Source organism: Rhodococcoides kroppenstedtii (assembly GCF_900111805.1).
In the GTDB taxonomy this organism is placed as follows: domain Bacteria; phylum Actinomycetota; class Actinomycetes; order Mycobacteriales; family Mycobacteriaceae; genus Rhodococcoides; species Rhodococcoides kroppenstedtii.
Genome location: NZ_FOJN01000009.1, coordinates 1 through 181,145, shown reverse-complemented (window position 1 = coordinate 181,145; position 181,145 = coordinate 1). Strand labels below are relative to the sequence as shown.

Below are 181,145 nucleotides of genomic sequence, written 5' to 3'. Positions count from 1 at the left end.
TGGAACATCGCTGGCCTTCTTACTCCAGTCTGCTGTAGCCACGTCGCATACCTCCGAGATCAGGGTGTTGCGACGACCAGTTGAATCCGCCCTGAGATCCGCGGTCCGAGTGCATGATCGTCCCGGCCTCCGGGAGGCGGCGCCACAGCGCCATCTGCAGTGCGTCTACGACGAGGTCGGTACGCATGTGATCGGCGATCGACCATCCCACGATGCGCCGGGAGAATGTGTCGAGAACCCCGCAGCAGTACACCTTGCCTGTGCCGGTGGGGTGTTCTGTGATGTCGGTGCACCAGATCTGATCGGGCCGCTCGGCGACGAACCGGCGGGCCACGAGATCGTCGTGCACCGCCGGTGCGGGTCGGTGGCGACGCTTGTGTCGGGCACCGATACCGGCGAGACCGAGAATGCGCATCACCCGTGCAACACGCTTGCGTCCTACGCGAACACCTGCACCGAGGCGCAGTTCGGCGTGCACCCGCGGCGCGCCGTAGCACCCGCGTGAGCCTTGGTGGATATCACGGATGCTGTTGGCCAACAGTGCATCCGACATATCACGCTCGGACGGTGGTCGATGTCGCCAGTCGTAGAATCCGGATCTCGACACCTCGAGGGTCCGGCAGGTCACCGCGACGGGAAAGCCGTCCCCAGCCAATTCGTGGACCAGCCGGAAAACTATTTTGGGAGGATGTTCTCCCGCGCGAAATAGGCGCTTGCGCGTTTGAGGATCTCGACCTCGGTCTCGAGGCGCTTCTTGTCTCGGCGCAACTGTGCCAGCTCGGCGCGTTCGCTCGTGGACAGACCGTCGACGCGGCCGGCATCGACGTCATCGAGTTTCATCCACCTGCGCAGACACAACTCACTGATGCCGAGGTCGGACGCGATGCGCATGACACTCGCCCCCGGCTGGGTGTCAGGTCGACCGCCCGGCGGCGGAACTCCTCGGGATGGGCAGCGGGCATAGCTCGGACTCCTCTCCTGCAGCAGCAACGCTACAGATCAGGTGTCCGGGAAACCGGGTCAAGCTCCCTCCTACCGCTGCAAGTCGCCTAACCACCACTGATAATCGTTACCGTAGAAGAGATTCTGGAAGAATTTCTTGTTCACCGTCCGACTTGAGATTCTCGGCTGACGCCTAGAGCCGCGGCGCTCAAGACGGTTGTATTACCACCGGGGCACGAAAGCCGACCATAGGTTCCCTAGGACCACACCAGCGGCCTTGACCGTTTCCTGTGCAACGATGGTGGGATTGGCGGCAGCGTAAGCAAGGGTGCTCGACATGGCTTGACCGCTGAAGTCGGTTTTTGCAGCCTGCGAGAAACCGCAGCTGTACACATCGATCGCCACTCCGGCTAGATAACCGCCGAGACCTCTGGACTTGAGCGCGGCGGAGAGCTGTCCCGTCCCCATTCCCATCGCTGTAGTGAAGGCCGCGCCGAGGTCGCCAGACCCCATTTGGTAGCCGAATTGCGTCGCCGGACATAGCATCGCCAAGTTGGAAATCCGGTCGTTCTGGGTGAGCGCGGTTAGCCGGCTCTTCCCAGATGAGGGTGTAGGTCGGCCGGGCGCGTTGGTCCGCAGATAGACGTCGAGGTCTCCCGACGATGGAGGTTCCTACGCCATCCATCCGAAAGACCTCGACGTGTCCGACGCTACCCCCGCCGGCCGGCTTCGGCCGCCCTGACCTGACCGCCTTCGCGGCTCATCCCAATCGACCCTGATCGGGTCTGCTGACCCCCTCGACGAGAACGCAGCGACATCACAGCCACCCAACCCCGACCGTCCGGGAAGCCGGGGCACGTCACATGGCCTGTGCTGCGGGCGTGTCGAGTGGGTCGTCCAGGGGCGACGCAGGAGCGTCGACGCGACGTGCTGAGAGGTGGTTCCAACCGAGCGCTAGGACACCGGCTACAGGCATGGCGATAGGTCAGGAACGGCGTCGCTCCCTGCGCAGGAGGGAGCGCAGAGTCTCGGCGTTCGCGTAGCCGACCCGTAGCGCGATCTCCTCGGAGGTGAGGTCCGTGGTTGCTGAGAGGTGCCGAGCTCGTTCGATGCGGAGCCGTTGGACGAAGCCGAGCGGAGTGAGGTTGAGCGCCGCACGGACTCGTCGTTCGAGGGTGCGCCGACTGGTGCCGAGCGACTGCGCGACGAAGGCGACGTTGAACGGTTCGTCCAGGCGGGCGCGCACGAAGCGTTCGAACTCGACGACGATCGGGTCCTCGTGCCGGAGATGTTCGTAGGCGACGAAGGCCGCCTGCGACGGACGCTCGTCGATGATGAGGAGCTTGGCGACATGTTGGGCCAGGTCGGGGCTGATCGATCGCACGAGTGAGAGCGCGAGGTCGATGTGGGCGAACGCGGCGCCGGCGGTGACGAGGTTCCCGTCGACCACGACCATGGTGTCGAGATCGAGGGCGACGGTCGGATAGCGCTTCAGGAACTCCGGCCCCAGGAACCAGCTGGTCGTCGCCCGCCGATGATGCATCCGTCCGGTCTCGGCGACGGCGAACACGCCGGTGCACGCCGCGGCGATCCGGGTGGTCGCGTCGTCGAGGCGCCCGAGTGAGGCGATGACCGAACGTGCATCTCGGCTCTGGAGGGCGTCGTGGGTCGCGGCGGCCGTGAGGGTTCCAAGCGCAGGGACGACGACGACGTCGAACTCTCCGGACTCCGACAGCGGGTGGTCCACCGACAGGGTCATCGATGCCGTCGTGGTCACTCGCCGTTTCGGTCCGAGGATGGCGAGTTCGATCGGGTCGATCCGCGGGTCGACATCGCCGCGGGCTCCGTCGGCCACCCGCACGATGTCGATGACCGACGCGACCGCCGAACCGAAGCAGCCGTCGATCGCGATCAGTCCGATACGCATGGCGCGAACAATAGCAATACTGTCGTATACGCCACTCCCCACCGGCCCTCGCTCGTCATACGCTGAACTCGCCCCACGAAGAACCCCGACTTCAAGGAGAACCCCTCATGTCCACACCCGCATCACTTCCGTATGCCTTCGTCGCCAAGATCGTCGCGGCCGATGGACAGCACGACGCGCTCGCCGATCTGCTCGCCGGCGCTGTCGCACTAGCCAACGAAGAAGTAGGAACGATTGTCTGGTTCGCGGCTAGGACCCACGCCGACACCTTCTGGATCTTCGATGCATTCCCCGACGAGGCCGCTCGCGACGCCCACGCCAACGGCGCCATCGTCGCAGCCCTGATGGCCAACCAGCACCTCCTCGGGGCAGCACCCGAGATCCTGGCGGCCGACGTCCTCGCGTCCAAGCTCCCGTAGTCAGCCAACGCACGAGACGATCGCGCCCCGCCGAGCCGTCGGACCCGACCGCCTCGACACCCGCACCACGTTGACGATCCCCGACGGGCCGATCACGAGGAGGCCAGGCAACACCAGGCGCAAGCCTGTAGCGGCACTGTTTCACCGGTGGTCATCGAGAGAGCCAGCGCGGTTCCATGGCAGCGCAACTGTGTCAACTTGCCCTCCGTCCCGCGAGGCGCCGTGGGCGGGTCGTGGTTGCGATCCGTTGCCGTGACGGGAGACGCGTTGCGCGTCGCAGCGATGACGGGTCGTTGGCGTTCCGGGGCGTTGCGTTCGTGCGCGCCGCGCGTGCGGCATGGAGCATCTCGCTGCGCACACAACGATCGCTGCGCCGACGCACCGTTGACACCTCGCACGTCCAGGTCGCGACACAACGCCACGCTGCGTTGCCGAGCGGAGCGAGGCCTATCGGCACACGGACAGGATGCCGGCCGCGAGCGCTCAGCAGGCGAGGGGTCCGTCGCAGAGGAGAGCGACGTCGGTGTCGGGCAGAGCCGTGAGGCCAGCGCATCGCGCGACCACCAGAACCGAACCGCCCCTGCCCTGCGTTTGCGCAGGTCAGGGGCTGTTCGCCGGAGCCGCCTGTCGGAATCGAACCGACGACCTAATCACGTCGGCTCTGCGTCTATCGCTTGATGCGCCCACTGGGTGAACGAGCCGCTGACCTGCGCAAACGCCGAGCGTGGGGGACGCTGCCATCGGGTGGTGACCGACGACGACCGACCAGTACCGACCGTTTTACCGGAGTTTCACCGGAGCTCGCGGCGGCGTCGAAGCCGAGCAAGCTCCATTCTTTAGCTCACCGCGCCTTGCTCCTCGTCGGTCCCGTCGTCGTCGAAGACGTTTCAGGGCTCTTCCCAGGTGAGGGTGTAGGTCGGCCGGGCGCGTCGGTCCGCAGATAGACGTCGAGGTCTCCCGACGATGGAGGTTCCTACGCCATCCATCCGAAAGACCTCGACGTGTCCGACGCTACCCCGCCGGCCGGCTTCGGCCGCCCTGACCTGACCGCCTTCGCTCGACTCGACGGCCTCGGTCTGAGCGTGACCGGGCAACGACTTGAACCGGATCGTGCGGTCCTCGCGTGCCGCGTGGTGGAGCCAGATCAGTGGTGCCGACGGTGCGGCAGCGAAGGCGCTGCTCGTGACACCGTGATCCGGCGGTTGGCCCACGAGCCACTGGGCTGGCGACCGACCGCGCTGGAAGTTGTAGTGCGCCGCTACCGCTGTGCCGACTGCGGACACGTGTGGCGCCAAGACACCAGCGCCGCGGCGGAGCCACGCGCGAAGCTCTCGCGCACCGGGTTGCGGTGGGCGCTGGAAGGGATCGTGGTCGCACACCTCACCGTCGCCCGTGTCGCCGAGGGACTCGGGGTCGCGTGGGACACCGCCAACAACGCGGTCCTGGCCGAAGGCAAGCGGCTGCTGATCAACGACCCCACGCGGTTCGAGGGCGTGAAGGTCATTGGCGTCGATGAGCACGTCTGGCGCCACACCAGGCGTGGCGACAAGAACGTCACCGTGATCATCGACCTCACCCCGGTCCGCGATGGCTCCGGCCCAGCAAGGCTGCTGGACATGGTCGAGGGCCGGTCGAAGGCGGCGTTCAAGACCTGGCTCGCCAACCGCGACGACGCCTTCCGTGACGCGGTCGAGGTGGTCGCGATGGACGGCTTCACCGGGTTCGAGACTGCCGCTGCGGAGGAGATCCCGGACGCGGTCACGGTGATGGATCCCTTCCACGTCGTGCGCCTGGCCGGTGACGCCCTCGACAGGTGTCGGCGCCGGGTCCAACTCGCGATCCACGGGCACCGTGGGTTCAGGGACGACCCGCTCTACAAGTCACGGCGCACGCTGCACACCGGCGCGGACCTGCTCACCGACAAGCAGAGCGACAGGCTACGCGCGCTGTTCGTTGATGACGCTCACGTCGAGGTCGAGGCGACCTGGGGTGTCTACCAGCGCATGATCGCCGCCTATCGCCACGAGGACCGGCAACGTGGCCGCGAGCTCATGGAGAAGCTGATCACCGACCTCAGCGCCGGCGTCCCCAAGGTGCTCACCGAGCTCACCACCCTGGGCCGGACCCTGAAGAAGCGAGCCGCCGACGTGCTCGCCTACTTCGAACGACCTGGCACCAGCAACGGGCCGACCGAGGCGCTCAACGGACGGCTCGAACACCTGCGCGGCTCCGCACTCGGGTTCCGCAACCTGACCAACTACATCGCCCGAAGCCTGCTCGAGACCGGCGGCTTCAGACCCCAACTCCTACACCCCCGATTGGGATGAGCCGGTTAGCCCTCCAATATTTGAACAGACGTCAATCTGATTGAGTGGAATCGCCCAGCCGTTCGAGGTTGTTCGCGGTCCAGCGGACGGGGCCGTACCGGGCCGGACTGCACGGTCAGGGGTAGAACGGGGCCGGTCGAGACCAGATTTGGCGGGACCGGTCGCGGTCCGATTCGGTCGCGACGGTCCGTTCGACGGTGAACCCGGATTAGCCGGCCCTGCGCCCGATGTTCAGGGTGGTCGAGCCCGACAGCACCACACCCTCGTACAGGTCCGATCGTTCGATCAGAACGTGCTGCGCGGCAAACGATCCCATCGAGTGAGCGAACAAGAACAGCGGCAGGTCCGGGTACTCGCTGAGCAACGATTCTCCGAATTGCTCGATGTCGGCCCACAGCCCGGCGAACGCAGCGGCACCGAAATCGCCTGGAGTATCGACGATCGACTGGCCGTGACCGCGATGATCGGAGGCAATAACGTGGAATCCCGCGTCGTTCAGCGGGTCGCGAAGCGAGCTTAGCGGCTGCCGTGCTCGGCGAGTCCGTGCGCGATCTGTACGACGCCGCGAGCCGGATCGGCGGCCGTTGCCCAGGTGTAGGTGCTGATCTCGATGTCGTCCTGCTTGGATACGAACGACGAAGCGTTGGCCACGATTACTCCTCCACACGGCGATGTGGACGAAACCCGAACCTATCGGCTACGCGCGCAGTACCGGGTCGAAATGCTCGACGACGGGGAACGCGAAAGCTCCCCGGACATCGTGTCCGGGGAGCCATGCCAGCAGGATCTACTTCGCTGAGACGCGCACGAGCTTCTTGTTCACGAACTCGTCCATGCCCCACGGGCCCAGTTCGCGGCCGACGCCGGAGCGCTTGACTCCGCCGAACGGCAGACCTGGCAGCGTGGTGCCGTGTTCGTTGACGAACGCCATGCCCACTTCGAGCTGCTCGGCCACGTCGCGGGCCTTGTCGAGGTCAGCGCTCCACACCGAGCCGCTGAGACCGTATGCGGAGGAGTTCGCCAATTCGATTGCCTGCTGCGCGCTTTCGACCTTGTAGATCACGCCGGCCGGTCCGAACAGCTCTTCGCTGTAGGCGCGCATGTCCGGGGTGACGTCGGTCAGCAATGTCGGCTGTACGTAGGCACCCGGTCCGTCGATCTTTTTACCGCCGGTCAGCAGCGTTGCGCCCTTGGCGACGGCGTCGTCGATCTGCTCGATCAGCGTGTCGGCGGCGGTCTGCGACGAGAGGGGTCCGAGGGTGGTCTTCGCGTCCAGCGGGTCGCCGGTCTGCACGGCTTCGAACGACGCGACGAGCTTGGTGACGAAGTCGTCGTAGACCTCCTCGGCGACCAGGATGCGCTTGGCGGCATTGCAGGCCTGGCCTGCGTTGGACAGCCGCGCCCGGGTAGCGGATTCGACGGTGGCGTCCATGTCGTCGGAGTCGAGCAGGATGAATACGTCCGACCCGCCGAGTTCAAGGACGACCTTCTTGAGGTTGCGTCCGGCCGTCTCGGCGACGGAGGTTCCGGCCCTCTCACTACCGGTGAGCGAGACGCCCTGGACGCGGGAGTCGGCGATCATGTCGGCGATCTGGTCGTTGGTCGCGAAGATGTTGATGTACGCGTCCTGTGGGAGTCCGGCCTGCTGGAAGATCTCCTCCATCAGCAGTGCCGACTGCGGGCAATTGGGTGCATGCTTGAGCAGAATCGTGTTGCCCACCATCAGGTTCGGGCCGGCGAACCGGGCAACCTGGTAGTACGGGAAGTTCCACGGCATGACGCCGACGAGAGCGCCCACCGGCTTACGCTGCAGCACAGTGTCTTCCGCGCCGGGTACGTCGAGCTTCTCGTCCTCGAGAAGCGACGGGCCGTGGTCGGCGTAGTAGCGGTAGATGTTCGACGACAGTTCCACCTCGCCCTGGGATTCGGTGAGGGGCTTGCCCATTTCGAGCGAGATCGTGCGGGCCAGTTCGTCGGAACGCTCGGTGTAGAGATCGGCGACCTTGTGCAGGATGTCGGCGCGATGCTTCGGTGAGGTCTTGCGCCATGTCTGGAAACCGGCGTGTGCATCGGCAAGTGCACGCTCGACGCCGGCACCGTCGAGAGTCTCGAATTCCTTCACAGTTGTGCCGTCGGCAGGATTGACAGTCTTGTAGGTCGTCATAACCCCGCTCAACGGTCGGGAGGGTGTCATTGTTCCGATTCGGGAAAATCGGATGCTCCGACGGTGGTCAAGGATGGGGCGGGGCGAGGTTGCGAAACCTTGTGGGCGTCCTACTGGTCGGTAACTTGGAACCGAGCGCTCGGGAAGCCTCTCGATGCCACGACAGTGACACATGTCGGTGCGAACGACCGTGAACCGTCGTGAACCGGCTCGGACGGTTGTCGCAGTTCAGGCGGTGTTTCGCAACCTCGGGCGAACCCGCCTGGACGACTCTCGTCGTTCTCGTGATGAAAAGGTCTGGGGTTCGATTCCCCAAGGCGGCTCCACGAACTCCCCCGCCCCGGCACCCATGTGGGTTCGGGCACCGGACATCCCCGGCACTCCTGACGGCCCGTCCGAAACCCCCCGCGGCACACCGCCCACACTCGTACCGTGGTGTCCGGGTGTCTCGCCCGAGGTGCCCGAACACCACGTTCGCGGAGGTGCACGATGGCCGGAATCGCCGACAAGTTCGACAAGGCGTACGAGGAGAAGCCGATCGCGGAGCTCGCCGATGCCCCGGTGGCGTCGTTGCAGGGTGTGAGCGACAGTGACGCCGAGCATCTGAAGGCGGCGTTCAACATCAAGACCGTGCGCGACCTGGGCACCAACAAGTACTTCCTGTGGGCGCAGGCGGTGGCGAAGCTCGCCGAGTAGACCCACCACCCCGATCCGCGCGCCTTTCAGCTGTCCGCGTCAGCTGCAGCCGAAGCGGAACGCTGGGACGCGCGCGGATCGGCCGCTCAGTGGTGCCGAAAGCTCAGTGGTGCCGACAAGTTCAGTGGCGTCGGCCGGTCAGTGCCGCGACCGCGGTGACCAGTCCACCCGCATTGATGGCCGCCCATGCCCAGTTGCCGGGCTTGTTGGTCTCCACGGCCGCCACCGCGTGATTGATGCCGAACAGCGTCGACAGCACGGCGAGCCCGCGCAGCTGAGAGCGCACCGGGTCCGCATCGTGGCCCGTGACCAGGGCCGCGCCGGCCACCACGGTGCCGAGGTTCCAGATGGCGATCTCCCGCTGCCACCCGTCGTTGCTGCCCCAGGCGGTGGTGGCGGCGAACTGCCGAGGGAACACACCCTGCACGACCAGGGCAGCGGTGGTGCCGGCCAGCCAGGTCGCGGTGGCGGTCTTCACGGTCGGTCGGTACACGGGACTCCAGTCGTCGAGGGTCGAGAAACGAGCCGAGAGTAACGCGCGCGCACGCCTCGAGCGCCGGAGTCGACCCGGGTCTGGACAGACGACAACGGCGCCACACCGCTGGGAACCCGGAGGCTCAGCCCTCGCGCAGCCGCGCGATCTCCGCCTGCAACGCGGCGATCTCGTCGATGTAGGGCTGGACCCGACGCCGCACCTGGTCCTCGGTGTACTGCGGCACCAGGCTGCGGGCGCAGTTCCAGTCGAAGGCCTCGACCTCGATCAGAATGCTGCGCTCGCACGTCGCGCCCACGCGGCTGCCGTCGTCGAGGGTGCGCAGTCGCTCCAGCAGAGCGGGATCGTCCGCCTCGTCGACCACGGTGGCGGTGCCGAAGACCTTGAGCCGCTGCCGACGCGGCAGGTCCGCGAGGTAGAGCGCCACCCGTCCCGTGGACTCGATGTTCCCGACGCTGGCGTACTGCTGGTTGCCGCGATGGTCGGCGAACCCGAGCGTGCGTCCCCCGAGATGGCGCAGGAAACCCGCAGGCCCGCTGCGATACTGAACGTAGGGCCACCCGTGCGGGGTGACGGTGCCGAGGTGGAACTGGAATGCGCCGCGGATCAGCGCGAGCTCGCGCACGGTCAGGTCCTGCGGGCCGGGGTCTCCGTCGACCGACCAGGCACCCGAGCGCACGGCCTCGCCCTGACGGCGCCGTGCGTGCTCGCCGAAGATCAACTGCGGGTAGCGGCTTCCCACGTCTCGCCTCCTGGTCCACGGCGCACGCTACGCCCGCGTTTGACTGCGCTCTCGGCGGGCACCCCGTTCGACCCCACGACAGGAGCGCACCATGACCGAACCCCGGCACGACAACAACGACGACGACGGCGGCCTCGGCGAGGACAACACCATCCCCGACACCGACGAGGGCGTGGCCGTGGGCCACTCCGAGGACTCCACCTTCGAGCCGGAGGAAGACCGCTGACGGACGTCAGAACCGCGTCATGACGTCAGGCGTCCGCGTCAAGGACGCGTAAGGAGCGCGGTTCGCCTCGGCGGGCGGTCGTAGACAGAACACGACCGCCGCGCGACCCGCCGGCGGTGACGGAGCACGACAGCTCCGACGGCCGACCGAAAGAGGCATCGACTCCGATGGCCGATCTGGCGTATCTCGTGGTGGCAGCGGGAGGGTTCGGCGTCTGCGTGGCGCTCGTGCGTGCCCTCGCCACCTCCTCCACGACGGGTACCGGGCGATGACCGTCGACGGCGCCACCAGCGTGATCCTGGTGGCGGTGTCCGCGGCACTGGTGGTCTACCTGCTGGTCGCCCTGCTCGATCCCGAGCGGTTCTGATGTCGCCCGCACTGGCGGCCGGTCTGCAGATCGCCGCCGTCGTGATCGTGCTCGCCGCGGCCTATGTCCCGTTGGGCGATTACATGGCGCGGGTGTACGCGTCCCCGAGCGACGACGACCCGAGCGACGACGCCGGTTCCGAATCGAACGACACCGGCGGCGGCACCGCCCTGCGCACCCGGACCCGCACCCGCACCGACTCCCGCGTCGAGTCCCTGATCTACCGCCTCTGCCGCGTCGACCCCCGCGCCGAACAGACGTGGATCGGCTACTCGTTGTCGGTGCTCGGCTTCTCCGCCGCGAGCGTGCTCTTCCTCTACGTTCTGCAGCGAGTGCAGGGCGTGCTGCCGCTGAACGGTGGGCTGCCGGGGGTGAGCCCGTCGGTGGCGTTCAACACCGCGATCTCGTTCGTGGCCAACACCAACTGGCAGTCGTACGTCCCGGAGACGACGATGTCCAACCTCACCCAGCCGATGGGTCTGGCGGTGCAGAACTTCGTGTCCGCCGCGGTAGGCCTGTCCGTCGCGGCCGCGGTGATCCGGGGGTTCGTTCGGGTGCGCGTGGGCGGAGAGCTGGGCAACTTCTGGGTCGACCTGATCCGCGGCACCCTGCGGATCCTGCTGCCCCTGTCGTTCGTGATCGCTCTGATCCTGTTGACGCAGGGCGTGATTCAGTCCTTCTCCGCCGGGTTCGCCTCGACGGGGCCCGACGGATCGTCCGTGACCAACGCCCTCGCCCCGGTCGCCTCGCAGGAGGCGATCAAGGAGCTGGGCACCAACGGCGGCGGCATCCTCGCGGCCAATTCGGCCCACCCGTTCGAGAATCCGACGCCCCTGAGCAACGTCGTCGAGATGATCGCCATCCTACTGATCCCGGTGGCCCTGACGCGCACGTTCGGCACGATGGTCGGCGACCGTCGGCAGGGCCTGACCCTGCTCGCCGTCATGGGCGCACTGTTCGCGGCACTGCTCGCCGTCACCGCGGCCGCCGAGGCCGGTGCGCGCGGCGTCGCGGCCGAGGCCGCCGGCGCGATGATGGAGGGCAAGGAGGTGCGGTTCGGCATTCCCGGCTCGACGCTCTTCGCCGTCGCCACCACGGGAACGTCGACGGGAGCGGTCAATTCGGCGCACGACAGCATGTCGCCGCTCGGCGGCGGGGCCGTCCTGCTCAACATGCTGGTCGGGGAGATCGCACCGGGTGGCGTCGGAACCGGGCTCTACGGGCTGCTCGTGCTCGCGATCGTCGCCGTCTTCGTCGGCGGCCTGCTGGTCGGCCGAACCCCGGAGTACCTGGGCAAGAAGATCGGTCGTCGACAGATCACCCTCGCGGCGTTGTCGGTCCTCGTCATGCCGGCGCTGGTCCTGATCGGGACCTCCGTCACGGTGCTGCTGCCGTCGACCACCGGGTACCAGGGCAACTCGGGAGATCCCGGCACTCCGGGCTCGATCCACGGCTTCACCGAGGTGCTCTACGCGTTCGCCTCGGCATCCAACAACAACGGCAGCGCCTTCGGTGGCCTCACCGTCACCAGCGACTGGTTCCAGACCTCGCTCGGCCTGGCCATGTTGCTCGGTCGGTTCCTGCCGATCGTGCTGGTCCTCGCGCTCGCCGGGTCCTTGGTCACCACGAAGCGCACCCCGCCGAACCCGGGCACGCTCCCGACGCACGGTCCGCTGTTCGCGTCGCTCCTGCTCGGCACCGTGGTCCTCGTGGCCGCCCTCACGTTCTTCCCGGCGCTCGCGCTGGGCCCCATCGCAGAGGCAGTGCAATGACGTTCACGACCCTCACTCCGCTCGACCCGGTGACCCCCACCGAGGGTGACGCCGTCGCCCCGGTCCGCACCGGCTACTTCAGTCCACGCCGGATGGTGACCTCGCTCCCGACGGCGTGCGCGAAACTCGACCCACGACACCTCGCCCGCAACCCGGTCATGTTCGTGGTCCTGGTCGGCTCGGTGGTCACCACCGTCCTGGCGGCGCTGGACCCGTCGGTCTTCGCGTGGGCCGTGGCGGTGTGGCTCTGGTTCACCCTGATCTTCGCCAACCTCGCCGAATCGGTCGCGGAGGGGCGGGGCAAGGCGCAGGCCGCCAGTCTTCGAGCGGTCAAACGCGACACCGTCGCTCGTCGCCGCGTCGTCGGCGGAGGAACCGAGGAGGTGTCGGCCACCGCCCTCGCCGTCGGTGACGAGGTGGTGGTCGTCGCGGGGGAGACCATTCCCGGCGACGGCGACGTCGTCGAGGGCATCGCCACGGTGGACGAGTCCGCGATCACCGGCGAGTCCGCGCCCGTCGTCCGCGAATCGGGCGGCGACCGCTCCGCGGTGACCGGCGGCACCACCGTGCTGTCGGACCGCATCGTCGTGAAAATCACGGCAGCGCAGGGGCAGACGTTCGTCGACCGCATGATCGCACTCGTCGAGGGCGCGGCCCGGCAGAAGACGCCGAACGAGATCGCCCTGAACATCCTGCTGGCCTCGCTCACTATCGTGTTCCTGCTCGCCGTCGTCGCGATCGGTCCGATGGGCGCCTACGCCGGCCGGGCCGCCGATCCGATCCAGCTCATCGCGCTGTTGGTCTGCCTCATCCCGACGACCATCGGCGCCCTGCTGTCCGCCATCGGCATCGCGGGCATGGATCGACTGGTGCAGCGCAACGTCCTGGCCATGTCCGGGCGGGCGGTGGAGGCGGCCGGAGACATCGACACCCTGCTCATGGACAAGACCGGCACCATCACCTACGGCAACCGCCGAGCGACGGGTCTGCATCCGGCGCCGGGTGTCGACGTCGGCGCGCTCGCCGCGGCCGCCCGGCTGTCCTCCCTGGCCGACGGAACCCCGGAGGGCCGCAGCATCGTCGAACTCTGCGTGCGCGACCACGAACTTCCCGCGGCTCCCACCGAGGCGGAAACTCGCGGCGAGTTCGTGGCGTTCACGGCCCAGACCCGGATGAGCGGCGTCGACCTGAACGGTGATCGAGTGCGCAAGGGCGCCACCGACTCCGTGCTGGCGTGGGTGCGCGAGCAGGGCGGCGCCGTGGATCAGGCGGTGGACGACACCGCCGAGGAGATCGCCCGCATGGGCGGCACCCCGCTCGTGGTCGCCGTGTCGGCGTCCGGGTCCGCCCGGGTACTCGGCGTGATCGAGCTGTCCGACGTGGTGAAGCCGAACATCGCCGACCGGTTCGCGCAGTTGCGCGCCATGGGAATTCGCACCGTCATGGTCACCGGCGACAACCCGCTCACCGCGGCGTCCATCGCGGCGCAGGCCGGGGTCGACGACTACCTGGCCGAGGCGACGCCGGAGGACAAGCTGGCCCTCATCCGGTCCGAGCAGGAGGGCGGACGTCTGGTCGCGATGACCGGCGACGGCACCAACGACGCCCCCGCGCTCGCACAGGCCGACGTCGGCGTCGCCATGAACACGGGCACCTCGGCGGCGAAGGAAGCCGGGAACATGGTGGATCTGGATTCCGATCCCACCAAGCTGATCGAGATCGTCGAGATCGGCAAGCAGTTGCTCATCACGCGCGGTGCGCTGACGACGTTCTCGTTGGCGAACGATCTGGCCAAGTACTTCGCGATCCTCCCGGCCCTGTTCAGCGGCGTCTACCCGCAGCTCGGCGCACTGAACATCATGGGTCTGGCGACACCGCAGTCGGCCATTCTCTCCGCCGTGATCTTCAATGCGCTCGTCATCATCGGGTTGATCCCGCTGGCGCTGAAGGGCGTGCGGTACACCCCGGCCGGTGCTTCGGCGCTGCTGCGGCGGAACCTCCTGATCTACGGCGTGGGTGGGGTGGTGACCCCGTTCGTCGGGATCTGGCTCATCGACCTCGTCGTCCGACTCGTTCCCGGAATGGGCTGATCATGCGCTGGACACAACGCTTTCTCGGACAGATCGTCGCGGGCCTGTCGGTGCTGCTGGCGCTGACGGTGATCCTCGGCATCGCGTATCCCGCTGCGGTGTGGGCGGTCTCGCGCCTCGGCTCCGACAGCGCCGAGGGCTCACCGCTGCGCGACGCGAACGGGTGCGTTGTCGGCAGCTCGCTGGTGGGCGTCGATCCGCAGGTACCCGAGGGTGAACCGGATCCGTTCTTCCACACCCGCACCACCGGATCCGTCGCCGACGACGACGCGTTCGCCCCCGGTGACCCCGCGGCGGCGGTGCCGACCAATCAGGGACCGAGCAGCGAGATCCTGGCCTCGTTCGTCGAGCAGCGACGTGCCGCCGTCGCCGAGCGGGAGAACGTCCCGCCCGAGGCGGTTCCGGTGGACGCCGTGACCGGCTCCGGGTCGGGGATCGATCCCCACATCAGCCCGGCCTACGCGGCGATCCAGGTGCCGCGGGTCGCCGCGGCCACCGGTCGATCCGAGGACGACGTGCGGGCGCTGGTGGCCGAGCACACCGACGGGCGGCAGTTCGGCTTCCTCGGCGCCGATGCGGTGAACGTGCCCGAGCTCAACGTCGCGCTGGGTCTCACCGCGCCGACCTGCACCCCCTCCTGACAACCGAGACGTCACACGGTTCGATGGACGACGTGAGCACCAGGGGCGAACTCCGGATCTACCTCGGTGCCGCCCCCGGCGTCGGCAAGACCTACGCGATGCTGGGGGAGGCGCACCGGCGAAAGGGTCGCGGCTGCGACGTGGTGGCCGGCATCGTCGAGACCCACGGCCGCGTCCACACCGCGGACCTGCTCGACGGCATCGAGCAGGTCCCGCTGCGGACCGTGCGCTACCGCGGCGCCGAGGCGCGGGAGCTCGACGTCGACGCCGTGATCGCCCGCGCACCCGCCCTCGTGCTCGTCGACGAGCTGGCCCACACCAACACCCCGGGCAGCCGGCGCGAGAAGCGGTGGCAGGACGTCGAGGACATCCTGGACGCCGGCATCGACGTCGTCAGCACCGTCAACGTCCAGCACCTCGAGAGCCTCAACGACGTCGTCGAGCAGATCACCGGGGTCCGCCAGCGCGAGACGGTTCCCGACGCCGTGGTGCGCGGCGCCGAGCAGGTGGAACTGGTCGACGTGGCCCCGGAAGCGTTGCGGCGCCGTCTGGTTCACGGCAACGTCTACGCCCCGGACAAGGTCGACGCGGCCCTGTCGAACTACTTCCGGCAGGGCAACCTCACCGCACTCCGCGAACTGGCATTGCTGTGGATCGCCGATCAGGTGGACGCCGCCCTGGCGAAATACCGGTCGGCACACCACATCACGGACACGTGGGAGGCCCGCGAGCGCGTGGTGGTGGCCGTCACTGGGGGACCGGAGTCGGAGACCCTGGTGCGACGGGCTCGCCGGATCGCGGCCAAGTCGAGCGCCGAACTGATGGTGCTGCACGTGGTGCGCGGCGACGGGCTCACCGGCGTTTCGGCCCCCCAGATGGGCAAGGTGCGTCGCCTCGCGGCCGCGTTGGGCGCGAGCATGCACAGCGTCGTCGGCGACGACGTCCCCGCCACGCTGCTCGATTTCGCCCGCGGGGCAAACGCGACGCAACTCGTCATCGGCACGTCGCGACGCTCGCGGTGGGCGCGCATTCTCGACGAGGGCATCGGCGCGGCCGTCATCGCGGAGTCGGGAAAGATCGACGTGCACATGGTCACTCACGCCGAGGTGGCCGGCGGGTGGCGGTGGCGACGTCTCCTGCGACCGGACACCGCGCGTCGACGCGCCCTGGCGTGGGTGGCGGCCGTCGCCGTGCCGGTGTTGTCCGCGCTGGCGATGATGCTGGTGGACCCCTACCTCGACCTCGGCGGCGAGAGTGCGCTGTTCTTCGTGGTGGTGCTCGCCGTGGCGTTGCTCGGCGGCGTGATCCCCGCGGCGTTGTCCGCCCTGATCGCCGGGCTGCTGCTGAACTTCTTCTTCACCGAACCGCGGTACAGCCTGACCATCGCCGAGCCCGACAACTTCGTCACCACCGTGGTCCTGCTCATCATGGCCGTCGCCGTGGCGGTGCTCGTCGACGCCGCCGCTCGGCGGTCGCGGGAGGCCCGGCGCGCGTCTCGGGAGGCGGAACTGCTGGCGCTGTTCGCCGGAACGGTGTTGCGGGGGGCCGATCTTCCGGCGCTGCTCGAACGCGTCCGCGAGACCTACGGTCAGCGGTCGGTGGCCTTCGTCGACGACGACGGGACCGTCGTCGGGTCCGCGGGTGACGGCCCACCCGCGTCACCGGACGACGCCGACACCGTGGTCACGACGGCCGACGGCGACTACACGCTGCTTCTCGCCGGTCCGGCGACTCGCGCTCGCGATCGGCGAGTCCTGACGGCCGTCGCCAACCAGTCCCGGGGACTGATTCGCCAGGCCGAGCTGGCCGAGGAAGCCAGTGCGGCAGCGGCTCTCGCGGAGGCAGACCGGTTGCGTCGAGCGCTGTTGTCGGCGGTGGGTCACGATCTGCGGACCCCGCTCGCGGCCGTGAAGGCGTCCGTGTCGAGTCTGCGAAGTACCGACGTGGAGTTCTCGGCCGAGGACACCGCCGAGCTGCTGGCCACCATCGAGGAGTCGACCGATCACCTGACCGCGTTGGTGGGAAATCTGCTCGACTCGTCCCGCCTCGCGGCGGGGGTCGCCCGCCCCGCGTTGACCGCGGTGCCGGTGGCCGACGTGCTCGAGCGCGCGCTGGCAAGCAGTCGCGTGTCGATCGACCGTGTCGAGACCGGAGTCGACGACGTCGTGGTCGCCGCCGACGCCGGACTGCTCGAACGGGTGCTCGCCAACCTCGTCGACAACGCGGTCCGGCACGCGCCCGAGTCGACGATTCGGGTGACCGCCGCCGACACCGGGGCCGGTCGCGCCGTGATCACGGTGGCGGACAACGGCCCTGGCATCGCACCGGACGCGGCCGACGCGGTGTTCGCGCCGTTCCAGCGGCAGGGCGACCGGGACAACACGACGGGCGTCGGGCTGGGTCTGTCCGTGGTGCGCGGATTCGTCGAGGCCATGGGCGGCACCGTGACGGTGTCCGACACCGCGGGCGGCGGCGCGACGATGACGGTGGAGTTGTCGACCCGAGTGCCCTGAACGCCGGTGGTCACCGGGGTCCTCTCTGCTCGACGTCCGTCCTCGGGTGGGGCGGATCGTGTGACCGTGAGTCGGACGTCGGGGCCGAAAGCGCACGCAGGATGCGACGTGAAGTGCGTCATGAGGTGTAGGGCGGGCCGGGGCGGGGCATTCCAATGCGTGCCGTTAGTCCATCGGCGGGCGACGGCGAGCGGGCGGGAGGACGACCGTGCTGGTACATCCGTCGCTCGTTCCGGGGGTTCCCGAGATCGGCAGCTCCCCGGCCGCGCACGGCGAGCGCGGCGGCCGCCGATTCCCGCCGCTCGACGCCCCGTCCCTGTCCGATCGGTCGCTGGCCGTCGCCGCGGCGGCGGGGGACAGGGGTGCGTTCGACGAGATCGTCCGCCGGTTCGCGCCCGCGATGATCCGGTTCGCCGAGTCGATGCTGGCCGATCACGGCGCGGCGGAGGACGTGGTGCAGGACAGTCTCGTCGTCGCCTGGACCCGCATCGGCGATTTCCGACACGACTCGGCCCTGCGCACGTGGCTGTTCGGCATCGCCTCGCACAAGGTGATCGATCATCGCCGCCGCCGCATCCCGCGGCCCGGGTCCGATCACGTCGTGGATCGTGCCTGCACGGACCCGCGGACCGACCCACCTCGAACCTGTTCCGACGCAGCGTTTCTCGCTGCGGTCGACGAGGTGCTGGGCACGATGCCGCCGCGGCAACGGGCGTGCTGGGTCCTGCGGGAGGTCGACGGCATGCGCATCGTCGACATCGCTGACATCCTGTTCACGACCCCCGGTGCGGTGCGCGGCCAGATCGCGCGCGCCCGCGCCACCCTCGAGGCCCGATTGAACGCGTGGACATGACCCCCAGCGGCGGCCCGGCCGACCGTGCCGCCGAGGTGATCCGCCGTCGTGCCGCTCGGGTCGGGGGGTGGACGGACATCACCGACCGCGCGGTGTCCCGGGTGCGTGCCGTCGGCGTCCGGACGTGGCCGCTGGACGCCGTGTTCCCCACCGACGCCGGACCGGACACGCTGCGGGTGAGCGACGCGGTGGTGCGCACCGCCGTCTTACGGGAACTGATCGCCGCGGGGACGGAGGTGGTGGCCCTCGAGCTCTACACCGAGGGCCACCGATGTCTCGGTGCCCGCGTGACCCCGGGCGACGTGTCGTCCCGGCGGACCGCGTCCGTCGCGGCCGGCGCACTCACCGCAATCCTCGGGACGGCGTTCGGGGCCTGCGACGTGGACGTCGTCGCGGCCGATCGGCCGTCGACATGACGACGGGAGGGCACGCCGAGGGTTACCGTCGACCCATGTCGCGGGACGCGGGCTTCGACGACGAGATGACGGCGCTGCTGGCTGCCCTGGCTCTCGCCGCCGGCCAGACGCCCGAGCAGTACATCCACGACACGGTGCTCGCGCACCTGCTGCGGACACCGGCCGGCCCCGAGGCGGGTCGGCGGGTGCGGGATCCCAATCGATTGCGGTCGGTGTGGCGAACGGGGCTGCTCGATTCGCCACGGGCCCCGGTGTTCGAGCGTGCCGTGGCGATCACGGTCGAGTCGTTGCGGGTGCCGTCGGCGGCCATCGTGCTCGTCGATCGCGAGCGGGTGTTCTATCTCGGCGCGATCGGATTGGCCCCGGCGTTCGCCGAAGCGCGGGAGGCACCCCTGAAGGAGTCTCTGGCCGCGCATGTCGTCGAGTCGGGCGCGGAATCCTGGGTCGTCCACGACGCGGCCTCGGACGCCCGCATCGCCACCCACCCCGCCGTGCGTAGCGGAGCGGTGGGAGCCTACCTTGCTCGTCCGCTCCGCGACGCCGACGAGCGCGCGGTCGGCGCGCTCACCGTCTGGCATCCGTGCGCGCACACCTGGACGCCCGGTGAGCAGCGCACGATGGACGACCTGACCTGGGTGGTGCGCGGGTTGATCTTCGGCGAGCATGTACTGGACTGACGACGGCTGCGCGAGTATCTCCACACGATCGCGTCGCATCCCGCGATCTCGCGGCATCGAGTCGGATCGTGTGGCAGAACTCGCGCGGGTGCTCACATGTCGGGCGGACCGTCACCGGCGGCGACGGCCGGGTCCATCCAGATCACTTCCCACACGTGACCGTCGAGGTCGCGGAACGACCGCCCGTACATGAACCCGTGATCCTGCGGGTCGGTCCAGGCGCTGCCGCCGTTGCGCAGCGCCGTGTCCGCAAGGGTGTCGACGGCCTCGCGGCTGTCCGCCGAGACCGCCAACAACATCTCGCGGTTCCGGCCCGTGTCGGTCATCTCGTCGAGGATGAATTCCTGAAACTTGGGCCGGGCCAGCAACATCACCGTGGTGGTGTCGTTGACGATCATGCTCGCGGTGTTCTCGTCCGAGAAGGCGTCGTCGAACTCGAACCCCAGGGCGCCGAAGAAGGTGCGGCTCGCGGCCACGTCCTCGACGTAGGTGTTGACGAACAGCATTCGGGTCATGGTGTCTCCCTCGATGGTCTCTGCGGTCCCGGACGGGACGCCTCGAGGAAGTAGACCGCGGTCGTGGCGAAAACTCGTCGCGGCCGCCGGGCATCGGGTCCGCCGGGGTTAGCCGCCGCGGCTTCCCGGGCATCCCCACCGCATGTATCCGACCGGCCACCTCACCTCGGACGAGTTCTGGACCATGCAGCGTGCCATCGAGGACCGGCTCCGCGCCGAGGCGAGGACCTTCCCCACGTTCGCCCTGCTGGACTGGACCGGTCCGCGCGTGCTCGGTCCCTGGGAGCGTGAGAACGACGTGCTGACGACGGTGACCCTGCGGCACGGCGAGCTCGAGACCGAACTCGAGACGGGAGACGACGTCTCGTCGCCGTTTCTCGACGTCGTCACCACCACGAAAGATCCGGCGCGCAAGGCGATGTCGACGATGCTCGCGGCCGTGGGCCTGACTCCGATGTCTCCGGAGTATCGCCGTCGGCGGCAGTCGATCGAGGACGCACCGACCCGCGCGGCGCAGGTGGTCGTGGACGGGTATGCGGTCCGGCTCGACGTCCGCGGCGGTGAGGATCGATGGTGGGCCTGGGGAACGCACGACGGGCGTGGCCTGGTTCTCGAAGGTCGGCACACCTCGATCGACGACGCGGCGCTGGTCTCCGCCGACCTCGACCCCTACTTCGAGGGCCTGCGGTCCTCCATCGCCGCGGCCAGAGGTGAGTGAGATGCTGCCGTCCCACGACCGTTTCGACTATTCCCCGATCACCGAGCGCCCGCAGTTCACCTGGCCGGGCGGGGGCACGCTGGCCGTCTACGTGGCGGTCAACTGCGAGCATTTCGCCTACGGCGCCACCGATCTGGGCTACACACCCGGTGGGCAGTCGCCGGACACGTACAACTGGGCGTGGCGTGAGTGGGGCAACCGCGTGGGCGCGTTCCGGCTCGCGGACACGCTCCGGGAGGTGGGCATTCGCCCGACGGTGCTGGTGAACGCCGAGATCTACGACCACGCTCCGCAGGTGGTCGAGGCGTTGCGGGTACTCGGTGGCGAGGTGGTCGCCCACGGCCGCACCAACTCGCGCATCCCGGTGGTGCAAGGCGAGGACGAGGAACGCCGGAGCATCGAGCACGTTCGCGCGGTGATCGAGCAGCACGAGGGGGCGGCGCCGCGGGGATGGATGAGTCCCGGTGCCGCACCGAGCGCGGTGACCGAGGATCTGTTGGCGGAGAACGGGTTCGACTACACCCTCGACTGGCCGGTGGACGATCGCCCGGTCTGGTTGCGCACCCGGTCCCGGCCGATTTTGTCGGTACCGTACCCGCACGAGATCAACGATCTGCCGGTGATCGTGCACCACCACGGCACGGGGCGCGACTTCGCCGACCGCATCGTCGACACCGTGGACGAGCTGAGCGAGCAGTCGCGCCAGCAGTCGGTGGTCCTGTCGATCTCCACCCACACGTTCCTCACCGGGCAGCCGGATCGGTTGCGCCACTTCCGCCGGGCGCTGCACCACGTCGTGGAGACGCCCGGGGTGTGGCTCACCACTCCCGGCGACATCGCCGACCACTACCGCACTATCGAGCCGCCGCCCACGTGACGTAGGAGCGCAGGTCCGACTCGGACAGGTTCGCCTCCGTGAGTGCGGCGAGCGCATCGGGGTCGAGGTTCTCGGAGCTGCCGTCGGCGAACCGCCTCGCACCCTCGGCGGTGACCCCGCGCTGCCACAGGTCCTCGAAGACGGTGTTCATACGCCGGCCGCCACGGCGCGGGTGGAGACGCCGGCGCCCATGTTGTAGCCGAGGTGCCCGCCCAGGGCGCCGCCGAGACCCGCCACCGCGAATCCCGCCAACGCCAGCGCCTTCGCGGTGGCGTCCGGCTCGGGAACGGCCGAGGGGGCGGCCTCGACAGCGACCCCGGCTGCGGTCGCTGCGGTCGCCGCCCGCCGCTTGTACGACGCCGTGAACAGTCCGATCGCCACGGCGTTCGTGCTCGCGTGGATCAGTCCGACGCGCCGCTGCTCCCGCGTCAGCGTCGACCACGTCGCCCAGCCCGTGGCCAGCGCGGTCGGTGCCGTCACGAGACCGGCTCCGATCAGGGTCCGGGCGGCGTCGGGACTGCGACCGGTGACGTCGAGGAATACCGCGCTGCTCCACAGGCCCACGGACGAGTACGCCATGATCGGGTGCATCGGATGCCCGACGAAGGTGCCGCGCAACAGACCGTCGACCGGGGTGTCGGACAGGACGGACCGCAGGCGAGCGGCGACGGGATCGCTCACCCGGTCGAGCAGCGACGCCTTCTCGAACGGTCGGAACAGCGCAGTGAGATCCATGTCACGCGGGTACCCGGGTCGATCGACGGTAACCGGGTGTGCAGAAAAGCAGGCCGTGGGTGCGGAAGGCGTCATCGACACCCGGGCCCCGGCCACCGACACTGAACCGCATGAGCGACGACGCGACGCGGCCCGGGACGACGGATCTGACCGGCCGGACGGCCCTGGTCACGGGTGCGGCGAGTGGGATCGGGGCCGCCGTGGCCGCGACCCTGGCCGGGCGCGGCGCGCAGGTGACGGTGGCGGACGTCGACGGCGACGCAGCGGAGCGGGTCGCGCGGGAGGTCGGCGGCCGGGCGTGGACGGTGGACTTCACCGACGTCGACGCCCTGGCCGACCTCCGCCTCGAGACGGACATCCTGGTGAACAACGCCGGGATCCAACATGTCTCGCCGATCGACGAGTTCGATCCCGCGACGTTCCGGCGCATTCTCACGCTCATGGTGGAGGCGCCCTTCCTGTTGATCCGCGCCGCCCTGCCGCACATGTACGCGTCGGGATACGGGCGGATCGTCAACATGTCCTCGGTCCACGGCATCCGGGCCTCGGCGAACAAGAGCGCCTACGTCACCGCGAAGCACGCCCTCGAGGGACTGTCCAAGGTGACGGCCCTCGAGGGTGCCGAGCGTGGTGTGCGGAGCAATTGCGTCAACCCCGGGTACGTGCGGACGCCGTTGGTGGAGAAGCAGATCGCGGACCAGGCGCGCGTGCACGGTATCGACGAGGCCGAGGTGCTGGAGCGGGTGCTGCTCGCCGAGAGCGCCGTGAAGCGCCTGGTCGAACCCGCCGAGGTGGCCGCCCTGGTGGGGTTCCTCGTCTCCGACGAGGCCTCGATGGTCACCGGGACCTCCTACGTCATGGACGGCGGGTGGAGCGCGAGCTGACCGCGCTCGAAACGTCGGCAGTACCGCCCCGCGGGTCTCTACGATCACCGTCGTGCCCTCTCGGATCCGCCCTCCCCGATCGGTCGCGGTCGCGCTGACGATCGTCGCCGTGATCGTGGCGGCCGTCCTCGTCACGACGCTGCGCGGCGAGGTCCCGCCGCACGGCCGGTACGTGGCCGCCGCCGCCGATCGTGTCGCGCCGCTGCGCGTGACCGTCGTGGGCGACTCCTTCGCCGCCGGGGTGGGCGCCGACTCGCCGACCGGTGGTTACGCGCACGTCGCCGCCGCCCGCGGGTGTTGGGCGCCGACCGTCGTCGCGTCGTCGGGAACCGGGTACGCGCGGGTGCGCTTCCCCGGCACCGTGCCCTTCGTCGATCCCACGCGTCTCGCCGCGGTCGCGGCGTCGAACCCCGACGTCGTCGTCGTGCAGGGGAGCGGCAACGACGTCGGCGACGAGGGACTGCGCGCGGCCGCGACGGCGATGTACGCGGCTCTCGCCGCGATCGTGCCCCGCGCTCGCGTCGTCGTCGTCGGTCCGACGGACGCTCCTCTGGCCAAGCACGAGAACATCGGGCGCATCCGCGCGATTCTCGGCGACGTCACGCGAGCCGCGGGTGTCTCGTTCGTCGATCCCGCCGGCGAGCGGTGGTTGGACTGGTCAACCGACTACGTGCCCGACGGCATTCATCCGAACGCGGACGGACATCGCACGATGGGCGAGCGGCTGCAGGCCGAAATCGTGGCTCTCGGCATTCCGCGCGCGGCCGGCTGCTGATCGGTCGGCCGGACCGCGTCAGCTGCCGGACACCTCGCCGCCCGACACCTTGTCGACGAACTCCCGGGCGATGTCGCGCAGCTTCCGGTTCCGATGCTGCGACTCGCGGGACAGCATCGCGAACGCGCTGTCCTCGTCCACGCCGTGGAGCGCCATGAGAATGCCCTTGGCCTGCTCGATCGGGGCGCGGTGGTCCAGCGCGTCCCGCAGTCCCGTCGCCACCTCCCGCGCGCTGCGCACGCGGGCGTAGTCGCCGATCGCGGTGGCCACAGTGTCGGTGACCACCTGCAGCACCGCCTCGTCGTCGGCGTCGAACGCGTCCGGCGCGGTGCCGTAGAGATTGATCGAGCCGAGTTCGACCCCGTCCGCCCGCAGCGGGACCGCGAGGAACGACGACACGCCCTCGCGCTCGGCGAGGCGGGCGAAGGTCGGCCAGTTGCGGGCGACGTCGTCGAGGCCCATCCGAACCGTCTCGCCGGTGCGAGCGGCCTCGAGGCACGGCCCCTCGCCGACCTCGTACTGGTGCGCGTCCACGCGCAGGGTGAGGTCGTCGGTGTGGACGGCCGTGTAGGTCATGCCGCCGAACACGATGCTGATGCCGCAGGCCGTCGCGCCGGCGATGGCGTCCTGCGCCAACACGGCGGTGCGCTGCAGCAATGTCGCCAGGTGATCGTCGTCGCGCACGCTGCCGCCCACGGCCGCCACGATGGCGGCCAGGCGCGCACCCGACGTGCGACCGGAGGTGTCGTCGGCCAGCGGGCCGGCGCCGTTGTGTGCCACGGTCGACAACTATGGCACGGGCGCGCACGCGTGCTCGACCGAAACCCGACTCGAGTGTCGCTACCGACCGGTAGCGTTCCTGCGGTGGTCCAGCTGCTCCCGCGTCGTCCCGCTCGGTCGGGCGACTCCCCCGAGGGGGAGGTCGTCGGCCCGGGGGCAGCGGCGGCCCCGACACCTCCGGACGCGGCCACGACCGACACCGTCCCCGTGCGGACGGTGTCGGTGCAGGCGTTGGCGATCGTCCTGGTTCTCGCCGCGGTGGTGTTCGTCGTGCAGGTGACGCGCCCGGGTCCGACCACGCAGCCCGCCGCCGCGCCGGTCGCGACCGGTGACCTGCGCCCGTCGTTCCTGGTGGAAACCGAACGCAATCTGGGACCGCTGCGGCAGATCGCGAAGGCCAACCGTGCCACCGCGGAGGAGGAGTACGCGGCGGCGCTCGCGGTGCTCGCCACCGCCGCCAGTGCGTCGGAGAAGGATCGCCGCCTCGCCGAATTGCCGCCGGCCGCGGTGGGTCTGCGGGTCGGGTCCTACGCCCTGCCCGCCCGCGGCACCTACACCTCGCCGTTCGGACCGCGGTGGGGAACGATGCACCGCGGAATCGACATCGCCGGTCCCATCGGCACGCCGATCGTGTCGGTCGCGGACGGGCAGGTGATCGAGGCCGGCCCCGCCAGCGGCTTCGGGCTGTGGGTCCGGGTGCGGCACGACGACGGCACGGTGTCCATCTACGGCCACGTCGACACCCTCGTCGCGGTGGCCGGTCAGCGGGTCTCCGCCGGCCAGCAGATCGCCACCATGGGCAATCGGGGCGATTCCACGGGACCGCACCTGCATTTCGAGACCGTGGTGGACGGCACCCACGTCGACCCCGAGCTGTGGCTCATCGGCCGGGGGATCTCGCTCGGTCCGACGGGCGACTGACCTGCGCGGTCGTCGGTACTACCCTCGGGAGAATGTCGTCCTCAGCCGATATTCCCGCCTCTCTGATCCTGTCGCGTCGGGACCTCGAGTTCCTGCTCTACGAATGGCTCGACGTCGAGTCGCTGACCCAGCGCAAACGCTTCGCGGAGCACTCGCGCGAGACCTTCGACGCCGTGCTCGAGCTCAGCGAGCAGATCGCCGTCAAGCACTTCGCGCCGCACAACAAGAAGGCCGACGCGAACGAACCGCGGGTGGGTGACGACGGCAAGGTCGTGCTGATCCCCGAGGTCGAGAAGGCCCTGCAGGTCTTCACCGAGGCGGGCCTGATCGCCGGGCAGTTCGACGAGTCGCTCGGCGGGATGCAGCTGCCGACGACGGTGTCGAAGGCGTCGCTGGCGTGGTTCCAGGCGGCGAACACCGGCACCGCCACCTATCCGTTCCTCACCATCGGCAACGCCAACCTGCTGATCGAGTACGGCGGCGAGGATCTGATCGACCGGTACGTCCGGCCCATGCTCGAGGGTCGGTTCCACGGCACCATGTGTCTGTCGGAGCCGGGTGCGGGATCGTCGCTGGCCTACATCACCACCAAGGCCACCCCGCGTGACGACGGCACCTACTCGGTCACGGGGACGAAGATGTGGATCTCGGGTGGCGACCACGAGCTGGGCGAGAACATCGTCCACCTGGTCCTGGCGAAGCTGCCCGACGCGCCGGCGGGGGTGAAGGGCATCTCGCTCTTCGTCGTCCCGAAGTACCTCGTGAACGAGGACGGCTCGCTGGGCGAGCGCAACGACGTGAGCCTGGTCGGCCTCAACCACAAGATGGGGTACCGCGGTACGACCAACACGCTGCTCGCCTTCGGTGAGAAGGGTGGTGCGACAGGTTATCTGGTGGGCGAGCCGCACAAGGGCCTGGCGTACATGTTCAAGATGATGAACGAGGCACGGATCGGCGTCGGCATGGGCGCGACGGCGCTCGGCTACACCGGGTATCTGCACTCGTTGGCGTACGCGCGGGAACGGACCCAGGGCCGCCCGGTGGGGGACAAGGACCCGGCCGCTCCGCAGGTGCCGATCGTCGATCATCCCGACGTCCGGCGCATGCTGCTGGCCCAGAAGGCCTACGCGGAAGGCGGTCTCGCGCTGGGGCTGTACTGCTCGCGGCTGGTCGACGAGCAGATCACCGGTGAGCCCGACGCCGCCGAACGCGCGGGATTCCTGCTGGACGTGCTGACCCCGATCGCGAAGGCGTGGCCCTCGCAGTGGTGCCTCGAGGCGAACAACCTGGCCATCCAGGTCCACGGCGGATACGGCTACACCCGCGACTACAACGTCGAGCAGTTCTACCGCGACAACCGGCTGAACCCTATCCACGAGGGCACCAACGGCATTCAGGGTCTCGACCTGCTCGGTCGCAAGGTGGTGGCGCAGAACGGTCGTGGCCTGCAACTGCTCGTGGAGGCGATCACCACCACCCTCGACGCGTCCACCGGCGAGTACGCAGAAGCCCTGCGGGCCGCGGTGAACCGGTTGGTGGAGGTCACCGGAACGGTCTGGAGTCAGGGTGATCCCGATCTGGCCCTGGCCAACTCGACGGCGTACCTCGAGGCCACCGGCCATCTGGTGGTCGCGTGGCTGTGGCTCGCGCAGCTGAATGCCGTGGGCGACAAGACCGGCGCGTTCTACGACGGCAAGCGTGCCGCTGCGCAGTACTTCTTCCGGTACGAGCTCCCCAAGGTCGGTCCGCAGTTCGATCTCGTGGCGTCGCTCGACCGCACCCTGCTGGACCTCGATCCGTCGGTCCTCTGACGCAGGGTGCCCGCCGGCTCCGATCAGCGGAGCCGGCGGGCACGGCCGGGCGGGTTCAGGCGAGTGCGAGGTCGACGGGGGCCGTCGCACGCCTGTGGACGGCGTATCCGGCGGGGAACACGGTCGAGGCTGCAAGTGTGCGTACTCGACGCCAACACGTCAACAGACGTATCCTCACCAGTAGTGATTCATTGTGAACCAAGGGGTGAGTGGCAATGACGACAGTCGAGAGCCGAACGGCGCAGCACAGGCTGCAGCAGGCAGCCGCGCGTCGCCGTATCGATACCCTCGAACTGAACCGTGAAATTTACCGGGCGTCGCGGAATCGACATCTCACACACCGTCAGATCAGCGCCGTCGTCGCGGACATGTCCACGACCACCATTCAGCGTATTCTGAGCCGCTTCGCCGCCGATCCGACTCTGTTGGAGGTAACTCCCGCCGAGGTGATCGACAAGCGCGCCGCAGGGTTGATCGACGACGCCGCGATGATGGACACGCTGCTGGCCTGGAACTACGAGTTCGGCGCCGTCGAGTACGTCGACGGCGTCGCCACGGACGCCTACACCTCGAGGGATTGGGACGACATCGAACAGGCGTATTACTGCGACCGGCTCTCCGACGACGAGTTCGCCCGGCTGGTCGAACGGCACCGCAGTGATCTCGAGAAGGCGGCTGGCGCGTAGGTGATCGACGACGTCGGGTTGCGCGACAGCGTCGCCGCGCAACTCATCGCCATGTCCGCTCCCGGCGGGCGCTTGCACACCGACGCCAGTGACAACAGCAGCGCGCTCTACGCCGGCAAGATCGAGCGCTTCGCGTTCCGCAAACGAGTCATCGCCGACTACCTCGACCGACAGAGCCCGCCGCGCGAAGGCCACTCCGCGGTCGTCACCGCTGGGGCGCCGGGAGCCGGAAAGACCACCGCGCTGAGGCACGTTCGTGGCTACGACCCGGCGGAATTCCGCGTTCTGGATCCGGACATCGTGAAAGATCGACTCATCGAGCAAGCGTTGCGCGACGGGATCTACGACGACGTCCTTGCCACGACTCTGGCCGACGGTCATGCGCTGGCCCCGCGCGAATTGGCCGCTCTCGTCCACCGTGAATCAACACAGCTGACCGACCGAATCCGGAGCATCTGCACCAGTCGCCGCGAGAACATCGTCATCGAGGGCACGCTCAGCTGGAAGGGTCTCCCGGCCGAGCTCGGTACCGAGCTCGCCCACGCCGACTACCGATCGATCGAGGTCATTGCGATCGACGCCGACCAGCGCACGTGCCACGAGCAAGCGCTCTCACGCTGGTGGTCCGGCCGTCGACAGTGGGTGGAGGGAACCGACACGCTCGGTGGCCGATTCACACCGCCCGCCGCAATCGACATCTGCTATCGCGGTGCCGAGTCACTGTGCATCGCGCACGCCATCGAGCTGGAAGAACGAGCTGCCGCGACCTTCGACAACAGCCGTCTCGTGGTCCTCCGCCGCCGTGCCGGAGGAGATCTCGGCGTTCTGTTCGAGCGGGTGCACCCAGCCGCCGAATAGTTCTGCCACGGTGAACGGTTTGTCGCCCGCCGGCTCCGATCAGCGGAGCCGGCGGGCACGGCCGGGCGGGTTCAGGCGAGTGCGAGGAAGAGCTTCTCGAGTTCGGCCTCGGTCATCGGTTCGCGGTTCTCCGCGTCCCCGGTCATGCACTCGCGCAGGCCCGTCGCCACGATCTTGAATCCGGCCCGGTCGAGAGCGCGCGAAACGGCCGCGAGCTGGGTCACGACGTCCTTGCAGTCGCGTCCGTTCTCGATCATCGAGATCACGCCGGCCAGTTGGCCGTGAGCCCGGCGCAGCCTGTTCAGTACCAGGGCGATGCTGTCCTCGTCGCCGACCATGAGCGTCTCCTTCGTCGTCTCGACTGTGCGTTCGATGGTACCCCCGGGGGCATCACGCGAGTCCGTCACGGGTGCCGCCGAGGGCGGTGATCGCCGCGCGCAGCCTCTCCCCGGCGTCACGAGCGACGTCGCCGAGCGCCGGCTCCCCGGTGGCCTGGACCATGACGTCGGGATTCATGGCGTCGACGACGATCGCGCCGTCGCGGTCGGGGTCCTCGCGGACGACGACGTTGCAGGGCAACAGGAGTCCGACGGTCCGCATGATGCCGACGGCGCGGTGGGCCAACGGCGGATTGCAGGCGCCGAGGATCAGGTAGCGCTCCATGTCCTCGCCGAGCTTCGCCTTCAGGGTGGCCTGCATGTCGATCTCGGTGAGGACGCCGAATCCCTGCGCGGCGAGGGCGTCTCGGGTGCGCTGGACGGCGGTGTCGAAGTCGGTGTCGGTGAGGGTCGTGGAGAGAGCGATGCTCATGGTGTGGTTCCTCTCGTATGCATGTTGTCGTTCAGTGGGAGAAGCCGATGGACGGGAGAACGCGGCGGAGCCAGGCCGGTGACCACCAGGCGGCGCGTCCGGTCACCCGCAGCAGGACCGGCAGCAGAATCAGCCGGATGAGCACGGCGTCGAGGAGCACGGCGACACCGAGGATGATGCCCATTTCCTTCGGCGGGAGCGGATCGGCCAGGGCGAAGGTGAAGAACACGGCCACCATGACCGCGGCGGCGGCGAAGATGACGCGTCCGGAGTGCGCCAGACCGTCGATCATGGCGGTCGCGGCGTCGCCGGTGCGCTCGTGGTGTTCCTTGGCGGTGGCGAGGAGGAACACGGTGTAATCCATGGCGATGGCGAAGATCATCGCGAAGAAGAACACCGGGCCCCATCCGTTCAGGAAGCCCTGCGGGGTGAAACCGAGCAGGGACGCACCGTGGCCGTCCTGGAAGATCAGCTTGGCGACGCCGAACGCGGCGGCGGTGGAGAGCAGGCTGACGGCGGTGCCCAGGAACGCGATGAGTGGAGCCTGGAGGGCGACGAGCAGCAGCACGAATCCGAGGACCAGGATGATGGCGATCACCAGCGGCAGGTAGTCGTTCAGCGCCTGCTGCAGGTCGAGGTTCTCCGCCGGTGCGCCGCCGACGAGCGCGGACTCGGGAAGCTCGCCGCGGAGGTCGGCGAGGATGGTCTCCATCGATCCGTCCGACGGGTCGACCGACGGAATCGCCTGCACCAGCGCGTATCCGGATCCGTCGGCTGCGGGCTGCGGCGGGGTGACCACGGCGATGCCGGGCACCTGCGACGCCGCGGCGGCGGTGGCGGCGGCGTCGGACCCCGGAACCACGATCTGCAGTGCGCCGGGCGCGCCCTCGCCGAACTGCTCCTGCACCAGGGCGTAACCCTGGCGGACCGGTGCGTCCTCGGGGACGACGGAGATGGAGGGCATCGCGACCTTCAGGCCGAGGACGGGCAGGGCCAGCGCGACGAGGACGCCGATCGAGGCGAGGGCGAACGGCCACGGATGGCGGTGCAGGAGCGCACCCCAGCGGGCGAAGACGGGGGAGCGGTGCTGTTGGCGCTTGGCGTAGGGGAGGGCGGCGGCGTTCACCTTCGGCCCCAGGGCGCCGAGGGCGGCGGGGAGCAGGGTCATCGTGGCCAGCAGGACGAAGGTGACGGCGAGCATGATGCCGACGGCCATGGTGCGCACCGCGGGGGCGGGCACGATGAGGACGGCGGACAGGCTGACCAGGACGGTGAGACCGGACAGGACGACGGCTTTGCCGGCGGTGTCCATGGTCTCGGCGACGGCGGCGCGGGGGTCGTTCGAGCGGAGGGCGTCGCGGAAGCGGGCGACGAGGAACAGGGCGTAGTCGATGCCGAGGGCGAGGGCGAACATCATGGCGAAGTTCATCGCCCACACCGAGATCGGGGTGACCTCGTTCAGCAGGACCAGTCCGCCGGCCGAGGCAACCAGTCCGGCGATGGTGAGGAGCAGCGGCAGCCCGGCGGCGACGAGCGAGCCGAACGCGAGAACCATGATCGCGAGTGTCACGGGCCAGGAGATCAACTCGGCCTGGATCATCGCGTCGTGGTTGGCCTTGTTGAAGTCCGACCACAATGCGGACGCGCCCGTGGGGTAGACCTCGACACCGTCCCCGGACAGGGCGGTGAGTCGGCCCTTCACGTCGTCGACGGCGGTGACCATCTCGTCGGTGGTGCCCGCGGCGCCCGCGATCAGGATCCCGGTCCGTCCGTCGGGACTGATCGTCATCCCCGGCTGCGGGGGCACGATCTCTCCGAAACGCGGGTCCGAGGACAGGATTTGGGTGGCGTCGGTGAGTGCGGCGGTCGCCGCCGGGTCGGTCAGGGATCCGGGGTCGTTGTGGACGACGACCTGCACCGCCGCGGAGGAGTTGCCGCCGAAGTGGTCCTCGGCGAGTTCACGGACCTGCACCGATTCCGACCCGTTGGCCTGCCACCCGGCGCCGGCAAGGGACGAGAACACCGACGGCGCGGCGGATCCGAGCGCGATCAGCACGATCAGCCATACGCCGAGGACCCAGCGACGGCGGGTGACCATGGCCGCACCCCAGCGGCCGAGAGGTCCGGGGCCGCCGTCGGTCGGCAAGCCGGGTGGCGCGTCGGGGGCGGTGGTAGCGGGTCGGGACACTGCATCCTCCTCATGCGGGTGGGGGTATCCGACAGGGCGTCGAGAGGTGTCCCCGTCGAGGTGACACGGTGCCAGATACAGCGGGGGGTATGCAAGTACCCCCGGGGGTATCGAGTCGTAGTTGTTTGTCTCGTCGATCACACACTCCTGCGGGCGAGAACGTCGGTCTGCTTAGATACAAGTTGTGCGCAACACGGAACCGACGTCGGCCGACCGGGCCTACACGACCGTGAAGGAACTCATCGTCTCGGGCGAACTGCCCGGCGGCGAGCTCATCAGCGAAGGACAGATCGCCGCGCGCACCGGCACCAGCCGCACTCCCGTGCGGGAGGCGTTCCTGCGCCTCGCCGCCGAGGGCTGGATGCGGCTCTACCCCAAGCGAGGGGCGCTGATCGTGCCCATCGCACCCGACGAGGCGGCCCACATCGTGGACGCCCGTCGGCTCGTGGAAACCGGCAGCCTCGCCGCGTTCGCCGACGACGCCGCCACCCGCAGCGCCGTCGCGGATCTCATGCGGGCCAGCCTCGACCGACAGCGCGCCCTCGCCGACGACGGCGACGCGCACCGGTTCGCGGCCGAGGACGCCGACTTCCACACCCTCGTCGTGACTCACGGGGCGAACCCCCTGCTGTCGACGTTCTACTCGGGTCTGCGCGACCGGCAACGACGGATGACGTCGAACTCCGTGGCGCGCAACCCGACAGCGTGGGCGTCGATCGTCGACGACCACACGCGTCTGACCGCACTCGTCGAGCAGGGCGACGTGGCCGGCTTCGAGGTGGCGCTGAGCCGCCACATGGCTGCCACGCACTCCTTGCCGCACAGCAGAGGACTTTCATGACCACCACCGCTCCGGCCTCGTCCACCACCGGGACCCGGCCCTGGTTACCGGTTGCCCTCGGCATGCTCGCCGTCGCCTGGGGTGGCAACGAGTTCACGCCGCTCCTGGTGATGTACCGCGAGGGGTACGGCTTCTCGCCCGTCGTCGTCGACGTCTTCCTCTTCGCGTACGTGGTCGGCATCGTGCCGGCGTTGCTGGTCGGCGGGCCGCTGTCCGACCGGTACGGCCGTCGCCCGCTGATGCTGCCCGCGCCGCTGATCGCCGCCGCCGGGTCGCTCCTCATCGCCCTCGGATCCCACACGGCCGCACTGTTGTCCGCCGGCCGCGTCCTCAGCGGCGTCGCGCTCGGACTCGGTATGGCCGTCGGCGGCAGCTGGGTGAAGGAACTCTCCGTCGACTCGCCCACCGCGGGCGCACGTCGGGCCGCGATGTCCCTCACCGCCGGTTTCGCCACCGGCGCCGGAGTGGCCGGGGTGCTCGCCCAGTGGGCGCCCTGGCCCGACGTGCTGCCCTATGCGGTGCACATCGGTCTGGCCGTGCTCGCGACGCTCGCGCTCGCCGGAGTCCGCGAGACCGTGCGCAACGCGGATCGCACCACGCCGCTGCGCGACGACCTCCGCATCCCGACCGCGGGTCACGCCCGCTTCGTCACCGTCGTTCTTCCGGTGGCGCCGTGGGTGTTCGGTGCCGCGAGCGTGGCCTACGCGGTGCTGCCCGGGTTGATGGCCGATCATGCCGGGGCGTTCCCCGTGGCCTTCTCCGCGCTGCTCGGCGTCGTCGCCCTCTCGTCGGGATTCGCGATCCAGGCGCTCGGGCGACGCATCGACACGCCGTCCAGTGCCCGTGCGGTGCTCGTGGCCCTGGCCGTCGTCGTGGTGGGCATGGTGCTGGTGGCCGTCGCCGCGGAGGTGCTGGTGGTGCCGATGGCCCTGCTCGCGGCCGCCGTTCTCGGCGGCGGGTACGGCATGGCGATGGTGTCGGGTCTGCAGGAGGTGCAGCGCATCGCCGGGCCGAAGGATCTCGCCGGACTGACCGCCGTCTTCTACTCGGTGACCTATCTCGGCTTCGCGGTGCCCGCCCTGCTCGCGCTGCTGGTCGAGGAGACGGCCCTGACGTATCCGGAATTGTTCGGAGCCGGAGTGGTTCTGGCGGCAGCCTCGTTCGCGGTGGTGGCCTGGAACTCCCGCCGCCACCTGCCCGCTCCCGCGTCCCGCTGACGCTGTCCGCAGCTGCGGGAGCGATCCGCGGGAAGTCGGATCGAGGTGGGGGAGAACTCAGGGGAGCGGGGGGAGCCCCGCCTCCTCGAGCCACGGCCCGAAGAACCCGGGGTCGACCCCGTGCCGTTCGGCCAGCTCCACGAAGTCGGACGTGGCCACCACCGAATGCCGATGTGCGGCGGTCCATTCGCGCAGGAGGGTGAAGAACGGCTCGTCGCCCACGGTGCGTCGTAGGGCGTGCAGGGTCAGGGCGCCGCGCTTGTAGACGCGGTCGTCGAACATGTCCGCAGGGCCGGGATCGCCCAGCGCGAGGTCCTGTGGCAAGGCGGCCAGTCGGGCGCGGGTGCGGGTGGCGAGCTGGTGCGCGCTGGAGGATCCCGACGCCTCGGACCACAACCACTCGGCGTAGCAGGCGAACCCTTCGTGCAGCCAGATGTCCTGCCAGCGGCCGAGAGTCAGGCTGTTGCCGAACCACTGATGGGCCAGTTCGTGGGCGACCAGTCGCTCGTAGCCGCGACGCCCGTCGCAGTGGTTGGCGCCGAACACCGACAGAGTCTGCGCCTCCACGGGGATCTCGAGGTCGTCGTCGGTGATCACCACGCCGTAGGACGGGTACGGGTACGGCCCGAACCGCTCGACGAAGGCCGACATCATCTGCTGCTGCCGACCGAAATCGTGGTCGATCAGTGTCCGTAGTCGCGGCGGGGCGATGGCGTCGACGGGAACCGGGGTGTCGCAGAGTCGACGCTTCTCGTAGAGCCCGATCTGCACCGTCGCCAGGTAGGTCGCCATGGGCTCGGGCTGATGGTAGGTCCACGTGGTGCGCGACGACCTCACGCGGGTGTGGAGCAACGTGCCGTTGGAGATCACGTGGTACGGGGAGTCGGCGGTGATCGAGATCCGGTACGCCGCTTTGGAACTCGGATGGTCGTCGCACGGGAACCACGACGACGCACCGTTGGGCTGGCTGGCGACGATCACGCCGTCGGTCAGCTCCTCCCAGCCGACCTCGCCCCACCGGCCGGCGATGGGAGTGGGGTTGCCGGCGTAGGTGACCGTGACGGTGAACGACGTCCCGGCCGTGAGGGGCGTCTGCGGGGTCACGACGAGTTTGCCGCCGCGGTGGGTGAACTTGGCACGACGTGATCCGCTGACGCCGACCTTGCTCGGCGAGAGAGCCGGGCCGAGATCGAGCGTCACGGTGGGCGCCGACTGCGTCGCGACGGCATGGACGACGGCGGTGCCGCTCAACCGATTCGAGGGCACCTTGTACTCGAGATCGAGCTCGTAGCGTTCCACCGTGTACCCGCGGTTCCCGTGACCGGGGATGTACGGGTCGAACGGTTCGGCGGACGCCGTGGGGACGGGCCGCCCCATCAGGCGGACCACGGAGCGATGGGGTTGCCCTGCCACCGGCTCGAGTCCGGAACCGTGTCGCCACGCATGACCAACGACGCCGGTCCGACCGTCGCTCCCGCGCCGATCCCGGCCGCGGGAAGGGCGACGCAGTGCGGCCCGAGCGTCGCGCCGGGGCCGAGATTGACGGTGTCCATGCTCATGATCCGATCATGGAACAGATGGGTCTGCACAACGCACCCTCGGTTCACGGTCGCGCCGTCGCCGAGGGTGATGAGGTCGGCCTCCGGCAACCAGTACGTCTCGCACCAGACGCCTCGTCCGATGTGCGCGCCGAGCCACCGCAGCCACACGTTGAGAACCGGCGTGCCCTCGGCCGCGCGGGCGAACCACGGTGCGGCTACCACCTCGACGAACGTGTCGGCCACCTCGTTCCGCCACACGAAGGAACTCCACAGGGGATGCTCGACGGCGTCGATGCGCCCGACGAGCGTCCACTTGGCGACGGCGGAGACGGCCGCAGCGACGGCGCCCGCCACCAGCAGCACGACCCCCGAGAGCAGGGCGGCCACCCCGTAGCCGAGAGTCCCGGCGATCCAAGTAAGAGCTGCGATCACGCCGAAACCGATGCCGAAGGAGACGACGACCGGAACCAGGCGGCACGTCTCGACGACGGCGCGGGCGACCTTGAGGCGCGTCGGCGGGTCGAAGGTGCGGCTGCTGTCGGCCGACGCCGGTGCGCGACGCAGGCGCACCGGCGGGCTGCCGAGCCACGACGTCCCGGCCTTGGACTTCGCCGGCGCGGCCGACAGGACCGCGACCAGACCGTTCTTCGGCACCCGTCGTCCTGCGGCGGCCATGCCGGAGTTGCCGAGGAAGGCACGTTTGCCCACCTTGGCCTGGCCGATCATCATCCACCCGCCGCCCAGTTCGTAACTCGCGACCATCGTGTCGTCGGCGAGGAAGGCGCCGTCTCCGACCGTCGTGAACTTCGGGACCATGAGCACCGTGGAGGCCTCGACGTCCTTGCCGATGTCCGCGCCGAGCAGCCGGAGCCACCCCGGCGTGAGCAGCGAGGCGTAGAGCGGGAAGAGGAACGTGCGGGCGCTGTCGAGGAGACGTTCGGTGGTCCAGACCTGCCAGCCCACCCGGCTGCGGACCGGGTGGTGGCCGGGGGTCATTCCCAGCGCGAGCAGCCGGACGGCGACCAGCGTGATCAGCGCGAACACCGCGAGCGAGAGCAGGGTGGCGGGCGCGAGGGCGAGCGCTCCGCGACCGATCGCGCCGGCGAGCGTGCGGGCGCCGGACGCAGCCCACCCGACCACCAGCAGCCCGACGGCGATGGCGAACAGGGGCAGACCCGACAGCAGCAGGGACGTCACGCCGTAGACCGGCACCCAGGCGCGGCTGCGCGGGGGGCGGGACGACGGCCACGGCCGCGTGGCCTTGCCGACCTTGCCCGCCGGGGAGCCCGACCATTGCTGGTTGGCCTTGACCTTGCCGGCGACGGCGGACCCTGCGGTGACCTCGGCGTTCTTGCCGACCTTCGCGCCGGGCAGGAGCGTCGACCGCGCACCGACCGTGGCGCCGGGCCCCACCTCGACGGGTCCGATGTGCACGATGTCGCCGTCGATCCAGTACCCGGTCAGATCGACCTCCGGCTCGATGGAACAGCCGTCGCCGAGGGTCAGCATGCCGGTGACCGGAGGAAGTGTGTGCAGGTCGACGTCGTGGCCCACGCGGGCGCCGAGGGCGCGGGCGTAGTCGACCATCCACGGTGCCCCGGACAGATTGGTGGCGCCCGACGCGTCCGCCAGACGGTTCGCCGCCCACAGCCGGAGATGCACGCTGCCGCCGCGGGGATAGCTGCCCGGCCGGACCCCGCGCAGCAGCAGGCGTGCGCCGACGACCGAGACGGCCATGCGGCCGAAGGGGGTGACCACCAGCAGGAAGCCGAGCAGCGGCCACCACCAGGAGACCGTCGGCAACCAGGGGATCGGGCGAATCCACGACGCCACGTTCGCGGCGACGGCGAGCCACGTCACCCACTGCAGTCCGGTCAGGGTGGTCAGCGGCAGTGTGGCCGCCACCTGGAGCAGCTGCGCGTGACGGGGTGTCGGCTCGACCGTGCGCGTCTCGTGGCGGGTGGTGGGGTCCATGTCCTCGAGCAAGTCGACCAGTGAGCCGAGGCGCGGCCGGTCGTACAGCTCGGCGACGGTGATCAGCGGGTACCGCTCGCGCAGGCGGGTCACCAGCTGCGCGGCGGTGAGCGAGCCGCCGCCCGCGGCGAAGAAATCGGCGTCGAGCGAGGTGATCTCGGTCCCCAGCACGTCGGTCCACACCGCGGCGACCCAGGCGGCGGTCTCGTCGAGGTCGACGGTGGGTGTGGAGCCGTCGGGGGAGGGCGCGCGGCCGGGCAGCGGCCACGGCAGGGCGTTCCGGTCGACCTTGCCCGACGTCCGAGTGGGCAGATCGTCGACGAGCGCGAGACGCGGCACCATGGCGGCCGGAAGCTGTTCGGCGAGTAGCTCTCTCGCTCGGACCAGGTCGAAGTCGGCATCGGTGCTCACCAGGTAGCCGACGAGAACCGGTGTGCCGGAACCGGTCTTGCGGACGGCCGCGGCCGCGCCGCCGACGCCGGGCAGATTCTGCAGCGCGGAATCCACCTCGCCGAGCTCGATGCGTCGCCCGCCGACCTTGACCTGATCGTCCGCGCGGCCCTGGAACAGGAGCCCCTCCACCTCGAGCCGGACCAGATCGCCACTGCGGTAGGCGCGAGCCCATCCGAGGCTCGGCATGGGCGCGTACTTCTCGGCGTCCTTGGCGGGATCGAGATAGCGGGCCAGGCCGACGCCGCCGATCACCAGCTCGCCCACTTCGCCGACGGGAACCGGCTGTTCGTCGGGGCCGACCACCGCGAGATCCCAGCCGTCGAGCGGCAAACCGATGCGCACCGGCCCGCGGCCGTCCATGAGCGCCGCGCACGCCACGACGGTGGCCTCCGTCGGGCCGTAGGTGTTCCAGACCTCGCGTCCCGGAACCGCCAGCCGCTCGGCCAGATCCGGCGGGCAGGCCTCGCCGCCGAAGATCAACAGCCGCACGTCCTCGAGTGCCTCCCGCGGCCAGAGCGCGGCGAGAGTGGGCACGGTGGAGACCACGGTGATGTCCCGCGCCACGAGCCAGGGCCCGAGATCCATGCCGGAGCGCACCAGTGAGCGCGGCGCCGGCACCAGGCACGCCCCGGAACTCCACGCGAGCCACATCTCCTCGCAGGACGCGTCGAACGCCACCGACAACCCGGCCAGCACCCGGTCACCCGGGCCGAGCGGACGATCCTGCAGGAACAGCCGGGACTCGGCGTCGACGAACGCCGCGGCGTTGCGGTTGCTGACCGCGACGCCCTTCGGGGTGCCGGTGGAGCCGGAGGTGAAGATCACCCAGGCGTCGTCGTCGACGGTCGGGTGCCCCACCGGGCGGCCCGTCCCGACGCGCCCGGTGCCGGTGATCCCGCTCTCGGTCACGATGGCGGTGACTCCGGCCTCGGAGAAGACCAGGTCCGCCCGCTCGTCGGGGTCGTCGACGTCGACCGGGACGTACGCCGCACCCGCCGCGATCACCGAGAGGATGGCCGCGTAGAGGCCGTAGCTGCCCGACGGCATCCGCACCCCGACGCGGTCACCGGCGCTGACACCGTGCCGGGCCAGCCACTGCGCACCTTCGCCGATGTTCACCATCAGCTCCGCGTAGGAGACGACGCTGTCCCCGTCGTCCACCGCCGGCGCATCGGGGAATCGCTCGGCCGTGTCGGTGAGGACGTCGATCAGCGTGCGCGGCGGCGCAGCGGCCGACGAGCGCAGGAACGCCTCGGGAATCGCGGGGTGCGTGGACATCTGCCGGGCGGCCTCTTTCGATGAGCGGGTCTTCTCGTCGCAGAAGGTTATGACACCCGCAGTTTGCGGGCAGATGAACAGCAGCGCGGGGGCCGGCCGGCTACAGCCACTCGGGCGGGCCGCGTCCACGGAGTTGACAGCCCCGGAGGCCTTTGTCATCCTGCTGTCAGGTCACGAGTACCAGCGTCAAGCCCCGGCTCGCTGGTCGGCAACCCTCCTTCCGCGGTGGGGTGCTCCGGGTGACGACCTGGCCGAGTTCCGACCGGAACCGGCAAGCGCGGATCGTCTCACGCCGCCACGGGGAGTACTCGTGCGTCGTCTGCGGTCCCGGACCGAAGGGTATCGCCATGACTGTCTCCACCCCTCTCGCAGCCGTTCTCGGATCCGATCACACCGTGCGGTGTTCCGACGGGACCGTCCGTCGCACAATCGATCTCGACTACGCAGCCAGTGCGCCCGCCTTGGCCGCGGTGGTCGACCGCGTCCAGGAGGTCGTGCCGTTCTCGGCGAGCGTCCATCGCGGGTCCGGACACAAGTCGGCGGTGTGCACCGAGGCCTACGAGGCGGCTCGCCGGACCGTCCACGCGTTCTGCGGGGCGGACGACGAGGACGTCGTGATCTTCGGGCGCAACACCACCGACGCACTGAATCTGTTGGCGCACTGCGTCCCCGGCGACGTGGTGGTCCTCGATGTCGAGCACCATGCGAATCTGCTGCCCTGGCGTCGTCGTCGGGTGGTGCGGACGGAAGGTACGATCGCGGCGACCCTCGCTCGGCTCGAGGCGGTGCTGTCCGCGAAACCTGCTGCCCTGCTGGCGGTCACGGGTGCGTCGAACGTGACCGGTGAGGTGCTGCCGATCGCAGAACTCGCGGCTCTGGCGCACCGCCACGGCGCGCGGATCCTCGTCGACGGCGCGCAGCTGGTGCCGCATCGCCGCGTCGACATCACCGCGGCCGGGGTGGACTACCTCGCGTTCAGCGGCCACAAGCTCTACGCGCCGTTCGGGGCCGGTGTTCTGGTGGGCCGGCGCGACTGGCTCGACGCGGCGGATCCGTACCTCGCCGGGGGCGGTGCGACGTCGGGAGTGTCGGTTCTGACGGGCGGCGACGTGGACGTCCGGTGGCATCCCGCCCCCGCCCGGCACGAGGGCGGTACGCCCAACCTGCTCGGCGCGGTCGCGCTCGCGGCCGCGTGCGAGGAGATCGCCCGGCTGGACCCGGTGGCCGTCGCGGCCCACGATCGCGCCGCCACCGACGCCGTCGTGCGCGGACTGACGCGCGCGGGCGGTGTGCGGGTGCTGCGTGTCTGGGACGACTCGGACGACGTCGTCGGCATCGCGTCCTTCACGGTGGATGGGGTCGATCCCGTCGTCGTCGCGGACGCCCTCGCCCGAGACCACGCAGTAGCCGTCCGCGCCGGGAAATTCTGTGCGCACCCGCTGCTCGCGCGGCTCGGCGCCGACGACGGCGCCGTTCGCGTGTCGGTCGGACTGGGGACCACCGCGGCGGATGTCGAAGCGTTCCTCGACGCGTTGACTGTGACCTGCCTCTCACTGCGCGACGGCGTCGCGGCGTGATCGATAGCATGACGAACGTGATGGGGGACCGGCTCTGGACTCGACGCCACGTCGATCTGTGCCGTGCCACGTCCAGCGCGTGTCGGGCCCGGTGATCGTCTCGGTCTCCTCAGATCCCGCCGTCGACTGGACCCCTCATGACCCTCGTCTTTCTCGAACCCACCCTCGCTCTCGACGTCGTCGAGTCCCCGCACGACGTCACCGGTGACGTTCCCGGCGTCGTCCGCTTCGGTGGCGTCGACCTCTCCACCGCGCAGGCACGCTACCGCCGCCTGCGGACCGAGCACCCCGATGCTCGCATCCTCGTCGATCTCGACGTGCACCTGGCGCACGACGCTCGGACGGCCCGCGGGGAAGTGCTCGCCGCGGCCGTCGCGCCACGCCCGGACACCCTGCGGTACGTGGGAACGCCGGCCGGTCTGGCCGGGTTGATCGCGGACATCGTGGCCGCCGGTGTCGCGGACGGCGTCACCGTGCGTCCCGTTCTCGACCGCGCTCGTGACCGCGTCGTCCGCACCGTCACCACCGAGGTGGCGTCGCTGCTCGACACGCGGACCGCACGCGCGTCCTAGGTCTTCGCGTCAAGGACCGACGTCGACGGCGAGACCCGCTGTGATACGCAGCAATTCGCTGTAGGACGTCCGAAAGGTGACGTCGGGGTGCCCGGCGGACGCCCAGAGACGGTCGAACGTCCCGAGCGCCTCGTCGACGAACGTCGGCAGGTTGGTCGGGTGCCCGACCGGGGAGACCGAACCGACGGATTGCCCTGTCGCGTGCCGGATCACGTCCGCCGGCGCGTGCGTCAGGGTGCCGCCGATCCGTGGCCCGGTCGCGGCGAGGTCCACGTTGTGGGCGCCGGAGACGAGCAGCAGCACCGGATCGTCGTCGAGGAGATGGACCAGCGACTTCACGACGGCGCCCACGTCGACCCCGTGCGCCGCGGCGACGGCGCGCGCGGTCGGCACCGGCGCGTCGTGGGTGACCAGAACGCCGTGGTGGCCACGGGAGATGAGGACGTCCGCGACGTGCGCGGCGGCGGGGTGCGGAGTCCTGGCCATGACCGAAGAATAGGGCGGAAACCGCTGTCGTGCCCGAAGGTCGGCCGGGCTAGGGTGAGCCGATGACGACCCCCGAGCCCACGCAGCCGAGCACCTCCTGGACCGCGTTCACGGTCGAGACCGCCGACCACGTCGCCACCGTCACCCTCACCGGACCCGGCAAGGGCAACGCGATGGGTCCCGACTTCTGGTCCGAGCTCCCCCTGATCTTCCGTGGCCTCGACGCGGACCCCGACGTGCGGGCCGTCGTCCTCGCCGGATCCGGCCGCAACTTCAGTTACGGACTCGACCTCCCCGCCATGGCAGGCGAGTTCGGCGCCGTGCTCGCCGACAAGGCGCAGGCGGGGCCGCGCAGCACCTTCCACGATCTGATCCTGCGGATGCAGGCGGCGATCACCGCGGTGGCCGAGTGCCGCAAGCCCGTCATCGCGGCGGTGCAGGGGTGGTGCATCGGCGGTGGGGTGGACCTGATCTCGGCCGCCGACATCCGCTACGCCTCCGCGGACGCTCAGTTCAGCGTGCGTGAGGTCAAGGTGGCGATCGTCGCGGACATGGGCTCCTTCGCCCGCCTGCCCGCGATCATCGGCGACGGGCATCTCCGGGAGCTGGCGCTCACCGGCAAGGACGTCGACGCCGAGTACGCGCGACGCATCGGTCTGGTCAACGACGTGCTGCCCGACGCGGACGCCGTCCTCGCGCATGCGTACGAGACCGCCGCCCAGATCGCCGCGAACCCGCCCCTGGTGGTGCACGGCATCAAGACCGTGCTCGATCACGGTCGTCGCGCCGCCGCCGACGAGTCGCTGCGCTACGTCGCGGCGTGGAACTCGGCGTTCCTGCCGTCGGAGGACCTGACGGAAGCCATCACGGCGGTGTTCGAGAAGCGGCCGCCGCAGTTCCGGGGTGCGTGAGAGCCGGCGCGTCGATCAAAGGGGGAACGACCCGATCAGCGGAAGGCGCTCTTCGGGTCGTTCCACAGCTGGTCGGTGAAGTCCTCGAGAACCACGAGCACCACGGAGTCCTCCGCGCGCCGCAGAATGGACTTGCTGGCGCGCACCTGCAGGATGTCGCCCTTGGCATCGGTCATGCGCCACAACGAATCCGCGCGTGTGGCCACCGTGGTCAGGAACGTCTCCGCGATGTTCACGCCGAGCGGCTCGTTGGCCGGGAAGATGTCCTGGAGGTGCAGCGCGTCGTCCGACCGCGGCGTCTGCTCGTCGAAGCCCATGAGCTGATCGAAGGCCTCGTTGGCGAACACCACGGTGCCGCCGGGCTCGACCGCCAGCACGGGCAGCGGGATCCGGTCCAGCACCACCGACACCGGAAGTGCCGGGAACTGAGCGGGATCGGAGATCCCGGCGGACGACGGGTTGCGACGATCGCCGACAGCTTCGCTCATGGGTACCGCGTCCTTCGTTCTCGCTCGGCTGTCACGGGCGCCGCCCCGCCCCGGCCGGACCGGGGTCGAACGGAGCGATGGTAGCAGCGCACCTCGCCGCGGGGAGGCGACAACGCACCTCCCGCCGGAGGCGCGACTGCACCCCCGCCGGGAAGCGGACCTGCCGTCAGTGCGCGGCGTCGTTCTTCAGTCGCTCGACCGACGCGGTGATCTCGGCTTCGGCTTCCGCGCGGCCGACCCAGTTCGAGCCCGTCACATGCTTGTTCGGCTCGAGGTCCTTGTAGTGGACGAAGAAGTGCTCGATGGCGTCGAGTTCGAACTGCGAGACGTCACCGAGGTCCTGGATGTGGTCCCACCGCGGGTCGCCGGCCGGGACGCACAGCACCTTGTCGTCGCCGCCGGCCTCGTCGGTCATCTTGAACATGGCCACGGGGCGGGCCTCGACGATCACGCCGGGGAACACCGATTCCGGCAGGAGAACGAACGCGTCCAGGGGGTCGCCGTCCTCGCCGAGGGTGTCCTCGATGAAGCCGTAGTCCGCCGGGTAGCCCATCGCGGTGTAGAGGTAGCGGTCCAGACGCACTCGTCCGGACTCGTGGTCGACCTCGTACTTGTTGCGCTGACCCTTGGGGATCTCGATGGTCACGTCGAACTTCACGTCCACTGTCCTTTGCTCGGTGGCCACGTACGGTGCACGCAGACAGTAGCGGTCGCGGACCGCCGGGTCGGCCGGAAGGGTCGTTAGGGTGGTCGGGACACCGGGCGACGGCATCCGGACGGGCAGCGTGAGGAGTGACGTGGGCAAGGCCAGAGGCTCGATGCGCTCGCGTCTGCGGAGCCGCTGGGGCATCGCGGCCGTCGTCGTGGTCCTGATCGCCGGCATCGTCGGCGTCGCCGCCGTGACCCCGACGTTCACCGAGCCGGAGTCGCCGGTGGTCGCGGCCCCCGAGCCCGATCCCGTCCTGGCGACCCCGGCGGTCTCGCCCGTCCCCGCCGACGCCCCGCGGCCGGACCCGGCCGCCCTCGCCGCCACGCTGGCCGCGCCGCTGCGCAACCCGGATCTGGGCCGATTCACCGGGTCGGTCGCGGACGCGATCACCGGCGAGGTGCTGTGGAGTGTCGACCCCGACACCGCCGTGACGCCCGCGTCGACCACCAAGATCCTCACGGCGGCGGCGGCGATGCTCGCGCTGCCGTCCGACCACCGGGTCACCACCAAGGTGGTCCAGGGCGACCGCCCGGGCCAGGTGATCCTGGTCGGGGAGGGCGATCCGACGCTGACGGCGCAGCCGGTCGGCACGCCGGGGTTCTACGACGGCGGCGCCCGTATCGACGATCTCGCGGACCAGATCCGTCGCTCGGGCGCGCAGGTGAGTTCGATCGGGGTCGACCTCGGTGCGTACAGCGGACCGTCGTCGGCCGAGGGGTGGTTTCCCGGCGACGTCGCCGCCGGGTACATCGCACCCATCGAGCCGCTGACGCTCGACGGCGGACGCACGGTCCCGACGGTCGACGAATCTCCTCGCAGCGCCACCCCCGGTCTCGACACCGGACGCGCGCTCGCCCGCGCGCTCGGCCTCGACCCGGCCGTCGTGACCGCCGCATCCGCGCCGAGCGGAGCCGGATCGCTCGCCACCGTGCAGTCCGCTCCGCTGCGCCAGCGGCTCGGTCAGATGCTCGGTTTCTCCGACAACGTGCTGGCCGAGGCGGTCGGACGCGAGGTCGCGGCGGCCGAGGGCGCGCCGGCGTCGTTCGACGGCGCCACCGACGCGGTGCTGGCCACCCTGCGGGACAACGGCGTCGACGTGGCCGGCGTGCGACTCGCCGACACGAGCGGACTGTCGGTGGACAACCGCATCCCTGCGCGCGTGCTGTCGTCGATCGTCACCGCGGCCGCCGGACCGGTGGACGGTCGTACGCACGCCGACGCCCTCCGGCCGATGCTGGACTACCTGCCGGTGGCCGGGGCGACGGGGACGCTCGCCGCGCGCTACGCCTCGGGCGATCGCACCGCGGCGGGGTGGCTGCGGGCCAAGACGGGAACGCTGTCGAATGCCAGTGCGTTGGCCGGGTACGTCGTCGACGAGAGCGGGCGAGTCCTGACGTTCGCGTTGATGTCCAACGACCGACCGCCGGACGTGGGCCGACCGGCCCTGGACGCCGTGGCGTCGACGCTGCGGTCGTGCGGCTGCACGTGAGAGACGCCCCGGTGCCCACCGGGGCCACTCGTGATCGAAAGCAGGTGCCCGGATGGGTGACGCAGGAGTGATCGACTGGGACTTCGCGGCCCGGACCGGCGCTCGACTGGCGCCGCGCGGCCCGCGCACGTCCCGCTACACCGCCGAGGCCGTCCTGGCCGAACTCGCCGACGCCTCCGTGCGCGCCGAGGCCCCCGTGCGGGAGGTCACCGGCCTCGCCGACGGGCTTCCCGTGCCGGCCGCCCGCGTCCTGGATCGGCCGGAGTGGATCGCGGCGGCGTCGTCGTCGATGCGTGAGCTGATGGCCGAACGCAACGGGGACGACGACGGGGACGGGGACCGTTCCTTCCTCGGTGGGAAGCCCGGCGGGCTCCAGGCCGGGGCCATGCTCGCGTTCCTCTCGACGGCCATCCTGGGCCAGTACGACCCCTTCACCGGTCCGAACGGAACGCTGCTCCTGGTGGCGCCCAACGTAGTGGCGGTGGAGCGGGCGCTGCGGGTGCCGCCGTCCGACTTTCGGCTGTGGGTGTGTCTGCACGAGGTCACCCACCGGGTGCAGTTCTCGTCCTCGCCGTGGCTCGCGGGGTACATGAAGGAGTGCGTGAGCACACTCGGCGACGGCGCGGACGAGCCGCTGTCCGCGGTGGTGTCCCGCCTGTCCGAGGCGCTGCGGAACCGGGACGAGCCGACCGACGGCATCGTCGGCCTGCTCCGGGCCACACAGGCGCCCGCCCAGCGTGAGGCCCTCGACCGGTTGCTCATGCTGGGGACGCTGCTCGAAGGGCACGCCGACCACGTGATGGACGCCGTCGGGCCGACCGTGGTGCCGTCCGTGGGTCGGATCCGAGAAGCGTTCGACGCCAGGCGAACCCGGAAGCAGAACCCCGTGCAGAGGATCCTGCGCGCGCTGCTCGGCATGGACGCGAAGATGGCGCAGTACGTGCGCGGCAAGGCCTTCGTCGACGCCGTCGTGGGACAGGTGGGCATGGCCCAGTTCAACGCCGTGTGGACCGACGCGGAGACGCTGCCGCGCACCGACGAGATCGAGGCTCCCGAGCGGTGGACCGCGCGCGTCCTCGGATGAGATTCCCGGAAACCCCTGCGCTACAGCGGGTTCGGCTCGCCGTGCGGGGGTGGCGCGCGGAGGTCCCGGGTCTCGACGTCGTCGTGGTCGGCTGTTCCGGCGGTGCGGACTCGACGGCGCTGGTGGCCGGCTGCTGCGCGGAAGGGATGACGGTGCGCGCCGTGGTGGTCGACCACGGGCTGCAGGCCGGATCCGCGGACGTGGCTGCCGCCGCCGCCGCGCACGCCGAGGCGCTGGGCGCGACGGCGGCCGTGGTCCGTGTCGACGTGGCCGGCCCCGGTGGTGTCGAGGCGGCGGCGCGCCGGGCGCGGCAGGCGGCGCTGCTGGCGGCGGCCGACGGCCGACCGATTCTGCTGGGCCACACGCTCGACGACCAGGCGGAGACGGTCCTGCTCGGACTCGGCCGGGGCGCCGGCGCCGGATCGCTGCAGGCGATGGCCGCGTGGTCCGAGCCCTGGGGCCGGCCGCTCCTCGGCGTCCGTCGGGCCGACACGCTCGCGGCCTGCGCGGACCTCGGAATCGAGCCCTGGGCCGACCCGCACAACGCCGATTCCCGCTTCGCTCGGGTGCGCGTCCGGACGGAGGTGCTGCCCCTGCTCGAGGACGTCCTGCAGGGCGGGGTCGCCGACGCGTTGGCGCGGACCGCACGGCGCCTGCGGGAGGACGAGGAGGTTCTGGCCGCGTCGGCCACGGAGCTTCTCGCGCGGGCCCGCCGCGCGTCGGCACTCGACACCGGGACTCTCGCGGACGCCCCCGTCGCCGTGCGCCGACGCGCGCTCCTGGCGTGGTTGCGCGACCGTGGTGCGGACGTGCGGACCGACGCCACCCTGCGCGCGGTCGACGATCTCGTCGTCCGCTGGCGGGGCCAGGGGGCGGTCGCACTCGCCGAACCGCCCGGTACGCGCCCGGAACTCGGGGGCGGACGGTTGGTCGCGGTCCGCCGACATGGCAAGCTCGAGGTGGCCGGACACTCGCGCGACGGGCGTCCGCTCGACCCGCTCGATTCACCGGCACCTGACGGACCTGAACAACACTGACGGCGCGACCGAAGGGACACCCACCCGTGTACGAGGGCGACATCGCATCGATCCTGATCTCCCGCGAGGAGATCGACAAGCGTATCGCCGAGCTGGCCGAGGAGATCGCCGCTCGCTACCCGGTGGGAGCGCCCGAGGGCGATCTCCTGCTCGTCGGCGTCCTCAAGGGCGCCATCATGTTCATGACGGATTTCGCACGCGCACTGCCGATTCCGAGTCAGCTCGAGTTCATGGCCGTCAGCTCCTACGGCTCGTCGACGTCGTCGTCCGGCGTGGTCCGCATCCTCAAGGACCTCGACCGCGACATCGCCGGACGGCACGTGCTCATCGTCGAGGACATCATCGACTCCGGCCTCACCCTGTCGTGGCTGATGAAGAACCTCGCCACCCGCCAGCCCGCGTCGCTCCAGGTGGTGACGCTGCTGCGCAAGCCCGAGGCGGTGAAGGTGGACGTCGAGGTGGCCAACGTCGGCTTCGACATCCCCGACGAGTTCGTCGTCGGCTACGGCCTGGACTACGACGAGCGTTACCGCGACCTGCCCTACATCGGCACGCTCTCCCCGCACGTCTACGGCGGCTGACGTGCGCACCGCCACCGCGATCGCCGAGGACGTCCGAGCGGGGCGGATCCAGCCCGCCGCGGTCGCCCGGGAATCGCTCGACCGCATCGCCGCGGCCGCGCACCTGAACGCCTTCGCCGTCGTCCGTCCGGACGAGGTGCTGCGCGAGGCCGACGCCGTCGCCACCCGCGCGGACCTCGCGACACTTCCGCTTGCGGGCGTGCCCGTCGCGGTGAAGGACAACGTGCCCGTCGCCGGTTATCCGATGCGGACCGGGTCGCGGGCGACGCCCACCACTCCGTCGACCGTCGACCACGCCGTCGTCACGCGGTTGCGCGACGCCGGCGCCGTCGTGATCGGGCTGACGACCGTGCCGGAACTGTGCCTGTGGGCCGCCACCGACGGTGCCGACGGCATCACCCGCAATCCGTGGAACACCGACCTCACCGCGGGCGGCTCGTCCGGCGGCGCGGCGGCGGCCGTCGCGGCGGGACTGGTTCCGATCGCCCACGGCAACGACGGACTCGGGTCCATCCGGATTCCGTCCGCCGACTGCGGTCTGGTGGGCATCAAGCCGGGCCGCGGTGTGGTGCCGTCGAATTTGGGCGCGAACTCGTGGTTCGGGATGGCCGAGAACGGCCCGTTGGCGACGACGGTCGCCGACGCCGCCCTCGCCCTGTCGGTGATGGCGGGGGACCGGTCCCTGGCCGTCGTCGATGCTCCCCGCTCCCTGCGGGTCGGTCTCGCGCTCGGGTCGCCGTCGCCGGTCGTCCGGATCGACGGCGCCTTCCGGCAAGCGGCCCGGGACACCGCGGACGCGCTCGCCGGGTGCGGCCACCGCGTCGAGTCCGCCGAGCTGCCGTATCCCGCGAGCCCGGTGGGCCAACTCGCGCGCTGGACCGCGGGCGCGGCGGCCGATGCCGCCGGCCTGGACCGATCGGCGTTGCAGAAGCGCACGCGTCGTCACGTCGCCGCCGGCCGATTCGGTCGGCGCTGGGTGCGGTCGTCGCAGATCGACGCGCTGGAGAGGCGCGCGACGGCCTACTTCGCCGACGTCGACGTGGTGGTGACGCCGATGCTCGCGCAGCCGCCCATCGCCGCCGACCGGTGGAGCGAGAAGAGCTGGGTGAGCAACCTGGCGGCCAACATCCGGTACGCGCCGTTCGCGGCGCTGTGGAACCTGCTGGGCTGGCCGGCCCTGAGCGTGCCGGTGCCGGGGACGCATCCTCGTTCCGGGACTCCGCTGGCGGCGCAGATCGCCGGACCGCCCGGATCCGAATCGGTGTTGTTGTCGCTAGCCGCTCAGCTCGAACGCGAGCGACCCTGGACGCGGACGGCCACCGACCGCACCTGACGGGGCGGAAGGGGACACCGTTGACGGACGACGACGATCACGTCGAGTGGAACCGCGAGGTGCGCGGCGAGACCCCGACGCAGCAGCTCGATCGCAACTGGCTGGCGCTGCTCCAGGAGCTGCGCGTGGTGCAGACGGGTGTGCAACTGCTCACCGGCTTCCTCCTGACTCTGCCGTTCCAGGGTCGGTTCCCCGACCTCTCCACCGTCGGTCACGCCGTCTACCTGGTCACGGTGTCGGCGTCCACGATGGCGACGATCCTCCTGGTGGCGCCGGTGGGGATGCACCGTCTGCTGTTCCGGCAGCGCGCGATCGGTGTCTTGGTCACCACGGGAAACCGCCTCGCGATCGGCGGCATCGCGATGCTCGGAGTGACGCTGGTCGGCGCCGCCGCCCTGACGTTCGAGATCGTCGTCGGTGAGCTCGCGTCGCTCGTCGCCGCGGCGGTGGTGGCGACGCTGCTGGTCGGCTTCTGGTACGTGCTGCCGCGCGCGAATCGCCCGCGTTCCTGACCACGGCCCGCCGCGCACGGGGAACCATCGCCGGTCCGTCGTCGTTGGGCCGATTGTGTGCATCGGCGGGCAGGACCACCTTCGCGGTAACCTGACCCTTTCCGGTGTGGTGTCGGGAAGAGGGTGTGCCCGGCCCCGAACCACGCACGAGACGACGAGCCCGACGGCCCCAGAAGGCGACGCTGTATGAACCGCAAGACCCTGTTCCGCAACCTGGCGATCGTCGCCGCCATCCTGTTGGTGATCTTCGCCTTCAGCTACTTCGGCGACGACACGCGGGGGTGGACGCGCGTGGACACCTCCACCGCGGTGTCCCAGCTGGACGACCGGAACGTGAAGACCGCCCAGATCGACGACCGCGAGCAGCAGGTCCGTCTGGAGCTGAACCAGGGCAACGACGCCACCGAGGGCCAGACGCAGATCATCGCGCAGTATCCCGATTCGGTGGCCGGTCAGATCTACGAGAAGGTCGCGGCGTCCGGCGCCGAGAGCTTCGACACCCGCGTCACCCGCGACAGCTGGTTCAGCTCGATCCTGTTGTTCCTGCTGCCGATGATCATCCTGCTCGGCCTGTTCGTCTTCGTGATGGCGCGTATGCAGGGCGGTGGCCGCGGCGGCGCACTGGGATTCGGCAAGTCCAAGGCCAAGCAACTCACCAAGGACATGCCGAAGACGACGTTCGCCGACGTCGCGGGCTCCGACGAGGCGGTCGAGGAGCTCTACGAGATCAAGGACTTCCTGCAGAACCCGGTCCGGTACCAGTCGCTGGGCGCGAAGATCCCTCGCGGCGTGCTGCTCTACGGCCCGCCCGGCACCGGTAAGACGCTGCTCGCGCGCGCCGTGGCCGGCGAAGCGGGCGTGCCGTTCTTCACCATCTCCGGCTCGGACTTCGTCGAGATGTTCGTCGGTGTCGGCGCCTCCCGCGTGCGCGACCTGTTCGAGCAGGCCAAGCAGAACAGCCCCTGCATCATCTTCGTGGACGAGATCGACGCCGTGGGTCGCCAGCGTGGTGCGGGCCTCGGCGGCGGTCACGACGAACGCGAACAGACCCTCAACCAGCTGCTCGTCGAGATGGACGGCTTCGGTGACCGCACCGGCGTCATTCTCATCGCGGCGACCAACCGTCCCGACATCCTCGACCCCGCGTTGCTGCGTCCCGGCCGCTTCGACCGGCAGATTCCTGTCGGCGCTCCCGATCTCGCCGGCCGTCGCGCCATCCTGGCGGTGCACTCCAAGGGCAAGCCGATCGCTCAGAACGCCGACCTCGAGGGTCTGGCCAAGCGCACCGTCGGCATGTCCGGCGCCGACCTCGCGAACGTCATCAACGAGGCCGCGCTGCTCACCGCCCGTGAGAACGGCACGGTCATCACCGAGGCCGCGCTCGAGGAGTCGGTGGACCGCGTCATCGGCGGGCCGCGCCGCAAGAGCCGCATCATCAGCGAGCACGAGCGCAAGATCACCGCGTACCACGAGGGCGGCCACACGCTCGCCGCCTGGGCGATGCCCGACATCGAGCCGATCTACAAGGTCACCATCCTCGCTCGCGGCCGCACCGGCGGCCACGCGATGACGGTGCCGGAGGACGACAAGGGCCTGATGACCCGGTCCGAGATGATCGCGCGCCTGGTGATGGCCATGGGCGGACGCGCGGCGGAAGAGCTGGTGTTCCACGAGCCCACCACGGGCGCGTCGTCGGACATCGACCAGGCCACCAAGATCGCCCGCGCGATGGTCACCGAATACGGCATGAGCAGCAAGCTCGGCGCCGTCCGGTACGGCCAGGAACAGGGCGACCCGTTCCTCGGTCGGTCGATGGGACAGCAGTCCGACTACTCGCACGAGGTGGCCCGCGAGATCGACGGCGAGGTGCGGAACCTCATCGAGGCCGCCCACACCGAGGCGTGGTCCATCCTGAACGAGTACCGCGACATCCTCGACGAACTCGCCACGCAGCTGCTCGAACGCGAGACGCTGACCCGCAAGGATCTCGAGCAGATCTTCACGGGCGTCGAGAAGCGGCCCCGCATCACCACCTTCAACGACTTCGGTGATCGCACGCCGTCCACCAAGCCGCCCGTGAAGACGCCGCGCGAACTCGCCGCCGAGCGCGGCGAGCCGTGGCCGCCGGTGTCCGTGGTCAAGGAGCCCAGCCTGGTCGGGTCCGGCCGGGACGACGCTTCCGCAGGATGGAACGACGCCTCCGCAGGATGGAACGGCGGCAACGGCAACGGTGGCGCCCCCCACGGCAGCGCGCCCAACGGAAACACCCCCTCGAACGGGAGCGCGCCGTACGGCGGCACCTCGAACGGTGGCGGCAACCAGCACGGATCGGGTCAGAACGGTCCGCGCGGCTGGAGCGACGGGCGGAACGTCACCGGCGGTGGCGCCCACCGCGGAGGCCGTTCCGGGATGTCGGTGCCCGATTACGGCGCTCCCGCCGGCTGGTCCGCCCCCGGGTGGCCGCCTCGGGAGGAGGACGTCCCGCGCTACCCGGGCCAGTACGGGCCGGGCGCCGGCGAGCCGCAGGGGTACGGACAGCCGCAGGGGTACGGCCAGCCGCAGGGCTACGGCCAGCCCCGGGGCTACGACGAGCCGCAGGGCTACGGGCAGCCGCAGGGCTACGGACAACCGCAGGGCTACGGACAACCGCAGGGCTACGGACAACCGCAGGGCTACGGACAACCGCAGGGCGAGCCCCAGCCGTACCAGGAGCCGCAGCCCTACCGCGAGCCGCAGGCCGAGCCGGAGCCCTACCGCGAGCCGCAGGTGGAGCCCGTGCCGTATCCCGAGCCGTACGGTCAGGGCGATCCGCAGCCCGAGGGTCGGTACTATCCGCCCGGTGAGGCCGGCCCGGACGTGCCCGGCACCGAACCGCCGTCCACACCGCCGCCGACCCAGCGGTGGGAGGGTCCGGACTCCCGCTAGAGTCTGGCCGTCGCCACCGGTGGCGACGCAGGTGTTGTCGCTCGACACGTCGACGTCCGCTCGACGTTCTCCGCCGCAGCGGCGGTGCCGTCCCCTAGGGCGGCGCCGCCGGCGCCCGTAGTGCCTCATCGGAAGGGGCCGAAACCGTGTCTCTCAGTCGTGTCGACGAGTCCTACGATCAGCCGGTGTCCGTCTCCAACGGGCGCCCGTTCGATCGCGAACGCGCCGAGGCCGCCGTCCGTGAACTGCTGCTCGCCGTGGGCGAGGATCCCGACCGGGAGGGTCTGAAGGACACTCCCGCGCGGGTGGCGCGGGCCTACGCGGAGGTGTTCGGGGGACTGTTCGTCGACCCGGACTCGGTGCTGGACACCACCTTCGACGAGTCCCACCGCGAACTGGTGTTGGTGCGGGACATCCCGATGTACTCCACCTGCGAGCACCACCTGGTCTCGTTTCACGGCGTGGCACACGTCGGCTACATCCCCGGGCCCTCCGGACGGGTGACCGGGCTGTCCAAGCTCGCCCGCGTGGTCGATCTCTACGCGAAGCGTCCCCAGGTGCAGGAACGGCTCACCACCCAGGTGGCGGATGCACTGATGCGCAAGCTCGAGCCGCGCGGCGTGATCGTCGTGATGGAGGCGGAACACCTCTGCATGGCGATGCGCGGCATCCGCAAGCCCGGCGCACGGACCACCACCTCCGCCGTGCGCGGTGTGTTCCAGTCCAGTGCGGTGTCCCGATCCGAGGCGTTGGACCTCATTCTGCGTGGATAGTGCTGCCGTGACCGATCCCGCGCCGGCGACGTCCGCCCGATCCGGCCGCCCGCCCGTCGTGATGGGGGTGGTCAACGTGACCACCGATTCGTTCTCCGACGGTGGCCGTTTCCTCGACGTCGAGCGCGCCGTCGCGCGCGGGATCGAGTTGATCGACGACGGCGCCGACATCGTCGACGTCGGTGGGGAGTCGACACGTCCGGGTGCGGATCGCGTCGAACCCGCCGTCGAGACGGCGCGCGTCGTCCCCGTGGTGCGGGCGCTGGCGGAGCGCGGCGTGGCGGTCAGTGTCGACACGATGCGGGCGTCGGTCGCCGCCGCGGCGGTCGAGGCCGGGGCGAGCTGGATCAACGACGTCTCCGCGGGACTCGCCGACCCGGCGATGTCGCGCACGGTCGCCGACGCCGGCGTCGGGTGGATGCTCATGCACTGGTCGGCCACCCCGGACTGGACGCACCGCCCCGGATCGCCGAGCGCGCAGGAGTACGGCGACATCGTCGACGACGTGCGGACGGGATTGCTTCGCCAGGTGGACGCCGCCGTCGACGCGGGCGTGAGCGCGGACCGGATCGTGCTCGATCCCGGCCTCGGCTTCGCCAAGAACGCCGACCACAACTGGGCGTTGCTGCGTGGACTCGGTCGCCTGGTCGACACCGGGCTCCCGGTCCTGGTGGGCGCGTCGCGCAAGCGGTTCCTCGGCACCCTTCTGGCCCGCGACGGGGTGCCCCGCCCGCCGGGCGAACGCGACGTCGCGACGGCGGCGATCTCGGTCCTCGCGGCCTCGGCCGGTGCCTGGGGTGTGCGGGTGCACGACGTCCGCAGCACGGTCGACGCCCTCGCCGTTCACCACCGGTGGACGGCTTCCGACGACGACGGAGGACACCCGTGACCGACCGCATCGAACTCCGCGGGCTGACGGTTCGCGGCCACCACGGAGTCTTCGAGCACGAGCGTCGCGACGGCCAGGACTTCGTCGTCGATCTCGTCGTGCATCTCGATCTCGGACCCGCGGCCGCGTCGGACGATCTCACCGACACCCTGCACTACGGCGAGCTGGCCGAGGCGGCGGCCGCCGTGATCGCCGGCCCGCCGCGCGATCTCATCGAGACCGTGGCGGGCGAGATCGCCGACGGCGTGCTCACCGATTCGCGGGTGTCGCGCGTCGAGGTCACCGTGCACAAGCCGTCCGCCCCGATCCCGCTCACCTTCGCCGACGTCGCCGTCGTGGTGACGCGCGAGCGACCGTGAGCCGCGTCGTGCTGTCGCTCGGGAGCAACCTGGGCGACTCGCGATCGTTGCTCGGTGCCGCCGTCGACGGACTCGGCGACACCGTCGTCGCCGTCTCACCCACGTACGCGACGCCGCCCTGGGGCGGCGTCGAGCAGGACGATTTCCTGAACCTCGTCGTGGTGGCGGAGGACGCCGACGCCGACGCGCGGGAATGGCTGCTGCGGGCCCAGCGGCTCGAGCAGGTCGCCGAGCGCATCCGTGCTGAGCGGTGGGGGCCGCGCACGCTCGACGTCGACGTGATCGTGTGCGACGACGTCTTCAGCGACGATCCCGACCTCACCCTGCCGCACCCCCGCGCTCACCTGCGGGCCTTCGTACTGCGGCCGTGGCTCGACGTCGACCCCGACGCCGTCCTCGGCGGGGTGCCGGTCCGTGATCATCTGGCCGCGCTGAGTCCCGCCGACCGGGACGGTGTCCGACGCGTGGACGCCGTGCGATGACGGCGACCCGACTCCGCGACCTCGCGGTGATCGCTGTCACCGCGGCCGTCGCCGCATGGCTGTTGATCCGGACGTTCTACGGCACCGTCCCGCCGATCTCTCCCTTTGCGGGGGCGTCGCTCTATCCGGTGGCGGTCGTGCTGGTGGTGGTCGGCGTCGTCGTGCGATCGCGGTTGCGCTCGCGACGGATCGGGCCGGGGCCCGGGCAGTTGCATCCGATCACGGTCGCGCGGGCTGCGGCGTTGGCCAAGGCCGCAGCGTTGGTGGGCGCCGCCGCTGCCGGGGTCTGGGCCGGTGTCCTGGTCCACCTCGTGCCGCTGCGCGGGGTTCTGCGGGCCGCGAGCGAGGACCTGCCGGGCGTCGTCGTCGGAGCCGTCGCCGGTGTCGTGACCGTGGGCGCCGCATTGTGGGTCGAGCACTGCTGCCGCACACCCGACGAACCCGGTGACGATCCCGCCCCGTCCTGACCTCGTCGTTCCGGGCGGGTTGGTGACAGGCAACAGACCTCGCTGCCGTTACCCTGGAACACATGACGGAGACCGGGCGTGGCAAGGCGAACCGTCGCACGAAACGTGGCGGCGATCACACCGTTCTTGCTGGTCTGGTGCTTCTCGGCGTCGTCGCGAGCGTGGTGCTGATTCTCAGCGACAGCGTTCCGCTGCTGCGGGTCGGCATCGTCGCCGCGCTCTGGGCGGCCATCGTCGGCGCCTTCGCGATGACCAAGTATCGACGCGATGCCGCGGCCGATCGCATGAAGGCCCGTGACCTCCAGACCGTCTACGAACTCCAGCTCGAGCGCGAGATCGCGGCGCGGCGCGAGTACGAACTGGGCGTCGAGAACCGGGTGCGTGCCGAGGTCGGAGAGAGCTCGGACGAGGTGCGTGCGTTGCGGGCCGAACTCGTCGCGCTGCGTCGCAGCCTCGAGATGCTGTTCGACGGGGACCTGCCGGACGATCGCGCGGCCCTCGCCGAAGCACATCGGATGCGCGAGATCGCCGACCGCGCGCACGGATACGAGGCCGCTCCGTCCGGCCTGTACGTCCCCGGGAACTCGCGGGGCCGTGCGCCCGCCTACAGCCCGGAGCCGTCGTACGGACACGCCGGGTTCGCGGGACCGTTCGACGATCCGGTGACCGCCGAGACCTCGATCATCGGCGGCGAGTTCGACGCCGACGGCACCTTCCGCCCGGCCCCGGTGCGCCCCGCCGTCGCCGCCGAGACCGTGCCGACGCCGCCCGAGCCCGCGCCGCTGCCCGATCCCGAGCCGACACCGGTTCCGGAGCCCGAGCCCACACCGGTCCCGGAGCCCGAGCCGGTGCCCGAGCCCACGCCGGAGCCGCAACCCGAGCCCGCACCGGAGCCGAACCCGATTCCGGACGTCGCCCCGCCCCCGCGCGTGGCGCGCAGCGTGCCCACCGACGAGCAGGCCCCCGCCGCCGAGGATCCGCGACCCGGGTCCCACAGCCAGGGGCGGTCGGTGGCGGAGATTCTCGCCGCGGTGGGGTCGGCGGACACGGCGTCGGGTGGGGGTCGGCGCCGCCGTCGCGCCGACTGATTGAGCACCGTCGCGCCGCCGACTGATTGAGCACCGTCGCGCCGCCGACTGATTGAGCACCGTCGCGCCGCCGACTGAGCCGATACGGTCGCGCCGCCGACCGATCCGGCATGTGACGTGCATCGCATGGCGTCCGTGCGGTCCCCGGCACTACTGTGGCGCTCGATCACTCACGAGTAGTCCGGTACCCGCCAGGCGGGACTGGAACGAACGGAGATTATCGGTGACCACCGATCCTGCGCCGGCGCGTCTGTCCGTCGGCATCGTCTCGGCGGGGCGCGTCGGTACCGCGCTCGGAGAAGCCCTGGACCGCGTGGGTCACGTCGTCTTCGGCTGCTCCGCCGTGTCGGACGCCTCGCTCGCGCGGGCGCGCACCCGTCTCCCGGACGCCGCCGTTCTCCCCGCCGCCGAGGTCGCGGCTCGTAGCGAATTGCTGGTTCTCGCCGTGCCGGACGCCGAACTGCCCGCCCTGGTCCAAGGACTTGCCCGGACCGGTGCCGTCAGCCCGGGAACTCTCGTCCTGCACACGTCCGGGGCCAACGGCGTCGGTGTTCTCGCGCCGCTCGCGGGCAACGGCGTCGTCACCATGGCCGTCCATCCGGCGATGACGTTCAGCGGCAAGCCGGAGGACACCGAGCGACTCGCGTCGGCGTGTTTCGGCATCACCGCCGCGGACGAGATCGGGTTCGCCATCGCTCAGTCGCTCGTGCTCGAGATCGGCGGCGAGCCGGTCGGGGTCCGCGAGGACGCCCGCACGCTGTACCACGCCGCGTTGGCGCACGGCAGCAACCATCTGGTGACCGTCGTCAACGACGCTCTCGACGCGCTTCGTACCGCGCTCGCCGACACGGAACTAACGGGGCAGCAGCCGGTGGAGTCGCGCCCCGGCGGCGTGGCGGAACGGGTGCTCGCGCCGTTGTTGTCGGCGGCGCTCGACAACGTCCTGCGCAGCGGGCCCGCCGCGTTGACCGGTCCGGTGGCGCGGGGCGACGCCGACATGGTCGACGCGCATCTGCAGGCGCTGACGGCCTTCGACGACGATCTTGCCGCCGGATATCGCGCGCTGTCCCTGCGCAGCGCGCAACGCACGGGTGCCACCCACATCGTCGATCGCCTGAGGAGGCAGTCGTGACCGGAGAGAGCGGCATGTTCGTGCCGGGTGAATTGACGACGCATCATGCGCCGCACGCGATTCGGACCGTGACGCGTGTCCTGCGTACGTCCGGACGACGGGTGGTTCTGGTGCCCACCATGGGTGCGCTGCACGCGGGGCACGTCCAGTTGATGGAGATGGCGCGCCGGACGGGCGCCGTCGTGGTGGTCTCGATCTTCGTCAACCCGCTGCAGTTCGGCGCGGGCGAGGATCTCGACGCCTATCCGCGGACGCTCGACGCCGACCTCGACGTCCTGCGTGAGGCCGGTGTGGAGTTGGCTTTCGTGCCCTCGGTGTCGGACATGTACCCGGACGGTCCGCGCACCACGGTGCACCCGGGTCCGTTGGGCTCGGAACTCGAAGGTGCCTCTCGCCCCGGCCATTTCGCGGGGATGTTGACGGTGGTGGCAAAGCTGCTCACCATCGTCGGCCCGGACGCCGCGTACTTTGGTGAGAAGGACTACCAGCAGTTGGTGCTGATCCACCAGATGGTGCGCGATCTGAACCTCGACGTCGAGATCGTCGGTGTCCCGACGGTGCGCGAGTCGGACGGACTGGCCCTGTCCTCGCGCAACCGCTACCTGACGCCGGAGCAGCGGGAGGCCGCCGTCGTCCTGTCCGCGGCGCTGGTGGCCGGTCAGCACGCGGGTGATCGCGGTGCGGACGCCGTGCTGTCGACCGCGAGTGCCGTGCTCGCCGCCGCGCCCGACGTGGACGTCGACTACCTGGAGTTGCGCGGCGCCGACCTGCGTGACCCGCCCGACGAGGGGCGAGGCCGACTCCTGGTCGCCGCGCGCGTCGGCACGACCCGCCTGATCGACAACGTCGGAGTGGCCCTGGGTTCGCCCGCGGACCCCACCGGCGATCGTCATCTCGGCCACTCCTGATCCCCACCTCACGACACCCCCACACACCGAGGACCACGCCATGCTTCGCACCATGATGACGTCGAAGATCCACCGCGCCACCGTCACGCACGCCGACCTGCACTACGTGGGGTCCGTCACCGTCGACCAGGACCTGCTGGACGCGGCGGGTCTGCTCGAGGGCGAGCAGGTGACCATCGTCGACATCGACAACGGCGCCCGGCTCGAGACCTACGCGATCGCCGGAACCCGCGGGTCCGGCGTGATCGGAATCAACGGGGCTGCAGCACATCTGGTGCATCCCGGAGACCTGGTCATCATCATCGCCTACGGCATCCTGAACGAGCAGGAGGTCCTCGACTACGCGCCCCGGGTCGTCTTCGTCGACGCCGACAACCGCCCCGTTCATCTCGGCGCGGACCCGGCCGACGTGCCGGCCGACTCGGGGCTGATCTCGCCGCGCACCCTGGGGCGTGACGTCGCGGTGTCCTACTGATGTTGCTGGCCGTCGACGTTCGGAACACCACGACGGTCCTCGGCGTCTTCACCGGCAGCGGTGTCCATGCGAGCCTGACGGTCCAGCGCCGCCTTCGGACGGATCCGGCGATGACGGCGGACGAGATCGCGCTCGCGTTCCGCGGTCTCCTGGGCCCGGACGTCGACCGGATCACCGCCGTCGCCGCTCTGTCGACTGTGCCGTCGGTGCTGCGCGAGATGCGAACCATGTTGGGGCGCTACTGGTCCCACGTCCCGCAGGTGGTCGTCGAGCCCGGTGTGCGTACCGGTGTGCCGCTGCTGGTCGACAACCCCAAGGAAGTCGGGGCCGACCGCATCGTGAACTGCCTGGCCGCGTACGAGAAGTTCCGAACCCCCTGCATCGTGGTCGATTTCGGCACCTCGACGTGTGTGGACGTGGTTTCCGGCAAGGGTGAGTTCCTGGGCGGCGTCATCGCCCCGGGGCTCGAGATCTCGATGGACGCGCTGGCGTCGCGGTCCGCCGCGCTTCGGAAGGTGGAGCTGGTCAGTCCTCGACACGTGCTGGGCAAGAACACCGTCGAAGCCATGCAGTCCGGTGCGGTCATCGGATTCGCCGGTCTGGTGGACGGAGTGGTCGCCCGAATTCGCGCCGAGGTGCCGGGGATGGAGTCACCCGGCGTGGTCGTGGTGGCGACGGGAGACAGTGCGTCGCTCGTGGCACCGGAATCGACGGTGATCGATCGGGTCGAGCCGACCCTCACGTTGGACGGACTGCAGCTGGTGCACGAGCGGAACCGCGCCCGGCGTCGCTGATCGAGTCGGTCGGTGTCGGATCGGGAGGGGTGGCGGACTCGTCGGGTCTCTGCCACACTGGTCGCCGTGACCTACTGCGCGAACCGGGAGTGTTGTCGGGGCTGACGCCTGCCCCCGACTCGTCGTCACATCTCCCTGGAGTTCCGCTGTGCTGTCCCTCCCTGCGCGTACGCGCACCCCTTCTCGTCGTCCCTCCTCCCGCTCGGCCGTGTCCCGGCCCGGCGCTTTCGCCCCCGAGGCAGTGCCGACCACGCTGGCACCCACGTCACTGCGGCCGGCGGACCTGCTCCGACTGACCGATCAGAGCGCCGCCGACGTGCTCGACGGTCGTCACGACGCGTTGCTGCCCCCGGGCGGCTTCCCGCTGGACGAGCGGTGGTCCGCGCGCATCCATTCCGACGACATCGTCGACCTCTGGCTCATCAGCTGGGTCCCCGATCGGTCGACCGAACTGCACGATCATGCCGGGTCGCTGGGTGCGTTGACCGTGCTCTCCGGCGCGCTGAGCGAGTACCGCTGGAACGGAACCACGTTGCAGCACAGGCTTCTTCGTGCCGGTGACCAGGCGTCGTTCCCGCTCGGCTGGGTCCACGACGTGACGCACGCGCCGACGGACGACGGGTCCGCCGCAGCGCAGTCCACGCCGACCCTCAGCGTGCACGCCTACTCACCGCCGCTCACGGCAATGTCGTATTACGACATCGGAGCCGGCGGCGGGCTGCGTCGCACGCGCACCGAACTCACCGACGTCCCGGAGGGCAGCGCGTGATGACCATCGACGAGATGCTCGACCGGGCCCGCGCGACCTACCGCCGCATGCCGGCGGCGGACCTGCCCGCCGCCGTCGCTCGCGGGGCGATCCTCGTGGACATCAGGCCGCAGGCGCAGCGGGCGGTGGAGGGCACGATGCCCGGTGCGCTCGCCGTCGAACGCAACGTGCTCGAGTGGCGCCTCGACCCGCTGTCCTCCGCACGCCTCGCGGCCGCGGTCGATCACGACGTCGAGTGGATCGTAATGTGCTCGGAGGGATACACCTCCTCGCTCGCCGCCGCCGCGCTGCAGGAGCTCGGACTGCACCGGGCGACGGACGTCGTCGGCGGGTACCAGGCCATTCGCGCGGCCGGTCTGCTGGGCGTCGTCGGCCGGGCGCGGCACTGCCTCCGTGAGGGGCGTGCGCTGGTCGCGCACTAGGCCCGGTGACCGGCGCACTAGGCTGAACGTCCGTGACCGACGCAGCCCCCACCCCCGCGCCCGACGACACCCCGGAGCAGTTACGCATCCGTCGCGAGAAGCGCGCGCGCCTGCTGGAGTCCGGACGTGAGGCCTACCCGGTGTCCGTCGACCGCACCCACTCGCTCGCCGAGGTCCGCGCGGCGCATCCGGACCTCGCGCCCGACACCCATACCGGGGAGCGGGTGGGTGTGGCCGGTCGGGTCATCTTCCTGCGCAACACCGGCAAGCTGTGCTTCGCGACGCTGCAGGACGGCGACGGGACGCAGCTGCAGGCGATGATCTCGCTCGCCGGTGTCGGTGAGGAGTCGCTGGCGCAGTGGAAGTCGGACGTGGATCTCGGCGACATCGTGTTCGTCGGCGGCGAGGTGATCGCGTCGCGACGCGGCGAGTTGTCGGTGATGGCGGACCGGTGGGCGATGGCGTCGAAGTCGTTGCGTCCCTTGCCGGTGGCGCACAAGGACATGTCGGAGGAGTCGCGGGTCCGGCAGCGGTACGTCGATCTCATCGTCCGGCCGGAGGCGCGGGAGAACGCGCGGCGGCGGGTCCGGGCGCTGCGTGCGCTGCGGGACGGTCTCGAGCGGCGAGGGTTCCTCGAGATCGAGACTCCGATGCTGCAGACGCTCCACGGCGGCGCCGCGGCGCGACCCTTCGTGACGCACTCGAATGCACTCGACATCGACCTGTACCTCCGGATCGCTCCGGAACTGTTCCTCAAGCGCGCCGTGGTCGGCGGCATCGACCGAGTCTTCGAGATCAACCGCAACTTCCGCAACGAGGGTGTGGATTCCACGCACTCGCCGGAGTTCGCGATGCTCGAGACCTACGAGGCCTACGGCACGTACGACGACTCGGCGGTCATGACCCGCGAGTTGATCCAGGAAGTGGTGCAGGCGGTGTACGGCAGCCTGCAGGTCACTCTCGCCGACGGGACGGAGTACGACTTCGCCGGCGAATGGCGGAGCATCGAGATGTATCCGTCGCTGTCGGAGGCGATCGGGGTGTCGGTGACTCCGGACACGAGCGTCGACGAGCTGCGCGCCCTGGCCGACCGGGTCGGTCTCGAGGTGCCGGAGGGTAAGGGATGGGGCCACGGCAAGCTCGTCGAGGAGCTGTGGGAACACAGCTGCCGCGACCAGCTGACGGTGCCCACCTTCGTCCGCGACTTCCCGGTGGAGACGTCGCCGCTGGTCCGCGCGCATCGCTCGACGCCGGGCGTCGTCGAGAAGTGGGATCTCTACGTTCGCGGCTTCGAGCTCGCCACCGGTTACTCGGAACTGGTGGATCCGGTGGTGCAGCGCGACCGCTTCGCCGACCAGGCCCGGCTCGCGTCGGCCGGTGACGACGAGGCGATGGTGTTGGACGAGGACTTCCTCGCGGCCATGGAGTACGGAATGCCGCCCACCACGGGCACCGGAATGGGCATCGACCGACTGTTGATGGCGCTCACGGGACACGGGATTCGCGAAACCATCCTCTTCCCGCTCGTCCGGCCGGACCGCGGACGCCACTGACCCGAAACGGGCTTTTCGGTCCGAGAGGTGCCCTCGATCGGGCTTTCCGCGTAATATGGTCTGGCACGGTACACAAAGCCGCCGTGATCGGGGATCGGGGGAATGTGAAAATGGTCAAAAAGGTCACTGTCACGTTGGTTGACGACATGGACGACGTCCCCGCCGACGAGACGATTTCCATCGGTCTCGACGGCACGTGGTACGAGATCGACCTGTCCGAATCCAACGCCGCTGATCTGCGTGAACACATGGACAAGTGGATCCATCACGCGCGTCGCGTCACGTCGCGGGGGAACTCGGAGCCGGGAACGGCGCCGACCGCGGGACGGTCGCGACCGCGCGGCGCGGCGGATCGGGCCCGGAGCGCGGCGATCCGGGAATGGGCCAAGGAACAGGGTTTCGAGATCAGCGAGCGCGGCCGCATATCGTCGGAGATCGTGCGCGCCTGGGAACGCCGTAACTGATCGGTCGGCAGGAATGCGGCTCGTCGTCCGTCGTCATTCGGACGAATGACACGACATCCAATCCTACGGCGCATTCGTTATTCTCGGTCACTAGTGTCTCCGCGGCCGTTTGCTGACGGCGGACGGCCGCGTCCCATGTCGCACCCGCCGACTGGTAACGATCGGCCCGCCCCGTGCGTTGTGTCCGGTACGAGGGTTCGCCGCGGGGCGGCCTGTCGCCCCGGCGGAGCGCACGTGCGGAATGCATGTCGTTCGCCGTCGGCGGAACTTCCCCGCTGACCGGCACCCTCCCGGTCACGACAACTAGAGTGAGTCGTGGGGGACCGGGGTTCGATGCACCAGAGTGTCGGAACCTGCCCGCCATGAGTGTGAGGGAGAGCGATGTTCGAGAGGTTCACCGACCGCGCACGGCGCGTCGTCGTCCTGGCCCAAGAAGAGGCCCGGATGCTCAACCACAACTACATCGGCACGGAGCACATCCTGCTGGGCCTCATCCACGAGGGTGAAGGCGTGGCGGCGAAGTCCCTGGAGTCGCTCGGGATCTCCCTCGAAGGTGTGCGCAGCCAGGTCGAGGAGATCATCGGCCAGGGCCAGCAGGCGCCGTCCGGGCACATCCCGTTCACGCCCCGTGCCAAGAAGGTCCTCGAGCTCAGCCTCCGCGAGGCGCTGCAGCTCGGACACAACTACATCGGCACCGAGCACATCCTGCTCGGCCTCATTCGCGAGGGCGAGGGCGTCGCCGCCCAGGTCCTGGTGAAGCTGGGCGCCGATCTCAACCGCGTGCGCCAGCAGGTCATTCAGCTGCTGTCCGGCTACCAGGGCAAGGAGCCCAGCGAGTCCGGAACCGGCGGCCGCGGCGAGGCCGGCACGCCGTCCACGTCGCTGGTGCTCGACCAGTTCGGACGCAACCTGACGCAGGCCGCCCTCGAGGGCAAGCTCGATCCGGTCATCGGCCGCTCGAAGGAGATCGAGCGTGTGATGCAGGTGCTGAGCCGCCGCACCAAGAACAACCCGGTGCTCATCGGCGAGCCCGGCGTCGGCAAGACCGCCGTCGTCGAGGGTCTCGCACAGGCCATCGTCAACGGCGAGGTTCCGGAGACGCTGAAGGACAAGCAGCTGTACACCCTCGACCTCGGGTCGTTGGTCGCCGGCAGCCGGTACCGCGGTGATTTCGAGGAGCGCCTGAAGAAGGTGCTCAAGGAGATCAACACCCGCGGCGACATCATCCTGTTCATCGACGAGCTGCACACGCTCGTCGGCGCGGGTGCCGCCGAGGGCGCGATCGACGCCGCCTCGATCCTCAAGCCGAAGCTGGCTCGTGGCGAGCTGCAGACCATCGGTGCCACCACGCTGGACGAGTACCGCAAGTACATCGAGAAGGACGCCGCACTCGAGCGCCGCTTCCAGCCGGTGCAGGTGGGCGAGCCGTCGGTCGACCACACCATCGAGATCCTCAAGGGTCTGCGCGACCGGTACGAGGCGCACCACCGCGTCTCCATCACCGACAGCGCACTGGTCGCCGCCGCCACGCTGGCGGACCGCTACATCAACGACCGGTTCCTGCCGGACAAGGCGATCGACCTCATCGACGAGGCGGGCGCGCGCATGCGCATCCGCCGGATGACCGCGCCGCCGGACCTGCGCGAGTTCGACGACAAGATCGCCGACGCGCGTCGGGAGAAGGAGTCCGCGATCGACGCGCAGGACTTCGAGAAGGCCGCGAACCTGCGCGACAAGGAGAAGCAGCTCGTCGCGCAGCGCGCCGAGCGCGAGAAGCAGTGGCGTTCCGGTGACCTGGACGTCATCGCCGAGGTCGACGACAACGAGATCGCCGAGGTCCTGGGCAACTGGACCGGCATCCCGGTGTTCAAGCTGACCGAGGAGGAGACCACCCGTCTGCTGCGCATGGAGGACGAGCTCCACAAGCGCATCATCGGTCAGGTCGAGGCCGTCAAGGCCGTGTCGAAGGCGATCCGTCGCACCCGCGCCGGTCTGAAGGACCCCAAGCGCCCGTCGGGCTCGTTCATCTTCGCCGGCCCCTCGGGTGTCGGTAAGACCGAGCTGTCGAAGGCCCTGGCGAACTTCCTCTTCGGCGAGGACGACGCCCTCATCCAGATCGACATGGGCGAGTTCCACGACCGGTTCACCGCCTCGCGTCTGTTCGGTGCGCCTCCCGGCTACGTGGGTTACGAAGAGGGCGGCCAGCTCACCGAGAAGGTGCGTCGCAAGCCGTTCTCCGTGGTGCTGTTCGACGAGATCGAGAAGGCCCACCAGGAGATCTACAACACGCTCCTGCAGGTCCTCGAGGACGGCCGTCTCACCGACGGTCAGGGACGCACGGTCGACTTCAAGAACACCGTGTTGATCTTCACCTCGAACCTCGGTACGTCGGACATCTCCAAGGCCGTCGGCCTCGGCTTCAGCTCGGGTGAGGGCAACAGCTCGAACTACGAGCGCATGAAGCTCAAGGTGCACGACGAGCTGAAGAAGCACTTCCGGCCCGAGTTCCTCAACCGCATCGACGACATCGTCGTGTTCCACCAGCTCACGCAGGACGAGATCATTCGCATGGTCGACCTCATGCTGAGCCGCGTGGAGGTGGCGCTGAAGAACAAGGACATGGCCATCGAGGTCACCGACAAGGCCAAGGCTCTGCTGGCCAAGCGCGGCTTCGACCCGGTCCTCGGTGCCCGCCCGTTGCGTCGGACCATCCAGCGCGAGATCGAGGACCAGCTGTCGGAGAAGATTCTCTTCGGCGAGGTCGAGCCCGGTCAGATCGTGCTGGTCGACGTCGACAACTGGGACGGCGAGGGCCAGGGCGAGGACGCCGTGTTCACCTTCCGGGGCGAGAAGAAGCCGATCACGCTTCCCGACGACCTCACGGTGGATCTGGCGAAGTCGGGCGAGAGCTCGGAGTAGACGTCACGAGAACGGGCCGCACCTCTCAGGAGGTGCGGCCCGTTCGTCGTGTCCGGCCGTGCATTCCCGCGCTGCGACCGTGCAGCCGCGCTGCTCGTTCGCAGCGCCGGGGGAAACCACAGTGCGGGAGCGAGGGGCCGATGAGTTCCCGGCCCCGGCGGAGTCGGTACTGGTATGGCTACCGCAACCGTGAACAGCATGCTTCTGTCGAGCGAGAACCCCGACGCGCTCGCCGAGTGGTACAGCGCGGTGTTCGACGCGCCCGTGTACCGCGATATGGGGCCGTACGCCGTGCTCGACCTGGACGGCTTCTTCGTCATGTTCGACAAGCGTGACGACGTCACCGGGCCCAACCGGGACGGCGCCCGGTCCATCCTCAATCTCGAGCCCGACGACCCGGCGGCCGTGGCGGCACGAATCGACGACCTCGGTGGCACCTGGGTGAGTCCCCTGGAGAACCGCGACGGCCATCTGTTCGCCACCGCCCGGGATCCGGACGGCAACTGGATCCAACTGATCCGTCTGAGCGACGAGGCGGAAGCGGAGATGGGTGCGCCCACCACCCCGTTCTGCGGGGTCGCGGTGCGAAACATCGAGGAGGCCGCCGCCTTCTACCGCGACGTGCTGGGCATGCGCGTTCTGCCGACCGCGATGGGCACGGCCTGGCTGCGGATCGACCGTCGAACGACGGTGCTGCTCTATCCGAAGCCGGACCACGTCCCGGCGCAGCACACGGTCCTCAATCTGCCGGTCGCCGACGTCGCGAGCGCCGTGGCGGACCTCGCGGGCAAGGGAGTCGACTTCCTGCGGTACGACGGCTTCCCGCAGGACGAGCACGGAGTCATGCGGGGCCGTGGGCCCGATATCGCGTGGTTCACGGACCCGTCCGGCAACGTCGTGTCCGTTCTCGCCGCGGGACCGCCGCCGCAGTGACGGGCGGGGACCGCGGCGAGGCATGAAAATCGGCCCGTTCGGGCATCCTCGTGATGTCGGAATCCTTGTCACCCGATCGGAAGGTTCACCCGCAGATGCCTACTCGTACCGCACGCACCGCCTGGAATGGCACCCTCGAGCAGGGGTCCGGCCAGGTGGAGTTGTCCAGCTCCAAGGCCGGGACGTTCGATGTCTCGTTCCCCAAGCGCGCCGCCGAGGACGCGGGGGGCACCACCAGCCCCGAGGAGCTCATCGCCGCGGCTCACACGTCGTGCTACGCGATGCAGCTCTCGGCCCTCATCGCCGAGGCCGGCGGCACGCCGCAGAGCCTCGAGGTCAGTGCTGACGTCTCGCTCGGCCCGGACACGCAGGGCTTCAAGCTGACGGGTATCGCACTCACCGTGCGTGGTGAGGTCGAGGGTCTGGACGCCGACGGGTTCGCCAAGGCGGCGCAGGACGCCAAGGACACCTGCCCGGTCAGCAAGGCGCTCACCGGCGTCGAGATCACGCTGGACGCTTCGCTCGACTGACACCGTTCCCGACGCCCCGCCTGCATCCCGAGGATGTGGCGCGGGGCGTTCGCGTGTCAGAGGAACGCGCTGCTGCGCGTCACCAGCTCGAAGGCGTACGCGTTGTCCAGCGGGCCGATCGGGGTGTCGGAGGCGAGCTGGGTCGAGATCACCCAGTCCTGCCCTGCCGTGTCCGTCAGCAACCAGGCGCCGGCGACCTCGCCGGGGGCGTTGCCGTTCTTGTATCCCGCGTAGGTCCACCGCGTCGGGTCGAACTGCCCACCCGGATTCTGGGCGAGGATCTGCCGGACGACGTCGTTCTGCGGCCCGACCGACAGCGACGCGAGTGCCGCGCAGAGGTCGGACCCACTCGCGTACCACCCGATACCATCCGCGGTGGCCGGCCGCGTCGCGATGCCGACGTAGTCGAGATCGGCCGTCGCGGGGTCGACCGGATTGCTGTCGATGGTCCGGTCGGCGATCCCGGCCAGGATCTGCCGTCGTTCGGCGGTGCTCGCGTCGCGCCACTGCGCCCGGCCGTCGGGGCGGCCCCAACCGAGCAGAAAGAACTCGCGGGTGGTGAGGAACGGCGTGAGCGCAGCGACGTCGGAACTGCCCGTCGCGGCCACCTCCGCCTCGACCGCCGCGCGGCCCACGCGATCGATCAGCAGGTCGGTGGCGGTGTTGTCGCTGATCGCGATCATGGCGTCGGCGGCCTCGCGCACGGTGACGACCGTGCCTTCGGGTGCGAGTTGTAATCGTCCCGACGGGGCCGACTTGCGGGCGTCGGTGACGGTGAGCGGTTCGTCCCAGGTCAGCGTGCCGGCGTCGACCGCGCGAGCGACGGCTCCCAGGACGTAGAGCTTGGCGACGGACGCGAGGGGGAGTGTCTCGCCCGAGTTCAGGTCGTGGACGGTGGTGCAGCTCCCGGCGTCGACCCGCGAGACGGTGAAGGAGGTCCGGGCGCCGAGGGCGAGCAGAGCGGCGTCGACGTCGGCGAACGTCGCCACGTCGGGGGTGTCGGGCAGCGCCTGGATTCCGGCCAGACGACCGCCCTCGGCGGCGAGTCGGAGGGTCACTGCGGTGCCCCGACCCGTCCGCAGGGTTACCGTGGACTCCGATCCCTCGTCGACGCGATCGGTGACCGTGATCGGCGCGCTCTGCTGGATCTGGGCGATCGGGCCCAGCAGTCCGCCGATGGGGGCCAGCTCACCGGTGAGTTCGGGGGTCGCGAGGGCGTCGACGGCGACGGGGTCGATGGACAGCGGGTCGGTCGTGGTGATCCACCCGAGCAGGGTGTCGGCGACGGGCGTGACCGCGGCGGCCGGGCGCTCGACGGGCTCCGACTCGGCGGAGGTGGTGGCGGCGCCGCGGGCCGCCCCGGACTCGAGCAGGGGATCGACGCTGCCGCACGCGGTCAGACCGAGGGCGACCACGACGGCGACGATCGTGCGGTGGCCGCCGTTCCGGGGTAGTGCCAGCCGCATGTGCGCCGCCTCGTCCGTCGGGAGATCGAGGCGGGTGCCCCGACCGGGATGTCGCCTCCGACCCTAGCGATTCCGTCCCGCGGGACCGTCCCGAGGTCCGGTACGGCCGGGTTATTCGGGCGTGTCGCCCGTTCGGGTGGCCGGGACGTCGAGGACCACGTCGAACTCGAGCAACGACGCACCCGACGCGACCGGCTTGGCACGCTCCCCTGAGTGGGCGGCGCGGGCGGGTCCGCTCGACCAGGCCTGGAACGACTCCTCGTCCTCCCACTGGGTGACGACGAAGTAGCGGTCCTCTCCCTTGACCGGGCGCAGCAACTGGAATCCGAGGAAGCCCGGCGAGCCCTCGACCGCGCCGGCGCGCGCCGCGAAGCGCTTCTCGAGTTCCGGTCCCGCGCCGTCGGGAACCTCGATGGCATTGATCTTCACCACTGGCATACCGCGAGGCTACCGGGCGGTCGACCGAGGCCGGCGGGGCTACGGTGGGCGTCGTGGTGGCCGTGCTGACCGACGTCGGGGGAACGGGCGAGCCGATCGTGCTGTTGCACGGGCTGATGGGCAGTGGACGAACCTGGGGTCGTCAGGTGCCCTGGCTGCGCGCGTTCGGACAGGTGTACGTCGTCGACGCCGAGGGACATCGCGGTGCGCGAGAATCTCGTGCGGTGCCGACGACGGACGACTTCGTCGACGACCTCGTGGACGTGCTGGGGGACGTCGGACCCGCGACGGTGATCGGTCATTCGATGGGCGGGCTGCACGGGTGGTGCCTCGCGGCACGACGGCCGGATCTGGTGCGCGCGTTGGTGGTCGAGGACATGGCGCCCGATTTCCGCGGTCTCACGTCGGCCGGGTGGGCGGCCTCGATCGAGGCGTGGCCGCAGCCGTTTCCCGATGCCGACGCGGTCCGGTCCTGGTTCGGCGACGTCGCCGGTCGGTACTTCCTCGACTCGTTCGAGCGACGGGACGACGGTTGGTGGCTGCACGGGGACGTGGCGACCTTTCGCGCGATCGCGGACGAGTGGGGTCGCCGCGACTTCTGGTCGGAGTGGACGTCCGTCCGCGCCCCGGTGCTGCTGATCGAGGCCGAGAACTCCGTGACACCGTCGGGACAGATGGCGAGAATGCATGCACTGCAACCGTTGTCGACCCACGTGGTGGTGACCGGCGCCGGGCATCTGGTCCACGACGACCGCCCCGAGGACTACCGCCGGATCGTCACCGACTTCCTTCGCGCCCGCTGACCGTTGTCGCGCGTCAGCGCCCGGCCTCCCCGGCCAGGGCGAAGTCCCCGTGCGCCGTCTGCTCGATCAATCCGTCGTCGAGCAGTGAGGCCAGGGCTCGCTCCCGCTGACCGGGATCGATGGTCCACACCTGGTCGAGCCGCGGCTTGGCCACCGGAGAATCGCTGCCGCGCAACACGTCCATGAGCAGTCCGCGCACCTGCCGGTCGGTCCCGGCGAACTTCTGGACGGAGCGCGCGGGGCCCTCGAGGGGCGGCCGACCGGCCGAGACCCACGCACACTCTGGGAGCGGACAGCGGCCGCAGTCCGGCGTTCGGGCCTTGCAGATCACCGCACCGAGTTCCATGAGCGCGGCCGAGAACGTCACCGCGGTGGGAACGTCCGTCGGCAACAAAGCCTGCGCATCGGCGAGATCTCTGGTGGTACTGGGGTTCCCGGCGTCGGCGCGGCCGTGGATCGCGCGGGCGATCACGCGGCGAACGTTGGTGTCCACGACGGGAACTCGTTGACCGTGGGCGAAACAAGCCACGGCGCGGGCGGTGTAGGCACCGACGCCCGGCAGCGTCAGCAACGTCTCGACGTCCTCGGGTGTCCGGTCGCCGTGCTGCTCGGCGAGCACCGCGGCGCAGTCGTGCAGGCGCATCGCGCGGCGCGGGTAACCGAGCTTGCCCCACGCCCGCAGGACCTCGCCGCGTCCGGCGGCCGCCATCGCCGACGGCACCGGCCACCTCTCGATCCACTCCTGCCAGATCGGAGCGACCCGCGCAACGGGGGTCTGTTGCAACATGACCTCGCTGACCAGGATCTGCCAGCCGGTGACGCCGGGACGGCGCCACGGCAGATCACGCGCGTCGGTGCGGAACCACTCGACGAGTGTCTCCGTGAGCACACCGGACGAACCGGAACCGGTCACCGAAAGACCTCCCCTGGGCAGTGACGATGTCGAATGCGCCGAGGGCTACGTGCGGGTAACCCATGCGTCGGTCACACTGTAAGCATGTCGAACACGAGTCCCCGCGAAGCCTGGACCGCACTCGTCGAAGGGAACCGGCGCTTCGTCGCCGACACCCCCGAGCATCCCAGTCAGGGAATCGACCATCGCGCCTCGCTGGTCGGCGGTCAGCACCCCTCCGCCATCGTCTTCGGTTGTGCGGATTCCCGCGTGGCTGCCGAGATCATCTTCGACCAGGGCCTCGGCGACATGTTCGTCGTGCGTACCGCCGGCCACGTCGTCGACTCCGCGGTGCTCGGCTCCATCGAGTTCGGCGTCGAGGTGCTGAACACCCCGCTCATCGTTGTGCTCGGTCACGACAGCTGCGGCGCCGTGAAGGCCACCATCGATGCGCTCGAGGCCGGAACCGTGCCCGGCGGGTTCATCCGCGACATCGTCGAGCGTGTCACCCCGTCGGTGCTCGAGGCCCGTCGTGAGGGCATCGACGGTGTCGACGAGGTGGTCGCCCGCCACGTCCTCGAGACCGGCAACCTGCTCACGCAGCGTTCCCCGATCATCGAGCGCCGCATCGAATCCGGGAAGCTCGCGATCGTCGGCGCCACCTACAAGCTGTCCGACGGGCGTATCGAACTCCAGGGCGCCATCGGTGACGTCGGGGAGACCGGCGTCGGCGGGTTCGAGCGACGGGCCACGGCGAACGCCTGACGCGTGAAGGGCGGACCCCGACACGCCGCGCCGGTTTCGGGGTTCGTCGCGACGCTGCACCTACGGTTGTAATGTGCTCGAGCCCAATGGACCTTTGCCCCCCGAGATCTACTGGCGCCGTCGTGCGCTGGCGATCGGCGGCGCGGTGGTGGTCATCGGGCTCGTCGTCTGGCTCGTCGTCTCGCTGACCGGCGGCGGATCGTCGGACACGCAGTCCGCAGCCGCCTCCGCCTCGCTGGCCCCGTCCGCGGCCACCACCTACCGTCCCGACGCCTCGGCCACCGGATCCAACCAAGGTTCCGGCGGTTCGGGCGGCGGTGGCGGTGGGGCCGCGGCGAACGACGACGCATCCTCGAGCGGAACCACGACGACCACCACGACGTCGTCCACGCCCGTTCCGCCCGGCCAGTGCCCCGATTCCTCCCTGGCGGTCCGGGCCACGCCCGATCAGCCGTCCTATCCGGCGGGTCAGGAACCGGGGTTCACGGTCGTGGTCACCAACATCGGGACCACCGCGTGCGAGCGGGATCTCGGATCGGGTCTGCAGCAGGTCCTCGTGTACACCCTCGAGGGCCGTCGGCTGTGGTCCAACACCGACTGCTTCCCCGCCGGCGCGGCCGACCTGCGCACTCTGCGCCCGGGCGAGCAGGCGCCCTTCACGGTGAAGTGGTCCGGCACCACCTCCGAGCCGGGCTGCACCGCCCCGCGCGAACCCGTCGGCGCCGGCGCCTACTCGGTGGTCGGCCAGCTGGGCCAGTTGCGCAGCGCCCCGGAGCCTTTCAACCTCACCTGAGCCCGTCCCCCCCGCGCGGTGCGCTGCGCAGCCGGATCCGCGTGTGTTGCAGCCAGCGCGCGATGAGGTGCGCTGCGCAGCGGGTCGGGGAGGGTCAGTCGAAGGGTCCGGAGATACTGGCCTCGGCCATGCGCGACAGGCCTTCTCGAATGTGGCGGGCCCACAGTCCGCCGATCCCCTCCACCGACTGCAGGTCCGCCGCCGTGGCCGCGAGCAGGGTCTGCAGCGTGCCGAACGAGGTCACCAGCCGGTGGATCTGACCGAACTGCAGCCGGGGAACCCGCGTGAGCAGCCGGTAGCCGCGGGGGCTCATCGGCGCGTCGAGGGCCTCGATGGTGCCGGGGTACCCCAGGGCGCGCGCGAGCACGGTCAGGTCGAGCAGGTCGACGTCGGTGAGGCGGTCGAGGGCGGCCAGCGCTCGCTCGACGGCGGCCGTGGTGGGCGGTTCGGTGCCGGCGAGGTAGTCGCGCACCACCAGTTGGCGTGCGATGTCGTTGTCGCCCACCAACTCCTCGAGCTGGAGCGCCAATTGCCGCCCGTCCGTGCCGAGTTCGAGGACGTTCTGCTCGATCTCCACCGACACCCGACGCACCATCTCGAGTCGCTGCGCCACCGTGAGGGCATCGCGGAGGGTCACCGAGTCCTCGATCTCGACGACGGAGAGCTGACGGCTCACCTCGTCCAGCCGGGCCTTGTAGCGCTCCAACGTGGCGACGGCCTGATTGGCGCGCGAGAGAATCGTGGCGGACCCTTCGATGACGTGCCGAGTCCCGCCGACGTACACGCTGAGAATGCTCATCGACTGACTCACCGACACCACGGGGTAGCCGGTGTGGATCGCGGTGCGCTCGGCGGCCCGGTGCCGGGTGCCCGATTCCACCGTGGGGATGGTGTGGTCCGGCACGAGCTGGACGTTGGCGCGAACGATGCGCGTCCCGTCGGTGGACAGCACCACCGCCCCGTCCATCTTGGACAACTCGCGCAGGCGGGTGGGGGCGAACTCGACGTCCAGGACGAAGCCGCCGTCGCAGATGGACTCCACCTCGGCGTCGTACCCCAGCACGATCAGGCCGCCGGTACGGCCGCGCAGGATGCGTTCGAGTCCGTCGCGCAGAGCTGTGCCCGGCGCCAGGTCGGCGATGGCGTCGCGCAGGGTGGCGGACACCCGCGGTCGATCGTCGTCGGTCGGGCCCGCGAACGGAGGCACGGACACGGTCTCGGTCACCCGTACTCCCTCCTGGCGCCGGTTTTCTCCCGCTCAGGGTACCGCCACGGACTCCCCGGTCTCCGCGCGACGGTCCGACGGCCGACGAGCGTCCGACGACGGGTCGGCTCGGCCGCGTCGAGAACGGACCGTGGCGGCCAGGGCCTCGGCCACGGTGCCGACCGGCAGCAGGCGCATCCCGCGCGGGGCCGTGGTGGGTCGCTCGCCGCCCGCGGTGTCGCGCGGTACCACCGCCCGCGTGAAACCGAGGCGCGCGGCCTCGGCCAACCGCCGGTCGACGCCCGCCACTCGGCGGACCTCCCCGGCCAGTCCGACCTCGCCGAGCACGACGGTGTCCGGCGGCAGGGCGACGTCGAGAACCGCCGACGCCACGGCGAGGGTGACCGCGAGATCGACCACCGGCTCGGTGGTCCGCATGCCGCCCACCGTGGCGGCGTAGACCTCGTGACTGCCGACCTTGATGCCGCATCGCCGCTCGAGTACGGCGAGGTTCATCGCCACCCGCGCCGCGTCGAGACCGCTGACTGCACGGCGCGGCGTCGGCATCTGGGTGGGGGCGACCAGCGCCTGGACCTCGGCGAGCAGGGCGCGCTTGCCGTCCATGGTGACCGTCACCGCCGTGCCGGGGACCGAGTCGGATCGGTGGTGGAGGAACAGGCCGGACGGGTCGCCGATGCCCTCGATTCCGCCCTCGCGCAACTCGAAACACCCCACCTCGTCGGCCGCGCCGAAGCGGTTCTTCACGCCGCGGACCATGCGCAGCGTCGAGTGCTTGTCCCCCTCGAAGTGCAGCACCACGTCCACCAGGTGCTCGAGCGACCGCGGCCCGGCCACCGCGCCGTCCTTGGTGACGTGGCCGACCAGGATCACCGCCACCCCGTGGCCCTTGGCCAGCGACGTGAGCGCCGACGTGATGGCCCGTACCTGCGTGACGCCGCCGATCACCCCGTCGACGTCGGAGGCCTGCATGGTCTGTACCGAGTCGACGATCACGAGGGTCGGGGACACCTGCTCGACGTGACCGAAGACCGTCGCCAGATCGTTCTCCGCCGCGAGGTAGACCCGTTCGTGAACCGCCCCGGTGCGGTCCGCGCGCAGGCGTACCTGGCCCGCGGACTCCTCGCCCGTGACGTAGAGCGCGACGTCCTCGGGGCTGCGTTCGGCCCAGCGTCGAACGACCTCGAGGAGCAGGGTCGACTTGCCGACGCCGGGCTCACCGGCGAGCAATACCACCGAGCCGGGCACGATGCCGCCGCCGAGCACGCGGTCGAGCTCCGCGGCGCCGGTGGGGCGCGCGACCGACGACGTGCTGGAGATCTCGGTCATCCGCCGCGCGGGCGACGTCGGGATCATCGATCCCGCACCGACTTTCGCGGCGCTGGAGCCGGCCCGGCCGGTCACCGGGACGGCGAGGGTGACCTCGTCCATGGAGCCCCAGGTCTCGCACTCCGGGCAGCGGCCCACCCACTTCGCGACGACGTGCGAACAGTGGGAGCAGCGATAGCTGGTGCGAGTCTTGGCCACGGGTCGCACCCTAGACGGCCGGTCCGACAGGACCGGGCGCGAGCCGAGGGACTACTCCGCGCGCGGGGTGACGGGGCCGGCGTCGACCGGCACGTCCACGCGGACCTCGCCGGCGTTCTCGAAGACGAACGTGGCGGGCACGGTGAGGCCTGGGCGGACCTGATCGCTGAGGTCCTCGAGGATCACGGTGAGCTCGTCGCTCTCCGGGTCGGTGATCTGGCCGGCCGGGACGCCGCCGGTGACCGAGGCCTGCGGGGCGATCTCGACGCCCGAGGCGGGCGCGCCCTCGAGGACGACGTCGGCCGCGTCCTCGGTCTCGATGGACACGAGGCGGTCGGCCTCGGTGGCGCTGGTGTTGATCGCGGTGAAGACGAGCTCGGCGCGGCCACCCTCCTCGAGGCGGAACTCCGAGCTGGTGGGGAAGAGCACGTGCACGTTGCGCAACTGAATGTTCGCCTGGTCCGCACCGTTGCCGTTGATGGCGGCGACCTGCGTGGCGGTCTGGGCGATCTGTCCGGCGCCGCACGCGGACAGTGACAGGGCGGCACCGACGGCCACGGCGGCGGCCGCGACGCGAGCCGGGCGGAAGGGGCGAAGCGTTGCGGTCACTGGGTTCGTCCTCCATGTATGAGCACCGTCGGCCGATACTCGCCGTCGCGGCGCTGCGCGTCCACTACGGGAGAGCGTAGTAGCCGAACCCCCCGCGTTTCCCGCTGGGGCACTCCCGGGCCCCCTCGATACACGGATCCGAGGTGGTGTCAACCCCGAAGGCAAACCCCCTGCACGCTCTGACCTGCACCGTTGGCCGGAAGCCCATCGGAGGGCGTGTTAAACTGGCCATATCGAAAGGGGCTACGAACACATGATTTTCAAGGTCGGAGACACCGTCGTCTACCCGCACCACGGAGCGGCGCTGATCGAAGCTATCGAAACACGAACCATCAAGGGCGAGCAGAAGGAATACCTCGTTCTCAAGGTTGCGCAGGGTGATCTGACCGTTCGAGTTCCGGCCGACAACGCCGAGTACGTGGGTGTGCGGGACGTCGTGGGCCAGGAGGGTCTGGACAAGGTGTTCCAGGTTCTGCGTGCGCCCCACACCGAGGAGCCCACCAACTGGTCGCGTCGGTACAAGGCCAACCTCGAGAAGTTGGCGTCGGGTGACGTGAACAAGGTCGCCGAGGTCGTCCGCGACCTGTGGCGTCGTGAGCAGGACCGCGGCCTGTCCGCGGGGGAGAAGCGCATGCTCGCCAAGGCCCGTCAGATCCTGGTGGGCGAGTTGGCCCTGGCCGAGGGAACCGATCAGGTCAAGGCCGACACCATTCTCGACGAGGTTCTGGCCGCGGCGTCCTGACCACGAGCTGCACCGAGTACCGCTGATGGCGTCCGTCGCTGCTCTGGTTCCGGCTGCGGGGATGGGGCTTCGCCTCGGCGAGAACCTCCCCAAGGCGTTCGTGGATCTGGGTGGACGCACTCTTCTCGACTGGGCGCTGGACGGCCTGCTGGCCTCCGGCGCCCTGTCGCATGTGGTGGTCGTCGTCCCCGACCGGCTGGTGGACCGCACACAGGACATCTGCGCTCGACTGTCCGGCGACCTTCCGATCGACGTCGTCGTCGGGGGCGCCGAGCGCGCCGACTCGGTGCGTGCCGGTCTGCGCGCCGCCGCCCGGGCCGACGTGATCCTGGTGCACGACGCCGCCCGGTGCCTGACCCCGCCCGAAACCGTCGCCCGCGTCGTCGACGCCGTGATCGCCGGGTCGCCGGCGGTGGTGCCGGTGCTCCCGGTGGTCGACACCATGAAGTCCGTCGATGCCGACGGCGTCGTCACCGGCACCGTCGACCGCGCGTCGTTGCGGTCGGTGCAGACGCCCCAGGGCTTCGACGCGAATGTGCTCCGTCGCGCCCACGCCGCCGCCGACCACGCCACCGACGACGCCGGCCTGGTGGAGCGGCTGGGTGTCCCGGTGACCACCGTCGCCGGTCATCCCGAAGCCTTCAAGATCACCACCCCGATGGACCTGGTGCTGGCCCGCGCGGTGCTCGCGGCGCGACACCCGGTCGGAAGCGAGAGCCACTGAGATGCGCGTGGGAATCGGTTCGGACGTCCACCCGATCGAGGTGGGCCGGGACTGCTGGTTGGCCGGGCTGCGGTTCGACGACGCCGACGGGTGCTCGGGCCATTCGGACGGCGACGTCGCCGCGCACGCGCTGTGCGACGCGCTGCTGTCCGCCGCCGGGCTCGGCGATCTGGGCTCGGTGTTCGGCACCGGCAAGCCCGAGTGGGACGGGGTGAGCGGCGCGACCATGCTCACGCACGTGCGTGAGCTGCTGGTCGAGCACGGGTTCCGGGTGGGCAACGCCGCGGTCCAGATCATCGGCAACCGCCCCAAGATCGGCCCCCGTCGGGCGGAGGCGCAGCAGGTGCTCTCGGCGGTGGTGGGAGCGCCGGTGTCGGTCTCGGCCACCACGACGGACGGATTGGGACTCACCGGCCGCGGCGAGGGCATCGCGGCCGTGGCCACCGCCCTGGTCCTGGACGGACCGGATTCCCGGTAGAATCGGCCGTCGTGACCCTGCGCCTCTACGACACCGCGACCAGGGCCGTTCGGGACTTCGTTCCGTTGGCCGACGGACATGCCTCGGTGTATCTGTGTGGCGCGACGGTGCAGGGCCATCCGCACATCGGCCACGTTCGCAGCGGTGTCGCGTTCGACGTCCTCCGGAGATGGCTGACGGCAACGGGTTTCGACGTGGCCTTCGTCCGCAACGTCACCGACATCGACGACAAGATCCTCACCAAGGCCGCGGCCGCGGGCCGGCCGTGGTGGGAGTGGGCCGCCACCTTCGAGCGCTCGTTCGGCGCCGCGTACGACGCGTTGGGGGTGCTCCCGCCGTCCGCCGAGCCGCGTGCGACCGGGCACATCACGCAGATGGTCGAGTTGATCCAGCGCTTGATCGACGCGGGACACGCCTACGCCGCAGCGGGCGACGTGTATTTCGACGTGCAGAGCTACGCCGCGTACGGCGCGCTCTCCGGGCACAAGCTCGACGACGTGCATCAGGGCGAGTCCGCCGCCGAGGGCAAGCGGGATCCCCGCGACTTCACGCTGTGGAAGGCCGCCAAGCCGGGTGAGCCGTCGTGGCCGACCCCGTGGGGGCCCGGCCGTCCGGGCTGGCACCTGGAGTGCTCGGCGATGGCCGAGGCGTATCTGGGCCGGGCGTTCGACATCCACTGCGGCGGTCTCGATCTGGTGTTCCCGCACCACGAGAACGAGTTGGCTCAATCACGCGGCGCGGGAAGTGATTTCGCCCAGTACTGGCTGCACAACGGCTGGGTCACCATGAGCGGCGAGAAGATGTCCAAGTCGTTGGGCAACGTGGTCTCCATCCCGACGATGCTCGAATCGGTTCGCCCGCAGGAACTTCGGTACTACCTCGGCAGTGCCCACTACCGGTCGATGCTCGAGTACTCGTTCGAGGCCCTGCAGGAAGCGGCCTCGGCTTACCGGAGCGTGGAGGCCTTCGTCACCCGCACCGCCGAGCGCGCCGGCGACGTCCCCGTCGGCACGTGGACGGACGCGTTCGCCGAGGCGCTCGACGACGATCTCGCGGTCCCGCGCGCGCTGGCGGAGATCCATCGACTGCGCCGCGAGGGCAACACGGCGCTGGCCGCCGGTGACCTCCCCGCGGCCGTCGACGCGGCGTCGTCGGTCCGCGCGATGGCGGCCGTGCTCGGCGTCGACCCCCTCGATCCGCACTGGCGTGGTCCCGGCACCGACACCTCGGCGGAGCACGCCGCGCTGGGTGCGCTCGTCGCCGACGACCTCGATCGGCGCGCGGCGGCCAAGGCCGCGAAGGACTGGGCGACCGCGGATCGGATCCGGGATCGCCTGGCCGACGCCGGCGTGCAGATCACCGACACCCCCGACGGCCCCGAGTGGTCGATCGCGGCGAAGGATGTGGAGAAGTAATGGCAGGCAATTCGGCTCGACGCGGCGCCGTCCGCAAGTCGGGAACCAAGAAGGGCCAGGTCGTCGGCTCCGGAGGCAAGCGTCGTAAGGGGCTCGAGGGCCGCGGCGCGACGCCCCCCGCATCCGAGCGCACCAAGCATCCCGCGGCGCGTCGGGCGCGGGCCGCGGCCAAGGCGACCGGGCCGGCGGCGTCCGGCGGCCGGGGCCGTCCGCCCGTGCGCAAGACCGAGGACGGTCCCGAGAACGTCCTGGGTCGCAACCCGGTCCTCGAATGCCTGCGCGCCGGGGTGCCGGCCACCGCGCTGTACGTGGCGTCGGGCACCGAGGCGGACGATCGGCTCAAGGAGAGCGTGCAGATCGCCGCGGACAACGGCATCTCGATCCTCGAGGTCTCCCGCACGGACCTCGACCGGATGAGCGCCAACGGCATGCACCAGGGCATCGCCCTGCAGGTCCCGCCGTACCGCTACGCCCACCCCGACGATCTGCTCGCGCAGGCCCGCAGTCGGCAGGAGCCGGCGCTGCTCGTGGCGCTGGACAACATCTCCGACCCGCGCAATCTCGGCGCCGTCGTCCGCTCGGTCGCCGCGTTCGGGGGCCATGGCGTGGTCATCCCGCAGCGGCGCAGCGCCAGCGTCACGGCCGTCGCGTGGCGCACCAGCGCCGGCGCCGCCGCGCGTCTGCCGATCGCCCGCGCGACCAACCTGACCCGAACGCTGAAGAGCTGGGCCGATCAGGGCGTGCAGGTGGTCGGGCTCGACGCGGGCGGCGACACCTCGCTGGACGCGTACGACGGGTCCGGCCCGGTGGTCGTCGTGGTCGGGTCCGAGGGCAAGGGACTCTCGCGACTGGTTCGCGAGACCTGCGACCACGTGCTGTCGATCCCGATGGCCGGTGAGGTGGAGTCGTTGAACGCGTCCGTGGCGGCGGGCGTTGTCCTCGCGGACATCGCGCGGCAGCGCCGGGGACGGTAGCGCGGCAGCGCCGGGGTCGGTAGCAAGCCGTCGTCTGTCGGACCCCCGTCGCACACTGACAGCATGAACCGCGTCACGTACTACACCGCCTGTTCCCTCGACGGATTCCTCGCGACGGAGGACGACTCGCTCGACTGGCTGTTCCGCCAGCGCATCGACGAGGACGGCCCCATGAACCACGGCGCCTTCATGGCGGGCGTCGGCGCCCTGGTCATGGGCGCGACCACCTACGGCTGGGTGGTCGATCACGGTGAGCGCACCGGTGAGCCCTGGGCGTACACCGTGCCGACGTGGGTGGTCACCCACCGACAGTTCCCTCCGACGGAGAACGACGTGCGGTTCGTGTCCGGGAGCGTCGATTCCTGGTGGTCGGACGTGACCGCGTCGGCCGGGGACCGGGAGATCTGGGTGGTGGGCGGAGGCGACCTGGCCGGTCAGATCGCCGACGCCGGTCACCTCGACCGGATGTTGGTCCAGTACGCGCCGGTGACCCTGGGTGCCGGGCGTCCGCTCCTGCCGCGCCTGCAAGATTTCGCGCTGGTCGACGTGATGAGGAATCAGGACTTCGTGTGCGCGGAGTACTCGGTGGTGCGGTAGACGCGAGCGGCTCCCCGGTTCCGATCGGGCACCCTCGATCGGGGGAGCCGCTGCGCAACCGGGGAGCCGGTCAGCGGGTGAAGCGGAGAACGCTGCCGGGCCGGGCCTGCGCGGCGAGGTCGACGTCCGCGGCCACGACCACTGCGATCACGGGGTAACCGCCGGTCACGGGGTGATCGGCGAGGAACAGCACGGGCATGCCCGACGGCGGGACCTGCAGTGCGCCCGGCATCATGCCCTCGCTGGCGAGTTCGTCGTCGCGGCTGCGGCGAAGGGGCTCGTCGGCCGTCAGCCGGGCACCGACGCGGTTGCTGTCGGCGGTGACCGTCCATGCGGTACCGAGCAGGTGGTCGAGGGCGTCGGGTGCGAACCAGTCGGCGCGCGGGCCGGGGACGAGGCGCAGTGACCGGTCGGGCAGGGCGTACGGGTTGAGGTCGGTGGCGGGCTCGTCGGCATGGTCCGTTCCGACGTCCAGCACGTTCCCCGCGGCGACGGGCGGTGGTCCGATCCCGGACAGCGCGTCGGTGGCGCGGCTGCCCAGCACGCGCGGCACATCGATGCCCCCGCGCACGGCGACGTAGGCACGGAGTCCGGTCGGGGCGACGTCGAGTCGGATCTCGGCGCCGGCCGGGACGACGACCGCCGTCCCCGGCCCCTGGCGTACGCCGTCGACGAACCACGGGACGGGTGCGCCGGTCAGCGCGACGAGGAGGGCGGCGTCGGCGCGGACGACGAGTCCGCCGAGGGTGACCTCCAGGGTGGCAGCGTCGACGTCGTTGCCCACCAACCGATTCGCGGCGTCGTGGGACCAGCGATCGGCAGCGCCGGACCGGCCGACCCCGAGTGACGCCCACCCGGGGCGCCCGCGATCCTGCACCGTCGTGGACGGGCCGGCGGCGACGACGGTCAGCGACGCCACGTCAGCCCACCTGCCGGAACTGCACTCGCGTGCCGGGGACGACGAGCGCGGGTGGATCGCGGTCGACGGACCACAGTGCGGCATCGGTCGTCCCGATCAACTGCCACCCACCGGGTGACGACGACGGGTAGACGGCCGAGAAGTCGCCGGCGAGCGCGACGGAGCCGGCCGGGACGGAGGTGCGGGGGTCGCGTCGTCTCGGCACGTTCAGAGCGAGATCGCTCACCAGATAGGCGAATCCGGGGGAGAAGCCGCAGAACGCGGCGGTCCAGACGCAGCCGGTGTGGTCCGCCACGACATCGCGCCCGGTGGCGTCCCGGACGGCCTCGAGGTCGGGTCCGTCGTACACCACGTCGATGGTGACCAGGTCGCCCGCGGTGTCGGCGGGGTCCACGGGTGGAGTCGACTCGAGCCACCGTGCGACGACCGCGGGATCGGCGTCGTCGGTGAGGATGGCGAGCACGGTCGCGGCGGCGGGCACCAGTTCGCCGATGCCCGTGTGACCGACGGCCCAGCCGGCGTGGTGCCGGGCGACGTCGCGGGTGTCGTCGAGGTCCACCAGCAGTGCGCGGTCGCCGACGCGGTGGATCTTCATGCGAACGGGGCCGGCTCGATACCGTGGCGCTGCAACAGCTCTCGCGCCGACCGGGCCATGTCGACGGCCGCCGGAGTGTCCCCGTGCAGGCATACCGACGCGGCGTCGACCGCCACCACGGACCCGTCGACGGCGGAGACGGTCCGCTCGGTGACCAACTGCAGAACGCGCCGAGCGACCTCGTCGACGTCGTGCAGCACCGCGCCCGGCTCCCGTCGGGACACCAGGGTCCCCTCCGGGGTGTAGGCGCGGTCGGCGAACGCCTCGGGGACAGCGCGCAACCCGGCCGTCTCGGCTCGGCGCAGGAACTCCGAGCCGGGCAGGCCCAGGACCGGAAGGGACGCGTCGTACGCCGTCACGGCGTCGACCACCGCTTGTGCCTGCGCCTCGTGCCGGACGATCGTGTTGTACAGCGCGCCATGGGGTTTGACGTAGGACACCCGTCCGCCAGCCGCCCGGGCGAGCCCGTCGAGCGCGCCGATCTGGTAGATCACGTCGGCGGTGAGGTCCTCGGCTGTGACGTCCACGAACCGCCGACCGAACCCCACCAGATCGTGGTAGCCCACCTGGGCGCCGATCCGCACGTTGGCGGCCACCGCCTCGCTACAGGTCCGCAGCAGCGTCGCCGGATCCCCGGCGTGGAAGCCGCACGCGATGTTGGCGCTGGTGACGACGGCGAGCATGGCGGCGTCGTCACCGAGGGTCCAGGTGCCGTAGCCCTCACCGAGATCCGCATTGAGGTCCACCATGATCCGAGCCTAGAGGTTCGCGCGCTGCCGGCGGGGGCGGGTCAGGCCGCCGCCGGCACCCGCGCCGGTGTCCGACGCCCGACGGCCCGGCAGACGAGGTAGATCACGAAGGAGATGGTGGTGACGAAGGTGGAGACGGGCACCCCCGGCGCCAGGGACAGCAGAATTCCGCCCACCGCGGCGACCTCGGCGAACACGACCGACAGGACGGTGGCGGTGACGGGGTTCGCGGTGACTCGGGAGGCCGCCGCGGCCGGGGTGATGAGGAGGGAGAGCACCAGCAGCGCCCCGACGATCTGGACGCCCAGCGCGCAGGCCACGCCCACCAGCACCGCGAAGACGATCGACAGCGCACGCATGGGGACGCCCCGAGCCTCGGCGCCTTCCGGGTCGGTGCTGGCGAAGAGCAGCGGGCGGTAGACGACGAGCAGCACCAGCAGGACCACCACGGCCACGCCGAGAAGCAACCCCAGGCCGGTGCTGCCGACCCCGACGATCTGGCCGACCAGCAGGGAGAAGGAGGTGCCGGTGCGGCCGGGGTACGCCCACAGGAACAGCACCGACAGGCCCAGGCCGAAGCTCATGATGACGCCGATGACGGAATCGCGCTCGCGCGCACGCCGACCGAGCAGCGCAAAGAGCACCGCGGCGATGACCGAGCCCAGGATGGCGCCGACTCCGACGGCGAGTCCGGCGAGCAGCGCCGCGGACGCACCCGTCAGGGACAGCTCGGACGAGCCGTGGACGGCGAAGGACCACTGCCGACTCACGATCAGGGGACCGAGGACCCCCGCCAGCACGCCGAGCACGGCAGCGGCGATCAGAGCCTGCTGGACGAAGTCGTAGGTCAGCAGGTCGGCCGTCGTGCCGAAGTCGAACGCCTTGCTCAGCGCGTCGAGGACCTTGTCCACGTCAGATCTCTTCCGTCGGGTGGTGGGCTCCCGCGGCGCCGAGCGCGTCCATGGCGTCGCCCGTGCCGACGACGACCAGGCGGCCGCGCACCCGGAGCACGTCGACGTCGGTGTCGTAGAGCTCGGAGAGCACCTCGGAGGTCATGACCTCGTCGGTGGTACCGATGCGGAACTTGCCGTCCACGAGGTAGACGATGCGGTCGACGATCGGCAGGATCGGGTTGATCTCGTGCGTCACGAACACCACGGCCGTGCCGTGGGCGCGTCGTCGTCGGTCGATGAGGTGGGCCACCACCTGCTGGTTGGCCAGGTCGAGACTGAGCAGCGGCTCGTCGCACAGCAGGACCGCGGGGTCGCCGACCAGCGCCTGGGCGACGCGCAGCCGCTGCTGCTCGCCGCCGCTCAACTGCCCGAGCGGGGCGTCGGCGAACTGCTCGGCACCTACCGAGGCGATGGCGGCGTCGACCGCCTCCCGACGGGCGGCGCGGCCCCGCAGGCCGATGCCCCAGCGATGACCGTCCCAGCCCAGACCCACGAAGTCGCGTCCGCGCAGGGGGACGCCCTCGTCAATTGCCTTCTGCTGCGGCACGTAGCCGACCGACGCGCGTCCGCCCCCGATCTCGGCGGTCCCGGACGTCAACCGGTTCTGGCCGAGCAGCACCTTCAGCAGCGACGTCTTGCCCGAGCCGTTGGGTCCGAGCACCGCCACGAACTCGCCCGGGGCGACCTCGAGGTCCAGATCGGACCACAGCACCCGCTCCCCGTAGGCCAGCGTGGCGCCCTGGAGTCGAACCGCGGTCACCGGGCCTCCGTCGTCGAGCACGAGCGTGTCACCGATACAGAGTGCCCTACGCGACGCCGAGCGCGTCGGCGAGGCTCTGCGCGGCGCCGCGCTGCCACTCCAGGTAGGTGACGCCCTCGGGCAGGGTCTCGGTCACCTCGACCACGGGGACGCCGTTCTCCTCCGCGACGCGTCGCACGTCGGCCGTCACGTTGTCCTCGGTCTGCACGTTGTAGACGAGCACGTCCACGGATCGCGAGGTGAGCAGGTCGCGGGTCGCAGCGATGGCGGCGGGGGAGGGATCGTTGCCCTCCTCGATGGCGTTCTCGAAGTCCTCGGGGGTGCGGTCGTCGAGGTCGGCGTTCTCGAGGAGGTAGTGCGCGATGGGCTCGGTCTGGGCGACGGGGGCGCCGGGGCGCTGCTGCGCGATCCGGTCGGTGATGTCCGAGACCTGGTGCATGTCCTCGTGGAACGCCTCGGCGTTGGCGGTGTAGTACGACGCGTTGTCGGGATCGATCGTGCCGAGCTGCTCGGCGACGGCCTCGGCGGTGGCGGCGGCGACCTCGGGGTCGTACCAGACGTGCTCGTTCTCGCCGGAGTGGTCGTGCCCGGCGTGGTCGCCGTCGGCGTGGTCCCCGTCGGCCTGGTCGCTGCTCGCCTCGCTCGTCTCGTCGGCGTGGTCGTGACCGTGGTCCCCGAGGAACGAGTAGGCGTCGACGCTGGGGACGTCGGACTCGGAGGCCAGGACGTCGTCGACGAATTCGTCGTACCCGCCGCCGTTGTAGACGACGAGCGACGCGCGGGACAGGGCGGCGGCGTCGGCCGGGCTGGCCTCGTAGGAGTGCGGGTCGGCCGACGGATCCGCGATGATGGCCTGGACGTCGGCACGGTCGCCCGCCACGGCCTCGGCCACCGAGCCCCAGACGTTGGTGGAGGCGACGACGGTGGGGCGACCGCCGGTCTCGCCGCCCGACGACCCGGACGACTCCGACGAGCTGCAGCCGGCCAGAACGGTGGTGGCGGCAGCGGTCAGCGCGATCGCAGCGATGCCGGTGCGGGGCGAGAATGCGGACACGGGGGTACTCCTGGCAGGCTCAGTTGCTAATGGGAATCGTTGTCGCAACTGTAACCCCGACCCGGCCCCGATCACGAATCCGCGCCCCTGGTGACGAGGGCCCGGGCACCGGATACCGTCGCATCATGGCGAGGTCGAAGGAACCGCGACGAGTGGCGACACTCGCGTCGCTGGCCGCCGAGCTCAACGTCTCGCGGACCACGGTGTCCAACGCCTACAACCGGCCCGACCAGCTCTCGCCCGAGATGCGCGAACGGGTCCTGCACGCCGCCCGTGCGCGCGGATATCCCGGTCCTGATCCGGTCGCGCGGTCGCTGCGCACCCGGCGGGCCGGAGCCGTCGGCCTGGTGCTGACCGAGGCGCTCAGCTACTCCTTCAGCGACCCCGCCGCCGTGCGGTTCCTGACGGGTCTCGCCGAGGAGTGCGAATCGGCGGGCCGCGGACTGCTCCTCATCCCGGCGGGCCCCGCGGCCACACCCGAGGACGCGGCGGCCGTGGTGCAACAGGCGGGGGTCGACGCCTTCGTCGTCTACTCGGTCTCCGACGACGATCCGCACCTCACCGCCGTCCGAGAGCGACACCTGCCGACGGTGGTGTGCGACCAGCCGCGCGACGCGGCCGACACCTCGCTCGTCGGTATCGACGACCGCACGGCCATGCGAGAACTCGCGGATCAGGTCTTCGCGCGGGGTCACCGGCGCATCGTCGTGCTGTGCATGCGGTTGCGCCGCGACCGCCACGACGGCGTCGTCGATGCAGATCGACTGTCCTCGATCACCTTTCACGTCCAGCGTGAGCGTATCGCCGGGGTGCGCGACGCCGCCGTCGCCGCGGGCGTGTCCGCGGAGTTCACCGTGGTGGAACGCTTCGAGAACACCCGCCCGGCCGGGCGGTCCGCCGCCGCCGAGGCGCTCGCCGCCGTCCCCGGCGCCACCGCCGTGATCTGCACGTCGGACGTGCTCGCCCTCGGCGCGCTCGATCACTGTGCCGCGCAGGGCATCTCGATACCGGACGCGCTCTCGGTGACCGGCTTCGACGGCGTCGACGACGCCGAACGGGCGGGCCTGACGACGGTCCGTCAGCCCGTCGTCGAGAAGGGTCGCCTGGTCGGCGAGATCGTGTTGGGCGTCAGCCATTCCGGGGTCGACCGGACCGAGCACCTGCCGACGACGCTGGTGCCGGGGCGCACGCTGGGCCCGCCGCGACGAAGTTCGTGATGTCTCTCGCGTGCGACGTACGGGGGAGGACTCATGGCAACGCCTTGAAAGACCAGACCGCGCGGGGATCGCGGGTCGACGTCCCCGACCACTCGATCAGCCCTTCGGCCTGGAGCGCACGCAGCCTCGTCAGGACCGTTGGTCGTGTCCATTCGAGGTGTTCGGCTATGTCACCCGTTCCGAGCGGTGTGTCCGCGGCGCGTAGAAGATCGAGGACGCGCTGAGCACCTCGAGGCATTCGCGAGGCGACGGACGGGTCCAGGCGTGCGGTCGATGCGAGCACGAGTCGAACGCTCCCGGAGGACTGGGTGTAGACAGGATCCGTCAGACCGACGCGCCGCATCTCGTCGAAAATCCTCCTGATGCCCTCGCCCAGTTCCTGCCCGATCCTCAAGTCAGCGCAGACACGCGCGATGCGAGGGTTGCGGGCGAAGCGACTGACTTAGGTGGGTTTGCTCGGATCGGCCAACCCGGGGAACCGCCCGGGGCTTTCTATCTCGATTCGGCTGGGGAAGATCTCGACCCGTATGTGGTCGCCGGCGAGGCTGTAACTGCGGTGAATCACCGCATTGACCAGACCCTCGAGCCAAGCCTCGCGGGGCACAAGGTCCTGACCCGTGAACGAGCCATCCGCATCGAGTCGCCGACGACGTGGTGCCATACTGTCGATCTGGGCGGTCGCCCGGGCGAGAACCTCCGGGATCGGCCCTTCGAACCGGAAATCCGCGTTGTCGTCCAGGCTGAGGCGAGCCCCGCTTCCGCGCTCGTCGGACAAGAATCGAAGCACCCGCACGTACGCCTCGGGATAATGTTCTTGCGGATTGGCCGCGAAGAGCAGGTACCCCGCGACCGTGGCATTGCCGTCGCGGGTGATCAGGTTTCGCGCTCGGAGGATGGAGTGATCCGACACCGCCCCCGTGACGCGACGATAGTTGTCGAGTACGGGCCCTTGGAGATCGCTCGATTCGGTGAACGGTACGGCTACTCCGTCGAACTGCGCTGTGCCCTTGTCGTACGTCAACTCACGCCGTTGGCTGTAGTTGAGCTTGCGAGACTCGTCGCCCACCCGCAGATAGCAGTCGCCGTTCATGAGTTCGTGGACAGTTTCGCTCGGATCGATCCGCACGACCAGAAGGTGGTTCGGGTGTCCTCGATCGTCGATGCATTCTGTTTCGTCGATTGTTGCCCGGACGGGAGGTGTGCAATGGTCGATCGACGCCTGCCTGAGATTGTTCGTCTTCGGGCGGAATGCGTCGATGCCCTCCACGGCCTTGTCGTACAAGCCCACCACGACGACGCCGCCCTCTGCGTTCGCCATGGCGACCATCGCTTCCGCGAGCTTGCGCGGGTCGACTCGAGCACTCTTGCGCTCGTACCACTGATCCTCGTCGATCGTAGCCAGGGCGCTGCCTCGCTTGTCGATCGTCAGGTTGAGGCAGTGATCGACCTGATTCGACGTCATGGCCGAAGCTTACAAATTCTTAGAGTCGATCCGGCTGAGCGACGGGCCATGGCAGCCAGCACGGTCTGGCCTCGGGGCTTTCGAGTTCTTTTCGAGAATGCGCGAGTCGGGAACGGCCCGGCACGAAAACTACTGGTCACGAGCCGAGCGAGGCGTCGTACCCCTCGCCCGAGGCTCGATAGCTCCTTTCGAGCCGGGTTCGTAACCCGACTTTCGATGGGGCCGAGTCGTGCGGCCGTGACGGCCGACCCGCGGCAATCGCCGCGGGGTCGTCGAGCGGTGACCGCCCCGCGATCGGAGGCAGCTACCGCTCCGCGGAGAGGAGCTGCGCGCACCGCAGCAACCCGAGGTGCGAGTACGCCTGCGGGTGATTGCCCAGGGATCGCTCGGCCACGGGGTCGTATTCCTCGCTGAGCAGTCCGGTGGGTCCGGCGGCCGCGACCAGCTGGGTGAAGAGGGCTTCCGCCGGTTGCCGCTGCCCGATCAGCAGGTACGCCTCGACCAGCCAGGCCGCGCAGAGGTGGAAACCGCCCTCGCCGCCGGGCAGGCCGTCGTCGTGGTGGTAGCGGTAGACCGTGGCGCCGCTGCGCAATTCGGCTTCCGTGGCCAGGACGGTGGCGTGAAATCGGGGATCGTCCGGGTCGATGAGGCCGGACAGGCCGATGTGCAGGGTGGCGGCGTCGAGATCGGTGCCGTCGTAGGCCGCCGTGTAGGACTGCGCCTCCTCGTTCCAGCCCTCCTCGCGGACCTGCTGGGCGATGACGTCGCGGAGGGTGGTCCAGCCGAGTTGCGCCTCGCGGCCGTAGGCGTCGGCGAGGGTGAGGGCGCGGTCGACGGTCAACCAGCACATGACCTTCGAGTAGACGTGGTGCCGCGGGTTGCCGCGGATCTCCCAGATGCCGTGGTCCGGCTCGGACCAGCGCCGCTCGACGGCATCGACCATGGCACGCACCAACTCCCAGTCCCGGTCCGGAAGGGCCTCGGCGGCGTCGGTGACGCCGGCCGCGCTGCGGGTGGTCGCGAGGGTGTGGATCAGGTCGACGATCGGGCCGAAGACGTCGAGTTGCACCTGCTGGTTGGCCGCGTTGCCGACGCGCACCGGGCGGGACCCGGCGTAACCGGGCAGGACGTCGATGACGGCCTCGGGCGGCAGCGTCTGCCCCCACAGCGTGTAGAGCGGGTGCAGGCGTTCGGGGCCCGGGACGGTGGCGAGCACGTCGTGCACCCAGCCGAGGTAGGCCTCGGCCTCGACGGTCGACCCGAGCGAGACCAGGGCCGAGGCCGTGAGGGCGGCGTCGCGGAGCCAGCAGTAGCGGTAGTCCCAGTTGCGGACACCGCCGATCTCCTCGGGCAGCGAGGTGGTGGCCGCCGCCATGATCGACCCGGAATCGGCGTGGACCAGGCCACGCAGGGTCAGCGCCGAGCGCTTCATCAGGTCCGGCTTGAGCGGCGGGAGGGACAGGCCGGCCGCCCAGTCGCTCCAGTACGCCTCCGCCTGCGCACGGCGCTCCGGCTCCGGAACCTCGGAGGGTCCCAGATCTTCGCTCCCACAGCGTAATTCGAGCACGACGGGCCCGTCCGACGGATCGATCTCGGCGCGCGCGGTCTCCTGCCCGTGCTCGATGGTGATGGACCAGTCGAGACCCGGAGCCCGCAGCACCATCGGATCGTTGGTGCCGTGAATGCGCAGTCCGTCGTCCTCCGGTTCGAGACGCATGCGCGCCTGGCCGAATTCGGGCCGCGGCGCGAACGTCACCACGGCCTTCGCCGTCCCGGTGACGACGCGGGTGAAGTCGGTGCGTCCCGGTGCGACATCGTGCGCGAGGTAGTCGGTGACCTGCAGGCGGGCCCAGCGTGTCTGCACCGTCATCGTGCTGTCGAGGTACTGCTGACTGAGCGGCAGGGACGGCCGCGCCGGGCCCACGGTGAAGTGGCCGGCCTCGTCGCCGCCGAGCAGATGCGCGAAGACCGCGGCCGAGTCGGGCTCCGGGTGGCAGAGCCAGGTGAGGGACGCGTCGGGAGTGAGCAGTCCGACGGACCGCGGACTGGCCACCATGGTGAGTCGCTCGATGCGCGGCGCGTCGGCGCCGGAAAGCCACCGACGACGCTCCTCGGTGAGGAAGGCGAGTGCGGCCGCGACGTCCTCGGTGCTCTCGACGCGGTACTCGGCGAGGGAGTCGCCCGGGCCGACCTTGACGCCGATGTCGGGCCCGTGCAGACGACGAAACGCCTTCTCGTCGGTGACGTCGTCGCCAAAGAAGATCGCCGCGGACGCGCCCCCGCGGTGGCGGAGGATGTCGAGCGCCTGCCCCTTGTCGGTGACGATGACGGCGAGCTCGATCACCGACTTGCCCTCGGTGACCTGCACGCCGTCCCACTGCGCGACGCCGTCGCGCACGGCGGTCAGGGCGCGTTCGCCCACCTCGGGCTCGGCGTTGCGGACGTGCAGCGCGACGCTCGCGGGCTTGGTCTCGACGGTGATGTGCTCGCCCTGCGACGCGATGCTGCGGAGCTCCGCGATCAGCCGGTCGAGGAGTTCCTTCGCGTCGTCGCCGAGCTCGGTCACGAAGCCCGCGTCGAACTCCGACCCGTGGCTGCCGACCAGCTGCACCTCGACGGGGAGGCGGGAGAGGATGGCGAGATCGCGCAGGGCGCGGCCGGAGATGACGGCGGCGTCGGTGTGGTCGAGCCCGGCGAGCGCACGGAGCGCGCGTACGGACTCCGGGTGCGGAAAGGCCTTCTGCGGATCGGACACCAGCGGCGCCATGGTGCCGTCGTAGTCCGAGGCGACCAGCAGTCGAGGCACCCTCGCGATGCCGACGAGGGCGCGGCGCAGTGTCAGGGGGAGGTCGGCGGCGCTCACCGGACAGAATCTAGGCCACCGAGGCGGTCGGTGGCGCATCGGGAGAGGGCCGACCGGGCGAGGCCGTCGACCCCGTGACGACGACATTCGGCTCCGATGATTGTTTCGGAGAATTCTCCGTTAACTTCTGAGTTGTTTCTGCGTAATGTCATACTGCCACTGTGTCGAGCGCGTCGTAAGTGCCGGAGTTCGAGGAGTGTCATGTCCAAGCCCGTTCGTTTGCCGGAGCCGGTGACCACCACGTGGGAGTGGCAGATGCACGGCCTCTGTCGAGGCATGGATTCGGCGGTCTTCTTCCACCCCGAAGGTGAACGCGGACACAAGCGTGCCGCACGAGAAGAGCAGGCCAAGCGCGTGTGCGCGCAGTGCCCCGTGCTGCAGCGATGCCGCGAGTACGCCGTGACCGCGGGCGAGCCGTACGGCGTCTGGGGCGGAATGTCGGCGCCGGAGCGGATGCTCGCGGAGAGTGTGACGGAGCGGATGGTCGCGGAGAGTATTCAGGACAATCGCGCAATAGGCTGAACGAGCCACACGGCAGCGTCGTCGCCCGTATTTCGACCGCGAGAATCGGGAGAAATACCGAATTGCCGGACGAAGTGTCGGGAATTCGACCGCAGGGCGGTTCGCGGCGGAATCGAACGGGAATCGGGTGATTCGCTGATTCTCGGGTGTTCCCTCCGAGCGGCCGCGGGTCTACCGTCGAGAGCATGTGCAGGAACATCACCGAGCTGCGCGGACTCGAACCGGCGGCGACGGAGGACGAGATCGAAGCCGCGGCGCGGCAGTACGTGCGGAAGGTCAGCGGACTGCGCACCCTGTCCGAGGCCAGCCGTGAGCCGTTCGAGGCTGCCGTGGCGGAGGTCACGGCATCGACCCGTCGGCTGCTCGCGACATTGCCGCCGCGCCGACAGCCGCCAAAGACCGAGCCCCCGCTCCGTCGCCTGGCCCACAGCGCCGCGACGGCCTAGACGGACCGACTAGTACCCCAGGGGATCGTGCTGGACGTTCGTCATCGGCGTCCCGGCCTTCCGCAGTGCGTAGAGAGTGCTGCGCACCATCGACGGTGACCCGCAGACCTGGATCTGCCGATCGGCCCACGAGCCGAAGCGGGTGACCACGGGTCCCACCTTGCCCACGAGCATGCGGTGGACGCCGAGGGGGAGTTCGCGGCCGGTCGGTGGGCGCCACCACGGTTCCTCGGTGTTCTCGACCACGGGGACGACCGTGAGCCACGGATTGGTGCGGGACAGGGCCAGCAGGGTGTCGAGGTCGTAGAGGTCGCTGGGGTGGGCGCCGCCGACGAAGAGGTGGACCCGTGGTGGGCTGCTCCGCATCGCCAGCGCCATCAGCTGGGCGCGGAGCGGGGCGACGCCCGTGCCGCTCGCGATCATGAGCACGTCCTCCGCGCTCGGTGACGTGTCGACGGACAGGCCGCCGAGCGGTGGCCCGAGCAGCCAGCGATCGCCCACCGTCGTCTCCGAGACCACGGCGGGACTGACCCAGCCCGCGGAGACGCGACGGACGTGGAACTCGATGCCGCGGTACGTGTTCGGGGCGATGGCGGGCGAAAGGTACCGCCACAGTCGGGGGCGCTGCGGGATCTGGACGCTGAGGTACTGCCCCGCCTCGAAGGGAATGTCGCCGTCGGTCTCGAGTCGCACGATCGCGAGATCGTCGAGCACGCGGTGATGCTCGACGACGGTCGCGCTCCAGTACGGGGGCAGTTCCTCCGAGTCCGCTCCCACCGCCATCGCGTTGCACACGGCCGACACCACGCGTCGCCACGCGGCGTCGATCTCGGGATTCCAGGTGTCGGCGTTCTCGCGCACGGCGGCGGCGAGGGCGTTCGACGCGGCCAGGAAGTGCGCCCCGGTCAGGCCGTGTTTGCGGTGGTCGCGCCCGAGCTGGTGGAGGAACGGGACGAACGCCCCGTCCTCGACGTGGTCGACGACGTGGGCGATCGCGCGCATCAGTCGGTGTCGCTGCTGGTCCATGCCGGCGGGGAAGAAGGCCCGGAAGTCGGGGTACTCGGCGAACAGGCGGGCGTAGAAGGAGCGGGCGACGGCGTCGCGCCGCTGCTCGTCGTCGAGGACGCAGGACAGCCCGCCGCGCACGGCCGCGAGCGCGCGGGCGTCGAGCATGGAGCACCCCCCCGACGGTGGCCGAATGTGACGGATGTGGCGAACCACGATGCTATCGGGCGCCGGTCTCGCGGGCCACCACGTGCGCGGATGCACCCCCTGCGCGGAGCGACGGCAGGAAAGTTGAGTGGAATGGACTCAGGTGCGGTAGTGTTGTTCCCGTCGACGGAACACGACACGAAGGAAGGTGACCGGTGGACTCGTTCACTCCCACCACCAAGACCCAGGCGGCACTCACCGCTGCCCTGCAGTCGGCCTCCGCAGCGGGTAACCCGGACATCCGCCCGGCTCACCTGCTCGTGGCCCTGCTCGACCAGACGGACGGCATCGCCGGTCCGTTGCTGAAGGCCGTCGGGGTCGATCCCGGCGTCGTGCGCAAGGAAGCGCAGACGCTGGTCGATCGCCTGCCCACGGCCACCGGCTCCACCACGCAGCCGCAGCTCGGCCGCGAGGCCCTCGCGGCGATCACCGCGGCGCAGCACCTCGCCACCGAACTCGACGACGAGTACGTCTCCACCGAGCATCTCGTGGTCGGACTGTCGAGCGCGGAATCCGACGTCGCCCGGCTGTTGCGGAACCAGGGAGCCACGGAGGAGGCGCTCCGGGACGCGTTCACCGCGGTGCGCGGCAGTGCCCGCGTGACCAGCCCCGATCCGGAGGGCACGTACCAGGCGCTCGAGAAGTACTCGACCGACCTCACCGAGGCTGCGCGCAGCGGCAAGCTCGACCCGGTCATCGGGCGCGACACCGAGATTCGCCGCGTCGTGCAGGTGCTCAGCCGCCGCACGAAGAACAACCCGGTGCTCATCGGTGAGCCGGGCGTCGGCAAGACGGCCATCGTCGAAGGCCTCGCCCAGCGCATCGTCGCCGGCGACGTCCCGGAGAGCCTGCGCGGCAAGACCGTGGTGTCGCTCGACCTCGGATCGATGGTCGCGGGCGCGAAGTACCGCGGCGAGTTCGAGGAGCGGCTCAAGGCCGTGCTCGACGACATCAAGAACTCCGCCGGCCAGGTGATCACGTTCATCGACGAGCTGCACACCATCGTCGGCGCGGGCGCCACCGGTGAGTCCGCGATGGACGCCGGCAACATGATCAAGCCGATGCTCGCCCGCGGTGAGCTGCGGCTGGTCGGCGCGACCACGCTCGACGAGTACCGCAAGTACATCGAGAAGGACGCCGCCCTGGAGCGGCGATTCCAACAGGTGGTGGTCGGGGAGCCGTCGGTCGAGGACGCCGTCGGCATCCTGCGTGGCCTGAAGGAGCGGTACGAGGTGCACCACGGCGTGCGCATCACCGACTCCGCGCTGGTCGCGGCGGCCACGCTGTCCGACCGGTACATCACCTCGCGCTTCCTGCCGGACAAGGCCATCGACCTGGTCGACGAGGCCGCGTCGCGGCTGCGCATGGAGATCGACTCCCGGCCGGTGGAGATCGACGAGATCGAGCGCGTCGTGCGGCGGCTCGAGATCGAGGAGATGGCGCTGGCCAAGGAGACCGACGACGCGTCCCGCTCGCGGCTCGAGAAGCTGCGCGCGGAACTCGCCGACAGCAAGGAGAAGCTGGCCGAGCTCAGCACCCGGTGGCAGAACGAGAAGAACGCCATCGACTCCGTGCGCGACCTCAAGGAGCAGCTCGAGACGCTGCGCGGCGAGTCCGAGCGGGCCGAGCGCGACGGCGATCTCGGCCGGGCCGCCGAGTTGCGGTACGGCCGCATCCCGGCCCTCGAGAAGGAGCTCGCGGAGAAGACCGCCGAGAGCGCCCCGCAGGGCGACGTCATGCTCAAGGAGGAAGTCGGACCCGACGACGTCGCGGACGTCGTGGCGTCGTGGACCGGCATCCCCGCGGGACGCATGCTCGAGGGCGAGACGGCCAAGTTGCTGCGGATGGAGGAGGAGCTCGGTCGCCGGGTCGTCGGACAGGACGAGGCGGTGCAGGCGGTGTCCGACGCGGTGCGTCGGGCGCGGGCCGGCGTCGCCGACCCCAACCGGCCCACGGGATCGTTCCTCTTCCTCGGCCCGACGGGCGTCGGCAAGACCGAGCTCGCGAAGTCGCTCGCGCACTTCCTGTTCGACGACGAGCGGGCGATGATCCGCATCGACATGAGCGAGTACAGCGAGAAGCACTCGGTGGCTCGCCTGGTCGGCGCGCCTCCCGGCTACGTCGGGTACGACGCGGGTGGTCAGCTCACCGAGGCCGTGCGGCGTCGGCCGTACACCGTGGTGCTGTTCGACGAGGTGGAGAAGGCTCATCCCGACGTCTTCGACATCCTGCTGGCGGTGCTCGACGAGGGTCGACTCACCGACGGTCAGGGTCGCACGGTGGACTTCCGCAACACCCTGCTGATCCTCACCTCCAACCTGGGGGCGGGCGGCGATCGTGACCACGTCATGGCGGCGGTGCGGGCGGCGTTCAAGCCCGAGTTCGTCAACCGACTCGACGACGTCGTCATCTTCGATCCGCTGTCGGAGGAGCAGCTGCAGTCCATCGTCGACATCCAGCTCGACCAGCTGCAGCACCGCCTGGCGGCGCGGCGGCTCGAGCTCGACGTGTCGCCGTCGGCGCGCTTCTGGCTGGCGGTCCGCGGCTACGACCCGCAGTACGGTGCGCGTCCGCTGCGTCGTCTGATCCAGCAGTCCATCGGCGACCAGCTGGCCAAGGCGCTGTTGGCCGGGCGGATCACCGACGGGGACACGGTGCACGTGAACGTCGACACGGATGCCGACACGCTCGTCGTGTCCTGAGTATCAGCCCACCGCGTGCAGGTGGGTCTCCACCGTCCAGGGTGGGAGCGGGTCCGGCCACCGTCGCCAGGTGTCCGGGCCCGCCACCGGGTTGAGCCGGCGGACGGCGGCTTCGGTGGCCCCGGCGAGGGTGTCCGAGACCAGGTCGGTCTTGGTGAGCAGGACGACGTCGGCGAACTCGACCTGGTCGACGAGAAGATCGGCGATGGACCGATCGTCACCGGGGACGACGCCGGCGCCGCGGCTGTCGAGGGTGTCACCGCGGGAGATCTCGGCGAGGACCGTGACGGGGAGGGGTGCAGGCATGCCGGGCACGGTACCCTTATCGACAATGGTTATCGATAAGAGGTGGCGGCGCGGGTCGACCCAGCAGGTATCCCTGCACCATGTCGGCTCCGACCTCGGCGGCGACGGCCAGCTCCGCCTCGGTCTCCACACCCTCGAAGACGGATCGCGCCCCGATCTCGCGCGTGAAGGTGGTGATGGACACCGCCGCCGCGCGTCGCATGGGGTCGCGGTCGACCCCGCGCACGATCGAGGCGTCGAGCTTGACCACCGCGGGTTCCAGTTCCACCAGCTGACGCAGTCCGGAGTACCCGGACCCGACGTCGTCCACCGAGATCACCACCCCCGCCGCCCGCAGAGCCGCGATCGCTGCCCGCACGGACGCGTAGTCGTCGATCCGGTCGTGCTCGGTGATCTCGAGGATCAGCCGCCGTACGGGAAGGTGGGCGGTCATCGCCGCCGCCAGCTCGCTGGAGACGAGCGTGGCCGACGAGGCGTTGACCGACAGGAAAGCATCGGCCGGCAACGCGGTCGAGTCGCGGAGGGCGTTGGTGATCGCGGCCATCTCCAGCTGCACCCGCAGACCGACCGTCTCGGCGTCGGCGAACCACGTGACCGGGGATCCGCTGCCGGCGGGGAAGCGCGACAACGCTTCGTAGCCGACGATCGCGAGATCGGCTGTGGCGCACACGGGTTGGAAGACGATGCGCGGCCCGCCGTCGGCCACCAACGTCGACACGGCGCGGTGGACGTCGCCGTCGGACCGGGACGGCGCGGTTCGATGCATCGCGGCCTGCGCCCGCGACAGTGCGCGGTGCAGAAGTGTGCCGGGATCCTCGGCGGCGGTGAAGGGTTCGACGACCGACCCGACACGGACGCCGGCGGGTGCGCTGCGCAGCGGAGTCGTCGTCACCGTCGCCGCGACGTGCTGCACGGCGGACTCGGCGCGATTCTCGGTCACCGGGAAGACCGAGAGAAGGTGGTCGGCGTCGAGACGCGAGACCAGGGCGTCGTCGGGTGACGACGCCGTGAGCCGCTCGGCCATCTCCACCACGACATCGTCGACGACGGCGTGTCCGTAGCGTTCCTCGAGGTCGGACAAGGCGACGACCTCCGCCGTCACGACGCCGAGCGCCCGTCCCGGCGGGACCGCGCGGGCGAGGGCGGTGACCCGGTTGTAGAGCCCGCGCCGGGTGAGCAGGCCGGTCACCGGATCGCGCTGCGACTCGTCCACCTGACGTCGCAGGAACGCCACGTAGTAGCGCATCACGAAGGGGGCGGCGAAGAGCGCCGCCACCGACAGCAGGTGCGTCACCACGAACCATCGGTCGACGTTCGAGGTCAGGGCTCCCACCGCGAACGCCGTCAGGACGACGGCCGAGACCGTCACCTGGATCAGCAGGATGCGCGGCGAGGTGAACGCCGCCGCGTACATCGAGATCAGCACCAGCGCCGAGCACGAGGGGATCGCGGAGAACGGTGAGGAGTACACCGCGAGCACCGAGACCACACCCACCGTGGCGTAGGCGACGAAGGCCGTCTCGAACCACGGCGGCCGGCGCCCGGCGATCCAGAACGCGGCCACCGGGAGGGTCGTCGCCGCCGCAACGATCACCACCACGTTCCCACCCGGTCGCAGGGCATCCGCCGGAAGTAACGTCAGGCCGGACGCGCCGACGAGGACGGTCACCAGGGCGATGATCAGTCGCGACCGCTCCGCCGGTTTCGGTGTCATCACCAGGAACGACAGAACCGGATCGGGGCTGATCCGCTGACTGATCACGTCGGACTCGCTTCGGGTGGCCTGACCTCGACGCGGGCTGCGCGGGTGGTGCGACGAAACTACCGCGCCGCCGTCGTTTCGCCGCTGTTGTCGACGGCCGCGGACGAGGTTCCGTGCCGTTGCCGGAGAACTCCGGCCGCGACCGTGGCGGCGGCCAGAATGCCGGAGAACAGGATGGCCGTTCGCTGATCGGGAAGAATCGCCATCATCACCAGGACCACCACGATGAAGCCCATCGCGAGATACGTCAGCCACGGGTACAGCCACATGCGGACCGGCGGCCGACGTCCCTCGCTGTCGAGGGTGCGTCGCAGCACCAGCTGGCTGGCCGCGATGGTGAGGTAGACGAACAACGCCACCGCCCCGGTGGTGGCGAGCAGGTAGCCGAAGAGCTTCTCCGGCAGCACGTAATTGCCCACGACGGCAACGAATCCCAATGCCGTCGACGCCAGCACCGAGACGTAGGGAACGCCGCGGCCGGACACCCGACGGACCGCCGCGGGGGCGTCGCCGCGTTCGGACAGCGAGAACAGCATGCGGCTCGCGGTGTAGAGCGCCGAGTTCAGACACGACGCGACGGCGGTGAGGATGACGACGTCCATGATGCGGTCCGCGTGCGGAATGTTCATGGCGCTCAACACGAACTGGTACGACCCGGTGCGCGCGTCGAGTTCCTGCGACGGCACCAATGCCACGATCACGAAGATCGATCCCAGGTAGAAGATCATGATGCGCCAGATGACGGAATTGACGGCGCGCGTGATGCCCTTCTTCGGATCCGGGGACTCGGCCGCGGCGATGGTGACGATCTCGGTGCCCATGAACGAGAACATCGTCGTGAGCATCGCGGCGATCACCGCGCCGAATCCGAACGGCATGAAGCCGCCGTTGTCCCACAGATTGGACACGCCGCTGACGCTGCTGCCCGGCAGCAATCCGAGAATGGCGAGGACGCCGAGTGCGATGAACGCGACGATCGCCACCACCTTGATCAACGCGAACCAGAACTCGAACTCGCCGTAATTGCCGACGCTGAGCAGGTTGGTCACCGTCAGCGCGAGGGTGATCGCCAGGGCCCAGATCCACTGCTCGCCGCCGAGCCACGAGTTCAGGATCAACGCCCCGGCCGTCGCCTCGACCGGGATGACCAGCACCCAGAACCACCAGTAAAGCCAGCCGACCGAGAAGCCGGCCCAGTGCCCCAGCGCGCGGTGCGCGTAGGTGGAGAACGAGCCGGTGTCGGGATTGGCCGTCGCCATCTCCCCGAGCATGCGCATCACGAGGACGACGAGGACACCGGCGAAGAGATAGGACAGCAGGACCGCGGGCCCCGCGAGGTTGATGGCCGTCGCGGACCCGACGAACAGTCCCGCGCCGATCACCCCCGCGATCGAGATCATGGTGACGTGGCGGGGCTTCAGCGAGGTCCCGAGCGATCCGGTGTGGGGATCGAGGCTCCGGTCCGTGGACATGGCACTCCTGGTGAGAGGTGAGAATCCGAGTCGACCACACCGGCCCCGTCTCCGCCGCGCCGGTGCCCGAAGTCGTCCCATTTGCCCCGATTCCCGTCCGGGCACGTGATTGTCGGGCCGTCGGCTCCCTACCCTCGTCCCTATGAGCAGCACATCCGACGGCCGCGACGGACGCGAGGGCCGGGGCGATCAGCCCACCGAGTACCTCGGCCACACCTCCGATCCGACAGAGGCGTACGGGTCGCAGGGAACGGGCCGAGCCTGGGGCGAGACCGGCTACCGACCCACCGAGGCCCTGCCCGCCGGGCAGTACCCGTCCGACCCCTACGCGACGGGGCAGTATCCACCCGACCAGTACCCGGCGGATCCCTACGCGACGGGGCAGTATCCGACCGGCCAGTACCCGCCCGGCCAGTACCCGCCCGAGCGGTACGGCGAGGCGCCGCCGCTCGACGGGTCCGGTGGGGGCGGTCGCGGGCCGAACAAGGGACTGATCGTCGGCGTCGTCGCCGCCCTGGTCATCGCCCTGGTCGGGCTGGGAGCCTGGCTGCTCTACGACTCGCAGTCGTCGACGACCACCGCCGCACCCGCCATCACGCCGCGGTCCTCCGCGCCGTCCACCACGACCACCGTTCCGCCCACCACGGCACCGGAGACGACGCCGTCGGTGCCGGGCCTCGAGCAGCTGCCCGGTGGTCTGGGCGAGGCGCTCGGGACGCAGGGCGCGACAGTGGGACGCATCGTCTCCAACGACGGCACGACCCTGGTGCTCGAGGCGATCGGGGGGTCGACGGTGACCGTCGCGACCACCCCGCAGACGCGGGTCCTCGCCCTCGGCGCCGGGTCCGTCGGTGATCTGCGGCCCGGCACGTCCGTCGTGGTGCAAGGGTCGCCGCTCGAGAACGGCACCATCACCGCGGAGGTCATCGTCAGCGGCGGGTTCTGACTTGCCCTGATCCGACCCGCCCTGCCCCGACCCGCCCTGCCCCGTCCCGCACCGGGGCGGGGCCCGGCGGGGGCAGGGGAGGGGAGAGCGTCAGCTCCGGGCCATACCCCGTTCGATCGCGGCGACGATCTGCGGACGGAGTTCGGCGGCGGCCACGATGTGGTGGACCGACCCGACCTCGCGGGCACGCTCGATGTTGTGCACCGCCTCGAACTCCGCGGCCACCTCGCCCAGCTTCTGCGACCGCACGGCGGTGCGGGTCGCGGACAGCTCGACCTGCAGTCGTGCGCGCTCCGCGTCGTCCTCGGCGTCGTTCATCCGCGCCTCGAGGTCACGCACCGACGGGTCGCCGGCGGTGCGCTTGTTGACGTCGCGGGTGAAGACCACGGCCGCGGCGGGGGCACCGCCGAGCACCGAGGCGAAGGAGCCCTCGACCGCGAGCACCTCCATGTTCTCGTTCAGCGCTCCGGAGAAGACCACGAACGCACCGCCGTGGTAGCGCGAGACCACGCAGAAGACGATCGGGCCGTCGAAATTGACGATGGCGCGACCGATCTCGGCGCCGTACTCGAGCTGCAGGTTGCGCAGGGACTCCGGCGAGCCGTCGAAGCCGGAGAGGTTGGCCAACACCACCAGCGGACGGTTTCCGCTGGCCGCGTTGATCGCTCGCGCGGTCTTCTTCGACGAACGCGGGAAGAGCGTTCCCGACGTCCACTGGTCCGGCCCGTCCGTCGGGAACCATCCCTTGCGGGCGATGGCGCGGGACTCGATGCCGACGACCGTCACCGGGTAGCCGGCGAGGTGAGCGTCGAAGACGACGGAGGTGTCCGCGTCGGCCATGTCGGCCCACCGCTCGAGCACCGCGTGGTCCTGGTCGACCACCGAGCGCATGACCGTGCGAATGTCGAAGGGCTTCTTGCGCTCCGGGTTCCGCTCGGCGGAGAAGATGTCGCCGACGGTCTCGAAGTCGCTCGACGGGTGCACGTGCGGGTACGTCCGCACGTCGCGGTCGACGGGGTCGGTGGTGGCGGCACGACGCGGGAAGCGTTCGCCCGGTGCGCGGTACGCGTGCTCGTAGTGGGCGAAGAGCACGTCGCACGCAGCACCGAGGTTCGGGGCCCAGTACTGCGCCTGCCCGTTCGGGCCCATGACGCGGTCGTACCCACCGATGCCGAAGTTGTCCTCGGCGGAGACGCCACCGGAGTAGTCGAGCGACTGCTTGCCGGTCAACACCATCGCGCTCTCGGGCGTCATCACCAGGATGCCCTTGGTGTGCATGAGCATCGTGGCTTCGGCGTTCCAGTACGGCTGCGCGCCGACGTTGATGCCCGCGACCACCACGTTGATCTCGTGACCGGCCTGGGTGAACGTGATGATGCGGCGCAGGGCGCGCGAGACCCAGTCCATGTTCTCGGTGCCCGAGTCCATGGAGATGGTGGCGCCGGAGGACAGCGCGAACCATTCGACGGGGACGTCCATCTCCTCGGCGAGGTCGATGGCGGCGACGACGCGGGCGCACTCGGCTTCCGCGACGGTGCCGAGCGCCTTGGTCGGGTCGCCGAACAGCACGACGCGGGTCATGCCCTCGGGGTACAGCGCCGTCGGCGTGGAGATCAGGCCGACGATGATGCCGGCCGTGTTCTGGCCGTACGGCCGGGCGATGGGCTGCAGGGCACCGGTCTCGTCCAGGTCGTACTCGGTGAACGATCCGTCGCGCTTGGTGAGCACGGGAATCAACTCGTACGGGTAGACGGTGCCGCGGGCCTGGGACCGCTGCACGTTCTGGGTGTAGGTGTCCAGCGGGCGCATCGGCTCGGTGGGCGGCTCGGTGATGCGGGTGACCACGCCCGTGCCGGGGCGGTAGGAGAACCGCAGGGCCTGGCGGGTGGGCTCGGCGCCGGGACGCACCGACACCCGCGCCATCATCGTGATCTCCTCGAGGCCGGCCGCGACCGTCAGCGGCGCGAGATGCCGTGCGACGGTGCGCAACTTCTCGAGCGGCAGGTCCAGCACCGGCCAGACGTAGAGCACCACGCGGTTGTGATCCAGACGGCGGTTGCCGCGACGCGATTGCGCCCGACGGATGCCGTCGAGGCACGCGGACAGCGTGCGCTCGATCGCCGGGACCGACAGCACGTTGCCCGCGGCGTCGAATTGCACCGTGGCGTCGCGGATCTCGGCGAGCGCGATGAGGCGCTCGTCCTTCGGGTTGTCCTTGGCGACGACGTCGAACAGGAACGTGCCCGGCGTCGACGGGATGCGGACGCCGTCGAAGTTCTTCAGGCGCCACAGATCCAGACGCTGCCCGGTGAGCGGGTGCAGGTCGCGCAGCGACGAGTCCTCGGCGAGCGCGGAGCGGTCCGCCGTCGGGCGGAAGGTGACCTGGTGCGTGATGCCGGTGCCGCGACCGAAGACGGTGACGGTGACCCGGCGCCAGCCGGTGACCGCGGTGTGCGCGGCGAGGGAGGTCTGCAGATCGGCGGCCAGGGCGTCGCCGTCCTCCGGCGCGTCGGCCCACGAGAGGTACAGGTCGACGGCGAGGTTCTGCGGCTCCGGTCCGGCCGTCGTGGCGACGGCGTCGAGCGTGTCGGCGAGGCCGGCGCGATCGGTCATCGTGGCGAGGAGGGAGACCTTGCCGCCGACGAGCGTGAACGTGCCCGAGACGTAGTGCCGCCCTTCGCGATCGAACGCCTTGACGTCCTCGAAGTCGCGGATCTCGTAGTACTGCCGGGTGATGACCTCGAGCAGCGCGCCCGGATCCGAGACCCGCTGGGACAGCAGTTCGACCAGGGGCTCCTCGGTGGCCACCAGGGCGTCGATGCGCTCCTGGTGATCGTCCGCGTCGGGACGCTCGGCGAGGTACTGCAGCGAGCCCCGCACGCCGTCGTACACCTGCTCGCGGGCCTTGCGGATCTGCGGCTCGTCGAACAGCTGGAAGCGGAGGTTGCGGGCGACGTCGCCGATCACCGGGTAGCGCACCTGCGTGGCGACGACCAGCCGGTCCAGCACCTCGGCCACGTCACGGGTGGCGTCCGGTGCCACCGACGGGTCGGCGATCCAGCGGTCGAGCAGGGCGGCGATGACGGGGACCTGATTCTCGATGCGCTGCTGGGCGAGGAAGAGCCGGTAGACGGCTTCCTCGAGATCGCGGCCGCGCTCGAGATCGGTCTTGTCGTAGTGGCGCAGCGCGCGAGTCAGCTTGTCGCGGAACGAGTCCGGCAGCGCGTGCACGTCGGGGTCGAGCGAGCCGAGGAAGGCGTGGAAGTGCTCGCGCGGGCTGTGCACGCGCTCGTCGGTGCCTTCCTCGTCCATCGTCGGCCGGTTGCGCGTCAGCTCGCACACGTCGGCGAACGTGGTCAGCAGGTCGAGCTCGGATCGCACCAGATCGGCGTCGCGTCGCGGCAGGGCGCCGCGCAGCGCGTCGTACTCGCCGAGCACGGCGTGGGCCCGCGCCGCGGAGACGTCGAAGCCGCCGATCAGCGCGCGCACCTCGTCGAGGAGGGCCAGCGCCGCGGCGCGGTCGTCGCGGTCGACGTCGCTGCACGGGGTGCGGAACTCCACCCGCGCGGTCGTGGACGCCGCGGCCTGCTCGCCGACGGGCTCGACCCGCAGCAGTGCCGCACCGTTGTCCACCTGCGCGTTGACCGTGGCCAGCACCTCGGTGACCCGACCGGCCGTCGTGGCGCGGACGGCGGTCTCCATCTTCATGGCCTCGAGCACCACCAGCGTGGCGCCCGCCTCGACCTCGTCGCCCACGGCGACCGGCACGGCGACGACCACGGCGGGTGCGGGAGCGCGGACCAGGCCGGCCTCGTCCTGCGTGATCTGGTGGCTGACACCGTCGACCTCGACGAGGTAGCCGGCCGGGCCGGGCACCGTCACCAGCGAGTACCGCGTGCCGTCGACCTCGGCGCGACGTTCGAACTCGCCGAGCCGCTCGAGGTCGATGGTGAGTTCCTGGCCGTCGACCACGGCGAGGTAACGGTGCGGACCGATCTGGCCGACCGTGATGCGGTAACCCTGGCCCTGGTAGTTCAACTCGACCGTGCGGCCGATGTCGTGGCTCGCGCGGGGGCGTCCGCCGCGGGCGGAGAGCAGGAACTTGGCGCGCTCGCGGGCCTCGTCGGCGTCGTACGCGTCGACGGCCGCCGCGACGAGCGCGATGTCGGCGACACGGGTCGGTCCGTCGGCCGTCCCGGCGCCGGTGCGATCGAGCCAGCCGGTGTCGGCGGTCGCGTCGATCAGTTCCTCGCGGTCGAGCAGATCGAGGAGGAACGACTTGGTGGTGGTGCCGCCGTCGATGACGACGGTGGTCTCGCGCAGGGCGGTCCGCAGGCGGGCGAGCGCCTCGCTGCGATCACGTCCCCAGGCGATGACCTTGGCGACCATGGAGTCGTAATCCGGTGGGATGACGTCGTTCTGGGCGATACCGGTGTCGACGCGCAGACCCGAGCCGAGGGGGAACTTGAGCAGCTGCACGCTGCCCGGGGCCGGGGCGAAGCCGTTGTCGGCGTCCTCGGCGTTGAGGCGGGCCTCGACGGCGTGGCCGAACTCGCCGGGGCAGTCGCCCTCGAGCTTCTCGCCGCGGGCGGTGCGGATCTGCAGCTTCACCAGGTCGATGCCCGTCGTGACCTCGGTGATGGGGTGCTCGACCTGCAGACGCGTGTTGACCTCGAGGAACGTGAAGATCTTCTGATCCGGCTGGTAGAGGTACTCGACGGTGCCGGCGCCGTGGTAGCCCGCCGCGCGGACCAGGTCGGCGGAGACCGCGCGGAGGTGGTCGGCCTGCTCGGCGGTGAGGACGGCCGAGCTGGACTCCTCGATGACCTTCTGGTTGCGACGCTGGATCGAGCAGTCGCGCACACCGGGCGCCCACACGTTGCCGTGCTGGTCGGCGATCACCTGCACCTCGACGTGGCGGGCCTCGGTGACCAGCCGCTCGAGGAAGACCACCGGGTCGCCGAAGGACCGCTCGGCCTCGCCCTGGGTGCGCTCGAGCGCCAGCTCGAGCTCGTCCTCGGCGTAGACCTTGCGGATGCCGCGACCGCCACCACCGCTGCGCGCCTTGATGATCAACGGGTAGCCGATGGCCGCCGCGTGACGACGCGCGTCGGCACGCGTCTCGACGGGACCGCCACTCCACGGGGCGACGGGGACGCCCACCTTCTCGGCGAGGATCTTGGCTTCGACCTTGTCGCCGAGCAGACGCATCGCTTCGGCGGTCGGACCGATGAACGTGATGCCGAGTCGGTCGCACACCTCGCGGAAGGCGGGGTCCTCGGCGACGAAGCCCCAGCCGACCCACACGGCGTCGGCCCGCGCCTCGATCAGGGCGCGTTCGAGCTCGGCGTGGTCGAGGTAGGGGTTGCCGGGGCCGGCCTTGCGGAGGGTCACGGCCTCGTCCGCCTGGCGCACGAACATCGCCCGACGCTCGGCGTCGGTGTGCAGCGCGATCACCGTGAGGGGGTGCTCCGGGGCGTCGGCGTTGAGTTCGCGTACGGCTCGGATGAGGCGCACTGCGGCCTCGCCTCGGTTGACAACTGCAATACGTGTGAACATGCGCTCCGCCGGGTGTCAGGGAATGGGTCTCGGTGTGGTCTGGCCGACGCTCGCTTCCGCGTGTCCTCGTCGACTCTCGCGGACCAGTGTGACGGCCTCGAACCGTACTGGCGAGTACAACCAACGACGCCGCCGGGAGGTCATGATCGGTCACTGACCTCGGAAAATGCGTTACCGGCGGGTATACCGACGGGTAGAGAAGGCCCGCGCCAGCGCCGCCCGGCGGGACGGGGGAGTGTCGCCCGGGCGTTAGACTGCGGGCGATGACAGCTGTGTGGTTCGGCCTCGCTCTGATCGCGCTCGCGGGTGCGATCGCGCTGCTGTACATCGACCACGCCCGCCGCGGGCAGCTCGGCCGGGTGCGTCAGATGTGGGCCAAGGCGCAGGGCTACCGCTACACCCCGTCCGACCGCGCACTGCCCGGGCAGTTCTCCCGCGCGGCCCTCGCGAACCAGGAATTCCTCACCGCCGTCGACGTCGTCGAGGGCGTGCGCCGGGGCGAGAAGTTCCTGTTGTTCGACCTCGAGGACACGGTCACGGTGGTCGCGGTGCGCCGCGAGGTGGGCTCCGACGTCGACCTCGATCTGCGCTCGCGCACCGATCCGCCGCCCAAGGACGCCGATCTCGCGTTGCTCGGCGCGCTCGGCCCCCGCATCGTCTTCGCGACGGATCTGGACGTCGCGCGTCGGGTGTGCGACCGCCGGATGGCGGCGTTCACCGAGTCGGTCCCGAGCGCGGTGCAGCTGCTCTGGAGCGAGGGCGAATGGACCCTCGGGACCCTTCCGCTGCAGAGCTCCGGACGCGACTGGGACGCGGCGATCGACACCGTCACCCGGTTGTCGGGACTCCTTCACGTCCTCCCACCCCGTCGTGCGATCTCCGAAAGCCGTTCCGCGGCCGACGAGTGAGCAACCTCACCGATTAGGGTCGAGCTCATGACGCGTCCCTCTCGGTCCGGAAAGCCCGTCGCGCTCGTCACCGGCCCCACGTCGGGCATCGGTGACGGGTTCGCCCGCCGCCTCGCCTCTCGGGGCCACGATCTGGTGCTCGTCGCCCGCGACGAGGACCGGTTGCAGGCCCTCGCCGCGGAGTTGAAGGACCGGCACGGCGCCGACTCCGAGGTGCTGGTGGCCGACCTCGCCACCGCCGACGGCCGGGACGCGACCGTCGAGCGCGCCGCCGCCGGGGTGGACTTCCTTGTCAACAATGCGGGCTTCGGGACGTCGGGCGAGTTCTGGAGCGCCGACCCCGCACTGTTGCAGTCGCAGCTCGACGTCAACGTCACCGCCGTCGTGCAGCTGACCCGCGCCGCGCTGCCGTCGATGGTGAAGGCGGCGTCGGGAACCATCGTCAACGTGGCCAGCGTGGCCGGCCTGCTCTCGGGGCGCGGCTCGACCTACTCGGCCTCCAAGGCGTACGTCGTCTCTCTCACCGAGGGGCTGTCCGGGGGCCTCGCCGGAACCGGTGTGCGCATTCAGGCGCTGTGCCCCGGCTTCGTCCGGACGGAGTTCCACCAGCGGGCGGGCATCGAGATGTCGTCGATCCCCTCGTTCATGTACCTGTCGGTGGACCAGGTCGTCGACGCCTCGCTCGCCGACCTCGACAAGGGCCGGGTGCTCAGCGTGCCCGGGCTGCAGTACAAGGCACTCACGACGGCGTCGCGGCTGATCCCGCGGTCGCTCGCACGTCGGAGCGCCTCGAGCGTGGGGAGCGCGCGGGGACGGACGTAGGCGTCCCGGGTACATCTCACTGACTCTCGACCTCAGGTCGACGGTTGGGGTTTGGCCGGTTTATGTTCGTCGTGTGACTTCTGTGGCTCCTGTGGTGTTGACGGTGGTGGCGGCGACGCTGGTCGTGACGCTGGCGTGGCTGGTCTCCGTGGTGCGTCGTGCGCGTCGCACGGTGGACACGGTGGTGGCCGGGCTCCATCTGCTCGAGGTGGCGCTCGACCACCGCCGACTGCTGGTCCCCGAGCTCGCCCGCGCCGCCGTCGGCGCCGAACTCGACCGCGAGGCGATCAACCAGGCGGTGGGCGCGCGGTCCTGGTCGGCGATCGTGCGCGAGCGCCGCGTCGACCTCGGCACCCGTGCCGCTGCAGAGAACGCCCTGTCGGCGGCCGTGCACCACCTGGTCTGCGCGGGTCGGGAATCGGGCCGCGTCCGGTGGGATTTCACCTCGGCCGCATCCGAACTCGACGCGCTCGAGCGGCGGATCGCCGGGGCGGTCCGCGTCTACAACGCGCACGCGGCGGCCCTGTCCGGTCTGGTGCGCTCACCGCTGACCGGGCCGGTGGTGCGGACGCTCGGCATCGGCGCCCCCGACCTGTTCGTCGAGACGGCCACGGCCCCCGTCCGCGTCCTCGAGGTACCGGACGTGCCCGCCCCGGCGCTCGCGGCGTGAGTGAGTAGATTGACCGGTCGTGAGCAACGAACGCGCCGAACTGGCCCGACTGGTCCGTGAGCTCGCCGTGGTCCACGGCGAGGTGACCCTGTCCTCCGGCAAGAAGGCCGACTACTACGTCGACCTGCGCCGCGCGACGTTGCACCATCGCGCGGGGGCCCTCATCGGCGTGCTCATGCGAGAGTTGGTGTCCGACTGGGACTTCGCGTCGGTCGGCGGACTCACCATGGGTGCCGATCCGGTCGCGCTCGCCGTCATGCACGCCCCCGGGCGTCCGATCGACGCCTTCGTGGTCCGCAAGGCGGCCAAGGCACACGGCATGCAGCGGCAGATCGAGGGGCCGAACGTCGTCGGCACGCGGGTGCTGGTGGTCGAGGACACCACCACCACCGGCAACTCGCCGTTGACCGCCGTGCGTGCGCTGCGCGACGCCGGTGCCGAGGTGGTCGGCGTGGCCACGGTGGTGGACCGCGACACCGGTGCCGACGCCGTCATCGCAGCGGAAGGCCTCGAATACCGGTCGCTGCTCGGGCTCGGGGATCTGGGGCTTTAAGCGGGTCGTTCGCCGCCCGGTCGTGGGCCGGTCGGTCGGTCGTCGCTCGCTCGGCCGTCGTTCGCTCGGCCGTCGTTCGGTCGGCCGTCGATCGGGAGGGTGACGACGAACGCCGACCCGTCGTAGCGCACATCGCCGCCGTGGGCGCGCGCGAACCGGCGGGCAATGGTCAGCCCGAGCCCCGATCCCGCTGTCGACCGGGCAGTCTCGAGGCGCACCAGGCGATCGAAGATGCGTTCGCGGTCCGCGTCGTCGAGCGGGGGCCCGTCGTCGTGCACGCGGATGCGGGCGTCGGGTCCGTCGCGGTCGACGGTGACGGTCACCGCCCCGCCGGGCGGCCCGTACCGGACGGCGTTGTCCGTGAGGTTGGCCAGGATTCGCGCGACGCGGGGGGCGTCGATCATCGCCGTCGTGGGCTGCCCGGCGACGACCACCGTCGTTCCCGGTCGGCCGATCCGGACCCGCTCGGCGTCCGCACGTGCGATCTCCAGCACGTCGTGCGGGCGACGGTCCAGGGTCACCTCGTCCGCCGACCGGGCGACCGTCAGCAGATCGTCGATCAACGCCGACGCCCGACGGGATTCGCGAATCATCGCTGTCAGCAGCCGTTCTCGTGTCTCCCGTTCCGCGTCGGACGCGCGGAGGAGGGTCTCCGCCGCAGCCGACATCCCTGCCACCGGCGTGCGGAGGTCGTGCGCCGCGTCGTCGACGAATCGTCGGGTGCGCTCCGCTTCGGCACGCTCTCGCGCCTCCGCCCCCTCGAGCTCGTCGAGCATCTCGTCGAACGCCAACGCGGTCTCGCCCAGTTCGGTGTCCGTTCTGGTGGGGGAGAGCCGCTCGCCGCGGCGGCCGCGTGTGATCGATCGGGCGAGAGAGGTCATGCCGCGCAACGGTTTCAACGACGCGCCCACGACGACGGTGAGGAGAGCGGCCGCCACCAACGCCGCGATGGTGACCAGCGGGATCAGGACCAGCAGGAGCTGCCGCTGCACCGCGGCGATACCCGACGCGTCCACCGCGACGGTGAGGACCGATCCGTCCGACAGCGTCGTCGTCGACACGCGCGTGGCAACCGTCCGCGGCACGTCGTCACCCGGTGGTGGTGGTCCGGGCGGGCCGCCGTTCGGTGGGCGCAGGGCGGGCGGTGGCGTCGTCGCTCGGAGCGTGAGGTCACCGACGACCCGGCCGTCGGTGGTGACCAGCTGGGCCGCGACGTTCTCGCCCTGGGTGGCCGAGACGATTTCCGCCGCGTCGGCTCCGTTGTCCAGCAGACGCTGCGCGGTCTGCGCGCGTCCGGCCAGACTGTCGCCCGCCGACGCCTCGAGCTGGTGACGCAGCAACAGCGTTGCGGCCACGGCGATTCCGACGAGCAGGGCCAGCACCACCGCCATCACGGACAGGACGAGGCGGCGGCGTAGCGACGGGGTGCGCAGGCCGGTCATGTCGGGCTCGCGGTGAGGACGTAGCCGATGCCGCGGCGCGTGTGCAGGATGCGATCGCCGTGCTCCTCGAGCTTCCGACGCAGGGCGCTGACGTGGACCTCGACCAGGTTCTCGTCGTACGCGTCGTAACCCCATACCTGCGTGAGGATCTGGGTCTTGCTGACCGTGCGCCCTCGCTGAGAGACCAGGTACGACAACAGCTTCCACTCCGTCGCCGTCAGATCCAGGGTGTGTCCCGCCCGCGTCGCGTCACCGGACTCGGTGTCCACCACCAGATCCCCGCACTCGATCGTCGTGGCCACCGCGTCGTAGCGGCGCAGAACCGAGGTCACGCGCGCAAGGAGTTCCGCCATCGCGAAGGGCTTGACCACGTAGTCGTCCGCGCCGGCCGTCAGACCCGCGACCCTGTCGTCCACCGTGTCCCGTGCGGTCAACAGGATCACCGCCACGTCTCGGCGCGAGCGCGCTGCGCGCAACAACTCGACACCGTTGCGGCCCGGCAACATCACGTCGAGCACCAGCAGATGCGGGGTGAACTCGGTGAGATGCCGCTCCAGGTCTGCACCGTCCGCCGCCGCGCGGACCCGTGCCCCCGTGCTCTCCAGGGCCGTCGCCACGGACAGGCGGAGGGCGTCGTTGTCCTCCACGACCAGGATGCGGGGAGCGGGGCGTGGTTCCGTCACCTCACCAGTGTGCGGGTGCGCTCCTGAAGGCTCGCTGAAGACGGCACCGAATTCAGGGCCACTTCAGGTTCGCCGCCGATCGTCGGTTCTCGACAGCGGCGCCCGACCGGGTGCCCGACCGAGAAGGAGTAGCTCGTGAAGTTGTCACTGCGTTCCCGCCGTGTCGTCGTGGGCGCCGCCCTCGCCGGCGGCCTCGCCCTCGGTGTGACCGGTACTGCGCTCGCCGACGGACCCGGCCAGACGCCGCCCGCCCCCACCACGACCGAACAGGCCCCGAGCTCCGACCAGGCGCCGGGTACGGATCAGCCCGCGCCTCAGTCGGGCGAGCACCCCGCGCCGCCCGCCCCGCCCGGGCCGGGTCAGTGCGGGCCGGGTGGACCGGGTGGGCCGGGTGGACCGGGCAAGGGTGCTCCGCCCGCGCCGCCGGAGGGTGCGCCGGCACCGACTGAAGGTGCACCGACCCCGCCGGAGGGTGCTCCCACCCCGCCGGCACCGCCGGAGGGTGCTCCCACCCCGCCCGCACCGTCCGAGGGTGCTCCCACCCCGTCGGCCTGATCCGCGCTCCCTCCAGTCATCCGCGCCGGTTGCAACACGGGCGGATGACTGGACGGGCAGCGGATCGCGGCGCGCTGCCCACGAGGTGTCCGGACCCGGCGGCGTCGAGAGTGCCGACAATCCGCGCGACTTTCAGGCATCCGCCGGAGCTACAGCTCACGCGGATCGCTGGAACCCGCGCGGATCAGACTCCGCCGCGGTGTTCTCGGCTGGAACGCGCGCGGATCGGGTCGGGGTCGGGCTGCTGCGCCTACGCCCGACTGAAACCGGCGCGGATCGGGCCGGACGGCCGACTGCCACTGATCCGCGCGACTTCCAGGGATCCGCCCTCGCTACAGCTCACGCGGATCGCTGGAACCCGCGCGGATCAGACTCCGCCGCGGTGTTCTCGGCTGGAACGCGCGCGGATCGGGTCGGGGTCGGGCTGCTGCGCCTACGCCCGACTGAAACTGCGCGGATCGGGCCGGACGGCCGACTGCCACTGATCCGCGCAACTTCCAGCGATCCGCCCTAGCTACAACTCACGCGTATTGCTGAAACACGCGCGGATCGGGCTGCCGCCAGATCGGAACGACTACCCCTGCCACCCGACGGCGGTGAAGGGGGCTGCGGTGGTGACCCGGCCGACGATCCCGGCGTGAGCGAAGTCCTTGGCCACCCGGACGGCGTCGTACACCGACGACCCCTTGGCCAGCTCGGCCGTGATGGCGGCGGCGAAGATGCAGCCGGCGCCGGAGACCCGCTCCTCACCGACCTTGGGTGCGCGGAAGACGTGCACGTCGGTGCCGTCCCAGAGCACGTCGACGGCCTCGTCGCCGGGCAGGCCGGCCCCACCCTTGACGACGACGTACTGCGGCCCGAGGTCCGCGATGCGCCGGGCTGCCTCGGCGAGGTCGTCGACGGTGGTGATGCTGTCCATGCCGGACAGGGTCTGCGCCTCGAAGAGGTTGGGGGTGACCACGGTGGCGCGGGGGAGGATGTCGGCACGCAGAGCGTTGTCGGTGTCGAGGGCGGCGCCGGGCTCCTGGCCCTTGCAGATCAGCACCGGGTCCACCACGACGTGCCGCCACGACTGTGTGCCCAGCGAGTCCGCCACGACGGCAACGGTGTTCGGTGTGCCGAGCATGCCGATCTTCACGACGTCGAGTGCGTGCGCGGAGGTGGCGGCCTCGATCTGGTCGGCGATGACGCCGCCGTCGACGGGCACGAAGCGGTGGCCCCAGTCGGCCTTCGGGTCGAACGAGACGATGCAGGTGATCGTGCCGACGCCGTAGACCCCGAGCCGCTCGAAGGTCTTCAGGTCCGCCTGCAGGCCGGCGCCGCCGGTGGCTTCGGATCCGGCGATGACGTAGGCGAGTGTCGGCATGGGGAACTCCTGGTCGAGGCTGACGCGGACACTCCAGTATGCCCCCTCAGTCGACGACGGCCTGTGCCACCACCAGGTAGTTGTCGTCGGTGGGGCGCCCGTCCCGCACGTCGCAGTTGGCCAACACCAGCCGGCCGGGCACCTGGGCGCGAAGGGCGTTGTCGGACAACAGCGCTCCCTTGGCGACGGGTCCCACCGACTCGACTCGGTAGGTGTGGGTCCCCGCCGGGGTGGCCAGGAGAGCGAGGTCCCCGGCCTGCACCACCCGCAGTGCGCGGAACGGCGCCGCGCTCTGCGAATAGTTGTGTCCCGCAACCACAACGGTCTCCGCCGAGCCGGGCAGACCACTCTCGCCCCACCACGCCGGCCGCTCGTCGACGGGGTTCAGGACCGCGTCGGCGTCGCGAACGACCGGGTCCGGGTGCAGCGACGTGCTCAGGTACGTGGCGCCGTCGGCCCCCCGCAGTTCCAGATACGTCGGGGGAGCGGGCTCCGACGGTGGTGCCGCCGTCAGCTGCGACGCGACCGGCGACCGGTCCGGTGGGGCCACCGGACCGGTCGACTCGGAAGTTCCGCAACCGACCAGCCCGACGAACGCGAGTGCCGCGAGTGTCGCGCCGGCCGGTCGGATCATCTACTGCGCCGAGCGACGACGACGCACCAGCAGCGTGCCACCGGCCGCGGCGGCGCCGACCACCACGACACCGGCGACGACGGCCGGGACCACCGACGAGTCGGAGTCGGACGAGCCGGCCGCCGTCGTCGTCGACGAGCCGTCGCCCAGCGCGAGGCTGACCGCCGGAAGCTGTCCTGCCACAGCAGGATTGCCGTCGGCGTCGGTGGTGAAGTAGTCGACCGCACGGAAGGTGCGGCCGGTGTCGGACTCGGTGAAGACGCCGATCAGCTGGGTGCCGGTGGCGTCGACGGAGACGGTGTTCTCGTCGACGACGGTGACCGGCACGTCCTCGGTGGTCTCCTCGCCGATCTCGACGTCGGTCTCCTCCTTCTCCCCGTTCTCGACGGCCTCATCCTGCTCGGCCTTGGCGTCGTCGGCTTCCTTCTGTGCCTCGTCGGCGGCGGCCTTGGCGTCGGCGGCGTCCTTCTCGGCGGCGTCCTTCTCGGCGGCGGCCTTCTCCTCCGCGCTCGCGGTGGCCTCGAGGGCCTTCGCGCGCTCCTCGGCGACGGTGGCGGCGACCTGCGCGGAGGCGGCCTTCACGGCGGCGGAGACGACTGCCGCGACCTTGGCGCGTGCCGACTGCAGTGCTTCGGTGATCTTGGCGGCGTCGAGGGTGGCGAGGGCGTCGCCCACGGCTGCGGCGGCGTCCTGCACCTCCTTCACGGCCTCGTCGGCCTTCGTTCGGGCCTCCTCGGCCGCAGCGGCCTTGGCGTCGGCGTCGGCGCGGGCCGCCTCGGCGGCGGTGGGGTCACCGGTGCCGGCCTCGACGTCGGACTCCTTCTCGTCCGCGTCCTTCGCGGCGGCCTCGGCGTCGGCGGCGGCCTTGTCGGCCTCCTCCTGCGCGGCGGCGGCCTTCTCGTCGGCCGCCTTCTTGTCTTCTTCGGCCTGTGCGGCAAGGCCTTCGGCGACGATCGCTTCCTGCTCCGCGATCGACTTCGCCTCCTCGGTCTCCGCTTTCTCGACCTCGGCCTTGGCGTCCTCTGCCTTGGCCTCGGCGGCCGGATCGGCGGCGTCACGCAGGGCGGCGACGGCCTCCTCGAACGCGGCGCGCGCCTTGGCCAGCGCCTCGGCGGCGGCCTTGGTGGCCTTGCCCGCGTTGTCGAGGGCGGCCTTCTGCTCGTCGGTGAGCTGCGGGCGGATGTCGATGGTGATGGTGGTGTTGCCGTCCTCGTCGACGACGACGGCGCCCGTGACCGGCGGGGTCGGAGCGGCCTCGGTGGTGGTCGGCGTGGTGGTCTCCGCCGGCGTCTCGGCGGCCGGTGCGGGTGTCTCGCTCGCGGTGCTCTCCGGGGCGGGGGTGACGGACGGCGAGGTGGTCTCCGACCCCGAAGGCTGCTCTGCCACAGCGACACTGGGCGCGGCGAGGGCGATGGACACGGCGAGTGCGCCGGCAGCGGCGAGACGGCGACGCCGTGAGCGGAGTGTCGACTGCGACATGAAGTGGGTCCTCGGTTCTACGGGCACGGTGTGTGCGTGGTCCCCCGACCACGAGGAAACGTACCTGTCGGTCGGGGTAAACCTTTACCCGAGGATTACATCGTCACCGAATGGTTACCAAAGGGAACGGTGAGGCCATTGTGACTGTAGTGACGCTGAGAACCCCGATCGGACCCAGTAGCTGCGAAGATCGGACAGACTGTTCCGGTGCGCACTGTCGTGATCACCCAGAACATCACGGTCGACGGTGTCGTCGAGGCCACGGACGACTGGTTCGGCAGAGCCGGCTCCGATCCGGAGACCGACGCGGCTCTGGCCGCCCAGCGTGACGCGTCCGACGGGTTCCTGGTGGGTCGCATCACCTTCGAGGGCATGCGCGACTACTGGGGCCCGAAGACCGACGACACGACGGGCGTCACCGCGCATCTGAATGCGGTGCAGAAGTTCGTCGTCAGCTCGACGCTCACGGACCCGGGCTGGGGCAATTCCACCGTGCTGGGACCCACCTGGCGCGAGGACCTGCGGGAGATCAAGAACGGTCCCGGATCGGACATCGTCTGCACCGGCAGCATCTCGCTGTGCCGTGCTCTCTTGGCGACGGAATTGGTCGACGAGGTGCGCTTGTTCGTGCAGCCCTACGCCCGCGGATCGGGTGCCCGGCTGTTCGACGGCACCCCGCCGCAGCGGCTCGAGCCGCTCGAACTCCGGCAGTTCCCCAGCGGCGCGGCTCTTCACCGCTACCGCCTCGTCGCGTGAACCGTGGAACCTCGGCACCGGAATTCGATGCCGAGGTTCCACGATCGCGCGCAACACCCTCAGTCGCCCACTGTCACCGCACGCGCCTCGTCGATGCTGTGCGGGGCGGGCTCGTGCTCGTCCACGTGCGCGAGGACGCGGCGGCCGGTGGAGAGGACCGCGATGGCGGCGACGGTGCAGGCCGCGCCGATCCAGAACGGCAGGGACGCATGGCTTTCCCCGAGCTTGCCGGCCAGGTACGGGGCAGCGGCGCCGCCGACGAAGCGGACGAAGCTGTAGGCCGCGGAGGCAGTGGACCGCTCGACGGGCGCCGACACCATGACCGTCTCGGTGATGAGGGTGTTGTTGACGCCGAGGAAGAGTCCGGCGAGGACCACGCACACGATCAGGACGGGCTTCGACTCCGTGAACGCTGCCATGACGGCGAGGTCGGCGGCGAAGAGGGCGAGGGCGACCATCATCATCGGCAAAGTGCCGAAGCGGCGCTGCAGACGCGGGGCGAGGAACACCGACGCCACCGCGAGGGCGAGACCCCACCCGAAGAAGATGAACCCGACCGCGTAGGTGCCGAGGTCCAACGGGAACGGCGTGTAGGCGAGCAGGGTGAAGAAGCCGTAGTTGTAGAGCAGCGCGGTGATGCCGACGGTGAGCAGACCGCGGTGCCGCAGGGCACGGAACGGATCGGCCAGCGAGGTGCGGTGGGCGGGTGCGGGCGTATCGGGCAGCATGACGACGAGCAGGATCACCGCGACGGCCATGAGAACCGCGACGCCGAAGAACGGTCCGCGCCAGGAGATGCTGCCGAGCAGTCCGCCGACCAGCGGACCGGTGGCGATGCCGATGCCGAGGGCGGCCTCGTAGAGGATGATGGCGCGGGCGACTCCGCCGCTCGCGGCGCCGACGATGGCGGCGAGGGCGGTCGCGATGAACAGGGCGTTGCCCAGGCCCCAGCCGGCGCGGTAGCCGACGATCTGCCCGATGGTGGACGACGATCCCGCGAGGGCGGCGAACACGATGATGATCGCGAGCCCCGCGATGAGCGTCCGCTTGGGCCCGAAGCGCGAGGACACGACGCCCGTGATGAGCATGGCGATGCCCGTGACCAGCATGTACGAGGTGAAGAGCAGTGACACCTGGCTGGGCGTGGCGTCGAGCTGTTCGCCGATGGGCTTGAGGATCGGATCCACGAGCCCGATGCCCATGAAGGCGATGACGCTCGCGAAGGCGACGGCCCAGACCGCCCGCGGCTGCTGCAGCAGGCTGCCCTGTTGCTCCTGGTTCACCGATCCGTGCACGACGGCTTCCTCTCCTCGATCGACGGGACGAGACGGCATAACGTTACCGATGCTAATGATATTCCTCCGCGTACGGTGACGCCATGTCGGATCGGGACCGCAACGCCCTCGCGTACGTCGCCGCGACCGCCGCGACCGTGGTCGGCGCCGTCACGCACCGACCTGGACTGCAGTACGTCGCCAAGCCGGCGATGATGCCGATCCTCGCCTTCCGGACACGGGCGACCGGCGATCCGACTCTCGCGCTCGGGCTCGCCGCGGCCACGCTGGGCGACGTCGCGATGATCGAGCCCGACGACGACCGTCGGGTCCGTCTCGGCGCCGCCTGTTTCGCCGTGATGCAGTCGACGTGGTCGAGAAGGTTGTGGCGCACCGGTTCTCGGGTTCGGCCGGTCGTCGCGGCGACCCGTGCGGCCGGGTGGGCCGGCGGTGTCGCGATCGCCCGACGACGGGCTCCCGGAATGCTGCCCGTCACCGCCACGTACGGCGGGCTGGTGGCGACGACGGCCACGCTGGGGGCCGACGGCTCTCGCGACGCGGCCGTGGGCTCGACCCTGTTCCTGATCTCCGACGCCCTGGTGCTCGCCCGCCGGGCCGGCTCGCCCCGGTACGCCGACGCCCTGGAAGCCGCGGTGCTCGTCACCTACGCGGCGGCGCAATGGCGGCTGGTGCGGGGCCTGTCGGAGCCCCTCAGAACAACCGGTCGCCGCTCTCGAGGTCGAGGAGGAACCGCTTCCGCTCGAGACCGCCGGCGAAGCCGGTGAGGGAGCCCGACGCCCCGATCACCCGGTGGCACGGCACCACGATCGACAGCGGATTGCGACCGTTGGCCGCGGCGACGGCGCGGACCGACCCCGGCCGACCGACGGCCGTCGCCACCTCGGTGTAGGTCCACGTCGTCCCGTAGGGGATGGTGCGCAGCGCGCCCCAGACGTCGACCTGGAAGTCGGTTCCCGACGGCGCGAGCTCGAGATCGAACGCGTGGCGCGTTCCGGCGAAGTACTCGGCGAGCTGGTCGCGGAGGTCGTCGAACCCGGCGTCGTCACGCTCGCCCAGCCGGGCGGGCGCCGGGGCGGGAGCATGCGCGGGGAAGTAGAGCCCGGTGATCGCGGCGCCGTCACGGACGGCGGTGAGCGGACCGATCGGAGACTCGACGATGGTGTGGACCGGCACTCGTCCCCTCCCGGTGATGACCGGTGCTACTCGGCAGTAGGTTTCTCGGGCGGAGCTCTGTCGCCCGTGCCGCGCACCCTCTATTGTTCGGAACCATGTCCCAACCTACTGTCTTCATCACCGGCGCCGCTGCCGGAATCGGCCGTGCCACCGCGCTGACGTACGCCGCCGGAGGCTTCCACGTCGGGGCGTACGACATCGACGAGACGGGCCTCGCCTCGCTGGCCAAGGAGATCGCCGCGAAGGGCTCGACCTCCACCACGGGGTCGCTGGACGTGACCGATCCGGAGCAGTTCGCGGCGCGGCTGCAGGAGTTCGACGAGGCGTCGGGCGGCCGGCTGGACGTTCTGATCAACAACGCGGGCATCCTGCGCGCGGGTGAGTTCGCCGATCAGGACCTGAAGATCCATCGGCAGCAGGTGGAGATCAACGTCATGGGCGTGATCCACGGTCTGCACGAGGCGTTTCCGTACCTGAAGAAGACGCGCGGCGCGCAGGTGGTCAACCTCTGCTCGGCGTCGGCCATCTACGGCCAGCCGGAGCTCGCCACCTACGGCGCCACCAAGTTCGCCGTGCGCGGTCTCACCGAGGCCCTCGACCTCGAGTGGCACAAGCACGATATTTCGGTGAAGGCCATGTGGCCGCTGTTCGTGCAGACGGCGATGACCGAGGGCGTGAGCACGGGCACCACGGGTTCGCTGGGTGTGAAGCTCACCGCGCAGGACGTGGCCGACGCCATCTACAAGTCGACGCAGCCGGCCAAGCGGATCTACCACAAGGTGCACTTCCCGGTGGGTCTGCCGTCGAAGGCCCTGTCCATGGGGTCTCGCTTCTCGCCCGTCTGGCTCACCCGCGAGGTCAACCGCCGCCTGTCGCACACCTGATCGGTGCCGGACACCCCTCCCGACGCTCCCGGCGCCACCGAGTGGGGCGAGCACCCGCGCGGCGCGCCGCCCTGGGACGAGGCGCGCGACGGCCCTCGTCCCACCGATCCGCGGTTCGACCCCGAGTTGCTCGACGACGGTGATCGTCGCAACGTCGTCGACGCCTACCGCTACTGGCGTCGCGACGCCATCGTGGCCGACCTGGATGCGCGCCGGCACCCGTTCGAGGTGGCCATCGAGAACTTCGAGAACGACGCCAACATCGGCACGGTGGTGCGCACGGCCAACGCGTTCGGCGCCGCGGCCGTCCACATCGTCGGACGACGACGGTGGAACCGTCGCGGCGCGATGGTCACCGACCGCTACCAGCACCTCCGTCACCACGACGACGTGGCCGGCGTCGTCGCGTACGCCGCGGAGCACGACCTCGAGGTGGTGGCCGTCGACAACGTGCCGGGGGCGGTTCCGCTGGAGACGACGGAGCTGCCGCGGCGGTGCCTGTTGCTCTTCGGGCAGGAGGGCCCCGGGGTCACCGACGCCGCCCGCGCGGGTGCGCGTCTGACGGTGTCCATCGCGCAGTTCGGCTCGACCCGCAGCATCAACGCGGGTGTCGCCGCGGGAATCGCGATGCACGCCTGGGTCGGGCAGCACGCCGACCTCGGCCGCGCCTGGTAGCCGACCGACTCCGGCGGGGCTGGCAAGATCGACGGCATGCACGACAGTTGGTCCCTCCGCGCGGACGCCGCCGAGGAGGCCGTGATCTCCCGCCACGTCCGTCGGCTGTGGGGACTGCCGGGCACCGCGCTGGGGGTGGTGGCCTGGCCGCCCGTCCGTCGGGAACGCGTCTTCGCCCGGTGGCACTACTGGTGGCAGGCGCACCTGATCGACAACCTTGTCGACGCCGAGGAGCGCGCGCCCACCGCGCGGCGCCGTCGTCGTCTCACCCGGGTCGCGCGGGCGCACCGCGTCCGCAACCTCACCGGCTGGACCAACTCCTACTACGACGACATGGCGTGGCTCGGTCTCGCGCTCGAACGTGCGCAGCGGCTCCACCTGGTGGACAACCGCCGCGCCATCGCCGACCTCGAGACCGAACTGTTCGAGGCCTGGGACCCCGCCCACGGCGGCGGCATCCGCTGGGCGAAGAAGAGCGACTTCTACAACGTGCCCGCCAACGGCCCGGCGGCGATCTTCCTCGCCCGCACCGGGAAACCGTGGCGCGCGCAGGCGATGGCCGACTGGATCGACGCCACCCTCGTCGACCCCGACACCCACCTGATTCTCGACGGCATCCACGCCGACGGGCGCCTCGAGACACCTGTCTACAGCTACTGCCAGGGCGTCGTCCTCGGTGCCGAGACGGAACTGGCCGTGCGCGTCGGCGACGATCGCCACCGCGAGCGCGTGCACCGGCTGGTCGACGCGGTCGCCGACCATCTCACCGAGCGCGGTGTGATCACCGGCGGTGGCGGCGGAGACGGTGGCCTGTTCAACGGCATCCTCGCCCGCTACCTGTCCCTCGTGGCGACGTCGCTGCCGGGCGACACCGACGACGACGAGCGGGCCCGCGCCACCGCCCGCGACATCGTGCTCGCCTCCGCGGACGCCGCGTGGCAGAACTGCCTCTCCATCGAGGGACTACCGCTCTTCGGGCACGATTGGACGTCGGTGGCGACGCTGCCGTCCTACGGCGCACCGATCGCGCGGTTCGCCGGCGGCACCGTGCTGTCGTCAGGTGTTCCCGAACGCGACCTGTCCGTGCAACTCGGCGGATGGATGGTGCTCGAGGCCGCGGCCCGCGTGGATCCCTGAGAACCCCTCACGCGTCGATGTCGTGGACCTCGGTCGTCACCGCCGGCCGTCGCATCTCCTTGCGGTACTGGTAGATGCCGAACGCCGTGCCCAACACGATCGACACGATCATCAGGGTGAGCACCGTCGGGAACAGCCACGGCACCCGGTCCAGCCAGGACCCGAAGTAGAACCCGAGCAGCAGCAGGACGGGCGCCCAGATGAGCGCGCCGAGCGTGCTGGCGATCGTGTAGCGGCGGTGGTTCATGTTGCCGGCGCCGGCCACCATCGGGCACAGCGTGCGGACCCACGGAATCCACCGGGCCACCAGGACGGCCCAGAATCCGTGCCTCTCGAGCAGGCGGTTGACCTTCTCGAGGTTCTCGACGTTGATGTACTTGCCGTTCTTGCGCGCGACCAGGCGATGTCCGGTGCGTTTGCCGATCACGTAGCCCACCTGGTTGCCCACGATGGCGGCGAGGAAGGCGCCCAGCGACAGCGCCCACACGTGCGAGACCCCCGAGGCGTGCCCGGCCAGCCCGATTCCGGCGGTGATGAGCAGCGAGTCGCCCGGCAGGAACAGTCCGAGGATCACGGCGCATTCGAGGAAGACGAAGGACACCACGATCAGCCAGACCAGGGCCGGTCCGGCCGACTCGAGGAATCCGAGCCCGCCCGAGGCGAGAACGTCGTGCGTCATCGAGTCGGTCAGCTCGCGCCGTCGGGACGGGCCGGCGACTGCGACTGCGGCCGTGTCGTCTCGGTGGACGACCACTTGGACGGCTCGACCTTGCCGTCGAGCTGCCCGTCGAACGCGTCGACGGCCTCACCGAGCGGGGTGCGGCGCGACGAGATCATGCGCTTGCCCACCTCCCACGCGATGGGCAGCACCGAGACGGCCACGATGAGCAGGAAGATGATGTCGACGTTGTCGCGGATGAACGCGATCTGCCCCAGCAAGTAGCCCAGGAGCGTGACGCCCGCGCCCCACACGATGCCGCCGACGATGTTGTAGGTGATGAAGACCCGGTAGCGCATGGCGGACGCGCCGGCGACCACCGGGGCGAAGGTGCGCACGATCGGGACGAAGCGGGCCAGGAAGATGGTGATCGGGCCGTGCTTCTCGAAGAACGCGTGCGACTCGTCGATGTACTTCTTCTTGAGAAAACGGGCGTCGTCGTGGAACAGGCCGGTGCCCGCCTTCTTGCCGATGAAGTAGCCGGCCTGGTCGCCGAGGATCGCGGCGATGGGGATGGTCACCATCAGCACCCACAGAGGTGCGAACGGCGCCACCTCCGTGGACTTCGACGCCGCGATCAGACCGGCCGTGAACAGCAGCGAATCGCCCGGGAGCAGGGGGAACAGCAGTCCCGACTCGATGAAGACCACCAGCAGCAGGCCCACCAACACCCAGGTGCCGAACGAGTTCAGCAGGTTGACCGGGTCGAGGAACCTCGGCAGCAGGGCGAGGTCGGTCGTGGAGGCGGCCAGGGTATGCACGGCGACAACCCTACCGGCGTGTGCGGTCGGCAGCGCCCCGCGTGTGGACTCACAGCGGACTCTCAGCGCTGCGCGCCTGGACTCTCAGCGCTGCGCGCCCGGACTCTCAGCGCTGCGCGCCCGGACTCTCGGCGCGGCTCCCGGCACCCTCGCGTGCTCTACCGGCGGGTAGGTCGGGCGCAGGGCGAACCCGCGTCGTCCGGTCTTGCCATACTGCTACCGAGGCACCCGACCCGAGGTGCTCCCGCTCACCGTGGAGGTTTCTTCCGTGCCGATCGCCACTCCCGAGGTCTACGCCGAGATGCTCGGCCGCGCCAAGGAACATTCGTTCGCCTTCCCCGCCATCAACTGCGTGGGATCCGAGTCGATCAACGCCGCCATCAAGGGCTTCGCCGACGCCGGCAGCGACGGCATCATCCAGTTCTCCACCGGTGGCGCGGAGTTCGGGTCGGGACTCGGGGTGAAGGACATGGTGACGGGCGCGGTGGCGCTGGCCGAGTTCGCGCACGTCGTCGCGGCGAAGTACGACGTCACCATCGCGCTGCACACCGACCACTGCCCCAAGGACAAGCTGGACACCTACGTGCGTCCGCTCATCGCGATCTCGCAGGAGCGTGTCGACGCCGGCAAGAACCCGCTGTTCCAGTCGCACATGTGGGACGGCTCGGCGGTCCCGATCGACGAGAACCTCGAGATCGCCAAGGACCTGCTGGCCAAGGCCGCGGCCGCGCGCATCATCCTCGAGATCGAGATCGGCGTGGTCGGCGGCGAGGAGGACGGCGTCGAGGCGGAAATCAACGACAAGCTCTACACCTCCAACGAGGACTTCCTCAAGACGGTCGAGGCCCTCGGTGCGGGCGACGCCGGGTCGCGCTACCTGCTGGCCGCCACCTTCGGCAACGTCCACGGTGTGTACAAGCCGGGCAACGTGAAGCTGAAGCCGTCCGTGCTGGCCGACGGCCAGAAGGTCGCCACCGACAAGCTCGGTCTGCCCGCCGGCTCCAAGCCGTTCGACTTCGTCTTCCACGGCGGATCGGGCTCGGCCAAGAGCGAGATCGAGGAGGCCCTCGAGTACGGCGTGGTGAAGATGAACGTCGACACCGACACCCAGTACGCGTTCTCGCGCCCCATCGCCGGGCACTTCTTCACCAACTACGACGGCGTCCTCAAGGTCGACGGCGAAGTGGGCAACAAGAAGACCTACGATCCGCGCAGCTACCTCAAGAAGGCCGAGGCCGGTATGTCGGCGCGTGTCGTCGAGGCGTGCAACGACCTGAAGTCGGCCGGACGCAGCGTCTCCGCGTAGTGCGCTTCGCGCCCGTGCGCCTTTTGCGCATCCCTGGATGTGCAAAAGGCGCACGGGTCAGGCGCAGACCTTCCAGGTCTCGTCCTCGAGTGCCAGGTCGAAGGTCCGCGGTGAGGGAGCGGTCTCGTTCCCCCCGCGGGCCGTCACCTGCGCGATGGCGGTGGTGACGTCGGGCGCTTCGGCCGGCGTGATCTGGATGGTGTCGACGCTCAGGATCTCGGGGATCGAGCCCGACGCCACCGCGGCGTCGTGTGTGGCGGCGAAGTCCTCGTCGGAGATGCCGCCGTAGAACGACGCCAGCGGTCCGCAGGTGCCGGCCCGCAGGCCGGCGAGATCGCCGTCACGCAGCGCCGTCGTGAAGTCGTCGATCGCCACGCGGATGCGGTCCTCGTCGGACGCTCCGGTCGCGGTGGTCCCGCCGCGCAGCAGCGCGAACGCGACGACGCCGCCGACGACGAGCGCGGCGATCACCAGCGCCGCAACCCATCGGCCGATCGGCCGTCGCGTTCGTGGCTCGATTGGGCGGCCCGCCCGCGGCTCGCGTGCGGGTTCGCGCGGCGGGATGTACTGCGGCCGGGCCGGTGGCGGGGTGCTGGGCGACACGCCCCGCAGCTTAACTTTCACGGTGCCGACGGCCGTGCACGCGCGCTCGTCGCCGACGGGTGTCGTGGAAGACTGCACCCATGACGTCCTTCGGAGACCTGCTCGGACCGCAGCCCACCTTGCTCCCCGGCGACGACGAAGCCGAGTCGCTGTTGCTGAACCACACCGCCCCCGAGGCGGTGGCGGCCGCCCACCCGACGGCGTCGATCGCGTGGGCGTACCTCGCCGAGGCCGCGCTCGCCGACGAGCGCACGATCACCGCCTACGCCTACGCCCGCACCGGGTACCACCGCGGCCTGGACCAGCTGCGCCGCAACGGGTGGAAGGGCTTCGGTCCGGTGCCCTACAGCCACGAGCCCAACCGTGGGTTCCTGCGCTGCGTCGCCGTTCTCGCCCGCGCCGCGCAGGCCATCGGGGAGACCGACGAGTACGCCCGCTGCCTCGACCTGCTCGAGGACTGCGATCCGCGCGCCGCGGACGAGCTCGGCGTCGGCTAGGTCGCGCCGGCGCACATGAGACGGTCATTGCCGTGAGTCCACTCGGCCTGCGCCGGGGCGAGCGGTCGCCGTTCGAGGCGGCGCGGCTGCGTCGTCGTGGCCGGTCGCGGTTCGAGGCGTCCGTCGACCGGCTGAAACTCTCCGGCCTGCCGGTGGTCCAGTGCGCGCTGGCGGCGGGCATCGCGTGGTTCGTGGCGACGGAGATCGTCGGGCACGTCACGCCGTTCTTCGCGCCGATCGCAGCCGTGGTGTCCCTGGGTGTCTCCCTCGGCGCCCGGATGCGGCGGTCCTTCGAGCTGGTCGCCGGCGTGACCGTGGGCATCGGGGTGGGCGACGCGCTGATCGCGCTCATCGGGACGGGCCCGCTGCAGATCGCGCTGGTGGTCGCCCTGGCGATGGGTACCGCGGTGTTCCTGGACAGCGGCGCGATCATCGCGATGCAGGCCGGGTCGTCGGCGGTGCTGGTGGCGACGCTCATCCCGCCCGGGGACGCCGGTGGATACAACCGCATGGTCGACGCGTTGGTGGGCGGTCTGGTGGGTCTGGCCGTGGTGGCGGTCGTGCCGACCCATCCGGTCCGGCGCGCTCGCGGCGACGCGGCGACGGTGATCGAAACGGCGGGACGGGTGCTCGGGCTGGTCGCCGAGGGGCTCTCCGCGCAGGACCCCAAGTCCATCGAGAAGGCGCTGAAGGCGGCGCGGGCGACGCAGCCGGCGATCGACATGCTGCGCACCGACCTCAAGGGCGGCCGGGAGATCAGCCGGATCTCGCCGCTGTACTGGAACTCGCGCCAGCGGCTCGCGCGGCTGGCCGCGACGGCGGACCCGTTGGACAACGCGGTGCGCAACATCCGCGTTCTGGCCCGGCGGTCGTTGTCCCTGGTGCGCGACGACGAGATCCTGGACCCGCGGCTGGTGAAGCTGGTCGAGCAACTCGCCGAATCCACCGAGGTGCTGCGGAAGATGATGCTGGCCGATCCGGGCGAGCAACCGGATCAGGCCGAGGCCGCGCGCGTGCTCCGGCACGTCGCGGTGGGCGCGAAGGCCGAGCTGATGCGCGACGCCGGTCTGTCGGCGACGGTGGTCCTGGCGCAGATCCGGTCGATCGTGGTGGATCTGCTGCAGGTCGCCGGGCTCTCGCGCATCTCGGCGATGGCGACGTTGCCGCCCACGGTGCCGAACCCGGCGGTACCCCCGGAGCGGCACGACTAGGCTTCGTCGACTACACACATGCAGAACTGTGCATGTATGGTCGTCGGCATGGGAGCGGGGCACGGGCACGGTCAGGTGCACACCGGAGGAGAGACGCCGACGCGCGGGCGCCTGCGACGCATGGGCATCGCCTGGGTCGTCCTGGTCGCGTTCTTCGCCCTCGAACTGTCCGTCGGCCTGGCCATCGGGTCCCTCGGCCTGATCGCCGACGCGGGCCACATGCTCACCGACATCGTCGGCATGACGCTGGGTCTGGCCGCGCTGACCCTCGCCCAGCGGGGCTCGTCGTCCGCCGCCCGCACGTTCGGATGGCATCGCGCCGAGGTGCTCACCGCCGTCGTCAACGCCGTGCTGCTGCTCGGGGTGGCCGTGTTCGTCTTCGTCGAGGCGATCCGGCGCATCGGGGATCAGCCCGATCTACCCGGCGGCATCATGATGGCGACGGCTGCCGCCGGACTCGCCGCGAACGTCGTCGTCATGCTCCTCATCCGCGCCGACGCGAAGGACTCTCTCGCGGTCCGGGGCGCGTACCTCGAGGTCCTCGCCGACACCGTCGGCAGTGTCGGGGTGCTGATCGCAGGCGCCCTCACGCTGATCGGCTGGTCGTGGGCGGACATCGTCGTCGGTGTCGCCATCTCGCTCTGGGTGGTCCCGCGCGCGGTCCGCCTCGCCGGGGCGTCGCTGCGCATCCTCACCCAGGCCAGCCCGTCGTCCGTCGACGTCGTCACCCTCGAGGCCGACCTGCGTGCCCTGCCCGGTGTGGAGGACGTCCACGATCTGCACGTCTGGACTCTCACCACGGGCATGGACGTCGCCACGGTCCACCTGACCTCGAACGGGTCGAGTTCCGTGCTCCTCGCCCGGAGCAAGGACCTGCTCTCCACCTACGGCCTGGACCACGCCACCGTGCAGATCGAGCCGGCGGCGCACGGTGCGGTGTGCCGTGACGAGATGACCTGGTAGTTCTGCCGCGCGACGTTCTGTGCCACGATGACCGCGCAGGACCGAGCCCCGGCCCTGCGCCGTGCTGGTGCGGGAAACCCGGTGGAACTCCGGGACGGTCGCGCCACCGTGAGCGAACGGGCCCTTCTCCGCGGGCGCCGGTCGTGAGTCGGATCGCCGTCCCGGCACGTGTCCCGTCGACCTCGGACGCGTCATCCGAGAAGGGTTGTCCGTCTCCATGCATATCGCCGAAGGCTTTCTGCCGCCGGTGCACGCCGCGGTCTGGACCTGCGCCGCTGCACCGTTCGTCGTCCACGGCGCCCGCGCCGTCGTCCATCAAGTGCGGGAGAACCCCCGCAGCCGGCTCCTCCTCGGCGCCGCCGGGGCGTTCACGTTCGTCCTGTCCGCGATCAAGATGCCGTCGGTCACCGGCAGCTCGTCCCACCCCACCGGCACCGGGCTGGGCGCGGTGCTGTTCCGACCTCCGGTCATGGCCTTCCTCGGCACGGTGGTGCTGCTCTTCCAGGCGTTGTTGCTGGCGCACGGGGGTCTGACGACGCTCGGCGCCAACGCGTTCTCCATGGCGGTGGTCGGCCCCTGGGTGGGCTACGGCGCGTTCGTCCTGGTCGGGCGGCTCGGTGGCGGCATCTCGCTGGCCGTGTTCTGTGCGATGACCCTCGCCGACCTGGCCACCTACTGCACGACGAGCGTGCAGATCGCCCTGGCGTTCCCCGATCCGCAGAGCGGCATCGCCGGTGCGGTGGTGAAGTTCCTGTCGATCTTCGCGATCACCCAGATTCCGCTCGCGATCGCGGAGGGTTTGCTGGGCGTCCTGGTGTTCCGCGTCCTGCGGTCGGTGGCGACGCCGGAACTGCGGGACCTCGGCGTGTTCCGGTTCTTCGCTCGGAAGGAGGCCGTCGATGTCCGGTGAGATCCAGCCCGGTGAATCCGGCCGTGGGCGCGATGCTCGCCGCAGCCGGTGGGTGAACCTGGCTCTGGTCGCGGCCATCGTGGCGATCGTCGGGATCGCGCTGGCGATCGACTCGGGCCGCAGCGTGGACGGCGAACGTTTCGTCGGGACCGACACCGCGGCCACGGAACGGATAGAGGCCGACCATCCGGACTACGAGCCGTGGTTCGAGTCGGTGTTCGCGCCCACGTCGGGCGAGGTCGAGTCGGGTCTGTTCGCGCTGCAGGCGGCCCTCGGCGGCATCGTGCTCGGGTACGTGATCGCCACCCTGAAGGCCCGTCGCGCGGTGGAGCGGGTGCAGGCGCCGCCGGACGGTTCCTGACGTGCAGGGTCTCGCCGTCGACGACGCCGCCTGGGCCAGTGCGTGGCGCGGACGCGCGGTGGTCGACAAGGCGGTGCTCGCGCTCGGGTTGGTCCTGTGTGCGGCGGTGCTGCCCGCCTGGCCGGGTTCGGTGCTGGTGACCGTGGTCGCGCTGACCGCCGCCACGGCACTGGCCCGCACTCCGTGGCCGCTGTTGCTGCGCACTCTCGCGGCGCCGGCCGCCTTCGTCGTGATCGGGGGCGTCTCGGTGGCGATCACGGTGCGCGGCGCGCCGGATTGGGGCGTCGGCGTCACCGACGAGAGCGTGCGTCGGGCGCTCGAGGTGACCGCGCACGCCGTCGCGGGCACGTCGGCGATGATCCTGCTCGCAGTGACCACCCCGATGGTGGATCTCCTGGCCGGCCTGCGGCGCGCCCGCGTCCCGCAGGCGTGCGTCGACGTCGCGGGGTTGGTCTACCGGCTGCTGTTCGTGCTTCTGACCTCGCTGCGGTCGGTCCGCCGATCCCAGGTCGCCCGGCTGGGGTACTCCACCCCGCGCCGCTCGATGCAGTCCGCCGCGCTGCTCACCGCCGCAGTACTGACCTCGGCGTGGGACCGGGCGTCCCGGCTCGAGGACGGCCTCGCGGGCCGAGAGTTCGGGGTGGCCGATCCCGTGGATGCCGTTCCGCCGCCGCGCAGCTCGCCGCGGTTCCTGACCGCGGCGGTCGCGGTGATGGTGGTCGTCGTCGTGGTGTCCCTGGGGGTCTCGTGAGTCATCGCTCTCTCGCGGCGCGGGCGATCACGGTCGGCTACGACGGTCGTGATGTCCTGCGCGGCGCGAGCCTCGACGTCCCCGCCGGGCGGCGGACGGCGATCCTCGGCGCCAACGGGTCCGGCAAGACCACGCTGCTGCGGTGCCTCGCCGGGGCCGTGAAGCCGGCGTCGGGTGCGGTGGAACTGGACGGAGAGGCGTTGCGGCACACCAGGTCCGGGCTGCGCGCGCACCGGCAGGAAGTCCAGTTGGTACTGCAGGACCCGGACGATCAGCTGTTCTCCGCGGACGTCTACCGCGACGTCGCATACGGGCCGGCCAATCTGGGCCTGCCCGCCGCGGAGGTGCGCGAGCGCGTCGAGTCGGCCCTGACGCTGCTGGGTATCGACGGGTTGAGTCGCCGCCCGGTGCACCAGCTCTCCTACGGCGAGCGCAAGCGCGTCGCGACGGCCGGGGCCGTGGCCATGCGTCCGTGCGTGTTGCTGCTGGACGAACCGACGGCGGGGCTCGATCCGCGCGCCGAGGTCGAGATGTTCGACGCCGTCGCCCGGCTCGAGAGCGCGCACACCACCGTCGTCCTCTCGACGCACGACGTGGCACTCGCCCTGGACTGGGCGCACTCGGTAGCCGTGGTGGTGGACGGCACGGTGGTGCAGGGCGATCCGGTGACGGTCCTGTCCGACGCCGAACTGCTCGCCCGGGCCCGGTTGCACGTGCCGTGGCCGCTGGCGTTGGCGGCCGAGCTGGCGGCGGACGGGGTGCTGCCCCCGGACGTCCGGCCGCGCAACGCCGCCGAGCTGCGGCGCGCCCTCACCGCCGATCGTGTGCAGTAGTCCGCGCCCAGCGCGGATTTCTGCACAGAATCGTCAGCGCACCAACAACCACTGCTCGTGGTGGCGGTAGATCGTCGAGCGCACGGCGTCGCGCGTCGACGCCACGCCGTCCTTGGTCAGCCGGGCGGCCGGGGTGCCCAGTTGCATCGCGCGCCCGCTCACCCACTTCGCCCGGAACAACCCGCGTCGACCCTGCACGCGGGCGCGCAGTCCCGGCATCTCCAGGGTGGGAGTGACCTCGACGCCGGGGACCGACCCGGAGAACAGGCGGGTGTCGTCGACGTACGCCTCGCCCGTGAGCACACCCGACGGCCCGGTCAGCGTGGCGCGCCCGACGACGGCGGTCCCGAGGTCGTCGCGAATCAACGGCACCGGCGTCGCGGTACCGGACAGGGCGACCTTGGCGGCGCGGGAGCCGGTGCCGATGCGGTACAGGTGACTCGCCTCCGACGCCGTCTCCGGAACGTACGCGAGTTCGACGTCGAGACGGTCCTTGCGCATGAGGCGTGTGAGCACGGCGGCCAGCGCGGCGTCGGTGCCGAGCACGACGATGCGGGCGTCGGCGATCCCGTCGATCTCCGACAGCGCGGCGTCGCAGTCCGATCGCGTGGGGACGACGGAGGCCGTGATCAGGGCCAGCGACGACAGTGCGATGGGGACCAGGGTCTGGCCGCACTGCAGGACGAACGGAGTCACGCGGTGGTTTCCTTGTCGGTCGGGCAGGTGCGTCCACCATAGATGCGCACCCGGTGCGTCGACGGACCGGAAACAGGGCACGGTGGTCTCGATTGCGTGTCGCTTCGACCCGAGCACCGCGACAGAAGACCGTGAGGTAGGGAAAACCGGAACGGCTACACTGTGTCACCGGCCACGGTCGGTGGAGCCTGCTTCTTCGCGGCACGCTTCTCGCTCGACGGCCGCAGTCCGGGACATCCGGCTGCACACCCGAGTCGTAGGAGCACACATGCCGGCAATCGTCCTCATCGGCGCCCAGTGGGGCGACGAGGGCAAGGGCAAGGCCACGGACCTCTTCGGTGAGCGTCTGCAGTGGGTGGTCCGGTACCAGGGCGGCAACAACGCCGGCCACACCGTGGTGCTCCCCAGCGGCGACAAGTTCGCGCTGCACCTGATCCCGTCGGGCATCCTCTCGCCCGGGGTGAACAACGTGATCGGCAACGGTGTGGTGGTCGATCCGGGTGTGTTGCTCACCGAGCTCGACGGGCTCGAGAAGAGGGACGTGGACACCTCTCGCCTGCTGCTCAGCGCCGATGCGCACCTGATCATGCCGTACCACGTGGCCATCGACAAGGTCACCGAACGCTTCCTCGGCGCCCGCAAGATCGGCACCACCGGCCGCGGCATCGGCCCGTGCTACCAGGACAAGATCGCCCGCGTCGGAGTGCGTGCGGCCGACGTGCTCGACGAGAAGATCCTCACCCAGAAGGTCGAGGCCGCACTGGAATTCAAGAACCAGGTGCTGGCCAAGATCTACAACCGCCGGGCGCTCGACCCCGCACAGGTGGTCGACGAGGTGCTCGGCCAGGCGGCGGGGTTCCAGCACCGCATCGCCGACACGCGGCTCGCGCTGAACCAGGCGCTCGAGCGCGGCGAGACCGTGCTGCTCGAGGGTTCGCAGGGCACGCTGCTCGACGTCGACCACGGCACGTATCCGTTCGTCACGTCCTCGAACCCCACCGCCGGCGGCGCCGCGGTGGGCTCGGGTGTGGGCCCCGGTCGCATCGAGACGGTGCTCGGCATTCTCAAGGCGTACACGACGCGCGTCGGGTCCGGGCCGTTCCCCACCGAACTGTTCGACGACTCCGGCGAGTACCTGGCCAAGCAGGGCGGTGAGGTCGGGGTGACCACCGGTCGTGCCCGCCGGACGGGCTGGTTCGACGCGGTCATCGCCCGGTACGCGACGCGGGTCAACGGCATCACCGACTACTTCCTCACCAAGCTCGACGTGCTGTCGTCGCTGGACACCATCCCCATCTGCGTCGCGTACGACGTGGACGGCGAACGTCACGACGACATGCCCATGACGCAGACCGGCTTCCACCACGCGACGCCGATCTACGAGGAGATGCCGGGCTGGTGGGAGGACATCTCGGGCGCCCGCACCTTCGAGGACCTGCCGGTCAACGCGCAGAAGTACGTGCTGCGGCTCGAGGAGTTGTCCGGGGCGCACATGTCCTACATCGGGGTCGGCCCCGGCCGCGATCAGACGATCGTGCGGCGAGACATTCTGGGCTGAGCCCCCCCGCTGCGCTGCGCACCGAAACGCGACACGGTCCGACTTGTCGCGTTCCGGCTGTGAAATCTCACGGCAGCGCGCATACTGTGGCCCAGAGTCCCGAAGAGACCACCCTGTCGGGTTCGGCCTGGTCGGGACCGGGGTCACTGGAGGCCACCGTGAGCGTTGAAGGCGCCGTCAACTCGTCCGAGACCTATGCGGGTCTCGAGGTCTTCGAGTGCCAGTTCGAGCGGTTCGCCCTGGAACACCCCTGGATCGGTCGGCGGACGGGTGACCTCATGCTGGCCCCGCGCGGCGGCGGCCTGCTCGAGTTTCAACACGCCACGGTGTTCGCGCTGCCCGACGGCGGCGCCCACGAGGTGCACGGGGAGATCCTGGCCTGGTATCTGGCCCACGGCGGACCCAGTGGCACGCTCGGTTACCCCCTCAGCAACGAGAAGCGCACCCCCACCGGTCACGGTCGCTACAACTCGTTCGAGGGCGGAACCGTGGGCTGGCTCCCCGGTGTGGGCGCCTTCCTGATGGGCTGAGCGGCCGCGTCCCACTACGGTGGGGTCGGTGGCCCGTGTGTTGGGAGCGTCGACGCTCGCTCGTGACCTGGGTCAGTGGCGCCCGACGTCGCGCAATCGTCCCGTCTACCGTGCCCTCGCCGACGGTATCCGCCTCCTGGTGAACGACGGCCGCATCCCGCTGGGTGTGGCCCTGCCCAGTGAGCGGGACCTGGCCGGTGTGCTCGCGTTGTCGCGGACGACGGTCACCAACACCTACGCCGCGTTGCGCGAGGAGGGCTACCTGCAGTCCCGCCAGGGGTCGCGCAGCACGGTGGCGCTGCCGCCGCGGCCGGAGGGGTGGGCGTCGGTTCCGCCGAGCGCCGGAGCTGCATCGTTCGGCCCGACCTCCACGCTCACCGGCACGACCCGTGCGGCCGCGATCGACATGACCCACGCTGCCGTCACGGCCCCGCCCGAGGCGGTGACCGCGGCGTATCAGGCTGCGCTGCAGGCACTTCCGGCGTACTACTCGGGCCACGGGATCGACCCCGTGGGTCTGACGGTGCTCCGCCGCGCCATCGCGCGCCGCTACGAGGAGCGCGGGGTGCCCACCGAGGTCGACCAGATCATGGTGACCTCGGGTGCGCAGCAGGCCTGGCGCCTGCTGCTCGAGGTCCTGGGGTCACCGGGAGATCGGGTGGTCGTGGACCATCCGACGTATCCCAATGCGCTGGAAGCGATTCGGCGCACCGCGGCCCGTGCGGTGCCGGTTCCGCTCCTGCCGGCGGACGCGTCTCCCGGCCGGTGGGATCTGGGGTCGATGCACGACGCGATCCGGCAGACCGGCGCGTCGCTCGTCTACGTGCTCCCGGACTTTCACAACCCGACGGGTGCGGTGATGAGCCGCGAGGACCGCGGCGAGCTGGTGAGCATGACGCGCCGCACGGGCGCGACGTTGGTGGTCGACGAGTCCATGGCCGACCTGTGGCTCGACGCGCCACCGCCGCCGCCGGTGGCCGCGGCGACCCACGGCCACGGTGTCGTGACGGTGGGTTCGGCGTCCAAGTCGTACTGGGGCGGATTGCGCGTCGGGTGGATCAGGGCGTCGCCGACGCTCGTCTCCCGACTCGCGACGTCCCGTGCGGCAGAGGACATCGGCACGCCCATCATGGATCAACTGGCGTGCGGGGAACTGATCGCGCGTCACGACGACGTCCTGACGCCGCGCCGCGACGTCCTGCGGCGTCGTCGTGGTGCGTTGCTCGACGCGGTGGGCGAGGAATTGCCGGACTGGCGGGTCGATTCGCCCCCGGGCGGTCTGTCGATGTGGCTGCGGATGCCGGCACCGGTGTCGACGGCGCTCGCGGCGGTGGCTCCTGCGCACGGCGTGGTGGTGGCGGCGGGACCGCGGTTCGGGGTGGAAGGGGCGTTCGAGCACTACGTGCGACTGCCGTTCACCCAGAGCAGCGACCGCATTACGGAGGCGGTACGTCGACTGGCGTCGGCCTATCGGACGCTCGATCCGGCGGCGGGATCGCCGCGCATGGTGCTGTGACCGCGCCGTTCCTGTAGCGGCGTGCGGGTCAGGCGGAACGGTGCCGAATGTCCTCGATGGCCGTGATGTCCCAATGTCGATCCGAGCCCAGTTCTTCCTGGTCCGCGCGCCGCACGGAGCGCCCGACCACGGCGGCGACGGCCGCGCCCAGCACCACCCAGGCACCGAGGACTATCAGAAGGACCATCACAGGATCGTTTCTAGCACCGCTTGCTGAATAAATGCTGACAATGCGCGCGTTCGTTTCGAATTCGGCGCCTCGATTCACCTTTTGTCTCGAAAGGAGAACGGCGTGGACGCATTTCCATACCACACGGTCGCCATCCTGCCGGTGTTTGCCCGGTAGCGACGACGGGTACGTCGAACGTATGAGCGAGAACACGCAGAACGACACCACGCCGGTCGAGCAGAACGCGGAGAAGGACCCGTCGGACTGGGTTACCGGAGACGAGCCCATTACCGGGGCGCAGCGCAGCTACCTCGAGACGCTCGCGCAGGAGGCCGGAGAGACGGTGCCGGACGGGCTGACCAAAGCGGAGGCGTCGCAGAAGATCGACGAGCTCCAGAACGAGACCGGACGCGGACAGTCCTGACCACCCCGCCCGCGCGGGCGGTCGCGATCAGCCGCCCCGCCGGCGGTCCTGATCAGCCGGCTCCGGCGGTGCGATCAGCCACCTGCGCCGGCGGTGCGCCGGTCGTACTCCGCGCGGGCGGTCATCACCTCGTCGATGCGGTGCTCGACCACGCCGATGAGGGCGACCAGAGGTGCGGCGGTGGCTCGCCCCAGATCGGTCAGGGTGTACTCCACGGCCGGGGGGATCTGCGTCAGCACGGTGCGGGCGACCAACCCGTCGCGCTCGAGGCGCTGCAGCGTCTGCGCCAGCATGCGTTCACTGACTCCGTCCACCCGGCGGCGCAGTTCACCGAAGCGGTGTGGGCCGTCGTGCAGCGCGGCCAGGGCGAGCACGCCCCACCGGCTGGTGATGTCCTGCATCGTCTCGCGCGAGGGACATCGACGCGAGAACACGTCGACGGCGTACTGGGGGTCGGTCACCGCGCCAGTCTACGCCCGCCGCTGACGTCTTCACGTGTACTGACGTTTGCGCTTGCACCACACGAAAAGTAAGTGCATAGTGGTCGCCGGCAGGGCGCTCGGCCCTGCCGCCACGAACAGGGAGCGATCATGACGGTCATTGCGGTCACCGGAGCAACGGGACAGTTCGGCGCGGCGGCGGTGCGCACGCTGCTCGCACGCGGTGTCGCGGCGGACAGCGTTGTCGCCGTCGTCCGGAACGCGGACAGGGCAGCGGACCTCGCCGCGCAGGGTGTCACCGTGCGGGTGGCCGACTACACCGATCCCGGCGCGCTGCGCACGGCACTGGACGGAGTGAACCGTCTCCTGCTGGTCTCCGGATCCGAGGTCGGACAGCGAGAAGCTCAGCACCGCAACGTCATCGCGGCCGCCGAGGCCGCCGGCGTGTCGCTGATCGCCTACACCAGCCTGCTGAAGGCGGACACCAGCACCATCGGACTGGCGCCCGAGCACGTCGCCACCGAGCGCATGCTCGCGGACTCGCCCGTCGCGGCGGTCGTCCTGCGCAACACCTGGTACTGGGAGAACTACGCGTCCTCGATCGAGTCCGCCGCACAGAGCGGGGTGCTGCTGGGCAGCGGCGATGACGGCCGTATCGCGGGGGCGGCGCGCGCCGACCTGGCCGAGGCCGCGGCCTTGGTGATCAGCGCACCGGACGGCTCGGCGGACGTGAAGGACGGCACCATGCTCGAACTCGCCGGACCGGCCGTGACCTACTCCGAGCTGGCCGATGCCATCGCTCGGGTGTCGGGCGCCGAGGTCGCGTACCGCAACGTCACCTCGTCCGAGCACGCCGAGGTGCTCACCGGCGCCGGACTGCCGGCGCCGGTGGTGGACCTGCTCTTGAACGCCGACGCCGGTATCGCCCGCGGCGACCTGTTCTCGGACTCGGACGATCTCGCGCGGGTGCTGGGCCGCGCGCCCCTGACCGCGGCGGAAGCCCTGCAGGCCGCCGTCGGCTGACCGCCGCCGGGCCCCGTCGGTCGAACGCCGCCCGATCCGCCGGTCAGGCGCCGCCCGACCCCGCCGGCGTCCGTGCGGCGTACTCGCCGAACCACCGCAGAGCGTCGGGGTCGTCGATCGATTCGGGGTCCGCGACGACGGCGGGGTCCGCGCCCAGCAGCACCTTCTTGACGGGGATCTCGAGCTTCTTGCCGGTGCGGGTGTGCGGGACGGCCGGGATGGCGACGATGTCGTCGGGAACGTGGCGGGGCGAGGCCTCGGTCCGCAGCGCCGTCGCGATGGTCTCGCGCAGCGTGTCGTCGACTTCGCGGCCCGGTGCGGGGACGACGAACAGCGGCATCCAGTACGAGCCGTCGGCGCGCTCGACTCCCACCACGAGGGCTTCCTCGACGTCGGGCAGATGCTCGACCACGGAGTAGATGTCGGCGCTGCCCATGCGAATACCGTTGCGGTTCAGCGTCGCATCGGACCGGCCGTGGATGATCACGCCGCCACGCTCGGTGACGGTGATGGAATCGCCGTGCCGCCACACCCCGGGGAAGGTGGAGAAATAGGCGTCGGCGTAGCGGTCCCCGGTCTCGTCGTTCCAGAACCCCACGGGCATCGACGGCATCGGCGCCGTGATCACCATCTCGCCGGATTCGCCGATCACGCTCTCGCCGTGGTCGTTCCACGCCTCCAGAGCAACGCCGAGGGCGACGGCGGGAATCTCGCCCGGTCGGACCGGCACGTCGGTGGGCGCGCAGACGAACGCGCTCACCACGTCGGTGCCGCCGGAGATGGACGCGACGTGGACGTGGTCGCCGACGTGCTGTTCCACCCAGGTGTGGGCCGACGCGGGCATCACCGATCCGGTCACGCCCAGCATGCGGACGAGGCGGAGATCGTGGTCGCGTCCCGGTTCGAGTCCGGCGGTCTCGCATTGCGCGAGGTAGGCGGGACTCGTGCCCAGCACGGTCACCCGGTGCCGGGCCGCGAGCTCCCACAGCGTGCCCGTCGCGGGCGAGGCGGGACTGCCGTCGTAACAGACCACGGTGGCTCCGCACAGCAGCCCGGCGAGGAGGTAGTTCCACATCATCCAGCTCGGCGAGGTGTACCAGAAGAACACGTCCTCGGGTCCGATGTCCGATTGCAGCGCAGCGGATTTGACGTGTTCGAGCACCACCCCGCCGTGTCCGTGGACGATGCCCTTCGGCTTGCCGGTGGTGCCGGAGGAGAACAGGATCCAGAGTGGGTGGTCGAACGGCACCGGCTCGGGAACCACGGTGGAGACGTCGTCGCCGTCGCGCATCAGGTCGGTCCAGGACGTGGCCCCGGGCACGGCCGTGCCGAGACGGGAGAACGCGATGACGTGGCGCAGGCTCGGGACGGCGTCGCGCAGTTCCGCCGCGGCGTCGCGGCGGTCGCGGTCCTTGCCGGCGAAGCGGTACCCGTCGGCGGTGACGAGGACCACCGGTTCGGTCTGACCGAGACGGTCCGCGGCGGCGGCCGGGGAGTAGTCCTGCCCGCACGAGGTCCACACGGCGCCGAGGGACGCGGTGGCGAGGAACGCGATCGCGGCCTCGGCGGTGTTGGGGACGTAGCCGGCGACGCGGTCACCGCGTCCGACGCCGAGCGAGCGCAGAGCGTCGGCGATCACCGACACCTCGTGGACCAGCTCGCGCCAGGTCACGGTGCGGGTGTCGGGGCCACCCGGTTCGGCGTCGTCGACGATCGCGACGGCGTCCGGCCGCGCGTCGGCGTGGCGCAGGACCGTCTCGACGTAGTTGAGGGTGGTGCCGCGGTAGAACTGCCGGCCGGAGAAGACTCGGGGATCGTCGGACGGAGTGATCACGGCGTCCTCGAGGTCGCCGCCCAGTCGAATGTCGAAGAACGACCGCACCGACTCCCAGAACGCTGCCGGGTCGGCGACGGACCACGCCTGCAGGCCGGCGTAGTCGGTGACGGCCCGGTCGGCTGTGGACGCCGGGTGCTCGGCCAGGAAGGTTTCGAGAACGCTCGTTCGTGACATGCTCCACATCATCTCCGGTCGCTTCGGCCCCATCACCACCGTGACCTTTTCGTGATCTGTCGTGACCTTTTCGTGACATCCAGGGCGGTCGGGACGAGACTCCGGTCGATCAGGATTGCATGCAAAGCGGTCCAGAGACGGGCCGGACGCGTCACGCCCGGCAGCGCCGCCGCCGGGTGCAAGAAGAGAGACTCGACATGACCCAGGACTCTCCCGCTTCTCTCGCCACCCTGCTCGCCGACCCGGTGGACACCCCGTTCGACCTGCACGTTTCCGACGCAATCGTCCACGTGTCCGGCGACATCGATCTTGTCACCGCACCGCGGCTGGAAAACACCGTCCGCGGTGCGGTGGCAGCCTCGACCACCGTTCGTCTCGATCTCTCCGGGGTCGAGTTCTTCTCCAGCGCCGGCGTCACCGCCCTGGAGAACGTGCTGCGTGACCTGCCCGGTGGTATCGAGGCCGTTATCGCGCCGTCACTTCGCGTGATGCGGACGCTGACCATCCTCGGCCTGGACCGCAGCGTTCCGGTCGTCACCGACGCGGCGGAATTGGCACCGCGCTGACGCCGTGCGCCCCGCGCCTGCGCTGACGGACGAAACCACGACGCCCCCGCCGAACGGCGGGGGCGTCGCTGTGTGCGTGGCCGGGTCGGCGACCGCGGCTGCTACGGGGTGAGCACGACCTTGACCGCGCCGTCCTGTTTCTTCTGGAAGACCTCGTACATGCGCGGCGCGTCGTCGAGCGGGACGGTGTGGGTGGCGAAGTCGTCCACGCCCAACGGATCGTCGTCGGTCAGCAGCGGCAGGATGTCGTCGACCCACCGCTTGACGTTGGCCTGGCCCATGTGGAGCCGGAGCTGCTTGTCGAACATGGTCAGCATCGGCATCGGGTCCGCGGCGCCGCCGTACACGCCCGACAGGGAGATGGTCCCGCCGCGCCGGGCGATGTCGATCGCCGAGTACAGCGCGTCGAGCCGGTCCACTCCGGCGCGTTGCATCATCGGCTTGCTCAGCGCGTCGGGAAGCAGCCCGGCGAGCTGTTGCGTCACCTTCGCCACCGGCGATCCGTGGGCTTCCATGCCGACGGCGTCCACCACCGAATCGGTGCCGCGACCGTCCGTCAGGTCGCGGATCGCGTCGCCGACCCGGCCCTTGGCGTCGCGCAGATCGACGGTCTCGATGCCCCGCGCGGTCGCCCGGGCGAGGCGTTCCGGCACGAGGTCGACAGCGATCACGCGGTACCCCAGGTGGGTTCCGATGCGCGCGGCCATGTCACCGATCGGACCGAGACCCAGCACGGCCAGCGTGCCGCCGTCGGGCACGTCGGCGTACTGCACGGCCTGCCACGCCGTCGGCAGCACATCGGAGAGGTAGACGAAGCGCTGGTCGGCCGGTCCTTCCGGGACCTTGATGTGGGTGAAGTTCGCGTGCGGAACGCGGAGGTACTGCGCCTGGCCGCCGGGCACCGAGCCGTAGAGCTCGGAGTAGCCGAACAGCGCTGCGCCCATACCGGTGTCGCGGACCTGCGTGGTCTCGCACTGGGTGTAGAGGAGCTTGTCGCACATGTGACAGCTGCCGCAGGAGATCTGGAACGGGATCACGACGCGGTCGCCGGGCGACAGCTCGGTGACCTCGCTGCCGACCTCCCGCACGATGCCCATGGGCTCGTGCCCGAGGATGTCGCCGGGATTCATGAACGGGCCCAGCACCTCGTAGAGGTGCAGGTCGGATCCGCAGATGTTGGTGGACGTGACCTCGATGATCGCGTCGGTGGGGTGTTCGATGCGGGGATCGGGCACGGTGTCGACGCGGACGTCGCGCTTGCCGTGCCAGGTGACTGCCTTCATGGGATCGGCTCCTCGGGTTCGTGGTCCGGTGCGGTGGTGGTCCGCTGCGATGCGGATGCGGTCAGAGAATCGGCGACCCACCGGTCACGCCGATGACCTGGCCGGTGACGTAGGTGCTGTCGTCGGATGCGAGATAGACGTAGGCGGGGGCGAGCTCGGCGGGGTGTCCGGCGCGGCCCAACGGGGCCTGGTCGCCGAATCCCTCGACGCTGTCCGGCGGCATCGTGGCGGGAATCAGCGGGGTCCAGATGGGGCCGGGCGCCACCACGTTGACGCGAATGCCGCGGGACGCGACGTCCTGCGCCAGGCCCTTGGAGAAGTTGATGATGCCCGCCTTGGTGGTGGCGTAGTCGAGCAGTTCGGGGGAGGGACTGACCCCCTGCACCGACGAGGTGTTGACGATCGTCGACCCCGGCTCCATGACGGCGACGGCCTTCTTGGACAGCCAGAACAGCGCGTACAGGTTGGTCTTCAGCACGCGGTCGAATTGCTCGGTGGTGATGTCGGCGATGCCGCCGCTCTGCGCCATCTGATACGCCGCGTTGTTCACCAGGATGTCGATGCCGCCGAGGTCGCGGACGGTGGTGTCGATCAGCTCGGCGCAGAAGTCTTCCGACCGGATGTCGCCCGGCGCACGGACGGCCTTGCGGCCGGCCTCCTCCACCAGACGGGCCGTCTCCTGCGCGTCCTCCTCCTCGTCCGCGAGGTAGCTCAGCACCACGTCGGCGCCCTCGCGGGCGAACGCGAGAGCGACGGCGCGGCCGATGCCGGAGTCGGCCCCGGTGATCAGGGCGCGTCGGCCGGTCAGTCGACCGGACCCGCGGTACGACGACTCGCCGTGGTCCGGCGTGGTGACCAGGTCACGGGTGAGGCCGGGATGCGGAATCGGTTGTTGCGCAGCGCGGTCCGGTGCCGGGTAGGCGTGGACGGGGTCGCGGAGGGGGCGAGAGGATGCGGTGGCGTCGTCGGTCATGCCGGGCCGAGTACCCGCGGATCGGCCCGGGAACCGCGATCGCCCGGGTCAGCGCCTTCGCGCGAGTACCGCCGCGAGTCCCGACGCGTCGTGCCGGACCCGACCGTCCTCGATGGACACGAACCCGCCCGCCCAGGACGGGTCCGAATCGGCGGCGGCCTGCGGATCCGTGGTGCCTTCGGCGTCGGTGCCGTCGTGCGCGGTCACCGTCAGCGCGCGACGGATGGCGTCGTCGACGCCGATCGGGTCCCCCACGGCGTCGGCGAAGTCACTGGTCACGGCGTTGCCGCGCCGCGCGACCATGTCGTGGTGGAGGCTGTCCACCAGGGAGATCACCGTTCCGCGCGGCATACCGGTGATGGCGGCGACGGCGCGCCCGACCACCGGGGTGGGCACGAACGGCACGCGGAACTGCGGCCGGGCGAGATCGGCCACCGCGGCATACCGCTGCAGCAGTTCGGGATACGTCATCACCTCGGTGCCGCCGATGTCGAAGGAGCCGGGCATCGGCCGCTCGCCGAGCGCGGCTGCGATGACCTGGAGCACGTCGGCCGTGGCGATGGGCTGGACCTTGTTCACCATCCACGACGGCACCGGGGTCGCGGGGAGCCGCTCCACCATGCGTCGTACCAGCTCGAACGACGTCGAACCCGAGCCGAGCACGATGGCCGCACGCAGCACGGTCGACGTGACCGAGGACTCGGTGAAGACCTCCTCCACCTGCAGGCGCGAGCGGATGTGATCGGAGAGTTCCGTGTGATCGTCGGGCACGTGGCCGGAGAGGTAGACGATCCGGTCGACGCCGTGCTTCTCGGCGGCGCGGGCCACGGCCTCGGCGGCCTCGCGGTCCTTCCGGACGAAATCGCCGTCGTCCATCGAGTGCACGAGGTAGACGACGGCGTCGGCGGTGCGCAGGGCCGCGTCGATCGAGTCGGTGTCGGTGATGTCGAAGTGGACCGGTGTGACGCGGTCACCCCAGCTGAAGGAGTCGGCCTTGCCGTCGTCGCGCATCGCGGCGAGTACGTCGTGGCCGTCGGCGAGGAGGATCGGAACGAGCCGGGACCCGATGTACCCGGTGGAGCCGGTGACGAGAATGCGCACGCAGATGCCTTTCGAGAGGAACCTGCGGAATACCCGCTCGTCACCGGCTCAAGCGGTGGTCAGGAGAATTCGGCGTGAAGCTCGGGCAGGAACCGCGCCAGGTGGTTCATCTCCGAGCCGCAGTGGAAGAGCAGATCCCGGCCCAGCTCGAGGGAGAGGTCCAGGTCGCTCGGATCGACGGCCGGCCCGCGGGCGACGGCGCACGCGGCCTGCACCACGTCGGGCACCTTCAGGCCGCGGATGTTGAGAAAGAACCGGCTGCGCATCTCTGCGCCGCCGGGTATCGGACGCACCTGGTGCGCCAGCCAGCCCAGGTCGACCGGAGCGATACTGCTTCCCACGCGGCCGAACACGATCGTCTGATCGGCGGGAACGGTGAACCCGTGCGCCACCGGATCGCGAAAGTTGATGGCCAGCTGCTGCAGCTTCGGTCCCACGTACTCGTCGACGAACGTGGTGTTGCCGATGTACTTCTGCTTGTCCGGGATCGGCCGGCCAGTGCGGTCCTCGGCGAGCGCCGCGAACTGGTGGGCGTCGGGGTGCCACAGCTTGTAGCGGGCCGCCTCGGTGGAGTGCCAGCCGAACCACCAGTCCCACATGGCCGCGGTGACGCGCGGCATCTCGGTGCGGACGGCGACGAACACCACGCCGTCGGGCGAGCGGCCGTAGCCGGTCTCGATGGGGGACAGGCCGGTCGGGCCGAGGTCGCGCGTCAGGCTCTCGAACCGGGGTACGGCCGTCGGCGTGAGCGCCGGTCCGGCGTAGGCCTGCTGGACGACGGTCTGCGGCGGCGCCGTCCGCGGCTCGAAGTACTTGGCGTAGGGCTTCGCGAAGTCGGCGTCCCGGTATCCGGGATAGCGCGGGGCGCACGTAGGAGGCAGCAGCGGTGCGGCGGCGGCACGGCCGCCGGGGACGGTGGTGGACGCGACGCCGAGGCCCGCCGCGGCGGCCAGACCCAGTGCGGCGCGGCGGCCGATGACGCAGTTTCTCAACATCTGTCAAGAAGACGGCGTAGGGTTTCGCCCTGTCAAACCCCCGCGGTGAATTTGGGTCGATTCACCTGGTCGGCCGGTTCGCCGGTCGGTAATGGGGGTTTGCCGACGGCCCCGGTCCGTGTCGTTCTTCGGGACCGGGGGCGGGCGGTCGCAGTCGGGGGAGCGGCGGTGACGGCCGGTGGGTCGTCCCCGTCGCTGCGGGTCACACTCGGGTTGCAGATGCGACGTGCGCGCCCGCATCACCGTGCAGGACCGTAGAGTCACGGCCGTGATCACGCGGGGCCGAGACGAGGGTGCGACGGCCGTGTCCAAACCGGACCGTCGCGCGCTGATCGCCCGGGCCGCCGTCGCCGTTCTGGCCGAGCGCGGGCCACGCGGATTCACCCATCGCGCCGTCGATCAGGCCACCGGCCTCGGCGCCGGTGCTGTGAACTATCACGCTCCGGACCGCGCCACGCTGCTGTCCCTCGCCCTCGAGGAAGTGTTCCGTCGCGACATGGCGGTGGCCGCGGCGCACTTCGCCCTCGACCGCTGGGACCTCGACGCCGTGGTCGACGCGATCGTCGGATTCGTCACCGACATGTGCAGCGACGACCACCGCGCGCGCGTGATCGCCCGGCATCATCTCCTGGGCGAAGGGCTGGTGCGGCCGGAGATCAAGGCGGTCTTCGACCGCCAACTCGCCGCCTTCGTCGCACTGATCGTCGACAAGATGACCGAGGCGGGCTACCCGGCCACCACCGCGTCGGCGGAACTGTTCGCCATGTCGGTGGACGGGCTGCTGACCCGACAGGTGGTGGTGGGGCTCGAACCCCTACCGCCGGAGGAGATTCCGCGCATCGCCACCCTCATCGCCAGGAGGTGGTAGGCCCGCCGGGGCGGGCGACCCGCCCCGGCGCGCCTCGACCTCACTGCCCCGAGGTGACCTCGGTGCGGCCGCCGGTCTCCACCTGCTGCGGCCCGTCGGAACTGCGTCCGATCTCGATGCGACGCGGCTTGGCCTTCTCCGCGACGGGGATGGTCACGGTGAGCACGCCGTTGTCGTACGTCGCCGCGATGCCCTCGGTGTCGATGCCCTCGCCCAGGCTCAGCTGACGCATGTACTTGCCCGAGAACCGCTCCGAGGTGATCCACTGCACGCCCTGATCGCTCGGTGCGGTGCGCTCCGCCCGCAGCGTCAGGATGCCGTTGTCGACGTCGACGTCCACCGAACCCGGGTCGACGCCCGGCAGATCGGCCTTGAGGACGTAGTGGTCTCCCGACTTGTAGAGATCGATCGGCATGAACCGGGGCACGCGCGGCGATCCTGCGGACGCACCGAGCAGCTGCTTGGCCACCGAGTCGATGTCGGAGAAGGGATCGAAGCGAAGCACAGCACTCACCTCCATCACATCAGCGGCCTCCACCCCGCGTGGAGGCTCCTACCAGCTGTGCAGCACCGAGATTAGCACTCTCGGGTGGAGAGTGCCAGATCCGTGTCGGCGCATTTTCCGGCGTCGTCGGTTTCGAGCCCCCGGGGTCGGGGCATGCGTGTGACGCCCAGGGGGGATCCCGTGGGTGACCCACGGTGTCGCCGTGGGTGACCCACCCGGGCCCACGGGTGGACATGCCCATCAACGGACTCGAGCAAAGGGTGCGGACCGGGAGCGGGCGGTGGAGCGAGCCGCCGAGCGGACGGTCGCCGGGCGAGACCGACGAGAGGCAGCTCTGTGACCACAGTTCGCCACGATGCGATGGACCTTGTCCGTGCCCACCCCGGTGTGTATGCACCGCAGGACGATTCGCGTTTCCTCTGCGACGTCATGGCGGTGGCCTCGGCGCCGCTCGACGCCCGTGTTCTCGATTTGTGCACTGGCACCGGCGTCCTGGGAATCCAGGCCGCACTGCTCGGCGCACGCGAGGTTCTCGCCTACGACATCAACCCCCGTGCCGTGGCCTGCGTCGCCGACAACGCCCGACGGATCGGTGCCGAGGTGGACGCCCGGCGCGGCACCCTGACCGACGCGCTCGCCGAGCGGCCGTTCGATCTGGTGGTCTCCAATCCTCCGTACGTGCCGTCGCCGAACCGGCCCGAAGGCGTCGGGATTCACCGCGCCTGGGACGCCGGTGACGACGGCCGCGTGGTCCTCGACCCGCTGTGCGACGCCGTCCGTGAGCTGCTCACGCCGGACGGAACCATGCTGATCGTCCATTCCGAGTTCTCCGGCGTACCGGAGACGCTGCGCCGTCTCACCGCGGCGGGTGCCGTCGCGGACGTCGCGGCCCGCCGTCGCATCGCGTTCGGCCCCGTCATGCATTCTCGCGCCGCCTGGTTGGAGGCGTCGGGCAAGCTGGAGCCGGGCCGCCGTTCGGAGGAATTGGTGGTCGTGCGAGCTCGCCGTGCCTGACGGGTCCGACGGGCGCGAGGTACGCCGGGTGCGGGTGGTGCCCGGTGGTCCGGTGATGGTCGAGGGCCCGGTCGACGTCGAACTCGAGGACGGCACCTCGGTCCGGTCGGATCGATTCATGGTGGCGCTCTGCGCGTGTCGGCGAAGCAAGAACTACCCGTTCTGCGACACGAGCCATCGACGCAAGGTTCGGGCGACGCGCGAGAACACCTGACCGACGGGTGTTTGGTCGCGTTCGTCGGGGTTATTCGGCGCCCGTGGACGTTCATCCGACTACACCAGATCAGGCTCCCCGTCCGGGGCCGACCGACGCCGAGTGGCGGGACGTGTTGCACCAGCGCGGTCTTCGCGTGACGGTGCCACGCCTGCTGGTCCTCGGCGTCATCGCCTCGCATCCCCACGTCGACGCCGGCTTCGTCGCGCGCACCCTGCGTCACCGGGGCCTGTCCCGGCAGACCGTCTACGGCAACCTCGACGCGCTGGTGGCCGTCGGACTGTTGCGCCGGGTCGAGCCGGCCGATTCCGCTGCCCTGTACGAGCTTCGGATCGAGGGCGACGATCACCATCACCTGATGTGCCGGCACTGCCGTCGTCTGTTCGACACCGCGATCGTGCCGGGAGTGGACCTCGCGCCGACCGGATCGGACGTGCCCGATTTCCGAGTGGACGGGGTCGACGTCTTCTTCTGGGGCGTCTGCGGAGATTGCGCAGCGCAGCGGGGCTTGACCGCTTCGGCCGGGGGTACACGGCCGTCATGAGTGACGATCGCGAGAAGATGCTGGCCGATCATCGACGGCCGGAGGGGGTCTCGGACGAGACCGTCGAGGCCGTGGGGTCGGTGTCCGAGGCGCTGGAATGGGTGGAGCGCGCTCGCGGTGCTCTCTACGACTTCCACCAGATGATGGGCCGGGCGGACCTCACTCTCGGCGAGGCCGCCGACGCGTTGCGCGACGCGGGCCACCCCGACGAGGCCGACGAACTCGAGCGGAACGTGGTGGGGCGCAACGTGCTCGAGGGCCGGTGGACCTTCCAGATCGTCGAGGACTTCGACGACGGCTACTGGACCACCGTGCGCGACCACGAGCGGCGGATCCGGGAACGCCTGATGGACGGTCGGCGGCACGTGTTCGAGGCCGAGATGAAAGAGGACCGGCGCACCCACGGGCGTCGTGGGCACGAGGCACGGCCGTGACGCCGCAGGTGCGCCCCGAGGACGTCGACGACCTGCTCGGCGGGGCGGAGGGTGCCGTCCTGGTGCTGCGTGGTTCCGGTGGGGATTCCGGAGGGGTGCCCGAGGTGGTCGTGACCGAGGACGAGGGGGAGGACCTGCTGGTGACCACGCGCGCAGCCTTGGTTCGCGAGCTCGGCGACCGGCCCGATTCCGAGGCCGTCGCCCGCGCGGCCGCCGCCCTGACCGACGTCGTCGCCAAGCTCGGCGCGTGACCACCGGATCGAGAGGACTGCCATGAGCGAGAGCACGACACCGGACCTGTCGGGATACGGCGAGGCCATGGGCCCACCGGACTTCGGCACCCCGCACTCGGGGGAGCAGTCCGGAGCGGCCGAGCCGGACGAGTCGGGGACCGAGTCGGACGACATCCCCGGGTACTCCGTGCCGCCGGCCGAGACCGACGACGCCGGCTGAGTCGCGTCGGCCCGTCGGCCAGGGCAGAGGTCAGCGGCCCAGCGCGGCCAGTCCCGTCGACACGCCCAGGCCGAGCAGTCCGCGCAGCCCCCGCGGAGTCAGCGCGGTGGACCAGCGGGTGGTGTCCGACGGCGCGTCCAACGGCCGCCCGGCGAATCGATCCGCCAGCCACTCCATGACCACCGATGCGGTCAGCGGGTGCAGCGAGATGTGGTCGGCCAGCCGGTCGCGGTCGTAGCGCACGTGGGCTCCGGCCTTGCGGTAGCGCTGCACCTGACCGTCGACGTCGTCGCAGGCGATGATCCAGTCGTAGGCCGCCTGATTGATCATCAGCGGGAACCTCGGCGCCGACTTGCCCGGCTGGATGTCCTGGAAGATCTGCACGAGTTCTGGCCGAGCCATGATGTCCGCCAGGGGAATTCGGGTGTAGCGATCGAGATCGTGCATCATCAGCGCGAGGGTCGCGTGCACCGTGGTCCGACTCTGCAAGCGGCGCAGGATGTCCTGACCCGGTTCGGCCACCGTCTCGTCGATGATCCGCGCGAGGTCCGGGTAGGTCCGGCGCAGTCCCTCGACCACCATCGTCGGCAGCGCGGCGAAGAGCCCGCCGTTCAGGCGTGTGAACGCCGAGGCGGGATCGCCCACCGGTGAGCCGAGCGCACCCGCGACGATGTTCAGTTCGGGGGCGTAGGTGCCCGCGGCCTCGACGGCCCAGGACGTCGCGAGTCCGCCGCCGGAGTAGCCCCACAACGCAACGGGATTGCTCGGGCCGAGTCCGGCCGGCTCGAAGGACAGGGTGGCGCGCACGCCGTCGAGCGTGATGTAGCCCGGTTCCACCGGCGCACCCCACCGCCCGTCGGCACCCTCGTGGTCGGGCAGGGTGATGGCCCACCCGCGTCGCAACGCGTAGCGCACCACCACCATCTCCACCTGCGGCAGCGAACCCAGCGCATGGGCGCCACGTCGCAACGCGTAGGACGGGAAGCAGCGGTCGCTCACGGCGTCGATGGCGCACTGATAGGACACCACCGGCCTGGTCTCGTCCGGTCGCGCTCCCGCGGGCAGCAACACGGTGGTCACCGCGGTGGACGGATCGCCGTGCAGGTCCGACGTGCGGTACAGCAGCTGCCACGCGTCGATGCGCTGGGGGACCAGTGAGAACAGCCCGACCTCCACCCGTCGCGCCCGCAGCACGTCACCGGGCTCCGCGCTCTCGAACCCCTTCGGCACGCGGTAGAAGGGATCGGTCGACGGCAGGCCCACCGGCCGCGGGGAGAACGGCACCTCGTCCGGGGTGCTCGGCTCCGCCGCCTCGTGCTGGACGCTCATGTCGCTCCGCTTCCCTCGGCCCCGAGTGGCAGGGACGGGTTCGGTCCCTCGGGTAACAGTAACCCCGCGTCCGAGACGCCCCGTCAGCGCAGGACCACGGCCTCCCTGCCGTCGTCGACGGGCAGTCCCTCCGTCACCACGGCGGTCACTTCGGAGGAGTTCAGCGTCATCGCGCCGCGGTAGTTGGTCAGGAAGGCCGTGTCGGCGGCGTCCCGTCCCGTGGCGATCCGCACCAGCGTCTGCCGCGGGGCCAGCGCCGTCGAGTCGACCACCAGCCACCGGTCACCCACCATCGCCTCGACGACGGCGTGGAAGTCCATCGGATCGCACCCGGGGGCGTAAACGGCGACCAGTCGGGCCGGCACGTTCAGCGCGCGGAGCATCGCCACGACCAGGTGGGCGTAGTCGCGGCAGACGCCGGCCCCGGCCAGGAGTGTGTCCGCGGCCCCGTCGATGGGGTCGCTGCTGCCGGGCACGTAGCTGAGCCGGGCACCCACCCAGTCGGCGACGGCGGTCACCACGTCCGCGTCGTCCTCGATGCTGCCGAACTCGGTGGCGGCGAACCCGAAGAACTTGTCCGCCTCGGCGTAGCGGCTCGGCCGCAGGTAGATGGCGCGTTCGAGCTCGGTGGTCGGGGCGGGATCGGCGAGTCCGGTGACGGTGGCGTCGTACTGCACCAGAACCTTCCCGCTCTTCACGGGCAGTCGGTGCACCCGCGTGCCGTGGGATCCGGCGAACTCGGTCACCTCGGCGGGCTCGCCGTCGACGGTGATCGACAGCGTGTCGACGACGTCCGCACCCGGCAGTGGAGCCACCGCGATCTGCAGTTCGAGCGTGGTGGGATCGGTGACCTCGAGATCGAGGCGGGCGGAGACGACGCGTTCGGTCATGCGCGCAGCGTACGGGCGCGGCGGGAACGGGGCCGGATGAGAGGGGCCGGTGGAGCCGATGACGGGAATCGAACCCGCGTATTCAGCTTGGGAAGCTGATGTTCTGCCATTGAACTACATCGGCGCGCGCGACCGGTGGGGCCGTGCAGCGCCCAGGCTATCAGGAGGTCGCGGCGGGTCAGTAGCCTGGCCGCGTGCTGCTTTCCGATCGTGACATCAGGGCCGAGGTGACGGCCGGGCGACTGGGTGTCGACCCGTTCGACGAGTCGATGGTGCAGCCGTCGAGCGTGGACGTGCGGCTGGATTCGCTGTTCCGGGTGTTCGTCAACTCGAAGTACACCCACATCGATCCGAAGCAGCAGCAGGACGATCTGACGACGCTGGTGGAGCCGGGCGAGGGCGAGCCCTTCGTGCTGCATCCGGGCGAGTTCGTGCTGGGGTCGACGCTGGAGGCGATCACCCTGCCGGACGATCTCGCGGGTCGCCTCGAAGGCAAGTCGAGCCTGGGACGTCTGGGACTCCTCACACATTCGACGGCGGGGTTCATCGACCCCGGTTTCAGTGGCCACATCACGTTGGAGCTGTCCAACGTGGCCAACCTGCCGATCACCCTCTGGCCGGGCATGAAGATCGGCCAGTTGTGCCTGTTCAGGCTGTCCAGCCCGGCCGAGCGGCCGTACGGTTCGTCGACGCTCGGATCGAAGTACCAGGGACAACGCGGCCCGACGCCCTCGAAGGCCTACTTGAACTTCCGAACCTAGACTTTCGGTCGGTTTCATCCGGACATTACGTTGATACGCCCGGTTTGAGCCCGTACTATCGGTCTGTCCGTATTCACGACCGATGGTGGTGACTCATGCCAGCCCAATTGTTCGGTGTCACGATGAGCACCGGCGTCGTCCGCGGCGCGACGGTGTCCGAGACCGGCGAGTTGCTCGCGGTGACCGAACGCCCCGTGTCCATGGACCGGGCATTGGACAACGCGTGCGACGCCGCCCTGGAGTTGGCTGCGGCCGCGGGTCACGACGCGCCGGTCATGGCGATCGGCGGCGATCCCGAGGACTGGGTCGGCCGCGGCGGAGTGCGCCTGGTCGGGGAGTGCGACGCGTTCCTCGCGGCGGCCCGAGTCGAGGGATGCGTCGACGACGCGCGGGTGATCGCGGTGGTCGACGTCGGCCGCGTGGGCACGCGAATCCACCTGCTGGACACGCTGACCGGGCGTCTGATCTCCAGTGTCGGCACCGACGAATTCTCCGGCGACGCCCTCACCATGGCCGTCACCTCGTACCTCTGGTCCACCTACGGTGCTGCCGAGCGCGGCGGGTCCGCCGAGATGGCCGGCCTCGCCGCGGCCGCCGATCGGGCCGTGCGCATGCTGGGGACCGAGCGGGCCGTCGATCTGTCCGGACCGTTCGTGACCGACCCGGTTCGCCTGCGCCGCAGCGAGTTCGACGCCATCGTGGCCGACTGTGCGGTGCGCGTCCAACCCCTGATCGACGACGCGGTGCGCCTCGGCGCGCAGGTCGTGCTGCTGGTCGGTGGGTGCGCGGAGTCGACGTCGGTGGTCGACGTCATCGCCCACCGCACCGCCGCCCCGGTCCGCGCGCCGCGGCACCCCGCTGCGTTCTCGGCAATGGGCGCCGCCAACCTGTCCACCGTGATCCCGTCGGCCCGGCTCTTCGCGGCGCCGCGAAGCATTCCCGCACAACGGGTTCCGGTGGTCGAGCGCCCCGCTGCAGAAGCGGTGGAGACCGGTCCGGCGCCGATCGGCGCCCACGCTGCGGCCGAGCGACGCCGATCCCCGCGGGTCGCCGCCGTCGCCGGAACCGCGGCCCTGGTGGCCGTCGCCACCCTGGGCGCGGCGGCGGGGGCGTCGGAGCGCGTACCGGTCGACGTCCGTGCGACGGATCGCGTCGTGGCCACCTCGGGTGTGTCGACGCCCGACGCCACCCCCGCGCAGACCCGCCCGCAAGGCGCCGCGCCGGCACCGACGTCGACCGACACCACGACGGCCACGACGGCCCCCACCCTCCCCCTGACGGACGTCGCCGGCACCGTCACCTCGCCCCCGTCGGTGACCACGTCGACCGATCCGCGGCAGCCGTCCGCTTCGGCGCCGTCGTCGGCGCGACCGGACACTGCGCCCGCCGCGGGCGGCCCCAGCGGGCCCGGACGGTCCTCGGCGGCGAACGGGGGCGGTGGCCGGGACACCACGCCCACCCGCGACCGTGACGACGACCCGACGCCGCGTCCCCCGGCCTCGACCTCGGCGCCCGGCACATCGGCGACCACATCCCCGCCGGCGGCGACCACGACCGTTCGCCCCAGCACGTCGTCGGCTCCCCCGAAGCCCACCACCACCCCCACTCACTGACATGGACATCGTCACCAGCGGTCACGGAAGGCTGCGCGCATGCACATCGCCCTAGGGGTCGTCGTCGACGAGGACTCCGTCACGGCCGCCCTCGTCGACGTGGACCTGCCGCAGCTCGGCCCGGTGGACGAGCGGACCACCCGTCTCGGCGACGGGGACGTCGGCGACGCGGTCGCCGCCGCGATCGGCGTCATGTCGTTGCGGGCCAAGCGTGCCGACCTCGGCGTGCATCGCACCGCCGTCGCGCTCGGCGATCCGTCCCTGTGGCACAGCGTGTCTCGCGCACTCGAGCACCACCTGCTCGCCGATGTCGCGCTCGTCGATCTCGACAGTCTGTCGAGCGTCGACCCCGACGGTCGGTACGGCGCACCGGTGGACGCGGCGCTGTGGGCTGATCGTGGCGCGACCGTGGCCGCCCCCGTGCTGATTCCCGACGCGCCCGATGCGCCGCCGCCCGCCTCGCCGCGGCGGCGCGGCATGGCGGTCGTCGGAGCGGGCGTCGCCGCCGCGCTGATCGCGGCGTCCGTCACGGTGTGGGCCGCCACCACCGCACCCCGTGTGGTGTCGGAGCCGGCGCCCGGTGCGGTCGAGTCCGCGACGTCCGACGGATCGGACGGAACGGCCGGCACCGACGCCCCGTCGACCCCCGGCGTCGCGACGCCGCCGTCGAGCGCGCCGGCACCGTCGTCGGCCCCCGGGAGCGAGAACGCGGAGTCCGGAGTCGGTGGGGTTGCCGGAGCGGTCGAGCCTCGCCTCGCCGTGCCCGCGCCCCCGGGGTCGCAGGCGGCGCGTCCCGATGCGCCGTCCGTGCCGCGCCCACAGTCCGCCGGCGGGTCGCCCTCGTCGGGTGGTGGCACCTCGTCGGGCGGAGGCTCGTCGAGCGGGGGCACGTCGGGCGGTGGCGGCGCCTCGGGCGGTGGCACGTCCGGCGGTGGAACCGGGGGAGGCGGCGGGAGCACCGGAACCCCCGGCACCGGCTCGCCCGGTACCGGCGGCGGGACGCCCAGCACCGGCGGTGGCAGCACGACGGTCGACCCGCCCGTCGTGACGGCCGAGCCCTCTGACACCGAGCCTTCCACCCCGAACGAGCCCGAGCCCGACCCGGGGCCGAACGACGAGTCCACCGACGGCGAGTGAACGCCGGGTAGTGAAACAAACCAAAACTCCACAAATTGGGCACGGTGCATCCGCCGTGCAGGTTTAAGCTCGTCCCGACGGCGCAGGGCGACGACACGGGGCGGGCAGATGCGAGCAGTGGTGGGGGTCTCTCTCGGTGCATCCGCAGTTCGTGCGGCGATCATGGACCCGATGGGTCGTGCGCTGCTCGGCACCGAGTCGGTCACGGTTCCTCGGGGGCGTGACCGGCTCGAGGCCGCGGTGGAGATCGTCGATTCGGTCTGCGCACGTCACGCCGGCAACCGCGAGAGCGCTGTCCTGGTCGTCCCGGACGATCCGCGCTGCCGGGTCGGGTCCGCCGCGACCGTTCTGCACGAGGGTGGGTGCGTGCGGGTCGCGTCGGAGCTCGGCGCCCAGCTGACCTACCTGACTCTGCGCGGGTTGGTGGAACCTCAGTCCACGATCGCGGTGGTCGACATCGGGAAGTCCGGGACGTCGGTGTCCGTGGTCGACGTCGGCAGCGGGATCGTGCACGACGCCGAGTGGTCGGACGCGTTCCGCGGAGCCACGGTGGCCGCAGCCGTTCGCGAACACCTGCTCTCGGCCTACGGCACGTCCGCCCCGCGCACCCCGAGCGCCGACGCCACTCTCGACGACGGAGTCGAATGGGCTCTGGAGATGCTTGCGGTGCACCGTGCGGTGCAGGTGGGTGGCCCGTTCCTCGGCGGATCGGTGACGGTGTTCCGGACGACGGTCGATCGCCTGGTGCTCGATGCGGTGACCGCGGTGTCGTCGTGGGTGTACGACGTGGTGGCTCGCGGCCGACGCCGCGTGGACACGGTGGTGCTGGTGGGTGGGCCGGCCAACCTGCCGCTCGTGCGGGGCGTGTTCGCGCAGCAGTGGGGCGAAGCGCTGGTCATGCCCGCGGAGCCGCAGTCACTGGCGGCGCGGGGAGCGGCGGTACTGGCGGCGCGGACCGTCTCGGCGCAGCACCGGTTCGCGTCCGCGTCGTAGGCCCGTGCGAGTTTTCCCGCATTGTCTCGCCGGCATCAGCGGATCCGCGGATTCGATCTCGATCGTGTGGCAGAACTCGCGCGGCAGCTACAGGTGCCAGCGCATCGTCACGACGGTCCCCTCCGACGAGGTGTCGACGGTGGCGTGGTCGGCCAGCGCGTGGATGAGCGGAAGTCCTCGCCCCCGTCGCGGATCGTCCTCGTGGTCCATCCACCGGCCGTGATCGGCGACGTCGACGGCAACGGTGCGGCTGTCGGTCACCACGGCGTGCAGCGTCACGGTGCAGGCGTCGTCACGGGCGGCGTCGCTGCAATACGCGTGCTCGACGCTGTTGGCCAGCGCCTCGTAGGTCGCCAGCGTGATGTCCTGACATCGCTCGTCGTCGATCCCGTGGGTCTCGAGCCAGCGCTGGACGTCGGTACGCACGGACGACAGCCGCCGGGGTTCGGCCGGGATGTCGACCAGGGCGAATTCGGGGGCGGGCATCGCCTCCGCGGTGTCCGTGTGCTGCGCGAGCCCTGCCGTCATGCGCCGTCTGTACCCACTGCAGGGCCCTCTCTCACACGGCCGCCACGGGAAGTTCGTCACAGACCGGTCACGACGACGGTTTACGACCAGGTAAATTGGACCGACGACGGAGAAGTTGAAACTTTTTTCTTCTCCGCACCGATACCTCGCATCAGTGGTACCGAATCCATGCACGAGGGAACTCGTGATCCCGGTCACGTCGCATCGGCGCGCGTGACCGGTGCGGCAGGCAGTGGGATCGACTCGACGGAACGGAGCGGCCGATGTTCAGAACGGCGCAGCGCCGTCGCAGCGAGTCGGCACGAAACTACGTCGACTTCTCCGTCGAGGACCCGTCGCTCGACACCCTGCTGTCGCTGGCGGCCACCACCCTGGGCTTCGCCACCGCCATGGTGAACATCATCGACGAGGACCGGCAGTACACCGTCGCCAAGCACGGCGATCGAGGTCCGACCGTGATGCCCCGCGACGACGCCACCTGCGCCCTCGTCGTCGACGCGGGTCGGCCCGTCGCGATCAGCGACAGCCGTCGGGAGGCGCGGTCGACGGACCCGTTGGTCGCCGCCGCGGCGGCCAACCTGGTGCGACTCGAGTACCGGTCCTACGTCGCCGTACCGCTCGTGGGGCGGGAGGGGTTGGTGATCGGGACGCTGTGCGTCGTCGACACCGAGCCGCATCCCGCCGGTGACTACGTCCTGTCGACGTTGTCCGACTTCGCGCGCCTGGTGGAGTCGCACCTCGACGCGATCCGCGGGCACGGTCGGTCGACGTGGGCGCCCCGCGGTCCCGGCGCGGTCCTGGGCGAGGGCGAGATCGTCCCGTGGTTCCAGCCCATCGTCGATCTCGACTCCGGAGACGTCGTCGCGTTCGAGGCGCTGGCGCGTCTGCTGCGGCCGACGCGTACCGGTGTCGACGTGGTGCCGCCGGAGGATTTCTTCTCCGCCGTCGCCGACACCGACCTCGAGATCGACGTCGATCACACGGTGCTCGCCGGCGCGCTGGCGGCGTTCGCTGAATGGCTGACCGACGTGCCGACGCTCGATCTCCACGTCAACCTCTGCGCTCGGCATCTCGGGGTGGCCAGGTCCGTCGAGCAGCTCGACGAGATCGTCGCCGCGTCGGCGGTGCCGCCGCAGCGCGTCGTCTTCGAATTGACCGAGACCCGGTCCTATACGGACTCGCCGCGGGCGGTGGCCTTCGTGCGGGATCTCCGACTGCGGGGTTATCGCGTGGTGTTGGACGATCTGGGGACCGGTCATTCGAGCCTCGAACGTCTGATGGAGCTGCCCGTCGACGGATTCAAGGTGGACAAGGCCCTGAGCCACCGCATGGGCTCGCCGGACGGCGACACTTTGGTGGGCGCGTTGACGGGCTTCGCCTCGGTGACCGAGCGCAGCGTGGTGGTCGAGGGGATCGAGACGGAGGAACAGGCGAGGTCGGCGCGGCACAATGGGTGCACGCTGGTCCAGGGTTTCCTCTACTCTCGCGCTGTGCCCGCGGCCGACGTGCGCGCTCTCGGTCTCGTGTGATCGGAGCGCGTCTCGGCGTGCGGAACGGACAGACGTCAGCGGCTCGAGGAAACGTGGCTGCCGCGTGAACGGGCACCGCGGACCGGAGCCGGGCGTATCCCACGTCCGGCGAGGGGTCGTGGTGTCGGGAGTCGGGAGTCGACGATGAGAAATGCTTACACCGCCCAGCTGGGCGATCTGAACGCCGATCTGTGCGAGCTGGCCACCGGCGCCGAGGAGGCGATGCGGCGGGCCAGTCGGGCGCTGCTCGACGCCGATCTCCGGGCCGCGGAGGAGGTCATCGCGCGCGGAGAGGCGCTGGCCGAACTCGGCACCCGTTGCGAGGACGAGGCCGTCAAGGTGCTGGCCCTCCAGGCGCCGGTGGCCGCGGATCTCCGCCGGGTCTTCTCCGCCGTGCGGATCAGCAGCGACCTCGCGAGAATGGTCGGTCTGTCCGTTCACATCGCGGAGGCGGCGCGGCGCCGCTTTCCCGAGCCGATCGTTCCCACCGATCTGATCGAGCCGTTCGAGGAAATGGCGCGACTGTGCCTGGAGATGTGCGAGCGCATCGTGGCGGCATTGCGGTCGAGCGAGCTCGAGCACGTCGAGGACCTCGATCGAATGGACGATCGGGTGGACGAACTCAAGTCGGTCGTTGTGGGCCGGGTGGTGGCCGAGGACGGACCGGATGTCGTCAATGCGGTCGACGTGGCGTTGCTGGGACGGTATTTCGAGCGGTATGCCGATCAAATCGTGGATGTCGCGTCCAGAATCGTTTTCTTCGTCAGTGGGCGAAAGAATTGAATTGGGCGATCGCGTCGTTCGATCGGTTGCTTTTCGTGAGATCCAACTATGTGAGCGCGGCCACTGTGCTCCACTGTGCAGGTCCTGCGAACAGGCAATAAGGTAACGGACTGACGAGTCGGATCGATGAACCGGCCGTGCCCGCTCTCGGCTTGAAAGGTTCGCGCGTGTCTGCACCCAACTTCGCGGAAAGTGTGTCGCTCGGTGACGCATCGGGCGAGAATTCGTCGTCCTCCGGGCGAATTCGTCGCCCCCGCCGGGTGGCGTCGCGCCGTGAGTGGGAACGCGGTCTGATCGACCGCGTGCGACTGGCCGACACCGTGGTGGTGATCGCCGCCGTCGTCTGCGCGCAGGTGGTGCGGTTCGGCGCACCCCACCTCGCGTCCATCGCGTCCGTCGACTACACGGTGGTGTCGGTCCTGCTCGCCGGAACGTGGCTCGCGTTCCTGTCCATCTTCCGGACGCGATCGCCGCGTGTTCTCGGCAGCGGCGCCGAGGAGTACCGGCGCATCCTCTCGGCCACGTTCCGCCTGTTCGGCCTCGTCGCCATCGTCTCGCTGCTCCTGCGCATCGAGTTCGCCCGCGGGTATCTCGCGATCGCGCTGCCCTTCGGCCTGGCCGGTCTGCTGGTCTCCCGCTGGCTGTTCCGCCGCCACCTCGCCCGGCAGCGGCGCGAGGGCCGGTTCACGACGTCGGTGGTCATCGTCGGCAGTCACGCGTCCGCGCACGCGATGGCCCGGTCCTTCGCCCGCGACGCGTCGGCCGGATACGCCGTGGTCGGCGTCTGCCTCCCGCGCACCCAGCAGGTGGCGGACGAGCAACTGTCGGTGGACGGGCTGTCGCTGCCGATTCTCGGTGACGAGAACGACGTGCTGGCGGCCATCGAGGCGTCGGGCGCGGACACCGTCGCCGTCACCGCGACCGATCACATCGGTCACGAGGGCATCCGCCGCATGGTGTGGGACCTCGAGAAGAAGAACGTCGACCTGGTGGTCGCGCCCGGCGTGGTCGACGTGGCGGGCCCACGACTGCACATGCGGCCCGTGGCCGGCCTGCCGCTGATCCATGTCGAGAAGCCGCAGTACAACGGCGCCAGCCGGTTCGGAAAGACGGCGTTCGACCTGGTCTTCGCCTGTGCCGCACTGCTGGCGGTCCTGCCGTTGTTCCTGGTGGTCGCGGTGCTGATCAAGGTCACCAGCCGCGGTCCGGTCTTCTACCGGTCCGAGCGTATGGGTCTCGACGGCACGCCGTTCCAGATGATCAAGTTCCGCTCGATGGTGCAGGACGCGGACGCGCGGATCGAGGACTTGCTCGCCCTCAACGACAGCGACGGCGGCGTGCTGTTCAAGATGCGGGAGGACCCGCGGGTCACCGCGGTCGGACGCGTCCTGCGTCGGCTGAGCATCGACGAGCTGCCGCAGCTGTTCAACGTCCTGCGTCGCGAGATGTCGATCGTCGGTCCCCGTCCGCCGCTGCGCCGCGAGGTGGAGACGTACGACGGTGACGTGCGTCGACGCCTGCTGGTCAAGCCGGGCCTCACCGGTCTCTGGCAGGTCAGTGGCCGGTCCGACCTGTCCTGGGAGGAAGCGGTCCGCCTCGACCTGAGCTACGTCGAGAACTGGTCGATGACCGGCGACATGCTCATCGTGCTCAAGACCATCAAGGCGGTCGCGTCCAGCGACGGCGCCTACTGACCCGGCGTCGTCGACCGCCGGTCGATCGGATGCCGTCGTCCCGGTTGAGAAGGTCGTCGTGGGGGCACTCGATGGTCGACGAGGCGGTCGAGGACTGGGAGCACGGTTATGTGGCGCACAGACGGGGCCCACGCGGTCCGTGCGCTCGCCGATCTCTGTCGGCCGTTGGTGCGCTACACCGCCTGTGACGGCGCGTCGGTCGCTCTGATCAGCAATGCTGCTCACGACGTCCTCTATGCCACGGACGAAGTCGCGCTGGCCCTCGACGATCTGCAGTTCGCCACCGGCCACGGCCCGTGTTTCGACGCGCTGCGCACCGGGTCGCCCGTCCTCGTCGACGACGTCGCGCGCGAGGCGGACAGCCGCTGGCCGGGATTCTCCGGAGACGCGAAGCGCATCGGCGTGGGAAGCATCGTCGCCGTGCCGCTGTCGGCCGCCCGGGCGCCCATCGGGGTGCTGGAGCTGCACCGCGGAGGGGCGGGGGCGTTGACGGCGCGCCAGCTCGACGCGGTGGACCATTGTGCCGCCGAGATCGCCCGAACCCTGCTCGAGATGGTGGCCCGCAGCGAGTCCGGCGATCCGGGCTTCCCCCGGCTGCGACCGCACGTCGACATGGCCGTGGGCATGATCATGGTGCAGTTGTCGGTGTCGCCGGACGAGGCCCTCTCCCGTCTGCGCGCGGCCGCCTACGCGGCGCGGCGGCCCGTCGAGGACCTGGCCGTCGACGTCACCGAGCGGCGGGCGCGCTTCCACCGGGGGCAGGACACCTCGGACTCCACCGGCGGTTGAGTGCTCCGACGCGGCGAGGACCCGTCTACTGCTCGAGCACGCGCTGGTGGACCGTCATGAGCACCTTGCCGAGTTCGTCGGCGAACGCGCCGGGCGCCGTGTCCAGCGTCGCCAGGTCGGTGACGAACTGTTCCGCGAGATCGCGAACCTTGACGTTGGTGGTCTGAGACCGCCAGAGCAGCAGATCGAACGCCTTGTCCGCGGTGACGCCGAGAGCGATCATCAACGCACCCTTGGCCTGCTCGATCGCGGCGCGAGACTCCATGGCGGCGGCATACCCCTCGACGCGCCGGGCGGCCTGCTGGGCGCGCTCGTCGGCCGACAGAACGGACTGCGCGGCCCGGACGTAGACGCGCAGGGCCTGTTCGTCGACGGTGTCGAAATCGTGCCCGTGGTGACCGTAGAGATTGAGGGCGCCCACGTAGTCCTCGCCGGCGGTGATGGGAGCGGACAGGAAGCTCGTGACGTCGACCCGCTCGATGGCGCGGGCGAACGACGGCCACCGCTCGGCGGCCTGTGCGCGGTCGGCGCGCACGATGTCGCGTGTGACTGCCGCGTCGACGCAGGGACCCTCCTGCTGCTCGTACTGTGCGGCGTCGATGGCCAGGACGAAGGCCTCGGTGCTGGCGGCGGTGACGGCGGTGCCGTCCCGCAGCACGGTCACCCCCGCCGCGTCCGCTCCCGGCACCGCCGTGACCACGCGGGCGCAGATGGACGCCAGCTCGGCGTCGGCGTGCTCGAAGGAGCGAACGACGGAGTCGAGGTCCTTCAGCGCTTCGGCGAGGGTGGCCAGAACCTCGTCCGTGGACGGTGTGGAAAGTGGGTCGTCCGCGTTCGTACCGGTGGTCATGGTGAGCCCTTCGTCGGCGGAGAACGAGCACCGCAACGGGGATCGGGTCCGTGCACGGCCGTGCGTCGGTGACGCTACCCCCCTCGGGGCTCGCGACCGACTGCGTCGGCCGGATCGAGCCGCGTCAGCAGGTCCTGTAGTCCCGCCTCGAAGTCCGCGTCGCCGGGATCGCGCGAGAGGTCGTCCCGCAGAGCCACCACGGTGGGGTAGTCGGTCGGGTCGAGGGAGTCCGACCCCGCCGAATCGGCGTCGTCGGTCCCGGCGACCTCGAGCAGCAGATGACCGAGCAGGAAGCTGGTGTACGAGCGGTAGGCCGCTGCCGCCGCCGGAGCGTCGAACCCGAAGTCCATCAGACTGGCGAGAAAGTTCTCGAGCCACCGCACGCTGCGTAGCGGCGGACGCACCCACGGCGCCGCGGACGGGCGCGTGGCGATGAGCGGAAAGACCTGCGGGTGAGCCAGAGCCATGCGGCGGACCCCGTGGGCGAGTCGGGTCAGGTAGTCCCGCCACCCGTCCGCGCCCTCGGCGAGCACCTGCGGATCGCTGTCCAGATCGTCGATGACCTGCTCGACGATGCCGTCCAGCAGATCGTCCTTGCCGGCGAAGTAGTGATAGAGCGCCATGGCCTCGACGCCGAGGCTGGACCCCAATCGGCGCATGGTCAGATCGCGTGCACCGTGGCGATCGATGAAGTCGATACCGGCGCGGAGAATGACCGTACGGGTCAGCTGACCGCGTCCGGGCGTCGCCGAAGACACCACCTTGCCCCTTTTCTCGAGACGATTGCCGACACTGTATGCCCCGTCTGGCACCGTCTCGGACATGGACGTGTTCGAGGCGATCGCCCGACGACGTGACGTGCGTCGCGAATTCACCGGCGACGTCGTTCCCGACGACGTGCTGTGGCGTGTTCTGGAGGCCGCCCACCGGGCGCCGAGCGTCGGCAACACCCAACCGTGGGACTTCGTCGTCGTGCGGGAGCGGGCCACGTTGCGCCGGTTCGCCGAGCACGTCGCCGCGCGTCGGGCGGACTTCGCGGCGTCGTTGCCGCCGGAGCGGGCCGCGACGTTCGACCCGATCCGCATCGAGGGCATCGAGACGAGCGGGACGGGCGTCGTCGTCACCTACGACGACGCGCGCGGCGGTGAGCACGTGCTCGGCCGAGCGACGGTGCGGGAGACCGGCTTGCTGTCGGTGGCGCTGGCGGTCGAGAACCTGTGGCTCGCGGCGACGGCCGAGGGGATCGGGGTCGGGTGGGTGTCGTTCTACGACGAGCCGTTCCTGCGGGATTTGATCGGTGTCGGCGGGGCGTCGCGTCCGGTCGCGTGGCTGTGCGTCGGGCCCGTCGAGACGCTGCAGGACGTGCCCGATCTCGAGCGGTTCGGCTGGCGGCCCCGGCGACCGTTGACAGACGCGGTGCACTGGGAACGCTGGTGACGCAGTGTCGTTCGTGCGGCGGCCCGCCGGTCACTCGTGCGGCGGCTCGCCGGTGACGACGTGGTCGGCGTGGTTGATGCCTTCCCGCACCAACCGTGCGAGGTGCCCGTCGCGGATGCGGTAGACCACGCGTCGCCCCTCTCGACGCGTGTCCACCAGTCCGGTGAAGCGCAGCTTCGCCAGGTGTTGACTCACGGCGGTGCGGGAGGCGCCGCATGCGTCGACGAGGGCGGTCACGTCCGCCTCGCCGTCGGTGAGGGTCCACAGGATGTGCAGACGGGTGGGGTCGGCCAGCATGCGAAAGGTGTTGGTGGCGGCGTCGAGTCGCGCGGTGTCGGGGTCGACGGGATGAACGAGCGACGGTGGACGGGTGCGGTCCTGCTCGCCGGCCATCGCCGTCACCACCCTGCTCGTCGGAGTCACACGGGGACCGGCTCGGCCACCGTGCGCGGCCAGGTCCGCGCCGCTGCTGCTGCGGTGAGTGTAGCGAGCACCGCCGCCGTGGCCGGGGCAGCGACGGGTGTCGACGCGAGCACGCCCGCCAGGGGATAGGTGACGAGGAAGCAGGCGTGCGAAAGGGAGAACTGGGCGGCGAAGACGAGGGGCCGGTCGGCCTCGGCGGTGCGATCGCGCAGGACGCGGCCGGTCGGGGTGGAGATCGCCGACGTCGCGGCGCCGAGCAGCGTCCAGCCGGTCGCCAGGACGGCCCAGCCGCCGCCGACGGTGAAACCGACCGCGACGAGCGCGAGAACGGTCGCCACCGCGGCGGCGCCGACGATCATGACCGGCCGGACGTCGTGCACCCGATCGAGCAGGCGCGGGAGGGCGAGGGCCGTGACCATCGAGCCCGCACCGAAGCAGGCCAGGGCGAGCGCGACGGCGGTCTCGCCGCCGCCGAGCTCGTCGCGGACGATCGTGACGGTGGCGACGAGGACCACGGCGGTTCCCGACGCCACCACGGCGTTCAGCCAGAGCAGCCCGCGGAGCACGGGGTCGGCCAGCATGAGGCGGGCTCCCGCGGTGACGCGGGCGCGGCGGTTCGGGGCGTCGGCGTGGTCGGTGGGTGCGTCGGCCCGTCGGGCGAGACCACGCCACACCAGCAGTCCCGATCCGAGGAATCCCACGAGCGTGCCGACGAACAGCGAGTGGTAACTCGTCACCAGGAGCGCGGCCGCGGCGAGGACGGGGCTGAGGACGGATTCCAGGTCGTAGGCGAGCCGGGAGAGGGACAGGGCGCGGGTGTAGTCACGCTCGTCGGGCAGGACGGTGGGGATGACGGCCTGGAACGCGGGCGTGAAGGTCGCGGAGGCGGACTGCAGGACGGCGATCAGGACGTAGATCTGCCAGACCTGGTCGACGAACGGGAGGGCGAGAGCGACGGCGGCGCGCACCGCGTCCGCGCTCACCATGAGGGTGCGTCGCGGAACCCGGTGCGCCGCAGCGGACATGATCGGCGCGACGACGACGTACGCGACCATCTTGATGGCGAGTGCGAGGCCGAGGACGACTCCGGCGTCGGTGCCCGCGAGGTCGTAGGCGAGCAGGCCGAGGGCGACGGTGAGCAGCCCGGTGCCGACGAGGGCCACCACCTGAGCGGCGAAGAGCGGGCGGAATCGCGGGTTGCCGAGGACGGTCCACATGGACGCGACAGTACCAACATGTTCGCACGTGTGCACACGAGAACCCGTTGGTCGGCCACGAGGCCGGCGTTCTCGTGCCGTGGAATCGACGAAGGGTCTGGTGCTCGGGGCCGGTTGCCGACATAATCCGTGTCGTGAACGATGTAGGTGTTACCTCGAGTAACCTGATCGCTGCCGCACCACAGGGCGGCGGGGCCGCGCTGGATCAGGTCATCGGCATGAGTGCCGCGGCCGGCGTGATCTCGCTCTTCCTGCTGTATCTGGCGGTCATGCATCGCACCCGCCGCATCACGTGGTTGCAGCGGCTCGCGGACTTCGCGGGGGAGAAGACCAACCGGCCCGGCTGGGTGGCGCTGCCGATGGTCATGTTCGTCTCGACCATCCTCACGGCGTTCTTCGGCTTCATCTGGGACGTCAGCCTGCACATCGGCCGCGGCCGCGACGAGGGCCCGCTGGCGAACCCGGCCCACTACTTCATCCTCGTCGGGCTGTTCTTCCTCTTCATCGCCGGCTGCCTTGCGATCATCCTGCCGATCGACGAGAAGCCCGGCCCGTCGGCCGTGAAGATCACGCGCACCTGGTACGCCCCCACCGGCGGTCTGCTCATCGCCGGTGCGGGCCTGTACGCGCTGATCGGTTTCCCGCTCGACGACATCTGGCACCGCATCTTCGGGCAGGACGTCACCCTCTGGGGCCCGACGCACCTCATGCTCATCGGCGGTGCCGGGCTCTCCCTCGTCGGCGTGCTGCTGCTCGAGCACGAGGGCCGGGTCGCGATGGCCGGCAACGTCGCCACCGATCCCGAGTCCGCCGGCGATCCCACCGGCGACACCGAGACCCGTCCCGCCGTCGGCGTCGAATCCGGTCGACGGGCGGTCATCACCTGGTTCATGCGGGCGTCGGCGTTCGGCGGCCTCGTCATCGGCCTGTCGGTGTTCCAGATCGAGTACGACTTCGGGGTCGAACAGTTCCGCCTCGTGTTCCAGCCACTGCTCATCACGGCCGCCGGTGCGTTCGCCCTGATCGCCGCCGTGCTCATGGTCGGCCGGGGCGCCGCGCTGTTCGCCGTCGCGTTCGCCGCGGTCGTCCGCTGGATCACCGCGCTGATCGTCGGGCCCGTGCTCGGCGAGCCGCACAGCACGTTCGCGCTCTACCTCGGCATGGCCCTCGTGGTCGAGATCCTGGGCCTGACCGCCCTCACCAAGCGCCGTCTGCTCTTCGGCGCCGTCGCGGGTCTCGCCGTCGGCACCGTCGGCGTCTACCTCGAATCGCTGTGGGTCGAGGCCATGTACCTCTACCCGTGGCCGACGAGCATGTGGCTCGAGGCCCTCGCCACCACGATCCCGACGGGCGTGCTGGTCGGCCTCACCGGCGGACTGTTCGCGCAGGCCCTCAGCGGAGACGGACTGCCCCGCCCCGCGATTCGCCGCTCCATCGTGCTCGGCATGGTGGTGGTCTGCTCGGCGAGCGTCGCCAACGGACTCATGATCGACGTGCCGCAGAACGCGCAGGCCACCGTGCAGCTCACCGACGCCCCGCGGGAGGACGGCTTTCGCATGGTGAACGCCACCGTGCAGATCAGCCCGTCCGACCTGATCTCCGACGACCCCGAGTGGGTCTCGCTCCTCGCGTGGCAGGGCGCGGGCGACACGCTGAACGGACTGGTCGTCGACAACCTCGAACGCACCGGACCGGGCGACTACCGCTCCACCCGCCCGATGCCCGTCGACGGCACGTGGAAGACCTTCCTGCGCGTGCAGGACGGCCGCACCATGGCCGGCGCGCCCATCTTCATGGCCGCCGACGAGGGCATCGGTGCCGAGGAGGTGCCCGCGCTCGCGGAGTTCACCCGCCCCCTCGAGTACGAGACCAAGCTGCTCCAGCGCGAGCGCAGTTTCGATCACCCGGCCTGGCTGTTCACCGCGGCCTCGCTGGTGGTGCTCGCCTGCTCCCCCGCCCTGCTGTGGGCGCTGGCCTGGGGTGCGGCGCGCATCAGCCTGCGCTCGCCCGGCAACACCGCGAGCACCGACGAGCGGCCCCGGACGCGCGTATGACGGTCACAGGACCACCGCCCGGCACCGTCTGGATGGCGGACCACCCGCTGATCCTGGCGGTGCCGGCGTTCGTCCCCGCGTTGATCATCGCGGGGGTCGTGGGATTCATCGTGGTGCGCGACCGACGTGCGGAGCGTGCCGAGAACGAGGAGGCCGCGGCGCAGGACGACCTCGCCGCCGCCAACGACCGAGAAGAGGGCCGGGGACGGCCCGGGAAGCCCGACGAGGGGGATTCGTGACGACGCCGAGAACGCGCCGACTGGTGACGACGCTGGCCGCCGTGGGACTGGTGGTGGCGGGCTGCGGTGCGGAGAGCGAGACGCCGAGCGCACCGAACGACGTCTCGTCCACCGTGGACACCACCGTCGTCCAGAGCGACAGTGAGCAGGCCACCGACACGGACTCCACCGACATCGACGTCAGCATCGCCGGTGGGGAGGTCACGCCCACCGACGAGCGGATCGAGGGCACCGTGGGCCGGGAGATCGTGCTGACCGTCGACAGCGACGCGGTCGACGAGCTGCACGTGCATTCCGTGCCCGAGTACACCTTCCCCGTCGCGGTCGGTGAGGACCAGGAGTTCCGCTTCACCGTCGACGTTCCCGGCTCGGTGGACATCGAACTGCACGACGCAGGCGTCACCGTCGCCACGGTGCTCGTCCGGCCGTGACGTTCGGCCACACCGACCTCCTCGCGCACGGCCTCGGCGGGTCCACCGACTTACCGATCCCCGTCACCTACGCCCTCATCGGCGGGGCGTGGGCGCTCGCCGCATCCTTCGCGATTCTGTTGGTGGCGTGGAAGACTCCGCGTCTCGACGCGAGTCGGGTCCGTCGCGTGCTGCCGGGTCTCACGCGGGTGGTCGACTCCCCGGTGGTCCGGGGCGTCGTCGGCGTCCTGTCGGTCGCCCTCGCCGCCTGGGTCGGCGCGGCGTCGCTGCTCGGTCCGCAGGATTCGTCGAACGCCCTGATGGGGGTGTTCTACGTCCTCGTCTGGGTGGGGTTGGTGCCGGCCTCGCTGATCGCCGGCCCGGTGTGGCGGGTGGTCTCGCCGGTGCGCGCTCTGCACCGCGGGGTGTGTGTTCTGCTGCGCCGCAACCCTTCTCGTGGGGTGACGACGCTGCCCGCCGTCGGGGTGGTGCCCGCGGTCGTGGGGTTGTTCGCCTTCGTGTGGCTCGAACTGGCGTCGTCGGATCCGGGTTCGGTTGCGGCGGTGCGACTCTGGTGCCTGGTCTACGTGGCGGTGCTGCTGGTCGGCGCGCTGGTGTTCGGGGACCGGTGGTTCGCCGCGGCCGATCCGTTCGAGGTGTTCTCCGGCGTCGTGGCCCGCCTGTCCTGGCTGCGTCGTGACCGGGAGTCGGGGCAGCTCGCGGCGGTGAGCCCGCTGGACAACGCCTCGTCGCTGCCGATCCGTCGCGGCACCGTCGCCGTGATCGCGACGCTGCTGGGGTCGACGGCGTTCGATTCCCTGGCGCAGACACCGTTCTGGAAGGACCTGGCCCGCGGAGCCGGTGACCCGGTAGTCGCCCGCACGCTGGGCCTACTCGCCTGCATCGCGATCGTCGGCACGGCGTTCTGGCTCGCGGCACGCACCACCGGCGGGGTCACCCGCGCCGAACGCGCGACACTACCGGGGCTGCTGGCCCATTCGCTGATCCCGATCGTCGTGGGCTACTTCGTGGCGCACTACCTGACCTATCTGGTCGAGAAGGGGCAGCAGAGCGTCTTCACGCTGTTCGACCCGTTCGACCGCGGCTGGAATCCCCTCGGCATCGCCGACGCGTCGGTGAACTACACGCTGTCCTCGCACCCGTCGGTCCTCGCGAGCGTCACGGTGCTCGCGGTGGTGATCGGCCACATCGTCGGCGTCACCTTGGCGCACGATGCGTCGCTGCGCATCCTGCCGAAGCGCCACGTGCTGACGGGCGAGCTGGCGCTGATGATGGTGATGGTGCTCTACACCTTCCTCGGGCTGTATCTGCTGTTCGGAGCGTGACTGTCGGACCGCTCGGCTAGGCTCCCGGGCACCGCTCTCGCCGGCGGGTGCTCGGGGGTCGGGCACGGACCATCAGGGGGTTTTCGGTGGGGTTCTCGCGTGTCGTTCGGTCCGCCGCTGTGCTCGGCACCGCGCTCACGGTCCTGATCGGAGCGGCGGCCACCCCCGTCGCCGCCGATCCCACGGGTGGAGCGGCCGCCGCCGCGTGGACGGCCGCCGCCGACGCGCCGCCGCAGTATCCGCAGGTGGCCATCGACTGGGACGTCCCCGTCACCATGAGCGACGGAACGGTGTTGAAGGCCAACGTCTATCGCCCGGCCGACGCGCAGGGCCGGCCGGTGGAGACGGATCTGCCGACGGTTCTCAACATCACGCCCTACACCAAGCTCGCCGGCAATTTGATCGACTCGATCCAGCAGATCCCCGGGGTCAGTGAGCCGGTGCTCGACTTTCTGGCCGGGCTGAACTTCGCCGGCACGCCCTTCGACGGCATCACCGAGCTCACGCAGGCCGTCGACGGCGGCGGCCTGCGCATCTTCGGCGTGAACCGCAACCTGGTGCAGAACGGCTACGCGCAGGTGGTGGTCGACGCCCGCGGGACGGGCTTCTCGCAGGGCACGTGGGACGTCCTCGGCCCGCGCGAGCAGCAGGACTCGGTGGAGATCATCGACTGGATCTCCCGGCAGCCGTGGTCCGACGGCGCTGTCGGGATGAGCGGAATCTCCTACTCCGCCATCAACTCCGTGCAGGCCGCCGCGCTGCAACCGCCGGCCCTGAAGGCGATCTTCCCCGTCGAGCCCAGTACCGACCTGCTGCGTGACATCGTCGGCACCGGCGGTGCGCTCGGCGTGGGGTTCATGCCGCTCTGGCTGGTGCTCGTCAACGCGCTGAAGTTCGTGCCGGACGTGCAGTCCATCCTGCAGGGCCGGTTCGATCCGGCCTGGTTGCAGTCCCGGCTGGACGATCCCGCCATCCTCGTGCCGGAGCTGATCAACGCGCTGACCGCGCCGACCATCGACCAGGTCCGGCCCGAGACGTTGTCCGTGGCGCAGGACGGGCAGTTCTACGCGGACCGCAGCGCCGACGCGACGGCCGTCACCGTCCCCACCCTGCTCTACGGCGGCTGGCACGACATCTTCACCGGCTCGGTTCCGCGGATCTACGACGACATCCCGCTTCAGCCGGGCAGCAAGCAACTGATCATGGGCGACGGCTACCACGTGAACCCCGGTGCCGGCTTCGGTCGCCCGGGCAACCCGCCGCGGCTCGACGCCCTGCAGCGCGCGTGGTTCGACCGCTGGCTCAAGGGAATCGACAACGGAATCGAGAACTACGGCCCCGTCACGCTCTTCCAGCAGGGCGGCGGCTGGACCACCACCTCGCAGTTCCCGCGGGCGGGCGCGGAGTCTCAGCGCATGTACCTCTCGGCCGCGCCCAGCGGCACCGCCGGTCACGCGCGGTACGACGGCAGCCTTACCGAGGCGCCGGTGCCGGACACCGCCCGACTCACCGTCGCGCCGGGTCTGCGTGGGCTGTGCTCCCGCGACGCCGCGCTCGGAACCGCCGGAGCCGCCGCCATTCTGGGGTCGGTATGTACCCGCGACTCACGGTTCGCCGAGGCCGAGGCGTTGACGTTCACCGGGGCACCGGTGACCGCGCCGACGCAGATCTCGGGGGCCACCAACGTCCGGCTGAACACCGTCCTCGATCGCCCGGACGGGTTCTGGGTGGCCACGCTGAACGACGTCGCCCCCGACGGCACGTCCACCCCGCTCACGCACGGTGCGATCACCGCATCGCTGCGCGCGATCGACGACGCACGGAGTACGCGCAGCGCCAACGGTGACTACGTCGACGCGACGCCCGCGCTCACACTGGAGACCCGCCGCACCGTCGTGCCGGGCGAGCCCACCACCGTCGACATTGGCCTGCTGCCCACCGACGCCGTGATCCAACCCGGCCACCGGCTGCGTCTCGACGTCATGGCAGCGTCCGTCCCCCGCTACCTCCCGCTGGGGCCGATGCTCGCCGACTCAGGTCTCGCGCCGCAGCACATCCAGCTGGACCCGACCCGGCCGAGCTTCGTGAACGTGCCGTTCGTGAACTGAGGTGTCCGGGTTAGGGTGACCGGGCACGCGTCGTCCGGCGAGGGAACCCGGTGGGAATCCGGGACTGGCGCGCAACGGTGACGGACCCCGGGTGGGGGTCCGAAGTCCGATCGCTCGCCGGCCGACACCACCCTCGGGGCTCCGCGCACGGGCCCGTAGCAGGACGGCACAACAGAACATGTCACGACTCACCGCACTCACCGCTGCGGCAGCCCTGGTGCTGGCCGCAGGCTGCTCTGCGTCGACCTCCGACGCCGCCGCTCCCACCGTGGACGGCTTTCCCCTCACCCTCGAGAACTGTGGCCGCACGGTCACCGTCGACGCCCCGCCGCAACGCGCGGTGTCGCTGAACCAGGGCTCGACCGAGATCCTGTTGTCGCTCGGACTGGCCGACCGGCTGGTGGGCACCGCCACGTGGACCGACCCCGTCCGCGAGAACCTCGCCGAGGACAACGCCCGGGTTCCCCGGCTCGCCGACGACAAGCCCTCCCTCGAGGTGGTCTCCGACGCCGACCCCGATTTCGTCAGCGCCTCCTTCGGCGGCACTCTCGGCCCGGGCGGAGTGGCGGATCGAGATCGGTTCGAGCAGTTCGGCATTCCCTCCTACCTGTCGCCGACGGATTGCGTCGGCATGGCGGCCACGAGCGTCAACGCCGACGGCGCCCGCGCCGAGCCGCTGCGTCTCGAGACGGTGTACCAGGAGATCCGAGACCTGGCTGCCATCTTCGACGTGACGGAGCGCGGGGAGCAGCTGGTCGCCGACCTCACCGAGCGTGCGCAGCGCGCCGCGGACGGCGTCCCGCCCGGCGACCCCACCGTCGCGTATTGGTTCTCCGACGTCGCGGCCCCGTACATGGCGGGGTGCTGCGGGGCGTCGGGCGTCATCTCGTCGGCGGTGGGGGCGCGGAACGTCTTCGCCGACACCACCGACGAGTGGCCGCAGATCGGGTGGGAGGCCGTCGCCGACCGCAATCCCGACGTGCTGGTCCTCGCCGACCTGTCCCGCCGCACCATCGACGGCGACGCGCTGGAGAGCAAGATCGCGTTCCTCGAATCCAACCCCGTCACCAGCCGGATGCGGGCGGTGATCGACCGTCGCTACGTCGTCGTCAACGGGGCGGATCTGAACCCGTCGATCCGCACCGTCGACGGGATCGAGAAAGTGGCTGCGGCACTGAAGGAGTGGGGCACGGCGTGAAGCACGCCGCAGTCGTTCTCGGCGTGCTGGGGGCCGTCCTCGCGTCGATCGCGGTGTCGATCACGGTGGGCCCGGCGAACCTCACCACCGCCGACGTGGTGGCCGTCGTCGTTGCTCACCTCGGGGGCCCGGCCGCCGAGGTGAGCCGCATCCAGGACGGCATCGTGTGGGAGATGCGCTTGCCCCGTGCGGTTCTCGCGGCACTGTGCGGGACGGGCCTGGCCCTGTGCGGGGCGGTGATGCAGTCGATGCTGCGCAACCGGCTGGCGGATCCGTTCGTGCTCGGCATCTCGTCCGGGGCCTCGACGGGTGCGGTCACGGTGGCGGTGCTGGGGATCGGCGCCGGCGTGCTGTCCCTGTCGTCCGGAGCGTTCGTCGGGGCGTTGGTGTCCTTCGTGTTGGTGATGATGCTGGCGACCGGTGCGGGCGGCGGCACCGGACCGGTCATCCTCGCGGGAGTGGCCGGGACGCAACTGTTCTCGGCGCTCACGTCGTTCATCGTGCTGTCCTCGGCGGACGCGGAGCAGACCAGGGGAGTGCTGTTCTGGTTGCTCGGCTCCCTCGCCGGCGCGGACTGGGCCGACGTGTGGGCCTGCGCCGGGGCCGTGGGACTCGGCATGGTGGTGTGCGTGATCGCGGCGCCCTCCCTCGACGCGATGACCCTGGGGTCCGACGCCGCCACCGCCCTCGGCGTGCCCATTCTGCGGCTGAAGGTGATCCTGCTGGGGGTGACGGCGCTGATGACCGCCACCATCGTCGCCGCGGCGGGGGCCATCGGCTTCGTCGGGCTGGTCCTCCCGCACGCCGCGCGGCTGCTGGTGGGGCCCCGGCACAGCCGCCTGCTGCCCACCACCATGGCGATGGGTGCGGTGTTCATGGTGTGGGCGGACACGTTGGCGCGCAGCATCTTCAGCCCGCAGGAGATCCCCGTGGGGGTGGTCACCGCGCTCGTGGGCGTCCCCGCCTTCGCCGCGATCCTGCTGCGCGGTCAACGGTGGGGCCGTCGGGTGCGCAGCGCCCCTCGACTGGTGGCGGCGCGGTAGACCGGGCCTGGTTGCCCACAACTCGCCGGATTCGACGGGATCCCGCCGAATCCGGCGACCTGTGTGCACTGGCGCCCGCTCAACACCCCCGCCCCGGCCGCAGCTCCAGGTGATCCCGCGACCGCGCCACCACGAACGCCTGCGCAGCGCTCTCCCCGGCCCGCTTGTCGGCGGAGCGCAGGGCGTCCCGGTGCAGCACGTAGCCGGTGTCCATGAGCATCTCCTGCACCTCGCCGACGTCGTGGCGCAGGAAGTCCAGCGACACCTCGTGCCCCCACGCCTCGCGCACTTCGAGCGTCGGCGCGGCGGTCTGGAACGCCAGGAGCAGCCACCCGTCGTCGCGCAGCACCCGGCGGAACTCGGTGAGCACGGCGGGCAACTCGGCCGTCGGGGTGTGCACCAGCGAGTACCAGGCACAGACGGCGTCCACGGCTCCGTCCCGCACGGGCAGCGCCCCCAGATCCCCGATCACCACGCGCTCCAGCGAGGCCAGCCGCACCATCGCCGCCGACCGGTCCAGCCCCACCGGCGAGAGCCCCGCAGCCGCCAGCTCCCGCGCCGCGGTGCCCGGGCCGCAGCCGACGTCGAGCACCGTCCGGCCGCCGGCCGCGGTCACCGAGCGGGCGAACGACGCGAGCACCCCGCGATCGAACGGCGCGAGGGTGGGGAAGGCGGCGGCGTAGTCGTGGGCGATGGCGTCGTACTGCGCGGCCACTCGGGAGGTCACGACGGTCAGCGTAGGTGCGGGTCAGGCGGTGTGTTCGACGGACAGGGGCACGGCGGTGGGTCGGCCGAGGAGGAAGCCCTGGACGAGGCCGGCGCCGAGGGCCCGGGCCGCCTCGAGTTCGTCCTCGGTCTCGATGCCCTCGTAGATGCACTCCGCACCGATGTCACCGGCGAAGGAGGTGAGGGCCTTCGCGGCGGCGCGGCGCATGGGGTCGTGGTCGAGGCCGCGGACGATGGAGGCGTCGAGTTTGACCACGTCCGGCTTGATCTCGACCAGCTGACGCAGGCCCGAGTGGCCGGCGCCGACGTCGTCGACGGAAATGGACAGGCCCGCGGCGCGCAGGTCGTCGAGGGCGAGGGTGAGCTGGTGGTAGTCGCGCACCAGGTCGTGTTCGGTGATCTCGACGATCACCCGCCGCTGCGTGGCCAGGGGCAGCAGCAGCCGAGTGAGGTCCGCCGCCATGATGGTGCCGGCGGAGACGTTGATGGCGAGGAACGCGTCCGGCTCGAGGTGGTGAGAGGCGAGCACGGCGCGCTGCACGGCCGCCAGCTCGAGGGGAGTCTGCAGGCCGGCCGCGGCGGCGTCGGCGAACCACGTCTGCGGGGTGCCGTGGCCGGCCGGGAAGCGGGAGAGGGCCTCGTATCCGGCCACGGTTCCGTCCCCCACGCGGACGACGGGTTGGAACACGATGGTCGGGCCGCCGTCGGCGAGGAGGTCGACGAGGTGGTCGTGCTCCGGGCGTCGTTCGTCGCCTTCGAGCGTGCCGGAGTACCGCGCCAGCGAGGCCGAGGCGATCAGTCGGCCCAGCACCACCAGGCGCGAGGTGCCGTCGCCGAGGTGCGCGCGGGACGTCGTGCACGTCAGCGGAGTGGGCGCGCTGCGCAGCCGGAGGGATTCGACGTCGTCACGCAGGGCATCGAGGTCCTCGGCCACGCGGTCGGCGCCGCCCAGCAGAACGCAGGCGAACTCGGCGTGCCGAATGCGGGCGATCAGCGCGCCGGGGGCGCTCTCGCGCAAGGCCCCGGTCAGTTCGGCGACCACTTCCTTGGCGGTGGTGCGCCCGTGACGGGCGTCGATGTCCTCGAGGGCGACGTGGATCAGGGCGACGCCCATGGTGAGGTCGGCGGTCCGCAACTGTTGGACCTGGCCGATGGCGGCTTCGAGGCCGCGGCGGTTCAGCAGACCGGTCGTGGTGTCGCGGCGTGAGGTCGACACCTGGTCGCGCAGGTACGCGACGTAGAGCTGCACCAGGAACGGGGTGGTGCTGGCGCCCAGGATGGTGACGGTGCGGGCGGCGAGCAGCATGGGGTCGGCCTCGTCGGCGGCCATGGCGGCCAGGACCAGGGTGACCACCACGGAGAACACGATGTGCATCCGGAGGACCCGGCTGGTGGTGAACACCACGCCGAACAGCGAGACGAGGATCAGCAGCACGGCTCCGGGCAGGGCGTCCCAGGAGGACTCGAAGCTGAACAGCACCGCGGTGATGCCGATGTCGGAGTACAGGATGAAGAGGGGTGCCATGGCGTCCCACCGTCGGAACCACCGCCGCCAGGCGTACGCGACGGGAATGGTGGTCGCGGATGCCGCGGCGACGACCCAGAGCCCGCCGGGGCGCAGTTCGCCGGACAGAGCGGAGAAGGTTCCGGCGGATCCCACGACGACGATGAGCATCACGACGGCGCGACGCGACGACCGGGCGATACGATCGCGGGTCGGCACGGCTGCCGGGGTGCGCAACATCGATTCCACGCTCCATCGCCGGGGCCACCCGGCCCGACCCCGGATGACATCCAACAGGTGATGACAGATTCGTTGACGCAAGCATATTCGGACGGCAAAACGTTTACCAGAGCCCGTGGTGGATATGGGGTCCGAATAGCGTCGTCGTTCCGGTCGGTACGGACGCCGAAGTGCGGAAAGGCGGGGCGTGTCGATGCCGACGTGACTCGGCGCCCCGTATCGTCCCCGACGGCGGGAGAGCCCGCTCCTCACCCGAAAGGCCCTCTTGCCGTGACCACCACGTTCCGCGTCGCCGCGGCGTCGCTGTCCGCCGCGTCCCTCGTCCTGGCCGGATGTTCGTCGTCGGACACCGACGACGCCACCGGAGGTGCGGACGGTGCGATCACCGGCGAAATCACGGTGTTCGCGGCGGCGTCGCTGAAGGCGACGTTCACCGAGCTGGGGGCGCAGTTCGAGGCCGCGCACCCCGGCACCACGGTCACCTTCACGTTCGCCGGGTCGTCGGACCTGGTCACCCAGCTGACCCAGGGCGCACCGGGCGACGTGTTCGCGTCCGCGGATACCGCCAACATGACGAAGGCGGTCGACGCCGGGCTGATCGCCGGCGAGCCGACGAACTTCGCCACCAACACCCTCACCATCGTCACCCCGCCGGACAACCCGGCGGGCATCACGTCGTTCGCCGATCTCGCGACCCCCGGCGCCAAGGTCGTCGTCTGCGCGCCGCAGGTGCCGTGCGGGTCCGCGACCGCGACGCTCGAGTCGGCCACGGGGGTCGACATCACCCCGGTCAGCGAGGAATCGGCCGTCACCGACGTGCTGGGCAAGGTCACCGCCGGCGAAGCGGACGCCGGTCTGGTGTACGTCACGGACGCGTCGGGCGCGGGGGAGGCCGTCGCGACCGTCCCGTTCCCGGAGTCGGCGCAGGCCGTCAACACCTACCCCGTCGCGGTGCTCGGGGAGTCGCGAAACGCTGCGGCGGCACGGGCATTCGAGGAGTTGCTGACCGGCCCGGAGGGTCGTGCGGTGCTGGAGAACGCCGGGTTCGCCGCGCCCTGACGCGCGCCGCGGTGAGTTTTCGTGACGACGCGAGTCGGAAGACGTAAGAGTCCGTCAGTGGAGGAGAAGTCATGCGCCAGTTGATCGTCACCGCGTTCGTGTCCGTCGACGGAGTGATGGAGGCGCCGGGCGGCGAGCCCGGCTACCGCAACTCCGGGTGGACGTTCCAGGCCGTGGAGTTCGACGAGGCCGCGTACGAGATCAAGGGCCGGGAGCAGTCGGAGACGACGGCCCTGCTGCTGGGTCGCACGTCGTACGAGGCGTTCGCGCCGGTTTGGCCGACCATGGCGGACTTCGCCGAGTACAACGCGATGCCGCGATACGTGGTGTCGACGACTCTGGAGCGTGACGACGAGCGGTGGCCGGCCACCGTGCTCCGCTCCGTCGACGACGTGGCCGCGCTCAAGGAGACCGACGGCGGGCCGATCGCGGTCCACGGCAGCGCGACGCTCGGCAAGTCGCTCGCCGACGCGGGACTGGTGGATCGGTACCACCTGTTGGTCTTCCCGGTGTTGCTCGGTGCGGGCCGGCGGCTGTTCAGCGAGACGGACAAGGATCTGCAGAAGCTGACTCTGGTCGAGCACGAGGTGTATTCGAACGGAATTCAGAAGCAGGTTTTCGACGTCCAGCGGTGACGAAATCCAACAATGCGGGGAAAACTCGAGTAGCAGGCACCGCAGGGGTGTCGTAGTTTCCCGGTCATGGCTATTTCGGCGGAAAACCGTAGAAAGCTGAACGTCTTCACGTTCGTGGTGGGAGCCGCGCTCACCATTCTCGCGATCTACGACCTGTCGATCGGCGAGCGGGCCGCGAGCGTGTGGATCGCGATCGTGTGCTGGCCGATCGTGGCCGTCGGGTCGGCGTACCAGCTGTGGGGACCCGCGGCGCGGCGCACGTGATCCGAATTCCGGGCCGGGCGATCCATTCCCGCACCGGTGTCGAATGGGTCACATGATGTGGCTGATCGTCGCGGTGGCCGTTCTCGCGGTGTGGACCGTCGGGGCCGTCGTGCTCGGCGTCAAGATGGGCTACGCCATTCGCCGGGCCGACGAGCGGTCCGAGACCGATCGCGCCGGCGCTTACCTCGAGCTGGTGTGGTTCGAGTCCAAGACGAAGAACACGCTGCTCACGCGCGTGTAGCGCGCGTGGTTACAGCAGGCCCTTCGCGGCGCAGAGCGCGAGCAGGCCGGCGAGGACCACGCCGCTCACACCGAGCAGCGCGGCCTCGAGCGGTCGCGGTTTCCGGGGGTCACGAACGGTGGACGTCCTCTTCGCCATACCGCGAGTGTCCCGTATCCCGGTTTCCGCCGCAAGAACAGGGGAATCGGTGTCCTCCGAACGAATGACACGGGGGATTGACCCGGAATGGCCGGTTCACCCGAAGTCGATCATCACCTTCAGAGCCTCACGGTCGTCCATGGCGCGGTACGCGTCCGGGACGTCGTCGATACGCACGGACCGGTCGAACACCTTGCCCGGCGCGATGGTCCCGTCGAGCACCTGCGGGATGGCATGCTCGAGGTAGGCGCGGACGGGAGCGACGCCGCCCGTCAGCGTCACGTTGTGGCCGAACAGCGAGGCCCACCCCACGGGCGCGTCCTGGTACTGCGGCACACCCACGCGTGAGATGACGCCGCCGGGACGGACGATGCCGTAGGCCTGCTCGTACGCCGGCATGTGCCCGACGGCTTCGAGCACCACGTGGCTGCCCTCGCCGCCGGTGAGCTCCTTGACCTTCTCGATGCCCTCGTCGCCACGCTCGGCCACCACGTCGGTGGCGCCGAACTCGCGGCCGAGGTCGGTGCGGGAGGTGTGCCGGCCCATGAGGATGATGCGCTCGGCGCCGAGCTGCCGGGAGGCCAGCACCGCCGAGAGGCCCACCGCGCCGTCGCCGATGACCGTGACGGTCTTGCCCTGCTCGACGCGGCCCATCACCGCGGCGTGGTAGCCGGTGAGGTAGACGTCGGAGAGCGTGAGCAGCGACGGCAGCAGGTCCGAGTGCTCGTCGACACCCGGCACCGCCACCAACGTTCCGGATGCCTGCGGGATGCGGGCGTACTCGGCCTGCAGTCCGCCGGTCTCGGCGCTGCCCCAGCCGCCGCCGTGGACGCACGAGGTGTGCAGCCCTTCCCGGCAGAACGCGCAGGTGTTGTCGGAGTACGTGAACGGGGTGATGACGAAGTCGCCCTTGCGCAGACCCGTCACCTCGGCGCCGAGGTCCTCGATCACGCCGATCAGCTCGTGCCCCATGGGCCGGCCCTCGCTGCGGGGCTTCAGCGAGTGGTAGGGGTGCAGGTCGGAGCCGCACACGCACGCGCGGACCACGCGGACGATGGCGTCGGTCGGTTCGAGGATCCGCGGGTCGGGCACGGTCTCGACACGGACGTCCCCGGCGGCGTACATGAACGTTGCTTTCATGCGTATGTCTCTACTCCTCCGAGGCCATCGGAGCACCCCTGGGGTCGGTCCGGTCGCGGTGCCATAGTGAGGGCGTGCCGGAACTCGATCACGACGTCGCCCGCGTTCGCGCGCTCCTCGCCGACCTGGGGCTGGACTCGATGGTGGACATCCACACCCACTTCATGCCGCACAACGTGCTGGCCAAGGTGTGGGGCTACTTCGACGCGGTCGAGCCGCGGCTGGGTCAGCCCTGGCCCATCGAGTACCGCACCGAGGAGGACGCGCGGACCCAGCGGCTCCGTGCCTACGGCGTCGAGCGGTTCACCTCCCTGCTCTACCCCCACAAGCCGGGCATGGCGCAGTGGCTGAACGGGTGGGCCGGGGAGTTCGCGGATCGAACGCCGGACTGCGTCCGCACCGGCACGTTCTATCCGGAGGCCGAGGCGGCGTCGTACGTCCGGACGGCGATCGACGACGGCGTGGGCGTCTTCAAATGCCATGTGCAGGTGGGGGATTACGACGTCCACGACCCGCTTCTCGACGACGTGTGGGGCGCGATCCAGGACGCCGGCGTCCCGGTGGTGATCCATTGCGGGTCCGGTCCCGAGCCGGGTCGCTACACCGGTCCCGACCCCGTCGAGACCCTGATGCGTCGTTACCCCCGCCTGCCGTTGGTGATCGCGCACATGGGCATGCCGGAGTACGCGCAGTTCCTGGACCTCGCCGACCGGTACGAGAGGGTGCGGCTGGACACCACCATGGTGTTCACCGCGTTCACCGAGCGGCTCGCGCCCTTCCCGGTGGACCTGCGCCCGAGGCTGCTCGACCTGCAGAAGCGCATCCTGTTCGGCAGCGACTTCCCCAACATCCCGTACCCCTACGCCGACGCCCTCCGGGCCGTCATGGAACTCGGGCTCGGTGACGACTGGGCGCGGGACGTGGTGCGTGAGAACGGGCGGGGGTTGGTGGGGTAGGGGGTTCTGCCATGTCGCTGTCGTTCGAACGGACTCTCCTGCAACAGGTTCGAGCGTCCTAGTCTCCGGAGTGCGCAGTCAGCGCATTCTGCAAGGAGGCAACATGGCTTACGACGACCGCTGCTCGCGATGCCGCGAGCGCCGATGCAGTACCTGCAAGGGTGAGGGCAAAGTGTGGGGGATGTTCGGTCACTGCACGTCCTGCCGAGGACACGGGGGCGCGCCGTGCTCACAGCACCGATGACAGCGCTCGCGTGACTGCCCTTCCCACACTCTTGTAAGGAGATCTCATGGTCATGCTCGCTTGGTCCGTGCTGGGTGCGGTCGTTCTGTTGTCCGGTTGGTTCGTCACCGAGAGTCCTGGCACCGTCTTCGTCCTCTTCCTGGCTTTCGTGTTCGCGACATGGGTTGCTGCGCTGGTGTTCTCGGCTCGCGCGCGGAACCAGGAGGATTTCCTCGTCGCGTCGACCGACGAGGTCGTCCTCCGGGCGGTGGCATCTCTCTTCGGGCCGTTGTGGAAGCAGGTCGACGGCCCCGGGCAGTTGAACTACAAGGCCCGTGGAATGGGTTTGGGCGTCCGGTCCTTCGGAGTGCAACCGACTATGTCGATCGACGCGGAACAATTTCCCGAAGGCGTTCAGGTCAGCGTGTGGACCTCGCATTGGATCAATCAAGGGGGGATGGTCATCGGAGTCGATCGAATCATGGCGCATCGGTGGCGAATCCGTCGAGCGCTGGCGGCACTGCCCGTCAGCGGTGACGCCTCGACACCTGTCTGACCCGAGTTCAGAACGAGGCCCGGCGCGTCACACGGCGCGCCGGGCCTCGTCTGTCGGAGCCTGTCGGGTGTCGATCGCTCAGTAGTACGTGGCGAAGAAGCGCGAGACGACGTCGGTGTTCGCGTCGGCGGCTGCGCCGCCGGCGACGATCAGCACGCCGAGGGCCACGACCGCGACGACGATCGGCCGCACCAAGGAATGCCGACCCACACTGGACGCCGTCTCGACGAGTGCGGCGACAAATGCGGCGAGCGCCACGCCGGTGACCCATTGCAACAGGGTCGCGACGTCCGTGAAGAGCCAGAGGAAGACGTCGGAGTTCTCCCGCGGCAGGCTCGAGGCGACATCCACGAGTGGCTCCGCTGTGGCCCATCGACCCAGCGCGATCGCCGGTAGCACGGTCACCCCGGTGGCAATCGCCGCGACCGAGGCCAGGCCTCGCGGCGGAACGGGAGCGTCGACGGGTGTCGACATCACTTGGTACGCAATGCGTCCGGCGACTGCTGCAGCGAGACCGCTCAGAAGGACGCCCACGGTGCCGTCAGGAATGCCTCCGGTGAACAGCGCGACGACAGCACCGAGCGCAAACGACACCGCCGCCGACCCCGCCGCCGGCACCACGACGATGCGCGCGATGTCGCTCTTGATCTGCAGGCTCAGTCGGAGGACGACCACGGACAGAAGTCCGATCGTGGGCAGGAAGCCACTGTGGTCACCGGGCCACCCGAAGGCGCTTTCCGGCATGATCGGCCCGCCGCCGACGACGGGTGCCACCTGATCCGAGATGGTCTGGAAGAAGGACCAGCGCCCCAATTCCGGTATCCACTGACCGACGAAGACCACGAGAGTCGGGATGCCGACGAGGGCGAGAAGAGTGCGCGCGTACTTGTCGACCGGCTGCGGGGTCTTGGCGGGTTGGTCCGGGACCTCCTGGTGGATCGGTGTGTTCAGGCTTTCGTCGGCGGATGTCAAGCCTTCGATGCTGGCACCGCCCCCGTCGAAGGAGCTTGACCCGGTTCTCCGGACACCTGATCTGTAGCGTTGCTGCTGCAGGAGAGGAGTCCGAGCCATGCCCGCTGCACATCCAGAGGAGTTCC

General features: G+C 70.4%; 185 protein-coding genes, 1 tRNA gene, 3 pseudogenes and 1 riboswitch. Of the genes and pseudogenes, 116 read left to right on the top strand and 73 right to left on the bottom strand.

The genetic code is table 11. From position 1 onward, the window contains the following. Positions 1 to 19: 19 nt before the first annotated feature. The 3 genes from BMZ18_RS20325 to BMZ18_RS12255 all read right to left on the bottom strand — a co-directional run bounded on the left by BMZ18_RS20325 (position 20) and on the right by BMZ18_RS12255 (position 2,869). Entirely contained in the window at positions 20 to 655 is a 636-nt protein-coding gene (locus BMZ18_RS20325; protein ID WP_371828502.1) for an IS3 family transposase, read from the bottom strand. A 20-nt stretch (positions 656 to 675) separates the two neighbouring features. After that, positions 676 to 891, bottom strand: a complete 216-nt coding sequence (locus tag BMZ18_RS12265; protein ID WP_082895229.1) for a hypothetical protein — start codon at positions 889 to 891, stop codon at positions 676 to 678. A gap of 1,036 nt (positions 892 to 1,927) precedes the next feature. Beyond that, positions 1,928 to 2,869 (bottom strand): GlxA family transcriptional regulator, encoded by a 942-nt coding sequence (locus BMZ18_RS12255; RefSeq protein WP_068152479.1) that lies wholly within the window; start codon positions 2,867 to 2,869, stop codon positions 1,928 to 1,930. 107 nt (positions 2,870 to 2,976) lie between these two features. On the opposite strand from BMZ18_RS12255, the gene BMZ18_RS12250 reads away from it, so the two are divergent. Further along, a complete protein-coding gene (locus tag BMZ18_RS12250) occupies positions 2,977 to 3,288 on the top strand; it encodes a putative quinol monooxygenase (protein WP_006247389.1) in 312 nt (103 codons plus the stop codon). A gap of 1,001 nt (positions 3,289 to 4,289) precedes the next feature. Beyond that, positions 4,290 to 5,615, top strand: coding sequence for an ISL3-like element ISPfr2 family transposase (locus BMZ18_RS12245; protein ID WP_068365868.1), 1,326 nt, complete (start codon positions 4,290 to 4,292; stop codon positions 5,613 to 5,615). Between the two features lie 208 nt (positions 5,616 to 5,823). Here BMZ18_RS12245 and BMZ18_RS20065 read toward each other — a convergent pair whose 3' ends face one another. The 3 genes from BMZ18_RS20065 to BMZ18_RS12235 form a co-directional block, all read right to left on the bottom strand. Next, complete coding sequence (locus BMZ18_RS20065) at positions 5,824 to 6,090, bottom strand: serine aminopeptidase domain-containing protein (RefSeq protein WP_244516514.1); 267 nt, start codon at positions 6,088 to 6,090, stop codon at positions 5,824 to 5,826. A 41-nt stretch (positions 6,091 to 6,131) separates the two neighbouring features. After that, positions 6,132 to 6,266, bottom strand: a complete 135-nt coding sequence (locus BMZ18_RS20210; protein ID WP_280141993.1) for a hypothetical protein — start codon at positions 6,264 to 6,266, stop codon at positions 6,132 to 6,134. 136 nt (positions 6,267 to 6,402) lie between these two features. Further along, entirely contained in the window at positions 6,403 to 7,779 is a 1,377-nt protein-coding gene (locus BMZ18_RS12235; RefSeq protein ID WP_068103716.1) for an NAD-dependent succinate-semialdehyde dehydrogenase, read from the bottom strand. A 489-nt stretch (positions 7,780 to 8,268) separates the two neighbouring features. Between BMZ18_RS12235 and BMZ18_RS12230 the strand changes: the two genes are divergently transcribed. Then, the gene (locus BMZ18_RS12230; RefSeq protein ID WP_068103715.1) at positions 8,269 to 8,475 is read left to right on the top strand and encodes a hypothetical protein; all 207 of its coding nucleotides are present in this window, start codon (positions 8,269 to 8,271) and stop codon (positions 8,473 to 8,475) included. Between the two features lie 121 nt (positions 8,476 to 8,596). Here the strand turns inward: BMZ18_RS12230 and BMZ18_RS12225 are convergent, their stop codons facing one another. After that, a complete protein-coding gene (locus BMZ18_RS12225) occupies positions 8,597 to 8,953 on the bottom strand; it encodes a hypothetical protein (protein WP_139203948.1) in 357 nt (118 codons plus the stop codon). A gap of 139 nt (positions 8,954 to 9,092) precedes the next feature. Then, the gene (locus tag BMZ18_RS12220) at positions 9,093 to 9,710 is read right to left on the bottom strand and encodes a pyridoxamine 5'-phosphate oxidase family protein (protein WP_068365867.1); all 618 of its coding nucleotides are present in this window, start codon (positions 9,708 to 9,710) and stop codon (positions 9,093 to 9,095) included. A gap of 91 nt (positions 9,711 to 9,801) precedes the next feature. Here BMZ18_RS12220 and BMZ18_RS20205 point away from each other — a divergent pair, with 91 nt between their 5' ends. The 9 genes from BMZ18_RS20205 (at position 9,802) to BMZ18_RS12180 (ending at position 19,265) form a co-directional block, all read left to right on the top strand. Continuing rightward, on the top strand, positions 9,802 to 9,936 hold the full coding sequence (locus BMZ18_RS20205) for a hypothetical protein (RefSeq protein ID WP_280141990.1): 135 nt from the start codon (positions 9,802 to 9,804) through the stop codon (positions 9,934 to 9,936). Positions 9,937 to 10,204: 268 nt separating this feature from the next. Continuing rightward, complete coding sequence (gene kdpF, locus BMZ18_RS12215; protein WP_068365866.1) at positions 10,205 to 10,303, top strand: K(+)-transporting ATPase subunit F; 99 nt, start codon at positions 10,205 to 10,207, stop codon at positions 10,301 to 10,303. Next, the gene (kdpA, locus tag BMZ18_RS12210; protein ID WP_068365865.1) at positions 10,303 to 12,075 is read left to right on the top strand and encodes a potassium-transporting ATPase subunit KdpA; all 1,773 of its coding nucleotides are present in this window, start codon (positions 10,303 to 10,305) and stop codon (positions 12,073 to 12,075) included. Before kdpF ends, kdpA begins: the two co-directional genes overlap by 1 nt. Further along, complete coding sequence (gene kdpB, locus BMZ18_RS12205; RefSeq protein ID WP_068365864.1) at positions 12,072 to 14,165, top strand: potassium-transporting ATPase subunit KdpB; 2,094 nt, start codon at positions 12,072 to 12,074, stop codon at positions 14,163 to 14,165. The genes kdpA and kdpB overlap by 4 nt, the downstream gene beginning before the upstream one ends. Positions 14,166 to 14,167: 2 nt before the next feature. Next, positions 14,168 to 14,806 (top strand): potassium-transporting ATPase subunit C, encoded by a 639-nt coding sequence (locus tag BMZ18_RS12200; RefSeq protein WP_068365863.1) that lies wholly within the window; start codon positions 14,168 to 14,170, stop codon positions 14,804 to 14,806. Positions 14,807 to 14,829: 23 nt separating this feature from the next. Beyond that, positions 14,830 to 17,319 (top strand): sensor histidine kinase, encoded by a 2,490-nt coding sequence (locus BMZ18_RS12195; protein WP_068365862.1) that lies wholly within the window; start codon positions 14,830 to 14,832, stop codon positions 17,317 to 17,319. A 208-nt stretch (positions 17,320 to 17,527) separates the two neighbouring features. Continuing rightward, positions 17,528 to 18,172, top strand: coding sequence for an RNA polymerase sigma factor (locus BMZ18_RS12190; protein ID WP_244516511.1), 645 nt, complete (start codon positions 17,528 to 17,530; stop codon positions 18,170 to 18,172). Continuing rightward, entirely contained in the window at positions 18,169 to 18,588 is a 420-nt protein-coding gene (locus tag BMZ18_RS12185) for a hypothetical protein (protein ID WP_139203947.1), read from the top strand. The genes BMZ18_RS12190 and BMZ18_RS12185 overlap by 4 nt, the downstream gene beginning before the upstream one ends. Before the next feature lie 35 nt (positions 18,589 to 18,623). Beyond that, positions 18,624 to 19,265, top strand: coding sequence for a GAF domain-containing protein (locus tag BMZ18_RS12180; protein ID WP_068365830.1), 642 nt, complete (start codon positions 18,624 to 18,626; stop codon positions 19,263 to 19,265). Between the two features lie 92 nt (positions 19,266 to 19,357). On the opposite strand, the gene BMZ18_RS12175 is transcribed toward BMZ18_RS12180, so the two are convergent. Beyond that, positions 19,358 to 19,780, bottom strand: coding sequence for a VOC family protein (locus BMZ18_RS12175; RefSeq protein ID WP_068365829.1), 423 nt, complete (start codon positions 19,778 to 19,780; stop codon positions 19,358 to 19,360). A gap of 142 nt (positions 19,781 to 19,922) precedes the next feature. Between BMZ18_RS12175 and BMZ18_RS12170 the strand changes: the two genes are divergently transcribed. Both BMZ18_RS12170 and BMZ18_RS12165 read left to right on the top strand, forming a co-directional pair. After that, entirely contained in the window at positions 19,923 to 20,498 is a 576-nt protein-coding gene (locus BMZ18_RS12170) for a hypothetical protein (RefSeq protein ID WP_068365828.1), read from the top strand. 1 nt (position 20,499) lies between these two features. After that, the gene (locus tag BMZ18_RS12165; RefSeq protein ID WP_068365836.1) at positions 20,500 to 21,375 is read left to right on the top strand and encodes a polysaccharide deacetylase family protein; all 876 of its coding nucleotides are present in this window, start codon (positions 20,500 to 20,502) and stop codon (positions 21,373 to 21,375) included. On the opposite strand, the gene BMZ18_RS19740 is transcribed toward BMZ18_RS12165, so the two are convergent. Beyond that, complete coding sequence (locus BMZ18_RS19740) at positions 21,353 to 21,526, bottom strand: hypothetical protein (RefSeq protein WP_169817762.1); 174 nt, start codon at positions 21,524 to 21,526, stop codon at positions 21,353 to 21,355. The genes BMZ18_RS12165 and BMZ18_RS19740 overlap by 23 nt on opposite strands. Then, the gene (locus tag BMZ18_RS12160; protein WP_068103693.1) at positions 21,523 to 22,110 is read right to left on the bottom strand and encodes a DUF2231 domain-containing protein; all 588 of its coding nucleotides are present in this window, start codon (positions 22,108 to 22,110) and stop codon (positions 21,523 to 21,525) included. Before BMZ18_RS12160 ends, BMZ18_RS19740 begins: the two co-directional genes overlap by 4 nt. 110 nt (positions 22,111 to 22,220) lie before the next feature. Between BMZ18_RS12160 and BMZ18_RS12155 the strand changes: the two genes are divergently transcribed. Next, positions 22,221 to 22,994: a 3-hydroxybutyrate dehydrogenase gene (locus tag BMZ18_RS12155; RefSeq protein ID WP_068103691.1), complete on the top strand. Its 774-nt coding sequence runs from the start codon at positions 22,221 to 22,223 to the stop codon at positions 22,992 to 22,994. Positions 22,995 to 23,046: 52 nt separating this feature from the next. Continuing rightward, a complete protein-coding gene (locus BMZ18_RS12150; protein ID WP_169817763.1) occupies positions 23,047 to 23,769 on the top strand; it encodes an SGNH/GDSL hydrolase family protein in 723 nt (240 codons plus the stop codon). 18 nt (positions 23,770 to 23,787) lie between these two features. On the opposite strand, the gene BMZ18_RS12145 is transcribed toward BMZ18_RS12150, so the two are convergent. Continuing rightward, a complete protein-coding gene (locus BMZ18_RS12145) occupies positions 23,788 to 24,549 on the bottom strand; it encodes a GAF and ANTAR domain-containing protein (protein WP_068365827.1) in 762 nt (253 codons plus the stop codon). A gap of 84 nt (positions 24,550 to 24,633) precedes the next feature. Here BMZ18_RS12145 and BMZ18_RS20060 point away from each other — a divergent pair, with 84 nt between their 5' ends. The 4 genes from BMZ18_RS20060 to BMZ18_RS12125 all read left to right on the top strand — a co-directional run bounded on the left by BMZ18_RS20060 (position 24,634) and on the right by BMZ18_RS12125 (position 28,825). After that, complete coding sequence (locus tag BMZ18_RS20060; RefSeq protein ID WP_235606331.1) at positions 24,634 to 25,470, top strand: M23 family metallopeptidase; 837 nt, start codon at positions 24,634 to 24,636, stop codon at positions 25,468 to 25,470. A 32-nt stretch (positions 25,471 to 25,502) separates the two neighbouring features. Continuing rightward, positions 25,503 to 27,281 carry an acyl-CoA dehydrogenase gene (locus tag BMZ18_RS12135; protein ID WP_068365826.1) on the top strand — a complete coding sequence of 593 codons (1,779 nt, stop codon included), beginning with the start codon at positions 25,503 to 25,505 and terminating at the stop codon, positions 27,279 to 27,281. A 215-nt stretch (positions 27,282 to 27,496) separates the two neighbouring features. Continuing rightward, a complete protein-coding gene (locus BMZ18_RS12130) occupies positions 27,497 to 27,967 on the top strand; it encodes a glycoside hydrolase family protein (RefSeq protein ID WP_068365825.1) in 471 nt (156 codons plus the stop codon). Further along, positions 27,968 to 28,825, top strand: coding sequence for a zeta toxin family protein (locus tag BMZ18_RS12125; protein ID WP_082895222.1), 858 nt, complete (start codon positions 27,968 to 27,970; stop codon positions 28,823 to 28,825). Positions 28,826 to 28,896: 71 nt separating this feature from the next. On the opposite strand, the gene BMZ18_RS12120 is transcribed toward BMZ18_RS12125, so the two are convergent. Genes BMZ18_RS12120 through BMZ18_RS12110 form a run of 3 tightly spaced genes read right to left on the bottom strand, consistent with a single transcriptional unit; the run spans position 28,897 to position 31,733 of the window. Beyond that, entirely contained in the window at positions 28,897 to 29,163 is a 267-nt protein-coding gene (locus BMZ18_RS12120) for a metal-sensitive transcriptional regulator (RefSeq protein ID WP_068106436.1), read from the bottom strand. A gap of 52 nt (positions 29,164 to 29,215) precedes the next feature. After that, complete coding sequence (locus BMZ18_RS12115) at positions 29,216 to 29,635, bottom strand: DUF302 domain-containing protein (RefSeq protein WP_068365824.1); 420 nt, start codon at positions 29,633 to 29,635, stop codon at positions 29,216 to 29,218. A gap of 31 nt (positions 29,636 to 29,666) precedes the next feature. After that, a complete protein-coding gene (locus tag BMZ18_RS12110) occupies positions 29,667 to 31,733 on the bottom strand; it encodes an MMPL family transporter (RefSeq protein WP_068365823.1) in 2,067 nt (688 codons plus the stop codon). Positions 31,734 to 32,007: 274 nt separating this feature from the next. Here BMZ18_RS12110 and BMZ18_RS12105 point away from each other — a divergent pair, with 274 nt between their 5' ends. After that, complete coding sequence (locus BMZ18_RS12105) at positions 32,008 to 32,664, top strand: GntR family transcriptional regulator (protein ID WP_068365822.1); 657 nt, start codon at positions 32,008 to 32,010, stop codon at positions 32,662 to 32,664. Further along, a complete protein-coding gene (locus BMZ18_RS12100) occupies positions 32,661 to 33,881 on the top strand; it encodes an MFS transporter (RefSeq protein WP_068365821.1) in 1,221 nt (406 codons plus the stop codon). The genes BMZ18_RS12105 and BMZ18_RS12100 overlap by 4 nt, the downstream gene beginning before the upstream one ends. 57 nt (positions 33,882 to 33,938) lie before the next feature. On the opposite strand, the gene BMZ18_RS12095 is transcribed toward BMZ18_RS12100, so the two are convergent. Both BMZ18_RS12095 and BMZ18_RS12090 read right to left on the bottom strand, forming a co-directional pair. Further along, complete coding sequence (locus BMZ18_RS12095) at positions 33,939 to 35,258, bottom strand: M1 family metallopeptidase (protein WP_068365833.1); 1,320 nt, start codon at positions 35,256 to 35,258, stop codon at positions 33,939 to 33,941. Then, entirely contained in the window at positions 35,258 to 39,127 is a 3,870-nt protein-coding gene (locus tag BMZ18_RS12090; protein WP_068365820.1) for a Pls/PosA family non-ribosomal peptide synthetase, read from the bottom strand. Before BMZ18_RS12090 ends, BMZ18_RS12095 begins: the two co-directional genes overlap by 1 nt. 169 nt (positions 39,128 to 39,296) lie before the next feature. Continuing rightward, positions 39,297 to 39,411, top strand: a riboswitch (SAM riboswitch). 63 nt (positions 39,412 to 39,474) lie between these two features. Here BMZ18_RS12090 and BMZ18_RS12085 point away from each other — a divergent pair. Together BMZ18_RS12085 and BMZ18_RS12080 are read left to right on the top strand one after the other, a co-directional pair. After that, the gene (locus tag BMZ18_RS12085; protein ID WP_068365819.1) at positions 39,475 to 40,704 is read left to right on the top strand and encodes an aminotransferase class V-fold PLP-dependent enzyme; all 1,230 of its coding nucleotides are present in this window, start codon (positions 39,475 to 39,477) and stop codon (positions 40,702 to 40,704) included. Positions 40,705 to 40,841: 137 nt separating this feature from the next. Beyond that, the gene (locus BMZ18_RS12080) at positions 40,842 to 41,276 is read left to right on the top strand and encodes a hypothetical protein (RefSeq protein WP_068103672.1); all 435 of its coding nucleotides are present in this window, start codon (positions 40,842 to 40,844) and stop codon (positions 41,274 to 41,276) included. Between the two features lie 9 nt (positions 41,277 to 41,285). Here the strand turns inward: BMZ18_RS12080 and BMZ18_RS12075 are convergent, their stop codons facing one another. Beyond that, the gene (locus tag BMZ18_RS12075; protein ID WP_068365818.1) at positions 41,286 to 41,762 is read right to left on the bottom strand and encodes a YbaK/EbsC family protein; all 477 of its coding nucleotides are present in this window, start codon (positions 41,760 to 41,762) and stop codon (positions 41,286 to 41,288) included. A gap of 62 nt (positions 41,763 to 41,824) precedes the next feature. On the opposite strand from BMZ18_RS12075, the gene BMZ18_RS12070 reads away from it, so the two are divergent. Further along, complete coding sequence (locus BMZ18_RS12070) at positions 41,825 to 42,673, top strand: crotonase/enoyl-CoA hydratase family protein (RefSeq protein WP_068365817.1); 849 nt, start codon at positions 41,825 to 41,827, stop codon at positions 42,671 to 42,673. 35 nt (positions 42,674 to 42,708) lie between these two features. On the opposite strand, the gene BMZ18_RS12065 is transcribed toward BMZ18_RS12070, so the two are convergent. Next, complete coding sequence (locus tag BMZ18_RS12065; protein WP_068103665.1) at positions 42,709 to 43,161, bottom strand: nitrogen regulation protein NR(II); 453 nt, start codon at positions 43,159 to 43,161, stop codon at positions 42,709 to 42,711. A 166-nt stretch (positions 43,162 to 43,327) separates the two neighbouring features. After that, positions 43,328 to 43,819: an inorganic diphosphatase gene (locus tag BMZ18_RS12060; protein ID WP_068106431.1), complete on the bottom strand. Its 492-nt coding sequence runs from the start codon at positions 43,817 to 43,819 to the stop codon at positions 43,328 to 43,330. A 160-nt stretch (positions 43,820 to 43,979) separates the two neighbouring features. Between BMZ18_RS12060 and dacB the strand changes: the two genes are divergently transcribed. The 24 genes and pseudogenes from dacB to BMZ18_RS11940 all read left to right on the top strand — a co-directional run bounded on the left by dacB (position 43,980) and on the right by BMZ18_RS11940 (position 67,788). Beyond that, complete coding sequence (dacB, locus tag BMZ18_RS12055; RefSeq protein WP_068365816.1) at positions 43,980 to 45,359, top strand: D-alanyl-D-alanine carboxypeptidase/D-alanyl-D-alanine endopeptidase; 1,380 nt, start codon at positions 43,980 to 43,982, stop codon at positions 45,357 to 45,359. A 52-nt stretch (positions 45,360 to 45,411) separates the two neighbouring features. After that, on the top strand, positions 45,412 to 46,443 hold the full coding sequence (locus BMZ18_RS12050) for an Rv3626c family coenzyme F420 biosynthesis-associated protein (protein WP_068103661.1): 1,032 nt from the start codon (positions 45,412 to 45,414) through the stop codon (positions 46,441 to 46,443). Further along, positions 46,440 to 47,480, top strand: a complete 1,041-nt coding sequence (tilS, locus tag BMZ18_RS12045; RefSeq protein WP_068365832.1) for a tRNA lysidine(34) synthetase TilS — start codon at positions 46,440 to 46,442, stop codon at positions 47,478 to 47,480. Before BMZ18_RS12050 ends, tilS begins: the two co-directional genes overlap by 4 nt. A 26-nt stretch (positions 47,481 to 47,506) precedes the next feature. Next, complete coding sequence (gene hpt / locus BMZ18_RS12040) at positions 47,507 to 48,061, top strand: hypoxanthine phosphoribosyltransferase (RefSeq protein ID WP_068103659.1); 555 nt, start codon at positions 47,507 to 47,509, stop codon at positions 48,059 to 48,061. Between the two features lies 1 nt (position 48,062). Further along, positions 48,063 to 49,394 carry an amidase gene (locus tag BMZ18_RS12035; RefSeq protein ID WP_068365815.1) on the top strand — a complete coding sequence of 444 codons (1,332 nt, stop codon included), beginning with the start codon at positions 48,063 to 48,065 and terminating at the stop codon, positions 49,392 to 49,394. Between the two features lie 20 nt (positions 49,395 to 49,414). Beyond that, complete coding sequence (locus BMZ18_RS12030) at positions 49,415 to 49,906, top strand: DUF6328 family protein (RefSeq protein WP_068103655.1); 492 nt, start codon at positions 49,415 to 49,417, stop codon at positions 49,904 to 49,906. Positions 49,907 to 50,092: 186 nt separating this feature from the next. Further along, positions 50,093 to 52,379 (top strand): annotated as a pseudogene (ftsH, locus tag BMZ18_RS12025) (ATP-dependent zinc metalloprotease FtsH); the annotation flags it as partial. A gap of 637 nt (positions 52,380 to 53,016) precedes the next feature. Then, on the top strand, positions 53,017 to 53,604 hold the full coding sequence (gene folE / locus BMZ18_RS12020) for a GTP cyclohydrolase I FolE (RefSeq protein ID WP_308124999.1): 588 nt from the start codon (positions 53,017 to 53,019) through the stop codon (positions 53,602 to 53,604). 61 nt (positions 53,605 to 53,665) lie between these two features. Next, positions 53,666 to 54,493: a dihydropteroate synthase gene (folP, locus tag BMZ18_RS12015; protein ID WP_068366713.1), complete on the top strand. Its 828-nt coding sequence runs from the start codon at positions 53,666 to 53,668 to the stop codon at positions 54,491 to 54,493. Then, entirely contained in the window at positions 54,490 to 54,852 is a 363-nt protein-coding gene (gene folB / locus BMZ18_RS12010) for a dihydroneopterin aldolase (protein WP_068103652.1), read from the top strand. The genes folP and folB overlap by 4 nt, the downstream gene beginning before the upstream one ends. Next, positions 54,849 to 55,334 (top strand): 2-amino-4-hydroxy-6-hydroxymethyldihydropteridine diphosphokinase, encoded by a 486-nt coding sequence (folK, locus tag BMZ18_RS12005; RefSeq protein WP_068366706.1) that lies wholly within the window; start codon positions 54,849 to 54,851, stop codon positions 55,332 to 55,334. Before folB ends, folK begins: the two co-directional genes overlap by 4 nt. Next, entirely contained in the window at positions 55,331 to 55,801 is a 471-nt protein-coding gene (locus BMZ18_RS12000) for a DUF3180 family protein (RefSeq protein ID WP_068103650.1), read from the top strand. The genes folK and BMZ18_RS12000 overlap by 4 nt, the downstream gene beginning before the upstream one ends. A gap of 62 nt (positions 55,802 to 55,863) precedes the next feature. After that, positions 55,864 to 56,889, top strand: coding sequence for a DUF6779 domain-containing protein (locus tag BMZ18_RS19735; protein ID WP_074922205.1), 1,026 nt, complete (start codon positions 55,864 to 55,866; stop codon positions 56,887 to 56,889). Positions 56,890 to 57,112: 223 nt separating this feature from the next. After that, complete coding sequence (locus BMZ18_RS11990; protein WP_068361326.1) at positions 57,113 to 58,021, top strand: Rossmann-like and DUF2520 domain-containing protein; 909 nt, start codon at positions 57,113 to 57,115, stop codon at positions 58,019 to 58,021. Next, positions 58,018 to 58,929: a pantoate--beta-alanine ligase gene (gene panC, locus BMZ18_RS11985; RefSeq protein ID WP_371828501.1), complete on the top strand. Its 912-nt coding sequence runs from the start codon at positions 58,018 to 58,020 to the stop codon at positions 58,927 to 58,929. The genes BMZ18_RS11990 and panC overlap by 4 nt, the downstream gene beginning before the upstream one ends. 40 nt (positions 58,930 to 58,969) lie before the next feature. After that, the gene (panD, locus tag BMZ18_RS11980; protein ID WP_068103643.1) at positions 58,970 to 59,404 is read left to right on the top strand and encodes an aspartate 1-decarboxylase; all 435 of its coding nucleotides are present in this window, start codon (positions 58,970 to 58,972) and stop codon (positions 59,402 to 59,404) included. After that, positions 59,404 to 60,198, top strand: a complete 795-nt coding sequence (locus tag BMZ18_RS11975; RefSeq protein WP_068361323.1) for a type III pantothenate kinase — start codon at positions 59,404 to 59,406, stop codon at positions 60,196 to 60,198. Before panD ends, BMZ18_RS11975 begins: the two co-directional genes overlap by 1 nt. A 208-nt stretch (positions 60,199 to 60,406) precedes the next feature. Next, positions 60,407 to 60,967 carry a cysteine dioxygenase gene (locus tag BMZ18_RS11970; protein ID WP_068361320.1) on the top strand — a complete coding sequence of 187 codons (561 nt, stop codon included), beginning with the start codon at positions 60,407 to 60,409 and terminating at the stop codon, positions 60,965 to 60,967. Then, a complete protein-coding gene (locus BMZ18_RS11965) occupies positions 60,967 to 61,389 on the top strand; it encodes a rhodanese-like domain-containing protein (protein WP_068361318.1) in 423 nt (140 codons plus the stop codon). The genes BMZ18_RS11970 and BMZ18_RS11965 overlap by 1 nt, the downstream gene beginning before the upstream one ends. A 32-nt stretch (positions 61,390 to 61,421) precedes the next feature. Then, on the top strand, positions 61,422 to 62,942 hold the full coding sequence (lysS, locus tag BMZ18_RS11960) for a lysine--tRNA ligase (protein ID WP_068103629.1): 1,521 nt from the start codon (positions 61,422 to 61,424) through the stop codon (positions 62,940 to 62,942). Between the two features lie 110 nt (positions 62,943 to 63,052). Next, positions 63,053 to 63,406, top strand: a complete 354-nt coding sequence (locus tag BMZ18_RS11955; protein ID WP_068103627.1) for a histone-like nucleoid-structuring protein Lsr2 — start codon at positions 63,053 to 63,055, stop codon at positions 63,404 to 63,406. Positions 63,407 to 63,787: 381 nt separating this feature from the next. After that, complete coding sequence (locus BMZ18_RS11950; RefSeq protein ID WP_068103625.1) at positions 63,788 to 66,325, top strand: ATP-dependent Clp protease ATP-binding subunit; 2,538 nt, start codon at positions 63,788 to 63,790, stop codon at positions 66,323 to 66,325. Positions 66,326 to 66,499: 174 nt separating this feature from the next. Next, the gene (locus tag BMZ18_RS11945) at positions 66,500 to 67,258 is read left to right on the top strand and encodes a VOC family protein (protein WP_068361316.1); all 759 of its coding nucleotides are present in this window, start codon (positions 66,500 to 66,502) and stop codon (positions 67,256 to 67,258) included. A 95-nt stretch (positions 67,259 to 67,353) separates the two neighbouring features. After that, positions 67,354 to 67,788 carry an OsmC family peroxiredoxin gene (locus BMZ18_RS11940; RefSeq protein ID WP_068106420.1) on the top strand — a complete coding sequence of 145 codons (435 nt, stop codon included), beginning with the start codon at positions 67,354 to 67,356 and terminating at the stop codon, positions 67,786 to 67,788. A gap of 56 nt (positions 67,789 to 67,844) precedes the next feature. Here the strand turns inward: BMZ18_RS11940 and BMZ18_RS11935 are convergent, their stop codons facing one another. Both BMZ18_RS11935 and mhuD read right to left on the bottom strand, forming a co-directional pair. Then, positions 67,845 to 69,254: a serine hydrolase gene (locus tag BMZ18_RS11935; protein ID WP_068361313.1), complete on the bottom strand. Its 1,410-nt coding sequence runs from the start codon at positions 69,252 to 69,254 to the stop codon at positions 67,845 to 67,847. 111 nt (positions 69,255 to 69,365) lie between these two features. Beyond that, entirely contained in the window at positions 69,366 to 69,692 is a 327-nt protein-coding gene (gene mhuD / locus BMZ18_RS11930) for a mycobilin-forming heme oxygenase MhuD (protein WP_068103618.1), read from the bottom strand. 62 nt (positions 69,693 to 69,754) lie between these two features. Here mhuD and BMZ18_RS11925 point away from each other — a divergent pair, with 62 nt between their 5' ends. Continuing rightward, a complete protein-coding gene (locus tag BMZ18_RS11925) occupies positions 69,755 to 70,495 on the top strand; it encodes an alpha/beta fold hydrolase (protein WP_068361335.1) in 741 nt (246 codons plus the stop codon). A 13-nt stretch (positions 70,496 to 70,508) separates the two neighbouring features. On the opposite strand, the gene BMZ18_RS11920 is transcribed toward BMZ18_RS11925, so the two are convergent. Beyond that, positions 70,509 to 71,408, bottom strand: a complete 900-nt coding sequence (locus BMZ18_RS11920) for an HhH-GPD family protein (RefSeq protein ID WP_371828500.1) — start codon at positions 71,406 to 71,408, stop codon at positions 70,509 to 70,511. 84 nt (positions 71,409 to 71,492) lie between these two features. On the opposite strand from BMZ18_RS11920, the gene BMZ18_RS11915 reads away from it, so the two are divergent. After that, positions 71,493 to 72,152, top strand: a complete 660-nt coding sequence (locus tag BMZ18_RS11915) for a carbonic anhydrase (protein ID WP_068103617.1) — start codon at positions 71,493 to 71,495, stop codon at positions 72,150 to 72,152. A gap of 73 nt (positions 72,153 to 72,225) precedes the next feature. Continuing rightward, a complete protein-coding gene (locus BMZ18_RS11910) occupies positions 72,226 to 72,945 on the top strand; it encodes a hypothetical protein (RefSeq protein WP_068103615.1) in 720 nt (239 codons plus the stop codon). A gap of 94 nt (positions 72,946 to 73,039) precedes the next feature. Here the strand turns inward: BMZ18_RS11910 and disA are convergent, their stop codons facing one another. The 3 genes from disA to BMZ18_RS11895 all read right to left on the bottom strand — a co-directional run bounded on the left by disA (position 73,040) and on the right by BMZ18_RS11895 (position 76,303). After that, the gene (disA, locus tag BMZ18_RS11905) at positions 73,040 to 74,110 is read right to left on the bottom strand and encodes a DNA integrity scanning diadenylate cyclase DisA (protein WP_068106412.1); all 1,071 of its coding nucleotides are present in this window, start codon (positions 74,108 to 74,110) and stop codon (positions 73,040 to 73,042) included. A gap of 93 nt (positions 74,111 to 74,203) precedes the next feature. Further along, the gene (gene radA / locus BMZ18_RS11900) at positions 74,204 to 75,694 is read right to left on the bottom strand and encodes a DNA repair protein RadA (protein WP_082894919.1); all 1,491 of its coding nucleotides are present in this window, start codon (positions 75,692 to 75,694) and stop codon (positions 74,204 to 74,206) included. Positions 75,695 to 75,745: 51 nt separating this feature from the next. Next, positions 75,746 to 76,303, bottom strand: coding sequence for a copper chaperone PCu(A)C domain-containing protein (locus BMZ18_RS11895; RefSeq protein ID WP_068149225.1), 558 nt, complete (start codon positions 76,301 to 76,303; stop codon positions 75,746 to 75,748). Positions 76,304 to 76,556: 253 nt separating this feature from the next. On the opposite strand from BMZ18_RS11895, the gene carD reads away from it, so the two are divergent. The 6 genes from carD to BMZ18_RS11865 all read left to right on the top strand — a co-directional run bounded on the left by carD (position 76,557) and on the right by BMZ18_RS11865 (position 81,233). Next, positions 76,557 to 77,045 carry an RNA polymerase-binding transcription factor CarD gene (gene carD, locus BMZ18_RS11890; protein ID WP_068103613.1) on the top strand — a complete coding sequence of 163 codons (489 nt, stop codon included), beginning with the start codon at positions 76,557 to 76,559 and terminating at the stop codon, positions 77,043 to 77,045. 25 nt (positions 77,046 to 77,070) lie between these two features. Next, complete coding sequence (gene ispD, locus BMZ18_RS11885; RefSeq protein ID WP_068361310.1) at positions 77,071 to 77,769, top strand: 2-C-methyl-D-erythritol 4-phosphate cytidylyltransferase; 699 nt, start codon at positions 77,071 to 77,073, stop codon at positions 77,767 to 77,769. Position 77,770: 1 nt separating this feature from the next. Then, positions 77,771 to 78,247, top strand: coding sequence for a 2-C-methyl-D-erythritol 2,4-cyclodiphosphate synthase (gene ispF, locus BMZ18_RS11880; protein ID WP_068103610.1), 477 nt, complete (start codon positions 77,771 to 77,773; stop codon positions 78,245 to 78,247). A gap of 11 nt (positions 78,248 to 78,258) precedes the next feature. Then, entirely contained in the window at positions 78,259 to 79,662 is a 1,404-nt protein-coding gene (cysS, locus tag BMZ18_RS11875) for a cysteine--tRNA ligase (protein WP_068103608.1), read from the top strand. Further along, positions 79,662 to 80,636: a 23S rRNA (guanosine(2251)-2'-O)-methyltransferase RlmB gene (rlmB, locus tag BMZ18_RS11870; RefSeq protein ID WP_068103606.1), complete on the top strand. Its 975-nt coding sequence runs from the start codon at positions 79,662 to 79,664 to the stop codon at positions 80,634 to 80,636. The genes cysS and rlmB overlap by 1 nt, the downstream gene beginning before the upstream one ends. 63 nt (positions 80,637 to 80,699) lie before the next feature. Next, positions 80,700 to 81,233 carry a dihydrofolate reductase family protein gene (locus tag BMZ18_RS11865; RefSeq protein ID WP_068361307.1) on the top strand — a complete coding sequence of 178 codons (534 nt, stop codon included), beginning with the start codon at positions 80,700 to 80,702 and terminating at the stop codon, positions 81,231 to 81,233. Positions 81,234 to 81,303: 70 nt separating this feature from the next. On the opposite strand, the gene BMZ18_RS11860 is transcribed toward BMZ18_RS11865, so the two are convergent. The 6 genes from BMZ18_RS11860 to BMZ18_RS11835 are packed head-to-tail and all read right to left on the bottom strand — an operon-like array spanning position 81,304 to position 86,263. Further along, positions 81,304 to 82,152: a 5-oxoprolinase subunit C family protein gene (locus BMZ18_RS11860; protein ID WP_068361304.1), complete on the bottom strand. Its 849-nt coding sequence runs from the start codon at positions 82,150 to 82,152 to the stop codon at positions 81,304 to 81,306. Position 82,153: 1 nt separating this feature from the next. After that, positions 82,154 to 82,747 carry a 5-oxoprolinase subunit B family protein gene (locus BMZ18_RS11855; RefSeq protein WP_068361301.1) on the bottom strand — a complete coding sequence of 198 codons (594 nt, stop codon included), beginning with the start codon at positions 82,745 to 82,747 and terminating at the stop codon, positions 82,154 to 82,156. Continuing rightward, positions 82,744 to 83,496, bottom strand: a complete 753-nt coding sequence (locus BMZ18_RS11850; RefSeq protein WP_068361299.1) for a LamB/YcsF family protein — start codon at positions 83,494 to 83,496, stop codon at positions 82,744 to 82,746. The genes BMZ18_RS11855 and BMZ18_RS11850 overlap by 4 nt, the downstream gene beginning before the upstream one ends. A gap of 41 nt (positions 83,497 to 83,537) precedes the next feature. Then, a complete protein-coding gene (locus tag BMZ18_RS11845; RefSeq protein WP_068361296.1) occupies positions 83,538 to 84,407 on the bottom strand; it encodes a metal ABC transporter permease in 870 nt (289 codons plus the stop codon). A gap of 1 nt (position 84,408) precedes the next feature. Continuing rightward, positions 84,409 to 85,209 (bottom strand): metal ABC transporter ATP-binding protein, encoded by an 801-nt coding sequence (locus BMZ18_RS11840; RefSeq protein ID WP_068361329.1) that lies wholly within the window; start codon positions 85,207 to 85,209, stop codon positions 84,409 to 84,411. Between the two features lie 46 nt (positions 85,210 to 85,255). Then, positions 85,256 to 86,263, bottom strand: a complete 1,008-nt coding sequence (locus tag BMZ18_RS11835) for a metal ABC transporter solute-binding protein, Zn/Mn family (protein WP_244516510.1) — start codon at positions 86,261 to 86,263, stop codon at positions 85,256 to 85,258. Between the two features lie 125 nt (positions 86,264 to 86,388). Here BMZ18_RS11835 and BMZ18_RS11830 point away from each other — a divergent pair, with 125 nt between their 5' ends. Continuing rightward, complete coding sequence (locus BMZ18_RS11830; protein ID WP_068361293.1) at positions 86,389 to 87,480, top strand: LacI family DNA-binding transcriptional regulator; 1,092 nt, start codon at positions 86,389 to 86,391, stop codon at positions 87,478 to 87,480. A gap of 31 nt (positions 87,481 to 87,511) precedes the next feature. Here the strand turns inward: BMZ18_RS11830 and BMZ18_RS20200 are convergent, their stop codons facing one another. The 4 genes and pseudogenes from BMZ18_RS20200 to otsB form a co-directional block, all read right to left on the bottom strand. Continuing rightward, positions 87,512 to 87,718 carry a helix-turn-helix domain-containing protein gene (locus BMZ18_RS20200; protein WP_280141992.1) on the bottom strand — a complete coding sequence of 69 codons (207 nt, stop codon included), beginning with the start codon at positions 87,716 to 87,718 and terminating at the stop codon, positions 87,512 to 87,514. A 51-nt stretch (positions 87,719 to 87,769) separates the two neighbouring features. Next, positions 87,770 to 87,898: pseudogene (locus BMZ18_RS20195) on the bottom strand (ATP-binding protein); the annotation flags it as partial. A gap of 24 nt (positions 87,899 to 87,922) precedes the next feature. After that, positions 87,923 to 88,942: an RNA/DNA-binding domain-containing protein gene (locus BMZ18_RS11825; protein ID WP_244516508.1), complete on the bottom strand. Its 1,020-nt coding sequence runs from the start codon at positions 88,940 to 88,942 to the stop codon at positions 87,923 to 87,925. 304 nt (positions 88,943 to 89,246) lie between these two features. Next, on the bottom strand, positions 89,247 to 91,805 hold the full coding sequence (otsB, locus tag BMZ18_RS11820; RefSeq protein ID WP_068361290.1) for a trehalose-phosphatase: 2,559 nt from the start codon (positions 91,803 to 91,805) through the stop codon (positions 89,247 to 89,249). A gap of 201 nt (positions 91,806 to 92,006) precedes the next feature. Here otsB and BMZ18_RS11815 point away from each other — a divergent pair, with 201 nt between their 5' ends. Beyond that, positions 92,007 to 92,327 carry a WhiB family transcriptional regulator gene (locus BMZ18_RS11815; RefSeq protein WP_068361289.1) on the top strand — a complete coding sequence of 107 codons (321 nt, stop codon included), beginning with the start codon at positions 92,007 to 92,009 and terminating at the stop codon, positions 92,325 to 92,327. A gap of 185 nt (positions 92,328 to 92,512) precedes the next feature. Beyond that, entirely contained in the window at positions 92,513 to 92,773 is a 261-nt protein-coding gene (locus BMZ18_RS11810) for a DUF2277 domain-containing protein (protein WP_068361286.1), read from the top strand. 9 nt (positions 92,774 to 92,782) lie between these two features. On the opposite strand, the gene BMZ18_RS11805 is transcribed toward BMZ18_RS11810, so the two are convergent. Beyond that, the gene (locus BMZ18_RS11805) at positions 92,783 to 93,946 is read right to left on the bottom strand and encodes a globin domain-containing protein (RefSeq protein ID WP_068361284.1); all 1,164 of its coding nucleotides are present in this window, start codon (positions 93,944 to 93,946) and stop codon (positions 92,783 to 92,785) included. Between the two features lie 194 nt (positions 93,947 to 94,140). On the opposite strand from BMZ18_RS11805, the gene clpB reads away from it, so the two are divergent. Continuing rightward, complete coding sequence (clpB, locus tag BMZ18_RS11800) at positions 94,141 to 96,687, top strand: ATP-dependent chaperone ClpB (RefSeq protein WP_068103580.1); 2,547 nt, start codon at positions 94,141 to 94,143, stop codon at positions 96,685 to 96,687. A gap of 81 nt (positions 96,688 to 96,768) precedes the next feature. On the opposite strand, the pseudogene BMZ18_RS20320 reads toward clpB, so the two are convergent. The 3 genes and pseudogenes from BMZ18_RS20320 to BMZ18_RS11785 form a co-directional block, all read right to left on the bottom strand. Further along, a pseudogene (locus BMZ18_RS20320) lies at positions 96,769 to 96,909 on the bottom strand (GTP-binding protein); the annotation flags it as partial. Positions 96,910 to 97,009: 100 nt separating this feature from the next. Further along, positions 97,010 to 98,755 carry an EAL domain-containing protein gene (locus BMZ18_RS11790; protein ID WP_068361276.1) on the bottom strand — a complete coding sequence of 582 codons (1,746 nt, stop codon included), beginning with the start codon at positions 98,753 to 98,755 and terminating at the stop codon, positions 97,010 to 97,012. 59 nt (positions 98,756 to 98,814) lie between these two features. Further along, complete coding sequence (locus BMZ18_RS11785) at positions 98,815 to 100,227, bottom strand: amino acid permease (RefSeq protein WP_068361274.1); 1,413 nt, start codon at positions 100,225 to 100,227, stop codon at positions 98,815 to 98,817. A gap of 142 nt (positions 100,228 to 100,369) precedes the next feature. On the opposite strand from BMZ18_RS11785, the gene BMZ18_RS11780 reads away from it, so the two are divergent. After that, a complete protein-coding gene (locus BMZ18_RS11780) occupies positions 100,370 to 101,173 on the top strand; it encodes a hypothetical protein (RefSeq protein WP_074922204.1) in 804 nt (267 codons plus the stop codon). A gap of 90 nt (positions 101,174 to 101,263) precedes the next feature. Here BMZ18_RS11780 and BMZ18_RS11775 read toward each other — a convergent pair whose 3' ends face one another. Then, a complete protein-coding gene (locus BMZ18_RS11775) occupies positions 101,264 to 106,732 on the bottom strand; it encodes an ATP-binding protein (RefSeq protein ID WP_068363996.1) in 5,469 nt (1,822 codons plus the stop codon). A gap of 263 nt (positions 106,733 to 106,995) precedes the next feature. Here BMZ18_RS11775 and BMZ18_RS11770 point away from each other — a divergent pair, with 263 nt between their 5' ends. From BMZ18_RS11770 to pyrE, 4 genes are all read left to right on the top strand, one after another. After that, on the top strand, positions 106,996 to 107,640 hold the full coding sequence (locus tag BMZ18_RS11770; protein WP_068103562.1) for a TtfA family protein: 645 nt from the start codon (positions 106,996 to 106,998) through the stop codon (positions 107,638 to 107,640). A gap of 27 nt (positions 107,641 to 107,667) precedes the next feature. Next, a complete protein-coding gene (locus tag BMZ18_RS11765; protein ID WP_068103560.1) occupies positions 107,668 to 108,462 on the top strand; it encodes an SDR family NAD(P)-dependent oxidoreductase in 795 nt (264 codons plus the stop codon). A 73-nt stretch (positions 108,463 to 108,535) separates the two neighbouring features. Then, entirely contained in the window at positions 108,536 to 109,132 is a 597-nt protein-coding gene (locus tag BMZ18_RS11760; RefSeq protein ID WP_169817730.1) for a hypothetical protein, read from the top strand. Positions 109,133 to 109,151: 19 nt separating this feature from the next. Continuing rightward, positions 109,152 to 109,685: an orotate phosphoribosyltransferase gene (pyrE, locus tag BMZ18_RS11755; protein WP_068103557.1), complete on the top strand. Its 534-nt coding sequence runs from the start codon at positions 109,152 to 109,154 to the stop codon at positions 109,683 to 109,685. Here pyrE and BMZ18_RS11750 read toward each other — a convergent pair. Together BMZ18_RS11750 and BMZ18_RS11745 are read right to left on the bottom strand one after the other, a co-directional pair. Continuing rightward, on the bottom strand, positions 109,682 to 111,127 hold the full coding sequence (locus BMZ18_RS11750) for a sensor histidine kinase (protein ID WP_068363987.1): 1,446 nt from the start codon (positions 111,125 to 111,127) through the stop codon (positions 109,682 to 109,684). The two genes, pyrE and BMZ18_RS11750, sit on opposite strands and share 4 nt — an antisense overlap. Next, entirely contained in the window at positions 111,124 to 111,810 is a 687-nt protein-coding gene (locus BMZ18_RS11745) for a response regulator transcription factor (RefSeq protein WP_068103551.1), read from the bottom strand. Before BMZ18_RS11745 ends, BMZ18_RS11750 begins: the two co-directional genes overlap by 4 nt. A 135-nt stretch (positions 111,811 to 111,945) precedes the next feature. On the opposite strand from BMZ18_RS11745, the gene BMZ18_RS19725 reads away from it, so the two are divergent. Next, complete coding sequence (locus BMZ18_RS19725) at positions 111,946 to 112,365, top strand: hypothetical protein (protein ID WP_170851486.1); 420 nt, start codon at positions 111,946 to 111,948, stop codon at positions 112,363 to 112,365. 574 nt (positions 112,366 to 112,939) lie between these two features. Here the strand turns inward: BMZ18_RS19725 and thiD are convergent. The 3 genes from thiD to BMZ18_RS19155 form a co-directional block, all read right to left on the bottom strand. Then, the gene (thiD, locus tag BMZ18_RS11735; RefSeq protein WP_068103547.1) at positions 112,940 to 113,731 is read right to left on the bottom strand and encodes a bifunctional hydroxymethylpyrimidine kinase/phosphomethylpyrimidine kinase; all 792 of its coding nucleotides are present in this window, start codon (positions 113,729 to 113,731) and stop codon (positions 112,940 to 112,942) included. Between the two features lie 46 nt (positions 113,732 to 113,777). Continuing rightward, positions 113,778 to 114,281 (bottom strand): class F sortase, encoded by a 504-nt coding sequence (locus tag BMZ18_RS11730; RefSeq protein WP_244516507.1) that lies wholly within the window; start codon positions 114,279 to 114,281, stop codon positions 113,778 to 113,780. An 84-nt stretch (positions 114,282 to 114,365) separates the two neighbouring features. Continuing rightward, positions 114,366 to 115,844, bottom strand: coding sequence for a hypothetical protein (locus tag BMZ18_RS19155; RefSeq protein ID WP_068363339.1), 1,479 nt, complete (start codon positions 115,842 to 115,844; stop codon positions 114,366 to 114,368). Between the two features lie 207 nt (positions 115,845 to 116,051). Here BMZ18_RS19155 and BMZ18_RS11720 point away from each other — a divergent pair, with 207 nt between their 5' ends. Next, entirely contained in the window at positions 116,052 to 116,600 is a 549-nt protein-coding gene (locus tag BMZ18_RS11720; RefSeq protein WP_068363344.1) for a dihydrofolate reductase family protein, read from the top strand. Positions 116,601 to 116,659: 59 nt separating this feature from the next. Here BMZ18_RS11720 and BMZ18_RS11715 read toward each other — a convergent pair whose 3' ends face one another. After that, on the bottom strand, positions 116,660 to 117,934 hold the full coding sequence (locus BMZ18_RS11715) for an MFS transporter (protein WP_082895033.1): 1,275 nt from the start codon (positions 117,932 to 117,934) through the stop codon (positions 116,660 to 116,662). A 44-nt stretch (positions 117,935 to 117,978) separates the two neighbouring features. Here BMZ18_RS11715 and BMZ18_RS11710 point away from each other — a divergent pair, with 44 nt between their 5' ends. Continuing rightward, positions 117,979 to 118,659: a lysoplasmalogenase family protein gene (locus BMZ18_RS11710; protein ID WP_068363350.1), complete on the top strand. Its 681-nt coding sequence runs from the start codon at positions 117,979 to 117,981 to the stop codon at positions 118,657 to 118,659. On the opposite strand, the gene BMZ18_RS11705 is transcribed toward BMZ18_RS11710, so the two are convergent. Further along, complete coding sequence (locus BMZ18_RS11705; RefSeq protein WP_068363353.1) at positions 118,586 to 119,068, bottom strand: methylated-DNA--[protein]-cysteine S-methyltransferase; 483 nt, start codon at positions 119,066 to 119,068, stop codon at positions 118,586 to 118,588. The two genes, BMZ18_RS11710 and BMZ18_RS11705, sit on opposite strands and share 74 nt — an antisense overlap. A gap of 95 nt (positions 119,069 to 119,163) precedes the next feature. Between BMZ18_RS11705 and BMZ18_RS19405 the strand changes: the two genes are divergently transcribed. From BMZ18_RS19405 to BMZ18_RS11695, 3 genes are read left to right on the top strand one after another with little or no spacing between them, the layout of a single operon-like run. Next, positions 119,164 to 119,952, top strand: a complete 789-nt coding sequence (locus BMZ18_RS19405) for an SDR family oxidoreductase (protein WP_068363355.1) — start codon at positions 119,164 to 119,166, stop codon at positions 119,950 to 119,952. A gap of 3 nt (positions 119,953 to 119,955) precedes the next feature. Then, on the top strand, positions 119,956 to 120,627 hold the full coding sequence (locus BMZ18_RS19400) for a TrmH family RNA methyltransferase (protein ID WP_068103531.1): 672 nt from the start codon (positions 119,956 to 119,958) through the stop codon (positions 120,625 to 120,627). A 36-nt stretch (positions 120,628 to 120,663) separates the two neighbouring features. Next, entirely contained in the window at positions 120,664 to 121,764 is a 1,101-nt protein-coding gene (locus tag BMZ18_RS11695; protein WP_068363358.1) for a glycoside hydrolase family 76 protein, read from the top strand. A 7-nt stretch (positions 121,765 to 121,771) separates the two neighbouring features. Here the strand turns inward: BMZ18_RS11695 and BMZ18_RS11690 are convergent, their stop codons facing one another. Both BMZ18_RS11690 and BMZ18_RS11685 read right to left on the bottom strand, forming a co-directional pair. Continuing rightward, a complete protein-coding gene (locus BMZ18_RS11690) occupies positions 121,772 to 122,443 on the bottom strand; it encodes a DedA family protein (protein WP_068106405.1) in 672 nt (223 codons plus the stop codon). Positions 122,444 to 122,451: 8 nt separating this feature from the next. Next, complete coding sequence (locus tag BMZ18_RS11685; protein WP_139203943.1) at positions 122,452 to 123,243, bottom strand: DedA family protein; 792 nt, start codon at positions 123,241 to 123,243, stop codon at positions 122,452 to 122,454. Positions 123,244 to 123,511: 268 nt separating this feature from the next. Here BMZ18_RS11685 and fbaA point away from each other — a divergent pair, with 268 nt between their 5' ends. Then, positions 123,512 to 124,549, top strand: coding sequence for a class II fructose-bisphosphate aldolase (gene fbaA, locus BMZ18_RS11680; protein ID WP_068103528.1), 1,038 nt, complete (start codon positions 123,512 to 123,514; stop codon positions 124,547 to 124,549). Between the two features lie 57 nt (positions 124,550 to 124,606). Here the strand turns inward: fbaA and BMZ18_RS11675 are convergent, their stop codons facing one another. Then, the gene (locus BMZ18_RS11675) at positions 124,607 to 125,230 is read right to left on the bottom strand and encodes an Rv0361 family membrane protein (protein WP_139203942.1); all 624 of its coding nucleotides are present in this window, start codon (positions 125,228 to 125,230) and stop codon (positions 124,607 to 124,609) included. Between the two features lie 2 nt (positions 125,231 to 125,232). Here BMZ18_RS11675 and BMZ18_RS11670 point away from each other — a divergent pair, with 2 nt between their 5' ends. The 7 genes from BMZ18_RS11670 (at position 125,233) to BMZ18_RS11640 (ending at position 130,678) form a co-directional block, all read left to right on the top strand. Next, positions 125,233 to 125,649 (top strand): DUF3151 domain-containing protein, encoded by a 417-nt coding sequence (locus tag BMZ18_RS11670; RefSeq protein WP_068363364.1) that lies wholly within the window; start codon positions 125,233 to 125,235, stop codon positions 125,647 to 125,649. A gap of 86 nt (positions 125,650 to 125,735) precedes the next feature. Then, positions 125,736 to 126,860, top strand: coding sequence for an FUSC family protein (locus BMZ18_RS11665; RefSeq protein WP_068106403.1), 1,125 nt, complete (start codon positions 125,736 to 125,738; stop codon positions 126,858 to 126,860). Between the two features lie 48 nt (positions 126,861 to 126,908). Next, the gene (locus BMZ18_RS11660) at positions 126,909 to 127,823 is read left to right on the top strand and encodes a cation diffusion facilitator family transporter (RefSeq protein WP_068363418.1); all 915 of its coding nucleotides are present in this window, start codon (positions 126,909 to 126,911) and stop codon (positions 127,821 to 127,823) included. Positions 127,824 to 128,040: 217 nt separating this feature from the next. Further along, positions 128,041 to 128,733, top strand: a complete 693-nt coding sequence (locus BMZ18_RS11655) for an energy-coupling factor ABC transporter permease (protein WP_068106398.1) — start codon at positions 128,041 to 128,043, stop codon at positions 128,731 to 128,733. Then, complete coding sequence (locus BMZ18_RS11650) at positions 128,723 to 129,094, top strand: energy-coupling factor ABC transporter substrate-binding protein (RefSeq protein WP_082895035.1); 372 nt, start codon at positions 128,723 to 128,725, stop codon at positions 129,092 to 129,094. Before BMZ18_RS11655 ends, BMZ18_RS11650 begins: the two co-directional genes overlap by 11 nt. A 1-nt stretch (position 129,095) precedes the next feature. Beyond that, complete coding sequence (gene cbiQ, locus BMZ18_RS11645) at positions 129,096 to 129,845, top strand: cobalt ECF transporter T component CbiQ (protein WP_068363367.1); 750 nt, start codon at positions 129,096 to 129,098, stop codon at positions 129,843 to 129,845. Next, positions 129,842 to 130,678, top strand: coding sequence for an energy-coupling factor ABC transporter ATP-binding protein (locus BMZ18_RS11640; RefSeq protein WP_068363369.1), 837 nt, complete (start codon positions 129,842 to 129,844; stop codon positions 130,676 to 130,678). The genes cbiQ and BMZ18_RS11640 overlap by 4 nt, the downstream gene beginning before the upstream one ends. Positions 130,679 to 130,711: 33 nt before the next feature. Here BMZ18_RS11640 and BMZ18_RS11635 read toward each other — a convergent pair whose 3' ends face one another. Continuing rightward, the gene (locus BMZ18_RS11635) at positions 130,712 to 131,374 is read right to left on the bottom strand and encodes a hypothetical protein (RefSeq protein ID WP_068363374.1); all 663 of its coding nucleotides are present in this window, start codon (positions 131,372 to 131,374) and stop codon (positions 130,712 to 130,714) included. 268 nt (positions 131,375 to 131,642) lie between these two features. Between BMZ18_RS11635 and BMZ18_RS11630 the strand changes: the two genes are divergently transcribed. From BMZ18_RS11630 to yczR, 3 genes are all read left to right on the top strand, one after another. Further along, positions 131,643 to 132,932 (top strand): adenylosuccinate synthase, encoded by a 1,290-nt coding sequence (locus BMZ18_RS11630; RefSeq protein ID WP_068363378.1) that lies wholly within the window; start codon positions 131,643 to 131,645, stop codon positions 132,930 to 132,932. 158 nt (positions 132,933 to 133,090) lie between these two features. Continuing rightward, the gene (locus tag BMZ18_RS11625) at positions 133,091 to 133,462 is read left to right on the top strand and encodes an LGFP repeat-containing protein (protein ID WP_068106393.1); all 372 of its coding nucleotides are present in this window, start codon (positions 133,091 to 133,093) and stop codon (positions 133,460 to 133,462) included. Between the two features lie 28 nt (positions 133,463 to 133,490). Continuing rightward, complete coding sequence (gene yczR, locus BMZ18_RS11620) at positions 133,491 to 134,978, top strand: MocR-like transcription factor YczR (protein WP_068363383.1); 1,488 nt, start codon at positions 133,491 to 133,493, stop codon at positions 134,976 to 134,978. 28 nt (positions 134,979 to 135,006) lie between these two features. Here the strand turns inward: yczR and BMZ18_RS19720 are convergent, their stop codons facing one another. Beyond that, positions 135,007 to 135,165 (bottom strand): hypothetical protein, encoded by a 159-nt coding sequence (locus tag BMZ18_RS19720; RefSeq protein WP_156511620.1) that lies wholly within the window; start codon positions 135,163 to 135,165, stop codon positions 135,007 to 135,009. Positions 135,166 to 135,346: 181 nt separating this feature from the next. Here BMZ18_RS19720 and BMZ18_RS11615 point away from each other — a divergent pair, with 181 nt between their 5' ends. After that, positions 135,347 to 135,571: a DUF3072 domain-containing protein gene (locus BMZ18_RS11615; RefSeq protein WP_068103512.1), complete on the top strand. Its 225-nt coding sequence runs from the start codon at positions 135,347 to 135,349 to the stop codon at positions 135,569 to 135,571. Between the two features lie 74 nt (positions 135,572 to 135,645). Here the strand turns inward: BMZ18_RS11615 and BMZ18_RS11610 are convergent, their stop codons facing one another. Further along, complete coding sequence (locus BMZ18_RS11610) at positions 135,646 to 135,972, bottom strand: winged helix-turn-helix transcriptional regulator (RefSeq protein ID WP_082895038.1); 327 nt, start codon at positions 135,970 to 135,972, stop codon at positions 135,646 to 135,648. A 189-nt stretch (positions 135,973 to 136,161) separates the two neighbouring features. Here BMZ18_RS11610 and BMZ18_RS11605 point away from each other — a divergent pair, with 189 nt between their 5' ends. Then, positions 136,162 to 137,034 (top strand): NmrA family NAD(P)-binding protein, encoded by an 873-nt coding sequence (locus tag BMZ18_RS11605; protein ID WP_068363389.1) that lies wholly within the window; start codon positions 136,162 to 136,164, stop codon positions 137,032 to 137,034. A 43-nt stretch (positions 137,035 to 137,077) separates the two neighbouring features. Here the strand turns inward: BMZ18_RS11605 and BMZ18_RS11600 are convergent, their stop codons facing one another. Next, a complete protein-coding gene (locus BMZ18_RS11600; protein ID WP_074922200.1) occupies positions 137,078 to 139,078 on the bottom strand; it encodes an acetoacetate--CoA ligase in 2,001 nt (666 codons plus the stop codon). Positions 139,079 to 139,242: 164 nt separating this feature from the next. Between BMZ18_RS11600 and BMZ18_RS11595 the strand changes: the two genes are divergently transcribed. Beyond that, positions 139,243 to 139,611: an STAS domain-containing protein gene (locus BMZ18_RS11595; RefSeq protein WP_169817722.1), complete on the top strand. Its 369-nt coding sequence runs from the start codon at positions 139,243 to 139,245 to the stop codon at positions 139,609 to 139,611. Positions 139,612 to 139,712: 101 nt separating this feature from the next. On the opposite strand, the gene BMZ18_RS11590 is transcribed toward BMZ18_RS11595, so the two are convergent. The 4 genes from BMZ18_RS11590 to BMZ18_RS11575 all read right to left on the bottom strand — a co-directional run bounded on the left by BMZ18_RS11590 (position 139,713) and on the right by BMZ18_RS11575 (position 143,963). Further along, the gene (locus BMZ18_RS11590; protein ID WP_068363395.1) at positions 139,713 to 140,894 is read right to left on the bottom strand and encodes a zinc-dependent alcohol dehydrogenase; all 1,182 of its coding nucleotides are present in this window, start codon (positions 140,892 to 140,894) and stop codon (positions 139,713 to 139,715) included. Positions 140,895 to 140,955: 61 nt separating this feature from the next. Further along, positions 140,956 to 141,867, bottom strand: a complete 912-nt coding sequence (locus BMZ18_RS11585; RefSeq protein WP_068363399.1) for an SDR family oxidoreductase — start codon at positions 141,865 to 141,867, stop codon at positions 140,956 to 140,958. A 48-nt stretch (positions 141,868 to 141,915) separates the two neighbouring features. Beyond that, positions 141,916 to 142,968, bottom strand: coding sequence for an NAD(P)H-binding protein (locus tag BMZ18_RS11580; RefSeq protein WP_068363401.1), 1,053 nt, complete (start codon positions 142,966 to 142,968; stop codon positions 141,916 to 141,918). Positions 142,969 to 143,027: 59 nt separating this feature from the next. After that, positions 143,028 to 143,963 (bottom strand): DAPG hydrolase family protein, encoded by a 936-nt coding sequence (locus BMZ18_RS11575; protein WP_169817723.1) that lies wholly within the window; start codon positions 143,961 to 143,963, stop codon positions 143,028 to 143,030. Positions 143,964 to 144,231: 268 nt separating this feature from the next. Between BMZ18_RS11575 and BMZ18_RS11570 the strand changes: the two genes are divergently transcribed. Continuing rightward, on the top strand, positions 144,232 to 144,831 hold the full coding sequence (locus BMZ18_RS11570; RefSeq protein ID WP_162269855.1) for a TetR/AcrR family transcriptional regulator: 600 nt from the start codon (positions 144,232 to 144,234) through the stop codon (positions 144,829 to 144,831). Positions 144,832 to 144,871: 40 nt separating this feature from the next. Here the strand turns inward: BMZ18_RS11570 and BMZ18_RS11565 are convergent, their stop codons facing one another. After that, positions 144,872 to 145,336 carry an Hsp20/alpha crystallin family protein gene (locus BMZ18_RS11565; RefSeq protein ID WP_068106388.1) on the bottom strand — a complete coding sequence of 155 codons (465 nt, stop codon included), beginning with the start codon at positions 145,334 to 145,336 and terminating at the stop codon, positions 144,872 to 144,874. 360 nt (positions 145,337 to 145,696) lie between these two features. Here BMZ18_RS11565 and BMZ18_RS11560 point away from each other — a divergent pair, with 360 nt between their 5' ends. From BMZ18_RS11560 to BMZ18_RS11535, 6 genes are all read left to right on the top strand, one after another. Further along, the gene (locus tag BMZ18_RS11560; RefSeq protein WP_139203940.1) at positions 145,697 to 146,350 is read left to right on the top strand and encodes a HemK2/MTQ2 family protein methyltransferase; all 654 of its coding nucleotides are present in this window, start codon (positions 145,697 to 145,699) and stop codon (positions 146,348 to 146,350) included. Positions 146,351 to 146,405: 55 nt separating this feature from the next. Next, positions 146,406 to 146,564: a CDGSH iron-sulfur domain-containing protein gene (locus tag BMZ18_RS11555; protein ID WP_068106384.1), complete on the top strand. Its 159-nt coding sequence runs from the start codon at positions 146,406 to 146,408 to the stop codon at positions 146,562 to 146,564. A gap of 136 nt (positions 146,565 to 146,700) precedes the next feature. Continuing rightward, positions 146,701 to 147,108, top strand: coding sequence for a Fur family transcriptional regulator (locus BMZ18_RS11550; RefSeq protein WP_244516505.1), 408 nt, complete (start codon positions 146,701 to 146,703; stop codon positions 147,106 to 147,108). After that, positions 147,105 to 147,542, top strand: a complete 438-nt coding sequence (locus BMZ18_RS11545; protein ID WP_068363407.1) for a hypothetical protein — start codon at positions 147,105 to 147,107, stop codon at positions 147,540 to 147,542. Before BMZ18_RS11550 ends, BMZ18_RS11545 begins: the two co-directional genes overlap by 4 nt. After that, complete coding sequence (locus BMZ18_RS11540) at positions 147,539 to 147,793, top strand: hypothetical protein (protein ID WP_068363408.1); 255 nt, start codon at positions 147,539 to 147,541, stop codon at positions 147,791 to 147,793. The genes BMZ18_RS11545 and BMZ18_RS11540 overlap by 4 nt, the downstream gene beginning before the upstream one ends. A 22-nt stretch (positions 147,794 to 147,815) precedes the next feature. After that, positions 147,816 to 147,995, top strand: a complete 180-nt coding sequence (locus tag BMZ18_RS11535) for a hypothetical protein (protein WP_068363410.1) — start codon at positions 147,816 to 147,818, stop codon at positions 147,993 to 147,995. A 30-nt stretch (positions 147,996 to 148,025) separates the two neighbouring features. Here the strand turns inward: BMZ18_RS11535 and BMZ18_RS11530 are convergent, their stop codons facing one another. The 3 genes from BMZ18_RS11530 to BMZ18_RS11520 all read right to left on the bottom strand — a co-directional run bounded on the left by BMZ18_RS11530 (position 148,026) and on the right by BMZ18_RS11520 (position 150,338). Further along, entirely contained in the window at positions 148,026 to 149,324 is a 1,299-nt protein-coding gene (locus BMZ18_RS11530) for a lipase family protein (protein WP_068363412.1), read from the bottom strand. An 83-nt stretch (positions 149,325 to 149,407) separates the two neighbouring features. Beyond that, entirely contained in the window at positions 149,408 to 150,214 is an 807-nt protein-coding gene (locus tag BMZ18_RS11525) for a transglutaminase-like domain-containing protein (protein ID WP_068363415.1), read from the bottom strand. Between the two features lie 50 nt (positions 150,215 to 150,264). Then, positions 150,265 to 150,338 (bottom strand) — tRNA-Gly (locus BMZ18_RS11520). A gap of 70 nt (positions 150,339 to 150,408) precedes the next feature. Between BMZ18_RS11520 and dcd the strand changes: the two genes are divergently transcribed. The 4 genes from dcd to BMZ18_RS11500 all read left to right on the top strand — a co-directional run bounded on the left by dcd (position 150,409) and on the right by BMZ18_RS11500 (position 154,718). Beyond that, complete coding sequence (gene dcd / locus BMZ18_RS11515) at positions 150,409 to 150,975, top strand: dCTP deaminase (RefSeq protein WP_068103481.1); 567 nt, start codon at positions 150,409 to 150,411, stop codon at positions 150,973 to 150,975. Between the two features lie 95 nt (positions 150,976 to 151,070). After that, entirely contained in the window at positions 151,071 to 152,588 is a 1,518-nt protein-coding gene (locus BMZ18_RS11510) for a hypothetical protein (protein ID WP_139203939.1), read from the top strand. A gap of 39 nt (positions 152,589 to 152,627) precedes the next feature. Then, positions 152,628 to 153,725 (top strand): hypothetical protein, encoded by a 1,098-nt coding sequence (locus BMZ18_RS19715; RefSeq protein ID WP_074922194.1) that lies wholly within the window; start codon positions 152,628 to 152,630, stop codon positions 153,723 to 153,725. A gap of 171 nt (positions 153,726 to 153,896) precedes the next feature. Then, complete coding sequence (locus BMZ18_RS11500) at positions 153,897 to 154,718, top strand: Hsp70 family protein (RefSeq protein WP_167322522.1); 822 nt, start codon at positions 153,897 to 153,899, stop codon at positions 154,716 to 154,718. Between the two features lie 87 nt (positions 154,719 to 154,805). On the opposite strand, the gene BMZ18_RS11495 is transcribed toward BMZ18_RS11500, so the two are convergent. Continuing rightward, positions 154,806 to 155,246 (bottom strand): ATP-binding protein, encoded by a 441-nt coding sequence (locus BMZ18_RS11495; RefSeq protein ID WP_139203937.1) that lies wholly within the window; start codon positions 155,244 to 155,246, stop codon positions 154,806 to 154,808. A gap of 263 nt (positions 155,247 to 155,509) precedes the next feature. Between BMZ18_RS11495 and BMZ18_RS11490 the strand changes: the two genes are divergently transcribed. The 4 genes from BMZ18_RS11490 to BMZ18_RS11475 all read left to right on the top strand — a co-directional run bounded on the left by BMZ18_RS11490 (position 155,510) and on the right by BMZ18_RS11475 (position 160,041). Next, positions 155,510 to 156,775, top strand: a complete 1,266-nt coding sequence (locus BMZ18_RS11490; RefSeq protein WP_068365549.1) for a sensor domain-containing phosphodiesterase — start codon at positions 155,510 to 155,512, stop codon at positions 156,773 to 156,775. A 144-nt stretch (positions 156,776 to 156,919) separates the two neighbouring features. Continuing rightward, positions 156,920 to 157,558 carry a phosphate signaling complex protein PhoU gene (gene phoU, locus BMZ18_RS11485; protein WP_068365548.1) on the top strand — a complete coding sequence of 213 codons (639 nt, stop codon included), beginning with the start codon at positions 156,920 to 156,922 and terminating at the stop codon, positions 157,556 to 157,558. A 167-nt stretch (positions 157,559 to 157,725) separates the two neighbouring features. Continuing rightward, a complete protein-coding gene (locus BMZ18_RS11480; protein ID WP_503629791.1) occupies positions 157,726 to 159,252 on the top strand; it encodes a sugar transferase in 1,527 nt (508 codons plus the stop codon). Between the two features lie 108 nt (positions 159,253 to 159,360). Next, entirely contained in the window at positions 159,361 to 160,041 is a 681-nt protein-coding gene (locus BMZ18_RS11475; protein ID WP_068365546.1) for a GAF domain-containing protein, read from the top strand. Between the two features lie 25 nt (positions 160,042 to 160,066). Here BMZ18_RS11475 and BMZ18_RS11470 read toward each other — a convergent pair whose 3' ends face one another. Together BMZ18_RS11470 and BMZ18_RS11465 are read right to left on the bottom strand one after the other, a co-directional pair. Further along, positions 160,067 to 160,891 carry a GAF and ANTAR domain-containing protein gene (locus tag BMZ18_RS11470; protein ID WP_139203936.1) on the bottom strand — a complete coding sequence of 275 codons (825 nt, stop codon included), beginning with the start codon at positions 160,889 to 160,891 and terminating at the stop codon, positions 160,067 to 160,069. A 74-nt stretch (positions 160,892 to 160,965) separates the two neighbouring features. After that, complete coding sequence (locus BMZ18_RS11465) at positions 160,966 to 161,649, bottom strand: TetR/AcrR family transcriptional regulator (RefSeq protein WP_244516504.1); 684 nt, start codon at positions 161,647 to 161,649, stop codon at positions 160,966 to 160,968. Between the two features lie 64 nt (positions 161,650 to 161,713). Between BMZ18_RS11465 and bluB the strand changes: the two genes are divergently transcribed. Next, positions 161,714 to 162,328: a 5,6-dimethylbenzimidazole synthase gene (gene bluB / locus BMZ18_RS11460; RefSeq protein ID WP_068365543.1), complete on the top strand. Its 615-nt coding sequence runs from the start codon at positions 161,714 to 161,716 to the stop codon at positions 162,326 to 162,328. Between the two features lie 30 nt (positions 162,329 to 162,358). On the opposite strand, the gene BMZ18_RS11455 is transcribed toward bluB, so the two are convergent. Beyond that, positions 162,359 to 162,721, bottom strand: coding sequence for an ArsR/SmtB family transcription factor (locus tag BMZ18_RS11455; protein ID WP_068103461.1), 363 nt, complete (start codon positions 162,719 to 162,721; stop codon positions 162,359 to 162,361). Between the two features lie 26 nt (positions 162,722 to 162,747). Beyond that, positions 162,748 to 163,968 (bottom strand): MFS transporter, encoded by a 1,221-nt coding sequence (locus BMZ18_RS11450; RefSeq protein WP_068365542.1) that lies wholly within the window; start codon positions 163,966 to 163,968, stop codon positions 162,748 to 162,750. Between the two features lie 134 nt (positions 163,969 to 164,102). Between BMZ18_RS11450 and BMZ18_RS11445 the strand changes: the two genes are divergently transcribed. From BMZ18_RS11445 to BMZ18_RS11415, 7 genes are all read left to right on the top strand, one after another. Next, a complete protein-coding gene (locus tag BMZ18_RS11445) occupies positions 164,103 to 166,022 on the top strand; it encodes a hypothetical protein (protein WP_068365541.1) in 1,920 nt (639 codons plus the stop codon). After that, positions 166,019 to 166,261: a hypothetical protein gene (locus tag BMZ18_RS11440; RefSeq protein ID WP_068365540.1), complete on the top strand. Its 243-nt coding sequence runs from the start codon at positions 166,019 to 166,021 to the stop codon at positions 166,259 to 166,261. The genes BMZ18_RS11445 and BMZ18_RS11440 overlap by 4 nt, the downstream gene beginning before the upstream one ends. Further along, positions 166,258 to 166,692 (top strand): hypothetical protein, encoded by a 435-nt coding sequence (locus BMZ18_RS11435; protein WP_074922190.1) that lies wholly within the window; start codon positions 166,258 to 166,260, stop codon positions 166,690 to 166,692. Before BMZ18_RS11440 ends, BMZ18_RS11435 begins: the two co-directional genes overlap by 4 nt. After that, positions 166,689 to 168,017, top strand: coding sequence for a hypothetical protein (locus BMZ18_RS11430; RefSeq protein WP_068365539.1), 1,329 nt, complete (start codon positions 166,689 to 166,691; stop codon positions 168,015 to 168,017). Before BMZ18_RS11435 ends, BMZ18_RS11430 begins: the two co-directional genes overlap by 4 nt. Before the next feature lie 119 nt (positions 168,018 to 168,136). After that, a complete protein-coding gene (locus BMZ18_RS11425) occupies positions 168,137 to 170,125 on the top strand; it encodes a CocE/NonD family hydrolase (protein ID WP_068365538.1) in 1,989 nt (662 codons plus the stop codon). A 178-nt stretch (positions 170,126 to 170,303) separates the two neighbouring features. Further along, positions 170,304 to 171,323, top strand: coding sequence for an ABC transporter substrate-binding protein (locus tag BMZ18_RS11420; protein WP_068365537.1), 1,020 nt, complete (start codon positions 170,304 to 170,306; stop codon positions 171,321 to 171,323). After that, on the top strand, positions 171,320 to 172,366 hold the full coding sequence (locus tag BMZ18_RS11415) for a FecCD family ABC transporter permease (RefSeq protein WP_244516503.1): 1,047 nt from the start codon (positions 171,320 to 171,322) through the stop codon (positions 172,364 to 172,366). The genes BMZ18_RS11420 and BMZ18_RS11415 overlap by 4 nt, the downstream gene beginning before the upstream one ends. Before the next feature lie 79 nt (positions 172,367 to 172,445). On the opposite strand, the gene BMZ18_RS11410 is transcribed toward BMZ18_RS11415, so the two are convergent. Continuing rightward, positions 172,446 to 173,093 (bottom strand): class I SAM-dependent methyltransferase, encoded by a 648-nt coding sequence (locus tag BMZ18_RS11410; protein WP_169817754.1) that lies wholly within the window; start codon positions 173,091 to 173,093, stop codon positions 172,446 to 172,448. 21 nt (positions 173,094 to 173,114) lie between these two features. Then, complete coding sequence (locus BMZ18_RS11405) at positions 173,115 to 174,836, bottom strand: EAL domain-containing protein (RefSeq protein ID WP_139203934.1); 1,722 nt, start codon at positions 174,834 to 174,836, stop codon at positions 173,115 to 173,117. A 270-nt stretch (positions 174,837 to 175,106) separates the two neighbouring features. Between BMZ18_RS11405 and modA the strand changes: the two genes are divergently transcribed. The 4 genes from modA to BMZ18_RS11385 all read left to right on the top strand — a co-directional run bounded on the left by modA (position 175,107) and on the right by BMZ18_RS11385 (position 177,035). After that, complete coding sequence (gene modA / locus BMZ18_RS11400) at positions 175,107 to 175,895, top strand: molybdate ABC transporter substrate-binding protein (protein ID WP_068365533.1); 789 nt, start codon at positions 175,107 to 175,109, stop codon at positions 175,893 to 175,895. 71 nt (positions 175,896 to 175,966) lie between these two features. Further along, positions 175,967 to 176,530 carry a dihydrofolate reductase family protein gene (locus tag BMZ18_RS11395; protein WP_068365532.1) on the top strand — a complete coding sequence of 188 codons (564 nt, stop codon included), beginning with the start codon at positions 175,967 to 175,969 and terminating at the stop codon, positions 176,528 to 176,530. A gap of 66 nt (positions 176,531 to 176,596) precedes the next feature. Beyond that, a complete protein-coding gene (locus BMZ18_RS11390; RefSeq protein WP_068365531.1) occupies positions 176,597 to 176,794 on the top strand; it encodes a hypothetical protein in 198 nt (65 codons plus the stop codon). 52 nt (positions 176,795 to 176,846) lie between these two features. Continuing rightward, positions 176,847 to 177,035 (top strand): hypothetical protein, encoded by a 189-nt coding sequence (locus BMZ18_RS11385; protein WP_068365530.1) that lies wholly within the window; start codon positions 176,847 to 176,849, stop codon positions 177,033 to 177,035. Between the two features lie 9 nt (positions 177,036 to 177,044). On the opposite strand, the gene BMZ18_RS20190 is transcribed toward BMZ18_RS11385, so the two are convergent. Then, complete coding sequence (locus BMZ18_RS20190) at positions 177,045 to 177,173, bottom strand: hypothetical protein (protein WP_261770768.1); 129 nt, start codon at positions 177,171 to 177,173, stop codon at positions 177,045 to 177,047. A gap of 96 nt (positions 177,174 to 177,269) precedes the next feature. After that, positions 177,270 to 178,313: a zinc-dependent alcohol dehydrogenase family protein gene (locus tag BMZ18_RS11380; RefSeq protein WP_170851487.1), complete on the bottom strand. Its 1,044-nt coding sequence runs from the start codon at positions 178,311 to 178,313 to the stop codon at positions 177,270 to 177,272. A gap of 140 nt (positions 178,314 to 178,453) precedes the next feature. Here BMZ18_RS11380 and BMZ18_RS11375 point away from each other — a divergent pair, with 140 nt between their 5' ends. Both BMZ18_RS11375 and BMZ18_RS11370 read left to right on the top strand, forming a co-directional pair. Beyond that, positions 178,454 to 179,269 carry an amidohydrolase family protein gene (locus BMZ18_RS11375; RefSeq protein WP_068365551.1) on the top strand — a complete coding sequence of 272 codons (816 nt, stop codon included), beginning with the start codon at positions 178,454 to 178,456 and terminating at the stop codon, positions 179,267 to 179,269. Positions 179,270 to 179,559: 290 nt separating this feature from the next. Beyond that, positions 179,560 to 180,048: a hypothetical protein gene (locus BMZ18_RS11370; RefSeq protein ID WP_074922188.1), complete on the top strand. Its 489-nt coding sequence runs from the start codon at positions 179,560 to 179,562 to the stop codon at positions 180,046 to 180,048. 78 nt (positions 180,049 to 180,126) lie between these two features. On the opposite strand, the gene BMZ18_RS11365 is transcribed toward BMZ18_RS11370, so the two are convergent. Next, entirely contained in the window at positions 180,127 to 181,020 is an 894-nt protein-coding gene (locus BMZ18_RS11365) for a hypothetical protein (RefSeq protein ID WP_074922186.1), read from the bottom strand. Positions 181,021 to 181,145: the final 125 nt, after the last annotated feature.

Bases quoted from the DNA above. Each gene is read 5' to 3' on its own strand.
- BMZ18_RS11420 (WP_068365537.1), top strand. From the start codon at position 170,304: ATGTCACGACTCACCGCACTCACCGCTGCGGCAGCCCTGGTGCTGGCC.
- BMZ18_RS11935 (WP_068361313.1), bottom strand. From the start codon at position 69,254: ATGCGGCTGGCACTACCCCGGAACGGCGGCCACCGCACGATCGTCGCC.
- BMZ18_RS12095 (WP_068365833.1), bottom strand. From the start codon at position 35,258: ATGGGGCGGCCCGTCCCCACGGCGTCCGCCGAACCGTTCGACCCGTAC.
- BMZ18_RS11660 (WP_068363418.1), top strand. From the start codon at position 126,909: ATGGGAGCGGGGCACGGGCACGGTCAGGTGCACACCGGAGGAGAGACG.
- BMZ18_RS11555 (WP_068106384.1), top strand. From the start codon at position 146,406: ATGGTCGAGGGCCCGGTCGACGTCGAACTCGAGGACGGCACCTCGGTC.
- BMZ18_RS20200 (WP_280141992.1), bottom strand. From the start codon at position 87,718: ATGCCTCGAGGTGCTCAGCGCGTCCTCGATCTTCTACGCGCCGCGGAC.
- BMZ18_RS11710 (WP_068363350.1), top strand. From the start codon at position 117,979: ATGTCGGATCGGGACCGCAACGCCCTCGCGTACGTCGCCGCGACCGCC.
- BMZ18_RS12185 (WP_139203947.1), top strand. From the start codon at position 18,169: ATGACCCCCAGCGGCGGCCCGGCCGACCGTGCCGCCGAGGTGATCCGC.
- BMZ18_RS11510 (WP_139203939.1), top strand. From the start codon at position 151,071: ATGCCAGCCCAATTGTTCGGTGTCACGATGAGCACCGGCGTCGTCCGC.
- BMZ18_RS12235 (WP_068103716.1), bottom strand. From the start codon at position 7,779: ATGACGACCTACAAGACTGTCAATCCTGCCGACGGCACAACTGTGAAG.
- BMZ18_RS12165 (WP_068365836.1), top strand. From the start codon at position 20,500: ATGCTGCCGTCCCACGACCGTTTCGACTATTCCCCGATCACCGAGCGC.
- BMZ18_RS11560 (WP_139203940.1), top strand. From the start codon at position 145,697: ATGGACCTTGTCCGTGCCCACCCCGGTGTGTATGCACCGCAGGACGAT.
- BMZ18_RS11440 (WP_068365540.1), top strand. From the start codon at position 166,019: ATGACGGTCACAGGACCACCGCCCGGCACCGTCTGGATGGCGGACCAC.
- BMZ18_RS12195 (WP_068365862.1), top strand. From the start codon at position 14,830: ATGGACGACGTGAGCACCAGGGGCGAACTCCGGATCTACCTCGGTGCC.
- BMZ18_RS12000 (WP_068103650.1), top strand. From the start codon at position 55,331: ATGACGGCGACCCGACTCCGCGACCTCGCGGTGATCGCTGTCACCGCG.
- BMZ18_RS11690 (WP_068106405.1), bottom strand. From the start codon at position 122,443: ATGACGCACGACGTTCTCGCCTCGGGCGGGCTCGGATTCCTCGAGTCG.
- kdpF (WP_068365866.1), top strand. From the start codon at position 10,205: ATGACCGTCGACGGCGCCACCAGCGTGATCCTGGTGGCGGTGTCCGCG.
- BMZ18_RS11575 (WP_169817723.1), bottom strand. From the start codon at position 143,963: ATGTTGAGAAACTGCGTCATCGGCCGCCGCGCCGCACTGGGTCTGGCC.
- BMZ18_RS11610 (WP_082895038.1), bottom strand. From the start codon at position 135,972: ATGCAGGACATCACCAGCCGGTGGGGCGTGCTCGCCCTGGCCGCGCTG.
- tilS (WP_068365832.1), top strand. From the start codon at position 46,440: ATGAGATTCCCGGAAACCCCTGCGCTACAGCGGGTTCGGCTCGCCGTG.
- BMZ18_RS12265 (WP_082895229.1), bottom strand. From the start codon at position 891: ATGCGCATCGCGTCCGACCTCGGCATCAGTGAGTTGTGTCTGCGCAGG.
- BMZ18_RS11455 (WP_068103461.1), bottom strand. From the start codon at position 162,721: ATGGCCGGCGAGCAGGACCGCACCCGTCCACCGTCGCTCGTTCATCCC.
- carD (WP_068103613.1), top strand. From the start codon at position 76,557: ATGATTTTCAAGGTCGGAGACACCGTCGTCTACCCGCACCACGGAGCG.
- dacB (WP_068365816.1), top strand. From the start codon at position 43,980: ATGCGCTCGCGTCTGCGGAGCCGCTGGGGCATCGCGGCCGTCGTCGTG.
- BMZ18_RS12100 (WP_068365821.1), top strand. From the start codon at position 32,661: ATGACCACCACCGCTCCGGCCTCGTCCACCACCGGGACCCGGCCCTGG.
- BMZ18_RS11630 (WP_068363378.1), top strand. From the start codon at position 131,643: ATGCCGGCAATCGTCCTCATCGGCGCCCAGTGGGGCGACGAGGGCAAG.
- BMZ18_RS11385 (WP_068365530.1), top strand. From the start codon at position 176,847: ATGATGTGGCTGATCGTCGCGGTGGCCGTTCTCGCGGTGTGGACCGTC.
- BMZ18_RS11500 (WP_167322522.1), top strand. From the start codon at position 153,897: ATGGGTCGTGCGCTGCTCGGCACCGAGTCGGTCACGGTTCCTCGGGGG.
- BMZ18_RS11955 (WP_068103627.1), top strand. From the start codon at position 63,053: ATGGTCAAAAAGGTCACTGTCACGTTGGTTGACGACATGGACGACGTC.
- BMZ18_RS20190 (WP_261770768.1), bottom strand. From the start codon at position 177,173: ATGGCGAAGAGGACGTCCACCGTTCGTGACCCCCGGAAACCGCGACCG.
- BMZ18_RS11940 (WP_068106420.1), top strand. From the start codon at position 67,354: ATGCCTACTCGTACCGCACGCACCGCCTGGAATGGCACCCTCGAGCAG.
- BMZ18_RS11615 (WP_068103512.1), top strand. From the start codon at position 135,347: ATGAGCGAGAACACGCAGAACGACACCACGCCGGTCGAGCAGAACGCG.
- BMZ18_RS11535 (WP_068363410.1), top strand. From the start codon at position 147,816: ATGAGCGAGAGCACGACACCGGACCTGTCGGGATACGGCGAGGCCATG.
- BMZ18_RS12065 (WP_068103665.1), bottom strand. From the start codon at position 43,161: ATGAGCGAAGCTGTCGGCGATCGTCGCAACCCGTCGTCCGCCGGGATC.
- BMZ18_RS11370 (WP_074922188.1), top strand. From the start codon at position 179,560: ATGGTCATGCTCGCTTGGTCCGTGCTGGGTGCGGTCGTTCTGTTGTCC.
- BMZ18_RS19740 (WP_169817762.1), bottom strand. From the start codon at position 21,526: ATGAACACCGTCTTCGAGGACCTGTGGCAGCGCGGGGTCACCGCCGAG.
- BMZ18_RS11395 (WP_068365532.1), top strand. From the start codon at position 175,967: ATGCGCCAGTTGATCGTCACCGCGTTCGTGTCCGTCGACGGAGTGATG.
- BMZ18_RS12050 (WP_068103661.1), top strand. From the start codon at position 45,412: ATGGGTGACGCAGGAGTGATCGACTGGGACTTCGCGGCCCGGACCGGC.
- BMZ18_RS12130 (WP_068365825.1), top strand. From the start codon at position 27,497: ATGACGACAGTCGAGAGCCGAACGGCGCAGCACAGGCTGCAGCAGGCA.
- BMZ18_RS12080 (WP_068103672.1), top strand. From the start codon at position 40,842: ATGACCCTCGTCTTTCTCGAACCCACCCTCGCTCTCGACGTCGTCGAG.
- BMZ18_RS11600 (WP_074922200.1), bottom strand. From the start codon at position 139,078: ATGGGGCCGAAGCGACCGGAGATGATGTGGAGCATGTCACGAACGAGC.
- BMZ18_RS11470 (WP_139203936.1), bottom strand. From the start codon at position 160,891: ATGACCACCGGTACGAACGCGGACGACCCACTTTCCACACCGTCCACG.
- ispF (WP_068103610.1), top strand. From the start codon at position 77,771: ATGCGCGTGGGAATCGGTTCGGACGTCCACCCGATCGAGGTGGGCCGG.
- BMZ18_RS11915 (WP_068103617.1), top strand. From the start codon at position 71,493: ATGTCGAACACGAGTCCCCGCGAAGCCTGGACCGCACTCGTCGAAGGG.
- BMZ18_RS11650 (WP_082895035.1), top strand. From the start codon at position 128,723: ATGTCCGGTGAGATCCAGCCCGGTGAATCCGGCCGTGGGCGCGATGCT.
- BMZ18_RS19735 (WP_074922205.1), top strand. From the start codon at position 55,864: ATGACGGAGACCGGGCGTGGCAAGGCGAACCGTCGCACGAAACGTGGC.
- BMZ18_RS11815 (WP_068361289.1), top strand. From the start codon at position 92,007: ATGTCCAAGCCCGTTCGTTTGCCGGAGCCGGTGACCACCACGTGGGAG.
- BMZ18_RS11785 (WP_068361274.1), bottom strand. From the start codon at position 100,227: ATGTCCACGGACCGGAGCCTCGATCCCCACACCGGATCGCTCGGGACC.
- BMZ18_RS11810 (WP_068361286.1), top strand. From the start codon at position 92,513: ATGTGCAGGAACATCACCGAGCTGCGCGGACTCGAACCGGCGGCGACG.
- BMZ18_RS12170 (WP_068365828.1), top strand. From the start codon at position 19,923: ATGTATCCGACCGGCCACCTCACCTCGGACGAGTTCTGGACCATGCAG.
- BMZ18_RS12180 (WP_068365830.1), top strand. From the start codon at position 18,624: ATGTCGCGGGACGCGGGCTTCGACGACGAGATGACGGCGCTGCTGGCT.
- phoU (WP_068365548.1), top strand. From the start codon at position 156,920: ATGAGAAATGCTTACACCGCCCAGCTGGGCGATCTGAACGCCGATCTG.
- BMZ18_RS11375 (WP_068365551.1), top strand. From the start codon at position 178,454: ATGGTGGACATCCACACCCACTTCATGCCGCACAACGTGCTGGCCAAG.
- BMZ18_RS19720 (WP_156511620.1), bottom strand. From the start codon at position 135,165: ATGGTCCTTCTGATAGTCCTCGGTGCCTGGGTGGTGCTGGGCGCGGCC.
- BMZ18_RS11975 (WP_068361323.1), top strand. From the start codon at position 59,404: ATGTTGCTGGCCGTCGACGTTCGGAACACCACGACGGTCCTCGGCGTC.
- BMZ18_RS11950 (WP_068103625.1), top strand. From the start codon at position 63,788: ATGTTCGAGAGGTTCACCGACCGCGCACGGCGCGTCGTCGTCCTGGCC.
- BMZ18_RS11765 (WP_068103560.1), top strand. From the start codon at position 107,668: ATGACGCGTCCCTCTCGGTCCGGAAAGCCCGTCGCGCTCGTCACCGGC.
- BMZ18_RS12200 (WP_068365863.1), top strand. From the start codon at position 14,168: ATGCGCTGGACACAACGCTTTCTCGGACAGATCGTCGCGGGCCTGTCG.
- BMZ18_RS11670 (WP_068363364.1), top strand. From the start codon at position 125,233: ATGACGTCCTTCGGAGACCTGCTCGGACCGCAGCCCACCTTGCTCCCC.
- panD (WP_068103643.1), top strand. From the start codon at position 58,970: ATGCTTCGCACCATGATGACGTCGAAGATCCACCGCGCCACCGTCACG.
- BMZ18_RS11805 (WP_068361284.1), bottom strand. From the start codon at position 93,946: ATGCTCGACGCCCGCGCGCTCGCGGCCGTGCGCGGCGGGCTGTCCTGC.
- folP (WP_068366713.1), top strand. From the start codon at position 53,666: ATGGGGGTGGTCAACGTGACCACCGATTCGTTCTCCGACGGTGGCCGT.
- BMZ18_RS11780 (WP_074922204.1), top strand. From the start codon at position 100,370: ATGAGCAGCACATCCGACGGCCGCGACGGACGCGAGGGCCGGGGCGAT.
- BMZ18_RS11380 (WP_170851487.1), bottom strand. From the start codon at position 178,313: ATGAAAGCAACGTTCATGTACGCCGCCGGGGACGTCCGTGTCGAGACC.
- kdpB (WP_068365864.1), top strand. From the start codon at position 12,072: ATGACGTTCACGACCCTCACTCCGCTCGACCCGGTGACCCCCACCGAG.
- BMZ18_RS11490 (WP_068365549.1), top strand. From the start codon at position 155,510: ATGTTCAGAACGGCGCAGCGCCGTCGCAGCGAGTCGGCACGAAACTAC.
- BMZ18_RS19405 (WP_068363355.1), top strand. From the start codon at position 119,164: ATGTCCCAACCTACTGTCTTCATCACCGGCGCCGCTGCCGGAATCGGC.
- BMZ18_RS11605 (WP_068363389.1), top strand. From the start codon at position 136,162: ATGACGGTCATTGCGGTCACCGGAGCAACGGGACAGTTCGGCGCGGCG.
- BMZ18_RS11775 (WP_068363996.1), bottom strand. From the start codon at position 106,732: ATGTTCACACGTATTGCAGTTGTCAACCGAGGCGAGGCCGCAGTGCGC.
- BMZ18_RS12250 (WP_006247389.1), top strand. From the start codon at position 2,977: ATGTCCACACCCGCATCACTTCCGTATGCCTTCGTCGCCAAGATCGTC.
- BMZ18_RS11585 (WP_068363399.1), bottom strand. From the start codon at position 141,867: ATGACCGACGACGCCACCGCATCCTCTCGCCCCCTCCGCGACCCCGTC.
- BMZ18_RS12090 (WP_068365820.1), bottom strand. From the start codon at position 39,127: ATGTCCACGCACCCCGCGATTCCCGAGGCGTTCCTGCGCTCGTCGGCC.
- kdpA (WP_068365865.1), top strand. From the start codon at position 10,303: ATGTCGCCCGCACTGGCGGCCGGTCTGCAGATCGCCGCCGTCGTGATC.
- BMZ18_RS12075 (WP_068365818.1), bottom strand. From the start codon at position 41,762: ATGGCCAGGACTCCGCACCCCGCCGCCGCGCACGTCGCGGACGTCCTC.
- BMZ18_RS12120 (WP_068106436.1), bottom strand. From the start codon at position 29,163: ATGGTCGGCGACGAGGACAGCATCGCCCTGGTACTGAACAGGCTGCGC.
- BMZ18_RS11475 (WP_068365546.1), top strand. From the start codon at position 159,361: ATGTGGCGCACAGACGGGGCCCACGCGGTCCGTGCGCTCGCCGATCTC.
- BMZ18_RS19715 (WP_074922194.1), top strand. From the start codon at position 152,628: ATGCACATCGCCCTAGGGGTCGTCGTCGACGAGGACTCCGTCACGGCC.
- BMZ18_RS12255 (WP_068152479.1), bottom strand. From the start codon at position 2,869: ATGCGTATCGGACTGATCGCGATCGACGGCTGCTTCGGTTCGGCGGTC.
- BMZ18_RS11655 (WP_068106398.1), top strand. From the start codon at position 128,041: ATGCATATCGCCGAAGGCTTTCTGCCGCCGGTGCACGCCGCGGTCTGG.
- BMZ18_RS11750 (WP_068363987.1), bottom strand. From the start codon at position 111,127: ATGACCGGCCTGCGCACCCCGTCGCTACGCCGCCGCCTCGTCCTGTCC.
- BMZ18_RS11965 (WP_068361318.1), top strand. From the start codon at position 60,967: ATGACCATCGACGAGATGCTCGACCGGGCCCGCGCGACCTACCGCCGC.
- BMZ18_RS11595 (WP_169817722.1), top strand. From the start codon at position 139,243: ATGACCCAGGACTCTCCCGCTTCTCTCGCCACCCTGCTCGCCGACCCG.
- BMZ18_RS12085 (WP_068365819.1), top strand. From the start codon at position 39,475: ATGACTGTCTCCACCCCTCTCGCAGCCGTTCTCGGATCCGATCACACC.
- BMZ18_RS11530 (WP_068363412.1), bottom strand. From the start codon at position 149,324: ATGAGCGTCCAGCACGAGGCGGCGGAGCCGAGCACCCCGGACGAGGTG.
- BMZ18_RS11450 (WP_068365542.1), bottom strand. From the start codon at position 163,968: ATGTGGACCGTCCTCGGCAACCCGCGATTCCGCCCGCTCTTCGCCGCT.
- BMZ18_RS11715 (WP_082895033.1), bottom strand. From the start codon at position 117,934: ATGCCGTCTCGTCCCGTCGATCGAGGAGAGGAAGCCGTCGTGCACGGA.
- BMZ18_RS12135 (WP_068365826.1), top strand. From the start codon at position 25,503: ATGTCGTCCTCAGCCGATATTCCCGCCTCTCTGATCCTGTCGCGTCGG.
- BMZ18_RS11830 (WP_068361293.1), top strand. From the start codon at position 86,389: ATGGCGAGGTCGAAGGAACCGCGACGAGTGGCGACACTCGCGTCGCTG.
- BMZ18_RS11770 (WP_068103562.1), top strand. From the start codon at position 106,996: ATGACAGCTGTGTGGTTCGGCCTCGCTCTGATCGCGCTCGCGGGTGCG.
- BMZ18_RS11390 (WP_068365531.1), top strand. From the start codon at position 176,597: ATGGCTATTTCGGCGGAAAACCGTAGAAAGCTGAACGTCTTCACGTTC.
- BMZ18_RS12070 (WP_068365817.1), top strand. From the start codon at position 41,825: ATGACGACCCCCGAGCCCACGCAGCCGAGCACCTCCTGGACCGCGTTC.
- BMZ18_RS11945 (WP_068361316.1), top strand. From the start codon at position 66,500: ATGGCTACCGCAACCGTGAACAGCATGCTTCTGTCGAGCGAGAACCCC.
- mhuD (WP_068103618.1), bottom strand. From the start codon at position 69,692: ATGCCAGTGGTGAAGATCAATGCCATCGAGGTTCCCGACGGCGCGGGA.
- BMZ18_RS12155 (WP_068103691.1), top strand. From the start codon at position 22,221: ATGAGCGACGACGCGACGCGGCCCGGGACGACGGATCTGACCGGCCGG.
- bluB (WP_068365543.1), top strand. From the start codon at position 161,714: ATGGACGTGTTCGAGGCGATCGCCCGACGACGTGACGTGCGTCGCGAA.
- BMZ18_RS12230 (WP_068103715.1), top strand. From the start codon at position 8,269: ATGGCCGGAATCGCCGACAAGTTCGACAAGGCGTACGAGGAGAAGCCG.
- thiD (WP_068103547.1), bottom strand. From the start codon at position 113,731: ATGCCGACACTCGCCTACGTCATCGCCGGATCCGAAGCCACCGGCGGC.
- BMZ18_RS19155 (WP_068363339.1), bottom strand. From the start codon at position 115,844: ATGTCGCAGTCGACACTCCGCTCACGGCGTCGCCGTCTCGCCGCTGCC.
- BMZ18_RS11825 (WP_244516508.1), bottom strand. From the start codon at position 88,942: ATGACGTCGAATCAGGTCGATCACTGCCTCAACCTGACGATCGACAAG.
- BMZ18_RS11590 (WP_068363395.1), bottom strand. From the start codon at position 140,894: ATGAAGGCAGTCACCTGGCACGGCAAGCGCGACGTCCGCGTCGACACC.
- BMZ18_RS11865 (WP_068361307.1), top strand. From the start codon at position 80,700: ATGAACCGCGTCACGTACTACACCGCCTGTTCCCTCGACGGATTCCTC.
- BMZ18_RS11855 (WP_068361301.1), bottom strand. From the start codon at position 82,747: ATGAAGATCCACCGCGTCGGCGACCGCGCACTGCTGGTGGACCTCGAC.
- BMZ18_RS11545 (WP_068363407.1), top strand. From the start codon at position 147,105: ATGAGTGACGATCGCGAGAAGATGCTGGCCGATCATCGACGGCCGGAG.
- BMZ18_RS12115 (WP_068365824.1), bottom strand. From the start codon at position 29,635: ATGAGCATCGCTCTCTCCACGACCCTCACCGACACCGACTTCGACACC.
- BMZ18_RS11495 (WP_139203937.1), bottom strand. From the start codon at position 155,246: ATGACGGCAGGGCTCGCGCAGCACACGGACACCGCGGAGGCGATGCCC.
- BMZ18_RS11405 (WP_139203934.1), bottom strand. From the start codon at position 174,836: ATGTTGCGCACCCCGGCAGCCGTGCCGACCCGCGATCGTATCGCCCGG.
- rlmB (WP_068103606.1), top strand. From the start codon at position 79,662: ATGGCAGGCAATTCGGCTCGACGCGGCGCCGTCCGCAAGTCGGGAACC.
- BMZ18_RS12175 (WP_068365829.1), bottom strand. From the start codon at position 19,780: ATGACCCGAATGCTGTTCGTCAACACCTACGTCGAGGACGTGGCCGCG.
- BMZ18_RS11695 (WP_068363358.1), top strand. From the start codon at position 120,664: ATGCACGACAGTTGGTCCCTCCGCGCGGACGCCGCCGAGGAGGCCGTG.
- BMZ18_RS12160 (WP_068103693.1), bottom strand. From the start codon at position 22,110: ATGGATCTCACTGCGCTGTTCCGACCGTTCGAGAAGGCGTCGCTGCTC.
- ispD (WP_068361310.1), top strand. From the start codon at position 77,071: ATGGCGTCCGTCGCTGCTCTGGTTCCGGCTGCGGGGATGGGGCTTCGC.
- BMZ18_RS20205 (WP_280141990.1), top strand. From the start codon at position 9,802: ATGACCGAACCCCGGCACGACAACAACGACGACGACGGCGGCCTCGGC.
- BMZ18_RS11525 (WP_068363415.1), bottom strand. From the start codon at position 150,214: ATGACCGAACGCGTCGTCTCCGCCCGCCTCGATCTCGAGGTCACCGAT.
- BMZ18_RS12110 (WP_068365823.1), bottom strand. From the start codon at position 31,733: ATGGTCACCCGCCGTCGCTGGGTCCTCGGCGTATGGCTGATCGTGCTG.
- BMZ18_RS11850 (WP_068361299.1), bottom strand. From the start codon at position 83,496: ATGGTGGACCTCAATGCGGATCTCGGTGAGGGCTACGGCACCTGGACC.